This is a genomic window from Paraprevotella sp. (genome assembly GCF_986071375.1).
The window spans coordinates 115,344-291,166 of sequence record NZ_CFQRNQ010000002.1 but is presented as its reverse complement, the minus strand read 5'-3'; the positions used below and the strand labels follow the sequence as shown (position 1 = coordinate 291,166).

The 175,823-nt window shown below is 47.3% G+C and carries 137 protein-coding genes, 1 tRNA gene, 1 pseudogene and 1 riboswitch; of the genes and pseudogenes, 58 read left to right on the top strand and 81 right to left on the bottom strand.

Annotation, left to right across the window (positions count from 1 at the left end; all coding sequences use genetic code 11):
* The 6 genes and pseudogenes from AC5RDV_RS02340 to AC5RDV_RS02315 form a co-directional block, all read left to right on the top strand.
* Positions 1-371: pseudogene (locus tag AC5RDV_RS02340) on the top strand (hypothetical protein); the annotation flags it as partial.
* Between the two features lie 240 nt (positions 372-611).
* A riboswitch (TPP riboswitch) is annotated at positions 612-710 on the top strand.
* Between the two features lie 65 nt (positions 711-775).
* The gene (locus tag AC5RDV_RS02335; protein WP_282747701.1) at positions 776-1,408 is read left to right on the top strand and encodes a thiamine phosphate synthase; all 633 of its coding nucleotides are present in this window, start codon (positions 776-778) and stop codon (positions 1,406-1,408) included.
* Positions 1,409-1,420: 12 nt separating this feature from the next.
* Positions 1,421-3,148 carry a phosphomethylpyrimidine synthase ThiC gene (gene thiC, locus AC5RDV_RS02330; protein ID WP_282747700.1) on the top strand — a complete coding sequence of 576 codons (1,728 nt, stop codon included), beginning with the start codon at positions 1,421-1,423 and terminating at the stop codon, positions 3,146-3,148.
* A gap of 199 nt (positions 3,149-3,347) precedes the next feature.
* Positions 3,348-3,956, top strand: coding sequence for a thiamine phosphate synthase (locus tag AC5RDV_RS02325; protein WP_008623916.1), 609 nt, complete (start codon positions 3,348-3,350; stop codon positions 3,954-3,956).
* 39 nt (positions 3,957-3,995) lie between these two features.
* Positions 3,996-4,934: a ribose-phosphate pyrophosphokinase gene (locus AC5RDV_RS02320; protein WP_009390657.1), complete on the top strand. Its 939-nt coding sequence runs from the start codon at positions 3,996-3,998 to the stop codon at positions 4,932-4,934.
* A gap of 97 nt (positions 4,935-5,031) precedes the next feature.
* Positions 5,032-6,129, top strand: a complete 1,098-nt coding sequence (locus AC5RDV_RS02315) for a TlpA disulfide reductase family protein (RefSeq protein WP_130892815.1) — start codon at positions 5,032-5,034, stop codon at positions 6,127-6,129.
* Positions 6,130-6,225: 96 nt separating this feature from the next.
* On the opposite strand, the gene glgP is transcribed toward AC5RDV_RS02315, so the two are convergent.
* Positions 6,226-8,790 carry an alpha-glucan family phosphorylase gene (glgP, locus tag AC5RDV_RS02310; RefSeq protein ID WP_130892814.1) on the bottom strand — a complete coding sequence of 855 codons (2,565 nt, stop codon included), beginning with the start codon at positions 8,788-8,790 and terminating at the stop codon, positions 6,226-6,228.
* A 39-nt stretch (positions 8,791-8,829) separates the two neighbouring features.
* The gene (locus AC5RDV_RS02305) at positions 8,830-10,494 is read right to left on the bottom strand and encodes a glycogen/starch synthase (protein WP_282747699.1); all 1,665 of its coding nucleotides are present in this window, start codon (positions 10,492-10,494) and stop codon (positions 8,830-8,832) included.
* Between the two features lie 213 nt (positions 10,495-10,707).
* On the opposite strand from AC5RDV_RS02305, the gene AC5RDV_RS02300 reads away from it, so the two are divergent.
* The gene (locus AC5RDV_RS02300) at positions 10,708-11,121 is read left to right on the top strand and encodes a hypothetical protein (RefSeq protein ID WP_276787273.1); all 414 of its coding nucleotides are present in this window, start codon (positions 10,708-10,710) and stop codon (positions 11,119-11,121) included.
* 65 nt (positions 11,122-11,186) lie between these two features.
* On the opposite strand, the gene AC5RDV_RS02295 is transcribed toward AC5RDV_RS02300, so the two are convergent.
* The 5 genes from AC5RDV_RS02295 to AC5RDV_RS02275 all read right to left on the bottom strand — a co-directional run bounded on the left by AC5RDV_RS02295 (position 11,187) and on the right by AC5RDV_RS02275 (position 19,373).
* The gene (locus AC5RDV_RS02295; RefSeq protein ID WP_282747698.1) at positions 11,187-11,849 is read right to left on the bottom strand and encodes a DUF4923 family protein; all 663 of its coding nucleotides are present in this window, start codon (positions 11,847-11,849) and stop codon (positions 11,187-11,189) included.
* A 21-nt stretch (positions 11,850-11,870) separates the two neighbouring features.
* Positions 11,871-13,826, bottom strand: coding sequence for a M6 family metalloprotease domain-containing protein (locus AC5RDV_RS02290; RefSeq protein WP_282747697.1), 1,956 nt, complete (start codon positions 13,824-13,826; stop codon positions 11,871-11,873).
* A gap of 102 nt (positions 13,827-13,928) precedes the next feature.
* Positions 13,929-14,924 carry a Ppx/GppA phosphatase family protein gene (locus tag AC5RDV_RS02285; protein WP_130892809.1) on the bottom strand — a complete coding sequence of 332 codons (996 nt, stop codon included), beginning with the start codon at positions 14,922-14,924 and terminating at the stop codon, positions 13,929-13,931.
* Positions 14,921-17,014, bottom strand: coding sequence for an RNA degradosome polyphosphate kinase (locus AC5RDV_RS02280; protein WP_282747696.1), 2,094 nt, complete (start codon positions 17,012-17,014; stop codon positions 14,921-14,923). Before AC5RDV_RS02280 ends, AC5RDV_RS02285 begins: the two co-directional genes overlap by 4 nt.
* 115 nt (positions 17,015-17,129) lie before the next feature.
* Positions 17,130-19,373: an inorganic phosphate transporter gene (locus AC5RDV_RS02275; protein WP_008623926.1), complete on the bottom strand. Its 2,244-nt coding sequence runs from the start codon at positions 19,371-19,373 to the stop codon at positions 17,130-17,132.
* 334 nt (positions 19,374-19,707) lie between these two features.
* Between AC5RDV_RS02275 and AC5RDV_RS02270 the strand changes: the two genes are divergently transcribed.
* The 3 genes from AC5RDV_RS02270 to AC5RDV_RS02260 all read left to right on the top strand — a co-directional run bounded on the left by AC5RDV_RS02270 (position 19,708) and on the right by AC5RDV_RS02260 (position 23,023).
* Positions 19,708-20,811 carry a porin gene (locus AC5RDV_RS02270; RefSeq protein ID WP_282747695.1) on the top strand — a complete coding sequence of 368 codons (1,104 nt, stop codon included), beginning with the start codon at positions 19,708-19,710 and terminating at the stop codon, positions 20,809-20,811.
* 94 nt (positions 20,812-20,905) lie between these two features.
* Entirely contained in the window at positions 20,906-22,327 is a 1,422-nt protein-coding gene (locus AC5RDV_RS02265) for a S41 family peptidase (protein WP_282747694.1), read from the top strand.
* Between the two features lie 27 nt (positions 22,328-22,354).
* Entirely contained in the window at positions 22,355-23,023 is a 669-nt protein-coding gene (locus AC5RDV_RS02260) for a B3/B4 domain-containing protein (RefSeq protein ID WP_130892805.1), read from the top strand.
* Positions 23,024-23,101: 78 nt separating this feature from the next.
* Here the strand turns inward: AC5RDV_RS02260 and AC5RDV_RS02255 are convergent, their stop codons facing one another.
* Positions 23,102-24,388, bottom strand: coding sequence for an SH3 domain-containing protein (locus tag AC5RDV_RS02255; RefSeq protein WP_282747693.1), 1,287 nt, complete (start codon positions 24,386-24,388; stop codon positions 23,102-23,104).
* Between the two features lie 628 nt (positions 24,389-25,016).
* Here AC5RDV_RS02255 and AC5RDV_RS02250 point away from each other — a divergent pair.
* The 11 genes from AC5RDV_RS02250 (at position 25,017) to AC5RDV_RS02200 (ending at position 36,005) form a co-directional block, all read left to right on the top strand.
* Positions 25,017-25,544 (top strand): hypothetical protein, encoded by a 528-nt coding sequence (locus AC5RDV_RS02250; protein ID WP_040602394.1) that lies wholly within the window; start codon positions 25,017-25,019, stop codon positions 25,542-25,544.
* Between the two features lie 284 nt (positions 25,545-25,828).
* Positions 25,829-27,025 carry a tryptophan synthase subunit beta gene (gene trpB / locus AC5RDV_RS02245; RefSeq protein WP_282747692.1) on the top strand — a complete coding sequence of 399 codons (1,197 nt, stop codon included), beginning with the start codon at positions 25,829-25,831 and terminating at the stop codon, positions 27,023-27,025.
* 33 nt (positions 27,026-27,058) lie between these two features.
* A complete protein-coding gene (locus AC5RDV_RS02240; RefSeq protein ID WP_282747691.1) occupies positions 27,059-28,459 on the top strand; it encodes an anthranilate synthase component I family protein in 1,401 nt (466 codons plus the stop codon).
* A 24-nt stretch (positions 28,460-28,483) separates the two neighbouring features.
* Positions 28,484-29,059, top strand: a complete 576-nt coding sequence (locus tag AC5RDV_RS02235) for an anthranilate synthase component II (protein ID WP_282747690.1) — start codon at positions 28,484-28,486, stop codon at positions 29,057-29,059.
* Positions 29,060-29,154: 95 nt separating this feature from the next.
* A complete protein-coding gene (locus AC5RDV_RS02230) occupies positions 29,155-30,207 on the top strand; it encodes a DUF4934 domain-containing protein (RefSeq protein ID WP_282747689.1) in 1,053 nt (350 codons plus the stop codon).
* Positions 30,208-30,277: 70 nt separating this feature from the next.
* A complete protein-coding gene (locus tag AC5RDV_RS02225; RefSeq protein WP_282747688.1) occupies positions 30,278-30,475 on the top strand; it encodes a hypothetical protein in 198 nt (65 codons plus the stop codon).
* Between the two features lie 314 nt (positions 30,476-30,789).
* Positions 30,790-31,794: an anthranilate phosphoribosyltransferase gene (trpD, locus tag AC5RDV_RS02220; RefSeq protein WP_282747687.1), complete on the top strand. Its 1,005-nt coding sequence runs from the start codon at positions 30,790-30,792 to the stop codon at positions 31,792-31,794.
* Complete coding sequence (trpC, locus tag AC5RDV_RS02215; RefSeq protein ID WP_282747686.1) at positions 31,791-32,639, top strand: indole-3-glycerol phosphate synthase TrpC; 849 nt, start codon at positions 31,791-31,793, stop codon at positions 32,637-32,639. Before trpD ends, trpC begins: the two co-directional genes overlap by 4 nt.
* Positions 32,636-33,289 (top strand): phosphoribosylanthranilate isomerase, encoded by a 654-nt coding sequence (locus AC5RDV_RS02210; protein WP_130892797.1) that lies wholly within the window; start codon positions 32,636-32,638, stop codon positions 33,287-33,289. The genes trpC and AC5RDV_RS02210 overlap by 4 nt, the downstream gene beginning before the upstream one ends.
* 13 nt (positions 33,290-33,302) lie before the next feature.
* Positions 33,303-34,076 (top strand): tryptophan synthase subunit alpha, encoded by a 774-nt coding sequence (gene trpA / locus AC5RDV_RS02205; RefSeq protein ID WP_282747685.1) that lies wholly within the window; start codon positions 33,303-33,305, stop codon positions 34,074-34,076.
* Positions 34,077-34,343: 267 nt separating this feature from the next.
* On the top strand, positions 34,344-36,005 hold the full coding sequence (locus AC5RDV_RS02200) for a putative transporter (protein ID WP_008623960.1): 1,662 nt from the start codon (positions 34,344-34,346) through the stop codon (positions 36,003-36,005).
* Between the two features lie 9 nt (positions 36,006-36,014).
* Here the strand turns inward: AC5RDV_RS02200 and AC5RDV_RS02195 are convergent, their stop codons facing one another.
* From AC5RDV_RS02195 to AC5RDV_RS02145, 11 genes are all read right to left on the bottom strand, one after another.
* Positions 36,015-36,353, bottom strand: a complete 339-nt coding sequence (locus AC5RDV_RS02195) for a type II toxin-antitoxin system RelE/ParE family toxin (RefSeq protein ID WP_282747684.1) — start codon at positions 36,351-36,353, stop codon at positions 36,015-36,017.
* On the bottom strand, positions 36,343-36,591 hold the full coding sequence (locus AC5RDV_RS02190; RefSeq protein ID WP_008623962.1) for a hypothetical protein: 249 nt from the start codon (positions 36,589-36,591) through the stop codon (positions 36,343-36,345). The genes AC5RDV_RS02195 and AC5RDV_RS02190 overlap by 11 nt, the downstream gene beginning before the upstream one ends.
* 173 nt (positions 36,592-36,764) lie before the next feature.
* Positions 36,765-38,228 carry an ATP-binding protein gene (locus AC5RDV_RS02185; RefSeq protein WP_172604747.1) on the bottom strand — a complete coding sequence of 488 codons (1,464 nt, stop codon included), beginning with the start codon at positions 38,226-38,228 and terminating at the stop codon, positions 36,765-36,767.
* Between the two features lie 30 nt (positions 38,229-38,258).
* A complete protein-coding gene (locus AC5RDV_RS02180) occupies positions 38,259-39,392 on the bottom strand; it encodes a sensor protein KdpD (protein ID WP_008623963.1) in 1,134 nt (377 codons plus the stop codon).
* 9 nt (positions 39,393-39,401) lie between these two features.
* Complete coding sequence (locus AC5RDV_RS02175) at positions 39,402-41,186, bottom strand: glycoside hydrolase family 15 protein (protein ID WP_282747683.1); 1,785 nt, start codon at positions 41,184-41,186, stop codon at positions 39,402-39,404.
* Between the two features lie 7 nt (positions 41,187-41,193).
* Entirely contained in the window at positions 41,194-43,452 is a 2,259-nt protein-coding gene (locus AC5RDV_RS02170) for a bifunctional alpha,alpha-trehalose-phosphate synthase (UDP-forming)/trehalose-phosphatase (RefSeq protein ID WP_282747682.1), read from the bottom strand.
* A 162-nt stretch (positions 43,453-43,614) separates the two neighbouring features.
* Positions 43,615-44,364 (bottom strand): TorF family putative porin, encoded by a 750-nt coding sequence (locus tag AC5RDV_RS02165; RefSeq protein WP_282747681.1) that lies wholly within the window; start codon positions 44,362-44,364, stop codon positions 43,615-43,617.
* Between the two features lie 224 nt (positions 44,365-44,588).
* On the bottom strand, positions 44,589-45,164 hold the full coding sequence (locus tag AC5RDV_RS02160) for a K(+)-transporting ATPase subunit C (RefSeq protein ID WP_130892791.1): 576 nt from the start codon (positions 45,162-45,164) through the stop codon (positions 44,589-44,591).
* A 19-nt stretch (positions 45,165-45,183) separates the two neighbouring features.
* The gene (kdpB, locus tag AC5RDV_RS02155; RefSeq protein ID WP_008623973.1) at positions 45,184-47,217 is read right to left on the bottom strand and encodes a potassium-transporting ATPase subunit KdpB; all 2,034 of its coding nucleotides are present in this window, start codon (positions 47,215-47,217) and stop codon (positions 45,184-45,186) included.
* A gap of 26 nt (positions 47,218-47,243) precedes the next feature.
* Positions 47,244-48,950, bottom strand: coding sequence for a potassium-transporting ATPase subunit KdpA (gene kdpA / locus AC5RDV_RS02150; RefSeq protein WP_008623975.1), 1,707 nt, complete (start codon positions 48,948-48,950; stop codon positions 47,244-47,246).
* 27 nt (positions 48,951-48,977) lie between these two features.
* Positions 48,978-49,058, bottom strand: coding sequence for a potassium-transporting ATPase subunit F (locus tag AC5RDV_RS02145; RefSeq protein WP_040602402.1), 81 nt, complete (start codon positions 49,056-49,058; stop codon positions 48,978-48,980).
* A gap of 630 nt (positions 49,059-49,688) precedes the next feature.
* Between AC5RDV_RS02145 and AC5RDV_RS02140 the strand changes: the two genes are divergently transcribed.
* Positions 49,689-51,059, top strand: a complete 1,371-nt coding sequence (locus AC5RDV_RS02140; protein ID WP_276787233.1) for an ACT domain-containing protein — start codon at positions 49,689-49,691, stop codon at positions 51,057-51,059.
* A 358-nt stretch (positions 51,060-51,417) separates the two neighbouring features.
* Here AC5RDV_RS02140 and AC5RDV_RS02135 read toward each other — a convergent pair whose 3' ends face one another.
* Positions 51,418-52,764 (bottom strand): sigma-54-dependent transcriptional regulator, encoded by a 1,347-nt coding sequence (locus AC5RDV_RS02135; protein ID WP_276787284.1) that lies wholly within the window; start codon positions 52,762-52,764, stop codon positions 51,418-51,420.
* Between the two features lie 218 nt (positions 52,765-52,982).
* Between AC5RDV_RS02135 and AC5RDV_RS02130 the strand changes: the two genes are divergently transcribed.
* The 5 genes from AC5RDV_RS02130 to AC5RDV_RS02110 all read left to right on the top strand — a co-directional run bounded on the left by AC5RDV_RS02130 (position 52,983) and on the right by AC5RDV_RS02110 (position 58,695).
* The gene (locus AC5RDV_RS02130; RefSeq protein WP_276787231.1) at positions 52,983-53,600 is read left to right on the top strand and encodes a TetR/AcrR family transcriptional regulator; all 618 of its coding nucleotides are present in this window, start codon (positions 52,983-52,985) and stop codon (positions 53,598-53,600) included.
* 86 nt (positions 53,601-53,686) lie between these two features.
* Complete coding sequence (locus tag AC5RDV_RS02125) at positions 53,687-54,505, top strand: class I SAM-dependent methyltransferase (RefSeq protein ID WP_276787230.1); 819 nt, start codon at positions 53,687-53,689, stop codon at positions 54,503-54,505.
* A 47-nt stretch (positions 54,506-54,552) separates the two neighbouring features.
* A complete protein-coding gene (locus tag AC5RDV_RS02120; RefSeq protein WP_276787228.1) occupies positions 54,553-55,200 on the top strand; it encodes a class I SAM-dependent methyltransferase in 648 nt (215 codons plus the stop codon).
* On the top strand, positions 55,197-56,969 hold the full coding sequence (locus tag AC5RDV_RS02115; protein ID WP_276787226.1) for an ABC transporter ATP-binding protein: 1,773 nt from the start codon (positions 55,197-55,199) through the stop codon (positions 56,967-56,969). Before AC5RDV_RS02120 ends, AC5RDV_RS02115 begins: the two co-directional genes overlap by 4 nt.
* Entirely contained in the window at positions 56,962-58,695 is a 1,734-nt protein-coding gene (locus tag AC5RDV_RS02110) for an ABC transporter ATP-binding protein (protein WP_276787224.1), read from the top strand. The genes AC5RDV_RS02115 and AC5RDV_RS02110 overlap by 8 nt, the downstream gene beginning before the upstream one ends.
* A gap of 88 nt (positions 58,696-58,783) precedes the next feature.
* Here AC5RDV_RS02110 and AC5RDV_RS02105 read toward each other — a convergent pair whose 3' ends face one another.
* The 4 genes from AC5RDV_RS02105 to mutY all read right to left on the bottom strand — a co-directional run bounded on the left by AC5RDV_RS02105 (position 58,784) and on the right by mutY (position 62,390).
* Positions 58,784-59,428 (bottom strand): 4'-phosphopantetheinyl transferase family protein, encoded by a 645-nt coding sequence (locus AC5RDV_RS02105; RefSeq protein WP_282747680.1) that lies wholly within the window; start codon positions 59,426-59,428, stop codon positions 58,784-58,786.
* Positions 59,429-59,445: 17 nt separating this feature from the next.
* Entirely contained in the window at positions 59,446-60,792 is a 1,347-nt protein-coding gene (gene gldE, locus AC5RDV_RS02100; protein WP_282747679.1) for a gliding motility-associated protein GldE, read from the bottom strand.
* A gap of 22 nt (positions 60,793-60,814) precedes the next feature.
* Positions 60,815-61,240 (bottom strand): single-stranded DNA-binding protein, encoded by a 426-nt coding sequence (locus tag AC5RDV_RS02095; RefSeq protein ID WP_276787219.1) that lies wholly within the window; start codon positions 61,238-61,240, stop codon positions 60,815-60,817.
* Between the two features lie 91 nt (positions 61,241-61,331).
* Entirely contained in the window at positions 61,332-62,390 is a 1,059-nt protein-coding gene (mutY, locus tag AC5RDV_RS02090; protein ID WP_008623987.1) for an A/G-specific adenine glycosylase, read from the bottom strand.
* A 169-nt stretch (positions 62,391-62,559) separates the two neighbouring features.
* Between mutY and AC5RDV_RS02085 the strand changes: the two genes are divergently transcribed.
* Both AC5RDV_RS02085 and AC5RDV_RS02080 read left to right on the top strand, forming a co-directional pair.
* Complete coding sequence (locus AC5RDV_RS02085) at positions 62,560-62,838, top strand: HU family DNA-binding protein (protein ID WP_008621614.1); 279 nt, start codon at positions 62,560-62,562, stop codon at positions 62,836-62,838.
* Between the two features lie 270 nt (positions 62,839-63,108).
* Complete coding sequence (locus AC5RDV_RS02080; RefSeq protein WP_008623989.1) at positions 63,109-64,686, top strand: Rne/Rng family ribonuclease; 1,578 nt, start codon at positions 63,109-63,111, stop codon at positions 64,684-64,686.
* A gap of 57 nt (positions 64,687-64,743) precedes the next feature.
* Here the strand turns inward: AC5RDV_RS02080 and AC5RDV_RS02075 are convergent, their stop codons facing one another.
* The gene (locus tag AC5RDV_RS02075) at positions 64,744-66,219 is read right to left on the bottom strand and encodes a GDSL-type esterase/lipase family protein (protein WP_282747678.1); all 1,476 of its coding nucleotides are present in this window, start codon (positions 66,217-66,219) and stop codon (positions 64,744-64,746) included.
* A 123-nt stretch (positions 66,220-66,342) separates the two neighbouring features.
* On the opposite strand from AC5RDV_RS02075, the gene AC5RDV_RS02070 reads away from it, so the two are divergent.
* On the top strand, positions 66,343-67,149 hold the full coding sequence (locus AC5RDV_RS02070) for a glycoside hydrolase family 25 protein (protein WP_232038307.1): 807 nt from the start codon (positions 66,343-66,345) through the stop codon (positions 67,147-67,149).
* 168 nt (positions 67,150-67,317) lie between these two features.
* On the opposite strand, the gene AC5RDV_RS02065 is transcribed toward AC5RDV_RS02070, so the two are convergent.
* The 26 genes from AC5RDV_RS02065 to AC5RDV_RS01940 form a co-directional block, all read right to left on the bottom strand.
* Positions 67,318-69,552 (bottom strand): TonB-dependent receptor plug domain-containing protein, encoded by a 2,235-nt coding sequence (locus AC5RDV_RS02065; protein WP_282747677.1) that lies wholly within the window; start codon positions 69,550-69,552, stop codon positions 67,318-67,320.
* An 85-nt stretch (positions 69,553-69,637) separates the two neighbouring features.
* Positions 69,638-72,532, bottom strand: a complete 2,895-nt coding sequence (locus AC5RDV_RS02060; RefSeq protein ID WP_282747676.1) for an NPCBM/NEW2 domain-containing protein — start codon at positions 72,530-72,532, stop codon at positions 69,638-69,640.
* Positions 72,529-79,299: a LamG-like jellyroll fold domain-containing protein gene (locus AC5RDV_RS02055; RefSeq protein ID WP_282747675.1), complete on the bottom strand. Its 6,771-nt coding sequence runs from the start codon at positions 79,297-79,299 to the stop codon at positions 72,529-72,531. The genes AC5RDV_RS02060 and AC5RDV_RS02055 overlap by 4 nt, the downstream gene beginning before the upstream one ends.
* A 227-nt stretch (positions 79,300-79,526) precedes the next feature.
* The gene (locus AC5RDV_RS02050) at positions 79,527-79,697 is read right to left on the bottom strand and encodes a hypothetical protein (protein WP_232038305.1); all 171 of its coding nucleotides are present in this window, start codon (positions 79,695-79,697) and stop codon (positions 79,527-79,529) included.
* Positions 79,698-80,082: 385 nt separating this feature from the next.
* Complete coding sequence (locus tag AC5RDV_RS02045; protein WP_008624004.1) at positions 80,083-80,772, bottom strand: phosphatase PAP2 family protein; 690 nt, start codon at positions 80,770-80,772, stop codon at positions 80,083-80,085.
* Position 80,773: 1 nt separating this feature from the next.
* Positions 80,774-81,526 (bottom strand): tetratricopeptide repeat protein, encoded by a 753-nt coding sequence (locus AC5RDV_RS02040; RefSeq protein ID WP_008624005.1) that lies wholly within the window; start codon positions 81,524-81,526, stop codon positions 80,774-80,776.
* A gap of 3 nt (positions 81,527-81,529) precedes the next feature.
* Positions 81,530-83,356, bottom strand: a complete 1,827-nt coding sequence (locus AC5RDV_RS02035) for a BatD family protein (protein WP_130892782.1) — start codon at positions 83,354-83,356, stop codon at positions 81,530-81,532.
* Positions 83,357-83,381: 25 nt separating this feature from the next.
* Positions 83,382-84,116 carry a tetratricopeptide repeat protein gene (locus tag AC5RDV_RS02030; protein WP_008624007.1) on the bottom strand — a complete coding sequence of 245 codons (735 nt, stop codon included), beginning with the start codon at positions 84,114-84,116 and terminating at the stop codon, positions 83,382-83,384.
* A gap of 11 nt (positions 84,117-84,127) precedes the next feature.
* Complete coding sequence (locus AC5RDV_RS02025) at positions 84,128-85,150, bottom strand: VWA domain-containing protein (RefSeq protein ID WP_282747674.1); 1,023 nt, start codon at positions 85,148-85,150, stop codon at positions 84,128-84,130.
* A 12-nt stretch (positions 85,151-85,162) separates the two neighbouring features.
* Entirely contained in the window at positions 85,163-86,161 is a 999-nt protein-coding gene (locus tag AC5RDV_RS02020) for a vWA domain-containing protein (protein WP_008624009.1), read from the bottom strand.
* Between the two features lie 15 nt (positions 86,162-86,176).
* Complete coding sequence (locus AC5RDV_RS02015; protein ID WP_282747673.1) at positions 86,177-87,280, bottom strand: BatD family protein; 1,104 nt, start codon at positions 87,278-87,280, stop codon at positions 86,177-86,179.
* 2 nt (positions 87,281-87,282) lie between these two features.
* Positions 87,283-88,152 carry a DUF58 domain-containing protein gene (locus tag AC5RDV_RS02010; RefSeq protein ID WP_008621651.1) on the bottom strand — a complete coding sequence of 290 codons (870 nt, stop codon included), beginning with the start codon at positions 88,150-88,152 and terminating at the stop codon, positions 87,283-87,285.
* Between the two features lie 12 nt (positions 88,153-88,164).
* On the bottom strand, positions 88,165-89,160 hold the full coding sequence (locus AC5RDV_RS02005) for an AAA family ATPase (protein WP_008624013.1): 996 nt from the start codon (positions 89,158-89,160) through the stop codon (positions 88,165-88,167).
* 132 nt (positions 89,161-89,292) lie between these two features.
* A complete protein-coding gene (locus AC5RDV_RS02000) occupies positions 89,293-90,780 on the bottom strand; it encodes an HU family DNA-binding protein (RefSeq protein ID WP_008624015.1) in 1,488 nt (495 codons plus the stop codon).
* Positions 90,781-90,792: 12 nt separating this feature from the next.
* Positions 90,793-91,065 (bottom strand): HU family DNA-binding protein, encoded by a 273-nt coding sequence (locus AC5RDV_RS01995; protein WP_008624018.1) that lies wholly within the window; start codon positions 91,063-91,065, stop codon positions 90,793-90,795.
* A 14-nt stretch (positions 91,066-91,079) separates the two neighbouring features.
* Positions 91,080-92,381 carry a 30S ribosomal protein S12 methylthiotransferase RimO gene (rimO, locus tag AC5RDV_RS01990; protein WP_050795476.1) on the bottom strand — a complete coding sequence of 434 codons (1,302 nt, stop codon included), beginning with the start codon at positions 92,379-92,381 and terminating at the stop codon, positions 91,080-91,082.
* 39 nt (positions 92,382-92,420) lie between these two features.
* Entirely contained in the window at positions 92,421-93,377 is a 957-nt protein-coding gene (ftsY, locus tag AC5RDV_RS01985) for a signal recognition particle-docking protein FtsY (RefSeq protein ID WP_008624022.1), read from the bottom strand.
* 219 nt (positions 93,378-93,596) lie between these two features.
* On the bottom strand, positions 93,597-93,755 hold the full coding sequence (locus AC5RDV_RS01980) for a DUF4295 domain-containing protein (RefSeq protein ID WP_008624026.1): 159 nt from the start codon (positions 93,753-93,755) through the stop codon (positions 93,597-93,599).
* Between the two features lie 13 nt (positions 93,756-93,768).
* Positions 93,769-93,957, bottom strand: a complete 189-nt coding sequence (rpmG, locus tag AC5RDV_RS01975; RefSeq protein WP_008621659.1) for a 50S ribosomal protein L33 — start codon at positions 93,955-93,957, stop codon at positions 93,769-93,771.
* Between the two features lie 19 nt (positions 93,958-93,976).
* Positions 93,977-94,237 (bottom strand): 50S ribosomal protein L28, encoded by a 261-nt coding sequence (gene rpmB / locus AC5RDV_RS01970; protein ID WP_008624028.1) that lies wholly within the window; start codon positions 94,235-94,237, stop codon positions 93,977-93,979.
* Between the two features lie 97 nt (positions 94,238-94,334).
* Positions 94,335-94,841 (bottom strand): CinA family protein, encoded by a 507-nt coding sequence (locus AC5RDV_RS01965; RefSeq protein ID WP_008624029.1) that lies wholly within the window; start codon positions 94,839-94,841, stop codon positions 94,335-94,337.
* Between the two features lie 9 nt (positions 94,842-94,850).
* The gene (gene tsaD, locus AC5RDV_RS01960; RefSeq protein ID WP_008624030.1) at positions 94,851-95,882 is read right to left on the bottom strand and encodes a tRNA (adenosine(37)-N6)-threonylcarbamoyltransferase complex transferase subunit TsaD; all 1,032 of its coding nucleotides are present in this window, start codon (positions 95,880-95,882) and stop codon (positions 94,851-94,853) included.
* Between the two features lie 29 nt (positions 95,883-95,911).
* Complete coding sequence (map, locus tag AC5RDV_RS01955) at positions 95,912-96,769, bottom strand: type I methionyl aminopeptidase (RefSeq protein ID WP_282747672.1); 858 nt, start codon at positions 96,767-96,769, stop codon at positions 95,912-95,914.
* 116 nt (positions 96,770-96,885) lie between these two features.
* A complete protein-coding gene (locus tag AC5RDV_RS01950; RefSeq protein WP_282747671.1) occupies positions 96,886-97,251 on the bottom strand; it encodes a hypothetical protein in 366 nt (121 codons plus the stop codon).
* 366 nt (positions 97,252-97,617) lie between these two features.
* Positions 97,618-98,343, bottom strand: coding sequence for a hypothetical protein (locus AC5RDV_RS01945; protein ID WP_282747670.1), 726 nt, complete (start codon positions 98,341-98,343; stop codon positions 97,618-97,620).
* A gap of 15 nt (positions 98,344-98,358) precedes the next feature.
* Positions 98,359-99,279 carry a glucosaminidase domain-containing protein gene (locus AC5RDV_RS01940; protein WP_008624035.1) on the bottom strand — a complete coding sequence of 307 codons (921 nt, stop codon included), beginning with the start codon at positions 99,277-99,279 and terminating at the stop codon, positions 98,359-98,361.
* A 251-nt stretch (positions 99,280-99,530) separates the two neighbouring features.
* Here AC5RDV_RS01940 and AC5RDV_RS01935 point away from each other — a divergent pair, with 251 nt between their 5' ends.
* The 19 genes from AC5RDV_RS01935 (at position 99,531) to AC5RDV_RS01845 (ending at position 128,605) form a co-directional block, all read left to right on the top strand.
* Positions 99,531-105,377, top strand: a complete 5,847-nt coding sequence (locus AC5RDV_RS01935; protein WP_494222135.1) for a glycoside hydrolase family 88 protein — start codon at positions 99,531-99,533, stop codon at positions 105,375-105,377.
* Between the two features lie 111 nt (positions 105,378-105,488).
* On the top strand, positions 105,489-105,971 hold the full coding sequence (locus AC5RDV_RS01930; RefSeq protein WP_008624036.1) for a cytidine deaminase: 483 nt from the start codon (positions 105,489-105,491) through the stop codon (positions 105,969-105,971).
* A gap of 63 nt (positions 105,972-106,034) precedes the next feature.
* Entirely contained in the window at positions 106,035-107,651 is a 1,617-nt protein-coding gene (locus tag AC5RDV_RS01925) for an ABC-F family ATP-binding cassette domain-containing protein (protein ID WP_008624038.1), read from the top strand.
* Between the two features lie 83 nt (positions 107,652-107,734).
* Positions 107,735-108,319 carry a nucleotide exchange factor GrpE gene (locus tag AC5RDV_RS01920; RefSeq protein WP_008624041.1) on the top strand — a complete coding sequence of 195 codons (585 nt, stop codon included), beginning with the start codon at positions 107,735-107,737 and terminating at the stop codon, positions 108,317-108,319.
* A gap of 13 nt (positions 108,320-108,332) precedes the next feature.
* Complete coding sequence (gene dnaJ / locus AC5RDV_RS01915) at positions 108,333-109,478, top strand: molecular chaperone DnaJ (RefSeq protein ID WP_130892773.1); 1,146 nt, start codon at positions 108,333-108,335, stop codon at positions 109,476-109,478.
* Between the two features lie 17 nt (positions 109,479-109,495).
* On the top strand, positions 109,496-110,791 hold the full coding sequence (locus AC5RDV_RS01910; protein ID WP_282747668.1) for a bifunctional folylpolyglutamate synthase/dihydrofolate synthase: 1,296 nt from the start codon (positions 109,496-109,498) through the stop codon (positions 110,789-110,791).
* A 110-nt stretch (positions 110,792-110,901) separates the two neighbouring features.
* The gene (locus tag AC5RDV_RS01905) at positions 110,902-111,981 is read left to right on the top strand and encodes an aldose epimerase family protein (RefSeq protein WP_282747667.1); all 1,080 of its coding nucleotides are present in this window, start codon (positions 110,902-110,904) and stop codon (positions 111,979-111,981) included.
* Between the two features lie 46 nt (positions 111,982-112,027).
* On the top strand, positions 112,028-113,257 hold the full coding sequence (gene gluP / locus AC5RDV_RS01900; protein WP_282747666.1) for a glucose/galactose MFS transporter: 1,230 nt from the start codon (positions 112,028-112,030) through the stop codon (positions 113,255-113,257).
* Between the two features lie 46 nt (positions 113,258-113,303).
* Positions 113,304-114,458: a galactokinase gene (gene galK / locus AC5RDV_RS01895; protein WP_172604745.1), complete on the top strand. Its 1,155-nt coding sequence runs from the start codon at positions 113,304-113,306 to the stop codon at positions 114,456-114,458.
* Positions 114,459-114,734: 276 nt separating this feature from the next.
* Complete coding sequence (locus tag AC5RDV_RS01890; RefSeq protein WP_282747665.1) at positions 114,735-115,883, top strand: aldose epimerase family protein; 1,149 nt, start codon at positions 114,735-114,737, stop codon at positions 115,881-115,883.
* A 36-nt stretch (positions 115,884-115,919) separates the two neighbouring features.
* Complete coding sequence (locus AC5RDV_RS01885) at positions 115,920-117,665, top strand: sodium:solute symporter (protein ID WP_276787174.1); 1,746 nt, start codon at positions 115,920-115,922, stop codon at positions 117,663-117,665.
* Between the two features lie 14 nt (positions 117,666-117,679).
* Complete coding sequence (locus tag AC5RDV_RS01880; protein ID WP_008624061.1) at positions 117,680-118,357, top strand: NUDIX hydrolase; 678 nt, start codon at positions 117,680-117,682, stop codon at positions 118,355-118,357.
* Positions 118,358-118,360: 3 nt separating this feature from the next.
* Positions 118,361-119,056: an L-ribulose-5-phosphate 4-epimerase gene (locus AC5RDV_RS01875; RefSeq protein WP_008624062.1), complete on the top strand. Its 696-nt coding sequence runs from the start codon at positions 118,361-118,363 to the stop codon at positions 119,054-119,056.
* Positions 119,057-119,103: 47 nt separating this feature from the next.
* Complete coding sequence (gene araA / locus AC5RDV_RS01870; RefSeq protein WP_008624063.1) at positions 119,104-120,630, top strand: L-arabinose isomerase; 1,527 nt, start codon at positions 119,104-119,106, stop codon at positions 120,628-120,630.
* A gap of 109 nt (positions 120,631-120,739) precedes the next feature.
* Positions 120,740-122,338, top strand: a complete 1,599-nt coding sequence (locus tag AC5RDV_RS01865) for a xylulokinase (RefSeq protein WP_008624064.1) — start codon at positions 120,740-120,742, stop codon at positions 122,336-122,338.
* A gap of 96 nt (positions 122,339-122,434) precedes the next feature.
* The gene (locus AC5RDV_RS01860; protein WP_008624065.1) at positions 122,435-124,450 is read left to right on the top strand and encodes a transketolase family protein; all 2,016 of its coding nucleotides are present in this window, start codon (positions 122,435-122,437) and stop codon (positions 124,448-124,450) included.
* An 8-nt stretch (positions 124,451-124,458) separates the two neighbouring features.
* On the top strand, positions 124,459-124,893 hold the full coding sequence (gene rpiB / locus AC5RDV_RS01855; RefSeq protein WP_172604744.1) for a ribose 5-phosphate isomerase B: 435 nt from the start codon (positions 124,459-124,461) through the stop codon (positions 124,891-124,893).
* A 189-nt stretch (positions 124,894-125,082) separates the two neighbouring features.
* Positions 125,083-127,815, top strand: coding sequence for a hypothetical protein (locus AC5RDV_RS01850; RefSeq protein ID WP_276787166.1), 2,733 nt, complete (start codon positions 125,083-125,085; stop codon positions 127,813-127,815).
* Positions 127,816-127,909: 94 nt separating this feature from the next.
* On the top strand, positions 127,910-128,605 hold the full coding sequence (locus AC5RDV_RS01845) for a CDP-alcohol phosphatidyltransferase family protein (RefSeq protein ID WP_278456326.1): 696 nt from the start codon (positions 127,910-127,912) through the stop codon (positions 128,603-128,605).
* A gap of 94 nt (positions 128,606-128,699) precedes the next feature.
* Here the strand turns inward: AC5RDV_RS01845 and AC5RDV_RS01840 are convergent, their stop codons facing one another.
* The 10 genes from AC5RDV_RS01840 to AC5RDV_RS01795 are packed head-to-tail and all read right to left on the bottom strand — an operon-like array spanning position 128,700 to position 138,493.
* Positions 128,700-131,258 carry a DUF5686 family protein gene (locus AC5RDV_RS01840; RefSeq protein ID WP_282747664.1) on the bottom strand — a complete coding sequence of 853 codons (2,559 nt, stop codon included), beginning with the start codon at positions 131,256-131,258 and terminating at the stop codon, positions 128,700-128,702.
* A gap of 55 nt (positions 131,259-131,313) precedes the next feature.
* A complete protein-coding gene (locus tag AC5RDV_RS01835; RefSeq protein ID WP_276787159.1) occupies positions 131,314-132,375 on the bottom strand; it encodes a lysylphosphatidylglycerol synthase transmembrane domain-containing protein in 1,062 nt (353 codons plus the stop codon).
* 18 nt (positions 132,376-132,393) lie between these two features.
* Positions 132,394-132,837 carry an acyl-CoA thioesterase gene (locus AC5RDV_RS01830; RefSeq protein ID WP_130892761.1) on the bottom strand — a complete coding sequence of 148 codons (444 nt, stop codon included), beginning with the start codon at positions 132,835-132,837 and terminating at the stop codon, positions 132,394-132,396.
* Between the two features lie 18 nt (positions 132,838-132,855).
* On the bottom strand, positions 132,856-133,584 hold the full coding sequence (gene flxB, locus AC5RDV_RS01825) for a flexirubin biosynthesis SDR family reductase FlxB (RefSeq protein ID WP_282747663.1): 729 nt from the start codon (positions 133,582-133,584) through the stop codon (positions 132,856-132,858).
* The gene (locus AC5RDV_RS01820; protein ID WP_130892760.1) at positions 133,581-135,074 is read right to left on the bottom strand and encodes a phytoene desaturase family protein; all 1,494 of its coding nucleotides are present in this window, start codon (positions 135,072-135,074) and stop codon (positions 133,581-133,583) included. The genes flxB and AC5RDV_RS01820 overlap by 4 nt, the downstream gene beginning before the upstream one ends.
* 7 nt (positions 135,075-135,081) lie before the next feature.
* Positions 135,082-135,450: an ApeI family dehydratase gene (locus AC5RDV_RS01815; protein ID WP_276787145.1), complete on the bottom strand. Its 369-nt coding sequence runs from the start codon at positions 135,448-135,450 to the stop codon at positions 135,082-135,084.
* Positions 135,434-135,856 (bottom strand): hotdog family protein, encoded by a 423-nt coding sequence (locus AC5RDV_RS01810; RefSeq protein ID WP_282747662.1) that lies wholly within the window; start codon positions 135,854-135,856, stop codon positions 135,434-135,436. The genes AC5RDV_RS01815 and AC5RDV_RS01810 overlap by 17 nt, the downstream gene beginning before the upstream one ends.
* Complete coding sequence (locus AC5RDV_RS01805) at positions 135,853-136,101, bottom strand: acyl carrier protein (protein WP_008624090.1); 249 nt, start codon at positions 136,099-136,101, stop codon at positions 135,853-135,855. The genes AC5RDV_RS01810 and AC5RDV_RS01805 overlap by 4 nt, the downstream gene beginning before the upstream one ends.
* Positions 136,102-136,125: 24 nt before the next feature.
* Positions 136,126-137,346: a beta-ketoacyl-[acyl-carrier-protein] synthase family protein gene (locus AC5RDV_RS01800; RefSeq protein WP_282747661.1), complete on the bottom strand. Its 1,221-nt coding sequence runs from the start codon at positions 137,344-137,346 to the stop codon at positions 136,126-136,128.
* 10 nt (positions 137,347-137,356) lie between these two features.
* The gene (locus AC5RDV_RS01795; RefSeq protein WP_282747660.1) at positions 137,357-138,493 is read right to left on the bottom strand and encodes a GNAT family N-acetyltransferase; all 1,137 of its coding nucleotides are present in this window, start codon (positions 138,491-138,493) and stop codon (positions 137,357-137,359) included.
* Positions 138,494-139,273: 780 nt separating this feature from the next.
* On the opposite strand from AC5RDV_RS01795, the gene AC5RDV_RS01790 reads away from it, so the two are divergent.
* A complete protein-coding gene (locus AC5RDV_RS01790; RefSeq protein ID WP_008624103.1) occupies positions 139,274-139,540 on the top strand; it encodes a hypothetical protein in 267 nt (88 codons plus the stop codon).
* Between the two features lie 44 nt (positions 139,541-139,584).
* Here AC5RDV_RS01790 and AC5RDV_RS01785 read toward each other — a convergent pair whose 3' ends face one another.
* Genes AC5RDV_RS01785 through AC5RDV_RS01775 form a run of 3 tightly spaced genes read right to left on the bottom strand, consistent with a single transcriptional unit; the run spans position 139,585 to position 142,036 of the window.
* The gene (locus AC5RDV_RS01785) at positions 139,585-140,283 is read right to left on the bottom strand and encodes a BT1926 family outer membrane beta-barrel protein (RefSeq protein WP_282747659.1); all 699 of its coding nucleotides are present in this window, start codon (positions 140,281-140,283) and stop codon (positions 139,585-139,587) included.
* Between the two features lie 14 nt (positions 140,284-140,297).
* Positions 140,298-140,726, bottom strand: a complete 429-nt coding sequence (locus AC5RDV_RS01780; RefSeq protein WP_172604634.1) for an amino acid-binding protein — start codon at positions 140,724-140,726, stop codon at positions 140,298-140,300.
* Between the two features lie 11 nt (positions 140,727-140,737).
* Positions 140,738-142,036: a phenylacetate--CoA ligase family protein gene (locus AC5RDV_RS01775; protein WP_282747702.1), complete on the bottom strand. Its 1,299-nt coding sequence runs from the start codon at positions 142,034-142,036 to the stop codon at positions 140,738-140,740.
* A gap of 344 nt (positions 142,037-142,380) precedes the next feature.
* On the opposite strand from AC5RDV_RS01775, the gene AC5RDV_RS01770 reads away from it, so the two are divergent.
* Positions 142,381-144,396 carry a DUF2264 domain-containing protein gene (locus AC5RDV_RS01770; RefSeq protein ID WP_282747658.1) on the top strand — a complete coding sequence of 672 codons (2,016 nt, stop codon included), beginning with the start codon at positions 142,381-142,383 and terminating at the stop codon, positions 144,394-144,396.
* Between the two features lie 81 nt (positions 144,397-144,477).
* On the opposite strand, the gene AC5RDV_RS01765 is transcribed toward AC5RDV_RS01770, so the two are convergent.
* Positions 144,478-145,215: an SDR family NAD(P)-dependent oxidoreductase gene (locus tag AC5RDV_RS01765; RefSeq protein WP_008624108.1), complete on the bottom strand. Its 738-nt coding sequence runs from the start codon at positions 145,213-145,215 to the stop codon at positions 144,478-144,480.
* 177 nt (positions 145,216-145,392) lie between these two features.
* On the opposite strand from AC5RDV_RS01765, the gene AC5RDV_RS01760 reads away from it, so the two are divergent.
* Positions 145,393-146,262, top strand: a complete 870-nt coding sequence (locus AC5RDV_RS01760) for a DUF3298 and DUF4163 domain-containing protein (protein ID WP_008624109.1) — start codon at positions 145,393-145,395, stop codon at positions 146,260-146,262.
* Positions 146,263-146,340: 78 nt separating this feature from the next.
* On the opposite strand, the gene AC5RDV_RS01755 is transcribed toward AC5RDV_RS01760, so the two are convergent.
* The 13 genes from AC5RDV_RS01755 to AC5RDV_RS01695 form a co-directional block, all read right to left on the bottom strand.
* On the bottom strand, positions 146,341-147,921 hold the full coding sequence (locus AC5RDV_RS01755) for a glycoside hydrolase family 43 protein (protein WP_040602407.1): 1,581 nt from the start codon (positions 147,919-147,921) through the stop codon (positions 146,341-146,343).
* Positions 147,922-147,932: 11 nt separating this feature from the next.
* Positions 147,933-149,312: a family 43 glycosylhydrolase gene (locus tag AC5RDV_RS01750; protein ID WP_282747657.1), complete on the bottom strand. Its 1,380-nt coding sequence runs from the start codon at positions 149,310-149,312 to the stop codon at positions 147,933-147,935.
* 242 nt (positions 149,313-149,554) lie between these two features.
* The gene (locus AC5RDV_RS01745) at positions 149,555-150,919 is read right to left on the bottom strand and encodes a PFL family protein (RefSeq protein WP_008624114.1); all 1,365 of its coding nucleotides are present in this window, start codon (positions 150,917-150,919) and stop codon (positions 149,555-149,557) included.
* 15 nt (positions 150,920-150,934) lie between these two features.
* Positions 150,935-151,207, bottom strand: coding sequence for an ACT domain-containing protein (locus AC5RDV_RS01740; RefSeq protein ID WP_008621773.1), 273 nt, complete (start codon positions 151,205-151,207; stop codon positions 150,935-150,937).
* 119 nt (positions 151,208-151,326) lie between these two features.
* Entirely contained in the window at positions 151,327-152,187 is an 861-nt protein-coding gene (locus AC5RDV_RS01735) for an enoyl-ACP reductase FabI (protein WP_008624116.1), read from the bottom strand.
* A gap of 125 nt (positions 152,188-152,312) precedes the next feature.
* A complete protein-coding gene (locus AC5RDV_RS01730) occupies positions 152,313-153,548 on the bottom strand; it encodes a clostripain-related cysteine peptidase (protein WP_282747656.1) in 1,236 nt (411 codons plus the stop codon).
* Positions 153,549-153,719: 171 nt separating this feature from the next.
* On the bottom strand, positions 153,720-154,727 hold the full coding sequence (locus tag AC5RDV_RS01725) for a family 43 glycosylhydrolase (RefSeq protein WP_282747655.1): 1,008 nt from the start codon (positions 154,725-154,727) through the stop codon (positions 153,720-153,722).
* A gap of 30 nt (positions 154,728-154,757) precedes the next feature.
* The gene (locus AC5RDV_RS01720) at positions 154,758-155,699 is read right to left on the bottom strand and encodes a tRNA-dihydrouridine synthase family protein (RefSeq protein ID WP_282747654.1); all 942 of its coding nucleotides are present in this window, start codon (positions 155,697-155,699) and stop codon (positions 154,758-154,760) included.
* 1 nt (position 155,700) lies between these two features.
* Complete coding sequence (locus AC5RDV_RS01715) at positions 155,701-156,978, bottom strand: tetratricopeptide repeat protein (RefSeq protein ID WP_232038301.1); 1,278 nt, start codon at positions 156,976-156,978, stop codon at positions 155,701-155,703.
* An 84-nt stretch (positions 156,979-157,062) separates the two neighbouring features.
* A complete protein-coding gene (locus tag AC5RDV_RS01710; protein ID WP_282747653.1) occupies positions 157,063-158,253 on the bottom strand; it encodes a tetratricopeptide repeat protein in 1,191 nt (396 codons plus the stop codon).
* 26 nt (positions 158,254-158,279) lie between these two features.
* Positions 158,280-160,847: a DNA gyrase subunit A gene (gene gyrA / locus AC5RDV_RS01705; RefSeq protein ID WP_008625036.1), complete on the bottom strand. Its 2,568-nt coding sequence runs from the start codon at positions 160,845-160,847 to the stop codon at positions 158,280-158,282.
* A gap of 196 nt (positions 160,848-161,043) precedes the next feature.
* Positions 161,044-162,003: a hypothetical protein gene (locus AC5RDV_RS01700; protein WP_282747652.1), complete on the bottom strand. Its 960-nt coding sequence runs from the start codon at positions 162,001-162,003 to the stop codon at positions 161,044-161,046.
* A 22-nt stretch (positions 162,004-162,025) separates the two neighbouring features.
* A complete protein-coding gene (locus AC5RDV_RS01695; protein ID WP_282747651.1) occupies positions 162,026-162,502 on the bottom strand; it encodes a hypothetical protein in 477 nt (158 codons plus the stop codon).
* A 970-nt stretch (positions 162,503-163,472) separates the two neighbouring features.
* On the opposite strand from AC5RDV_RS01695, the gene AC5RDV_RS01690 reads away from it, so the two are divergent.
* The 6 genes from AC5RDV_RS01690 to AC5RDV_RS01665 all read left to right on the top strand — a co-directional run bounded on the left by AC5RDV_RS01690 (position 163,473) and on the right by AC5RDV_RS01665 (position 170,863).
* On the top strand, positions 163,473-164,693 hold the full coding sequence (locus AC5RDV_RS01690; protein ID WP_282747650.1) for an MFS transporter: 1,221 nt from the start codon (positions 163,473-163,475) through the stop codon (positions 164,691-164,693).
* 7 nt (positions 164,694-164,700) lie between these two features.
* A complete protein-coding gene (locus AC5RDV_RS01685) occupies positions 164,701-165,246 on the top strand; it encodes a methylated-DNA--[protein]-cysteine S-methyltransferase (RefSeq protein WP_282747649.1) in 546 nt (181 codons plus the stop codon).
* 141 nt (positions 165,247-165,387) lie between these two features.
* The gene (locus tag AC5RDV_RS01680) at positions 165,388-167,940 is read left to right on the top strand and encodes an ATP-dependent Clp protease ATP-binding subunit (protein ID WP_130892747.1); all 2,553 of its coding nucleotides are present in this window, start codon (positions 165,388-165,390) and stop codon (positions 167,938-167,940) included.
* A 121-nt stretch (positions 167,941-168,061) separates the two neighbouring features.
* A complete protein-coding gene (gene htpG / locus AC5RDV_RS01675) occupies positions 168,062-170,116 on the top strand; it encodes a molecular chaperone HtpG (RefSeq protein ID WP_282747648.1) in 2,055 nt (684 codons plus the stop codon).
* Positions 170,117-170,260: 144 nt separating this feature from the next.
* Positions 170,261-170,334: transfer RNA gene (locus tag AC5RDV_RS01670), tRNA-Arg, on the top strand.
* 73 nt (positions 170,335-170,407) lie between these two features.
* Positions 170,408-170,863 carry an energy transducer TonB gene (locus tag AC5RDV_RS01665; RefSeq protein ID WP_282747647.1) on the top strand — a complete coding sequence of 152 codons (456 nt, stop codon included), beginning with the start codon at positions 170,408-170,410 and terminating at the stop codon, positions 170,861-170,863.
* 80 nt (positions 170,864-170,943) lie between these two features.
* Here the strand turns inward: AC5RDV_RS01665 and phoR are convergent, their stop codons facing one another.
* From phoR to AC5RDV_RS01650, 3 genes are all read right to left on the bottom strand, one after another.
* Positions 170,944-172,722, bottom strand: coding sequence for a two-component system sensor histidine kinase PhoR (gene phoR / locus AC5RDV_RS01660; protein WP_282747646.1), 1,779 nt, complete (start codon positions 172,720-172,722; stop codon positions 170,944-170,946).
* Between the two features lies 1 nt (position 172,723).
* Positions 172,724-173,422, bottom strand: coding sequence for a two-component system response regulator PhoB (gene phoB, locus AC5RDV_RS01655; RefSeq protein ID WP_276787672.1), 699 nt, complete (start codon positions 173,420-173,422; stop codon positions 172,724-172,726).
* 76 nt (positions 173,423-173,498) lie between these two features.
* A complete protein-coding gene (locus AC5RDV_RS01650) occupies positions 173,499-175,760 on the bottom strand; it encodes an inorganic phosphate transporter (RefSeq protein WP_282747645.1) in 2,262 nt (753 codons plus the stop codon).
* Between the last annotated feature and the right edge of the window lie 63 nt (positions 175,761-175,823).

Below are 175,823 nucleotides of genomic sequence, written 5' to 3'. Positions count from 1 at the left end.
CGGATACGAAAACTCCGGGGTTGAGCGAAGCACGGGAGAAACTGAAGTACTACAGCATGACGCCCGGTGAACGGTACGCCTATGACGAACATCTCAATGCCATTATGATACAGAATGACGTGTTGAGCACAGCCAAACTGGAAGGACTGACCGAAGGAAGAGCCGAAGGTAGAGCTGAAGGTAGAGCTGAAGGAAGAGCTGAAGGAAGAGCTGAAGGGATAGCAGAAGGACGTGCCAAAGGATTGGCCGAAGGTAGAGCCGAAGCTATTCTGGCAACTGCACGTAATCTAAAATCCATGGGCTTCCCAACAGAAGACATCTCACGAGCCACCGGACTTACAATAGAGGATATACTGAATATTTTGCGCTAAACTTTTTGTTCGACTGCAAACGTTTGTCAACCTCAAGCGGTTGTCCTATGATTGTGAGGACAACCGCTTTTTCGTCTGCACCCTACTTTATTCAATGAAAACAGGAAAATAGTTCGCATGGGACATTTCAGTCAACCAACTTGTGCTGAAAAATGCCAGACACGGAAAATCTCGATTTATCTCATATTCCCAATAAAAATCTTTTTTCATCTTCTCATATTAATTATTATGCGTATCTTTGCTATTACAAAGGGGTGCTTGCCTGGTTGGGCGGCTGAGATTATACCCTGTGAACCTGATGCAGGTAATGCTGCCGAAGGGATTGTGCCTGACAAGAGACATATATCACAGCATATTCTTCTCTCCCTTTTTGTCGTAACCTTTATTTAAGAGAAAGGGTATATATGCAGAACTTACAATTTATCACACATTACACGGAACAGTACGGTTACGCCGATGCCGCACGCCTGGCACTGGAAGGCGGTTGCCGTTGGATTCAACTCCGGATGAAGGACGCATCGCCCGAGGAATGGATGCGGACGGGCGCGAAAGTGGAAGCTCTGTGCCGCCGGTATGGTGCCATCTTCATCTTAGACGACCATGTGGAATGGGTGGACGTCTTACATGCCGACGGTGTCCATCTCGGGAAAAGCGACATGCCCATCGACGAAGCCCGCAGGCTTCTGGGACAAGGCCGCATCATCGGCGGAACGGCCAACACATTGGAAGACGTGATGTTGCATGCCGCGCGGGGAGCGGATTACATCGGTTGCGGCCCGTTCCGTTTTACCACAACGAAAGAAAAGCTCGCCCCGACCCTCGGCTTGGAAGGGTATCGCCGGATCTTGGACGGCATGAAAAAGAAAGGCATTTCGCTGCCACTGATTGCCATCGGCGGAATTACAAAAGAAGACATCCCGGCGTTGATGGAAACGGGAGTGGACGGCATCGCCCTGAGCGGCACGATCCTGAGAGCCGGAAGTCCCACAGAAGAAACCCGGAATATCCTGAGAATATTGAACGTACAACAATCATAAAACAACAAATATATGGACGATAAAATCAAAATCACTTATCCGAGTTCGGAGAAAGTTTATATGACGGGCAAACTGCATCCGGAAATCAAGGTAGGGATGCGCAAGGTATTGCTGACCCCGACCGTCACCGTGGAAGACGGGAAACGGACAGTCAAGGAAAACGCTCCGATATATGTATATGATACCAGTGGCCCATATAGCGACCCGAACGTGAAGATAGACCTCAAACAAGGGTTGCCCCGTATGCGGGAATCATGGATTTTACAACGGGGCGATGTGGAACAGCTTGACGGACTGACATCCGAATACGGACGGATGCGCCAGGAGGACAAAAGTTTGGACCACTTGCGTTTCTCGCACATCCAACGGCCTTATCGTGCCAAGGCCGGACGGCAGGTGTCCCAGATGTATTATGCCAAACAGGGCATCATCACACCGGAAATGGAATATGTAGCCATCCGGGAAAACATGAACTGCGTGGAACTGGGGATAGACACTTACATCACGCCCGAATTCGTACGCGACGAAATTGCAGCCGGACGCGCCGTATTGCCGGCCAATATCAACCATCCGGAAGCGGAACCGATGATTATCGGACGTAACTTCTTGGTGAAAATCAATACGAATATCGGCAATTCGGCCACGACTTCCGGCATTGAAGAGGAAGTGGACAAATGCCTATGGAGCTGCAAATGGGGAGGCGACACGTTGATGGACCTCTCTACGGGCGATAATATCCATGAGACGCGCGAATGGATCGTACGCAACTGTCCTGTACCGGTCGGCACCGTACCGATGTATCAGGCGATGGAAAAAGTGAAGGGAAAGGCCGAGAACCTGACCTGGGAACTGTTCCGCGACACACTTATCGAACAATGCGAACAAGGCGTGGACTACTTCACCATACATTGCGGCATCCGGCTGAAAAACGTGCACTATGCCCATGAACGGCTATGCGGCATGGTGAGCCGGGGCGGAAGCATCATTTCGCAATGGTGCTCTTATCACCAGAAAGAGAGTTTCCTTTATGAACACTTCGACGACATCTGCGACATCCTGGCGCAATACGATGTGGCCGTATCGTTAGGTGACGGATTGCGTCCCGGAGCGATATTCGATGCCAACGACCGGGCACAGTTTGCCGAACTGGATACCATGGGCGAACTGGTACAACGGGCATGGGCGAAAAACGTACAGGCGTTTATCGAAGGACCGGGACACGTGCCGATGCATAAAATCCGTGAAAACATGGACCGGCAAATCGAAAAATGCCACGGAGCACCGTTCTATACGCTCGGCCCGTTGGTGACCGACGTGGCTCCGGGCTACGACCATATCACCAGTGCCATCGGGGCGGCACAAATCGGATGGTACGGTACGGCCATGTTGTGCTACGTCACTCCGAAAGAACATCTCGGCCTTCCTAATAAAGAAGACGTGCGTACGGGCGTGGTCACCTATAAGATTGCCGCACACGCCGCCGATATCGCCAAAGGCCATCCGGGTGCCACGGTTCGGGACAATGCCTTGAGCAAAGCCCGTTACGAATTCCGTTGGAAAGACCAGTTCAACTTGGGACTCGACCCCGACCGGGCTTTGGAATACTACAAGGCCGGAAACCATTTCAACGGGAAATACTGCACGATGTGCGGTCCCAACTTCTGCGCCATGCGTATCAGCCAAAACCTGAAGAACTGCGAGTTCGACCCGGAAGAGGAAGCACGTTTGCATGAAGAATAACAAAACCTGAAAGGAGAAGAATAAAAGACGGACCGTTTGTCAAGTGAAAACACTGGCAAACGGCCTTTTTTCGGACTTATGGATTCGCTTTTGTAAAACGAATGGTTTTTGAATGAAAAATAAAAGAAATAAAGGCCAGGCATACGTATGGCTATTGTTTTTTTGTTAACTTTGCAATACAAATAGCGACATTGTACCAATGAAATTGATATTATTGACGCCTCCGGACTTTTTTGTGGAGGAAGATAAAATACTCACAGCCCTGTTTGAAGAAGGTTTGGACCTCCTTCATTTACGGAAACCGGACACGGAGCCGGTTTATTCGGAACGCCTGCTCACATTATTGCCGGAAAGTCATCATAATCAAATTGTCGTACACGACCATTTTTATCTGAAAGAAGAATTCAACTTACGAGGCATACACCTGAACGGAAGGAATCCGGAGCCTCCGGTAGGCTACAAAGGACATATCAGCAAATCTTTCCATCATATAGACGAGTTGAAAGCGGAAAAGAAAAACTTCAATTATGTGTTTCTCAGCCCCATTTTCGACAGTATATCCAAATCCAATTACACATCGGCTTTTGACATGGAAGTGCTGAAACAGGCTTCTGCCCACGGTATCATAGACAAGAGAGTAATGGCATTAGGAGGAATCACGACGGAAAACATGGCAGTGGCAAAGGATTTCGGATTCGGGGGAGTTGTAGTATTAGGCGATTTGTGGAATCGTTTCAATATCCATTCTACACTGGATTACAAAGAATTAATCAACCATTTCCGTAAGCTGCGCAAAGCAGCCGACTGACAAGACAAGCTACTTCTAAAATTAATACGTTATAGAGAGATGAGTGCAAATAATTCATTTATGGTTTTTTCGGGAACCAAATCCAAGTATCTGGCAGAAAAGATCTGTTCCAGTTTAGGATGCCCGCTCGGCAAATTGGTGATTACCCACTTTGCCGACGGAGAGTTTTCCGTGTCATACGAAGAGTCTATCCGTGGACGCGACGTATTCCTGGTACAGTCTACGTTTCCGAACTCAGACAATTTAATGGAACTCCTGCTGATGATCGATGCGGCCAAACGTGCTTCGGCTAAAAGCATCATTGCCGTCATCCCCTACTTCGGTTGGGCACGGCAGGACCGTAAGGACAAACCCCGTGTGTCCATCGGTGCGAAGCTCGTGGCGGACATGCTGAGTGTGGCCGGAATAAACCGGCTGATTACGATGGACTTGCATGCCGATCAGGAACAGGGATTCTTCGATGTGCCTGTAGACCATCTGTATGCTTCGAGTGTATTGTTGCCTTACATCAAATCCTTAAACCTCAAGAACATCGTCATTGCGGCTCCTGATGTAGGCGGTTCGAAACGTGCGAGCACCTATTCCAAATACCTTGAATGCCCGTTGGTGCTGTGCAACAAAACAAGAAGCAAACCCAATGAAGTGGCCGACATTCAAATCATCGGCGAAATAAAGGGTGCTGACGTTATTTTGGTGGACGACATGGTAGACACAGCCGGAACCATTACCAAAGCTGCTAATCTGATGAAAGAAAAGGGAGCTGCCTCCGTGCGTGCCGTAGCCACCCACTGTATCATGTCGGGACCGGCTTCGGAACGTGTACAAGACTCTGCCCTTGAGGAACTGGTCTTCACCGACAGTATCCCTTATTCTAGCCGATGTGCCAAAGTCAAGCAAATCAGCATTGCTGACATTCTGGCTGAAACCATCAGACGGGTGGAGAATAACGAATCCATCAGTTCGCAATATCTGATTTAACTCGTATTTATTAATAAATACAATATTTCACAAGAAGGCCGTCACAAATTTCAAAACCAGGAATTCCGTGCGGCCTTTTTCTAACACTCCCAAACTTATGAAAACAAAAAATCTGTTCATATCAGGCCTCATAGGTCTTTTCGCCTCTTGCTCGTCGCAGAACTGTAAAATAGAGGGAACAGTGGAAAACGCCAAGGACGGCGATACGCTGTATCTGGCACGAATGTCCGACGGCAACTTCGCCCCGACCGATACGATTATATTGCATCAGGGGAAATTCACCCTCCAGGAAAAATGCGATTCCACTATCATTGCCAGTTTCTTCTTTTATGACCAAGAAAGCAATGAAGTATACAGCAATATTTTCTTTATGGAAAAGGGAAACATTCAGTTGAATATCGGTCCGGAAGGCAGAGTATCGGGAACAGAAAACAACGACATCTACCAAGAAATTACAGATTCCATTTATGCCCTTCACGAGCGGATGAGCAATATTTATGCACGACAGGCTCCGTCGGATACGGCAGAATACAGTCCGGATGAGAAAACGGAACAGGAACTCGTGGCTTTGGAGCAGCAATCCAACCGGTTCGTGACTGAAAGCGTGAAGAAATACATAGATAAACCGGTCGGATATTTCCTCTTCCTTTCCTGTTATAATATGTTCACCCCTCAAGAGGTGCTTGAACTTTCGCAGAAAGTGTCACCACACTATAAAAACAGTAATGCACTGAAATATATTGAAGAAGATGCTGAAAGAAATAATATGACGTCAAACGGACAATCCTTTATAGACATCACCATACCGTCCATGGACGGAGGCAAGCTCAAACTCTCAGACATCATCCGGAACAACAAACTGACCTTGGTAGATTGTTGGGCCAGTTGGTGCGGCCCCTGTCGTGCAGAAATGCCGAACGTAGTGTCGCTGTATGAGAAATACCACAAGAAGGGACTCGAAATCGTAGGTATCTCATTCGATGAGGATGAAACCGCATGGAAAAATGCTGTAAAGACAATGCACATGACTTGGCCCCAAGCTTCGGAACTCCGTTCCTGGGACAATATCATGACACAAAAGTATGGCGTAACGTCTATCCCCTACACGATTCTGATAGATAGCAACGGTACTATCATAGGCCAACAACTCAGAGGTGAAGAACTTGAAAACACAGTCAAACAGTATTTGGAGTAATTAAATTCACATACATCTTTATAAAGAAGAACTCCGAATGCGATGTTGCATTCGGAGTTCTTCTTTATAAAGATTCTCAATTCTTACAAATACCTATCAATTAAACCATTTCACATAGCAGAAGTCCTGACGGTGAGGCAGGTCCTTATTTTTCGGGAACATACGATAAGCCACCTTAAAGCTTCCGGCATTGTTAATGGAATGAACAACTTCAAAGGTATATAAGTCTCCTTCTCTTTTCACCACTTCCAATGGTTCTACCGAATAGATATGATCTTTACCTTCTGCATCCGTATGCAAAGTAACCAGTTCAACTCCAATAGCATCATCCAGTCCTTTTTCGTCTATCACGATACGAATCGTATAATCCTTCCCGCTTTCAATCGTTCCGTTTATCAATTCGTCACACTTGTCTGCCGATACGACTTCTATCTGATCCCACTTAGAGGCCACGGTTTCTTTCCATGCAGCAATTTCCTTTGCCTTGGCATAGTTGTCGGCAGCCAAAGCCTTAAAGCGGGCAGCTTCTTTATTGTAGAACTTCGAATAATAATCGTCCAACTGCCGTTTCATCGTATAATGGGGAGCAATATGGGCTATCGAGTTCTTGATGGTCTTAACCCATCCTGCAGAATATCCCTTGCTGTTGCGTGCATAGTACAATGGCAGAATCTCGTTTTCCAACAAGCTATAGATAGTTGCCGCATCCAACTGGTCCTGATAGGCTTGATTGTCATACGTACGTTTCTCTGTCAAAGCCCATCCGGCACCCTCACGATAGCCTTCGAGCCACCATCCGTCGAGCACAGACAAATTCAGCACACCGTTCATCAAAGCTTTTTCGCCCGATGTTCCACTGGCCTCCAACGGACGCGTCGGAGTGTTCATCCAGATATCGACACCACTTACCAAACGACGCGCCAACTGCATGTCATAGTTCTCCAAGAATATGATTTTACCCAAGAATTCAGGCCGCTGCGAGATTTCATAAATCTTTTTAATCAATCCCTGTCCCGCCCCATCGGCAGGATGAGCCTTACCGGTATAGAGGAATTGAACAGGATAGTGCGGATTATTCACAATCTTAGCCAGACGATCGAGGTCAGTGAAAAGTAAATGCGCTCTCTTGTAAGTGGCAAAACGACGTCCGAAACCTATAAGCAATGCATTCGGATTGATTTTGTCCATCAAAGAAATCACACGTGAGGGATCTCCCTGATTCTTCAACCAACTGTCACGGAACTTTTCACGGATATAGTGGATAAGTTTCGTCTTCAGTTCCATACGGGTTTTCCAAATCTCCTCATCCGAGACATCAAAAATAGCTTCCCAAATGCTTTCGTTACTTTGGTCCTTCATGAAGTCTTTGTCGAAATGCTTCCGGTAAAGTCTTTGCCACGATGTCGAAGCCCACGTGGGGAAGTGCACACCGTTAGTTACGTAACCTACATGGCTTTCTTCCGGGAAATAGCCTTTCCATATATTAGCAAACATCTGTTGAGACACTTTTCCATGGAGCCAACTTACGCCGTTCACTTCCTGACAAGTGTTGCATGCAAAAGTAGACATGCAGAAACGTTCCGAATGGTCATCGGGATTCTGGCGTCCCATTCCAATCAGTTCATCCCACGAAATGCCCAAAACCGGTGCATAACCGCTCATGTACTTGCTGAACAATCCCTCGTCGAAATAGTCATGACCGGCCGGAACCGGAGTGTGCACCGTATAAAGAGAAGAGGCCCGAACCAATTCCAGTGCCTGATTGAAAGAAAGTCCTTCCTGTACATAATCCAATAAACGTTGGATGTTACACAAAGCAGCATGGCCTTCGTTACAATGGTATATATCCTTATGAATACCCAACTTCTTCAACGTAAGCACGCCACCAATACCCAACAGTATCTCCTGTTTCAGACGATTCTCCCAATCACCACCGTAAAGAGCGTGGGTTATAGGACGGTCAAACTCGGAATTCATGTTGTTGTCGGTATCCAAAAGATACAATTTGATACGTCCCACATTGACTCTCCATACGGAAGCATATACCTTATAATTCAAATAAGGTACTTCAACAATCATTGGATTGCCATCGGCATCCAGTTGACGCTCAATCGGCAGGCTGCCGAAATTCTGTGCCTCGTAATTTGCAATCTGCTGCCCATCCATGGACAAAGTCTGCGTAAAATAGCCATAACGATAAAGGAAACCGACCGCACACATGTCTACGTTGCTATCGGAAGCCTCTTTCAGATAGTCGCCGGCCAATACCCCCAAGCCACCGGAATATATCTTCAACACGTGGTTCAGACCGTACTCCATACAGAAATAGGCTACAGACGGACGTGTCTTGTCCGGCTCCACGTCCATGTATTCACGGAAAGCGGCATATACGTCGTTCATTTTACGTACCACAGAACTGTCTTTCGACAATTCTTCCATCTTCTCATAACTGAGACGTTCCAGTAGCAATACCGGGTTTTGTCCTACTTCGTCAAACAAGTCTTCATCCAAACTGCGGAACAGCACACGGGCGTCATGATTCCACGCCCACCACATATTACGAGCCAGTTCTTCCAGTTTATCCAACTCTTTTGGAATCCTCGACTTGACATCTACTTGTTTCCAATTTGCTCCATTAGAACAACTTGCTTTAATTTTCATAGACTCTCAAATTTAAATTATATATTACAACGTTCATGTTTATCTTCCCCTACGCTGCTTCGCCTTATGCAAGGCTAAATCATAAGCTTGATAATAATATTGGATAAAATGCTTCCACAAAGCATGTTCCGATATGTCGGCAGCTTTATGGCGTATATTTTCCACTTCATGAGGCGTAAAAGCGGAGTAAGCTGTTATGGCATCCTTAATGGCATCCGCCACTTCCGACGAATTGTAGTCCGTCCGTCGAACCACTTGTACCCCATCAGCCAACTCCCCTTCTTTTCCCAACAACTGGTTCACCCACAAGCCGAAACCGGACAAGTTCGTCGTGACACAAGGGACATGGAAAGCCACGCTTTCCAACGGAGTATATCCCCATGGTTCATAATAAGAGGCATAGACTGTAAGATCCATTCCAATCAACAGGTCATAATAATGCATATTGAAGATGCCATCGGCCCCATCCAAATAACAAGGAACGAATATCACCTTCACCTTGTCCTCCGGCTGATTCCACATGTTGTATCGTTTCATATAATCAATGACCTGATCATGAGACATCTCATGTAGCCAATGAGTCAGTAAAGGCCATTGCAACGGCGTGTCACAGGCTTTTCTGGAATCAAGCCTTTCCTTCAAATCCTCACGAGGGCAACACACCCACCCGGGAACCTGTACAAAAGCCAGTATTTTACGGGTTAAATCCTTATTCCGCAAAGAACGATTCATGGCCTCCATATACAGGTCTATGCCTTTATTACGGAACTCATACCGACCGCTGGTAGAAATAATCATCACATCATCGTCAAATTCCGTACCTAACAGTGCGCCTGCCACTTCACGTAACTTGCGACGAGCCTCCCTGCGCTTACGGGCAAACAGAGCTTTCGACGGGACAAAATCCTTTTCAAAACCATTCATCAAGACCACATCGGCCGGTTTGTCCAATAATTCCGCACACTCCCGATTCGTCACCTCGCTCACAGTGGTAAAACAGTCCACATGGTGAGCTGTTTCACGCTCAATGGAATGTTTAGACTGCACATTCAGTTCCTGTGCCATCTGATTTCCATTGTACGCGAACAAATATTCATAAAGCGGTTTATGGTTTCCTGCTATGGAACGTCCGATAGTCGTAGCGTGCGTCGTAAATATCGTAGCAACCTCTGGAACATGCTTCTGAATATACAAAGCACCCAAGCCTGTCATCCACTCGTGAGCCTGATAAACGACATGTTCGCATTGTCCCTTTAAAACATGGTTATAATAGCTTTCGACCACCAGTCCGGCTGCATAGGAAAACATCGAAGCTTCATCATAATCACCATAAGCATGAAGCGAATCTACTCCGTAGTCTTCCCATAAGCGGGTATATATATCGTTTTTCATAGCAAAATAAGGTTGGAAATCCACCAAAACCGCAACAGGGCGCCCCGGAACATTCCATCTTCCAATACGTACATGCAAATTTTCACTTGCAGCCGTATCTTTCCAAGATTTCAACAAACTTGCATCTTCTTCGAAAAGCGGATTTTCCTTTCCTCTCCACACATCCGGACCGATAAACATGATGTGATCCCTTAATTTATCTTGTAATGTCTTTGCCCGAGTGGATAATACCGTATAAATACCGCCTACCTTATTACAAACCTCCCAACTCGACTCAAAAATAAAATTAGGAACATACACTTCTCTACTCATTTCTAACCTTTTATAAAACAAAGGCAAAGGTACGAAATTTACAGTAATCCCAAAAGGAAATGACCTGTTATTAAACACATTTCATTAAAAATATTTTATAATCATAGAAAGTTGTTTGCAAACACAAGGGAAAGAAAGAGTATATTCAAAAAAAACATTAAACCGTTTGGTATACTGACGAACATGGCTTACCTTTAAATAAAAGTTACACGTATGATGAAGAAATATATCGTTACTTGTCTCGTTGGTTTGTGTGTGGGTCACACTACAGCCCGTTCACCATTTAAATGCACGCTTTACGACCGTGAAAACAAAATTTATCTTCATTTAGACTTGTATGAAGAAAGTGTCAATGTACCTGGAATGGAAATGTTCGGTCCCATGAACGGATATATGAACGGAAACGTGTACGGTATATGGATGATTACTTCTTCCAAGATTGAAAATGAGAAAACCGCCACATTCAGACTGTCCAATGATTTGGGTTCGGAAACCCAAGAAGTCAAACTGACGGTAGAAAATGATTCCACATACTCGTTGGAACAACAAGGAGGAACGGTTATCAAAAAAGTCGTAAACAAAAAACTGGTCAAAATACCACGTAACTTGACATTCAAGCTCCAATAATGTACTTACAAAAAACAGGAAGAGTTTTATTTAATTTCTCTTCCTGTTTTGGTTGGCAAACCAGATTACTTCTTTTTAAACTGGAATCCCAATTGCATGCCATCGTATCCACTGGCAATATTACCTATCATGTTCAATGTACTATTACCTGTCATTGTCGTTATATTCTTCAAGAATTCAAGTAATTTATCCGCTTTGAAAGTGATTTGCATCTCATTGCCCTTCAAGGCAAGGTTTGCAGTGGCCGGACGGCTCAGCACTCCTTTGCGCTTCAATGTAATTTCATTTTCCTGCACGGTGTAAGTTCCTGTCGAATTTCGTGAACCAATCATCATGGTGTATGTACTATCCCCGTCAAATGAAATATCAACCTTGCCTTCCTCAAACCCTATTTTCGCGAGATACTTTTGCAAAGTTTTCTCCGCAGTATTTGCCATCAGGCTTCCACCGGCCTTATTTAAGAAATTCTGAGACTCGAAAACTACCGCCGGACTTTCATACGTCCAGTCTCCTTTCAAACTCGAATTTTCCACTTTGGCTGTCCCAATCAGATTCTGGAATATAGATCCCAAGACATTACCCTTCTCTTCTGTTTCGGTTTGTTGGGTTTCCGTCCCCTTATTACCCCCCAACACATTCTTCAACAAGTTACCCAACTGCGCAGATGCAGTCGTAGTAAACAACAGACCGCAACAAACTACAATCCATTTCAAACTCAATTTTTTCATTTTGCTTTATTTTATCGGTTTTCATTTAACAACAATCTTGACGGCCTTACCCTCCGTACGCAGGATGTATATGCCCGGATTAAGGTTAAGCATTTCCTCCCGTGAACGGGCAAGCAGCACGCCGTGCAGAGAATAGACCTCTACACTGGCTCCATCTTCCGCATTCACCTGCCGTACGGCATCCGCAGGCAACTGGACGTACCCGTAACCGGAAAACTCCGAATCTTCGTATTCATCGTCCAATGCCGAAACGCCATAGGCATACGACTGATAGCCGGTATCGTCCAACCGGACTGTGCAACAGGTTTCACTAAGAGAATCGGCAATGAATACCGGATGCTCGGTCCACTGCTCATCACCGGAAATTCCGTACACTTTCACCGTATAAGACGTAGCGTTCTCCGAAGGACTCCAACTGAATTTAAAGCTATTTGAAGCCACCTCCACAGCCGTTTCCACGACCGGAGCCTCCAACCGCCCCTTAGGCATGTATTTCAATACGATATCCCCGTTCTCCAACTCCCGGATTTGGGTAATAGGTTTGTTCATCCGAGTTCCTGTGAAAACAAGCGATGCCGGCGTAGTCTCATTTGTCAGGGCTGTATTTTCCTCCGTTCCGGGATAAGGTTGTCCTCCCAATGCGTTCAGCAAATCAGCCGAACTTTCTGCATTGTACGGACCTACATAGCGGTTATTGGCCGGAATGAAACTCATACGTTGGTGTGTGGCATTCGTATTCAGCATATTGTTCTTCCATGCCGTCTCATCATAGTCGACATGCACCACCAACATTCCATGTCCCAACTTCATCAATCCATTGTCCCAACCCACGTGCTGACGGTTCTCCAAGACGTAATACTCATCCGGATTTGCCTCATTGACGACTTTATAGCCTGCCCCACCCGCTTCCAACGGACGTAATCTGACCGTAGTACTACGTTCCAATACCGTCAGCGGACGCCAACCCAACAAGTCGCGTTCGTACGCAGTCAACCCACAAGGTGTCTTACCATTGTCGCAATAATTGCCAGAATCCATCAACGACCAATATGACATGCCCAATGCGGTATAGTTCGTATCATATTCGTCCGGCAAGCCTAAAGCATGAGACACTTCATGGCACATCGTACCGATACCCGAAGGCTGATTGCCCGAACTACCTTTTGAAAGTTCACTGCAACACGCTGTCACGGACACCGTAACCCCATTAATCGTCATCGGGCGGATCATTTCTTTCGGCCAAATGGCGTCTTCCGTCACTCCGGGATCCGATTCCGGTAAACCGGCATATATGAAAAAGGCTAAATCCACAGTGCCGTTTCCATCATTATCGAATCGCGTTTTAAAATCAGAAACCAAAGTCGTGGCCTGTTCCAAAGCCTCGCTGCAAAATTCTGAAAAACGGATATCTTTGGCACCCGATGGCGAATTTTCTCCATAATAAGCCATCGGCTTGTCCAATGTCACCGGGCCGATCACTTCAAACTCCGGAAGAAACAGACTGTCGCTTTGTTGGGCAAAGTAATCACGTACAGCCCCTCTGCTGCCCGCCCCCGTGTACAAGATGCCGTCTCTCGTCCCGTTGCAATACTTATCATAATAATCGGCTATTCTCTTTGCCGTTTCCGCCACCGTGAGCTTTTCATCGCTGAAGTTTACCAGTATAACCGGTATCCGAGGACTTCCCGATGGCTTTATCGCCACCCTATCCTGGGAGCTTGCCCTCATAGCACGTACGATCGCTGTTTTCTCTTTATCCCGTAGCCGCAATGAAGTTACACGAAAACGCCCGGTTTCCTCCTTTTCTACCAAAAACCCCTCCTCATTCACATAATAACTTCGATATTCGTCACCGCAAAAACGGATATTCTGAAACGTACCGTCACTCATTTGAGCACGGAATACATGAAAACGGGCGGGGACAGCATAAATCTGTGCAGACAGCGTCAAAAGCCCCAAAATATGCAGTAATCTCATAAAATCTTCATTTGTAGGGCAAAAGTACAAAACTTTTTTATGATTCTTTCATCATAGACTTTTTTTTCTTTCACAGAAATTCACAAGCCCCACAAGAAAACTTCATTCATCGGACTCCACCGTTTCTGCATTGAGGAGTCCCTGTGCCTCGGCATCCAGATAAAGACGATTCCGACTCAAACGCTCTTTCTCGTCCTGCGTGGCCTTAGCATAAAGTTCTCCGATGATACCGTCTGCCAAACCTATGGTAGGTACATACACGTAGTCCGAATGAATGCAATCGGCAATAATCAGGAATATTTCTGCCGCCGGGACAATCACGTCCGCCCGGTCCGCTTTCAGCCCGAAACGATCCATACGCTCTTCTACCGACAGCGGTTGCAGGTCGTTATGCAAACTACGTAAGGACGTAATCGGCAATTTAAGTTCTTTCTTGCTCTTTTCATCCGCCAGACGGAACAATTTATTGATGTTGCCCCCGCTACCTATAATATTAATAGGTCCGTAATTGGCATACATACCCGCCATATCCGCTTTAAGCCCGTCTACAATCCCATCTTTTACCGCACGGTTCAACAACCTGATCGTACCGATGTTATAGCTCATGGAACCCACCAACCGGCCTTGGTGTATCAAAGTGATTTCCGTACTTCCTCCCCCCACATCTACGTACATGAAGGTTCCTTCCTTATTGGGAAGTTTCTCTATATGGTTTCCATACAGGATGCCGGCTTCTTCTTTTCCTTCTATTAAATCAATGCGTATCCCCGTCTTCTTTTCTATCTTCTTGATCAAGGCCTTGCCGTTCTTAGCGTCGCGCATGGCGCTCGTAGCACACGCCCGATAATCCACCACATCGTACATACGCATCATCTGCTTGAACCCCTTGATCATGCGCATCATCATTTCGGCACGCTCTTTCCCGATCTTACCCTTCGAGAACACATCCATTCCCAGACGCAAGGGATAACGGATGAACAACACTTTCCTGAACTTTGTTTCTCCCAAAGGATTATGATCGATGTTCTTAATCAATAACCGGGCGGCATTCGTACCGATGTCGATAGCCGCAAAATTCATTCCTTCCATCATAGTCATTCGTTACTTTTATCGTTTTGCTTTTCCGCCACTTGCTTGGCGTAATAATCATATAACCGTTCCTGTGAGCGGAATGCTTCCGCACCCTCTGTTCCCTCGTAAAACATATTATGCCCCGTCCCGTCTACGATACGCCCTTTCCGGTTGTCCATCATGCCCCATTCCACAATCCGTTTCAATTCGGCACGAACGACCGGATTGTAAACCGGAGCCATCACTTCTATCCGATGGTCCAGATTACGGGGCATCCAGTCGGCACTCCCTATAAAATACCGTTCGTCCCCTCCGTTGCAGAAAATGAGAATCCGGCTATGTTCCAGATAACGGTCTATGATTCCGTGAATACGGATATGATCGCTTTTCCCTTGTATTCCTGTCACTAACGCACAATTCCCTCTCACGAGCAAATCGACCTCCACTCCGGCTGTAGACGCATCATACAGTTTCCTCACGACATCTTCATCCGTGATATGGTTGATTTTAACCTTTATATAAGCTTCCTTTCCTTGCTTTTTATTTTTGATTTCCGTCTGTATCATAGCCAGAATATTCTTTTTCATGGTATTCGGCGAAACCAACAGTTCTTTGAACTTCACAGGAAGGAAAGGCTTTTCTATGAAACGGAACACATTTGCCACATCCTTTACAATGGCAGGAGCGGCCGTCATCAACATGCAATCCGTATAAATCCGGGCGTTTCCTTCGTGAAAGTTCCCGGTCCCTACACAAGCTATGTCGCGGCCACCGCTCATCTCCACCCATAACAGTTTAGAATGTACCTTCAGCCCCTCTACACCAAAAACGACGTTGATGCCCGCATCTTTCATACGTTTGCTCCACTTTATATTGCTGGATTCGTCGAAACGCGCCAACAACTCAATTACCACCGTCACTTTTTTCCCGTTCTTGGCCGCAGCAATCAGGGCTTCCACCACCTTGCTGTCTTTAGCCAAACGGTAAAGAGTGGTTTTGATAGACTTGACACGTGGGGAAATTGCGGCCTCGCACAGCAACTGGATATAATGGTCGAAAGAATGATAAGGCACGTGCAGGAAACGGTCTTCTTCACGAATCAAGTCCAACATGCTTCGTGCACCGGCAAACTCCGGCAGAAGCAACGGTTTCCATGCCGGATATTTCAAATCGCCACGGCCGCAATCCGGAAACTTCATCAGGTCTTTATGGTTCTGGTAACGTCCGCCGGACAAGGTCGTATCGAATTTGTCGAGCGACAAGTTCAGCATGATTCTGCGGTATAAATCCTTCGGCATGGAAGCATCGAAAACAATCCTCAGGGGCTGTCCGTTCTTACGGCTTTTCACCGCACGTTGCACCCGTTGCAGCGTCCCGGCATCCGACTCATTGTCCAACTCCATTTCCGCATCCTTCGTGAACTTGAAAGAATAAGCCTCGAAATGTTCATAATCTACGCTGACAAATATCATGGGCAGGCAATACCGTATCACATCGTCAATATACATGATGTAATGCGTATCGTCTTCCACCGGAAGCTCAAGGAAACGGCCGAACTTTTCCACCGGAACCCTGATAAGCGCATATTCTTTCTTAGGCTTTTTAGCTTCGTCATACCAACGGGTCAGTTTCACGGCCAAATAAATAGTATCGTCGGATTCATTGGCCAACCGCTCCGCCTGCGACAGCCATATCGGATTGGTAAACCCGGCCAGACTGTTCCGGAAATACTGCCGGATAAAAGACTGCTGCGCTTCGTTCAACTGTTTTTCATTGACAAGACGAATCTTCTTCTTTTCCAGTTCCTTTGTCAACTGCCCGACAACGTATTCAAACTCTTTGTTATACCGGTTATTCAACTTATTGATGACCTTGATAGTACGACGGGCGTCTTCAATCTGGGCTTTCATTTGTTTCATGTCACTTTCGGCTATGCGCCTCAGCGTAGCCATACGGACACGGAAAAACTCATCCAGATTGTTGCTATATATCCCCATAAACCCCAAGCGTTCCAATAAGGGAACCGATGTGTTCCGGGCTTCTTGAAGGATTCTGTAGTTAAAATACATCCAACTCACGTCACGCGGAATGACGTCTATTGACTTTTTGGGTTCCATACGCGATTCATTAAAAATGCGATACGACAAATATAGAATAAATATGATAAATAAGAAAAGCTTCTGACCGGAATTTTATAAATAAAAATCCGGTCAGGAAACTTGTAAGAACAGGTTATTGTTGGAAACGTTTGAATGCGCGCAAATAATGCCTCAAGTCACTGAGCAATTCCTGCGTCTCCTGCAACAGGTTCAGGTAAACCAAAGACACTTTCAGGCCTTGCGACAAATCCATCTGTATGCGGTCTTCCTGTGCCCGGCGCATCTCGGAAAGCTTTTGCTTGTAAGCTTCTTCCTCGGCCAACAATGCGTCGATATGCTCATAGTCCTGGTCTTCCACGATACGTTCGCTCCGCATCAGGTAATCCACTATCTTTTTCTTGACTGGCAGAATCTCCTCTACACACTCTCTCGAAAGCGGATTGAAATTATTGTCCACATGCTCCTTGCAAGGCTCGGACATACGTTTCAGGCAATAAAGCATTTGCTCTCCGCTGTTGGAAGCCAGGTGGAACCATGTGTTCTTTTCCAAAGAAATCCGCTTGTCTATACGGCGCATGCCTACCAATTCCCTTTGGCGCAGTTTTTTACGACGTGATTTCTCCGCGTCTATTCGTTTCACGGCACGGCGCAACGTCTTCAGGTCCTCGTCCACGAACCCGTTGACCACATCTTCATATGTCTTCCAAACGAAATCCAACATTTCCTGTTGGGTGGCACAAACGTGCTTTTTCAACAAGCCCCAACACTCCGCCTTATCTTTTGCATTCATGATGCCCTTAAAGAGCTGCTCCTCGTAATCGGCCTCTTCCTTCCGCTTGGTTGAGAAGTTGCTTTTAATCAGGATAAATACGGCAACGAAGACAAACAGGGCCATCACCACTGCACCTCCATAATACATGGCAATCGTGACCAATGCACAGGCTGAGAAAGCGATACCGGCCGTGAGGAACCATCCTCCGATGACGTTCAGCACTCCCGTGATGCGGAACACCGCGCTTTCGCGCGACCATGCGCGGTCCGCCAAAGAGGACCCCATGGCCACGATGAAAGTCACGTAGGTGGTAGAAAGAGGAAGTTTCAACGATGTTCCCAACGCTATCAGCAGGCCGGAAAGCACGAGGTTGATAGAAGCACGTACCAAGTCGAATGCCGCCCCCTGGGCCAAAATCGCCTCGTCTTTGTTGAAGCGGGCATCAATCCACCGCACCAAAGGCTTTGGGGTATATTTGGAAAAGAAGTCGTTCACATTATTCGCCCCTCTCACGATGCTGCGTGCCACGCGTGAAGAACCGAACATCTCTTCACCTTCGTCCTGACGCGACAAATCCACGGAGGTCTTCACCACATTATGTGCCTTCTTCGACGTGGCCAAAGCATAGACCATCACCACACCGGAAAGGAACAGGAAAATAAACGGTGTTTTGGCACTTTCGTTCAGTGAACCCATCATAAAGGTATCGGCCTGCCCGGCACCGTTTGCGGCAAAATCCTGGTAAGCCGAATAAGCAGCCAACGGCACACCGACGAAATTCACCAAGTCGTTTCCGGCAAAAGCCAAAGCCAAGGCAAAAGTACCCATGAAAATAACAATCTTGAACACATTGATTTTGCACCAGTGGAACACCTGCATCAAGATGGTGCTTACCACGAAACACCCGCCCACCAGATACATTGTGTTTTCTTTTATCCATGCGTTATATTCCGGAGTCATGAACGAACTGTCCTTCAATCCTTTCAGCAACGCAAAATAAAGGATACACGTGGTGGCAATCCCCCCGAAAATCCCTATTTTCCATTTCAACTTGGAAGTATAGTTAAACGTAAATATCAGACGGGACAACCATTGCACCAACGTTCCGAAGATAAAAGCTACAGCCACGGAAAGGAATATGCCCAAAATGACAGAAAGCGCCTTGTCCGTATTCAACAAATCGTCAAAGCCCAAAAGCCCGGTCTCGTCCGTGGCGATTTTCAACAACGAAAGGATGAACGTACCGCCCAACAACTCAAAGACCATAGAGACGGTAGTAGACGTAGGCATGCCCAACGTGTTGAAAACATCCAACAATACCACATCCGTCACCATGACCGCCAAGAAAATACAAAGCAAGTCGTTGAAACTGAACATCTGCGGTTGGAAAATCCCATGCCGCGCAATGTCCATCATGCCGTTACTCAACGTGGCACCCACAAACACACCGATCGACGCGATAATCAAGATGGTGCGAAAGCGTGCGACCTTCGCCCCGATGGCCGAGTTCAGGAAGTTCACGGCATCATTACTCACACCGACCACCAAGTCGAAAATGGCCAACATGAACAGAAACAGGATAAAACTGAAATAAACAATTTCCATAAGTTAAAAATATGTGTTGATAATTCTTTGGGTGCAAAATTACGGACGTGAAATGTAAGGAGTGTGTCATTCATGTTAAGATTGTGTTACAATCCGGCAGGAATCACTTTGCATTTATTTATAGTATTGAAAAAGAGATATTTGAATCTCATAAAAAAATCTCAGCACAAACGAAAATCAATCTCAGCCAAACGATTTTTCATTCGGCTGAGATTGATTTTCGTTTGGCGCACAAAATCCGGCACGTTTCAGGAGGGAGACGAAAAAAGCTGTTGTCCCGGAATATTATAAGTATTTTTGAGTTAACTTTGTAGCCGGAAAATAAAAACGCAAGATGAAAAAGGCATTTCTCTTTATGGCCGGTGCCTGGATGGCATGGGCATGCCATGCCGAAGGGAACAAAGGCAAATGGTGGCAGGAAATCAAACAAAACACGACATTCGGCGGTTACGTCATCGGAAAGGCCGCATTCAACGACCAGGAATTGGACAATAAGAACGAATCGCACTCCACGTTCGACATCCGCCTCATCCGGGCATACGTCAACGGCAAAGTCTGGGACTTCAAATACGGGCTTCAGATGGAAATGAACGGCGTATCCGGAAGCAGTGCGGAAAAAGGCCCCCGCGTGGTGGATGCCTGGGCGGAATGGGAAAAATATTCTTTCATCAAAGTAAAGTTCGGACAGTTCAAGCGTGGCTTCACTTTCGAGAATCCCATGAACCCTTGGGATATAGGTTTCGGGGCATATTCACAAGCAACCGACAAGTTGGCCGGGATGAACGACCGTGTAGGGGAACATTCCAGTAACGGACGCGACTTGGGGCTTCAAGTGCAAGGCGATTTGTTCAAATCACAAAAAGACGGACATGCTTGGTTGCACTACCAGATAGGCGCATACAACGGCCAAGGCATCAACCACGCCGACCGCAATGACAACAAGGACCTCATCGGCGGGCTTTGGCTCTCACCCGTAAAAGACTTGTGCATCGGCGCTTTCGGATGGACTGGGGAATACAGCAAAGACACCAACGGCAAGAAAATCACCGTGGACCGCAACCGTATGGCTTTCGGCGTGAAATACGAATCGCGCTGGACCGTTCGCGGAGAATACGTAACCAGCCAAGGACACAAGATTTCGGATTACCACGTGGCTGACGAAGGGACGACGGGCATCAGCGGAAAGGACAAGGCGGACGGTTGGTATGCCACAGTGGGCGCCCCCGTCACCTCAAGGTGCAAAATATACGGCAAATGGGATGTCTATCGTGACCAGAAGGACAATGCAAGCCGGAAAAGCATCTACAACGTGGCCGTGAACTACTATTTCTATAAAAACCTGAAGATACAGGCTCTGTACGGTTTCGTAGAAGACAAGGCATACGCCGGAGACCGACATTACAACACCGGAGAAATCCAGTTGTACTGGCGTTTCTAACCGCCACGAACGGAAGCAAAACAGAAATAAAACGGTTTTCCTGATGGTTATATGCCGGGAATCTCCTATTTTTGCAACCAAATCGACCCATAATATGAAAAGGAGTTTTTATTTTATCCCCGTATGGGCTGTCATGGCTTTCGCATTCCTTTCGTGTGGCGAAGACCGTACGTATGAATTTTTGGCCAAGACGGAAGTGGACAACTGGATTGAAGCGCAAATGCGGGAGATATACCTTTATTATCAGGAAATCCCCCAACTGGAAATGGAAGATTACTTCTCTCCCCCTGAAGAGTTCTTCCCGAAGCTTTTAGCTTCGCAGGACAAATATTCCTATATCGAAGTGCCTGCGGAGACGGATGCAGCCACGGAGGTAAAACTCCGTAACGCCATTCAAACCGTAACTTACGGTTTCGATTTCGTATTGACCGACGACCCGACGGGAACTTCCAGGCAAGTGGCACGTGTGTTGCAAGTGCTGCCCCAATCCCCGGCTGCCGTAATCGGACTGCAACGGGGCGACTTCATCACAGAAGTCAACGGAAACAATGTCAGCAGTAAAAATACCGGCCTTCTGGAAAATGGAAATGGAACGGTACTCACGGTTTCCACCCTTTCGGCCGACGAGGAGACCGGTGAATTGGTTTGGGACGAAGAGGCGACAGAACTTACACTCCCGGCTGCCGTCCCCATGGAGAACAATCCCCTCTTCCTTTACAAGGTCATCGAACGGGACGGAAGGAAAACCGGTTATCTGGTATATAATGAATTCAAGGCAGGCATAAACGACAGCGATGCGTCCTATCTGGAACAAATGCTGCAAATATTCCAATGGTTCAAAGAACAAGGAGTGACTGATTTTATCCTGGACTTGCGGTACAACCAAGGCGGACAGGTGACTTGTGCACAGCTTTTGGCCTCTTTGTTGGCTCCGGCCGGCTGTTTGGGACAGGAGTTCGCCCGTTTTGAATTCAACGACAAACGGCAAGACTCGAACTACAGCCTGAACTTTCTCACAGAATATGCAAGCTGTAATCTGAATCTGGACCGGCTTTTCATCATTTCGGGATTGTACACCGCTTCGGCATCGGAAATGATGGTGAACTGCCTGCGCCCTTACATGACAGTCAACCTTTTAGGAACAAAAACCTTGGGTAAAAATGTGGCGATGACGCGTATCGACAGTCCATACGGTTTCGTCATGTATCCGGTAACGTCCACCGTACTCAACAAAGAAGGCCAGTCGGACTACGCAAGCGGCTTCACTCCTGAGTATATCATATCCGAACTCAATTATTACCCATGGTATGAACTGGGTGACCCGAATGAGCTTCTCCTGAAAAATGCACTGCAATGGATGGCAGGCGGCGTACCGCCGGATGCGGAAAACGTCGACCAGCCCGAAGAACCGGAAACTCCGGAGAGTCCGGCTTCCCTCCGCCTACCCCGCAAACCGGCATCCGGTTATTCTTCCATCCTCAGCAAAAGAAGCCCGGCAGCCATCTTGCCCGAATAAAATCCTGTATATCAAAAAGACAGAAAGATGATGAATATTTTAGTTTCGGAAGACATCCGGACGGTATGTCCGAAGTTTGTAGGTGTTGCCTTGGAAGCACACATCATCAATACGCCCTACTCCGCTCCGCTATGGGAGGAAATCAAGGCGTTCCAAACCGATTATTGCAGGAAACACACCACGGAATCCATCAAGGAAATGCCTCCCATACAAGCCACCCGCTCCGTGTATAAACGCTGTGGAAAAGACCCGAGCCGTTACCGCCCTTCGTCGGAAGCTTTGGTGCGCCGCATGCTGCGGGGATTGGACTTATACCAAATAGACACGGCTGTGGATTTAATCAATCTGGCTTCCATTGCATACGGTTACTCCATCGGCGGATTCGATGCCGGAAAAATAGTCGGCGACACGCTCGTTTTGGGCATCGGGCGCGAAGGGGAAGCTTACGAAGGCATCGGGAAAGGCCCGTTGAACATCGCCGGACTGCCGGTTTACCGCGACAGCCAAGGCGGAATCGGTACCCCCACAAGCGACCATGAACGCACCAAACTCACCTTGTCCACCACCCATCTATTGGCATTGGTCAACGGATACGACGGCAACCGCGAACAAGTGCTAGCCTGTGCGGAGTACATGCAGGGGTTGTTAAAGAAATATGCCGGTTCGGACGGGGGAAAAATACGACTTTTCGAGTGACCAAAACTCCAATGGGGCAAACCGGAAACACAAAAGTATCGCGGTTTGCCCCATTGAAGTTACCGGCACCAAAAGGACTTAGTAATAAACTATCGTCTGTACCTCCTTAAATATAGGTTGGCCGTCCACATACACCATACGTTCGGTCCAGTTTCCATGCTCATCTGTCTTCACCGCACGGATTTCACAACCGTCGTAGTTCCAACTGTCACCCCCATAATCAAACGAGAAATCCATGGATTCCGGCAACGTGGAATTTTCCCCGTAACGGAAAGTCGCCTCGTAGCCCTCTCCATTCCCGTATGCTACAAACGGCGGCATCGTGCTGCCATACATGACATGGAACGGCACACCATCCATATTTACTGCGTATTGGCAGTCTATAAGTCCAGCAGATAATTCTCCGGCCCTGAAATTCCCCTCGTAACGGATACCGAATTCGCCTGCCTCACGAGTGTAAGCGGCTTGAAAGGGTTGGCCGTAACGTTTTCCGTCCACAGATACCTTTTTGCCATTATAAGTATAAGTGAACGAATCCACCTGTTCCAATTTTCCCACAGTGGATTTCTTCCCCTCGTAGTAGGTTATCCTCCCGTCCGGCGAAAAGCGCATGACGTTGCTGAAATTGCAAAGCGGATGGTTGCCATTCTCCTCTTCCTGCAGCGACTTCATCATATTCTCGGGATAGACCCGGATCAGCCTTGCCTGCTTGACATTCCCTTTCAACATGTAGATGTCGCGTTCCGTCATTTTAGCCCCTTGGCTTCCCGCGCTCTTTTGCAACTCCAACACCCGGTCGCAAGCACGCAACTTGCCTTCTTCCGTCACCACAAAGTCATAAGGTTGTTCCAAAGCCCCGGCTTCGGCCATTTGTTCCGTCAGGGATTTATCCTCGGAATAAGGATAGAGATAATGCGTAAAGCTGATACCATCCTTATTGGGTATGCCTGCATAAACATGGCTCATGTGTCCCCTCTGACCGTTCCCTCCATCGGGTTCGGTGTAATCGGTAACCTGCAACACCACATACCCTTCCCGTGCGGAAAGCGTACCCATGCTATATGATACAGGCGATGGCGCTTTCCCCATATATTCCCCCAACATCGAACGGGAAAAATCACGAAGCGCCACTTTGCGGACAAACTTGTCAGATATGGCACCCGACACGGACGTGATACGGAAATTCACCCAACCGTTGCCCGCATCCCACCCCGTAAAGCTGTTTACAGAACTTACCTTGCCCACAACCTTTCCTGTGACCGGTTGGCTGCGTACATTGACATTATCACCGGTCACTACATAGTAATCTTGCGCCTGAAGCGCGGCGGCAGAACACAAAGCCGCCATCAAAAACATCTTTTTCATTAGATATAAGTATTAAAGTCTTTACTCATGAATCTACCATGCCAAAAGTTCGTTCGTACCACGACTGCCCTGCCTCCCCTATAAAAACGTATCCGCACGCTGCACAGAGTAGCACAACCATACAGGCAGTTAAGTACGTCCCAAGCCCAATTCTTTGTCTTTTTGTTTTCATACCACTTAGATTTCCGTCCTCCCCAAATGGATATACTCTTTCTCTTTTAAAAGGTTGAACATGAAAAAGGCGTAGGGAGGTACTTTCGCCTATCCCATGGTCTCAGGCTCTCGCATTGCCTCCATCCCTCAGGATAGGCAACGCAGCCAGCCCACGCCATAATATATCATATAGACTCGGAGCAATATCCTCCAAGTAAATACAATACATCCAACGTGGACGTTTCCCGTTGCCTAATCTTTCAGGATGGATTCAAATTTGCGAGATTTGAGACCTAAAGATTACGTCCGTAAACGCCCTTTTCCCATAAAACGCCCGCCAGTCCCTCATGAACCGGCTGAGTCAAAAACAAAATTAATACTTTTTCAAACACATTCAAAGAAAATAAGCGACTTTCTTATATTTTCTTTTATTATATCCCTACCTTTGCACATTCAAACTAATAAGGACATAAAAATGAAGAAGAAAGTAATAACCCTTTTCCTGTTATTCGGATTACTCGTACAAGTACAGGCACAAATGAAACAACCCGACCCTACGGTATTCATTTTCGTAGGAGACTCTATCTTCCCTATGAACGTCATAACCAGCCAAACTGAACTTAAGAAAGGTTGGGACATACAAGGCATTAATGTAGGGCGAAAAATAAAAAGATACTTCTCTGGTGCACAAGCTCGCCAAACCACCGGTCGACAACCCAAATTCGCCATATATCCAAAGACACAAGACCTGAACGATTATGCCTTAATCCGCCTGAAAGAAAGACGAGGATTCCGCTATTTGCCTGCATCCGAATTCAAGGATTGCGATTATACCCGTGTGGAATTAGGACTTTTCAACATTGAGAACCTTCCGGGATTAGGCTTTGCCGTTACACCGCTCACCCCGCTCTTCCCTGGGGAATATATTTTGGTAGACCTGTCACAGAAGCCAGTCAACCAATACGGGGATGTCAAGGCGTACGATTTCACGGTAGAAGAATAACAATTATTTTAAAAAAGCGAGATTTTATTTGCAGTTTCAGGAATTCTATATATATTTGCAAACGAAAACGAAGAAATAAAAGAAGTAAAAACAATGTTCTCAAATAAAAATACATATTGGTGGTGGCGCAACTCAAGACCGGAAAAGTCGTGAGGAACAAGCCTTATATGTATTACCCACATTTACCCTAAAAGAAACATGGAGGCCTGTCGTACTTACGGCAGGTCTCTTTTTTTATACCCTTTTTCCCAAGAACAAACAAACGGACCAAAATACAAATGAAAATGAAAACTTATCATGTAAATGAAGAAGGTTATTACGGTAATTTCGGCGGCGCATACGTCCCCGAGATTCTGCATAAAACCGTAGAAGATTTGCGTAAGGCATATCTTCCCATCCTTGAGAGCGAAGCATTCCGCAAAGAATACCATGCGCTGCTGAAAGACTATGTTGGTCGTCCCTCACCTCTCTACCATGCACGGAGACTGAGCGAAAAATACGGTTGCAGACTCTACTTGAAACGGGAAGACCTCAACCACACCGGCGCTCACAAAATCAATAATGCCATCGGACAAATCCTTTTGGCACGGAAAATGGGCAAAACGCGTATCATTGCCGAGACCGGTGCCGGCCAACACGGCGTGGCCACCGCTACGGTTTGTGCCCTGATGAACATGCCTTGCCGCGTTTACATGGGAGCGACGGACGTGGCAAGGCAACACGTCAACGTAGAACGTATGAAGATGTTGGGCGCCGAGGTTTATCCGGTAGAAAGTGGTAACAAGACATTGAAAGATGCCACGAACGAGGCCATCCGCGACTGGTGCTGCCATCCGCAAGACACCTTCTACATCATCGGTTCCACCGTAGGACCACATCCCTATCCCGACATGGTGGCCCGCTTGCAAAGCGTCATCAGCCGTGAAATCAAGGAACAGCTCTTGGAAAAAGAAGGACGCGATTATCCGGATTACCTGATGGCTTGCGTCGGTGGGGGGTCGAACGCCGCCGGTACCATCTACCACTACATCGACGACGAACGGGTTAAAATATACCTCGGCGAGGCCGGAGGCCACGGTATCGACAGCGGAGAGACCGCAGCCACGATACATTGCGGTTCATTAGGCATCATCCATGGAAGCCGCACGTTGGTCATGCAGGATGAAGACGGGCAAATCATCGAGCCCTATTCCATCTCTGCCGGTTTGGATTATCCGGGTATCGGCCCGTTACATGCCAACTTGGCACAAGAACACCGGGCCACAGTCATGGCTGTCAACGACGACGAAGCCTTACGAGCCGCATACGAACTCACCCGCCTGGAGGGTATCATTCCGGCCTTGGAATCAGCACACGCACTCGGCATGCTCCCACGAATGAAATTCAGGAAAGAGGATGTGGTCGTGCTGACGGTCAGCGGACGGGGCGACAAAGACTTAGACACCTATCTGGCCCACCGCTACGACGAGAATTTAGAATAATAAGGCATCTCATACAAATCCATAAGAAACTCTATGAATACATTCCATTACAGCACGGCTTGCCGACAAATCCTCGGCGACCTCCATACACCGGTCAGCACCTATCTGAAAGTGCGCGACCTTTATCCACAAAGCGCCCTGATGGAGAGTTCCGATTACCATAGCCATGACAACAGCCGTTCGTTCATCGCCCTGAACCCGATAGCCAGCATCGACATCAGCCATGGCACCGTGACCGCCCAATATCCGGACGGCACGCAGGAATCCCGCGAAATCAACGAAAACTATCCTGCCGAACAAGCTTTCAACTACTTTTTATCGCACTTCACCGTGACAGGCGAAAATAAAGAGTTTTGTGGCCTCTATGGTTACACGTCCTTCAATGCGGTCCGGTATTTCGAACACATAGAAATAAAAGATTGCATGCAGGAAAAGAACGACGCGCCGGACATCCTTTACATCTTATATAAGTATGTCATTGCTTTCGACCACTTCAACAACACCATGACGTTAATCGAACTGGTGGAAAACCATGAACCGGATACTCTCGACGAACTGGAACGCGTCATCCGAAACCACAACTTCGCCACCTACGATTTCCGTCCTGTTGGTGAAACCTTCAGTACGCTCACGGACGATGAACATAAAGCCAACATCCGCCAAGGCATTGCCCACTGCTTACGAGGCGACGTGTTCCAAATCGTATTGAGCCGCCGTTTCGTACAACGGTATGAAGGCGACGACTTCAAGCTCTACCGCGCCCTGCGCAGCATCAACCCTAGCCCCTACCTGTTTTATTTCGACTTCGGGGGATTCCGCATTTTTGGTTCCTCACCCGAAACACATTGCCGCATAGAGGGCCGCCGCGCTTATATCGACCCGATTGCAGGCACGACAAAACGCACCGGCAACGCCGATACGGATGCACAAAATGCAAACTACCTGAAAAACGACCTGAAAGAAAACGCCGAACACGTCATGTTGGTAGACTTGGCACGGAATGACCTGAGCCGGAACTGCCACGATGTGAAAGTGGATTTCTACAAAGACATGCAATATTACAGCCATGTCATCCATCTAGTGAGCCGTGTAAGCGGTACGCTGGATGACGAAGCCGATCCTGTCAAGACGTTCATCGACACTTTCCCGGCCGGCACGCTCTCCGGCGCACCCAAGGTCCGCGCCATGCAACTTATCAGTGAACTGGAGCCGCACAACCGAGGGGCATACGGCGGTTGCATAGGGTTCATCGGATTGGACGGTTCCCTGAACCAGGCCATCACCATCCGTACGTTTGTAAGCCGTAACAACGAATTATGGTTCCAGGCCGGAGGCGGCATTGTGGCCAAGAGCGACGAAGATTACGAGTTACAGGAAGTCAATAACAAACTGGGAGCTTTGCGCCATGCCATCCAAATGGCTGAACGCTTGTAACCCCCTCCTCATACATTCAAAATCATGAAAACAGTCATCATTGATAATTACGATTCTTTTACCTACAATTTATATCATCTGATACGTGAAACCGGCACAGAAACCACGGTATTGCGCAACGACGCATTCGACTTGAAAGATATTGAGGCATACGACAAGATTGTTTTAAGTCCGGGCCCCGGCATACCGGAAGAAGCCGGACAGTTATTGGATGTTATCCGTACTTATGCCGGACGAAAGCCGATACTTGGCGTATGCCTCGGCCATCAAGCCATCGGCCAGGCTTTTGGCGCACGGCTCGTCAACCTGTCCGATGTCTTCCACGGCGTACAGACTCCTTGTTTCCGGACGGAAGAAGACTATATTTTCCAAGGCATCCCCGGGCAATTCCCGGTAGGACGATACCACTCGTGGGTGGTGTCGGGCGACAATCTGCCTTCCTGCCTCGAAGTGACGGCGGTCAGCCCAGAAGGACAAATCATGGCACTGCGCCACCGCGAGCATGACATCCACGGCATACAATTCCATCCGGAATCGGTACTCACACCGGATGGGCAAGCCATTGTGGAAAATTTCCTCAATCACACCTTGTGTCCATAAATGATGTTTTACAACATGTTTCCATTCATATCATGTGCCAAATATTTGTAGTTTAGTTATTACTACATATATTTGGCACAAAGATACAAAGCACCATGAACTTAAAGCATTATCTCATAGCAATAACACTTTGCGCCCCATACCTGTCAAGCTTATTGGGATGCAAGAACCACCAAGACGCGAATGAAAGGGACTTGCTTACCATCCACATCAAGGATTACGAGGATAAAACCATTCCGCGTCCTGCCGTCATATCAAGCGTCGACACCATTGAGTTGGACACCCACGGTTATTTCATGAGCGACATCAAAACCGTATGTTTTTCGGACACCATGGCTTATGTGGCAGACAGAGCCAACACCGTATGGGCCTTCAAATACCCGTCAGGCGACTTCGTCAGACGCATCCGCAACGTGGGGCATGGAAACGGGGAATATGCCTCGGCTTGGACCTTGGCTTTGGGCGACAGCCTCCTGTACGTAATGGACTTTGAATCGAGAAGCATATTGGCCTATGATGCCACACTCAACTACAAGTCGTCATTCCGCTATGGATTCCCGGCCCTGGACTTCATAAAAGTCAAAGACGGCTTCCTCTTCCTGAACCTGTTAGCCACCGACAACTTGCACCGCGTCGTGCATACCAACGACCGGGGCGAAGTACAGCAAAGCTATCTGCCGTCCGAAATGAGTTTGGACATGATTTATAATGAAACCTCCTTCGTCCGAGATAAAAACGGGGAGGCCTACATCTTTCCACCGTTCTCCAACGCAATCTACCGTTGGACTTCCGAAGGGCCGAAACCGGTGTTCCGGACAGATTTCGGCAAGAATGCAGCCGAAGAAGACGTAAAGTCAAGTTATGACATCACGGAATCAGGCAAAGCGTTCAACACCGGCTTCTTCATCGTGGACAACCACCTCGTCAACAGGTTCTTCCATTCGGAAAAAAACTACTTCTCAATCTACGACATGGAGAAGGGGATACAGCATATAGTCACCACTGACACCACGGAGGTCATCCCTTTCGCCCCTCAATGGCAATCTGCCAACGGGCTGATTGGCTACATACTCACTACCGACTATGACAAGTGGAAGCCACAAAAGGACTCGTGCGATGCCGCATTGTTCGTTTTCCATTTGAAATAACACGTACAGGAAAAAGCCGGCTTGTACGGCTTCTCCCTCATTTTGAACATCTCGAACATCTGAATTGCACATGGACACCACAGGCGTTTTCCACCGGACCACCCCCCAACTGCCCTCCAACCCCATGCTGCACACTTTCCTTTTGGACGAAAACAACGAGGTGTTGGTAGTAGGAAACCCTTTGGAAAATGAGAAAATAGACCGGATGTTCTGGAGAACCGTGAAGGAAAAGTTAGGAACTGGACAAAAAGAAAAAGCCAATGACTAATGCTCCACACGCATAAAATTCAGCTTTTCATCCGAAAAAACTGTGATTTTGTTTGCATACAAAGAAATTCTCTTTATATTTGCAACCATAAAACAAAACAAGAAACCAAACAGACAATGTTCTTAAACAAAAATACATATTGGTGGTGGCGCAACTCAAGACCCGAAAAGTCGTGAGGAGATAGCCTTATATGTATCAGCAACCACATACCAATGTGAAAACATGGAGGCCTGTCGTACTTACGGCAGGCCTCCATGTTTATACCCATCCCCCTGCAAACTACATAACCAATAAAACTTAAATACATCACAAACATGAAACAAATACTCACAAAAATTACAAACGGCGAGGTTCTAACCCGGGAACAGACCTGCCAGATTGTCCGTCATATTGCAGACGGAGAATACAACAACGTGCAAATCAGCGCCTTGCTCACCGGGCTGATTATGCGGGGCATCAAGGTGGACGAAGTGCTCGGCCTGCGCGACGGACTTATAGAAACCGGCCAACCTGTGGATTTCTCCCCTTACCGGGTCATTGACATCGTGGGGACGGGCGGTGACAACAAAAACACGTTCAACATTTCCACCTGCGCCTGTTTCGTAGTGGCAGGAGCCGGTTACAAAGTAGCCAAACACGGCAACTACGCCGCCACCTCGACTTCGGGAGCGAGCAATGTCATGGAGCATCATGGCGTGCAGTTCACAGCCGACAGCAACCGACTACGTCGCAGCATGGAGGCTTGCAACTTTGCCTACCTGCATGCCCCGCTGTTCGCCCACGGGATGAAAGCCGTGGCCCCCGTACGCAAAATGCTTCAGATACCGACCTGTTTCAACCTTCTCGGTCCGTTGGTCAATCCTTGCCGCCCGGCCTATCAATTATTAGGTGTGGCCAACCTGAACCAAATGCGGCTGTACAGCAGCGTGTATGAGAAGTTGGGTATCGGTTACGGTATCGTGAACAGCATAGACGGATATGACGAAATCTCGCTGACGGGTAATTTCAAAGTCAAAACCAACACCATGGAGAAAATCTTCCGGCCTGCCGACCTCGGCCTGCCGACCGTCCGCCCGGAAGAACTCTACGGTGGTGCAACCCCGGACGAGGCTGCGGAAATTTTCGACAGCGTACTCGAAAACCGCTGCACGGAAAACCGGAAAAACGTGGTATTGGCCAATGCGGCCTTTGCCATCAAAGTCATCGAACGGGACAAGGACATCAACGAATGCCTCGCCATAGCCCGCGAATCATTGGAAAGCGGGCGCGCCCTGACTTGCCTGAAAACATACGTGGAACTTAACAGTAAAAACTTATGAAAGACATATTAGAAGAAATATTGGCATACAAACGCAAGGAAGTGGAACGGGAGAAAGCAGAGTTGCCTCCCGAACAGCTCTTCGCCCTCGTAGAAGACAGATTGGGAAACGCCCGCAACGGAACGGCCTGCCACGGCCAAGCACCGGCCTGCATGACCAACGCACGGAAGCACCGCTCCATGCGCGAAAGCCTGGCAGCCTCGCGTTCTGGCATCATCGCGGAATTCAAACGGAAATCCCCTTCCAAAGGGTGGATTAAAGAAGAAGGACGGGCGGATGTCATTCCGGCCGCATATACCGCAGCCGGAGCCGCAGCCCTCTCCATACTGACCGACGGGAAGTATTTCGGCGGCTGTCTGGACTACATACGGCAAGCACGTCCGATGACGGACACCCCCATCCTGCGCAAAGAGTTCATCATTGATGAATACCAACTCTACCAGGCCTGCCAAGCCGGAGCGGATGCCGTGCTGCTGATTGCCGCAGCCCTAACGCGCCCCGATTATGAACGCTTGGCCCGGAAAGCCCATGACTTAGGACTGGAAGTGCTGTTGGAGATACACACGGAAAAGGAATTGGACTACCTTGCCGAACGTCCGGACATGTTGGGCGTGAACAACCGCCATCTCGGGACGTTCCACACAGACGTGGAAAATTCCTTCCGTATCGCCTCTCTCTTGCCGGACGACCTCCTTTGGGTGTCGGAAAGCGGAATTTCAGAACCGGACACAGTCCGCCGGTTGCGGGATGCCGGTTTTCGCGGTTTCCTGGTGGGCGAAACCTTCATGCGGCAACCTGTCCCCGGGGCGGCCTTGAAAACATTCATTCAAAGCGTAGAACGATGAAACCATTCCTAATTAAAGTATGCGGCATGCGCGACGCGGACAACATCCGCCAAGTGGAAGCCCTCACGCCGGACATGATGGGGTTCATCTGCTGGGAGGGCTCCCGCCGCCACGTAAGCCGCCTCCCCGATTATCTGCCGGAGACTTGCCGTCGCGTAGGCGTTTTCGTCAACCCGGAAATCGGGTATATACAGGAACGGATAAAAACCTTCCGCCTCGACCTCGTGCAACTGCACGGGCATGAGACACCGGAGTTCTGCCGAAGCATAAAAGAAGAGGGGCTGAAATCCGGCCATTCCCCGCAAATCATCAAAGCCTTCGGCGTGGCTCCCGACGAACCGTTCCCGCGTACCGAAGATTACGAAGCGGATTGCGACTTTTTCCTTTTCGACACGCGTTGCCCCACGGCTGGCGGCAGCGGCCGGACGTTCGACTGGAATGTCCTGCAAAACTACCACGGACATACGCCCTTCTTCCTGAGCGGGGGCATCGGCCCGGACAGTACGGACCGTCTTCGCAGCTTTTCACACCCCGCATGGGCGGGCGTGGACTTAAACTCACGTTTTGAAACGGCCACGGCCCAGAAAGACGTAGGCCGCCTTTCCGATTTCATCAAAGATTTACGTGGACAAAATATATCAGAGAACTAAAATACAATATATCATGAACAGAATCAACAAACTATTCAACGAGAAGAAACAGAACATCCTTTCCCTGTATTTCTGTGCCGGACACCCGACGGCCGGAAGTACGGCAGACATCATCCGCACATTGGCCGCACGGGGCATAGACATGTTGGAAATCGGCATCCCCTTCAGCGACCCGATGGCCGACGGCCCCGTCATCCAAGACGCTGCCACGAAAGCCCTGCGAAACGGCATGAACCTTCACCGCCTCTTCGAGGAGCTGAAAGACATCCGGCAAGACGTGGAAATCCCCCTGATACTGATGGGATACCTCAACCCCATCTTCCATTATGGTTTCGAAGCCTTCTGCCAAAGCTGTGCAGACTGCGGGATAGACGGGGTCATCATCCCCGACCTCCCCTTCCGGGACTATATGGAAACATTCAAACCCATAGCCGACCGCCACGGGCTGAAAATCATCATGCTCATCACGCCGGAAACCAGCGAAGAGCGTATCCGCCTCATCGACCGGCACACGGACGGTTTTATCTACATGGTATCGTCGGCTGCCACTACCGGTGCACAAAAAGAGTTCGACCGCACCAAACAGGCCTACTTCGACCGTGTAAACCAAATGGGACTGACCCATCCGCGCATGATCGGCTTCGGCATCAGCAACCGGCAAACTTTGGAATCTGCCCAAAAGCATGCCGCCGGTGCCATCATCGGTAGCCGGTTCGTCACCCTACTCGACCAATACGGCTCGGCCACGGAAGCCCTGGATCGCCTACGTGAAGAACTGAAAAAATAAAGACAATATGGCTTGGTCTCCATTTTGTCGGCTGTATTTTCATAACTTACTGTTAGACAACCTTATACAGCATTCAGCAATGTAGCCAATCAATCTGCGCCAAACGAAAAATCAGTTGCCTGAGATTGATTTTTCATTCTCCTGAGATTGATTTTCCGTTTGGCGCAGATTGATTTTTCCGGTTCCTCCGGCACTTTTTCATGGTAAATAATCCTGATTTTCCATCTACTTACACTTTATATGGCCAAAAAGTGATACCTTTGCAGCATGGAATGGATTGACAGTTTGTTTTTCGAGCATAGCGCCATACAGGCCATTGTGGTGTTGTCATTGGTTACGGCCGCCGGGTTGTGGTTGGGCAAGATGCACGTGTGGGGAATATCCTTGGGAGTCACTTTTGTATTCTTCGTTGGCATTCTGGCCGGGCACCTCGGCATTTCACTGGATGCCGACATGCTCAACTATGCCGAAAGTTTCGGGCTCGTGCTTTTCGTCTATGCCTTAGGATTGCAGGTAGGTCCCGGTTTCTTCAGTTCCTTGTTGCACGGAGGAATCAAACTGAACCTGTTGAGCCTCGGTGTAATCTTCATCGGAACGGCCATGACCGTACTCCTAAGCTATGGCCTGTCTATTCCCTTGCCGGACATGGTGGGCGTCCTGTGCGGAGCCACCACCAACACACCGGCACTCGGGGCGGCCCAACAGACCTTGAAGCAGATGGGAGAGCCATCCAGCAGCGCAGCCTTAGGGGCGGCCGTGGCTTATCCGCTCGGTGTCGTGGGAGTCATCCTTGCCATTCTGGTCATCCGGAAAATACTTGCCCGCCCGGCGGACATGGAAGAAAAAGAGACGGAAGACCACAACCATCCGTACATTGCCGCATTCCAACTGCATAACCCGGGCATTTACCATAAGACCATCAAGGATTTGGCCCTACACAGCCATACGAAATTCGTCATCTCCCGCCTGTGGAGGGACGGGAAGGTGACCATCCCGACCGGCAGCACGGAACTGTTGGAAAACGACCGGATTCTGGTCGTAACTACGGAAAAAGACATGCCGACCCTGACCCTGCTCTTCGGTGAACAGGAAAACCGGGATTGGAATCAGGAAGATATAGACTGGAACAGCATAGACCGTAACTTAGTGTCGGAACACATCGTAGTGACCCAAGCTGAAATCAACGGCAAGCGTTTGGGTTCATTGCACCTGCGCAACACTTACGACATCAACATCAGCCGCGTGTTGCGTAGCGGCGTACAAATTCTGGCCACTCCCGACCTCATCCTGCAATTAGGCGACCGGCTGACGGTGGTGGGCGAAAAAACGGCCATCAAGCGCGTGGCCGGCATATTGGGCAACTCCGTCACCACACTGCGCGAACCCAATCTGGCCGCCATTTTCATCGGCATCGTGCTGGGATTGATGTTGGGTTCCGTGCCGCTCAGCATGCCGGGTATCAGCAGTCCGGTAAAGATGGGGTTGGCAGGCGGCCCTATTATCGTGGGAATATTGGTAGGCTGTTTCGGCCCGCGCCTGCACATGCGCATTTATACGACCCGCAGTGCCAACCTGATGTTGCGCGGCATAGGGCTGTCCCTCTATCTGGCCGGTATTGGCATTGATGCGGGTGCCCATTTCTTCGAGACCGTCGTCCGTCCGGAAGGAGCGATATGGATTGGTTCCGGATTTCTTATCACCGTGGTACCGGTGCTGCTGATGGCAGTGGTAGCCATGCGGATGTGCGGGATGAATTTCGGTTCCACTTGCGGCATGTTGTGCGGCAGCATGGCCAACCCCATGGCTTTGAATTACGTGAACGACAGTTTTCCCGGCAACGACGCTTCCGTCAGTTACGCCACGGTTTATCCGTTGGGTATGTTCATGCGTGTGGTAATCAGTCAGGTGGTACTGATGTTGTTCTTATAAAAAAACGGCTTACAAGCCGTTTTTGCGAAGCAGTGCCTCGATTTCACGAGCCGACACAGATTCGCGTTCCGCCTTGTCGTAAATATAAAGCAAGTTGATTTCCGTTTCTTCGACGGCCACTACCACCGTGAAAGTGATGACCCTTGCCCCGCCGCTCTTTCCCTTACCTTTAGAAGCGATACGCATACGGATTTTGCGCAAACCTCCTCCCAAGTCGGTACCGGCGGTAGGATTTCGTTCCAACTCATCAAGCAAAGCAGCATAATCTTTCTTAAACGAAGCATAATGCTTCGCCAACCATTTGGCTTCCCACTCAAATGATGGCTTTACTATAATCTTATAATTCATTGAGAAAATCTCTTGCCAATTTCGGAGCCAACTTACCTTCTCGAGTCAATTTCACTTCTTTCAGCCCCGCATCAATCCCTTTCAGGATTTCCTCTTTGCCGATATACTCTGTTTCTTCCGTCTCTTTCTGTTTGGCGAGGCGCGTAACGGCTTTCACGGCCTTCCGCATCAATGATTCGTCCTCTGCAATAATACTGAGCTGGCGGAAAAGTTCCGCATTCAATTCCATTGTAGTCATAAACTGTCCCTCCTTGTTTTGTATATTGCAAACTTACAAAAAAAGCCTGATTCTTATGTCTTTCGGACAAAAAAAATCATTTTGTCTTTATAAATAAAAAACATCCTTCCTTCAAAAAGCTGCAAAATCATACGGCTTTTTGAAAGAAGGATGCGACTCCTATTATTCTTTCCTCAGCAAGGCAAAACCATAGTAAAGACACTGCCCTTTCCCAATTCGCTGTCTACCGTAAGTGTTCCTCCGTGGGCTTCCACAAAGTCCCGGGAAATGGACAAACCCAATCCGGTTCCCTGCACTTTCGTTCCCGGCACACGGAAATAATGCTCGAAAATACTTTCGTGGTAACGCGGGTCTATGCCCTTTCCGAAATCTTGTACAAACATGGCAATATGGTTGTCATCCTGTTGGCGTGCCCCGATGACCACACGACCAGCCTCGGACGAATAACGGACGGCATTGCTCAACAGGTTGGTCAACACCCAGGCTATTTTCTCACTGTCGACAAAGAGCTTCCCGATTTTCTCCGGATAGTCCACTTCCACTTGTATTCCGAATTTCTCAGCCTGTACGCGATTGGCCTTGATGGCATAGTCAATCAATTCGATAGGCTTGGTAATCTTCGGTTTCAGTTGCAGTTTTCCACTCTCCACCTGCGTCATGTTGAGCAACTCGCCCGTGATGCTGAGCAGCCGTTCACTATTCTCTTTAATGCTTCTCGAAAGTTCCTCCTGTTCGGGGTTCAGTCCTCCCACACGCTTGTCTTCCAGAAGTTGCAGGCTCATCATAATGGCTGAAATCGGGGTTTTCAGCTCATGCGATACGGTGGATATGAAAGTCGTTTTGGCCGTGTCCAGCTCTTGAAATTCCGTCACGTTCTTCAACATGATTACATCTCCCCTCTTCTCCATCGTCACTCCGTCGTTGCCGCGCATCGTAATCTCCATATATTTCACCTGGAAATAGCTCTCCTTGTTGTCGGCGTAAATCTTCAACGACTCGCGTTTGGACTTCGGTGCCTCCTGTTCCTTCTTCTTATCTTCCCACATTCCGCAAATCAGACGACGCAACAGGTCGTTGCGCATGGCTATTTCCTGAGCCGACTTCCGGATGACGTCCTCACGTTTCAAATTCAGTATGTTCAACGCTTCATTGTTGATAAAGAGTATAATTTGCTCATTGTCCAGACCGACGATAGGTTCATTGATGGAATTGATGATGGTTTCCAGATAACGTTTGGAAGCCATGAGGTCCGAAATCGTGCTGTTGTGGTAATCTTTCAACCGTTTGGCCATCCTATTGAAATTCTTCGACACCTCTTCCAATTCCTTGTCTCCTCTCAGGTCCAACTTGGCATCATAATTATGGTTGGCTATCTCAAGGATACCTTTCACTAAACTTTTAAAGGGAGAATTGATGGAGTTGGGAATTTTAAACAGAATCCACAAACCGATGCAAATGCAAATGCCACCGATAATCATAATCCATGTCAATGCACGGTTCATTCCCGGCTCGGCTGCCGGGCTGTCCGGTTCGGTTGCTGTCAGTATTTGCAAATTCGTCACCGACAAAGACACCAACAAAACAATCATGGCCACCAAGACACCGATCGACACGGTGAGTTTGGTCTTAATGTTCATATCGAATTTCATATCTTTAAATGAGATTTATTATGCTACAATAATTAAGTCAATCCGCATCTCGGACAACTGTTGCAAGAAACGCTTGTACCGTCCGATTTTAAAAAACATTTCCGGCATCTCAAACGCAGGACGCCCCATACATACGGTCGTCACCTGATTCTCTTTGCAAAACTGCACGATAGCGTCGGTCACATTCGGTGAGGACATCTGTTCCACCTTTCCACCCAACTCGGTCACCAACTGGAAATAATTCAGCAAATAACGTTGGGAAGAAAGCTTGATGCGGTCCGGACTTTCCTTGGGAGTCTGCACGTGCAAGGCGATAAAGGAAGTGCTGTAACGCGTGGACAGCCGGTATGCCTTCCGTATGATATGCCTCGGCGTATGCTCATTGCTGCTCACGCAAGCTAAGATTTTCTCACGCCTCGTCTGGGCCGGTGCCAAAGGCGTCACCTCGCTTTCCACCTTGCGTTCCACCCTGAAAGCCACTTCTTTCAAAGCCAACTCACGCAACTGAAGGATATTCTCTGTCTTAAAGAAATTATTGAGGGCGGTCTGTATTTTCTCCTTTTTATAAATATTCCCGGCTTTCAGGCGCGTTATCAAGTCTTCGGCCGTCAGGTCGATGTTCACCACCTCATCGGCCTCCTGCAATACTTTGTCGGGCACCCTCTCCGCCACATTGATTCCCGTAATGCTCTTCACGTCCTCGCTCAAACTTTCGATATGTTGGATGTTCAGAGCCGAAACCACATTGATGCCGGCATCCAACAGTTCCATCACGTCTTCCCAACGCTTCGTGTTACGGGAACCCTCCACATTCGTATGCGCCAACTCATCAACGATGACCAATTCGGGATGGGCTTGCAGGATGGTCTCCAAATCCATCTCCTCGATTTCCTTTCCTTTATAAAAGACTTTCTTGCGGGGAATCACGGGCAAACCTTCGAGCATGGCCACCGTTCCGGGACGACCATGGGTCTCCACGTAACCGATTTGCACATCTATTCCGTTCTTCAACAAGTCATGCGCCTCCGACAACATCCTGTAAGTCTTGCCCACACCGGCTATCATTCCGATGTAAATCTTGAACTTACCCCGCCGGGAACGACGAATCAATTCCAGAAAGCGCTGTGCGTTACCGTTTTCGTTTTCTTCCATATACTTTTATTATTTAAGCTTCAACTGTTTACTCTCTCGTGAAAGTAAAATGGCCGTATTCACCAAAGCCAAATGGGAATATGCCTGCGGGAAGTTTCCTAACAGTTCTTTCGTGTCAAAGTTAATATCTTCACTGAACAATCCCAAATGATTACCATAGGTTAACACTTCTTCGAACAAACACCGGGCTTCCTCACGCTGCCCGATGACATACAAAGCCCGAATCAACCAGAAAGTGCAAATCGTAAAGGCAGAAGACGGCAAACCGAAATCGTCTTTACTGTTATAACGATACATTAATCCCTTGTGCATCAATGCTTCTTTCACGGCCCGTACCGTCTTATGGTAACGTACATCGTCCGCACTGATGAAACCGTATGGTTCCATCAACAACAAGGAAGAATCCAATGCCTGGTTTTCATAACATTGGGAGAAGCTTTGCAGTTCCTCTTTCCACCCGTATGTGAAGACTTCCTCCTTGACCAACGCAGCTTCGGCATCCCACTGCTCTCCATAACCATGTTTGTTCAGCAACACGGCAATCTTGGCTGCACGGTCCAATGCCACCCAACACATGACTTTGGAAGACACGAACTGCTGCGCTTCGCCCCGGATTTCCCAAATACCTTTATCCGGCTTGCGCCAATTCTCACAAACCGTCAAGGCGATACACTTCACCATCTCCCACATGTCTTCCACTTCATCCAAGGTCCCGGGCATCAGACAATAGTACTGGTAAATCAAGTCCATCAGATAACCGAAAGAGTCATTCTGCCGCTGATGATAAGCATCGTTGCCTATGCGCACTGGTTTCGAATCTTTGTAACCGGCCAAATGGTCGAGTGTCAGTTCCGTCAGTTCCCTTTCGCCACGAATGCCATACATGATTTGGTAGTTATGCGTCGTGATAAAAGTAGACTGGATGAACTTCATGAAACGACGGGCTGAATTGACATGGCCGATATTGAACAAGGTCTCGATGGCCATGGAAGCATCACGCAGCCAACAGAAACGGTAATCCCAATTTCTCACCTCCCCTACAGTCTCCGGCAGGCTGGTGGTCACGGCAGCCATCACCGCCCCATTGCGGTAGGTCATGAGCTTCAATACAAGCATGCTTCGTTCGATTACCTCGTTATACCTTGTGTAACGTTTGGCATGGTCTGTCCAATTCAGCCAATACACCAAAGTGCGGCAATATTCCAGTTTCTCCCGTTCTATATCCACCGGAATGACCTTCTCATTGAAAGAAAACAGAAAAAACTCATCCTTTTCCAAGGTGATTTCATCATGGTTCACGACTTTCTTCAAGTCCAACGACGAATATAAATATTGCCGATCCTTATTCTCCAACGACGAATAAGTTTCGACGTATTGAGAGGTCACGTTATAAATGGTCTTTCCCCTCGCACAGTTGGGAGCCGGACGATAATCCACCTTCATACAGGGACGGCCTTTCGCCCAACGGATGTACCTGTAAATCTCTGCCGGACGGTAGAAATCCTTTCCATCGGAGGTAGGATAGCAAGGCATGAAATCCACCACGTCGAAGGCTCCTTCTTCCGACTCAAAATGTGTAGACAGGATGTTGGTATGAGGCACGTACGATTGTGTAACCTTATAATCCGAAGTCACCTTAAAACCAAAATGCCCCCCTTTTTGCCTGTCCAATATGGCCGCAAATACGGAAGGAGAATCAAATTCCGGAAAACACAGCCATTCAATAGCCCCTTTTTCCGATATGAGGGCGGCGGTCGAGCAATTCCCGATTACGCCGTAGTTCAAATTTTGCATGATATGTCTATTTTCGTTTAATCAGTTTTTTCATCCAATGTAAAACCACACCTAAATCCCGACGGCCTTGTTTCCCATTCGAGGAGATACGAAGAGGTGCCCCCGTGGCCAAAGCCTGCAACATCGGCAAAGCATCCGTTTGGGATTTCAGGTTATAACGGGCATCTTCCGACACCGTTCCGATTTTCACCGTAACGGCACTATCCGGCAAGGCACGAAACATGTCATTGTCCGTCGTGTCATCTCCCATAGCCAATATGAAATCATAATGCGCCTTACGCAACAATCGTTTTACTTCGGAACCCTTCGTACAGTTAGACTGCTTGATTTCTACCACCTTGTTCCCCTGCAAGATTTGCAGGCGATGTTGCAAACAAATGGATACCAATGCCCGAACCAACTGGCGTGCCCTCAGTTCACCCAACCAGGAATCTACCGCCCGGTAATGCCAAGCCAAAGCCGTCTCCTTTATTTCCAAACGCGATTTCGGGGTCTTATGCACAAACATGTTCAGAATAGACAGGATACTTTGGCTCCATTCCGGTTTGTAACTGGTCTGATGCCATTCTCCGTTCTCTTTATAATAGGCCCCGTGTTCCGCAGCAAAAGAAACCGGCAGAACGCCTAACCACTTCTCTAATGTCTGGTGGTCGCGACCGCTGTTGATAACCACATGATTGGCCGGATCGGAGGTCAAGTCCTTAAGTACTCGTATTACCTCAGGGGTCGGTACGGCATCTTCCGGACGCTTTTGGAACCCCACCAACGTCCCGTCATAATCCAACAAAATGAGACGGCTCCGAGCCTGAGTATACAAAGCCTTTATCTGTTTCAACAAATTCGTGGAAAGTAACTTCCCCGACAGGTATTGGTTTTTGTCTACCACGTTTTTCCATTCTTCCATGAAGTCGGCCGCCCATTTGTTGACGGTCTGGACGGAAAGTATGGCCTGCATCTTGCTGATACGTCTTGCTTGCTCCTCGTATGGCATTTGCAACGCCGTAAAAATGGCATCCGCAATCTGGTCCGTATCATTGGGATTTATCTGAATGGCATCGGCCAATTCCACGGCAGCACCCGCCATCTCACTCAATACCAGCACCCCCGGATTGTTGACTTTCGTGGCGACATATTCTTTAGCCACAAGGTTCATTCCGTCCCGCAACGGGGTTACCAAGGCCACGTCTGCCACGAAATACATGGCCGTAAGTTCTTCAAAAGAAAAACCATGATAGAAATAACAAACCGGCGTCCAGTTGATGTCTGAATAACGCCCGTTAATCCGCCCTATGGTCTCGTCTATCTTTGTTTTCAGCCCAGCATAGCTTTCCACATGGTCACGCGAAGGCACAATGACCATGGCCAACGTCACCTTTCCTTGGTACTCCGGATGACGTTCAAGAAAAGCCTCAAACCCTTGCAAACGATGCAGGATGCCTTTGCTATAATCCAAACGGTCTACGGACAGCAACAACTTGTGGTTGCGGAAAAGAATACGTTTTTTCTCTATCTCGCTCCACACTTTCGGCGTGGCAGACGAATGATTGTACAATTCATAGTTTATGCCCATCGGTAGTGCGTTTACACGCACGATGCGGCTGTCCGTCTGGGCTTCGTCCAAATCGAACTTAATATGTAATACACGCTCTACAGCATTGATGAAATAGCGCATATAGTCGTGTGTATGAAAACCTATAAAATCCGCTCCCATCAGACCGTTCAACAATTCCGCCCGTTCGGGCAATATACGGAATAATTCGTATGAGGGAAACGGAATGTGATGGAAATATCCGATGTGAAGATTGGGCATCCGCTTCCGTAACATGCCTGGAAGAAGCATAAGCTGATAATCCTGTATCCAAACCCAATCGCCGGAACCCACTTGCTTGCAAATCTCTTCGCAAAACAGAGCATTCACTTTCTGGTAAGACTCCCAATACTCTTTCCGTACCGTAGTATGGGAAAAGAAATAATGGCACAAAGGCCAAATGGTACTATTGCTGTATCCTTCGTAGTAATCATGATACTGTTCTTCCGACAAAAATATCGGATGAAAATCCATCGTCTCCAGATGCTGCCGGATTTCCATCTGCTGACGGACATTATCGACACAAACTCCCGGCCAACCGATCCAATGTTTCTCCATGGAAATCTGCAAGGAGTCGAGTCCCGTTGCCAAACCTCCTTCACTACGTACGAAAGTATAGCTGTCTTGCCGAGGCACAGCCTTTACGGGCAATCTGTTTGCAACGATATATAATTTCATCTTCAAATAAATTCCTAAATACGACTATTCACCATAAAACCTGGCAATAACGCGTCAGGTAATATCCAAACAAAAAAAAAGGTCAATGTCCATACTTGCCTTTATATATAAGAGAGAAAACTCAGGGCTCCGTGAGGAACCCTGAGAAAACTACGAATAGAATCAGAAGCCCAAGCTAAAACCAGCCAAAAGGTAGGTTCTGTCATGGACCGGGGCAACAAGAGCCTGTACGAAGACAGGTATTGCAAATTTATCCGTTACTTGGATATCTTTACTTGCTTTGATGGAAACATCCGTCACACCGGCTTTGTCGTTGTACATACCCTTCCAAGGAGTGAATCCTAAGGCCGGGGTTAATGTTATGTCGGCCGGTAATGAAACTGGATAAGAAAGGTTGACATAAGTAGAGAACTTGTTGTTGTCCGTAGGATCTTCACCCAACACGAACTTATCTCCACCGGCAAACATCGTACTCCATGAAATGTTCAATGCAAATTTATCGAAAGCCTCACCGAAGTTATAAGCCAAGGTTCCTTCAAAATAATGGGCATCCTCATAGTAACCATAAGGCATGTCGGTTCCGCTCCACCAGTAATCCGATACGGTTACGGAAAAACCTTTGATGGCGTATGACAAGTTGATATCAAATTCTTTTACACCGCCACCATTGTCATTCACGCCCCATTTAGAAAGCGTCTGGCTTCCCCATGCGTTAAGGCTCAAGCCTTTGTAGCTTAACGTCAAAGAGGGTTGGATAGAGAATCCTGAGTTTTGATCCAAACCGCGCCAGATATAATCGCTTACGAAATCAGCCTTTCCGCTGACAACAAAATCACCTGCGTTTGCCATGCCGGGTACTAACAGTGCTGCACCTAAAACCAATCCTACTTTTTTAAAACTTTTCATATTCATAAATTAATTAAAGTGTTGTGTTGTGTCGTTTTACTTTTCACTTGTTTTTTTAAAGAATGCCATCATCCATGAAGCACGGGAATATCTCCAAAACCTCCAGACTCTGTCGCCATGGCAAAGGTAGTACGAGAGAAGCAGTTTATTCCTTCCGCCGACAAAGCTAACCGAATGTGTTTTTTCCATATCCAGACTTCATCAACGACGGCACTCCTTGTCTACTGTTATTATTTATTTGCTTCGTCTAAAGCCACATTCAATTTCAGTACATTTACCTTCGCCGTTCCGAACATACCTAACAGAGGCTTTTCCACAGCTTGGTCTACTATGGCTTTCACTTCGTCTTCACTCATGCCACGAGCTTCGGCTACACGTTTTACCTGTACGTATGCACAAGCCGGAGTGATATTGGGATCCAAACCGGAACCGCTGGCCGTTACCATTTCAGCTGGAACGTCTTCACGGCTCAAATAAGGATGGTGTACAAGGAAGGAATCCACACGGGCCTCCACCTCTGCCAAATATTCCTCGTTGGTAGGACCTTTGTTGGAACCGGCAGAACTTGTAGCATCGTAACCGTCACCAGCACTTGAAGGACGTCCCCAGAAGTAAACGTCTGATGTAAACATCTGTCCTACATTCGCAGCACCTACGACCTTACCGTTCAAGGTCACAGTCTCTGCATTGCCATTCTCGCCGCGGCCTGCAAACTGTGCGAATATCCACAATACCAGTATGTAAAATACCGAAAAGAAGATGCAGAACGCTATCGTTATACGAAATGATTTTATAAAGTTCTTCATTGTTTTGTCTGTTTATTGATTAAAAGAATAATCCTACGAATAAATCTATCAACTTAATGCCGACAAACGGAGCGATAAGACCGCCTACACCGTAAATCAACAAGTTGCGACGCAACAGCGCACTGGCACCTATAGGTTTGTAAGCCACACCACGCAAAGCCAACGGAATCAGGATAGGAATGATGATGGCGTTGAAGATGATAGCCGAAAGGATTGCACTTTCAGGACTGTGCAAGCCCATGATGTTCAACGGAGCCAATTGAGGAATCGTCAACATGAACAATGCCGGGATGATGGCAAAGTACTTGGCCACGTCGTTGGCAATAGAGAATGTCGTCAACGTACCACGAGTCATCAACAGCTGCTTACCGATTTCCACGATTTCAATCAATTTGGTCGGATCGTTGTCCAAGTCGACCATGTTACCGGCTTCCTTGGCAGCCTGAGTACCGCTGTTCATGGCCACACCCACGTTGGCTTGTGCCAATGCCGGAGCATCGTTCGTACCGTCACCCATCATAGCCACCAACTTACCGGCTGCCTGTTCTTTCTTGATGTAATTCATCTTGTCTTCCGGTTTGGCTTCAGCAATGAAGTCGTCCACACCGGCTTTCTCAGCTATATATTTAGCGGTCAACGGGTTGTCACCGGTTACCATTACCGTCTTCACACCCATCTTGCGCAAACGCTCGAAACGTTCTTCGATACCCGGTTTGATGACGTCTTGCAATTCGATGACACCGGCAACCTTCTTGTCGATGCAAACCACCAAGGGAGTACCACCGTTTGCAGAAATTGCCTGGATAACATCTTCCGTATCCTTCGGGAACTTGTTACCGGCTTCCATGGCGATACGACGGATAGCGTCGAAAGCACCCTTGCGGATTTCTGTACCGTCTTTCAAGTTGATACCGGAGCACTTCGTCTCGGCCGTAAACTTAATCATGTGTGCGCCTTCGGTGTTCAGGGTACGCATACGTACGCCCATTTCACGTCCCAATTCAATGATTGACTTACCTTCCGGCGTATCATCCGATACGGAAGACATCAAACAAGCTTCGATAAACGCATGCTTATCCATGCCGGCAACCGGATAGAATTCCGTAGCCTTACGGTTACCGATTGTAATCGTACCGGTCTTGTCCAACAGCAAAGTGTCAATGTCACCGGCCGTCTCCACAGCCTTACCGGATTTGGTAATCACGTTGGCACGCAAAGCACGGTCCATTCCGGCAATACCGATGGCAGAAAGCAAACCGCCGATGGTCGTAGGAATCAGGCAAACGAACAAAGAACAGAAAGCTGCAATGGTAATCACCGTATTGGAATAGTCGGCAAAGGGTTTCAAGGTAATGCAGACAATCAAGAATACCAGAGTGAACACGGCCAACAATATCGTCAGGGCGATTTCATTCGGAGTCTTCTGACGGCTTGCACCTTCCACCAAAGCAATCATCTTGTCCAAGAAACTCTCGCCCGGCTGACTGGTCACAACGACTTTGATATGGTCGGAAAGTACTTTCGTACCACCGGTAACGGAACTCTTATCACCGCCTGCCTCACGGATTACCGGAGCAGATTCACCGGTGATGGCACTCTCGTCGATAGAAGCCAAACCTTCGATGATTTCACCGTCGGCCGGAATCACGTCGCCTGCCTCGCATTCAAACACGTCGCCTTTCTTCAACTGTGAACTGCTCACGGTCTTGATTTGGCCGTTCACGTTCAACTTGGCCGGAGTCTCTTCGCGGGTCTTGCGCAAGCTGTCGGCCTGAGCCTTACCGCGGGCTTCGGCAATTGCCTCTGCGAAATTGGCGAACAGCAAAGTCACCAACAGGATGATGAAGACCAAAAGGTTGTATGCAAAGGAGCCCTGAGAATCGTTCGTAGCCGAGAAGATGGTCACGATGAACATGATCAGAGTAGAAATCTCTACGGTGAACATGACCGGGTTCTTCACCATTATCTTGGGATTCAGCTTGACAAAAGACTGTTTCAAGCTTTCCATTACCTGATCCCTTTGGAAGAGGGAAGTATTATTGTTAGTTTTCATACTTTATCTTATCCTTAAATAATCTTTTATAAACTGAAATGTTCTGCAATCGTACTCAATGCGTGAACCGGGAAGAATGACAAGGCTGCCACGATGAAGATTACAGCGAAAGTCATCACGCTGAATGTAACGGTATCAGTCTTCAACGTACCTGCGCTTTCAGGGATATATTTCTTGCTTGCCAACAGACCGGCAATGGCCACCTGTCCTACAATAGGAATGAAACGGCTCAGAATCAAAACGATACCGCAAGAATAGTTCCAAAACCAAGTGTTATCACCCAATCCTTCAAAACCGGAACCGTTGTTTGCAGCCACTGAGGTGAACTCATACAACATCTCACTCAAGCCGTGGAAGCCCGGGTTGTTCAACCATCCTCCTTCATTCTCCACGAAAGCCGGAGCATGTACATACAAGTAAGCTGCTAACGCCGTACCCACAAGGATAACGAAAGGATGAAGCAATGCCACGATGGAAGCCACCTTCATTTCACGTGCCTCGACCTTGTGGCAAAGGAATTCCGGCGTACGGCCGACCATCAGACCACTGATGAACACTGCGATGATAATAAAGGTGAAGTAGTTCATCCATCCTACACCGACACCACCGAACCATGTATTGATCTGCATGTTCAGCATCTCCATCAAACCGGAAATAGGCATGGTTGAGTCATGCATACCGTTTACAGACCCGTTAGAAGTTACCGTGGTAACGATGCTCCACAAAGCCGTGGCACCTGCACCCAGACGCACTTCCTTACCTTCCATGGCACCATTGTCCTGAGCGATACCCATGGCATCGATACGCGGGTTACCGTTCATCTCCTGATATACGTTGATACATACGCCTACCAAGAAAGCGAACAACATTACGCCATAAATGGAATAACCCAGTTTTTTACGCTTGATATAGAAACCGAACGCAAAAGCCATAGCCATCGGAAGAATCAGGATGGACCAACATTCCGTCATGTTGGACAAATAAGTCGGGTTTTCCAATGGATGAGAAGAGTTACAACCGAAGTAACCACCACCGTTCGTACCCAATTGTTTGATAGGCACGATAGCTGCCGTAGGACCTTGTGAAACATTCTGTGTATTACCTTCCATTGTGGTAATTTCCATCTTTCCGTCAAAGCCCATCGGGGTTCCCTGAGTAATCAAAATAAAACCTACGATCAAGGAAAGAGGGAACAAGATACGTGTACAACTCAATACCAAATATTTCCAGAAGTTACCGATAGTCTTCGTGGTCTTTTCTCCCAATGCCTTCATGATACCCGCCATGGCAGCCATACCCGTACCTGCGGTCACGAACTGGAACAACATGATGACGAACAACTGAGTCAAATAAGTCAAACCTGTTTCACCGCTATAGTGCTGCTCGTTACAGTTCACCATGAACGAAATACAAGTATTGAATGCCTGATGGGCTGTCTGCCCGGCATTTCCATCCGGGTTTAACGGGAGATACCCCTGAAGTACCAATAAAAGCATACCCCAAATAAACCAGAACAGGTTCACGATTAACAATGCACGCAAGAATTGTTTCCAATTCATTTCCTCTTCGGGATTGATACCGGAGAAACGATAAATAGCCGTTTCAATCGGCTTCATGAAATCCAAGCACGTCTTTTTACCTTTATATACGTTAGCGATATACTTTCCGAGCGGATAGCTCAATACCACCAACAATACAATCTGTGCAACTACACCTAAAATTTCTGTATTCATAATACTGCTAAATCAAAAAAATGTTTTTTAGAACTTTTCCGGCTTGACGAGCACATACATCAAATAGCCGAACATCACTACACTGACAATAAATAACGCTGTGTACATAATACCTACTTTTTAAAAATTAAATCTTCTCAAACCAATCCACACATTTCCAGAACAACCAGAAACAGAGGAAGCCGCTTACCAAGCAGGCCAGAAACCCAAATGAAAATAATTCCATAATCCTTTTGTTTTTTAATTAATACTTTAACTTATCGCATTCCTATTAGACCAAAACCATGCCAAAAAACATGTTTTATGCTTTACCCTACTGTTTTACAACCATATAGCATCCCGCCAAGGCTTTCCGCAAGAGGTAAAACGACTTCCATTTTGAAAAAGAGCACCCCCGATTTGAAAAAAACACGTGAAAGCCTTATTTTCCTATACCTTATTATATATATGGAGTTGCCCCCAAACAGCATGCTTTCCCCTCCCCTACCGCTCCCCCCCCGATACCATCGTCCGCCCCCACTTGCCACCTCACTCCGTTCCGGCACGGTGGTATCATATATGTATATGAAATAAAGGTTATCAAACGAAAGAGCATGAAAAAATAAAAAAGAACTGATTTACAAAAGGTTGAATACATTCCGCGAATGCGCCCACCCTTTCATTTTGGAAAAACCACTTCCAATTTGAGAAAGAAAAAGAAGAATAAAGACTAAAGAGGAATTTAATAAACAGAAAAATATGAAAATTTATAGTTTTGAAACTATCACATCCATTGAAGATGTCCGGCAAATACCGTCGTACGTCCCTTTAGGGGAGCAAGTGGTTCTCATCCCTCCGTCTTTCCCATGGATTAAAGACCAGATGCAAGACATCGCCATTTCCCTGTATAATTTCGACTTGGGAAAAATCCCGTCCCTGATTGACGGGCTGAAAACAAAAACAGCCGAGTTTATTTCGCGGCTTGCAGATGCCCCCGAAAGCTGCCCTGCCACAAGCTCAGTCATAGAAAACCTTTTCCAAACCCTCCATTCGTTCGTCAACCGTCCGTTAAACCAAATTAAGGACAAAGAGCTTCTCTCTTTCACCGAACGTCTTTCAGGTCTCATCATCTATTCTTACTTTAAACACCTGAAAGTGAATGTGTCCCTCTTAGACCCTTCACTTTTCGTTTGTATCGGTAGCAATTCAAAGATAGATACCGAAAAAAGTGCCGAATGCCTCCGGACACTCATACAGGACCAAGACGCAACCGTCAGCATTCTCCCGGCTCGTATCTGCAAGAACGGCCTCGAAGAGACGATATTGATGCCCGCAAAGCTCCGTACGCTTTATGCGACCCACATCGCGACCTTGTTCCATGCCGAGGAACTTACATTTTATACCACGAAACAAATGTCTTCGGCTTCACCCGACGAAGACGTATGCAGTCAGTTCAAAGACTATACCATCACATATAACGAAGCCAAAAGCATCATCAATGCCGGTTTCAACCTCGTTCCGAAAGCTTGTCTGGATTTAGCCGGACAACACGGAATCAACCTACGTATATCCAATTATTATAATCCCAATAAACAAACAATCACTATTACAAAAACATCAACCATGAACCAGATTAAAGCAGTTGTTACACGGAAAAATGCAGATTATTTACAGATCCATTCATCAGGAAACCTCATGCCGTTCCAATTCCTGACCAAAGTGATGGCCGTCTGTGGGGACTTCAAGACTCCTATACACCTCATTTCCTCTTCCAGTGTCAATATCTCCATGGCCGTGGAACTGAGTTCCGAGACTTTCCACCAAATGGAAAACCAACTGTCCCAATTCGCTTCCGTCAGTGTGGAAAAAGACATTTCCGTCATCCATATCATCGGCCAGTTCGACCAGGAAAAGGAAAACGTGGAAGTCAAAGTCATCGACCTGCTTAAAGACATCCCCATCCTGATGATTTCATACGGAAGCGACAACAACAGCGTGTCTGTTGTCGTGAGCAAAGACATGGGCGAAAAAGCACAGGCCATCTTGATGGACAATTTCGCCGGACAAGATTTCATGAAAAGAAACGTCGCTCCGCGCTTCCGCGAAGCTTATAGTGCCATGAGCATCTGACCCATCTCAATATAATCTGTAGAACTAAGCCCAAAGACGGCTGCCAGACCCAAGGAATGATAAAAAGTTCTTATAGTTTGGCACCGTCTTTTGATTCGTAAATCACCTTGCGCAGAACTGAAAATCATTCTCAGGAGAACGAAAAATCAATCTCTTGAGAATGATTTTCAGTTCTGCGGTGATTGATTTTACAAGATTTCCATCCTAAATCTTACATTTGCAGAGAAGTCTTTAATTCGCTGATATAAAACATTTTAAACTCTATATCGCATGACATGAAAACGAATATTCCGACAGGTACGAAGTGCCGTCACATCAACAATAAAGAAATAAGACAAAAAAAGAGGCGTGAAGCCTCTTAGATATTAATACCGTACTCTTCTATCTTCCGATAGAGAGTGGTCAATCCTATTTTCAGGAGACGGGCCGCCTCAGCCTTATTTCCTTTCGTGTACTGCAATACACGTTGGATATGGCGATGCTCCGCCTCTGCCAGTTCAAAATCGTCACCGTCGGCAGCCGATCCGGATAAAGTGGACGACCGGAAATCAAGAGGCATGTCATCCAACGTGATATAGTCGTCGCAGATAATCAACGCACGCTCTATCACGTTACGCAACTCACGCACGTTTCCCGGCCAGGCATACGACTGCATCCAATCCTGACAGGCTGCATCAAAGCCCTTGACTTGTTTCCCCATCTTGGCAGAAAATAGTTTTAGGAAAGCTGTGGCCAACTCCGGTATATCCTCCCTACGCTCGCGCAAGGGCGGCAAATGGAGATGGAAAACGGACAAACGGAAATACAAATCTTCCCGGAAATTGCTATTTGCTATTTCTTCTTTCAGGTTGCGGTTGGTGGCCGACACGATACGCACGTCTATTTTCGTGGGTTTCGTATCCCCCACCTTTATATATTCCCCTGTTTCGAGCACACGCAAGAGTTTGGCTTGCAAACCGTACGCCATCTCCCCAACCTCGTCCAGAAATATCGTGCCGTGGTTGGCCTCTTCAAACAGTCCTTTCTTGTCCTTCAAAGCCCCGGTGAAAGCCCCGGCCTTGTGACCGAATATCTCGCTTTCCAACAATTCTTTGCTGAAAGCGGAACAGTTGATGGCCACGAACGGCTGCTTGGCACGCACGCTCCCGTGATGAATGGCCTGCGCGAACACCTCTTTACCCGTCCCCGTTTCGCCCGTAAGCAACACCGGCACATCCGTCACGGCCACTTTACGAGCCAACCGTATCACTTGCTGTAAACCTCGCGAATGTCCCAAGACGGTATCGAAGGCCGATTCACGGACCGGCACGACAGCACTTCCCGAAGGCTGCACCGGCCGTCTGTTGATTTTCTCCATGGCACGGCTGATTATCGGTATGATCTTATTGTTGTCATCCCCCTTGGTAATGTAATCGAATGCGCCGTTTTTGATAGCCTGTACCCCGTCCGGGATATTCCCGTGAGCCGTCAGGAGGATGACCTCTGTTTCGGGTTGCAGTTCTTTTATCTCCTTTACCATCTCCACCCCGTTGCCATCGGGCAGAAACACATCGCACAATACCAGTTGCGGCGTTTTGGCCGTGAGCAGCTTCATGCCCGACATGCGGTCGGCAGCCTGGTACACCTCATAGCCTTCCAACTCCATCATGCGCGCCAACAGTTTGCGTATAATCGGCTCATCATCTATAATCAGTATCGTATTCATCATTTTACAAGGACATAAATAAAATCAAACAGGGACATTCAACTCCGCTTTGCGGAAACAAAAGTACAAAAAAATATCGGTTAAATCACCATTCGACAGGAAATTAGCTCCTTTCACGGCCAGTACGGCATCCCCCGGGGGGAGACCGATGTCAAAATCGTCTTTTTTAGGTATTGCACCGGCTGACAATCCATCCTAATTTTGTACGACAAACAGACATGCCTATGCAAACGGTAAAAGACCATATCAAAAGCGACATCCTGCAATCGGCGGCCACCTTGTTTCTGGAAAAAGGCTACCTGAAAGTGCCGATGCGGGAAATCGCGCACAAATCGGGGGTAGGATTGAGCAATATATACAATTACTTTTCTTGCAAGGACGACATCTTTGTCCAAATCGTGGCTCCGGCCGTGCGCACTTTCGAGAATATGCTGGACGAGCATCACGGGCGGCGCGGAACCGACATCATGTCCATGTGCGACAGGGATTACTTCAAACACATGGTGGACGAATACACCTCGTTCATCCATCGGCATCGCGACTTGCTGCTGCTGTTGCTTTTCCGCTCGCAGGGCTCTTCCTTGGAAAACTACAAAGAAGAGTTTGCACGGAAGTCGACGGTGCTGGTCAAAGAATATTTCACACTCATGAAACATAAGCATCCGCAACTGGAGACCGACATTTCGGACTTTTCCATACGTATGCATACGGTGTGGATGTTTGCCTTGTTTGAAGAACTTCTCATGCGGCGGGTCAAGCCGGACGAGATAGAAAAGGTCGTCACCGAATATATGACCATCGAGGTGGCCGGATGGAGGGAACTTATGAAAATATAAGTTCCCTCTTTTTTTGAACAAATCGGAATAGCGTTCGTTTTTGAACTGCTTCCCACGAAAGTCTGACCGTTAATAAAAATAAGATTATGAAACAAAAGTATGAATTTAAAAATGTAGTGGCCGAAACGCTGCTGATTCCGCTCTACATGCGGGCCAAGGAAAGCCGGAGAAAAGGAGATGCCATATTGAAAGACACGATGGCAGAACAGCTGGTGGACAGCATCGAATATGACTATTCCCAATTCGACGGAGCCAAAATGAGTGAAGTAGGATGTGTCGTACGCGGCAAGTACTTCGACGATGCCATCCGGCGTTTCATCCCAAACCACCCCCACCCTGTCGTGGTCAATGTCGGGTGTGGTCTGGATACACGCTACCAACGTATCGGCAACGACCAAGCAGCCGTCTTCTACGAACTGGACTTGCCGGAAGTCATCGACTTACGCCGAAAACTGATTCCGGAAACCGGCGAAGACCGTTACATCGCGGCATCGCTCCTTGAAACCGGATGGATGGACGCACTGAAGATACAACACCCCGAGGGGCAATTCATCTTCGTGGTGGAAGGCGTGCTGATGTATTTCTACGAGGAACAGGTAAAAACGGTTTTGAAGCATATCGCCGAACGCTTCAGCGGCGGCGAATTATGGTTTGACGTTTGTGGTAAGATGATGGTAAAATCCGGAGCAAAACCGGACTCCTTGCGGAAATCGGCAGCCGAAATCCGTTCCGGCATCAGCGACGGGCACGAAGTAGAGGGCTGGGTGCCCGCACTGGAACTGATAGAACAAGCCTGCTACCAGAAATTTTTCACCGAACGCTGGGGAACCGTCATGCGTCTTTTCGCCCGTTTTCCGCGTTTCAGTTGCAAGTTCAGTTCCTTATTGGGATACAGAATCAAGTAAGCTTTTACACGTCAACGTATTACGTATTATAATCAATCCATCATACAATGAAAAAGAATTTCATCAACCGCATCCTGCAAAACACCCGTAAGCCTCAAGGCTTCTGGGGACGGATGATTCTAAGGAGCATGAACACAGGCCATGCTCCGTTGGCGGCATGGGCGTTTACACATTTGGACTGGCACCCCGATTGGAAAGTGCTCGACATCGGCTGCGGAGGAGGAGCCAACATCGCCCACATGCTGAAAAGATGCCCGCAAGGACAAGTTTACGGCGTGGACATTTCTCCGGAAAGCGTGGCTTTCGCCCGGCAAAAAAACAAGGCTTTTCTGGATGAACGTTGTTTCATCCTCCAAGGTACGGCCTCGGACCTGCCTTTTAAGGGAGACACATTCGATGTCGCCACGGCCTTTGAAACCTTATATTTTTGGGAAGATCCGGACAAGGCTTTCCGCGAAATACTTCGCATTCTGAAACCGGGAGGCATTTTCCTGATTGCCTGCGAAGCCAGCGACCCCCACAACACGACTTGGACCGACCGCATCGAAGGGATGTCCGTATATACCGCCGAAGAGATTAAACACAAGCTCGAAAATTGCGGGTTTGTCCACGTCCGCACAGACAAGATGAAAAAAGAAAGTATCTGTGTCACGGCACAAAAAACAAAAGAACCGACTCAATACCCAAATCTATGAATACATTACGGAAACTCCAACATTATATGGGAAAACGGAAAGCTTTGCTGCCGCTTTCCATGTGTATCTCGGCAGTAAGCGAAGTGACGGGTATGCTCACTTATGTTTTCATCTGGCTGATTGTGAAAGGATTTTTTGATACACACGGCAACGGGATTCCCGCCGAGACCATACCATACGCCGGGTGGGCGGCAGGTCTGGCTGTCGGAAGTGTCGTCTTATACTACCTGGCATTGATGTGCTCCCATCTGGCAGCGTTCCGGGTGGAATCCAACTTGCGGAAAGAAGCCATGAGGCAAATCGTCCGCATGCCCCTCGGATTCTTCGACCTCAATACTAGCGGCAAGATTCGTAAGGTCATCGACGATAATGCCGGTATCACCCACTCGTTTCTGGCCCACCAGATGCCCGACCTGACCGGTTCCGTCCTGGTACCGCTGACGGCCGTCATCCTGATTTTCACGTTCGATTGGAAACTGGGGCTCGTCTGTATCATTCCGGTAGCCGTAGCCATGTTCCTGATGGGACACCTCATGAACACGCAAGGACAGGCCTTCATGCGTGCCTACATGACTTCACTGGAAGAAATGAATACGGAAGCCGTAGAATATGTCAGGGGCATACCGGTCATCAAGGTATTCCAACAGACCATCTACTCTTTCAAGAACTTCCATAAAAGCATCATGGCCTACAATCAAATGGCTTCTTCCTATACCGGACTGTGGGAAAAACCGATGTCGTGCTATACGACAGTCATCAACAGTTTCGTCTTTTTCCTCGCTCCCACCGTCATTCTCATCGTAAGCCGTGATGGCGACTATGCTTCCACCCTGCTCAACTTCTTCCTGTTCGTACTCATTACCCCGCTTTTCTCGCAAAGCATCATGAAAAGCATGCATCTCAGCGAAGCTTTAGGACAGGCCGGAGAAGCAATCGGACGTTTGGAACGGCTGCTCGAATACAAGCCGTTGTCCCGGCCGGAAAAACCGGAGAAGCCGACGGCTTTTGATGTTTGCTACGACCACGTGAGTTTCAGTTATCCCGGTGCTACGCAGAAAGCCGTAGACGGAATAAGCTTTTCCATCCCCCAAGGAAAGAAAGTGGCCCTTGTCGGCACTTCGGGAGGCGGTAAAACAACGATTGCCAGACTGCTCCCCCGTTTTTGGGATGCCGACGAAGGAGAAATCCGGATTGGCCACGTCAATATCAAGCATATCGCACCGGAGGACCTCATGCAGCACGTGTCATTCGTCTTTCAGAACCCTCATCTTCTGAAAACGACGCTGCGCAAGAATCTGAAATACGGAAACCCGGAAGCCGGAGAGGAGGAAATCAACCGGGCACTCGACCTTGTGCAATGCAGGGAAATCATAGACCGTCTGCCGGAGGGACTGGATACGAAAATCGGGACGGAAGGAACGTATCTGTCCGGAGGAGAACGGCAAAGAATCGCCCTGGCACGGGCCATCCTGAAAAATGCCCCTATCATCGTACTTGATGAAGCCACGGCATACGCCGATCCGGAAAACGAGCATCTCATCCAACAAGCACTGAGGGAGCTGACTGCCGGGAAAACCGTGCTGACCATCGCCCACAGGCTATCGAGCATTACCGATGCCGACCGTATTCTGGTAATCGACAAAGGACGAATCGTCGAGCAAGGTACACACGAGGAACTATTAAAACAAAACGGCATATACAAAACCATGTGGAATGAATATCAGCAATCTGTCAGTTGGACCATCGGAAGGGAGGTTCACCATGCTTAGTCAAATAAGAAACCGTTTCGCCCTTTCGGAAAAAGGTGCCAAGGATTTTTGTCAGGGAGTGTTCTGGACCGTATGGCTGGATGTCGCGCTGATGTTGCCCGCCGTATATGTGTTCCTATACCTGCAAGACTGGATTCGTCCTGTCTTCAACCCCGAGGCCACAATAGCACATGGGACATGTTACTACGGACTACTCGGAATCGCATTCATGGCTGTCATGTATGTGATTGCCGTCTTCCAGTACCGAAGCACCTACACTTGCGTTTACGACGAAAGTGCCAACCGGCGTATCTCGCTGGCCGAAAAGCTGCGGAAACTTCCGCTCGCGTTCTTCGGAGAAAAGAACCTGTCCGACTTGACTGCCACCATCATGGACGATTGTACGGAACTGGAACACACTTTTTCGCATGCCGTACCGCAACTCATTGCGTCTCTGCTCAGCATCCTGTTGATTACGATAGGCATGGCATTCTACGACTGGGCACTTACACTCGCTTTGTTTTGGGTGGTTCCCATATCCTTGGCCGTCATCGTCCTCTCCAAAAGGAAACTGCACAAGCAGAACCGAACGAACTACCTGAACAAAAGGGAAGTGACCGAACAAATACAGGAAGGACTGGACACGATTCAGGAAATCAAGTCCTATCACCAAGAAGCGGCTTACTTGAACGGATTGGACGAGAAAATCAATAAATACGAGCACCAACTGACACGAAGCGAATTACTGATGGGTATTGCCGTCAACGGCTCTCAAAGCATCTTGAAGCTCGGATTGGCAAGTGTCATCATTGTCGGAGCCTCTTTGGTAGCCTCCGGTCAAACGGAGCTTTTCACGTATTTGATATTCATGGTTATCGGCTCACGTATTTACATCCCCATCAATGAAGTGCTGAACAATCTGGCGGCGTTATTCTACCTTGACATCCGCATAGACAGGATGAAAGAAATGGAAGCCATGCCGGTCCAACACGGAGAGAAATCGTTCAATCCCAACGGATATGACATCCGGTTCGACCACGTAAGTTTCTCTTATGAAAAGGGAAAGCAAGTCTTGGACAACGTATCTTTTACTGCCCGGCAAGGAGAAATCACAGCCTTAGTCGGTCCCTCGGGAAGCGGAAAGAGCACGGCAGCCAAATTAGCGGCTCGTTTTTGGGATGCCACGGCCGGACATATCACGCTCGGCGGGACTGACATCAGCAGGATTGAACCGGAAAGTCTGCTAAAATGCTTCTCCATCGTTTTTCAAGACGTAATCCTGTTTAATACATCCGTCATGGAGAATATCAGAATCGGAAAACGGGAAGCGACTGACGAAGAAGTGATACGCGTGGCACGGTTGGCCCGATGTGACGAGTTTGTCCTTAAAATGCCTCAAGGATACCAAACCGTTATCGGGGAAAACGGAGAAACCTTATCGGGCGGAGAACGTCAGCGCATATCCATCGCACGGGCGTTATTGAAAGACGCTCCCATCGTGTTGCTAGACGAAGCCACAGCCTCGCTCGACGTAGAGAACGAAACAAAAATCCAGGCAGGTATCTCGGAACTAATCAAACATAAAACGGTACTGATTATCGCACACCGCATGCGTACTATCGCACACGCAGATAAAATAGTAGTGCTGAAAGACGGGCATGTCGCAGAAACCGGAAATCCGGAGGAACTGAAAAAACAAAACGGACTGTTCTGTCAAATGATGAAAAGACAAGTGGTACGTGCCTAAAAACAAGTGAAGATACGTCTCCCTTTCCATACGGGGGATGTATCTTCACTTTTATTTCAAACCGGGTAACAGCTATTGCATCCTCACTTTACAGTTTCCGAAACGCATAAGTCAGGACGAAATCGGCCGTAGTTTCATAATGCACCGGAAAGGTTCCCGTCTTCCCGTCCGACAAATGATAATATAAAGAAAAATCTCCTTCCGCTTCCGTATGGTCGGGCATCGCGGGACAACTTAAATTTTGTACCGTCAGATTCTCCCTGAAGTCAATACCCTCTTCATCCAATATCTTAAAAACAGCCTCTTTGGCAGACCAATGCAAAAGAATCTCGTATGTTGTTTCTGCAGCTTCTTCCGGACCGATCAAACGTTCTTTCAACTTTACAATTCTTTCAGAAAATACTTCTATGTCAAGTCCGGCTTCATATTCTTCCGAAAACAACACGGCTGCATATCCGAATGTATGGGAAATGGAAAGCTGAAGCTTTCTGCCACGGAAAAAAGGACGGCCGGACGGCAAATATTCCACCTGTAGCTCTTCTCCTGTCAGAGTGAAAATAAGCAAACGCACTGCCACATATTCCAAGCGCCTCCGCTCAGCCACAAAACGGAAAGCATGCTCCCGATAATACGCGCTGTGAGGCAACATGTCACACAACTCGTCGAAGGTCTCGGTAATTTTCCATATACCTCCCCAACCTTGCCCACAATTTATTTCCCGAAACAGCGGCATTCGTTCCTCTATATGATTTACACCCCATCGGATGTTTCCGGATTTTCCACCGTCACTTTTATCTTCAAAATCCTCCGGTCATCCATTTCCAACACTTCAAAACAATAGTTTTTATATTTGATTATCTCATGAAGTTCCGGAAACTCACCTTTAATTTCCAACAGAAGCCCGGCCAAAGTATCGGCCTCTCCTTCTACCTCCTCGAAAAAATCATCGTCCAGTTTCATGATTCTAAAGAAATCCGTAAGCAGGACTTTTGCCTCGAAAACATACGTATTCGCGTTCAACCGCACGTACTGGCGTTCATCTTCATCGTATTCATCGTTTATTTCACCTACAATTTCTTCGATAATATCCTCCATCGTCACGATACCCGACGTACCTCCGAACTCATCCACCACAATGGCGATATGCACTTTGTTCTTCTGAAAATCTCCCAACAAATCATCAATCATCTTTGTTTCCGGAACGAAATAAGGCGGCCTGATTAAAGACTGCCAACGGAAATTTGCAGGTTTGTTCAGATGGGGCAACAAGTCCTTAATGTAAAGCACACCTTTTATGTTGTCACGCGAATCCGCATATACCGGAATACGGGAATAGTTACTCTCTACGATACATCGAAGCACATCCGGATAAGGAGCTTTCATGTCCAAGTCCACAATATCCATACGAGGAGTCATTATTTCTTTGGCCATCTCTCCTCCAAAACGGATAATCCCCTCCAACATATTCTGCTCTTCTGCAATATACTTTTTATCCGTCAGTTCCAAGGCTTGTTCCAACTCGTCGACCGATATGGTCCGTTTTTCCTTATGCACTACTTTCGTAGCCAATTTCCTCGACCGCACGAGCAATGACGAAAGGGGCCAAAACAACTTTTCCATCCAAACAAAAGAAGGAGCCACCATGCGGCAAAAGCTCAACGTATGTTGGGACGAGTAAATTTTCGGCATAATCTCACCAAACAACAAAAGCAAGAAGGTGAGCAAGACGGTCATAAAAAGGAATTCCAACAAACGGCTATCTCCGAAAATCAAAGTTTTACTGAAAAAGAAATTCAGCAACATGATGATAGCCACATTCACGAAATTGTTGGATATCAAAATCGTAGCAAGCAAACGCTCCGAATCTTCCTTTAACTCGAGAATCTTACTGTCTGCCGCGTGCCTATTCTCTTCTATCTTACCCACATCCGTAGGGGACAAGGAAAAAAAAGCAATCTCTGAAGCTGAAACAAAACCAGAACAACCTAACAACAACACAGACAAGACAAGAGCAATCGTAGCTCCCAAATCCGGAGGATAAACCTCTATATGGTCAAATAACGCTATAAACTGGGATAAATATGTATCAGGGTCCAAAATTCACAAATTTAGTTACACATCAAAAGGGTAAGTCTTCTTTTCCGCCCTGTACCTGTGCGGAAGCAGAAGGAGAAGAAGAAGCAGAAGGAGAAGAAGCTTGGTTAGCCTGACTCCGGGGAGACAGCATCTCCATATTGTCTGCAAATATTTCCGTAATGTATCGTTTCACTCCATTCTGGTCATCATACGAGCGAGAACGAATTTTTCCTTCGACAAACAGCTTGTCACCTTTGTGAACGTATTTCTCTACTGTCTCAGCCAGGCCTCTCCACAATACTATATTATGCCATTCCGTACGTTCCGGCACGTCCGTACCATTCTGCAGACGATACCCCCTTTCCGTTGTGGCTAAAGTCAACGAAGCCACAGCCACTCCGTTATCCAAATAACGAACATCGGGTTCTTTCCCGACATTTCCAATCAACATCACTTTATTTAAAGACATACGCCTTTCATTTTAAAATTTCTCCAAAATTAATAAATAAACCATATCCCACCAACTATAACGTCACTTTTTCTGCAACTCTTTCATTTTCTTACCACAAACCAAACTTCTCAAACAGCATTACAACTAAGCGGGGAAACGCATAGTTTGGCAGTTCCCCCTTTTTTACCCAACAAGCACTACGTCCGAAATCATCGGGTTTATCTTCCAGTTCCACCTTATAAAAATCACAAATCAACGTACGGTGGGTCAGCTGATGGCGAACACCCCCGCACAAATAAGTCTTCACGGCCTTATCAGACCGGATGAACGATGGAACTTTTTTATCCACAAGCAAGTCTTCCGGAGCACATACCGTAGGGGTTTCTACCAAAAAAGGTTCATACAAACCCTTCCAAATATCATTAGCCTCTCGCCGAAACACTGCAATTTCTTCCCCCACCTCTATGTACATATAATGCAAATAGCGTTCCGTCACGGTCAAAGCCCGTGACTTCACCGGAAAGCCCTGCACCCTCTTGTCCCGAAAAGCAATGCAACCGCCAACCAAAGGGCACTCTCCACATTTAGGATTCTTAGGCACACATTGCAGGGCACCGAAATCCATCACGGCCTGGTTGTAATCAGCCGCCTTGCCCTCGGGCAACAACTCCTGCGCCAAAGCTGCAAAACACTTTTTCCCATGCCCCGTATCTATCGGTTCTTCAATCCCATAATAACGGGAAAGCACACGATATACATTCCCATCCACCACAGCATGGGGCAACCCGAATGCAAAAGAAGCTATGGCAGCTGCCGTATAATCTCCCACCCCCTTTAATTGACGGATATTTTCATAACGTTCAGGGAATCCTCCCCACTCCACAATCTGGCGAGCCGCCGCATGCAAATTCCTCGCACGAGAATAGTATCCCAGCCCCTGCCAACATTTCAACACCTCATCTTCTGAAGCTGCCGCCAAAGCATCCACATCAGGAAAGCGAGCCATGAAACGCAGGAAATAATCATATCCTTGAACGACCCGCGTCTGCTGAAGGATAATCTCCGAAATCCAAATCATATATGGATCATGAGTGTCCCTCCACGGTAAAACCCTTCTGTTTTCCTGATACCATGCCAACAACTTATAAGCAAAATTATAATCTTTCATTCTTGCAAAAACAGATAAACGGTACAAAATTAGCTCTTTCAGAGTACCCAAAAGCAAAAAAACGAGTTTTTTTTCAATGATATTCTTTCTTTCCTTGCTAAAAAGCTATATATTTGCATTCCAAAAAATTAGGAATTAGGCATTTACAAACAATTATTTTTACAGAAAGATGACAAAAGCAGAAATTGTAAACGAGATTTCCAAAAAAACGGGTATCGACAAGGCAACCGTGCTGACAGCCGTAGAGGCATTTATGGAATCAGTAAAGGAATCTTTGATTCAAAAAGAGGATAACGTATATCTTCGTGGCTTCGGTAGTTTCATTCTTAAAAAAAGAGCTAAAAAAACAGCTCGTAATATATCCAAGAATACGACTATAATCATAGACGAACACAACATTCCAGCCTTTAAACCGGCTAAGGTTTTTGTTGATGCAATCAAGAAGTAAGAATCATTTGAACAGAAAAAGATAGTAAACAGATTTATTAACTTATAAAACATTAGAGCTATGCCAAGCGGAAAAAAGAAAAAAAGACACAAGATGGCTACACACAAACGTAAAAAAAGATTGAGAAAGAACAGACATAAGAGCAAGTAGCCAACGCTTGTCTGTAAGTAAAGAATAGAGAACAAACTTGGACGGGCTCTTTACAGATTCCGACAAGTTTGTTCTTTATGTAAACAAGGCTGTATAGAATCAAATAGTAAAATTAAAAGAATGACAAGCGAAGTTATAGTAGATGTTCAGCCCAAGGAGATTTCCATTGCATTGTTAGAGGACAAAAGGTTGGTGGAATTTCAGAAAGAGGGCCGGTCGGCCTCTTTTGTGGTGGGCAACATATATCTGGCAAAAGTGAGGAAACTTATGCCGGGGTTGAACGCATGCTTTGTGAACGTAGGCTATGAACGCGATGCCTTCTTACATTACCTTGATCTTGGCCCTAAATTCAATTCTTACACCAAATACCTCAAACAAGTAACCAGCGACAAAAAAAAATTGTATCCATTCTCGAAGGCTTCGATTCTGCCCGACCTTGAAAAAGACGGAAGTGTACAAACCACGCTCCAGCAAGGACAAGAGATTCTGGTACAAATTGTAAAAGAACCCATTTCGACCAAAGGACCGCGCCTGACTTGTGAACTATCGTTCCCCGGACGTTTTCTGGTATTGATGCCTTTCCAAGACAAGGTATCCGTATCTTCCAAAATAAAATCAGCCGAGGAGCGTGCACGTTTAAAACAGCTCATCCAAAGCATCAAGCCCAAAAACTTCGGCGTTATCGTCAGGACGGTAGCCGAAGGGAAACGTGTGGCCGAACTCGACTCGGAACTCAAGGTATTAGTCAAAAGATGTGAGGATGCCTTCATTAAAGCGCAAAAAGCAAGCAAGCTTCCAGAACTGGTCTTTGAAGAAACTAGCCGCACGGTAGCCATGCTGCGGGATTTGTTCAATCCTTCGTATGAAAACATCTATATCAACGATACGGATATTTTCAATGAAGTAAAAGACTATGTGACGCTGATAGCTCCGGAAAGTGCGGGTATCGTGAAACAATACACAGGCAAGCTGCCCATCTTCGACAACTTTGACGTAACCAAGCAAATCAAATCGTCGTTTGGAAAAACCGTATCCTATAAGCATGGAGCTTATCTGATTATCGAACATACGGAAGCATTGCATGTCGTGGACGTGAACAGCGGCAACCGCTCCAAATCAAAAGACGGGCAGGAAGCCAATGCGTTGGATGTCAATTTAGGGGCGGCAGACGAACTGGCACGCCAATTAAGATTACGCGACATGGGAGGTATTATCGTGGTGGACTTCATCGATATGAATCTGGCGGAAGACCGGCAAAAATTATACGAACGCATGTGCGAAAATATGAAAAAAGACCGTGCCCGCCATAATATCCTGCCATTAAGCAAATTCGGCTTGATGCAGATTACGCGCCAACGTGTGCGTCCGGTCATGGATGTAAATGTGGATGAAGTCTGTCCTACTTGTTTCGGTAAGGGTACCGTGAAATCAAGCTTTCTGTTCACAGATGTTTTGGAAAGCAAAATCAGTACGATGGCCAATAAATTAGGGATTAAGAATTTCACGCTTCATGTCCACCCGTATGTGGCAGCCTACATCAACCAGGGCATCGTTTCCCTGAAACGTAAGTGGCAAGTCAAATACGGATTCGGACTCAAAGTAATCCCCAGTCAGAAACTGGGTTTCCTGCAATACGAGTTCCACGACAAGAACGGGCAGGAAATAGATATGAAAGAAGAAATCGAAATCAAACATTAACGAGAAAAGGTTGCCTGCACGGAATATCCAGAGGCAACCTTTTCTGTTTTTATTTACTTATTTCTTCCCATTTCCCGTATCTTCCCCAATAGCTTTCTTTACTTCTTCAGCTATCACGGCGGCACCTTTGTCATTGGGGTGGATGCCGTCCGAAATCAGCCATTCGGGATGGCCGTCAAACAAAGAGTGGAGGTCGATGACCTTCAGCTTGTTCTTCTTAGCCAACTTCCGGAACATCGGGATGACCCCATTGACAATCACACTGTCCGAAATGCCAAAAGCCGAAGTCATCGCCTTTACCGGATAAGCCAGATAAATATCCGGACGGGCAGGCAAAGCCTTTAATTCGTCTATCATCTGCTGCGCATCCGTCATAAACTCATCTTTGTATTTCCAGTTTTGCGGCTTGCTGTCGTTCGTACCCAATTTAATGACCACGACATCCGGATTGAACTCCTTGCACCTCCGATACACGTCATTCTTCATATAAGGGCAATCGCCTTTCTGCAACATCGTATGACCGCTTACACCGAAATTCTTGACCAAGTACTTCTTGCCCAATTTCTTGCCCAACATCGCAGGATAACCGTATTCCTCGCTCAGGGGCACGCCATAGCCATCGGTAATGCTGTTACCCACGCAAGCCACACGGACGGCGTCCTTGTCCGGCGCATCCAAACCGTCCAACCATGCTTTCAGGTCGGCCAACATCTGTTCGTGGCATGCAAAAGAAGAGTTACAGCCCCAACCATGTCCACCCGTGGGATAAATATGCATCGAAGCGGGCACTTCTGCCTGCAACAAAGCCGTATAATACTTAATAGAATTGGAGACAGGCACCACCGTATCGTCCCCACTCAGCAACAGCAATGCCGGAGGTACCATGTGGCGGCGGATATGCCGTTCATTGGAATATCGCAACTGCTCGCCGTGCGAAGGTTCTTTCCCGATAAAAGAATAAACAGAACCATTATGGGTCTGGTTCAGCTCCATCGAAATAACAGGGTAAAACAATATCTGGAAATCGGGACGGCAATCGAAAGGCGCATTAACCGCTACCGTGGAAGCCAGATGCCCGCCTGCCGAAGACCCCATGATACCCACATCATAAGGATTAACCCGCCATGCCGCCGCATTCTGCCGTATCACGCGTATGGCCTCTTGCGCGTCGCTGACCGGTACTTCCGGATGGCCGAAAGGCAAACGATACTTCAACACGGCGTATGCGATACCCATCCCATTGAAATAAGGCGCCCAATCGTAACCTTCATGCCCAAGGGCTATGAACGAATACCCTCCTCCGGGACAAGCCAGAATGATACGCCCCGTAGCCTTCGCCGAATCCGGAAGGAAAACACGAATCTCTGGCGTATAAATGCCATCCTCTTGCTGTTCCGGCCCGCCATCCTTACCGTTCGTGTTCGGCAAGCCCCGCTCCCAAAGCTTCACGTCAAACCAGGACTGTGCATGCAAAACCGTCCGGCCGCAAGCCACAATCCCCAAGAAACAAAAAATTCCAAACCACTTTTTCATGTCTACATTCTATAATAAGGAATAAAAATCAGGGCAAAAATAATAATAATATTCATACGAAGCGGAAAACGCTTGCATTTCCTCCGCAAAATATGTAATTTTGCGAAATAACATCCATGCTCCATGAGAAATTTCATTTCATTTCTTACTATCATATTATGTTGCCTGACAGTAACCCCCATGCACGGTCGTAAAAAGGATAAGCAAACGGACAAGGAGGAAGTGGTCTTGGCCATGGTGGAACCAGACATGATGGCCACTCCAAGCCATTCGCATCCCATCGTTGCTCCGGTAGAAGAAGCTTACCGCCACCGCATCAATAAGAACGAACATCGTTACGGCATAGACGTATCACGCTATCAGGGAGATATAGACTGGCAAACGGTGAAAACTGACAAAAACGTAAGTTACGTATACCTGAAAGCCACAGAAGGTGCCTCTTTGGTCGACGTAACCTATCGTTACAACCTGACCGAAGCACGCAAGGCCGGCCTGAAAGTCGGCTGCTACCATTTCTTTAGTCCCACAGTAGATCCGGAAACCCAGTTCAAGAACTTCACAAGCACGGTGAACCTGGACGAACAAGATTTGATTCCTATCATCGACGTTGAAATCATAGGGAAAGGTAGCGCGCAACGCTTTTGCGAAAGGCTTACCCGTTTTCTCCACATGGTAGAAGAACATTATGGCATCCGTCCCATCATCTACACGTCGAGTAATTTCTACAACAAATATTTGGCCGGAAAATACACGGACTACAAATACATGATAGCCCGGTACGCAGAAGATATTCCGGAACTGACGGACGACATCCGGTTCGTCATGTGGCAGTTCACCGCCAACGGACGCATCGAGGGCATCAACGGTCCCGTAGACCGCAGCCGTTTTATGGACGAATACCATTTGGGGGACATCTTGATTCATAAGTAAATTATCATCCCAAAAAACACAACCTTACGAAACATTATGCCATAAGACAATGATTCAACGGCAGATATGGAGTTTCACAACCAAGAATTGTGCACACTTCAATAAAAAACGGAGCTGCAAAAAAAACAGTTCCGTTTTCAATTGGAATAAAAACAGGTATTTCGTCTGTCAGAATGTCGTGCGTAAAGTAACATTGATATTACGTCCCATGGCATTGATTCCCGAACCGAAAGTGCGATACTTCGTATCCAACAGGTTTTCGATACCAACCTGTACCGTCAGGTTCGGGTTGAACACATAAGAAGCTTTGAGATTCAGGGTGAACCATGCCGGAAGCCCTCTGCCCTCTTCTCCCTTCACTGTGGCGTAACCGATATTGTCTTCCCCGTTCAAGTTATAACGATCTAGTTTCTTTCGTCCGTTAAACAAGGAATAAAACTCTACAATGGCCTTGTCGTCTTTGCTCTGAAAAGTCATGCCCACCCTTCCGAAAAGCGGAGATATATGGTCGAGGGGCATACGTTCATCCTCCCCGTCGATAATATCACCGTAAGTATAGGTAAGCGAAGCGTCTGCCATAAATATATCGAGGAAACGGGCTTTCAGGCGTGTGGTGGAACCTACAACATAAGCCCTTCTGCTGTTATGGTTGGCATATATCTCGCTGAGTTCGCCATCATATTCTATTTCGGTATTTCCGTTCAGCGTATGCGGCTTTAGCGTAATGGCATCGAAAAGATAGGTTCCGAACACGGAAGTTTCCCAAAGGAAACGGTCGTTTTTGAACCGAGTCACATTGAAGTCGGCGTTGATAGTCTTTTCGGGGCGCACATCCGGGTTGGGCACAACCACCATACCCGGCTGCGAGTCGAATACCTTTCCCACATCGTCTATATTGGGCACACGATAACCGGTGGAAAGTGCCAAAGCTATTTTCCAGTCCTTGGTCGGATTGTAGTTCAGTCCCAAACTGAAACTGTAAGTCATATTGTTCTGTTTCACTTCTTTCACGTTCTGACTCAGGAATGGGAAAAATTCGGCGGTCTCAAACGAGGAATACAACATGGAGAATCCCAAGCGGATACCGTCGCTCAGGATCAGACGCGGAGTGATTTCCCATTGGTGGGACGCGTAGGCCTCTATATTGTGCATATAGTTTTGTCCGTCGGGGTAACGCGTATCCAATGCAGCACGCTCACCGGTGTCTACGTCCGTTTTGTGAGCCGTAGAGGAAAGGAAGTTCAATGCACCGTCTATTCCGGCATGGATACGATGATTGTCCACCTGTTTCATCCAATCGGAAGACAATGACACCACATCCACATTCTCGTTGCGGCTACCCAACCAAACCTCACCGAACTTACGGTTATGACGGCTTTCCTTGATTTTCTGGTAGGCCACCGTAAAATCGACTTTGTCTGCCGACAACCAGTCCGCTATCTCCATCGTATAGGCTGTCATCAAACGGAACTGAGGGCCATAATACCATTCGGCAAATTTAGGTTTGTCTTTTTTCATATCCGTCAACCGATCGTAACGGGGAATGTCCGTCGTATTCGAGAATTGGAAGTTCAACAAATGGCGGAATCTATCGTCCGGTTTGAACAGGAACTTCTGCATCAAGTCGTACTGCATATATCCGGAACCGGGTTGATGCCAGTCTTTGAAATTACCGATTAACAGGTCTTCACCATTTTCACGTACCACTTCATAAGGACGGCTGATGTATTCATCATCCTTTAGAAAGGGGTTCTTGCGTCGTCCGCTCCGTAAATCACCGAAGTTGCTATAGGATAAAGAAGTCAATGAAGCAAAACGTTCGCCACCGATATTGAAATCCACATGACCGGTGGTTTCTTGATTCGCACTACCGTAACGCATAAAGGCATTACCGGAAAACAAAGTTTTCCCCCCATCGCCCAAAACCGGATTTTTAGAACGGAAAACCACAACTCCCCCCAAAGCATCCGAACCGTAGCTGACCGAAGAAGGACCGTAAAGCACTTCCACACGTTCCAGTATAGAAGGGTCCACGGTTATGATGTTCTGTAAATGTCCGGCACGATAAATGAGATTGTTCATCTTCACGTTGTCCATGACAAGCAACACCCGCGAACTTTCAAAACCGCGTATCATCGGGCTTCCACCCCCCTGCTGACTGTTCTGCACTGTCAGTAAACCGTCTGTGGTCAACAAATCGGCGGCCGTCTGTGCATTGGCCCGTTCTATCAGGTTACGGGATAATACGTAAACCTGTTGCGGCACATTCATTTTCACATCCTGTTGGCGGTTGGCCGCCACTGTAATCTCTTCCATCAACCGGAAAGTTGAATCAGCGGGTTCCGCAGCGTGTAAATAAATGGTTGGGCATAAAAGCAATCCTGTAAAAATCTTGTTCATCATATCGTTATTCTGTTATGTAAATTGTCGTTACGTCTTGAATAGAAAGACGTAACGACAAACCCTGCTTACTTTATTATATCCATCCTTAAAAATCCAACGTCCTTACTGCCGTGGCATCTCCGTAGTTGATTACCATTTGGTAGGTGCCTGGCTTCAAACCGCTCAAATCCAATACCATTGGCGATACGTAACGAACGGCTTTCATCAATTTGGTTCCTTTTTTATTATAGATGGCAATCTTGGCCGGTGTCTGGTCGGGAAGTGTCAGCCGTATGCCACGTTTGTCCGGAGTAAAGGTGAAACGCATTCCCTCCAATGCTTTGGCATGATTGATAGGCAATGCCGAAAGATCCTCCGGTTGGAAGTCTACACTGACCTTCAAAGTGTTTCCTTTCACGTTAACAGGCCTTATATATACATCCTGACAAGTGCCCGGCTCTACCTTGGAAAGGTCCAACGTAAGATTCAACGGACGAATCGAAGATTCGAAATCGAGCGAAACGTTGTCCATCGTAAAGGTTACCTCTACCGGATCCATGCCCAGGGCATTGTTGATACCCATGATGTAACCTTTCAGCCCTTTCACTTCCGGAGTCTCCAAATTGTTCCATACCGAACCGGACGGATTTTCCGCACGCACCTGAGTGTCGTAACTGCGGATGTAGTAAGCTCCTCTGCCAGACATTTTGTTATTCAAATAATACCCCCTGGCATTCAAGTCGCTGATTTTGTCTATATCCAAATCGGAAGGGAAAGTGATGAAGTTCCAAGCCTTGGGTATGAAAGTATATTTCAATACGAACTTTTTTACCTGGACAATACCGTTTTTCACTACCACCTGCCCCATCTGTCTAGCATCACCGTAGACAATCAGTTCTTCCAATACCTGACCGCCCTCCAACTCTACCCGAGCATCCTTCTGCACCACAAAGCCTTTGGAAAAGCGGAATGTACAAGTAGTAGTTGTTGTAGGTTGCCATTCCCTGTCGCCGGGTTGAAACGCCTCGACTACAATCTCGGCATGTTCGGGAATCGTATGCAGGTTCAAAATGTTTCCGCTTTCTATCGTAGCAAACTCCTGTCCCTTCAAAATGCGGTACACCGGTGCCAATCCCGAAGAGGCCGTAGCCTTCATCGGCAACTTGAACGGCTTGTTGTGGGTCAACGGAAATTCTTTTTGCCAGTTCAGTGTCTGTTCCCTTCGTTGTACAACTGTGCGGTATAGCCTCGGCGCCCCTATTGAGCCATGGTCGTTTCCGGCCCCATCTCCACCGTATAATACATCAATATGTAAAACGGAAACGTCATCCAAGGGATAATCCCAAGTCGTCTTCTTGCTGTTATTGACAGGACCTGTTGTCGTAAGCTGCCGGTTATCCATGTTCAAGGCAAACTCCATGACATAAGGCTGCCCCGACTGTTTACCAACATCTGTGATAAAACGATTGTATATTCCCACGGGCAAGGTCATCTGCACCGAACCTACCGCATGAATACCAAACCCTTTCTTATATTTTTGCGTGGTGATTTGGAGCATAGAACCATTGACAGCCTTGTCTATTTGTGCTGTTCCCTGCGTACTATAAGACAAATCCGAAAGATAATCAAACATATTCAATCCTTCGTAATAAGAACTATGTATCGTCTCACTCCCTTCGTAACCGTAGGTAATGCGGAACACACGATTCATCTCTAAGTCAGGAACGGCAACAGCCAGAACCTTACCGGTTGTTCCGGATACAAACGGTGTGTCATTCCATATCGCCAACAAATCAAGTTGCTGCAATTCATTTAATAAATATACATCATCATATATGTTCAGAGTCAACTGCGAAAGCTTGTTCGCCTGAGGATTAACATATAAATATACCGTACCCGAATTATTTTCCAATGCCGGTAACATAGAAGAGATAAAGATATTCTCCCTCGTGCGTACTGCATAAGACAGCAAGCTTGTAGCACAAGCATATTGCTCATTACCGTATTGTGTAGCTTCAACAACCACATCAGTAGATTGTCCGTCCTTAAAGGTCAATACGTTACCTTTCAGTTCGGCAGCCTCACGGCCTTTGATAATACGGTAATATATCTTGCCTCCCGACGTGGCTGTGGCTTTTAGTTCCACTTGCATGGGATACGTGACAGTTCCTCCTGTATTTGTAAACGCCACCTGTTGCTCCAACTTGTCCGACGGGCGGCGTTCCATATACAGCCTGGCCAAATTGTAGTTGCCGATAGCATTTGAATTATTTGTAAAGTCTAACCTGATTTTTGTCAATGGCAAACGTGGAATAAAAGCGGGATAGTCAGCCGTAGAAATAGACTTTATTGCATTTGAATTAACAGTGAAGTCCAACTTTTTTCCGTCATTACAATAGAACATGAATTTAAGATTCCCGCTGCCATTCTGTGTCCCCAATACCATATCAAACTTACGGAAGTTCATCTCTTCCGGGAGGTCATAGATGATTTGACCACCCTTACTGGAAACTCCTTTATAGTAAGTCTTATCGCTTGTCTGCAAATTCAGGTCCGTACCGAAGCAACGGTCCACACCAGGCAATGTTCCGGCTACGGCTGTGGTAGCCTCCGTCCATTGATAGTCTCCCAACCACATGAAGGCTTCCGTATTGCCCTGGTTCACGCACTCGGTAAGCAACCGGGTGTCGTCGTCCAACACCACTTCCATGCGATAGGCATAGTCTCCAGTTTGCATCTCCACATCCACCGTCAGGAAAGAACCTTCTATCAATTCATAATCCGAAGCTACCGTAGCAAAACCGTCGGACATCCGATAAGTATAAGAAGTGACCGATTTGATTTGCTTACCGGCCAAATCCACCTTAGCTTTTAACTGACCGGCAGCATTTCCGTTGGAATATACCCCCAAGAGCTTTATGGATTGAGCATGGAGGCTTACCGATGCCCATACGAACACCAGTAAACATCCTATTTTGCCTATTAATTCATTCTTTATCATTTCAATATAATTTTAGTCACATAATCTTTTCCGTTCTCACTGATTTTTACAACATGTACTCCCGGTTTCAAAGATACCGAAAAGCTGTGCTGAGTCGTTTTTTCGCGTGCCACAAGTTGGCCTTGCACATTGAAGATTTGAATGTCGGCATTGCCACGCAGATTTTCTATCATGCAGGTGTTTCCTGAAACGTACACTTTATAACCAGTAGATTCCACCCTGTCTTCAATGCCAACCGAAGTGCCGTGACGTTTCACCTTCAATACGAAGCGGTCTTTCACATCTCCGGTTTGCGCGATGTCAAACTCATAGGAGTTATCCTCATCCAACTTCCATTCTGCCCCCGTATGTTTATCCCTAAGGACAACTTCATCATCTTCTGTAAAACCGGTTATCCGGCTCAAACGAAGAGACAACTTGCCGGATGTACCGATTCTCAAGCCCAGTTTGATTTCTTCTGTGTCCATCGGCAACGTATTTACAGAAGCCGCCGATTTACCGGCTACAGAGAACAACTGATTGGCTGTGGCTGACAAACTCCAGAATTTCGGAGCATCTTCATTCACCACAAAGTCTGCCGAAGCACTTTCTTCCCAAATAATGTCCGTACGATCCTGCTCTTTATCTCCTGAGTAAAGTTTCAAACGTACTGAAGTATATTCGTTTGCGGTATAGTAATCGAATGTACGACGATTAAGCGTTACCTCTTTGGCCACAGGAGTCACGGTAAGCTCAGCCTCAGGTGCCAATGTCTGGACAAAATAAGACTGGAACGGAATGATTTTCTGTTCTTCATCATAGTTCGTCATATCGAATGTGATATAGTTGTCCAACTCCTTATTATACTGATAAACGAATTTAGTCACCTTGTGTTCGTCAAAGATTACATTCTGGTGTTTCGTGATGTTGATATCTGCCAAATAGGGATTACCGATCAGATTCCATCCTTCCTGGGCCTTACCGTAAGGAGATTCATAATGCTCCAAGTGGCCGATAGTTACCGAACTGTTCGACAACAAGGTTCCGTTTCCGATATTCATCGCATTGTCTACGTCAGCAATCGTTGCCAACTGAACTTCTTCTTCCAAGTAGCCTTGAAGCAGTTCGGCTTCCACTTCTAAGTCCGCCGTAGATGCAGTAGCTACAAAAGTATGTTCGTCCTTACCGTTTTTTAGTTTCAGCTCAACTTTAGGCTCAAGATAAACCTTGAACTCCAATGGAGCAGATTCCGCACCGACTGCCTGAACAGTTATCGGATTCAAAGCCATTTTATCCAACTTCGATTGGTCTATCATAATCGTAAAGCGATTATCAGCATTACGCATGTCTACGCTGTCTTTGTCCAAAGAGGCATAAGCCGTTTCTTTTACTTCCAACATCACCACATCATCAGCATTTCCACTTAGTACCTTCACTTGCAAAGGTACCCCCTGGGCGGTTTCCTCCAACATGATGTTTCTGTGCCCGGACATCCCATTGGCCAAAGCCAGTTCCACTTTTACCGGACGTTTACCGGATTCGGGAGATACAAAGAACATCACTTCAGAAGCACGGTTCAGCAACGTTCCCTCGACAACGAACTCTGCTTTGCCGTTTTCTACAGCCTGTGCTTCCACAAAATGTTCAAACGGACTTTCCGAACCCAAAGCGCGAATGGCCATCACCAAATGATCCTGTTCCATAATGCCAACATGACGGTAGCGCAAAGTAATCCGATCGGTTGCTGTCAACTGTGGATCGTTTGCATAAACCAACGTGTAGTGTGTTTTGCTCAGAGGCAAATCATATTGTCTTCTTCCGGCTGCCACATAGTTGTAAGAGGTTCCGTCGAATGTACTCCATTCTCCCTGTACGTTCTTTCCTTCCGGATAAATCAACTGTACGGCCGAAGTTTCGGACATTTGGTTCAGATGCAGGCGGCTTTCCGGATTAAATGGCACAGTAGAACGATAGTTTTGTGTCAAAGTACCGTAGTGCTTCAGCGACATGTTCTGTACGCTTTCACACAAATCTCCGTTTTCATCTCTTACATCCATCGTCAAATAAGCCACCAATGCCGAATCATTCAGCAACACCCTTTCCTGCATATATCTTAAGACTTCTTCCTGGGTCAGTGAACGGTTCCATACAGCAACCTGATCGAATGCTCCTGTAAACCAAGTATTCCCCATTTGGTTCTGTCCTAACATTAACATGGAATGTACGCGTCCTTTATTTATATTACGTTTTATAGAATATTTCATTCCGTTCAAATAATAGTCCATACCATCGGGACGGGCTACCAATGCCAAATGAATCCATTGCCCTACCTGTTCTTTCGTCACGTTGAGGGAAGTAGATTGGTTCCAACTCCAGGATTCTTCATTCCAATGACAGCGTACATTGCCGTTTTGCAAGTGTAGTCCTGTTGCTACAGAGGGATTTGAAGAGCGAAAAAACAAGAGTGGTTTGGTTCCGGACAATATGTCTACGTCACCAAGATATACCCACCCCATTATGGTCACGGTATTGGATTCATGCAAAGCAACATAGTTATCTGCCGAACCCACCAAAATTCCACCTTTCTCTACCCACATCGAGTTACCCAAATCTTTCGAGGTAATCCGGTTGACAAGCTCAATCGGCATTGGAATCATCTTTTCATCGTTCTTGCCTTTTAAGGTCACCAGATTTCGATCATTGAAGGCCCCCAAATTCTGTCTTATTTTAAGCTCGGAGGAAGCTTCACCCTTCGTAAAATAGAATCCAGTTTGAGGTTGCAACACGTCATTATCCGATACGATTTCATACTCACCATTCGGTTCTGCCAGGCCTTCCACAATAGAAGCATGAGCTTTGACTGTGTGTTGATCTTCGGAATATACGATAAGCTCTCCTCTGTTTGAAATTCCCTCAACGGTCATTTCGATAGCCGGCTTCAAAGACACGACCAACATTTTTTTGCCTTGTAGTTCCTGCATCGATAAATTCGTTGCCTGCAAAGTCTGTGTAGCTGCATTATAGGTCAAATCTCCCACCTGATTCCAATAATTCTTACGGCCGTCCTCCGAATAATACAGACGATAACGCTTGTTCGGATTAAACGGTTTACCTTCGACTGCATAGAAATCCAACGCCAAAGTATCTGCTTCGGCAACAGTAAAGTTTCGGAAAATATATCCAGTCGGTTCTACCTCGTAATACCGGGCATCCAAATTGGATTTATCTTCTAACCAATGTTCCGCTTTATAAGCATATACACCGATCTGATAATCCGATGTCGTATTTTTAACGGCTATCTTCAACAGATTGACTCCACGGTCTTCAAAGAGTTTCTCTCCATTGGTCAATACACCGTAAACAGCTCGTTGAGCACTAATGGGAAGCGACATTTTTTCGTGAGTAACCTCCGCACGCGTCATCACGCGTGGCTGATATCCAACAAATGTTTCCAAGTCTCCGGACAGATTATCCCCATTGAAAGCATAGTAAGCTACCAACCCGTCACGATTGTCAGTGTTTACGGAATACATTTCACGACGGATTTCCTCTTCATTCAATTCGTAGTTCCATATCTTCAATTCATCTACGGCAGCCTCAATAGGCGCATACTCAAAAGCATCTGCAAACAGCGACAGGTAAGTGGAATTGTTCAGCGTATGCTCTCTACGGTATCGCTCTCCCTCACCGGTCAAAATACCATTTACATACAGACGTATCGAACCGTCACGTTTCTCGGTTACCGCCACATGAGCCCACTCACCCATATTCAAATTACCCCCTTCGATAGTTTTCTGCTCGTCAGAAGCCGGTTCATAGGTCGGCTTGTTAAACTGGTTGCTTGGAGAATATCTGAATTTCAAAGTACCGTTTTCTACAAAAAGCAACCAACCTTTTGCACCTTTATCATATTCCTTCTGACGGTTGGCCAACAAGACTCCGTTGCCCATCGGTTTTACCCAAAGGTCTACAGTAAAGTCATTGAAGAAATAATCTACATATCCTAAATCTATTCTACCCTTTCCATTTGAATACAACGCATTTCCGGCTTTCTTTTCCAGTTTTACATCCGATGTTTCCTTCACAATGTATTCAGCCGAGAAGGTAGACACATCGGGAGATTCTCTAAGCGTGAGTTTCAACCGTACTTTATCTCCAGGACGTAAGGCCCGAGTAAGATACTGATAGGGATTATCTACCTTCACTCCATTTACCGTCCATTCATAATAGTAATACAACGGAATGGTCCATTTCGTATCAATACCGATAGTACGGCGGCCGTCCACATGGGTGATTTCTTTTAAGGCAAATCCGTTTTTAAAGAAACGGTCGGAAGGATGCTCCAAATCGGCTACCCATACGCCACGACCATAATCAGCCAGTACCATCTCCTGTGTGGTATAATTCATGACTATATCACTGAATTTTCCACTATTATATCCCTTGGTCCAAAAACGCCAGGTATCTGAACCGTTTTCCAGAATATAGATTCCGGCACTAGCACGATTCACAAAATATAGATCGCCACTACCTTCGTGGAAAAATAAGTGATCGCAAGTTATATTGGGAAGCCCTTCTCCTACTTTTTCCCAACGACTTTCGTTGACATACAATCGCATAACCTGTCCTGTCTGTCCCAAATACAAGATGTCGCTGTTATCGGGATCTGCCGCTAATCTGGTATTGCTAAACTTTGCCGGCTCACCGTTATACAATATGTACTGAAAAGAGTTTCCGCTGTCTATGGATTTCTTTAAGATATTGTCAGTCGTACGTACAAAAATAGTAGTGTATCCTTTATCGCGTGCAAATGTTACATCCGCAACATCAGCCCCGACATTATCGAAAAGATTGGTCAGGCTTCGGCCGATATCATCAATACGGTAAAATGTGTTTCCGGCTCCCGTCCCCGTACGCCTCATATACCAAGAACCGGTATGTACATCAGCGTAATTAGTGGTTGTACTCCATGAACTCAAAGGCATGTTTTCAATACCTCCACCACCACCTCCAGAAAAATAGCATGTGCTAGTATAAGGATTGGCACTGGATTCGGAACCTTCATAACCACGCCAGTTTCCCCATCGACCGTAGCGGTATGTCTGCACGTCGATATCCTGTGTATTACCCACCATCAACTGGTCACCGAATTCATTGACACGTATATTGTAATACAACATCTGTCCCATATTTCCTCCTATATTAGTCCATTGGTTATTGTTCACATCCAAATCTTTCATCAACATACCACCATCCGAGCCTCTGAATACCCGGCCACTCTTATGAGAAAGAATGAAATGATTGTCCGCATTGTGACGCGAATTAGTTACCGCATAATATTTGCCGTCATCTTGTAATGACGTCAAACGGATTGACCATGCAAACTGATTGAAATTTTTTCCTCCATCAGAACTAATAGCAGAACTCATCGTACATCCGTATACCCAATTCGGTTCACGAAGGTTTACACCGAAACCTCCCAACCAGTTCCAAGGAGCCTCATTACCAAAAACAGTACCCCCACCGATACCAACACTGGGTTCCTGAAGCGTTATCCAAGTTTTTCCCTTGTCTTCGGTATAATAGAGTGCCGTAGCATTTCCGTTACGGATTGCTGCTGCAAACCACATCTGATTCGGATTTATGGTACTGATTACCATGTTGCCCGGCGAAGTGGCTCTTAAAGGAAATATGGTCTTGTTGTCTGGGTCGGAAGGGTCATTACGCAGTTCCGTCCGGTTTTCATTATACACATCAAAACTCATCTTCTTGATGTTATATTTTCTCTTTCCATTTTCCATTGTACTTTTCGCCCCATCGTCAAAATAGAAAATAGACCGAGACCCCGGAATGTAAATCATATCCCGATTGGAGGGATCAAACTCCACAGATTGAAACCATACACCCTTTCCTACCCCATTGGGATGAACATCCTTTAATTCATCCGGAACAATTACTTCTGTCCAAGTTTTACAAGTATCTTCACTGATCCACAATTTGCTAGCCCAATGCTCAACACCACCTTGCTGCTGTGCGCCAATGAATTTCAGGTTTCCGCCCTTGTCACGGAATGCATAGCCACGTTTATACCCTTTATGGGTAGCACCTTCTATGCGATGCCAAGTCTCTCCTCCGTCCGTTGTTTCATACACCGTACTGTTATCGGAAAAAGCAAACAAGTGATTCCAATCATCAGGATCGACAGGAATAGCAGAGTGACGGACCGTACTGCGATGAGCCCTTACTGGAATATTATCTGTGATACACGACCAACTAAGTCCACCGTCATCGGTCTTAAATATACCGGCTCCGTCTGGGATGACATATAGTTTGTCATGGTCTTCGGGATGTACCACACCCCAATGCATACGTCCGGATGACGGTTTATGCTCCACTGTACGGAAATAAGCCGCATTACGAATGCCCTTTTTCCGGTCTTCCGGTGTATACACGATTTTGGGCCAAGTATGATTCAGTACATCAGTTGGAACAGTACGGGCTATACTGGCCTGCATCGCCTCGTTATAGGTTGTATCCACGAATTGGTAGAGCGTATCTCCTCCTGGCATGATACCGTAAGTAGGTAGCCATTGCTTGGCATACCATCCGTAACCGAATTTGCTTTTGGCAGCCTTACGGTCCTTTAAGGCCGTCTTCATGATAGTTACGATCTCTTGAGGACTCCATCCATCATGTGCCAACTTTATATACACCTCATCATCCAACAAGTCTTCCATCTTCACATACTCAAACACAGAATCCGGAAGCATAGCAGCCTCTTTTACCATTTTATTGCGTCGTTTCAGGTCCCTATCGGAATCCGAAACATACACACTTTTTGCATAGCTATGCAAAACAAAACAGCAAAATAAAAGTTGAGTGGTTAAAAAAAGTTTCTTTATCATCTAACTTCTGTTTTAAATTTAATACTGTATCCCAAAAACAACCTAATCTTAAAAAGTATATTGGAATTTATTTGTGCTTTTCCGCTATCCTTTCTAATCAACTGAAAACATCATCGCCACGCGTCCCAAAAATCATCCGGATTATGTCCCGAGTTATATCCCGGATTTGGAGGTTCCGGATTCATATCACTTCCGGCAATCATCATCTCTGTTTCGAATGACATGACCCGGACTTCAGGACTCACATAATTTTTACGCCCATAGTTAAGTGTTGTTCTCATCTCGGTTTCCGCTAATAGCATCATTTGATTCATTTTCGTTTAATTTTTAATTGATAGAATTAGTGCAAGCCAAGTCTATTCGGACTCTTCCGATAAATTGGGACACAAAGGTAATGGCAGTTCTGTGGTTTTACAAGAGGAATTTAGTTAAAGAAAAAAGATAAACAATAAAAATAGAGGCTTATATAAACGGAGTATTTACGGTCAAAAAGCCCTCTAAAACCAAACAGTCATAACCAAGAATAAATACAAAGGCTCCGATATTCACACTTTGCAATATAAAAGTCATCCAAAAAACAATATTGTAACTACTACAAATCAGCCTATATTGTTAAAAATCATCTATTCCATGAAAATGAGAAAAGGACATCAGACCATTCTAGCATCACAAAACCACCGCCCGTATGGCCAATACCAGATAAGTGAGGTAAAGCACACTTTGGAAAATATCCAAATCTTCCACGGCATAACCCGTGGAAGTATATTGAGTAGAAATGAAATTCCTATCCGGTGACATCTTACGTAAAATATAAGCACATACCGTATAAGTAGAAAAACCTACCAATACCCCCCAAAGCATTCCAAACAGAATATCTCCCGGATAATGTACCCCCAGATAAATACGGGAATAAGAACAGAGCGCAGCCCATAAAACCAAAGAAAAGGTCATCCAAACATTACGAACCAACAAAGCCAAAAAGATACATACGGCAAAAGTATTGGCGGCATGACTGGATATAAAGCCGTAGCGTCCACCCCGGTAGCCATCCACCACATCAACTAGATACATTAGCATGGGATCCTGAGCGGGGCGGAAACGGGCAAAGTAGGGCTTACAGAAAGAAGAAGAAAACTGATCGGCCAACAAGATGGACAAGGCTAGAAACAACACAATAAGCCCTACCTCACGCATGGAATTGTTCTTGACCAACACATAAAACAGTATGACAGCCACTGGTATCCAAGCTACTGTACTGGTAATTCCGCCCATCAGATGGTCGAAGAACAATGAATCACTCCCGTTCAGCAACAACAGCAACCGTTGGTCCAAGCCAAGCCAATCTTCCAACGCCATATCAAATCACCTCCATTGCTTCTGCCGGCATCCAACCTACCTTACCGTCTGCCAACCGTATTTCTTTCCATTCTTTCATTGAATCGTCTATGATTTCCACACGCGTACCTTCATGCAGTACAAAGAGATCTGTACCCGATTCGTTCGGGGTACTCTTCACGACTACCGAACTACTCATCACCACGGCCCCGCTACGAACATTCAGTTCCTGATGTTGCGTCCAGGCAAACACATTGGCCATCACGACGACCGCCAACATGACCAAAGCACCAAAGAAACCCAATTTCTTCCACACGACCTTATTGCCTAAGAAAAACACCAGAATCAGCACGCAGGCTAGCACAAAAGCCACAATCCCCGTACGCGCCCATCCGTCCATACTCATCATGTCAATGACGTTCTTATACCATGTCACAAAGAACATCTCGCTTTCGGGCGTGATTTTATCTATCGTTTTTGAACGGGCCAACTCCAGATTGAAACGGACATCCGAATTTCCGGGATCCAACAAAGCAGCACGCTCATAATTCAAAATGGCAAGGGCCAGACGGTCTGTCTTATAATAGCAGTTTCCTAAATTATAATATATGTCCGCATGCTCCCCTTTCTTCAGCAAAGCTGTGTATATAGGTATGGCTTCTTTGTACTTTTCCGCAGCGTACGCACTGTCAGCCTGCACCTTGTCTTGGGCGTGAAGCGAAAACATGCACATCACACCTACGCATATCAAAATCAACTTTCTCATCAGCTTCATCCTTTACTTACGTTTAATAGAACTTTCCATCTTGTTAATGGCCTCCGTAGCCGCTGCATATATCTTATCCATCGTTTGCGACGGGTCACCCGGTGCATAACGGGCAAATTCACAGTCGTTCATCGTCTCAACCAATTGCTGCACGATGGAGGTGTCCGCTCCCTTGGCCTGCAACTTTTCGCTGACATTCTCTTTGTTCAGCTCCGCAGCCGGAAGGTTCAGTTTGTCTCCCACATAACCCCACAATGCCTTTAAGACTTCATCATAAAACTCGGCCGGCTTGTTGGCTTTCAGCAATGCCGCCGCCTGTTTCAGACGCTTGGCTGCCGCCTTGTTCGCTTTCTTGTTGCGCATTTTGGCCACATTGGCATTCTCCATGGCTTGTTTGCGGAAGACCACCACAAGAACAATGAATGCCAACAAAGGAATGGCATAACTCCACCAATAGGCTGCCGTCGCAAAATAAGACTCGCCCTTTTGTTGCAAACGCACCTCCCCCCGATGGATGTACCGGATATCTGAAGCCAACAACTCCACATCCTCCTTGTTCGTATAGTTCCCTCCGCTGCTTCCACCTTTGCCTTTCGCCACGCTTAGGTCAAAACTTTCCGTTTTCACGGTCTTGTAAGCCTTCGCGTCCGTATCAAAATAACAGAATTCCACAGGTGGGACCGTATACTTCCCCGGATGGCGGGGCACAGCCAAATAATCAAATATTTTATTACCGGAAACCCCTCCACGACCTACTTTGGTCTGGTCTGTAATCTTGGCATCATACGTCTCGAAATCTTTCGGGAATTTCACCACAGGAGTTTTCATCAGCTTCATGTTGCCACTCCCGGAAACCGTGACCCTTAACGTCAAAGCATCATTCGTCTTCAATTCACTTGGAGTAAGGGAGGCACTGATATTGAATTTTCCCACCGCACCGGAGAAATTAGCAGGCCGTGGTGAAGGCAAAGGATCTACCTGTAAGGTCAAAGAAGGAGCCACAATGGTTTTCTTCACCTCGACCATGGTACTTCCCCCATTGAAAAACGCATCAATCGGGTCAATATTACGGTTTTGCTGCACCACTATCCCCTCAAACTTGATGGAAGGAATCGTCATTTTTCCGCTACGTTGGGGAAAAAGCACATATTGCCGCCACACCACCGTACCGTACCTTCGCCCGTTGTGCTCTTCCATTTTCAGGCTCTTCTGTTGAGGTAACTCTATTTCTTGTGTATGAAAGCCCTCCAAATCCGGCATACCACCAGCCAACTGCGACAAGTTGACCAAGGAGTAGACTTTATAAGTCAACACTACCGCCTCTTGTTCATACAAGCGCTGCTTATCGGCTGTAACCGTAATGAAGAGGTCTTTTCCGGTAATCTTAGCCCCGGCATCTTGCATCTGCATCCTTCCATGCTGTCCACTCCCTTGTTGGCGAGACTGTGCTCCCCCGCCACTGCCGGGAACAACCTCTATGCTCACGGTATTAGAACGGTATTGCTTTCCGTTTACAGTGGCCGTAGCGGCCGGGATAGTATAAGTACCGGCCTTCAATGCACTTAATATATAAGTATAAGTCACCGAACTGCTTTGCGAAGTCTTTCCATTAATCATTTGGAAACTGGACTGTGAGGAACGGCTCGGTCCCATGTCCACACTAAACCCTTTCAGAGTAGGCAAATGGAAATTGCTGACATCCTGTGTGTTCACGGTGAAACTCAACCTAAACTGCTCACCTTCCTCCACCACATCTGGTGCTGCGGCCTTTATCTGTACGGCCGCCCGTATCCCAACCGTCAGACAACATAACCAAAGTAATGCGATATATTTCTTCATTCCTATTTCTTTTATTGTTTAGTCATTACCATTGTTTTTCCAATTTTCTCTGTCGCGGTTTGGCCATTGCCTTCCTGATGCGCTCCTGTGTATCTTTCTCATCTTGCATGGCTGCATTCAACAGTTGCTCGGCATTCTCCTTCGACATGTTCTCTTCATTCTGCTGTGCCTGCTTTTGCTGCTGCTTCTGTTGGTCTTCTTTTTTGTCTTTATTCTCCTGTTTGTCCTTTTTACTACTATTTTTGTCTTCTTCTTTGTTCTTGTCCTTTCCGTTCTTATTCTCTTTATTGTCGTTTTGCTGGTCCTGCTGCGGATTGTTTTTCAACTGATGTTGGCATAACACCAAATTGTAACGGCTTTCGTTGTCCGCAGGATTCCGTCGCAAGGCGTTCTTATAGCACTCGATGGCAGGTCCGAACTGCTTCTGGCTTTGCAGAATCACTCCCATGTTATGATATATGGAAGCCAACCGTCCCTTGTTCGTCTCTACTTTCACGGCCTGTTCGTATGCCTGCATGGCTTCCTTAGGCTTTTGCTGTCTCAACAGCGCATTTCCCAAATTGAAATATGCCTGAGGGAAACGACTGTTGGCTTCAATGGCTTTACGGTAGTCCACCTCGGCTTTTGTGTACATACTGTCGCGATACAACCGGTTTCCGCTCCTCAAATAGTCGCGGTCCGTTTTCTTCTGCGCCCATAAAAGAGACACCGTCAGACACAAGCACAAAGCCAATCCATATTTATATATCCCACGTAACATGTCTTTCTTCCTTATTTACGAAACAATTTTATATTCTTAAACAACGGATTCTTGCGTTCCACAATCAACACATCCAGAACGAGTACAAGCAAAACCAACAAAGCTACGGCTTGGAACTGCTCATCGTATTCCGAATAGACCGCACTTTCCATCTCCTTCTTAGCCAACTTATCCACATAGCCCGATAATTGTTCCTGCGCGGATGAACTGTTATCCACATAAATATAGGCTCCTTGGCCGGCAGCCGCAATTTCCCGGCACATCGCCTCGTTCAACTTGGAAACCACCACATTCCCCGTATTGTCCGTGATGTACTGCGAACTTCCGGGCATGGGTATGGGTGCGCCTTGCGGAGAACCTACCCCCAAAACATAGACTTTTATACCCTTCTCTGCCGCAGCCTTGGCCATCTCCACAACCCCTCCTTCATTGTCCTCTCCATCGGTAATCACAAAAATAGCCTTGCTCACGTCCTGATTGGGCGTGAAACTTTTCATGGCCAAATCAATAGCCTGCTTGATATCCGTTCCTTGCGTGGTAATCATGGATGGATTTATCGTTTCCAGAAACATCTTGGCCGACACGTAATCACTTGTTATAGGCAACTGGGTATAGGCCTCTCCGGCATACACGATCAATCCAATCTTATCATCCGTCATTTTATCCACAATATTGCTTACCAACATTTTGGATTTTTCCAAACGGCTCGGCGTCACGTCTTCGGCCATCATCGAATTGGATATGTCCATGGCTATAATGGCCTCTATTCCCTGACGCTTACGGGTATCCATTTTCGTCCCGAACTGCGGACGGGCCAAAGTGAAAATCAACAACGCCAAAGCCGCAAGCATCAGCCACGTCTTTACCTCACGCCGGACTGCCGAAACATCCGGCATCAAGCCATTCAGGAGTTCGATATCGCCATAACGAAGCAGACGCTTCTTGCGGTAATAGTTTGTGGCATAATGCAGACCTGCCAATAAGGGTATCAGCAGAAGCAAGTACAAATATAATGGTTCTTCAAAACGAAACATAATCAGAATGAATTAAGGTATTTTCTTCAATATGGTCATACGTAACAGGATTTCAAGTAAAAGCGCAGCAGCTGCCAACCAGGCAAATAAGGCGTATGCTTCATAACGCTTGCTGTATTGTTTGACATTCAGCTTCGTTTTCTCTAACTTATCAATATCCTTATACACGTCCTCCAACTTCTTATTATCCGTAGCCCGATAAAACTCACCATCTGTCTTCCCGGCTATGGCTGCCAAAGTCTTGGTATCGATTTCTACCGGCACATTCAGATATTGTACACCGCCTGCTACCGGCATGGGATAAGGTGCTAAACCATTGGTACCCACACCAATCGTGTACACCCGTATTCCGAAACTCTTGGCAATCTCAGCCGCAGTCAACGGCGAAATATCTCCGGCATTATTCGTTCCGTCCGTCAACAAGATAATCACCTTGCTTTTGGCCTTACTGTCTTTCAAGCGGGAAACGGCATTGGCGATTCCCATTCCTACGGCTGTTCCGTCTTGAATCATGCCTCGCTGAGCCATATCAGTCTTGATGCCATGAAAGAGGTTCAGCAATACGGCGTGATCCGTGGTCATCGGACATTGGGTAAACGCCTCGGCCGCAAAAATAGTCAGACCGATATTGTCATTCGGCCTGCCCGCTATAAATTCGGAAGCCACCTGTTTGGCTGCCTCCAAACGGTTCGGCTTCAGGTCTTCGGCCAACATACTGGTCGAAACGTCGACTGCCAACATGATGTCTATACCCTCAACCTGAGTGTTTTTCCAACTGTTACTAGTCTGGGGACGAGCCAGTATGATAACAACCATCACAAACGTAAACAAACGCAGTATGAAAGGCGCATGAATCAGATGGTTCTTATAACTCTTAGGCGCATAACGGTATGCCGTCGTATCCGACACCAACAACGTAGGTTCTTTCTTCTTGTTCTTCAGCACATACCATAATATATAAGGAATTAGCAGAAGCAAGAGAAAAAAATATTCAATATTCGCAAACGTCATAATCACTTATAATTTTTAAACGACCAAGTCATACACCATCCAAAGAATCCAAGCCAACAAAGCTAATACGGCCACCGTAAGCAATATCAATGCCAAACGCATACTTACCAATGTCCGGCGGGTACGTTTCTGTTCAATCGTTACTTTATCCGTCTCCGCTACGTCATTTTCATCTGCTTCTACCTTTGTCTGGTTGATAAATTCAATGGCATTCACCAGATTTGCATCGTTCTCATTAATCAATGTATTATATTTGGCAAATTTGACCAAATCGGCAGTCTGGAACAGCATGCGCAATTCGTCCAAACTTTCAGAAGTTTGCTCTTTCAGCAATCGGTCGATAATCTCGGTCGAGGTCATCTCCATGGCATTGAAACCATAACGCTTCTCAATATAAGTACGCAGAATAGCGGTCAGCCGGGTATAATATTCCTTAGAATCTTCTTTCGCCCAAACTTTCTCTGCCTTGATTTGGTCAATTTCCTCCATGGCCTTCGTATGCGGCAAAACCTTGGGAGCCAATTTGATTATCTTGATGATAGGCTTATTATCTCGATAACGTATATAAAAATAAGCCAAGCCGAGAACCCATACAAGCAAAAGTACGGACAAAGCGAATATCAAAGACCAATCCGTCCATGAAAAAGGTACGGCCATAATTTCTTTAGGGCCATAAAACCGGTCGACATGAACCGTATCGACAGGTATAGACAACACTCTCAATGCCAAGCTCTTCGATTGGTATTTTTTTCCATCTACTTTCACCACGAAGGGGGGCAAATAATACAAAGCCGAATCAAAAGAAGTCACGATATAGCTTTGGGAAACCAAACGACGGGCTCCTTCGTTTAATTGCTGTGTGTCTGCCTTGGCAACTTCTACCACCTCCACTCCTGGAGTCAGCATATCTCCGGCTTTCAACTGGGGCATTATCAGCTTGGACTTAGTATCCGTACTGACATCCAAAGTTATACGAGTCTGCTCCCCCACCCAAAGCTCCAATGAATCAATCCTGACATCCACCGTCACCTGGGCCTCTACAAGGCTTGACATCAGGAAAAACGGCAAAAGCAACCACTGCCGAAGGGGTATTCTCTTTTTATTATGGTAACTTTTCATCTTTAATTTCGTTTGGCAAATAAAGTCATCAACGAAGACACATAATCTTGATCCGTACGAATAGAAACCGAATCCACATTGCTCTTCGTAAACGTATCCTGCAACAAATTCTGCCTGTTCTTCCACCAGTCATGATGGGCTTTCCGCACCTTGCGACTAGACGTATCGATATATTGTTCATGTCCGGTTTCCGCATCGCAAACCTTCATCAATCCGACATCCGGTAAGTCTGCCATCCGGCGGTCGAAAACCTGAATGGCCACCACATCATGCTTCCGGTTAGCAACGGTTAAAGCCGTACGATAGTCTTTTCTATCTATGAAATCGCTCAACAAGAATGCCGTACAACGCCGCTTAATGGCCTGAGTAAGATACTCTATCGCCTGACCGATATCCGTAGACTTGCTTTGAGGAGTAAAATCCAACAGTTCTCGTATGATGCGCAAAATGTGCTTGCGTCCCTTCTTTGGAGGAATGAACTTTTCTATCCTGTCCGAAAAAAAAATCACTCCGATTTTATCGTTGTTTTGTATGGCGGAAAAAGCCAACGTCGCAGCTATCTCCGCCACCATCTCTCGCTTGGTCTGAGAAACAGTTCCGAAACTCAAACTGCCCGAAACATCAATCACAAGCATGACCGTCAGCTCACGTTCCTCCTCGAACACTTTGACGAAAGGCCGGTTAAAACGTGCTGTCACATTCCAATCTATGTCGCGAATATCGTCTCCGTACTGGTATTCTCTCACTTCAGAGAAAGCCATACCACGCCCTTTGAAGGCCGAATGATATTCACCGGCAAAAATATTGTTGGACAGTCCTCTCGTTTTAATTTCGATTTGACGGACTCGCTTTAAAATCTCACTTGTATCCATTCACAACGATGATTAGGGTACTTCTACCTTATTCAATATCTGACTGATGATTTCTTCGCTGCTGACATTATTGGCTTCCGCCTCGTATGAAAGCCCGATACGGTGACGCAAAACATCATGGGCAATAGCGCGTACATCTTCTGGTATCACATATCCCCGACGTTTAATAAAAGCATAGGCACGGGCAGCCAAAGCCAAATTAATAGAAGCACGCGGGGAACCGCCGAATTCCATATAATTTTTCAAGTCTTTCAAACCATATTGCTCAGGATAACGCGTAGCAAAAACAATGTCGGCAATATATTGCTCTATCTTCTCGTCCAAATACACTTCCCTGACTACATTACGTGCTTCGATGATTTCATCAGTGGACAAAATAGGACGCACGACGGCCCTTTCCCCTTTGATTTGCTGACGGATAATTTTCTTTTCCTCTTCCAATTTTGGATAATCAATTATCACCTTCAACATAAAACGGTCCACTTGGGCTTCCGGTAAAGGATAAGTTCCTTCCTGCTCTATCGGATTCTGCGTGGCCAATACCAAAAAAGGCTCCGGTAATTTATATGTTTCTTTACTGATGGTAACCTGACGCTCCTGCATCGCTTCCAACAGAGCACTCTGCACCTTGGCCGGAGCACGGTTAATTTCATCTGCCAACACGAAATTGGCAAAAATAGGACCACGTTGGGCAATGAACGTCTCGTCTTTTTGGCTATACATCATCGTGCCTATTACATCGGCAGGAAGCAAGTCCGGAGTAAACTGGACTCGACTGAATTTTCCATCTATCAACGATGCCAATGTCTTTATGGCCAACGTCTTCGCTAAACCGGGCACACCTTCCAACAATACATGCCCGTCACTCAACAATCCTATTAAAAGTGATTCCACCAAATGCTTCTGCCCTACAATCACCTGATCCATACCGGTTATTAAATTCGTTACAAAAGCACTTTGTTTCTCTATTCGCTCATTCAACTCGCGAATATCTATCGCTTCAGCCATATCTGTTTTATTTGTTTTAAATTATACTCTCGTTTTTCGTGACCCAAAATTAAGCTTTTTAGTACGCACTGACAATATTATATTATTAAAAAAAGTTTCCCAAATATCTATTTAAGAAACTTTTCATGGCAGTTAACGGCGTTTTAATCTTAACTTAGGTATTTTCAGCAACATGCCCTCAGGCACGAGGTCTGGATTAGCGATTTTATTATATGCCACCAGATAAACTGTAAAATCTTTCGAGCCGTAATACCTCAATGCCAAACCTCGCAAAGTCTCTCCGCCCCTCATACGGTGTTCTTCTTGTGTACCTATAATTTCATACGCCCCGTTTTTCACCTGAGGGTACTCTACGGATATTTTTCGCGTATCTTTCGGTTGTACTTCCACCTTATTTGTTTTTTCCGGCATACCTTCCGGCACTTGTACTTGCCGTATAGAATCGGTATCCCCCCCCAAAGAATCTTGCTCTTTCGAAATCTGAACCGTATCTTGTTTAAAAGGAACAGGATGCACTACAACCGGCTGCTTCACGACTTTTGTTTGATTTCCAGAAAAAAGATGATGATAACCGATATAATAACTGATAGCCATCAATAATAATACCAGTAGGACTACAAAAAACATCATCCAAGGCGTCAAATAGACTCGTCTACGACCATGATGTTCGGGTGCCATTTGAACAATATGCTGATTCTCCACAGTTTGATGTTCGACTTTCTGCACCTCTATTTGTTGAGTTGCCACATGCACCTTTTCCACATGGTGAACATCAGCATTGGTATTATTCTTATTGTGCGCCCCTTCTTCCTTTCCTTCCGGTAACACTCCCTCCTGAACGGCTGAAATCGATTCTGCCTTTATTTCGTCCTCCGTGTTTTGCCGCAGCAAAGAAGAAACTCTTTCATCCTCCGTCTCATCATCAACCGACGTATCTGATTTCTCATCTACATTTTCGGAGACAATCTCAGTCTTATTCCCAACCTCTTCCACTACATCGGAATATTCCTCTATAGAATTCACGGTAGTTTCAGTATCAGTATTTTCATTTTCACCATCTTGAATCTCTACCGCTCCGGTTTCGTCTATAGCCGCTGTTTCTATTGAGACTTCATCTATACCATGACGCCCTTTCGCCTGCATATCCTTCTCTCCAACCGAAAGGACATCTTCTGATTCGGACAACGCCACTTCATCTGCTTCATCCGGCCCTCCATTCGCATCATATACATTTTCCGCTTCATTATCTTCAGATAAGTCCGGAATATCCATCCGCTCCATATCGGCAATATCCGTACCTTCATACAAAACCACAGTTTCAAACTGTGCAAAAGGCTTATTGACAGCGTCTCGCAGAACGGGATCCGGTGTAAAATTAACCTTCGTATATTCTTTGATTACGATTCTCTCGCCGGTGTTCACATCCACACTCTCCCGGCTATCCACTGTCACTAATTTAAAGGTTCCAAGCCCCTTTACTTTAACAATCTTATCCGTTTGCAGATATTCTCCTATAATTTCAAAAACCGAACGCACAAAAACATCGGCATCCTTTTTAGGCAGCCCTCTCCGCAACACTAACCCGTCAGCTAAATCTTGTATCAAAACCTTTTTATCCATTACGACCGACGTTTATTGCATCCTCTCTTTAAAAGAAGTGCTAGGTTTGAAATTAATGACTAATTTGGGGGGCACCAACATGCGTTGCTGGGTAGCGGGATTCACGACCACCCGTTCTTGTTTTTTCCTCACCTCAAACGAGCCTATATTCTGAATGGCTATGACGTTTTCATCCTCCAATTCTTCCGTCATTTCAGCAACCAAGGCAACCATCAATGAAGACGTGTCCTTCACCGTATAACCTAAACGACGGGATAATTCCGCTATAAACTCCTTATTATTCATACATATACAGCTCCTTAAAACATTCGAGTACCATACAAATCAAAGTCATCAGCGTCTGTAATCTTCACCTCATAAAACGCTCCGAAAGACAAAGTCCCTTCGCATGCAGGAATCAGGACTTCCGGATCCACCTCAGGCGAATCAAACTCCGTACGTCCTATATAATATTCTCCTTCGCTACGGTCTATAATCACCTTGAAAACCTTTCCTATTTTCCGAGTTGCCAAATCCGCCGAAACCTCCTGCTGCAAAGCCATCAATTTATCCAACCGGGCCTGCTTGACCTCAAAAGGAATCTCATCTTCATAATGCTCTGCCGAATAAGTCCCTTCTTCCTCCGAATAAGAAAAAGCTCCCATACGGTCGAATTTAACCTTGCGGACGAAATCCAACAACTCATTGAAATCTTCTTCCGTTTCCCCAGGATGCCCTACCATCAAGGTCGTACGCAAATGAATCCCCGGTACTTCCTCCCTGAAACGTTCTATCAAATCATAGGTTTCCTTACGGGTCACATGTCGATGCATCCTCTGTAACATATTGTCACTAATATGCTGTAAAGCGATGTCCATGTATTTGCAAACATTCTTTTTCTCACGCATCACCCGGAATAAATCTACTGGAAAATTCGCGGGATAAGCATAATGGAGCCTAATCCACTCCACACCTGGAATATCAGCCATCCGTTCTATAAGTTCCGGCAACACCTGACGATGATAAAGGTCCAAACCATAGTAGGTCAACTCCTGGGCAATGACCTGAAATTCCTTCACGCCACGTGACACCAACATCCGTACTTCCTCCAAAATATCCTCTATCGGACGCGACACGTGCTTCCCCGTGATAATAGGTATGGCACAATAGGAGCACCTACGGTCGCATCCTTCTGAAATTTTCAGATAAGCATAATGGGAAGGGGTAGTCAACTCACGTTCCAAACTCAACTCCTGATGATATGCCTTTCCCAAATCGGCCAACAATTCATTCCAATCGAACTTACCATAAAACTTATCGACCTGTGGAATTTCTTCACCTAATTCTTTCAGATACCGCTCCGAGAGGCACCCCATGACAAATAGTTTCTTCAAACGCCCCTCTTCCTTAGCCTGGCAAAATTCCAATATCATATTGATGCTTTCCTCCTTGGCATCTCCGATAAATCCACAAGTATTAATCACAGCGATTTCCCCCTGGGGACGGTCTGCATCATGCGTTACTTTATACCCGTTGGCTTCCAACTGACGCATCAATTTTTCCGAATCGACCAGATTCTTTGAACACCCCAACGTTATGACATCAATCGTATTCTTTCGCAAAACAATATTCTTTTTTAATGAACCAATCAAAATCCTTCCTTACTCATTCCCAAAAAGAGACTTTACAAACTCTTTCCGGTTAAAAGGCTGTAAATCCTCGACACCTTCTCCCAAACCGATATAACGTACCGGAATCTTAAACTGGTCGGAAATACCGATAACGACTCCACCCTTTGCTGTTCCGTCGAGCTTTGTGATAGCCATGCTGGTCACTTCCGTAGCTAACGTGAATTGCTTGGCTTGTTCAAAGGCGTTCTGCCCCGTACTCCCGTCAAGCACCAACATGACATCGTGAGGGGCATCCGGCACCACTTTCTGCATGACACGTTTTATTTTGGATAATTCGTCCATCAACCCCTTTTTGTTATGCAAACGTCCGGCCGTATCAATCAAGACGACATCCGCACCATTCGCCGTCGCAGAACTCAACGTATCGAAGGCCACAGATGCCGGGTCACTTCCCATTTGCTGTTTCACAATAGGAACACCGACTCGCTCAGACCATATTTCTAGCTGCTCCACTGCAGCCGCACGGAATGTATCCGACGCTCCGAGATACACTTTTTTTCCGGCTTTCTTAAACTGGTAGGCCAACTTGCCTATGGTAGTGGTCTTACCGACCCCGTTCACACCCACAACCATAATCACATACGGTTTTTTCCCTTCGGGTAAAACGAAACCCTCGGTATCTGCCGTATTGTTTTCAGTGAGCAGAGACGCTATCTCATCCCTTAATATATCATTCAGCTCATTTACCGTTACATATTTATCCCGGGCCACACGTTTTTCAATCCGGTCGATAATGTTTAACGTTGTATCTACTCCTACATCCGACGTTACCAAAACCTCCTCCAGACGATCCAGTACATCATCGTCCACTTTCGACTTTCCGGCTACCGCCCGGGTCAGTTTCCCGAAAAAACTCTCTTTCGTCTTTTCCAGTCCTTTATCAAGTGTCTCTTTTTTTTCTTTTGAAAAAAAGCTGAAAATTCCCATACGCCTTTTATTTAATGTACATTACAAGCACAAAGATAGTGAAAGGTGAGCGCAGAAACAAACGAAAAACAAAGTTTTTCAAACTTGGCTATGCCGAACCGCGCCCTATATTTCATAAAGACAAAGACGGCACAAGTTTTCTAACGCCTGCCATGCCTACAAAAAATCCCCTCCACGATTTGTGGAAGGGACTATATTGAATCGTATTAAAATACGAGGTTAGTTCTTGAAGAAATCCTTCACGGCTTCATTCAGAACCATTTGCTCGTCAAAAACATAAGCACCGGTCTTAGGGCTCTTCACCATTTTGATTACCTTCGTATAAGAACGGCCATCTGTCTTTCCAGTACGGAGGGTGGCCACTACTTTTTTTGCCATAGTATCCTAAATATTATTTTATTTCTTTATGAACTGTCATTCTCCGCAAAATGGGATTGTATTTTTTCAATTCCAATCTTTCGGGAGTATTCTTACGATTCTTCGTCGTCACATAACGGGATGTTCCGGGAAGACCACTCTCTTTCATCTCAGTGCATTCCAAAATGACCTGCACTCTGTTACCTTTAGCCTTCTTTGCCATAAGTCCTACTCTCCTTTAATTAAGCAATTACTTTAATGGTTTTCCAATCACAATAGCCTTTCTCAACCGCATTGGCCAACGCTGCGTCGAGTCCAACTTTATTAATATATCGCAGACCAGCAGCACTAATTTTCAGGCTAATCCAACAATCCTGTTCTACATAGTAGAATTTCTTCGTAAACAAGTTCACATCAAACCGTCTCTTTGTACGACGCTTAGAATGAGAAACATTGTTGCCAACCATGGCTTTCTTCCCGGTAATTTGACAAATCTTAGACATTTCTATCTTCCTTTTTGTTTATTTCTATTAGCTTCTTTCAAACAGAGTGCAAAATTAGTGCTTAAAAACCGAATATACAAGTATTTTCGCAAAAAAATCACTCTTCTTCCTGCGGATGACGCTTTTTAAGCAAGTCGAGCAGAAGTTGGAGGGCCACCAGTGTCGCTTTGGCCAAATTCATGTCCCGGCCGTCATCACCTTCAAGTTTTTCCACCGCCACTTCGTTTTTATCGCCTACGGCAATCCAAATCGTACCGACCGGAGCTTCTTCACCTCCACCGGGACCGGCATAACCAGTAATGGCTATTGCGTACGTGGTTTCCATAGCTTTCAATGCCCCCTCGAACATGGCACGCACCACTTCCTCGCTTACAGCTCCTTTTTCTTCCAACAACTCTTGCGGAACACCAAGGAAACGAGTTTTTATCTCATTGGTGTAACAAACGATGCCTCCTTTGAAATAAGTAGAACTTCCCGGCACGCTGGTTATGGCTGCCGAGATCTGCCCCGAAGTACAACTTTCTGCCGTGCACACCGTCTCCCCTGCTTTCCATAACAGCGGGCTGATTTCACGACTTATGATTTTAGATTCTACATTCATCATATATCTTGATTATTTTAATGTTACTCTTGAATAAGCAGGCATATCTATCGTACAAAAATCCTTATCCTGGTACTTGAAATGCCCGGTAATGGCTATCATGGCTGCATTGTCGGTCGTATAACTGAATTTCGGAATAAAGATTCTCCAACCGTACCTGTCCGCATGTTCCCGGAACGCATTACGCAACCCATTATTGGCCGAAACCCCGCCTGCCACGGCTACCTGCCTGATTCCTGTGTCTTTTGCCGCCTGGCGTAGCTTCTTCATCAGGATATCCACTATCGTATGTTCTAAGGAGGCGGCCAAATCTTCTTTGTGATGCTCGACAAAATCCGGATCTTCCTTCATCCAATCCCGTAAAGAATAAAGAAATGAGGTCTTCAAGCCGCTAAAACTATAATCATATCCTCCGATGTGAGGTTTGGCAAAAGAATACGCCTGCGGATTCCCCTGGCGCGCCAACCTGTCTATTATCGGTCCTCCGGGATAGCCCAACCCCATCACTTTGGAACACTTGTCAATGGCTTCGCCTGCCGCGTCATCTATCGTCTGCCCCAACACTTCCATGTCATTATAGGCTTTCACCAGAATGATTTGGGAATTGCCGCCGCTTACCAGCAAGCACAAGAACGGAAATTCCGGTTGGTCCCGGTCGCCCTCATCTTCTTTAATAAAATGCGCCAATACATGTCCTTGCAAATGATTGACCTCTATCATGGGAATATCGAGCGCACGTGCAAACCCTTTGGCAAAAGACACCCCCACCAACAAAGAACCCATCAGCCCGGGACCTCGTGTGAAAGCCACAGCCGATAGTTCCTCCTTGGCCACCCCGGCACGTTTCAACGCTTGGTCCACTACCGGGACCACATTTTGCTGATGGGCACGGGAAGCCAGTTCCGGCACAACTCCACCATACGCCTCGTGCACAGCCTGGCTTGCCGTCACGTTACTTAACAACACCCCATTGCGAACCACCGCAGCCGAAGTATCATCGCAACTCGACTCTATACCTAATATAATGATATCTTTCTTTTCCATTTCCTTACGTCCTAATAAATTATGGCGTCTCAATAAGTAAGAATCTCCAAACCGTTTTCTGTCATCAGGAACGTGTGTTCCCATTGCGCACTGGGCAGTTCATCCTCCGTCACGACAGTCCATCCGTCTTCTTCATCCACAAACACCCTCCAATCGCCCATGTTCACCATAGGTTCTATCGTAAACACCATGCCGGGCACCAAGAGCATCCCTGTTCCCTTCCGGCCGAAATGCTCCACATCCGGCTCTTCATGAAACTCCAGTCCCACCCCATGTCCGCACAAATCGCGCACGATGCTGAAACCGCTCTTCCTGGCATGCTTTTCGATGGCATTTCCTATATCCCCCACAAAGCCGAACGGACGGGCAGCTTTCATGCCAATCTCCAGGCACTCTCGCGCGACGTCTACCAATTTCTGCTTCTCGGGTGTGGTCTGCCCGATGACAAACATACGTGAAGCATCGCTGTAATACCCGTCCAATATGGTGGAAACGTCTACATTGACAATATCTCCTTCCTCCAATACATCGAATTCATTAGGTATGCCGTGACAGACCACCTCGTTGATAGAAGTACACACACTCTTAGGAAATCCTTCATAGTTCAACGGAGCGGGAATGGCCCCATGGCTTACCGTATAATCATATACCATCTCGTCAATCTCAAGCGTAGTCATTCCGGCATGTATCTCTTGGGCCACGAGATCCAACACCCCGGTATTTACCACACCGCTCCTGCGAATCCCCTCTATTTGTTCAGGCTTCTTAATCAATTTACGCGAAGGCACCAAACAGCCTTCTTCCTGAAAAGCCAAAACCTTACGGTCCAAATCCGTCAGTTCGGCTCCTTCTGGGACAATCCAATTCCGTCTTATCTTTCTTCGCATTCTTTCTTTCACAGATTTATCATACAAAAGTACGATAAAAAAATCACTTTTCGACTGTAAAACCTTATAAATATCCCTATACCTTTATATTATTTAGACCAATCCTACGAAAGCCGTCAACACTCCCGCGCTTGACATGCCAAGTCCCGAATGGCACCTGTCGATATTCCAAGTGTCAATATGACAATCCCACCCCCTCGCGGTTCGCTCATTTGCGCCCTTTCCCCGCTGCCGCCGCAAATACGCGATTCTCGCGCATCGGGGAAAGTACAGAATGCCAACCTGTCCCGCATTCCCGCTTCCATAATGCCGTATGAAAGTCCACGCCCGGCGCAAGGCGATACGGAACCCGTAAGCATCCGGGGCGTTCCGCCTCGCAAGAAGGCATTCCGGATGTGCGTCCCTTTCCGCCCCAAATAGCTTAAAAATGGGGCATTCGCCGACCGCCGTGCCACCGTCTGCGTAGAATTTTCCAACAACATGCAGACACCTCTCCCACGACATGCGGAGAAAAAAAATGTTTTTTCAGCCGAACGGTTTCTCATTCGGCTGAAAGTGTTTCCTAATTTTGCTTTAGATACGTGAAAAACAAGCCCCGAAACATAAAAAATGTATCCAAAAACACCGTCAAGCCCCCTTAACAAAGCCTTTTCGTGAAAGGCAGGCGTAACAGGAACATCCTTTTTGCTTTCATTTTAATACTCCAAAACGGGATTCAAACAACATTTTGTACAAACAAAACATCCGGACGCTCTCCTTAGCGGAAACCGCACGGATGTGTATGTTTTTCAGAAACCGGCAACACGTCCGACCGCCAAGCCCCATGGCTTCCTATCGACTTTTGCCCATCAACGTTTCCAACTGGTCTCTTCCACACTGAGCGAAACAGACACAGCATCGGAGACCTTGAAATGCACCATTCCTCCAAACCTACTGCTGAAATTGTTCATCCACGGCATCGGAGGAATCCATGGCTGACGACCTTGCATCGGGAAAAAAGCTTTGCTGCCGTATGCGTACAAACTCACCCTGTCGGTCAACTGGTAACCGGCCAACAAATTGATTCCGAAACGGTTCTCATTCAAGCCGTTCCAAGACAAGCGGTCGTAAAAGCCTCCCACAGACAGCACCAACCGGTCGGTAAGGCTACGCACATACATGGCAGAGATTCCGGTCCCGAATCCCACCCCGGGAAAACGGTTCTTGCCGAACGAGGCCGACACGCTCATGTCCAGGCAGGCATTGAAACCTTCATGCAGTTCCCATAAGCCCCAATATCCGCCATAATAACTTGTCGGGAAATATGCCACGGTACCGTCCCGGTACAATGGAGGCAGAGAAGGGCGAAAAGTCAATCGCGCCGTATCAGCCACCAACGTGTCCGGCAAGGCCAACCGCGCACCGACTTTCTTCGGTGTCACATCCGATGCCGACGGCTGTACCTTCAGGCTCACCTTTCCGGCATCCATACCCGTCAGCGAATCCGAACGCAAGACCTCCTGCGCCTGCCCTGCAACCGTACAGGTTACAAACAAAATGAGCAATAAAGCCCGATAAAGACCTTTCTGTTTCATTCTGACCTCCTTATTTTAACGTACACGCAAACGGTCATTTACTTGAATGGCATAATCTGCCGGCAAATTATTCATGTCATACAGGCTCTCCAAACGTATCCCGTAGCGTTGCGCAATATCATACATCGACTCACCGGCCTTCACCACGTGAGGCACGTCCTTGTATTTTTTAGCCGCCTTTTTCCGCTTCCGTTCCAAATACAACACATCACCGGCTTGGATTCGATATCCCTTCGGCAATTCATTGAACTTCCGGATGTCGCGCGCCGACACACCGGTTTCTTCCGCCAACAAATCAAACGTATCCCCAGCACGCGCAATAATATAATAATTCTCATTATTGCGATAAACCAGATGGGACGGCAGCGACTCGCTGTTCAGCTGACGGTCTATGCTGCTGTAATCAAAATGAAGACGAGACGACTTATACTTATCATACTGGTCGAGGTCATACCGTTCTATCAAATCTATCAGCAAGGAAGCGTAACGGGGGTTCGTGGCATAACCACAGCGTTTCAAACCACGCGCCCAACCTTTATAATCTTTCGGGGAAAGTTCAAACAACGAAGAATAACGCGCTTGTTGCAGAAAACGCGAATGGTCTTCGTACGACTCTTCCACGCTGCGGTATTTACGGAACTTCTCATTCCGCGCATCATCGTCCTGCAAGATGTAGGGTCCCTTCCATGCACGCCCGCATTTAATGCCGAAATGATTGTTGGCCTTCCGGGCCAATGTGCTTGTCCCGGCTCCACTTTCCAATAATCCTTGTGCCAACGTGATGCTAGCCGGAATTTTATAACGCAGCATCTGGTCCACGGCCATCCCCTTGTAACGTTCTATATAATTAAGGTATTGCTGGCTGACACCTTGTGCCTGTAGCAAAAAGCTCGTCACGCCGAACAATACGGATAAGAAAACGGTTTTCAATCGCATATCTCAAATATCATGAAGGATTTCTCACACACAAAGTTACCTCTTTTTTCTTCGTTAGTTTTCCCTTTACAAACAAAAAATGTATATTTGTGCATTATTAACCTATTTATTTTTATCACATGAAAAAAACAATTCTTCATTTTGCTGAAAGAATCCTGCCATTCATTTTCGCTTGGGTCACACTCCCGGCAAGTGCAGACAGTTACTCTTTCCGGTTAAAAAACCCTTCCGGATTCAAAAGGCATGAACTTGTGGAAATCCAGATGCCTCAAAGCTTTGAGCTAAACCGCAGTTCCTTAAAAGACGAAAAGGGCACCCCTGTCCCTTACGAGTCCTGTGGTAACAACCATATCCGTTTCTTGGCAGAAATAGACGTATGTTCCACCTTAGGCTACACCCTTTCCGAAGGCAACCCCACACAACCCCAGAAGTTGGCTTTTGTAGCCCAAATGCTCCCCGAAAGCCGGAATGACATCGCTTGGGAAAACAATTACAGTGCATACCGGATGTACAGCCATAAACTGCAGTCTTCGGAACCCGAGACGGCCAATGGCGTGGACTTATGGGGGAAAAAGACGGACGCGCCCATCATTGAGTCCATGTATTCACTTTCCAACTACCACAGCGAAAGCCAATTCGGGGTGGACGCTTATTCCGTGAACGGCAAGACATTGGGCGCAGGAGGGGTCGCAGCCTATGCAGATGGGAAACTTTGGCTCCACGATGCTTATGACGAATGTGAAATCATAGAAGACGGGCGACTTAAGTCTGAGTTCTTGCTCACATACAACCATGTGGAAGTCAACGGGAGGAGTTATAAAAAGACCCTGCGAATTACGACCTCGGCCAACGGTTTGCTCAACAAAGCCGTTGTCAAGTATGAAGGTGCCCCACAGGTTATGAAGTTGGCCGTAGGGATATTCACCCACCAAAACATGACGGGAGTAACCTCTGAAGGAAAGCGATTCACATCAATCCCCGGTGTAATCGGTTATGCTGAAAACCCGTCGGAAGGCACCGTGACATCTCCCAACGCACGCTTTTATGAAGGTGCCTATATACCCGGCACAACAGACCCGGCCTTCGAAACGGACGGCCACTTGGTGCAAACCATAGACTATACACCCGGTGATGAAGTCACCTTCTATTTCGGCGGAGGATGGAACATCTTCCCTGAAAACCTTTGGCCTACGGACGAAGATTGGTTCGAAGCCCTTGAGGAATTCAAGCAAAGCATCGAAAACCCGATAGTGGAAACCAGTATCACGCAACTACCCCGCAAGGACGACGTGGCCGACATCATACACAAAGTGAACCAATACTGGATGACCACCAATCCCACACACGGCAATTATTTTTGGAACCGTGCCGTCTACCATATCGGCAACATGGAGGCCTACCGTACCACAGGAGAGCCGACCTATCTGGATTTCTCCACGGCATGGGCCGAACACAACAATTGGAGCGGGCCGACGGGGGATGACCCAAGCAAATGGACCTACACGTACGGTGAAAACAATGTGCTTTTCGGCGACTGCCAAGCATGCTTCCAAGTGTATTCCGAACTATACGGTCTCACTCCGGATGAAAAGCGCATCGCACGGGCCAAACAAGTATTCGAATACCAAATGGGCACTGCTGCCAACGACTACCTATACTGGGTAGATGGCCTGTTCATGGTCATGCCGGCCATGAGCCACCTCTACCGCATCACCCAAGACGGGAAATACCTGGAAAAGATGCACGACTATTGGAGCTATGCCAACAGCATCATGTATGACGAAGAAACCGGTTTGTATTACCGGGATGCCAAATACGTCTATCCCGCGCATCAAACAAACTCCGGGAAAAAAGACTTCTGGGCACGGGGAGACGGATGGATATTCGCGGCCTTCGCCCGCGTTTTGGCCGACCTCCCCGAAAACCACCCGCATAGGAACGAATACCTGTCTTATTATCAAAAGATGGCACGCACCTTGGCCCTATGCCAAGAAAAAGAAGGCTATTGGACCCGCAGCCTGCTCGACCCTGCTTTTGCGCCCGGATATGAAACAAGCGGCACATCGCTCATCCTATATGGATTTCTGTGGGGCATAAATAGCGGCAACCTGAACGAAAAGGAATATGGATTGACCATTGAAAAAGCCTGGAATTATCTGAGCAAGACCGCGCTACAAGCAAACGGGAGGGTTGGTTATGTCCAACCCATCGGTGAAAAGGCCGACCCCGACCAAACCGTAAGCGAAAACTCCACCGGAGATTTCGGTGTAGGTGCCTACCTGATGGCCGCCTGCGAAATGTACCGTTATGCAACGGACAACCCAAGCCCGCGACCTTTACGTCTGGCCAACGCCCACATCACATCACCCATACAGATAATCCTCACATTCAACGAAGAAGTAGATGTGCAAACGGGAGCTTCCACCCAACATTACACCATCAACGGGAAACCGGCAGAAGCCTCTGTCAAAGTCAAAGGCAAAGAAGTCATCCTTTCGTTCACTACCCCCATACCATACGGACATCCGGAATTGAAAGTTTCCGGGCTTCGCGGAACAAACGGAGGAGTAATGGAAGAAGATGCCACACGCATATTGGTTCTCCCCGTCCCCCTCTACCCCAACCAATACATCGTATCGGTATCGGCTAGCGGAAGCCAAACCGGCAACCCCCATACGCAAGCCGTGGATAACGACCTCTCCACCCGGTGGAGCCAGGACGGCATCGGGGAATGGATTTGTTTCGACTTGGGAAGCCAGATTAACGTTTCGGGTATAGACCTGGCTTATTACCAAGGAAATACCAGATACAACTTTTTCGACATACAAGCCTCTACGGACGGCATTACATTCCAAAATGTAATGGAGGACGTGCAAACAAGCGGACAAACCAACGAATTGGAACGCTATACGTTTACTCCCGTCAAAGCCCGGTACATACGCATTTGGTGCAAAGGGAACTCTGCCGGAGGAGACCAATGGAACAGTATCACGGAAGCCCGCGTCATATCGGAAGAGGCACCGACGCAAACATTCTACGAAGGAGATGAGATTACACCGGAAGGGGCATGGTGTTGGTTTGCCGACCCACGGGCTTTGCACTATGAAAACGCTGACGGCAGCATCAACGCCACTTACGTAGGATACATCGACGTACATGGAAACATCAAAGCCATGCAATACGACTTCATCCGGAATGAACGCAAAGAAATACTCATCCGTTCCTGCTTCCAACCGGACGACCATGACAACCCCACATTCCTTGTCCTTCCGGACGAAAGAATCATGGTGTTCTACTCGCGGCATACGGACGAACCGTGCTTCTATTACCGCGTGTCACAAAAGAAAGGCGACCTGGCTACGTTGGGAGAGGAAAAAACCATAGCGACAGAAGCCAACACGACTTACCCCTCCCCGTTCTTCCTCAGCGAAGACCCGGAGCATTTCTATTTGTGCTGGCGAGGCATTAACTGGCATCCCACTATAGCACGCCTGTCACTTCCGGACAAGAATGACAATGTAAAGACAGACTGGGGACCCTACCAGATTGTCCAGTCCACGGGAGCACGCCCCTATGCCAAATACCATTCAAATGGCAAGGATAGAATCATGTTGGCTTACACCACAGGACATCCGGATAACGAGTATCCAAACTTTGTCTATTTCAACACCATCAACATCCACACGCTGCAACTCGAAGACGCGGCAGGCAACGTACTATCGACCATCCAAGACGGCCCTTTCCATGTGGACAAGACAAAGCAATACATAGAAAAATACTCGTCCACACTTGTAGATTACCCTACTGACAAACGAGATTGGCTGTGGCAAATTTCAGAAACGGAGAATGGAATGCCCGCCATCCTCCTGACACAAATCAGTAACGACAAATCCTCACACGATTATTATCATGCCGAATGGAACGGAACGAAGTGGGCCAAGACATTACTCGCCAATGGCGGCGGAAAATTCCACCAGACCCCCAATCTGGAATTGTGCTACAGCGCGGGAATGACCATGAATCCCGAAAATCCGCATGAAATTTATGCCTCCCTACCCATCGATGGCATGAACGGACGTAAATATGAAATAGTCAAAATGGAAATCAGCAAGGACGGAAGCATATCCAAAGAACAGGTAACATCCAACTCGGGCTATAACAACGTTCGCCCCTACTTCATACCGGGTTCGGAGAAATCACCTTTGCAACTGGCTTGGATGCACGGCAACTACTACGACTGGATTGTCAGTGCCTCCCAACCAGAAGGATATGCCACGGCCATCCACTGCGACTTCAAATGGGAATATGCCCAAACGGATTTGTCAGATGGTCTTGTCACCTATGAGACATTCGATGAGGTGGCAGACGGGAATACCTATAACGGGCAAAGCACGGCAATCGTAAAGTCCGGTGTCTTGCTTACCCATAAAGGAGAATACGCCAACATCCCCATGCCTACTCGGGATTTCACCCTGTCGCTCTCCCTCCAAATCTCACAATACCAGTATTACGGAGACATCGTGGCTTTTGGAAACCTGAGATACGGATTAGACAGCCTTACCATGAAACCTTACTTACGCATAGGGGCAGAAAGGTTCGACAGCCCAAACAAGTTAGCCACATCGGACGTATGGAGGGAACAAGGCAGAAGCACAAACGGAGTTTGGTATACCCCGTCAAAATTAGGTTTCTTCAATCTGACGCTCACTTATTCCGACGGTATCATCACCTCGTTCATCAACGGCCTGTTAGACCAACAGGTAGAAACTAACATCATTCCCGCAGAGGAAATGCTCATTGGAGGATTTGAAGGTTGGGTGGAAGACTACCATTATTACTCCCGTGCCCTCAACTCGGACGAAATAAAATTACTGTCCGCCAACAGTCGCCAGTATACCCTTTCGGATGAAGCACAAGCCGAGGAAGCACTAAACCAACTTATAGTCTCCCAAAAAGTCCACAGCGATATACCACTGGCCACCCAAACATTGGAGGGACAAAGCATCCAATGGACTTCGAGTAACGAGGAGATATTGTCGTCCACCGGAATCGTGACACTACCGTCCGAACCCACAGAAGTGACCCTGACAGCCAGAATCGGAAACTTAAACAAGAAATTCATCCTCACGGTTTATCCGCGCGACATCCTTGAAAACCTCATCCTGCATTACACATTTGCCCCACAGGACGTATACGAGGAAGACGGCACGAAGTTCCTAAAAGACCAAAGCGGACGTTTACACGACGCAGAAATAAAAGGATCCGCTGTCATCAACGGAACGTTGGACTTGACCCGCAACACTCCAAAGGGATTCTCTTCCAACGGTTACCTGATAGTACCGTCAAACATATTAGGAAATATGCGTAGCTACACATTCTTCTTGCGTGCCATTCCGAAGAACCTGAGTAGCCAACCACGTTTCTACGATTTTGGTTCGGATTCAGGTAACAGTATATTCGGACGCGCCAACAAACTTTCTGCCGGAGTCAAATACAATAACGGAACCACTGCAATGGTTAACGCAAACAAGCAATTACAAACGGAAACAGAAGCATGCGTAGCCTTTACTTACGATGCAGGAACACGAACGACCCGGATTTATTGGAACGGTGAAATTGTCGGTAACGGGACCAACATCATCCGTGAACCCTATGAAGTGGCCACCGTCGCATCCGATTTACGCAATTACATAGGACGTACGCAATGGTGGGATTCTTCTGTCGCAGCCGACAACGCTGACTTTTGCGGCCAAATAGACGATTTTTATATCTTTGACATCGCTCTGAATCCTGATGAGATTACAAAATTATACGAAAAAGTTACTTCTGTAGAAAGCATTTCCACAGAAGGACAGGACGTAAAGGCATGGAGACTATCCCAAAACGTATGCGAACCAGGGGCGGCCTTGAATATTTATTCCACGAATACCTCTAAAATCCATCTGGAAATATTCAACAGTAACGGGCAACTCATCCGACATATCCCGAACCTGACATCCGGCTCTTATTTCAATGCCCCTATGGAAAAAGGTATGTATTTCGTCCATATTACTCCAAGTCCAGACAAGAAACAGACAGAAAAACTCATTATCAAATAACGTTATCTAAGAGGATGTGTAAAAGGCACATCCTCTTTTTTTCGCTTTAACCACCCCTTTACATATAAAAAGCTTATATTTGTATGTTACTAACCAAAAGAGGAAAGTCCCATGAAAGAAAAAGAAATCATCAGCAAAGTCCGAATATACGACTACGAGGAACTAACGGATGCGGACCGAGAGTTAATAGACAAAGCCAAAGATGCCACACAAACCAGCTATGCACCTTTTTCAAAATTCTGTGTAGGAGCTGCGGCCCGGTTGTCCGATGGCACCATAGTCACAGGAAGCAACCAAGAAAACGCCGCCTTCCCGTCAAGCCTGTGCGCGGAACGTACCGCACTATTCTACGCCAACGCACGCTACCCGGAGAAAAGCGTGGAAGAACTGGCCATTGCGGCATACGCCCACGGGACTTTCCTGAAATCCCCCATCCCTCCTTGCGGAGCTTGCCGGCAAGTCATCCTTGGAGTGGAAGAACGGTACGGTCGCCCCATACGCATCCTGCTGTTCGGAGAAGAGGGCACTTACGTGGTCGACTCCATCAAAGCCCTGCTCCCGTTGCAGTTTACGGGAGAAACCATGAACGAATAAAATATTTTTCGTACCTTTGCGCCGTATTACAAACCAAGACATATATAATAAGGTATATAGAGTATGATTAGCGTATCGAATCTTGCCATCCAGTTCGGGAAAAGAGTCCTGTACAAGGATGTAAACATGAAGTTCACCAATGGAAACATTTACGGGGTCATCGGGGCTAACGGAGCCGGAAAGTCCACGTTGCTGAAAGCCATCTCCGGAGAATTGGAACCGACAAAAGGCAGCGTGGAACTAGGACCGGGCGAAAGGCTCTCCGTACTTAGCCAGGACCACTTCCAATATGACGAATGTACCGTACTGAACACCGTGCTGATGGGACACACCATATTGTGGGACATCATGCAACAACGCGATGCGCTTTATTCCAAAGCTGATTTTTCGGACGAAGACGGCATCAAAGTGGCCGAACTGGAAGAAAAGTTCGCGGAAATGGGCGGATACAATGCCGAAAGCGATGCTGCGGCCTTGTTGAGCGGACTGGGTATCAAAGAAGACAAGCATTACGCACTGATGGGCGAACTGAGCGGTAAGGAAAAGGTACGTGTCATGTTGGCAAAAGCCCTCTTCGGCGAACCGGACAACCTGCTGTTGGACGAGCCGACCAACGACCTCGACCTCGACACGGTGCAATGGCTTGAATCCTATCTTTCCGATTTCGAACATACGGTATTGGTTGTAAGCCACGACCGCCATTTTCTGGATGCAGTTTGTACACATACAGTGGATATTGATTTCGGCAAAGTAACGATGTTTGCAGGCAATTATAGTTTCTGGTACGAATCCAGTCAGTTAGCTCTGCGGCAAGCTCAAAACCAAAAAGCCAAGGCCGAAGAAAAGAAACGGGAATTGGAAGAATTCATCCGGCGTTTTTCAGCCAACGTAGCTAAAAGCAAGCAGACCACCAGTCGGAAAAAGATGTTGGAAAAACTAAATGTAGAGGAAATCCGCCCCTCTACCCGCAAATACCCGGGCATCATTTTCCAGATGGAACGCGAGCCAGGCAACCAAATCCTTGAGGTGAAAGGGTTACGCGCCACGACGGATGACGGAACCGTGCTTTTCAACGACGTGAACTTTACCGTAGAGAAAGGAGATAAAATTGTCTTTCTGAGCCGTGACCCTCGTGCCATGACAGCTTTTTTTGAAATCATCAACGGTAACCGTAAAGCACAAGGAGGCGACTACAAGTGGGGAGTAACCATCACTACGGCATATTTGCCTCTCGACAACACCCGCTTCTTCGAAAGCGACTTGAACCTTGTGGATTGGCTGAGCCAGTTCGGTGAAGGCAACGAAGTTTATTTCAAGAGCTTCCTCGGAAGAATGCTGTTCTCGGGAGAGGAGGTCCTGAAGAAAGTCAACGTGCTTTCAGGAGGAGAGAAGATGCGCTGCATGATAGCCCGCATGCAGCTGAAAAACGCCAACTGCCTCGTTTTGGACACTCCGACAAACCATCTGGATTTGGAGAGCATCCAGGCTTTCAACAACAACCTGAAACTGTTCAAAGGCAACATCTTGTTCTCCAGCCATGACCACGAGTTCATCGAAACCGTAGCCAACCGCATCATCGAGCTCACCCCCAACGGCATTATCGACAAGATGATGGAATACGACGAGTACATTGCCAGCGACCACATCAAGGAGCTTAAAACAAGAATGTACGGGGATTAAAAATATTTTTGAGAAACAAAAGCCGAATGGCAAACTATTTGTAGGGTATTTAGCGACTAAATACCCTTTTAAAATATTGCATCATGGAAAAAAATAAAGATATGAACGAAGAAGAGCTGAAAGCCCAACAAGAGGAAACTTTGGATAATGTAGCAACCACACAACAAGACGAAGGCGACAAAACTGAAGAACAACCTGCAAAGGAAATGTCTGTGGAAGATAAATTGGCTGCTGCAGAAACCAAAGTGGCAGAACTGCAAGACAAATACCTGCGTCAGGTTGCCGAATTTGACAATTACCGCAAACGTACCATCAAAGAAAAAGCTGAATTGATTTTAAACGGGGCGGAAAAAACAATTACGGCCATACTGCCTGTATTGGACGACATGGAACGTGCATTGAAGAATATGGACAAGATGGAAGACGTGGCTGCCGTAAAAGAAGGGGTTGACCTGATATTCCAAAAATTCGTAAAAGTCTTAGGCGAACAAGGGGTCAAGAAAATAGAGACCGAAAATGCCGATTTCAACACGGATTTGCATGAGGCTATCGCCCAAGTACCGGCTCCTTCGGATGAAATGAAAGGTAAAATCATCGACTGTGTCAAAACAGGCTATACTTTAAATGAAAAGGTGATTCGCCACTCTCAAGTGGCCGTAGGACTTTAAACCTCAATAAAATATGGCGAAACGTGACTATTATGAAGTGCTAGGCGTTTCAAAAAACGCCTCGGACGACGAGATAAAAAGGGCTTATAAGAAAATGGCTATCAAATATCATCCCGATCGTAATCCGGATGATAAGGAAGCCGAAGCTAAATTTAAAGAAGCTGCAGAAGCATACGACGTGCTCCGCGACCCGCAAAAACGTGCCCGTTACGACCAGTTCGGGCCAGAAGGCGTAAATGGTGCCGGCGGATTTGGCGGTGGTGGTATGAACATGGATGATATCTTCTCTATGTTTGGTGACATATTCGGAGGCCATGGCGGATTTGGTGGCTTCGGTGGAGGCGGCAGAACCCGGAAACCCCAATACAGAGGAGGGGATCTTCGCCTCAAAGTAAGAATGACGCTCCAGGAAATATCCACAGGAGTAACCAAAAAATTCAAGGTCAAAAAGAAAGTGGCCTGCCCTCATTGCCACGGAAGCGGAGCCGAGGGTAGCGGCGCGACCGAGACATGCCCGACATGCCATGGTAACGGCTTTGTCGTGAAAACCCAACAAAGCATTTTCGGCATGATGCAAACACAAGCTGTTTGCCCTACATGTGGAGGAGAAGGAACTATTATAAAGAATAAATGCAAAGAATGTGGAGGGGAAGGCATCGTCAACGGCGAAGAAGTCATTGAAGTGAAAATTCCCGCAGGCGTAGGAGACGGCATGGTCGTCACCGTCACGGGAAAAGGCCATGCAGCCCGACGTAACGGAGTCCCGGGAGACATTCAGGTCTATATCGAAGAAGAGCCGCACAAGGAACTCTTACGGGAAGACAATAATCTGATATACAATTTGCTCTTGGATGTCCCCACTGCAGCATTGGGCGGCGATGCGGAAATCCCTACCATCGACGGAAAGGTAAAAATCAAAATAGAACCGGGCACACAACCGGGCAAGGTGGTACGCTTGAGAGGCAAGGGGTTGCCTGCCGTACAAGGTTACGGATACGGCACAGGAGACCTTATCGTAAATATCAGTGTGTATATTCCGGAAGCTTTGAGCAAAGACGAAAAGAAGACGTTGGAAGAGATGAAGAAGAGTGATAACTTCGCTCCGAATCCATCCATTAAAGAAAAGATATTCAGAAAGTTCAAAAGCTATTTTGAATAAAAGCTATAAATAAGGAGATGACGTATAAAGAAGCCACGACATATTTGTTTAACAGTGTACCCATGTTCCAAAATGTAGGAGGAACTGCTTACAAAGAAGGTCTAAGCAACACCTTGTTGCTAGATGAGCATTTTGGTCACCCCCACCGTAAATTCAAAACCATCCACGTGGGGGGCACTAACGGCAAGGGGTCGTGCAGCCATACATTGGCAGCCATACTCCAAACCGCAGGTTACAAAGTGGGGCTTTATACGTCACCTCACCTGACCGATTTCAGAGAGCGCATACGGGTAAACGGACAAATGATACCGGAATGCGAAGTGGTTTCTTTTGTCGAAGACGAACGCTCTTTCTTCGAACCTCTGCACCCTTCTTTCTTTGAATTGACAACGGCTTTGGCTTTTAAATATTTTGCAAAAGCCGAAGTGGATGTCGCCGTTATCGAAGTGGGCATGGGAGGACGCTTGGATTGTACCAACATCATAACTCCGGATTTGTCCGTCATTACCAATATCAGCTTTGACCATGTACAATTTTTGGGAAACACCCTTGCGAAAATTGCCGGGGAGAAAGCAGGAATCATCAAGCCCGGAGTTCCAGTGGTCATCGGAGAGACTACCGAGGAAACGAAAAAGGTTTTCAAGGATAAATCATTGGAGATGAATGCACCAATAAGATTTGCAGAAGAAGAGCATGAAATCATCTCCTCCCGTCCGGAAGGCAATACACGTGTTTACGAGACTCTTCATTACGGAAGTTTTATAGGCGAACTGGGAGGACTCTGCCAAGAAAAGAACACGGCAACCATACTTGCAGCTATTGACGAACTACGAAAAGCCGGTTATATTATCGCGCAAGAACACATTGAACTCGGCTTCGGACACGTCTGCAAACTTACCGGTTTACGAGGTCGTTGGCAGCAACTCGGAACGCGCCCCACTGTAATCTGTGACACTGGACATAATACAGGGGGGATAAGTTATATCGCCGAACAACTGGAATGCGTCCAAGCCGATAAACTCCACATTATAATAGGTATGGTGAATGACAAAGATATTCATTCCGTCCTACAACAACTTCCCAAATGTGCCATCTATTATTTCACAAAAGCAAGCGTCAAACGGGCACTTAACGAACACACACTCCAAACACTCGCCCAAGAAGCCGGATTAAGGGGAACTTCCTGGCCCGACGTACGGTCTGCCTTTCAGGCGGCACGGCAATCTTCTACGGAAAAGGATTTGATTTTCGTAGGAGGCAGCACGTTCGTTGTTGCCGACTTTTTAGCCTTTTATCACCCCGAACAAGCATAATCTGCAAATCTTCTCATTTCTGCATCATCTTTTTCCCCGAAATCTTTTGCAATAAGAAAGTTTTTTTCTTATTTTGCATAACGATAATTTAACTTTAAATCATTAGTCTGATGAGTTTAAAAAATATTAGTGGTCTTAAAAGAGAAGATTTTCAAGCAGAAGTTCAGGGCAAACAAACAGATTTGTTTATCCTGAGAAACAATAAGGGTTGTGAAGTAGCCATTACAAACTACGGAGGAGCATTGGTTGCCATCATGGTTCCTGACCGCGACGGAAAAATGGCAAATGTCATTCAAGGGCATGACAACATCCAGGAGGTTATCAGTAGCCCGGAGCCATTCCTCAGTACGCTGATAGGCCGTTATGGTAATCGTATCTGTAAGGGTAAATTCACGTTAGAAGGGAAAGAGTATTCATTGACGGTTAATAACGGGCCGAATAGCCTTCACGGCGGTCCGACCGGATGCCATGCCCGGGTTTGGGATGCCCGACAGACGGACGAGCGTACCTTACTTTTACATTATACATTCGCAGATAATGAAGAAGGTTTTCCTGGAAAATTAGACATGGATGTCACTTATTCGTTCACCAACGACAATGAATTGATCATCGAATACAAAGGGACAACCGACAAAACAACCATCGTCAATATGACTAATCACGGGTTCTTCAGTTTGGCCGGTATTGCCAACCCCACTCCAACTATTGAAAAACTGCAATGTCAGATTAATGCTGATTATTTCATTCCTATTGACAACACCTCTATTCCTACGGGAGAAATCAAACCTGTAAAAGGCACTCCTTTTGATTTTACGACCTCGCGTGAAATCGGCGAACGCATAGATGCCGATGACGAACAGACGCAGAATGGCGCCGGTTACGACCATTGCTTCGTCCTCAACAAGAGAGAAGTAGGCGAACTGAGTTTTGCAGCTAAAATATACGAGCCTGTTTCCGGCCGTACAATGGAAGTTTATACCACCGAACCTGGAGTTCAAGTATACACGGATAATTGGGCTGACGGATACAAGGGACAATTGGGAGCAACATTCCCGCGTCGAAGCGCAATTTGCTTTGAAGCCCAACATTTCCCCGATTCTCCCAATCGCCCCTACTTTCCGTCTGTAGTTCTAAAACAGGGAGAAACTTATACCCAAACCACAATCTATAAATTCGGTACTGAAAAATAAGTGAAACTATAATAGAAAAACAAATCTTAAAAAAACAAATTATCAAATGACTCAAAAAACGCAACCGAACTACACGTTCGCCCTCACGGTGGTCATTATCGTTTGCTTCCTTATCGGTTTCGTAACGACAATGAACAATTCTATGATTGGATTCTGCAAGACCGTATTCAACCTGACAGAAGCACAGGGACAACTCGTTAATTCCGCATTTTATGGAGCTTATGCCTTGTCAATTCCCTTTGCTCTTATGATGAACAAGATTGGTTATAAGATGACATTGGTTCTTGGTTTGGCCGTTGTCGGATTGGGATTCGTAATCAATTACTTTGGTATCTCAACGAATTTGGATGCCACCCAGACGACCATCTATAATATTTTCTTGGCTAGCATGTGTTGTGTGGCATTGGGTATCGTCATGTTGCAACTCGTTGCGAATCCGTACGTCATGGTGTTAGGCGCACCCGAGAAAGGGGCATTCCGTATGACGTTAAGCCAGGCCCTAAATTCTGTAGCCACGACATTGGCTCCGATGTTTATTACCTACTTTATTATTGCAGGCAAATCGGAAGATCAATTAAGCGGAAACGATGTGACCGTTCCTTTCTTGGGATTGGGTATCTTTACTTTCCTGCTTTGCATCATTCTTTACTTCTTGAAACTTCCGGAAATCAAAGAAGAAGAGCAAGCTGCCGACAATGGTGACACACGAGAATACAAATCGAGCGTGTTCAAGTACCCCCACGTATGGTTTGGTGCTTTTGCCATCTTTATGTATATGGGATTGGAAATCGGTATTCCCTCCATGTTGTCTGCTTATTTCGACAGCAAGCCTGATTTGGGCGGCAAAGCCGAAGATTTCCTGCCCTTGTACTGGGGTGGTATGATGGTTGGACGTTTCATCGGTGCCGGTGTGTTAAGCAAATACCAACCACGCCATTTGTTGACGGTTTGCCTTCTCGGAGGTGCGGCATGCGTCGGCATTTCATTCGTTCTTCCGGGGATGGCGGCCGTATACGCCATGTTGGCAGCCGGCTTGTTCCACTCTGTAATGTGGCCGCTCATCTTCAACCTCGGTTTGCAGGAATTGGGACCACATACAAAAGCAGCTAGCGGTATCATTAACATGGGTGTAATAGGTGCGGCCACACTGCCGTTGTTGATGGGTGTCGTAGTGGACCATACAGGTGTAGGAATGGCAATCTGCATGATGTTTATCTACTACCTCTATGTTATTTGGTTCTGTTGGAAAGGTTCTAAGGTAGGACTTAAAGGATAAGAAAAATCTCTTTTTATTAACCTCATAAAATAAATGGATTATGAAATTGACAATAGATGATGTAAGAAGCCGTTTCATTGAACATTTTGATGGAACAACCGGTTCTGTATATGCTTCTCCGGGTCGTATCAACCTCATCGGTGAACACACTGATTATAATGACGGATTTGTATTCCCCGGTGCTGTTCAACAAGGTATGATAGCTGAAATAAAAGTAAACGGGACAAGAAATGTACGTGCCTACTCTATCGACTTGAAAGATTACGTGGAGTTTTCTTTAGACGATGAAAAGGGACCAAAAGCAAGTTGGGCTCGCTACATTTTCGGCGTGTGCCGGGAAATGATGGCATTGGGTGTTCCTGTGGAAGGTTTTAACACAGCATTCGCTGGCGATGTTCCTCTCGGCGCAGGAATGTCTTCTTCTGCTGCATTGGAAAGCGTATATGCTTTTGCACTCAACGATATGTTCGGCGAAAACAAAATAGACAAAATGACATTGGCTAAAGTAGGACAGGCTACAGAACATAAATATTTGGGATGCAATTGCGGTATCATGGACCAATTCGCTTCTGTTCACGGTAAAGCAGGTAGTTTGATGCGTTTGGATTGCCGTAGCGGTGAGTTTGAATACTTCCCGTTCGACCCGAAAGGCTATAAATTGGTATTGGTAAACTCTTGCGTAAAGCACGAACTTGTAGGTTCCCCCTATAATGACCGCCGCAGAAGTTGCGAAAACGTAGCTGCCACCATCAACAAGCATCACCCAGAGGTAAAAAGTTTACGCGATGCAGACTATGCCATGTTGGACGAAGTGAAGAACGAAGTATCAGCTGAAGATTTCATGCGAGCTAAATATGTCATTGGCGAGAAAGAACGTGTCTTGGCTGTTTGTGACGCTTTGGAGAAAGGCGACTACGAAACCGTAGGACAGAAAATGTACGAAACCCATTACGGCCTGAGCAAAGAATACGAAGTTTCCTGCCCGGAATTGGACTTTCTGAATGATATAGCAAAAGAAGAAGGGGTAACTGGTTCTCGTATTATGGGAGGAGGGTTCGGAGGTTGTACTATCAACCTTGTAAGTGATGAACTTTATGACAACTTCGTAAAAGTAGCCAAATCGAAATTCAAAGAAAAATTCGGCAAAGAACCGGTCATTATTGATGTAGTCATCGGAGACGGATCCAGAAAACTCTGCTAAAAACAAAATCTTAGCATCTTATTTATGTAGAAAAAGGGAATCATTATAATGTAGTGGTTCCCTTTTTATTAACGCAACCCACAACTGAATAAAATGGTGTCTTATCTATCTTATTTTTCTACAGTTGTACGGTTTTTAATAAACTATAACATAGAAAAAAGAATAAAAAGAAGTGTAAGGCATACACCTTATGCCCAAAAACATCTATATTTGCAATAGAAATACGAGATAAAGTCGTAACTTTACATTCAATTTAAATCTTTTAATTCATTCACCATGAAAAAAGAAAGAAATGCAATCTTAGGTGTAGGACTTATCACAGTTCTTTTGGCTTCATGTAGCCAACAACCTCAAAGTAATTTAACCGTTTCAGGACTTGATCCGCAGAATTTCGTAGCCGACGTAAAAGGCAAACCGACAAGTTTGTACACTCTTAAAAATTCCAATGGAATGGAAGTTTGTATCACAAACTTTGGCGGGCGGATTGTATCTATTATGGTACCAGACAAAAATGATTCTTTACGCGATGTCGTGTTAGGTTTCGACAGTATAGCCGATTACATTAACAAGCCCAGTGATTTCGGGGCCGCAATAGGTCGCTATGCCAATCGAATAAACAAAGGCAGAATCGTTATTGATGGGGATTCTATTCAATTGCCCACCAATAATTTTGGCCATTGTCTGCATGGAGGGCCTCAAGGATGGCAATATCAAGTGTATGAGGGAAAGCAATTGAACGATACGACACTGGCTATGACGATGTATTCTCCTGACGGGGACCAAAACTTCCCAGGAGCTGTAACTGCAACGGTGACCTATACCCTAAGCGGTGATAATGCCTTGGACATTAAATACGATGCAACCACAGATAAGAAGACCGTCATCAATATGACCAACCATTCTTATTTCAACTTATCAGGCAATCCGTCTCAACCAGCTACCGATCATATTTTATATATCAATGCGGACAACTATACTCCTGTAGACAGTACATATATGACTACGGGCGAAATCGTTACAGTAAAAGAAACTCCAATGGATTTTACTACTCCGAAAGCCGTAGGACAGGATATAGACAAATTTGATTTTATCCAACTGAAAAACGGCAACGGTTATGACCATAATTGGGTATTGAACACCCAAGGAGATATCAACCAATTAGCAGCAAAACTAACTTCGCCGACAAGCGGCATCTCATTAGAAGTTTATACGAATGAACCCGGCATTCAAGTCTACAGCGGAAACTTCTTGGATGGTACATTAAGCGGAAAGAAAGGAATCGTATACAACCAGCGTGCTTCCGTTTGCCTCGAAACCCAGCACTACCCCGATAGCCCGAATAAACCGGAATGGCCTTCGGTAATATTGGAGCCGGGACAGGCTTATCACAGCGAATGTATTTTCAAATTCACCGTGGAGAAATAATCATCATTAACTATATCATCAAACAAAAACAAAAACATGAATTGGAATTCAAGTGAATTTATATGGCTTGACTGGTTGGTTCTCGCCATCGGAGTCATAGCGATTGTATGGGCTGTCTACCGTTCCATCAAAAAAGACAAAGAGAAAATGCAAGGGGCCGACAGCCAAGATTACCTTTTCGGAAAGGGCGAACCTTGGTACATCATCGGTGCGGCTATTTTTGCAGCCAATATAGGTTCCGAACACCTTGTCGGTCTGGCCGGCACAGGAGCCAAAGACGGTGTAGGCATGGCCCATTGGGAAATGCAAGGATGGATGATTCTGATATTAGGTTGGTTGTTCGTTCCATTCTATCAATTGTTGAATAACAAAATGGGAAAGATTATCACGATGCCGGACTTCCTGAAATTCCGCTATACCCAACGTACAGGTTCGTGGCTGTCCATCATCACACTGATTGCCTACGTGTTGACCAAAGTCTCCGTCACTGCGTTTACCGGTGGTATCTTCTTTGAGTATCTCCTCGGCCTTCCGTTCTGGTACGGTGCGATTGGCCTTATCGCAATCACTGCCGTATTCACGGTATTTGGCGGAATGAAAGGAGTAATGACTTTATCCGCCATCCAGACCCCGATTCTCATTATCGGTTCTTTCTTGGTTCTGTTCCTCGGTTTGAACATGTTGGGTGACGGTAGCATCACTGAAGGATGGTCTCAAATGATGGCCGTATGCAATGCAGCCCATGACGGGTTCGGAACAACCCACATGTTCCACACCGATCCCGCTGACCCCATGTATCCGCAATTCCCCGGTTATGTGGTCTTCCTCGGTGCGTCAATCATCGGTTTTTGGTATTGGTGTACAGACCAGCATATTGTACAACGTGTACTCGGACAAACCAAAGGTGAAGATAACGGCAAAGTCATGGCACGTGCGCGCCGTGGTACAATTGCGGCCGGTTATTTCAAACTCCTTCCGGTTTTCATGTTCCTCATTCCCGGCATGGTGGCTTTTGCACTTTCCCAAAAAGCCGGCAGTGGTATTGTCATGGATATCACTAACACCCATGACACCGATGGTGCTTTTGCCATGATGGTAAAAAACATTCTCCCGGCTGGAATTAAAGGTATTGTGACTATCGGTTTTATCTGTGCACTCGTAGCTTCCTTGGCCGCATTCTTCAATAGCTGTGCCACTTTGTTTACAGAGGATTTCTACAAGCCTATGAAAAAAGGAAAGAGTGAAAGTCATTATGTATTGGTAGGACGTGTGGCTACAGTTGTGGTCGTATTGCTCGGATTGGCATGGATGCCCATCATGATGAACATGGGTAACTTATACTCATACCTTCAAGATATCCAATCCTTGATTGCCCCAGCCATGGTTGCCGTATTCACCCTTGGTATATTCTCCAAGAGAATCACTCCGAAAGCGGGTGAATGGGGTCTGATTGGCGGTTTCCTGATTGGTATGGTACGTTTGCTCACCAACGTCATTACCGACTCTGGAAAAGCTGTCATGGACGGCGCATTTTGGGAATATACCAGTTGGTTCTGGCAGACCAATTGGCTCATCTTCGAGGTCTGGCTGCTCGTATTCATCATCATTCTGATGTACATTGTATCAATGTTCACAGCGAAACCATCTGCCGAGCAGATTGCTGCAATCACCTTTACAGGCAATTATAAGAAGACCATCCGTGAAAGTTGGAACGTTTGGGATGTCATAGCCTCTTTAGGTGTCATCATACTCTGTGCCTTATTCTATGCATATTTCTGGTAACACAAATATAGATAATGACCACCTATTATAATATAAACCCTCGATTCTACGTTTCCGTAGATTGCATCATATTCGGCTTTGACAAGGGCAGTTTAAAACTGCTCTTGCTCAAGCGGAATTTCGAACCGGCAAAGGGTAGTTGGTCCTTAATGGGTGGATTCGTGCAAGACGGAGAAAGCGTAGACGATGCAGCCAAAAGAGTCTTGGCAGAACTGACAGGACTTGAAAACGTATATATGGAACAGGTCGGAACTTTTGGAGAAGTAGACCGTGACCCGGGAGAAAGAGTAATATCCGTGGCATATTATGCATTAATCAACATCAATGAATATGACCGGAATCTGGTACAGCAGCATAATGCGCATTGGGCGGAAATCAACGAAATTCCACCACTTGTTTTCGACCATTCCCAAATGGTAAATCAAGCCAGAATCATGTTGCAAAAGAAAGCCTCTTCCGAACCTATCGGTTTCAACCTTTTGCCAAGTATGTTCACTCTGTTCCAATTGCAAAGTTTGTACGAAGCTATCTATGGGGAGCCTTTTGATAAACGGAATTTCCGCAAACGGGTTGCAGACTTGAACTATATCGAAAAAACAGATAAAATTGATAAAACAGGGTCGAAACGGGGAGCTGCTTTATATAAGTTCAACGAAAACGCTTACCGTAAAGCCCCTAAATTTAAATTATGAACTATGTTAGAAGAACTCAAAGAAAAGGTATATCAAGCCAATCTTGATTTAGTAAAACAAGGTTTGGTTATCTTCACATGGGGGAATGTATCAGGCATCGACCGTGAAAAGGGACTCGTAGTCATCAAACCGAGCGGCGTGGACTACGATACAATGAAGGCCTCGGACATGGTTGTGGTAGATTTGGAAAGCGGCAAGGTGGTAGAAGGAGAATTGAATCCTTCATCCGACACACCGACACATCTTGTCCTCTACAAAGCTTTCCCGAACATTCAAGGAGTAGTCCACACCCACTCCACTTATGCTACCGCATGGGCTCAGGCCGGCAAAGACATTCCTAATATCGGGACGACACATGCCGACTATTTCCACGAAGCTATCCCCTGCACCTCCGACATGACAAAGGCAGAAGTAGAAGGACAATACGAATTGGAAACCGGCAATGTTATCGTTAAACGGTTTGAAGGAATCAACCCCGACCACACACCAGGTGTATTGGTAAAGAATCACGGTCCGTTCAGTTGGGGTACGAGTCCGGCCAATGCCGTTTACAATGCCAAGGTGATGGAGCAGTGTGCCAAAATGGCTTTCGTATCCTTTATGGTAAACCCTGAAACCACAATGAATCCACTGCTCATCGAGAAGCATTATAACCGTAAACACGGACCGAACGCCTACTACGGACAGAAAAAGAAATAAACAAAGTATATTAACTAACAAATCTCTAACAATTTAAAATTTTTATCATGAACGCATTTGATCAATATGAAGTATGGTTTGTTACGGGAGCACAGCTTCTGTACGGTGGTGACGCAGTAGTGGCAGTCGACGGTCACTCCACTCAAATGGTTAACGGTTTGAATGCCTCCGGCAAACTTCCCGTTAAAGTAGTCTATAAAGGAACGGCCAATTCTTCCAAAGAAGTGGAAGCCGTATTCAAAGCAGCCAACAATGACGAGAAGTGCATTGGCGTAATCACCTGGATGCACACATTCTCACCGGCTAAGATGTGGATACACGGTTTGCAGCAGTTAAAGAAACCGTTGCTCCATCTCCACACGCAGTTCAACAAAGAGATACCTTGGGATACCATGGATATGGACTTTATGAACCTGAACCAATCTGCCCACGGTGACCGCGAATTCGGGCATATCTGTACCCGTATGCGTATCCGCCGTAAAGTAGTCGTAGGTTATTGGCAAGACGAGGATACCCAACACAAGATTGCCGTATGGATGCGTGTTTGTGCCGCATGGGCTGATGCACAAGACATGTTGATTATCCGTTTCGGCGACCAGATGAACAATGTAGCCGTAACAGACGGGGATAAAGTCGAGGCCGAACAACGCATGGGCTATCATGTAGACTACTGTCCGGTTAGCGAACTGATGCAATACCATGCAGAAGTAAAAGATGCCGATGTGGAAGCTTTAGTGAAAACCTATTTTAATGAATACGATCACGATGCCACATTGGAAGACAAGACCACTGAAGCTTATCAAAAGGTGTGGAACTCAGCTAAGGCTGAACTCGCCCTGCGAGCCATCTTGAAAGCCAAAGGAGCCAAAGGTTTCACAACCAACTTCGATGACTTGGGACAAACAGACGGCAGCCATTTCGACCAAATCCCCGGCTTAGCTTCACAACGTTTGATGGCCGATGGTTATGGTTTCGGTGCCGAAGGCGACTGGAAGTCTGCCGCTCTCTACCGTACAGTATGGGTAATGAACCAAGGTCTGCCTACAGGTTGTTCATTCTTGGAGGATTACACGTTGAATTTCAATGGAGAGAACAGTTCTATCCTGCAAGCTCACATGTTGGAAGTTTGCCCGCTCATCGCAGCAAAGAAACCGCGTCTGGAAGTACATTTCCTTGGTATCGGTATCCGCAAGAGCCAGACAGCCCGTTTGGTCTTCACTTCAAAAGTAGGCAAAGGCTGCACTGCCACGGTCGTTGATTTGGGCAACCGTTTCCGCCTCATTGTAAACGATGTGGAATGTATCGAACCGAAACCTCTGCCTAAGCTCCCTGTGGCTTCCGCATTATGGAAACCCATGCCGAACTTCGAAATCGGTGCAGGTGCCTGGATTTTGGCCGGTGGAACACACCATTCTTGCTTCTCATACGACTTGACAGCCGAATATTGGGAAGACTATGCCGAAATTTCCGGTATCGAAATGGTACACATCAACAAAGACACGACTATCAGCGAGTTCAAGAAGGAACTCCGCATGAACGAAGTGTATTATATGCTGAACAAAGCACTTTGCTAATAGCATACCGGCAAAGGATTTAAAATTAAAAGTGCTCGGCGAGCTATCGTTTGCAGCACTTTTAATTTATTCATTTATTATTGTTATACTTTAATTTATAGGGTTAAATATGAAAACAGATGCTAAGTCAACCATCGAAACCGGAAAAGCTATCCTGGGTATAGAATTCGGTTCTACACGAATCAAGGCGGTCCTGATTGATCCTGAGAACCACCCCATCGCCCAAGGAAGTCATACTTGGGAAAACCAGTTGGTAGATGGCCTTTGGACATACAGTATAGAAGAAATATGGTATGGACTGCAAGATTGCTATGCCGATCTCCGTGCCAATGTAAAAAAGCAATATGACACAGAAATAGAGACCTTGGCAGCCATTGGCGTCAGCGCTATGATGCACGGCTACATGGCATTCGACAAGAATGAAGAGATTCTGGTCCCTTTCCGTACATGGAGAAACACGAACACCGGGCAAGCCGCTGCAGCTCTATCCGAGCTTTTTGTCTACAACATCCCTCTCAGATGGAGCATCTCTCATTTATATCAAGCCATACTGAACAACGAAAAGCATGTCAACGAAATAGATTTCCTGACTACGCTTGCGGGTTACGTACATTGGCAACTTACGGGTGAAAAGGTATTGGGCATTGGCGATGCATCCGGCATGCTTCCCATCGACCCGGCCACCAAGAACTATTCGGCTGAAATGGTGGCCAAGTTTGACAAACTGGTTGCCCCCAAAGGATATGGTTGGAAACTGGAAAATATTCTCCCCAAGGTATTGAATGCCGGCGAAAATGCCGGCCTGCTCACTCCTGAAGGAGTCAAGAGGCTGGACGTATCCGGCAATTTGAAAGCAGGCATACCGCTTTGTCCCCCGGAAGGTGACGCCGGAACCGGTATGGTGGCCACGAATGCAGTCAAACAACGTACCGGAAATGTTTCGGCCGGAACTTCTTCGTTCTCCATGATCGTACTGGAAAAGGAATTGTCCAAACCTTACGAGATGATAGACATGGTAACCACGCCGGACGGAAGCCTCGTCGCCATGGTACACTGCAACAACTGTACTTCCGACCTCAACGCATGGGTCAACCTTTTCAAGGAGTTCCAAGAACTTCAGGGCCAGCCCGTCGATATGGACGACATATACGGCAAGCTTTACAACCACGCACTCACAGGCCATCCGGATTGCGGTGGACTCGTATCCTACAATTATTTCTCTGGCGAACCTGTTACCGGACTTGCCGAAGGCAGACCTTTATTTGTCCGCTCCGCCAATGACAAATTCAACTTGGCCAACTTTATGAGGGCACACTTATATGCTTCTGTCGGTGTTCTTAAGATTGGTAACGACATCCTTTTCAACGAAGAAAAAATCAGAGTGGACCGGATTACCGGCCACGGGGGCTTGTTCCGTACCAAGGGAGTAGGCCAACGGGTTTTGGCAGCAGCCATCAACTCTCCGATATCTGTCATGGAAACAGCCGGAGAAGGCGGTGCATGGGGAATCGCCCTGTTGGGTTCCTACCTTGTAAACAACGAAAAGAAACAATCACTGGCTGACTTCTTGGACGAACATGTCTTTGCCGGTGATGCAGGCATAGAGGTTTCACCCACAGCAGAGGACGTGGAAGGCTTCAACAAATATATTGAAAACTATAAGGCCGGACTGCCCATTGAAGAAGCAGCCGTCCGGTTCAAAAGATAAATATTCGGAAGAAAACCATTATCTTTGTCCTTATAAAATACAAAAGACAGGCTTTAAGACTGTTTAAGTATGGATTCAATTTAAAATTTAGTGAATATGAATAGCAAACAAGTAATGAACCACGCAGCCGACAACATCCGTATCCTGGCTGCTTCCATGGTTGAAAAGGCCAAATCCGGCCACCCGGGCGGTGCAATGGGTGGTGCTGACTTCATCAACGTATTGTACTCCGAATTTTTGCAATATGATCCGGCTAATCCTAAATGGGAAGGACGCGACCGTTTCTTTCTCGACCCCGGACACATGGCTCCCATGCTCTATTCGCAATTGGCCCTCATCGGCAAGTTCACGCTTGACGAACTGAAACAGTTGCGCCAATGGGGTTCTCCCACCCCGGGCCATCCCGAAGTAGACGTAATGCGCGGCATCGAAAACACTTCAGGTCCGTTGGGACAGGGACACGTGTTCGCCGTTGGTGCAGCCATCGCTGCCAAGTTCTTGGCAGCACGTACCGGCAATCCGACTTTTGCCAAAGAGACCATCTACGCATATATTTCCGACGGGGGCATCCAGGAAGAAATCTCCCAAGGTGCCGGACGTATTGCAGGCTGCCTCGGCCTGGACAACCTGATCATGTTCTACGACTCCAACGACATCCAACTTTCTACCGAGACCAAGGATGTAACAACCGAGGACACAGCCATGAAATACCGTGCATGGAACTGGAACGTCATTGAAATCAACGGTAACGACTGCGAACAGATTCGCGAGGCGTTAAACGCTGCAAAAGCAGAAAACCAACGTCCTACATTGATTATCGGTAAGTGTATCATGGGCAAGGGTGCCCGTAAGGACGACAACTCTTCCTACGAACATAACTGTAAGACACACGGTGCTCCTCTCGGTGGAGACGCTTATAAGAACACCATGGTGAACCTCGGTGCAGACCCGGAAAATCCGTTCGTGATTTTCGACGACGTGAAGGAACTTTATGCCAAACGTGCCGAAGAACTGAAAGGTATCGTAGCCGCCCGCGTGGAAGAAGAAAAAGCATGGGCTTCTGCCAATCCCGAAAAAGCAGCACAACAGGCCGAATGGTTCAGCGGAGCAGCGCCCAAGGTGGACTGGACTGCCATCAAACAGAAAGCAGGTGATGCCACCCGTAACGCCTCTGCTGCCGTACTGGGCGCATTGGCAGAACAAGTGCCCAACATGATTTGCGCTTCGGCCGACCTTTCCAATTCTGATAAGACCGACGGCTTCCTGAAGAAGACACACGCCTTTACTTCCGGTGATTTCAGCGGTGCGTTCTTCCAAGCTGGCGTAGCCGAGCTGACCATGGCCTGCTGCTGCATCGGTATGATGCTCCACGGCGGTGTCATTGCTGCTTGCGGTACATTCTTCGTATTCTCGGACTATATGAAACCGGCCGTACGTATGGCAGCTTTGATGCAAGTTCCTGTGAAATTCATTTGGACACACGACGCATTCCGTGTAGGCGAAGACGGCCCGACCCATGAACCGGTTGAACAAGAGGCACAAATCCGCCTGATGGAAAAGCTGAAGAACCATCATGGCCAGAATTCCTTGCTCGTGCTCCGTCCTGCTGACGCAGAAGAGACTACAGCATGTTGGAAACTCGCCATGGAGAACACCGACACTCCGTCCGCCCTCATCCTTTCCCGCCAAAACATTGAGATGTTGCCGGAAGGAAATGATTATAGCCAGGCAGCCAAAGGTGCTTATATCGTTGCCGGTTCCGATGAGAATCCTGACGTTATCCTCGTGGCTTCCGGTTCCGAAGTATCTACGCTCGTGGCGGGTGCAGCCTTGTTACGGGCAGACGGTGTGAAAGTACGCATCGTAAGCTGCCCGTCAGAAGGTTTGTTCCGTAGCCAATGTCCGTGTTATCAGGAAGAGATTCTGCCCGCCGGTGCCAAGATATTCGGCCTCACCGCCGGTCTGCCCGTCAACCTCCAAGGTCTGGTAGGTGCCAACGGCAAAGTGTTCGGCCTGGAAAGCTTCGGTTTCTCGGCTCCCTACAAGGTGCTCGATGAGAAACTTGGCTTCACGGCACTGAACGTGTACAACCAAGTCAAAGAAATGCTCTGATGATGGAAGTGAAGACTGTCGGTCTGGCCTCAGACCACGCAGGGTATGCACTCAAGCAATTCGTGAAGGAATACCTGGCCGAAAAAGGCTATGCCTACAAGGACTTTGGTACGGATTCCGAAGCCAGTTGCGACTACGCCGATTATGCCCATCCTTTGGCACGAGCCGTAGAAGACGGCGAATGCTATCCGGGCATAGCTATATGCGGCAGTGGCGAAGGTATCAGCATGACGCTGAACAAGCACCAAGGCATACGCGCAGGCTTGAGTTGGATTCCGGAAATCGCCCATTTGTGCCGTCAGCACAACGATGCCAATGTGTTGGTCATGCCGGGACGTTTCATCGATACGGAAATGGCACGCAAAATCATGGACGAATTCTTCGCCACGGATTTCGAGGGCGGTCGTCATCAAAAACGGATAGACAAAATGCCGGTAAAATAATCCGCGTCTTTCCTTTTTTCATATCATACAGCCGCAATCCTTCATAAAGGATTGCGGCTGTATTTCTAATATGGGGGATTTACTCGGGAAAATCCCTGTTCTATCTTTCTTAATCACCGGAAAATCATTACATTTGCACATAAGCTTGAACCAAGGGGTTTGCAAGATAAAATCCAAAAAGAATACATCATGAAAAAAATTCTACTTTGGCTGAATGCCATCTTCGTTCTGTGCTCATCCACCTCGGCACAAAACCCAACTGATGTACCGGGCATAGACACCCTAGCCTCCCATGTAAAACTTTTCGGAGAAACCCTGCCACAAGAGAAAGTGTACCTGCACATAGACAATACTTGCTATTTCGTGGGCGACACCATTTGGTACAAAGGTTACGTAACCCGCAGCGACAAAGGAACCCTCACGGATTTGAGCCGTATCCTATACGTGGAGTTACTCACGCCGGACGGTTATCTGGTGGAACGCCAGCAACTGGAAATGCCGGACGGCACGGCACACGGTGCTTTCCTGCTCACCGATTCCCTGTACGCCGGGTATTACGAACTACGCGCCTATACACGTTGGATGCTGAACTTCGGCCGTTATGAACATCCTCACTCCCCCTACACAGAAGAGATGTTTTATAACAAACAGATGGCAAAAGACTACTTTCGCGACTACGACAAGCTCTACTCACGTGTGTTTCCCGTATTCGATCGTCCGTCCTCTCCCGGCACTTACCCAAAAGACATGACGCTTCGCCCTCTGCGACGATACTTCCGCACACGGAAAGGGAAACCGGACATGGACTTGAAATTCTATCCGGAAGGGGGCACACTCGTGGCCGGACTACCCGGACACGTGGCCTTCGAACTGAACGATGAGAACGGACAGCATGTCGATGCAGAACTCACAATATACGATTGTCATGAGCAGATTGTTGCACGTACGCATACCGTCCATCGCGGACGCGGCACGTTCTACATCCCCCAAGTCTCAGCCGAAGAAAGATACAAAGCCGTATTCCGATACGGGAAATATGAATATGAAGTGGAATTACCAGAAGTTGAGGATACAGGATGCACGTTGCGCATCACACAAAATGACAGCCTGGTCCATACCCGGATAGAAAGTCATGGACTGTCCGACGAGAAAATCGGCTTACAAATCCTACACGGTGGAGCCACACAGGCTTTCTTGGCCTTAGAACTGGACAGTCAAGGAAAAGCCTCAGCAGATGTTCCGGCCGACAGCTTAGCTGAAGGAGTGAACCAAATGACCCTCTTCGACGGACGTGGACACATCTTGGCCGAACGCCTTTTCTTCGTCAACCACCATAACCATTCACGTACATTACTGACCGTAAACGGAGTAAAAAGAGAATATGCACCGTTCGAGCCTATAGAAATACGGCTGAAACTCCATGCCTCCCTACCTGACTCTGCCCGGTTGTCCATTTCCGTACGTGACCACAGTACGGATGAATCAACCTATGACAACGGCACAATACTTACCGAAATGCTGCTTTGCAGTGACCTGAAAGGCTTCGTGGAGGACCCGGGATATTATTTCGAAGCAGACGACAGTATACACCGCCGCAATCTCGACCTGCTCATGCTCGTACAGGGATGGCGGCGCTACGAATGGCACGAGATGGCAGGCGTGGAACCGTTCCGCCTGTCTTTCTATCCCGAACGGATGCAAACCCTGACAGGCAGCGTGCATCCCACCTACTCACTCTTGCCAGAAGCCGACTATGGCGATACTATCTACATCCCGGGGATGGGAAAAGAGCTTCCCCTCTACACTACGGCCGGCACGCCGTTTTCGTTGGACGACCTTTACGGCACGACTTACAACGGCAAGATGAAAAAGGAAGTGACCGTGACAGCTACTTTCGCCCAAGGCACTGACATCGTGGAAGCCTCACAGGACACCAAAGGAGGGCGTTTCACCATGCTCTCCCCCATCCTGCACGGTGATTGCAGCCTCTTCCTGACGGCTACGGACTCCACCAAATTCAGCAAGCGGAAGGAGAAACGGAATTACAAGGAGTTCCACGACGAAGAAGCCTACCCGGACTATTACGTGAAGCAAGACCGCTTCTATCCCGTCTTCCCCAAGCCATACAGCTATTATCATGATGCCGTATTCGAAAACATGGAAAACACGTCACTTCTGCCGGACAGTCTGGTTTCGGGCACGCACCTTATGTCTGCCGTGACCGTACGCAACAAGCGCGGCGGTTTGCGCAAACTCAACCTGAAGAAACCCACGCTCGTGGTGGATGCCTACGAGGCGTTCAACCTGGCAGCAGATTACGGACTGAACTCTGGCATGTATGACTGGCGCACTTTTACCAAACAAGTCTGCACAGCCTACATCGGCGACATGAACCAGTCCCGCCATTACTTCATACAGGAACGTTACGACAGCCTGCCGCTCAACCACAAGGACAAGACATTACCTGTGGGAGTGGCCATCACCAACCAAACGGAAGCCGTACGCCGCAAATACCACAAGCTCTACAATCTGGACAAACTTTACATCTACACCGACTATTCCCCCCGCGAGGAAAACAGTTGGAAGTACAGCGGTACAGACCAACCCGACGTGGTGGTAGACTACCGCCTTTTCCCGGGTGAAGCACGACAATACACCTTCCGTGACCGCCGTTACCTCGTGAGAGGCTACTCCGTGTGCAAGGACTTCTATCACCCGGACTATAGCCGGCGTCCCCTGCCTGGCACTGCAGACTATCGCCGCACGCTGTATTGGAATCCCGAAGTGAAGTTCAATGCACAAGGAGAGGCACAGCTACGTTTTTACAATAACAACAAAAGAACCACCTTATCCATAGAGGCGGAAGGAATAACCCGAACAGGACTTCCTGTAACCACAACTCTTTCCCTTTCATCCAAATAGACCATTTCTGTCTCATATAAGAACACTTCCGCCCTAAAATTAAGTCCTACCTTTGTAGGACATTCATATTTTTTACACAGATAAAAATACAACAATGGGAAAAGAATCAGCAGAAAGAATTCAAACTTCCCTTCTCAGCAAAGCCGAGAAGAAAGCACTGGTATGGTTAGCCCAAAGACAACCCGGATGGATGACTTCGGACACATTGACTTATATCGGCGTATTGGGTACAGTAATTTATGCCATAGGGGGATGGCTGTCGAATACAGACATCAAATATTTGTGGCTTTCATCGTTCGGGTTGGTACTTCATTGGTACGGCGACAGCCTGGACGGCACACTGGCACGTTTCCGTAATACCCAACGGCCGGTATACGGTTTCTTCATCGACCATACATTGGATGCCGTCACCACCTGCCTCATCTTTCTTGGTGCCGGACTTTCTCCAATGTTCCGCATGGATGTGGCATTGGCTGCCTTGGCAGGCTATTTGAGCCTTTCCATTTACACTTACGTATGTACTATCGTCAAGGAAGAATTCTGCCTGACGTACGGCAAACTCGGTCCTACAGAATTCCGTTTGCTGCTTATCCTTTTAAACATACTCTACATGTACACGTCATGGTCCGAATGGCATGTCGACTGGCGGGGCATCGAATGGGGAATATTCGACATCTTGGGCATCCTCATTACTATTATCCTTTTCTGTATCTTCTTGGTACAGTTCATGAAAGACCGTGCCGCATTTGCCAAACAAGACCCACTCAAGCCCTACAGCAAACAAAAATAAGAAGGACTACTAAAAATAACATACACACATTTCTTAAATGGCAAGTTTCTGCACATGCAAAAACTTGCCATTCCCCATCCTTGATGCCTGATGTCTAAAACGACACGCTCATCGTACAGCGCACGCCTCGCTTTTGTATCCCTGGATTATCGCGATAGTTCAAACGCCAGACATAATCAAGGCGCATGAACTTGAATATATTTTCGATGCCTACACTGGCTTCCATATAAGGCGCACGGCCCATCACGCCCGATCCGGCAGGAAAAACATACAACCCATTGCCCTCTTTCATGGGATTGTTCTTATTTGTCAAATGCCCCCACAGCCCCCTGAAGCAAAGCACTTCCCTCCATTTTAATTTTTTGATGAGAGGAAGGCGGTTCAATATCAACCCATTCATATAATACGTCACATCCCACGATATGTATTCATCATTAATGAACTCTATGGCATTCATATTCGTATAAGCTTCCGGCTGAATCGTATAAGTCAGGTTGGCATTAGGCAAAATCAACAAGGGATAAGGCACTTTGTTCCACACCTTCCCGGCTTTGCCTATCACATCCACAAAACCGAAAGCCGAAAACCACAAACGTTTCTGCACGCCCAATTCCGTACGTTGGTAATCATACGAAGAACCTAAGAAACCTTGTTTCGACATGGTATGTTCCAAATTAAAAACCAACGCATCATACGTAATCGGTATTCGTTCATCATGGGTTTGATAAAACTTCTCATTCTTACCATAACGGAATTTCAGTTCCAATTCCGTCATGTCATACTTTCTCACAGGCGTCACGGCTCCATCGGCACCTATACGGTCGAACCGGGCATAATCCGTGGCATACTCACGGAAGTTACGAATGACGGCGTTGTACGATATACCGTTATAATGCTCGCGGCTGTACGTCAATTCGGCATTACGCAAATACGTTGCCCGCGTGTCTTTCTTCCGCTTGATGGCCAAGAGCACATTATCTTTACTGGTGTACATGTACTGCTGCCCCAACTTGTTGATGTCATACATGTATTCAAAACGGAGCGAGTGCATAGGAAATTCCTTACGGTACGTCTTTCGGTCGTTGAACGAATATTCCACCAAGGCATCATACTTCATCTTGTTGTCCTTCGTTCCGTATGCCGCATATCCCTCTACGAACCAATTCTTACTCAACTGAGGGGTCGTAGCCCCTCCCACGCGGAAACGGGCACCTTCGATGGCATTACCATTGATAGTGGAATTCATCGGACCAAACTCAAACTTGTTCTTATCCGGCACCTTACTCGTAGGAACATAGCCCGACACCAAGACAGAAACCACTTTCTCCGTCACGGCAAAGAGCGGGACAGAACGAAATTTCGCCATCAGCTTCTCCATAGAGTTCGGATTTCTCTTGACTGCTTCTTGCGGACGAACTTCTTCCCAAAAATCCTCCGTACGGCTATAAGCCTCTTTTTGTGTAATAACCGGTGCGCTTTCCTTGAATATTTGTTCTTGCCCGCCTTCCGGTGCCTCAAACGACTGATGGGTATATACATTCAAACGTCTCGCATAAAAGCCTTTCGACTTCTCACTCAGCTTAAAATCCACACTGATGTCATCTTTCGTAATGACACGGGTACCATCCGGCTCGCGTTCGAAGTTTTGCGCGATAGTCATTCTGGAAATGAAATTCAGATTGATATCCTGTGCCACATTGAGTATCGCTTTACGGACAAAATAAGTGGAGTCCAACGTCACATATAAGTGCCCTGTAAACCCAAACGACTCGGACGCAAAAGGAACGAAAGCCAAGTCCGCACACCTGTCACCCTCCACATCCAACGTGTCAAGCAGGTAATATTTATAAAAAGTCGGCCCGATGGAAGAAAGCGGACTCACGAAACGTTGCAAGAACAAAGGCACGTTATTCTGGTAAATGTCAACCTCACGAAAGACTTCATCCAGAAACTGCTGTATCCCGTCACGCGAAAAGACCTCGTCTACTCCGGACGACTTGTCGCCCTTCACCACCGTCTTCTCAGCCCTCGGGTCGCGACGGTAATACACCGTCTGTACTTTTTCTTTCTCCGAAATCGGAAGGATTGTCGTACCGACCTCCAACGTATCTACAAAATCCGACAGGAAATCGAATTTCCCTGTTTTTCCATCCTTCTTAGGTTTCGGTTTATAATCGTTTTTCGCTATCACAATCTTTTCATACTGATCGTAACAGAAGTAATCGTGGTTGCGTGGGTCGTTGCTGTCCCTCCGTGCAATAACCTGCTTTACGAAAGCCACAGCCGGGTTTTCTTTCCTCCTATACTTCTCCCTTTTCGGCTTTACCGTTACTTCGTGTAAAGCAATCTCGCTTTCCCGCATTCGGATCTTAAAATGATTGGTTCGTCCCGGTACCACTTTCAGATGTTGGGTGTCATACCCCATATAAACTACTTCCAACACTTTTCCCGGCGTACGGGTAGAAAGAGAAAAGTGCCCGTCGATATCGGTCGTAGTACCGATATTCGTCCCTTTAAACACAATCGTGACAGAAGGCAGGGCTTCTCCCGTAACCGAATCGGTAACAATGCCTTTTACTATCGTATGCTGGCCGAATGCCATGCCGACTCCTACCGTCAGGCACAGCCACATGAAAATAATTCTTTTTCCCATAAACCTAATACCTTATCTTAAACCTTATCTCTTTGCCCGACTATACCTATCCTGGTCATCCGGTATGCTCCTCACTCCCGTCCGGCACAGACACTCCGGTACCCACCTTCATCAGCAACAGCCCGACAGAAGCCCAGAACAATTCCCGCACCCGGCTGATAATACTTACAAACATACCGATGCCTCCCCCCATTCCCATTTGGGCCACGGACAGGGCAAAGCCCCCCTCGCGCCCTCCCAACTGCAACGGGAGGAATCCTAATACATTGGCAAAGAGCGAAGTAAAAGCCAAAATCAGAAAGGAATGGAAAAACGTCAACGTATATCCGTTCACTCCACCTCCACCGTCGATGCCAAACAAGACCAACATGAAAAAAATCTCAAAGCTCTGGCAAAAGCGCCCGACATATTCCAAAGCGAAACTTCCGAAGAAAGAACGTTTGTTCTGATTCTGTAATTCAGCGATTTGCCGGTCTATCTTTTGCAAGTCCTCCAAATGGTGCTCCATAAAACGTCCTCCCCAACTCCGTAAACCGGGCACTTTACTCAGCAAGCGAACCAATTTGACCGTCATCCCATTCTTGTATCCTTTGATGAAAAGATAGATACCGCACCAACAGAAGGCTGTAATGAGCCCCAATACAATCCCCATTACGCTATTCATCGGCACATCCCCTGTCAAAGCCAAGACCCAATAGGCCACGACCCCCGTCACCCAAAACCAGAAATGGGCAAAAATGTGCATCATGGCAAAAAGTATCACAGAGGAAGTAGCCCGTTGCACACCGATGTATTTTGAAAGTTCCATAATACGGTAAGCCTCCCCGCCCAACAGCCCTACCGGAGTGGCATAGTTCAATGCAAAACCGGAAACAGTCAATTTCAACAACTGCATGAAGCCCACCGTGCAAGGCCCTCCTCCCTGGATAATGACCCTCCACGCCCATGCGTTCATGAGATAAAGCACACACCACAGCCCCAATATGGCCGCCAACCAGTAACCGGCCTTTGTAATGTATTCCCACAATTCGGTAAGGCTTACGTCGAAAGAGAAAAACATTACGATGACGGCTATCATGCCCACTCCGAAAAACAAGTTATTCAATCGTTTTCTCATACCTGCCAGTTTTTCGTTTTAGGGATGGTTATCACCCCGTTCCACATAGCGTTCCTGCCATTCCTTATAATAATCGGGCAGGTCTACCATAAGCATACCTTCCACATCAATGAACAACTGCACCGTACTTCCTTCCGCACACAAGACCCCGTCCGCCTCACGGTAAACTTTATACTCGAAATCCAACCGTGCACCGGGATGGTACACATAACGTGTATGCACCACCGCCACATCGTCCAGTGCCAACGGAGCATAGAACCTCTGGTGCAGGTCGTAAATCGGAGCGTAGATACCGGACCGCTGCATGTCTGCATATCCTATGCCCGGATAATGCCGGCCGAAAGACTCCCGTCCATCCTCAAAATAAGCAACGTAAGCCCCATGCCAGACCCTTCGCATCGAATCAATTTCACTGAACTTCACCCTTACGCGGCAAACATCCTCAAGCCCGTCCATCAGCATAAGAAACCCATCAATCCGTTACGTATAAAGACCTCCGTTAACGGCTATCACTTCACCGGTAATATAACCGGCATCCGGAGAAACGAGAAATCCCACGGCACCCGCCACCTCTTCCGGTGTCCCGAAACGGCCCGCCGGAATGGTTTTCTTCAGGGCAGCCTCGTCCAACCCTTCCACCATGTCAGTCCGGATGAAACCTGGTGCCACGGCATTCACCGTCACATTCTTCCGTGCCACTTCCTGTGCCAAAGCCTTTGTAGCCGCAATGATTCCTCCCTTTGCAGCAGAATAATTCGCCTGCCCCGGCATGCCTTTCAATCCGCTTACGCTCGCCATGTTTACGATACGCCCGAACTTATGTACTAACATCGGTTGCAGCAAAGGTTGCGTCACGTTGTAGAATCCACCCAAACCGGTACCCAACACACAGTCCCAATCTTCTCCGGGCATGAACACCATCAGATTGTCACGGCGCACCCCCGCATTGTTCACCAACACTTCTATGTATTCTTCCGGATGCTTCTCCATCCAAGCCTCAAGCACGGCAGATACCTGCACACGGTTTCCCACGTCAAATTTCAGAACTTCACCATCCTGCCCCTCTTGACGTACCAACTCCAACGTGTGCTCCGCCTCGTCAGTCCGGCTCATGCAGTTGACCAACACGTGGTAGCCCATGTGGGCCAGTCTCACACAGACAGCCCGCCCTATTCCCCGGCTGCCCCCTGTCACTAAAGCATATTTCATATTTCCACTCCTTTCTTATTTGTTACAATATTCCATATCCGCTCACGTCCCAACACTTCCGCACACGTGAACAGAGCGGTCATCGTCACGCCGTGCACCCCGTGCAACATCAGGTTCTGTCCGGTTAGGAACAGGTTCGGCACTGGTGTACGGACGGACAGCAAGGCAGCCAACGGATTCCTATAATCCTTGCGCAAACCGTAGGCCGTCCCCTCCGGAGCACCGGTATAATCGCGATAAGTTAGCGGGGTACTGGTATAGCATTCAGACACCCAACCACGCAGCCCGGGCATCACCCGTTCCGCCAACCGGATACACTCATCAGCCACACGCCCTTTCATGGCCTCATAATCCCCGCCACGCCTTCCTACTTCTGTTCCGCTCCAGACCGCACATTTCTCCCACGTCATAGGAGTCAGCAAGTCCACTTGTGAGGCAAACCGGTTCCCGTCTTCGGGCACACGGCAAGAAGCCATCAGTCCGGATACAGGCCCGCCGTCTTCATAAAACGTCCAAACACCGGAATGTCCGTAAATGTACCGGTTATAATTAAAATACTCCAATGACTGAGGTTTCATCCGGAGCGACACGGTGAACATGCCGAACGTGTTCGGCAACGCGGCCATACGATGACGGTAAGCATTCTTCATCCTTTCGCTCCTCTTCACCAACTTGCAGGTCTGCTCCGGATGTATGTCGCTGATAAAAACCGCTCCTTCATACACTTCACCGTCCCGGCAGACCGCCGCAGACAACCTTCCGCACTTTTCTACCAGTTCGACCACCTCAGCTCCACACACTACCCGGCCACCTTGCTGCCCGACTCCCCTCACCAACCGGTCCGTTATCAAAGCCCCGTCACCCTTCAACCTCCAACTGCTTTCAATGAAACTGCTTTGGCCATGCAGGAAAGTGAAAAGCGGAAGCGAATCGCGCCGAAGCTCCATCTTCAAGGAAGTCCCACTAAGCACGTCCACCAACAACGGATTGCGGAAAGTTTCATTCAAATATTGCCAAGCACCCGTTTCAACGAGACGTGAAGGCCATACGGTCTCCCCGGCACGTGGGTTCAGCAAATCCAATTCCTGTTCCGACGTACGCCTCAATAAGGCGGCATACCGTTCCAAAGCCTGGCGTTCGGCAGGAAATTCAGCAGCCAACGTAGCGGCAAAATCTCCATACCCTTGCGCAAAAGCAAAGGTACGCTGTCCTATCGTCACCTTGTCGAACTCATGGTCAAGGCGTTGCCAAGGAAGTCCCGTCAAACCCAAATAAGTGAAAACGGAATGCAGAGGTTGTCCTTCGTCCAGTCCCCCCACATAATGGAAACCGGTATCGTAAGCCAGTCCCCGCCTCCGGTAAGACTGGAGGCATCCACCGGGCTGCCGGCCTTGTTCGAGGACGAGCACCCTCAAACCGGCACGCGAAAGGATATAGGCGCACTCCAATCCTCCCAATCCACTACCTATGACCACTACATCGTACTTCATTGCCCATTCAAACGACCGTCATCAATCCCTTATATTCCATATACACCCGTTCCCCTCCGGATATCCGTGCCGTGACTTCCAAACCGTCTTCCACGGGAGAGAGGCTCACCGCCACGTCCAACTCCGTGCAGGTGACGGGTGAAACTACAGCTGTCAGACGGCATTGCTTGATTGTACGGATACACAAAGCCTTGCCGGACACTTCCATGGCACACTCCTTCACCACTTGGATGTTGAACGCCCCGGGGCATACCGGTTCCTCCGGAAAATGTCCGCGATAGACCTCGCAATCCGGCAGGAGCGCGATGCGGAACACCGTACAGCCTTCCGAAACATGCCGTGCCAACACCTTATAATACTTATCCTTCAGCCACATAAATCTTCATTTGCGTACAAGCCACCGTTTCTTCCCCTACGCAGGTCTCGCCCGTCAGTACGGACACACCGCCCACTTCCGGGCCGAAAGTCACCGTGGTCTGTAGTTCCTCTCCCACCCGGGGGCAACGATAACACCGAAACTTCCTCACTTCGCCGATATAGCCTACCGGCGGTTCCGAAGCCCCAGCCTCCATGGCCTTGTAACCGGCAAAGGCAGAAGCCGACTGGGCGATATGCTCGACAAGCCCCGGTTCGGCCAACAGCCCGTCGTCGCCCACAAAGCTGTTGTCGCGGCGCACCGTGAGCCGAGTCCGGGCAGTATCGCCCTCCACGCCGACCAATGCGTCTACGAGCAAAATCGGCTCACGTTGGGGTATCAGGCTTTTAATGTCGTAACTTGTCATTCCTGCCCGGCGTGCGATTCGATGTAATCGTAAAGGTTGTCAAACGTCTTGATTTCCCGCAAGTCCGCCACGGGAATTTTTACCTTGTAGGTCTGTTGGATAATGGCGACAAGGTCCACCAGGCTGAGGCTGTCCAAGGAAAGCGTGTCCCTTACGTTCGCATCGGGGGCAAACTCCTCTGCGTCTACTTCAAACTCTTCTGCCAATAAGGCATTTACTTTCTCTACGATGTCTTCACGTGTCATAACTGTCTGTTTTTATCGTGTTTATTATATGTTTCTTACAATAAGGGTGGAGTTCGTACCTCCGAAACCGAAAGAATTGGAAAGGAACATGTCGAAATGCGCTTCCCGTGTCTGCGGTATGATGTTAAGGCAAGCCGTATCTTCGTCGGGATGCTCGAAGTTGATGTTGCCGGCAATGAAGCCGTTCTTCATCATCAGCATCGAATAAATCAACTCGCTCGCTCCAGCCATCCACATTTCGTGTCCGGTCTGGCTCTTGGTGGAAGTGACTGGCACCTTGTAGTCCCCGAACACCTGTACTATAGCCTGTGCCTCACGGCTGTCGCCAATGCGGGTTGACGTGGCGTGCGCGTTGATGTAACCGATTTGCGACGGTGTCACACCGGCATGTCGCAGACATAGCTCCAACGACCTCGCCGGCCCTGTCACATTGGGTGTGGAAATATGGTCCCCGTTTCCGGAAAATCCCCATCCCACAATCTCAGCCAAGATAGGCGCGCCGCGCTTTACGGCATGTTCGTAGCTCTCGACCACCACCGTAGCCGCACCTCCCCCCGGCACCAGCCCGTCGCGGTCGCGGTCGAACGGACGACTGGCTTTTTCCGGCTCTTCCTCACGCACGGAGAAAGACTGGATACCGTCGAAAGACGCCACACCATAGAGGTTTGCTTCTTGCGCACCGCCACACACGACACAATCCTGCATCCCGTTGCGGATCAAAAGGTAGGCCAACCCCACGGCATGTGAACTTGAAGCACACGCAGCCGAAGCCGTCAGGTTGATGCCGCGCAAATGGAACAGGCAAGCCAGATTCATCGTCACGGTGGAATTCATCGACTGGAAAATGGCCCCGCTACCGCAAGCCGACGTATCCTTGAACTCACGGAACTTGTCGAGCGCACGCATGGTGGCTTCGGCCACGGAGTCGTTTCCATAAATAATCCCGACTTCGTGCCGGTAGATATAATCTTGATCCAAACGGGCATGCTCAAGGGCTGCACGCGTAGCCATATAAGCATACTGGGCTTCCTCCGGCATGAACTGGCGCAAGTTCCGAGACACAAAGGGTTTCAGGTCAGGCCGTTCCACAGAAGCACACAAAGCGGAACGGAAACCCGCATCCTTGCGCTCCCGGCTGAATACGATGCCGCTTTTTCCGGCATGGAGCGCATCACGCACCTCATCCAATGTCTTTCCGAGGCACGACCATATTCCCATACCTGTTATTACAACTCTATTTTCCATAATCCTGTTTCTATAATTTCTTCTTGTAACATCTCCTACGTTTGGTAAAGGTGGGATGCAAAGGCTTCCATTGGTTCAGTTCCTTCATGTTGTCTTCCAACTGCGGGCCGGTCTCGGCATACCGGAACCCCAACCGGTTATACACTGGAATCAAGTCGTTGAAAAATAATGCATTGACTCCCAAACCTTGGTAATCCGGACGCACGGCCACCAAAAACATCTCGGCTTTCTCTTCCCTCCTCCATTTCAACGCACGGAGCAGGTAAAACCACCCCAACGGCCACAAACGACCTTTCGACTTACGCAAGGCATGCGACAGGCTAGGCATCGTTATGGCCACTCCCACCAATTCTCCTTTTTCATCCTCTACGACCGACAGCATCCGTAAATCCAACAAAGGCAGATAACGTTTCAGATAGGTTTCTATCTGCCTGTCAGACATTTCCGTGTAACCAAACAATGGGGAATAAGCCTCGTTCAGCAAACCAAATACCTTTTTGCCATAGCCACAGCGGGAAATATCAAACTTAGTCAGTTTCCGGGTATGCAGGCCGAACATTTCCTTGGAAAGTGCCGCCACCCTGGCATATTTGGCTGGCACATCCTTTGGCACCTCAATGTTCACCTGCAGCCAATCCACCTCTTTCTCATACCCCAATGCCTCCAAATGTTCCGGATAGTAAGGGGGATTGTATATCGTCACCATCGAGCCCATACGGTCAAAGTCCTCCACGAGCATCCCTTCCTTGTCGAAATCGAATATCCCCATAGGCCCTTGGATACAATCCATCCCCCGTTCGCGGCCCCAATGTTCCACAGCCTCCAACAAAGCCGCAGACACGTCCTTGTCGTCAATGAACTCGATAAAACCGAATCGGACATTCTTCGTGTGCCATTTTTCATTGGCACGGTGGTTGACAATGCCGGCTATGCGCCCCACCACATTCCCGTTTTCATCGTATGCAATGAAAGGCTGGATTTCCGAAAAGTCCAACCCTGCATTTTTACGGGGGTCGAATGTATCACGGATATCCGTATCCATATCGGGGACATAATAAGGGCAGCCGGCATATAGCCTTTCCGTCAGCCTCACGAAATCATCCATTTCACGCTTCGTTTTTACTTCCTTTACATTTACTTTCCTCATGACAGGGCACAAATTTATGAATATTTTTCCCTTTCAACAAGGTCGGAAAAATTCAAAACCACCATATAGAACAAAAGTAGGGATTTTAAGAACACTGTTACGACAAAAGACATCCGATAAGCCCAAGTTACGACAAAACGGCCTTTGGCCTGAAAAGAAATAAAAGTATGCCAAAATGGCAGTCTGCAACCTCCGAGAATCGCTCATTTCGAGCTGCTTCCGGCAAGGATGCAAAATAATCCACCCACAGAAAACGACCCAAAAACAAAGTGCAAGGTGTTCCCGTCTTTTTGCTAGCACGGTGAAAGCCTGTCGTGTCCTACCTGCTGATGGAAAAGCTTTTTTCGTTATCTTTTCAGACTTTATCCTATCGTTGCGTTCGTCAAATCTTGTACACGAAAACAGCTCTAAAAAATGAAAAAACGGTCTCTAACTATACGTATTTTTCTCCGAAAAGCCGATTTTAAGGGTAACATGAGGAACATTTCGTTTTTTTATGCGGAGAATAAAAAATCATTTGGCTGCAAAACATTTTTCGTTCGGCTGAGATTAAACCTTCATTTTACCCTATTTTCCCTTCTTTATTCATATAAATATACATTTATTTGCATTTACACACTCTTTTCTGCTTCTTTCATTCGCTTGAATACTTCAAGGAAAAACTCTTTTTCTGCCATTTTGGCAGTCTTTCCACGGCATTAATTCCACAGAAAACACTACTTTTGTATTGTGAAAGAAAACATCCTAAAAAAACACATACACACATTATCCCATACGACTATGCAAGAAGAAATCAACGAATTCGTAGAGGCACTTTACCGTTTCGTAGCCGACGAAATCAAACGGGTGGCTGACCCTATATACAGCCAAGAGGGCATCAAAATCGTGGATGCACGAAACCACATCTTCCGCCTCACCGATGCGGTACGCACTGATGAGGCGGAAGACACATACGCCCTATCCGACCTTTGCATGGTAGACGAAAGCATGCAAACCGTCCCTAACCGGCAACGCATGTACCGCATTGCGCGGAACCACTGGTTATAAGTCCCTTATCGAAAAGACCTACCGAAACGGAGATAATAAGCCCCTCAGAAAGTCCACCCCAACCGTACCTTTGGCTTAATTGCATTACAGATGACAGCACGGTAAGTATCAGTGCCTTTTATCACCTTGTCTGAATATTTAAGTTCAGTTTGGTTTGTTTTGGTCGACATGACATAGATGCCTACCTCCGTACCAAGATACAACCCCTTATATACGTAAAAGTCCAAACCTGTAAATACGCTTGCAGCCACACCTACATGAGCTCGTTCTCCCACGTTTCCTTCAGATGTTGGCACACAATTCTTGTAAACAACCTGATAGGTATGGCTTCCATTTCCCAAATCTTCTGTATACTCCACCTTGGCTGAAGCAAAATGTTTATATACCCCGACCTGTACACCTGCATACAGAGACAACCGCTTAGCTACCTTAAAATGACGTTCATATCCTAAATCCACGCTTAGGTCTCCTAACCGGCCTTTCTCAAGATTGCCACCAAATTCATCATCCTCGTATTTTAAAGACTCAACACCAAAACCTATTTTCAAACGTAAAGCATCCTTGTCTGTCATAAAATAACGGAACTTCAAGCTATTAAGACTGTAATCATCATCATCGTGCCCGAAAGGGGTGAATTGTACCTCCGTACCGAATATACCGACCTTTTGCCTTCTTGATTCAGCTGAAGTATTGCCCACAAACAGAATCAATCCGGCAACCAACAGACATTTCACATTTTTCATATTGCCTCTACTTATCAAACCAACGCCACCAAAGCCTCATCATCAAGCACTCCCAACTGGTACTTCTGGATGATTTCTTCCGTCCGCGCGGCATCATCCGTGCGGAAAACCAAAATACCCTTTCCGCTCAAAAGGAAAGAATAAAGATAGGATATACCTATCCCCTCATCCGTAATCACGCGTACGGCATCGGCCGCACGCCCTGGACAGTTGTCCAACGTAATGGCAAATACTTCCGACATACTGGCCGAAATGCCTGCTGCCCGCAACACTTCGCACGCCCTCGCAGGTTCAGAACAAATAATACGGTAGATACCGTATTCCACGGTGTCGGATATGGTAGAAGCAATCAACTGGACACCGGCTTCTTTGAACAAGTCCAACACGCGCAACAATGTACCCGACTTGTTTTCTACAAAAATAGATATTTGATGTACTGTCATATTTTTTATTTTTAAATCAACGTCCTTCGTAAATCCCTTACCCTTACGGCCTTTCCTTCCTGTTGGGGCAAACTCCCCTTAGGCACCAATCTCACCATAGGGGTCAAAAGGATCTCATCCTTCAGTTGCCGCGTGATTTCACGGGTCAACGCCTGCAGGCGCGGATAGTCGTCACTGAAATCCTTCAGCTCCACTTCCACCGTCATCAAGTCGTTGGCCTCCTCGTTGGTCAGGGTTATCAAATAGTCCGTCCCAAGTTCTTCAAACTGCATCAATACCGTTTCAATCTGGATGGGGAAGATGTTGACTCCTTTCAGAATCATCATGTCGTCGCTCCGCCCCTTCATGCGGTCGAGCCGCTTGTGGTGGCGTCCGCACGGGCAGTCGTCCGGCAAAATACGGGTCAAATCGCGAGTGCGGTAGCGTAACAACGGCATGGCCTCACGGTTGATAGTCGTCAGTACCAACTCACCCACCTCGCCGTCGGGCACGGGTTCCAACGTCTGCGGATCTACGATCTCCACGATATAATAATCTTCCCAAATATGCATCCCGTTCTGCTCCGTACACTCGAAGGCCACACCTGGCCCGCACATCTCAGACATACCGAATGAGTTGTAAGCCTTCACGCCCAACATCTTCTCAATTTTACGTCTCTGTTCCTCCGAATGCGGCTCAGCCCCGATGACCAAAGTACGGAGCTTCGTGTCGCGCACAGGGTCTATCCCCATTTCCTCCATCACCTCATGGATACGGCTAGCGTAACTGGGAATGGCATGCAAGGCCGTCGTACCGAAATCCGTAATGAACTTAATCTGCCGCTTGGTATTGCCCGCAGCCGCCGGCACCGTCAGCATGCCGAGACGTTCGGCACCGTATTGGAAGCCCAATCCGCCCGTAAACATGCCGTACCCCGACGAGTTCTGAAAGACATCGCCCCGCCTCAGGCCGACCATATACAAGCAACGCGCCACGGCATTGGCCCACTCGTCCAAATCCTTCTGCGTGTGCAGGATGACCGTAGGGGTGCCCGTCGTGCCACTGGAAGAATGCAGGCGCACCACTTCGCTCATTGGAACAGCGGCAAACCCGAACGGGTAATTATCGCGCAAATCCTGTTTCGTAGTAAAAGGAATCTTACGCAAGTCATCCAACGAACGTATGTCTTCAGGAGACAGATGAGCCTCGGCAAACCGTTTCTGGTAAAAAGGAGATTTCATACAACGACGGACCGTACGGAGCAAACGTTCGAATTGCAACGCCTCAATTTCTGTCCGCGTCAAAGTTTCTAATTCTTCATGCAAATACATTTTCATTTGTGTTTTAATCATGACGGGGACAAAGTTATAAAAAACTATCGCAAAACGAGGGCATTTCCTTATGTTTTTTCACTGCTGTATATACGTCTTCCTCCCGACAGGACATAAAAAAAGGGCTCCGCTGAGCCCAACCTTTGTTAACCTTAAATCTAATACTATGAAAAACACAGTACAAAGTTACAACCTTTTGGCGGTTCTGCAAATTTCCTGTTCCAAAAAACATGTTATATAACATATTTTATCTTTTCAAGAAACATTTTCAATCTTCATGGGAATCAAAAGCAAAGTTTTTTGTACCTTTGGCCGGACAGAAAAACCAATCAAACAAAACCTGAATGAAAAAGCAGTATTTAAAAACCGTGATTCTGGCTGCTGCATTGGCAGGGCCGTTCAACACCATGGGGCAGGTCGCTACTCCGACACATGCCATTGAGCAAACGTTTACCATTCCCAACCCCGATTACAAACTTAGCCCTTACACCGGCATGACCCGCCAAAGCTGGTTGGATGCCGCTGAATACTTGCTAAGCGGGGCTTTCACTTACATCCGCACATTGGACGACCCGATGTATTTCCCCAAACAGCTCGACAAGGCTTATCCTAATAATGAAGGACAAGTGCCAACGGCCAAACTGGAAGGATTCTGCCGCACGCTGTTTGTAGCCGCTCCCTTGCTCCGGGAAAAACCGGAACTTACCTTGAACGGGATAAAAGTGGCTGACTACTACCGCCACCAACTCCTGAACCTCATCAATCCGGACAGTCCGAGCTTCATTCCCCACCGTAAAGGAGGGCCGAGCCAGATACTGGTGGAATTCGGAGCCTTAGCCATTTCATTATCTGTGGCCAAGGACATACTGTGGGAACCTCTCACACAAGAACAGAAAGACCAACTGGCCGCCACGATGCTTAGTTACGGCAACGGCCCGACCATAGGGTCGAACTGGATGTTCTTCAACGTTTTCGTCATCAGCTTCTTCAAGGAACAAGGTTATGCCGTCAACGACCAACGCATGAAAGAAAACTTGGAAAAGATCCTCAAGCTCTATCGTGGGGAAGGTTGGTATAACGATGCGCCGGCATACGACTATTACAGCATGTGGGCATTCCAGATGTACGGCCCCATTTGGGCACAAATGTACGGGAACTTCTATCCGGAATATGCCGCGCAGTTCATGAAAAACCAACATGACTTGGTGGACAATTATCCTTATATGTTCAGTGCCGATGGCAAGATGAACATGTGGGGACGGAGCATCCCTTACCGCTTCGGTGCCGTCGTACCGCTCGCGTTATTAGGATATGAAAAAGACCCGGCCATCAATTACGGATGGATGCGCCGCATCGCGTCCTCCACCCTGCTGCAATTTTTGCAAAACCCCGATTTCTTAGAAGACAACGTGCCGACGTTGGGATTCTACGGCGCCTTCGCACCGGCCGTACAGATTTACAGTTGCCGAGGCAGCGTATATTGGTGCGGAAAGGCGTTCCTGAGCCTGCTCCTCCCTGCCGACAATCCGTTCTGGACCGCCGTAGAGAACAACGGACCATGGGAAAAGGAATTCAAAAAAGACCATGTGTACAACAAATTCCAACCCGCCACGAACCTGCTCATCACCGACTACCCGAATTGCGGAGGGGCGGAAATGCGTTCATGGTGCCATGAAACGGTAGCCAACGACTGGCAAAAGTTCCGCAGTTCAGAAAACTACAACAAGTTGGCTTACCACACGGAATTCCCTTGGATGGCCGACGGGACGAACGGAGAGGTTTCCATGAACTACGCCACCCTGAACGGCAAGAACCAATGGGAGGTACTCCGTCTCTACACGTTCCAAAGTTTTGACGACGGCATCTACCGACGCGATGCCGAATTGGAAACCAACCATGACATCCGGTACAAACTGGCGGATATCCCCCTGCCTAACGGTGTCTTGCGGGTAGACAAGGTCGTCACTCCGGCAGCCACAAAAGTCCGTTTGGGACATTACACCTTGCCGGAAATCAACGGCAGTCCCGTCAAGGAAGAGAAGTCTTCCAAAGTAAAAGATGCCGTAATACTGCACAACGGGGCTTACCATCTGGCTTTGGTTCCGCTCCAAGGATGGGAAACAGTTACAGCCAGCTATCCGGAAGGCCTACATCCGGTGAGCCACAAATGCGGACTCATCATGGCTGAAAGCAACGTGGAAAAAGAAAAGATATTCGTCACCTTGATGCTTTGGAAGAAAGGCAAAAAAGGATTCACGAAGAAAGAACTGTCCCCCGTAAAGGACATAAAGGTATCTGAAGACCTGAATGCCGTAGACATCACGTTTGCGGACAAAAACGTAAAAAGGGTCTCTTTCTAAGACACTTTAAAGACAAGGGCAAAAGCATTTCCCGGTCGGCTCCAAACCAGTTTCGACCGGGATTTTTTTTATCCGGAAGACTCAGGCTTTTCCTAATATCTTCGCCACCAACCACTCCGGTGCAATCCGCATCCAAGGGACAAGAAATGCCCAACGTCGGGTAATCACGGCTTTCTTTTTCCGTGCGCTTATGGCCCTGTAGATAGCCTTCACAGCCTTTTCCGGTTCATCCACCCAAAACAACATTTCGGGATGAGAAAGCAAAGGAGTACGGACAAACCCTGGACGAACATCCGTCACGCAAACCTTCTTGCGGAAAATACGTGCACGTTGCCGTAACGCTTCCAAATAGTGAATCTGATATGCCTTGGAAGCGGAATAAGCAGGAGCCGGAGCCAAACCACGGATGCCGGCTACCGACGAAATGGCGGCCAAGTGCCCATATCCCTGTCGCATAAAAAACGAAAAAGCCCAGTCTGCCACTGCCGTCCAACCACGCACGTTGGTATCGACTGTGGGTAACTCCAGTCCGTAATCCAAATCCGGATTCATCCGTCCCACTCCGGAACATAAGACCAGTAAATCCAAACCTCCCATCTCACTGGCCAAAGCGGCCAAAAGCATGGCTATCTGGCCGACATCCGTCACATCCGCCTTTAAACAATACACTTCAGGATGACCTTCGGCCACTTCGGCCAACTTATCTCCACGACGGCCGACAATACCTACCACATGTCCGTCACGAATATAACATTCAGCCAACATACGTCCCAAACCGGAAGTTGCCCCTACCACTATAATCTTATGTTGTTGATTCATACGCCTCCCATTTTGATTCTTATACAAAGGTAAAGGAAAAACAGGCAGGAACCACCCGGCTGTTTGTATGGAAACAGGGGAAAGGCAACAGATTAACAGTTTTTATTAGGAAAAACTGCTTAGGTCTGAAATAAAGGCGTAACTTTGATACATAATCATTGATAAAATAGGAACAATATGAAAAAGCGTAGTTTATGTTTTAAATACGGCAACTTTAGTGCCGTTCTCTTTGCTCTTGCCTTAGGATTGGCCTCCTGCCATCTGGAGAAGAAAACGGGAACCGCCCCAAACAGCGCAATAAAAACGGAAGATATATCATGGGAAGAAAAGTCTTCGGCTGAAGGATGCAAGGTTGCAGCCGCTTATCCGACGGACAACTCCAGTGCCGTGACACAGAACATACGGGAATGGATGAATGAACAGCTTGGCGGAACCTACGCCGGAAGCTTGGATGACGGTAAGAAATTACTGGAATACTACGGCACGGAACGTGCGGAAAAGATAAAAAAGGCCATTGCCGAAATTGGGGAAAACACGTCGATGGATGCATCCGCCTATTACGTACAATTCAAAAAGGCTTTTGAAACAGAGAAGTTCATCACATATACTGCTGAGATATATGAATATTCGGGTGGAGCACACGGTGGAGAAAGCCTGAGTGGCGGCGTATTCCGCAAATCGGACGGTCGTAAATTCGGTTGGGACATGTTTACGGCAAGCGGAAAAGAAAAGTTGCGCGGCATGATAAAGAATGGATTGAAAAATAAATTCTTCAAAGTAAACAGCGATGAAGAACTTTACGAAATGCTATTGGACGAGAATGCACGTTATACTTTCCCCCTTCCGGAGACTGCCCCGGTATGCAGGCCCAACGGTGTAGAATTCATCTACCAACAGTACGAGATCGCTCCATACGCAGCCGGCATCCCTACATGCACTCTCCCTTATGACGCTTTGGAGAACCTGTTCACGGTCACGATGAAGCCTCTGATAGAAAGCACTACGGACTCTTTAGCCCTCACCTACAACCCGATAGTCAAACGATAACATTACACGCTCAATGCAAGCCATAACGAAAAAGCCCTGCGTCCTCATTGGATGCAGGGCCTTTTCGCTCTATCCATTCTATCGGTAATGGAAATAATCCACATCTACAAAACCGTTCTCGCCATTATCGTTAAAACAATAAATACCGATACGGTCACCCCGGTAGTTCCCCCACACCATTTGATAGGGCGTACCAAAAGACGTGAAATTATCCCCGTCTATACTATAAGCATAATAGGATTTCCCGTCTAACCCCCATTGGCTTCGGAACCAAATGTATCGCGAATGGATTTGCGCCCCCTTTGTCATTTTACCGTTCTCCCTATATTCCAAATAACGATTTCCTCCTTCTTTCACCACCCCGATAGCTGAATGTTGGGATGAAAAATGACAAAGTCCTGCTTTCTGTCCGTTTTCCATGTGAGAAATATCCATCCGAATTACCACATCGTTTTCCGACTTCCTGAACGTCCTTTGCGTAAGCGTATTACCGGCTTTCAACAAGTCGTTGGGTTTCAAAGGACGATATGCCTTCAGGCGTAACCATCCCGGACGCTCAGACAAGGAAAAAAACTCTTTTCGCGGTTGGTAGTTCCACTGCCACTGAGATGCCAAGCTGCTGCCATCAAAATCATCACTACGCCGGATGCTTAACTTCTCATCGGCATTAAAGGGCATATCCGAGCTCCATTTCATCGTACCGATTTTGGAATCCAACACTTTACCCAATAAAGGCCAACCGTCTACCCATGTCACAGGCAAAAGGCTGACGATACGCCCGCTCCAATCGCCGGTGCCATGATGAGTCAGAAAGTACCAGTTATTATCCCGCCCCAGGACTATGCCTCCTTGGTTAGGTTCCATCGCCTCCACGGAAGGCAAGGCCAGTTGCTTTTCCTCTTTATATGGTCCCGTCACTTTCCGTGAACGTTTCGCCAGGACGTAACGGCCTATGCCCGGCTTATGTTCACTGAAAACCAAATAGTACCATCCATCCACTTTTATCAACTTACTGGCCTCACGCCCACTTCCTTCATTAATAAGGACAGCCGATTTACGGTCTATGCTTTTCCCGTCTTCTGCCATCTTGAAAAGATAAGTCTTGTACCCGTCCGCGAAATGGGTCCCCACAAAATACCCATTCCCCTTCTCGTCCCAAATCGCAGTACAATCGTCCCAACCGGCTTCGGAAAGAAGCGGAGTCAGTGGCTCCCACGGTCCTTCGGGACGTACAGCCGTAGTCATGAAATACCCTTCGTCCGGAGTCCCGAAAAAAAGGTAAAACCGTCCGTTGTGATAACGCAATGTACCGGCCCAAATCCCACGGGCATAACGGTCCATAACGTTCCAGTTCAATGCGTTTCCGATTTGTGTCAGGTCTTCAACAGCATTCCCACAGATTTCCCAGTTCACCAGGTCCTTGGAATGCAAGACCGTCATTCCCGGAGAGAACTGGAAAGTAGAAGATATGGCATAATAATCGTCCCCCACCCTGATACAGTCTATATCGCTGTAATCAGACGGGATAACCGGATTCATGTACATTCCTCCGGCCTGTTCTCCCCAAACAGTCCAATCCCCCCAAACTTTTTGCTGCTGCGCTTTCAGCCCTGCAGACAAGCAAAAACTAAAAATCATCGGATACAAATATCTTTTCATAATTTTCATTTTTAATAAATATTCCATTCCCAAATCCCTGCAATGCCTTCTTTGATTCTGACTCTCAGGAAACGATATTTCCCCTTCGGTTCATCGACATGCGGAGATTTCACCCGCAAGTCATCATGTCCTCCGCACTTCCTCCATGTAGTCCCGTCCACCGAACCTTCAAGTTGGTAAGCATGTCCGGCCGTAGGACGCACAAAATAAATTTCACTGCACCGTATTTTCCGGATTCTTCCCAAATCTGCGACAAGCCATTTGTCCTTATCCCCTTCCGCAGCCATCCATCGGGAACCGTTCGCCCCATCTGCGGCAAAGGCCGGAACAAAATACTCCGTACGACGACATGCCTCATCTTTCATTGGCTTGATAAACATAGGAGCCGCAGTACTGGACGCATAAACCGTATCCGCCTTAATTTCTTTCCTTCCCTTCACCTTACGCAAAGCCCCAACTCCATCCAGGCTCAATTTCACCGGACGAATCGTACCGTCTTCATTGAACTCCAAGCGATTTACATAGGTTTGCCGGTTGGTACTGCGGCGGCCGAACTCCAAGTATGCAAAATAATAATGGTCTTCGTCCGTATTGAAAACACAACCATGTCCCGGCCCGAAGACACCTTGTTCGTAATCTGTAGTCGACACAATGTCCTGCTCCGGGTATTCGTAAGGCCCGAGAGGAGAAACCTTGCTCATCACATAAGCATACTGGTATTTCTCATCCCCTCCGATAGTATACAAATAATAATAGATGCCTTTCCGTTTGAAGAATATAGGGCCTTCCGAATATTCTTTACGAGGAGTAGAAATCACATGGACAACGGAATCCACCGTAATCATATCTTTTGCCAGTTTAGCCACATGCCGACGTCCCCAAAACACATAGGCTTGCCCGTCGTCATCTATAAACACTTCCGCGTCGATACCGCCCGGATCTTTTGTCTGCAACAAGGTAGAAGCCGTGTAAGGTTTGTAAAACCGGTCTTCCCCGCGAGCCAACTTAAACGGACCCTCCGGATGGTCGGCAACTGCCGGATACATATAACCGTTCACCGTAGGGTAAATGTAATACTTTCCATTAGCTTGGACAACTTTACTGGGAGCCCAGTACTTCTCAGTTGCAGCCGACGGGAAATATGTCCCGTCGAAACTCCAATGCACGAAATCCCTGGACTTCCATACCACCGGAGGCCCGGATGTTTCCAACCCCCTTCCATATCCGTCTGTTGTGGCATAACAATAAAACATACCATCGATTTCCTGTATGCTGGCGTCTGCAATCATATCCGGAACCAAAGCATTTCCGAACGGATTCACAACCTGGGCGTCCATAATGGCAACTACAGAAAAGGCTTGTCCTAAAGCCATTATTCTTTTCCACTTCATTTTCATGATACTATCATAATATATAATGTGCAAAGATATGAAACAGTGTTTATTTTCTTATTGGACTTTATAGCCTTTGACAAGAACAATATCTACCAATTCACATGAAGCGCATGTTCCATAAAGCACAACCATCCTTTGTTTCCCTTCGCACCATAAACAACCGTTATGGCAAGCCGACTGCAAAAATCACAGTCACGGAAACAAAGGATGGATTCAATCCGTCAAAGTACGAAAACCTGTTAATTCTTGAAACTGTGTATCGGAGCCGGAATACGACCTATCCGGTTCACGAAATCACCGCAACCGAAAGAGTTGACTGGCATCACGGGAGCATAGCCCAAAAGTCCTCCGAACTCCACCGTATCCCCTACCGTTTTCCCCACTACGGGAATGATGCGCACGGCCGTCGTTTTCTGGTTCACCATGCCTATTGCGGCTTCGTCTGCAATGATGCCCGAAATCGTCGTGGCGGGCGTATCGCCCGGAATGGCAATCATGTCCAACCCGACCGAGCAAACGCAAGTCATGGCCTCCAACTTTTCCAAAGTCAACGCGCCACACTCCACGGCATCAATCATGCCTTGGTCTTCACTCACCGGAATAAAGGCTCCGCTCAGCCCTCCCACGTATGATGAAGCCATCACGCCTCCCTTCTTCACCTGGTCGTTCAGCAAAGCCAATGCTGCCGTGGTTCCCGGAGCACCGGCGCGTTCCAAGCCGATTTCTTCCAATATTTCGGCCACACTGTCCCCCACGGCCGGAGTCGGGGCCAACGACAAGTCGATGATGCCGAAGGGCACTCCCAAACGCCGCGAAGCTTCTTGCGCCACTAATTGCCCCACACGGGTGATTTTAAAAGCCGTACGTTTGATTGTCTCACAGAGCACCTCGAAACTGGCTCCCCTGATTTGGCTCAACGCATGTTTCACCACGCCCGGACCGCTCACCCCCACATTGATGATGGCATCCGCCTCGGACACGCCGTGGAAAGCACCGGCCATGAACGGATTATCATCCGGAGCATTGCACAAGACCACCAGTTTAGCACATCCCAAAGAATCCTTATCTTTCGTCCGCTCGGCCGTCTGCAAGATAATCTCGCCCATCAACCTTACGGCATCCATATTGATACCGGTCTTCGTTGATCCCACATTCACCGAACTGCAAATGCGTTCCGTTTCTGCCAAAGCCTGAGGTATGGAACGGATAAGCAGTTCGTCGCTATGGGTCATCCCCTTGGACACGACAGCCGAATAGCCGCCCAAGAAATTAATACCGACATCTTTCGCTGCCCGGTCTAAGGCATGAGCCACCTTTACATAATCTTCCGGCATGCGACAAGCTGCTCCTCCCACCAACGAAACAGGCGTAATGGAAACGCGTTTGTTCACTATGGGAATTCCATACTCCTTAGAAATATCCTCACCGGTTTTCACCAAGTCTTTCGCCAAACATGTGATTTTATCATAAATCTTCCGGCAAAGCGCGTCCACATCCGAATCCACGCAATCCAACAAGTTGATACCCATCGTAATGGTACGCACATCAAGATTCTCCTGCTCGATCATCTTGTTGGTTTCCAATACCTCATATATATTAATCATATCTTAGCCACAGGATTAAATACGATGCATCTTATCAAAAATCTCTTCGCGTTGGCATTTCACCTGAACCCCCATCGACAAGCCTATCTCGGCCAACTCGTTCGCCAACACTTCAAAAGGCTTTTCCACCTTAGACAAGTCTGCTATCATCATCATATTAAAATACTCTTGTACAATGGTTTGGGATATATCCAAAATGTTTGCCTTGTTCTCTGCCAAGTACGTGCAAACCTTTGCAATGATGCCTACCGCATCTTTTCCTACTACTGTAATAATCGTTTTACTCATAATCTTTAATTCGGGATAATTGCTCCGTAAAAGAAACAGTCTGTTATTCAAAGGCGCAAATATAAGAAAATTTGCTGAATAACAGACTGTATTTCTATCAATAATATATGCTATACCACTTATCCGTAGATAATCTTGCCGTTTTCGTCACGGTTTTCATCAATAAACGATTTCTCGTATTGCGTCATACCTCGCAGAGACATACCCATACTGGAGAAGCCTCCGTCGTGATAAAGATTCTGCATCGTAACCTTTTTCGTCAAATCGGAGAACATCACCACGCAATAATCCGCACATTCGTCCGCACTGGCATTGCCCAAAGGAGACATGCGGTCGCTGAAATCATACAAACCGTCGAAACCCTTGATGCCGCCGCCAGCGGTCGTAAAGGTCGGAGACTGGGAAATCGTATTGACACGGACTCCTTTCTCGCGCCCATAAATGTAACCGAAGCTGCGGGCGATGGATTCCAACAACGACTTTGCATCTGCCATATCGTTATAGCCGAAGAAAGTACGTTGTGCCGCCACATAACTCAACGCCAAAATAGAACCGTTTTCATTGATGGCATCCAATTTTTTGGCCGTCTGAATCATTTTATGGAACGAAATGGCGGAAATATCCAACGTCTTGTTCAGGAAGCCGTAATCCAAATCGTCATACGTACGCTTCTTGCGCATGTTCACGCTCATAGCCACGGAATGAAGCACGAAGTCGATTTTGCCTCCCATCACCTCTTGTGCCTGCGCAAAGAGCTTCTCCAAATCGTCCACTGAAGTTGCATCGGCAGGAATTATCGTTGCATTGGTCTTTTTCGCCAATTCGTCAATCGTACCCATACGGCAGGCCACCGGGGTATTGGTCAACACAATCTGCGCCCCTTCTTCCGAAGCACGCTCTGCCACTTTCCAAGCAATAGAAGCGTCATTCAACGCACCGAAAATAATACCACGCTTGCCTTTTAACAAGTTATAAGCCATAATAGTAATCTAATAAAAATTATATTCTTCGTTATCGGGAGCAAAGATACAACTAATTTTGCACTTAAACCGCATATTTGTGCAAAACATTGAAAAATCCCATCGGACATCTGACGGGGATTGGCTTATTCTTCAGCCTCCGGTTCAAATATATTGTAAAGCGGCACGCGCCAGAAACCTGCATCGCGGTACCATTTCAAAGAAGTGAAAAACCGCATCATCAACATATCATAACCCGGTTGCAAAAGCTGAGATACCTTCGGGGGCACATAGGTACTCAAACCGCTAAACGCGCCATCCTTTATCGGGATTTCCGGCATCGCGGTATAATCGTTTACCGTACTGTAATCACCATGATCTTTATAAACCACCGCCTCGTCCAAAATATTCCTGATTTTCGGGACGTAAGGACTCGAAAGCCCTACACTGTCCACCCATTCTCCATAATCATATAATGGAAAGCCCGTCTCGAACATCTGTAAACCGTCACGGTCCACCTTCATCAAATGATACTGCACTGCCTCATCCTGAAACAAAGAATCCATATACAAGGCCAAGGCATCCATCTGCGAAAGATCTGAAACACTGATGGATACGAAATCATCCCACTCCACATCGTTATTCTGGAAATGTTTCATATAAGTCTGGGCAGCACGTGCCAACCCGGCCGCATCCATCTTCAGCAGATAGGGTAAAGCCTTGTCATAAGGGAATCCCTCTGCCGGAATGGAGTTGGGAGCCGCAAGGAAATAATGCGCCCGGTCTTTCAGCTCATACGCCGTCTCCATATTGGCCATCAAACAAGCGTCGAACATGACCATATCCATATACGGACACCCCTCAAGAGCCTCACGTATATCCGTAATATTCATGCTGTAGCCATTTTCTTCATCTCCGAAAGCACGCTTTCTTACCGTATCCGGCGTATAAAGGCTGCCGTTGGCATGAGAAGAGAACGCAACGCCTTTTCGTTGGGCCGGATACAACGTAAAGACATCATTGATGACTTCCTTCATCACTTCCGGGTCCACCGAATACTGGTTGGGATAAGTCTTCACAGTCGTCTGCTGCACTTTTCCGCTATTGTCTTTCCCTATCAGGTATAATGTCGGCACCGAACTGATGTCGGCATACACCAACACATTGGCATTGATGTCGGATTTACCGTATCCGATTTTCATATCACTGATGTTGGCATTCAAATACTGTTTCAAATCGTTCTGCCCTACCATATATAAAAGGTATGTGGCTTCTTTGGGTTGGTCCGCGTCAGGACCTCCCTTGTCCGTATCGTCCTCGCAGGCTGCGCACACACACACCATCATTAACGCTCCAATATACCCTTTTATCCTAAGCTTCATAGCTATACGTTTTTTTCATCTATTTCGCAAAGGTACTAAAAATGGAATACAATCCAAATCTTTTAAGCAAAAAAAGTGACACGGCAAACTGACGAAAAAACAAGAGGAAGACGGAAAATCAATCTCAGCCGAACGATTTCTCATTCTCCTGAGATTGACCCAAGGCTTTTTTCACTCTGCAGAAACAAGCGGCCAGTCCTCTTCATCCCATGTCATTTCCCGAAAAAATAATTTACTGGCTCCATCATCCGAACGGCTGTAACCATGGGCCATGAAATAATCTTTTCCATCGAAATGATAAGCCGCACTATGCCCGATGGCCACAAATTCATCACTATAGTCTACGACCAGGCTTCCTCCGCCTCGCGTCAGTTCCCTTCCGTCTTTATCCACATAAGGGCCGGTCACCCGGGCGGAACGGCCCACCACAACCTTATAATCGCTCTTCAGCCCCCGGCAACAGAAATCATAGGACACAAACAAATAATAATAACCGCCATGCTTAAAGATGAACGGGGCCTCGACGGAATTTACGGGACACGAAGGTATGTCGGAAGCCCCCTCGAACTGGCGTGTGCATATTGTGTACAATTTTTCCGGTTTCAAAGTAGAAGTCAAATCCTCGGTCAACCGTACCAATTGGATACCTCCCCAAAAGGATCCGAATGCCATCCAAGGGTCTCCCTTTTCGTCTACGACGATGTTCGGGTCGATGGCATTAAAGTTGTCATGGGAATGCGACACGATAACCGCGCCGGTATCCGTCCACGGTTCGTCAGATGCCGGACTCAAAGTACTGCGATAGGCATGGCCAATGGCAGAAGTGTTCTTTCCGAAAGCGGAACAAGAATAAAAGAGATGATAATTCCCCTTATAATAAATGATATCCGGTGCCCACGTATGCCCTTTATACTCTGGGATACTGTCCATTGCCCACTGCGGGGGAGCCGGAAAAACACCGTGCCGGATTGTCCATTCGGATAAGTCTTTCGACGAGAAAGACGAAACGTTATGTCCAGTGGAATAAAGATAATATGTATCCCCTTCTTTCGCCATGACAGGGTCATGTACCAACGGTTCGCGCACTACGCGCCCTTTACGGGCACCCTCGCCTTGTTGGGCATAACCACTCATCAGCGCAAAAAAACCCAACATGCCTATAAACAAAGTTCTTTTCATGAAATAAGATTAATGATTTCGATAACAATTTTAATATCCGCTCAAAAGTTGGAAAACGGCTTGTGTATAATCCGCCACTTTCTGTGCCTTATGAATCTTCTTGCGGCATTTACGGTCGCCTCCGGGATACATATATTCCCAAAAGGATTTCATCTTCGTCAGCAGTTGCTTCTCGCCTCCTTCGAGCGTGCGGGCATAATGGTCCAACAAATCCGCATGCAATGCCCTCAAAGAGGACATCCTTCGCTCCATGCTCCATGCCGCGCCCTCACGGTATTCGATAGCTACCCAAGGAGCTGCCAACAACCCGCGTCCCATCATGACGCCTTCCAAAAAGGGCATTCCCCGCTGTAATTCACTAAGAAACTCTACCGTCGTGACATCGCCGTTATAAACTACCGGATGACGGCATTCACGGGCAAAACGAAGAAAAGCCTCACGGTCGCATACCCCCTTATATTGCTGCCGCCCTGTTCTTGCATGCACCACCACCCGGGACAAATGAGTCTCATTCAACACAGGAAGAAGCTCCATGCACTCTGCCGCATTCTCATATCCCAAACGCATTTTTACGGAAAAAGAGATGTCCGGATAGCGTTCCACGACCTGTAACAATCCTCTCACCCGTTCAGGTTCAGGCAGGAGACCGCACCCCTTTCCCTTTTTCACCAACATGGGAAAAGCGCACCCCATATTTAAATCCACCTCCTGATATCCATAGGAGACTACCTGATCCAGAATCAGCTCTGCCTCTTCGGCCGAAGCCGCTATGATTTGAGGAACAAGATGCCCCACTTTGTTTGCATCCGGATGCAAATCACGTACATCCTTTCTTCTCAGGCCACCGTGCTCCCAACGGATGAAAGGTGTGTAATACACATCCACTCCACCGAAGTGTTTCTCAAAAGCATTGCGGTAAGGAGCCTCCGTAAGCCCCTGCAAAGGAGCCATATATATCTTTAATCTTTCCATATTATTTTTCCGGTTTCTTTATATCCCGTATAATACGTTCCATTTCATCGAATTCCGCTCCCTTGTTCTGATTCAGGTAAACTTGATACAACAAAGGCGCCCAACGGGAAGCCTTGTCCGGAGACAACCGACGCACCTGTTCCAAAGGCTCCTCTGCCAATGCGTAATACGTCATCATTTCCTTTCTGTATTTCCGATATGCAACACTTTTCAACTCTGATTTTTTCATCGCATCGGAAGAAGCCTTGGCCATATTGCAATAAGCCAGCCCCTTAAAATAATTGGCCTCAATATTCATGCTGTCCAAAGTCAGAACCACATCACAATTAGCTATACAATTCTTATAGTCATCTTTACGCATGTACACCAATGCCTTTGCATACCAGAACAAAGCATTCTTCGGGTCGTATTGTATCATCCGGTCTGCAAACAACAACGCTTCGTCGTATTTCCCCTTACGGTTCAGAAACTCCTGCAAACTGGTGAAAAAATATGTATGGTCAGGGAAGTTCACAATCCCCCTTTTCAATTCCTTCACCCAAGCTGCAGTATCATTCAAAGCCAAGTGCGACCTACAAAGATACTCCTGCACATACTGTTGGTTCTTGGAGTAACGCAAAGCCGTCGGAGCATAACGTATCACGCCGTCGTAGGCCCCGATATGGTATCCCGTGGCTATAATCCAATAGGCCACACGGGAATACATCGTATCCGTCTGATTCAAGAAGTCACTCTTCAATGCCGGATATTCGGCCGAAGACAAATATAAATCCAAGAACCGGAATGCTTCCGTATAATTCTTCTTTCTCAAATAGAAGCGTCCGCCATTCAATAAATTGGCACGATGTTCCAACAGCCTCTTACGAACAGACGAACGGAACTTGAAACGCCCTTTGTACTCTGAAGACAACTCTACGGAATCACATTTCTCGAAATATTTATAGGCATTGTAGATACTATTATAATAAAGCACCGTATCGTACGCACGTTTCAAATAGATTTTTTCATTTTCAATGTCATTCAACCTGCACTGCACCAATGCCGCCGTATAATAAAGTTCTGCACGCTTCACCACTTTTTTCTCGCCGGACAGCGCATCCATCAGGCTCTTCTCTGCGGCATCCAACCGCTCCCTTACCTTCTTGGCCTCATCTCCGTTCTCCTCGTATCTGGCGTTCTTAATGGTTTTACGCGCTTCACGAACCACATTGGCACCGTCCGACGTCTGACAACAAACCCCGAACATACAAACCGTTGCCCAAAAACTCAATCTACTCATCCTATATAAAACAAAAGGGTGATGCCCACACTTTCATTGAACACCACCCCAATTCTTTCTTACTTTGTCATTATCTCCTACCGATTACTTGAGATAAGTATCCATCTCTGCTTCTTTAGCCTTCTCCCCGGTAATGTAATACACCGTCTTCAGACGCGAAGCCCACCTTTGCGGATTGTCAGGCTCAAGTTCCTTGACTTTCAGGAAGAACGGTTCTGCTTTCTTATACCAATCTTTCACTTGCGCGATTTTAGCATCGTATTCATCTTTCTTCAGATTTTTAGTTTTACCGATTGCTTCATTGATGCCATATCCTGTATTACAGCAACATACACCGGCATTGTAATAAGCATCCGTAAAAGTAGGATCTATCTCCGTACTCTTCTCAAAGAACGGAAGGGCTTCCTCGAATTTCTCCTGACCAAACAATACTACACCTTTTGAATAATTGGCAATCTTGTTGTTAGGGTCGGCAGCCAAAAGACTGTTGGCAAACTCCAACGAAGCCGCATCATTCTTCTTTTCGGTGTAATAAGCCAACAAATTCTGGGCTATCACTTCATCTGCTGCTGCATACTTCTTCGAAGCGTCAATCCATTGGGCCGTATCACCCTTTTCCAGAAGTGTCATCAAATGTAACTGCTTTACCGTCTTGGCTTCCTTGTCATACTTCAATGCCTCTTCCAAATGAGTAGCGACCTTATCGAAATCCTTACCCTGGTAAGCTGCCAGACAGGCATAATAAGCTACCTGATTTTTGTCAAACACACTATCGTTCAACACCTTCGGTTCATCAGCCACCAGTTTATGATTCTGCGGATAAGTCAACCATGCATCGTATGCTTTATAAGCTCCCGCAAAATTCTGATTTTGGAAGTCAAACTGACCGACGTACATCAAGAAAGTACGGAACTTCATCAAGTTGCCTTTGTTCTTTTCCGCATATTCCTTTTTCTCGTCATACTCGTTGCATTTTTCGTATGCGTCCAGACAAGCATACAGGTTTTTAGCAAACTTTGCCGTATCCAAAGGCTGGTGAGCAGCCGCTTTGTTCAGTTCATCTGCAAAAAGCCTTTGGTACAAATCTCCCTGAACATCCCAAGCCAAAGCCATGTCTTTGGTTTCTCCGCTGTTCAAAGCTTCGGTCAACAACGTCTGGGCTTCCTCTATTTGATTGTTGTTAATCAATCCCTGAGCTTTTTTCACCAGTCTGTTCTGCGCGAAAGCACCGGTTGAAGCAACCAGCAATGCAATTGATAATACGTATTTATTCATAACTTTATAAATTAAAAGTTTTAAACTCATTCATTCGTTTCAGTCTCTTCGTCACGGGACTCTGAAACCGATGCATCAGAACTGCCTTCCAACTCATCCATTACCGGAGCCACACCGTCACTCAACATTTCCGTCTCTTCTTCTTCGTCCTCCGTCTGTACCTTGCATACGCTACTGATTTGGTCATTGCGCTTCTCAAGATTAATCAAACGGACACCTTGCGTGGCACGTCCCATAATACGGACATCAGCCACTTTCAAACGTATCGTTATACCGCTCTTGTTAATAATCATCAGGTCGTTCTCGTCCGTCACGACTTTGATAGCCACCAACTTACCGGTTTTCTCCGTGATGTTCAGTGTCTTCACACCCTTCGCCCCCCGGTTCGTCACACGATAATCCTCTATGTCCGAACGTTTGCCATAGCCTTGCTCGCTGACCACCATAATGGTTTCCGTCTGCGGGTCGTTCACACATACCATGCCTACCACTTCGTCGCTACCGTCCTCGTCGATAGTCATACCTCTCACACCAGTAGCCGTACGTCCCATGGCACGCACTTTGCTTTCGTGGAAACGAATGGCACGACCGTTCCGGTTGGCGATGATGATTTCATTCTCGCCATTGGTCAGGCGCACACCGATGACACGGTCGTCTTCACGAATCGTAATGGCATTGACACCATTCGCACGCGGACGGGAATACTCCTGCAAACAGGTTTTCTTGATGATACCGTTCTTCGTGCAGAACACCACATAATGCGAACGGCAAAATTCCGCATCGTTCAGGTTCTTGATACGCAAACAAACATTGATAGCGTCATCCGGGTCTATATTCAACATATTTTGGATGGCACGTCCCTTAGAGTTCTTGGCACCTTCCGGTATTTCATATACTTTCATCCAGAAACAGCGCCCTTTCTGCGTGAAGAAGAGCATCGTGTTGTGCATCGTGGCAGGATAGATGTATTCCACGAAGTCCGTATCACGCGTGCTCGTTCCCTTGCTGCCCACGCCGCCACGGGCCTGCGCCCGGAACTCAGCCAAAGGCGTACGCTTGATGTATCCCATGTGGCTGATGGTAATGACCATCTCGTCGTCAGCATAAAAATCTTCAGGATTGAATTCTTCGCTCGAATATACGATTTCCGAACGCCGCTCGTCACCGAACTGTTCTTTGACCTCAATCAATTCATCCTTGATTACTTTCATGCAAAGGTCTTCATCACTCAGTATCTGTTTGAAATATTCGATTTGTTTCAACAGTTCATCGTATTCGTTGCGCAACTGTTCCTGCATCAAGTTGGTCAACTGACGCAGACGCATCTCCACGATGGCCTTGGCCTGCACCTCGTCCAACTCGAAACGGCTCATCAAACCTTCGATGGCGGCCTGCGGATTCTGGGCGCTGCGGATAATATGCACGACCTCGTCGATGTTGTCACTCGCAATAATCAAACCTTGCAAAATATGGGCACGTTCTTCCGCCTTGCGCAAATCATACTGCGTCCGACGGATGACCACATCATGACGATGGTTCACAAAGTTAGAGATACAATCCTTCAGGGACAACAAACGCGGACGCCCTTTCACCAAAGCGATGCAATTCACGCTGAAGCTCGTCTGCAACGGGGTCATCTTGAACAATTTGTTCAACACGACATTTGCGTTGGCGTCGCGTTTCACGTCCACCACGATACGCATGCCTTCACGGTCGGATTCGTCATTGGCATTGCTGATGCCTTCAATCTTCTTTTCGTTTACCAAATCGGCAATCTGTTTGATCAGCTCCGCTTTGTTTACCCCGTAAGGAATCTCCGTAATGACAATCTTGTCATGATTCTCTCCCGGCTCTATCTCAGCCCGTGCGCGCATGACCACACGTCCGCGTCCCGTCTCGTAGGCTTCGCGCACGCCCTGCATGCCGTAAATAAAGCCCCCGGTAGGGAAATCAGGAGCCTTGACATGCTCCATCAGCCCGTCGATGTCGATGTCGCGGTTGTCTATATAAGCCACACAGGCATCAATGACTTCTCCTAAATTATGCGTGGGGATGTTAGTGGCCATTCCCACTGCGATACCACTGGCACCGTTTACCAACAAGTTCGGTATTTTTGTCGGCATAACCGTGGGTTCCCTCAACGTGTCGTCGAAGTTGTTCATCATGTCCACGGTTTCCTTTTCCAAGTCATCCATCATCGCTTCGCCCATCAACTGCAGGCGAGCCTCTGTATAACGCATGGCAGCAGCACTATCCCCATCGACGGAACCGAAGTTTCCCTGACCGTCCACCAACGTATAACGCATGCTCCATTCTTGTGCCATACGCACTAATGCGCCATAAACGGAAGAATCTCCATGCGGATGATACTTACCCAACACTTCTCCTACAATACGGGCGCATTTCTTATATGGTTTGTCGTGCGTGTTACCCAATTCCCTCATTCCATAGAGAATGCGGCGATGCACAGGTTTAAATCCGTCGCGCACATCAGGCAAAGCACGGGATACGATTACGGACATTGAATAGTCGATATACGATTTACGCATCTCGGTTTCAATGTTCACCTTTATTATTCTGTCTTGGTCTAACATTATTTATATCTGTTACTATTATAAATACCACTTGCCAAAAAGCATGTAAAATTACTACTTTTTGAGAGAATACGAAAGAAAACGGCCAAAAATTAATGGTTTACCCAGAAAAGACAAAGCCAGAAAAAGCAAAGAAAAAGTAAAAAGGCCGCAGGCATACTGAACACCCACGGCCTCTCATCCTAGCCACGCCGGCCTATTTCTCAAACACCAAATCTTCAGAAACGAAGCATTCTGCCATGCCTTCTTCCCGAACTATCCGTATTTCGCTGAAACTGATTGTCCCGTCCGACGGAGCATAAGTCATCACAGCCTGATAGGTATTGCCGTCACGACCGCCGACAAACTCCACCGTAGCCTTGTTTCCTTCTCCCTTCCACGAGATGATGGAACATTCGTCGACTTGCAGCGACGCACCGCTACCGTAGCCCACATACACCGTGCCGTAGCATTTGATGCCGTTGCTCAAGGCATCCATCCCGTCTACCGACTTGCCGGGGAAGTCCAAGATAAGCTTGCCCTCCAGGTTCGTGCCACCCAATGTCCAGACACCTTTAAAAGGCGTAGATACCGTCGCGAGCTTGGGCGGAAGAGGCACGTTGCGGAACTCCACGAAGCTGTCGTGGTAACCGTTGTCGAACGTGGTGAGCCTCAACTGGCACAGGCTCATCTTCGTGCCTTGTCCCGGCACGTCGAAAAGTGCGTAGACGCACTTCACCGGCACGCCGGGTTCGAAATCGAAATCCCCGTTGCCCAACGAGGTCACGGCATTGCCCACGATGCTACGGCCGGCATATTCCGCCCCGTCCGCACCGAACGCCTTCATCTTGTCGAACGAATAGACGCGCACGGTCTTATCACCTTTGTTCGTAATGACAAAATCCAACCCGCAGAAATCTTCCTGCCACGTCACGCCCTTGTAGTCTACTGCAAAACCTTTCAGGTTGTTGGACACGGTCGTCCCGTCGGGAGCCACCGTCCCCGCCGCGTCTCCTTCCGCCGTGCCTGCCTCTGCGCCTGTGCCCAAAACCTTGTCCACTTTCTTTTCTACCTGTTCCAAGGCCTTCCCCAACTTCTTAAAGAATTGCGCCTCGGCAGGCTCCGGAAAGCATGCGATCACCACGGCCAAAGCCGATATGAAAACCTTACTTTTCATCGCTGTCCGATTCTGATTTTGATTACCTGTCCGGCCCCACATGATCCACCAACCATCTGCCGTCCTGTTGTTCGAGCAATACTTTCATGTCATACTTCGAAGGATTGCTGGAATACTTCATAAGCTTGCCCGTGCTACCCATGTCGCTCACTTGGGAACAAGTGTAACTTGTAGACAGCAACCGTTCACGCATCTCCCTGATGCCCCTGTCGTCCTTCATTTGTGCCTCGATTGCCATGTCTTCATTCAGACGGCCTTTGCATCTTTCCGTCGCGTATGGCAGCAATTTCTCACGCTCGTTGGTCCTGAAACATTCCACGGCAAAGTCCGCCAATTTCTGCGGGTCGTCCGTCAAGTCCGTTTCTTGCTTTTCCACTACGTTTTCCACCAGCACGGAATCCTTCGCCCCAGCATCATTTCCGGGGTTGTTTTTTGATGGCCCACAAGCCAACACGGGCAGTCCCAAAAGGCAATACGCCCACATTCTTAAATCTCTCATGTTTTTTTATTTTCAACGCCTATAAGCTTCCGAATTCAGCTTGTTTTTATCAAATTTCCTTATTTATATGGGAAAGGCTTGAAGCTTGTTGCCATGCGCCCTGCCGGTCAGGACGCTGCAAAAGCCTTCCCTATGTCCGGCGTTTTCCCAGTTCTGCCGGACTTTGCAAATATAGCTTTTTTCACTATCTATAACCTTTTGAAGCATTGTAATTTAGGTAAAAAAGTATTATCTTCATTTCTTTTAAACGCAAACCGGATTTCACCCGAAACGTAACATGAAGACGGGAACTGCCATTTTGCAATTTGTCAATCCACCCCTTGCAGGATGGCCGAATTTGGACGTACGGACAGGCGTGGACCGGAAAAAACGATTCTCGCGCATTCCACAGAAACTTTTTTGTCAGCCACAAAGCCTCTTCCGGTTACTTTTTGCACGACAAAAAAGCAGACCTTGCGCACAGGCACACCACGCACGTAAGCCGCAAACAGCACTTTCCACACGCCGTGTCATCCGGATTTTGACCACACACGATTACCAAAGAGAAGAAAAAAAGACGTTTTTCCCTCTTCCGCACACCGCTTGCAGCCCGATTCCGCACCGCCTTGCGGACATTTACGAAAAGCTTTGCGGAGAAAAAAAATGTTTCTTGCAGAGAACGGAAAAAAGTTTGGCTTAGAGTGATTCTTAATTTTGCTTCAAAAAGGCAAAAAGCAAGGCCGTATTGCTAATAAAATTAAAAAAGCCAAAGAAAAAAATGGCTGCAACGGACTTTTCCGTTTCTCATTCGCATCCCCATACGGGCCGGAATGCTTACTTTTTGCCACATCAATCCCCATTTCACCTTTCAAACTTCCAAAACCGGAAAAAGCCACGGACAGGAAAACGGAAAAGCCCCGGTCAAAAACATCCTCCCGTTGGCCGTTTGAAAAGAAAAGCATAACTTTGCGGCATTCAAACCGTCATATCAATGAAACAAATTCTGGACAAAGTAAAAGGCCACCCCGACATCAAAGAAGGTACGGCCTACATGATACTGTTCTCCATCGGTTTCTGCCATTTGCTGAACGACATGATACAGTCGGTCATCCCGGCCATGTATCCGCTGCTGAAGGACAACTTCGGCTTCACGTTCGCCCAAATCGGGCTTATCACGCTCGTCTTCCAACTGACCTCCTCCGTGCTGCAACCCTTTGTGGGACGTTATGCCGACAGCCACCCACAACCCTACTCCTTATCCACCGGAATGTGCTTCACGCTAGCAGGATTGCTCTTGTTGGCCGTGGCTTCCGGTTTCGCGGCCATCCTGTTGGCCGTGGCCGTCATCGGCTGCGGCTCCTCGGTGTTCCACCCCGAAGCCTCGCGTGTGGCGCAGACGGCTTCTGGAGGCAGGAAAAGCCTGGCGCAATCCATATTCCAAGTGGGCGGGAACGGCGGAAGTGCCATCGGGCCGCTGCTTGCCGCACTCATCCTCATCCCCTACGGCCAGCACGCCGTGGGATGGTTCGCCGCAGCCGCACTGCTCGCCGCCACGCTGCTCGTAAGGATAGGATACTGGTACAGCCTGAAGCTAAGCCGGATGCGGTCGTCCGCCCGCACAAGCCGTACCACATCCTGCAACTTGCCGGAAACCACCGTGCGCAAGGCATTGGCCATCCTGGTCGTCATGATTTTCTCGAAATACTTCTTCATTTCGTGCATGACCAGTTACTTCACGTTCTTCCTCATCGAGAAATTCGGCATCACGGTACAGGAATCGCAGTTCAGCCTGTTCGCCTTCCTTGCCGCATTGGCCGTCGGCACGTTGTTGGGCGGCTTCCTCGGCGACCGCTACGGGCGGAAACATGTCATACTTTTCTCCATCCTCGGCGCGGCTCCTTTCACGCTCGCACTGCCATACCTCAACCTGTACTGGACCATCGCCATGGCCATCATCGTAGGTCTGGTCATCGCTTCGGCCTTCTCTGCCATATTGGTGTACGCCACCGACCTGAAACCGGACAAAGTCGGCATGATTTCAGGCCTCTTCTTCGGGCTGATGTTCGGTCTGGGCGGCATCGGTTCCGCATTCTTCGGTTGGCTAGCCGACCGTACGAGCATCGAATTCATCTTCAGGACCAGTACGCTCCTGCCCCTATTGGGCATCATCGCCACGTTCCTGCCCAACATACGACCCGCAAACCACAAATAAAAAATACATGAATACAAGCCATTCGATTCTGATACAACGCTATCACTCCCCGTGTGGAGAGCTGATGCTCGGCTCATGGAGAAACCACCTGTGCCTCTGCAACTGGGTGGAAGAGAAACATCCGGGACGGGTAGACCGGAGACTGCAAACATTACTGGAAGCCCGATATGAAGAACGGACATCCGACATCATCCAGGAAGCCTCCCGGCAGTTGGATGAATATTTCGGACGGAAACGCACGGCGTTCGACCTTCCGCTGTTATTCACAGGCACGGACTTTCAAAAAAAAGTGTGGCAGAAGTTATTGGAAATCCCCTACGGGGAAATCCTGTCTTACGGCGACATGGCAACGCAGCTCGGAATGCCCAAGTCCGTACGCGCCGTAGCCAACGCCAACGGGGCGAACGCCATCTCCATCATCGTCCCTTGCCATCGGGTGGTCGGCAGAGGCCACACGCTTACAGGATATGGCGGCGGGCTCGCAGCCAAAAGTTTCCTGTTAGAGCTTGAAAAATCATCCCTGTCCACCTCTTTCCTTTCACTCGCACAATAAATACTAAAGCCACTCCCCCTCTCCGCTTTTTAGAAAAACTTAATGTGTTCTGAGCATTTTTGGCATGCGTTTTGTATTGTAGTTCCAATAATATAGTTAATTTTGCCATCAGAGTCATTAATCAGAAGGAATTTGCATAGCATGAACAATCAATTTTCACCCAAGATTTCAGAAGTACTCATCTACAGCAAGGAGGAGGCGCAGCGGCTGCACAATGAATGTGTGGCTCCGGAACACCTTTTACTCGGGCTGATCAGGGACGGGGAAGGCAAGGCCATCCAAATTCTCCGCTTGCTCAATCTGGACTTCCGTTCGGTGAAACTGCGCGCAGAGCAATCCATACAAGGTTCCGCCATGCAGGAAATGCCGGACGAGGACCATGAAATCATTTTGAACGAAAAGGCTTCCAAAATCATGCGCCTTTGCCTGCTCGAAGCACGCATGCTGAAAGCCCAGGTGGCCGACACCGAACACATACTTTTAGCCATTATGAAAGAAAAAGACAACAATGCATGCCGTATCTTAGAGGAAAACAGCATCCATTATACAGACATCCTGAACCTGCTCACACAGAAAACGGAAAAATCGGACATCCAGTCCGGTTTCGGTTTTCCGGACGAGGAAGAGGAAGACGAATATGAAAACAAATCCTCAACGGGAAACCCGATGAACGAACAGGGCAGCACGGCCACGCAGACGGCGCAACCGCAGAGGAAATCGGCCAACAACACGCCGGTTTTGGACAATTTCGGTACCGACCTGACACGCGCCGCCCAAGACGGTATCCTGGACCCGGTGGTGGGCCGTGAAAAAGAAATAGAACGCGTGTCGCAAATCCTGAGCCGGCGGAAAAAGAACAACCCTATATTAATAGGTGAACCGGGCGTGGGCAAATCGGCCATCGTGGAAGGACTGGCCTTGCGCATCGTACAGAAAAAGGTATCGCGCATCCTGTTCGACAAACGCGTGATAGCCTTGGACATGGCGGCCGTAGTGGCCGGCACGAAGTATCGCGGGCAATTTGAAGAACGCATCCGCAGCATCCTCACCGAACTGCAAAAGAATCCGGACGTGATTCTTTTCATCGACGAGATTCACACGATTATCGGTGCCGGTTCGGCACCGGGCAGCATGGACGCGGCCAATATGCTGAAACCCGCACTGGCACGGGGAGAGATACAGTGCATCGGGGCTACGACCACGGACGAATTCCGGAAAAGCATCGAAAAAGACGGTGCTTTGGAACGCCGTTTCCAGAAAGTCATGGTGGAACCGACCACTCCGGAGGAAACTGTACAGATACTGGATAATATCAAGGAACGTTACGAAGACCACCACAATGTGCGCTATACGCCCGAGGCTATCCGTGCCTGCGTGCGGCTCACGGAGCGTTACGTTTCCGACCGTTGCTTCCCGGACAAAGCCATCGACGCGTTGGACGAAGCCGGGTCGCGCATACACATCACCCACTCTCCCGTATCGAAAGAGATGGAGGAACAGGAAAAGCGCATCGATGCCGTACATGCCTTGAAGAACGAGGCGGTAAAGAACCAAAATTTTGAACTGGCTGCCGACTACCGTGACCAGGAAGCCAACTTGCAGGAGGAACTGAACCGCATGAAAGCGGCATGGGAGGAGAAACTCAGCCGCGAACGGGTCATTGTGGATGAAGACCAGATAGCCGAAGTGGTATCCATGATGACAGGCATCCCTGTACAGCGCATGGGTGAGGCCGAAGGGCACAAGCTGAAGGACATGGCCATCAACCTGAAACGGGAAGTCATCGGACAGGACGAGGCCATCGACAAGTTGGTGCGCTCCATCCAACGCGGCCGCGTGGGACTGAAAGACCCGAACAAACCCATCGGGGCGTTCATGTTCCTCGGGCCTACGGGAGTAGGCAAGACGTACTTGGCCAAAAAGTTGGCCGAATACATGTTCGGCAGTGCCGACGCCCTGATACGCATCGACATGAGCGAATACATGGAGAAGCACACCGTGAGCCGTATGGTGGGGGCTCCTCCGGGATATGTGGGACATGAAGAAGGTGGACAGTTGACGGAAAAAGTGCGCCGCAAGCCCTACTCCATCCTACTCCTCGACGAGTTGGAAAAAGCACATAGCGACGTGTTCAACATCTTGTTGCAGGTGATGGACGAAGGACGACTGACGGACAGCAACGGCACGACGGTGGATTTCAGGAACACGGTCATCATCATGACATCGAACTGCGGGACACGCCAGTTGAAGGATTTCGGCAAGGGCATCGGGTTCAGCCGTCCGGACACATCGGTTGCCGACAAGAAATATGGCCGCGAGGTCATCCAGAAGGCGTTGCACAAACAGTTTGCACCGGAGTTCCTGAACCGCCTGGACGACATTATCAATTTCGACCAACTGGACTTGGAGGCCATCAAACGTATCGTAGACATCGAGCTTAAACCCATCGTAAAGCGCGTGAAGGAAATGGGCTATACGTTGGAAACGGCAGAGGATGCCAAGGAGTTCCTTGCCCGCAAAGGATACGACGTACAATATGGGGCGCGTCCGTTGAAACGCGCCTTGCAGACTTATCTGGAGGATGCCATCTGCGAACTGGTCATCAACGACGAACTACGGGATGGCGAAATCCTGACCGTACGTGCCGCCGAGGGAGACAAACTCCAGATCACGCATGGCCTTGCCCAAGAATAACAATAAATATATGTTAAAGTGCCGGACGATGTTTTCGTCTGGCACTTTTTTTGTTTCTTCATCAGTGGCTTTCAAAAAGCCGAACAGAAGATAATTTCATACAATAAAAGCAATAAATATCATGCAAAAAGGAAACATTGGGGTAACGACCGAGAACATATTCCCCGTCATCAAAAAGTTCTTGTACAGCGATCATGAAATCTTTATCCGTGAAATCGTGTCGAACGCCGTAGACGCCACGCAGAAGTTGAAAACATTGGCCAACAAAGGAGACTTCAAGGGCGAAACGGGCGAACTGAAAGTCAGTGTCAAAGTGGACAAGGACAATGGCACCATCACGGTGAGCGACAGGGGGTTGGGTATGACAGAAGAAGAAATAGACAAATACATCAACCAAATCGCGTTTTCCGGTGCCAACGACTTCTTGGATAAATACAAAGAGGATGCCAACGCCATCATCGGCCACTTCGGTCTGGGCTTCTACTCTTCTTTCATGGTGAGCAAGAAAGTGGAAATCGTGACCAAGAGTTATCAAGAAGGGGCAAAGGCCGTGAAATGGAGCTGTGACGGAAGCCCTTCCTATGAAATAGAAGAAACAGAAAAAGCCGACCGCGGAACGGACATCATCATGTACATCGACGACGACTGCAAAGAGTTCTTGGAAAAGAACAAGATTGAGGAGTTGCTTCGCAAGTACTGCCGTTTCTTGCCCGTACCTGTAGCCTTCGGCAAAAAAACGGAATGGAAAGACGGCAAACAGGTGGACACGGAAGAAGACAACGTCATCAACAACACTACCCCGATATGGACCAAGAAACCGTCGGATTTGAAAGACGAGGACTACAAGGAGTTCTATCGCGAATTGTACCCGATGAGCGACGAGCCTCTGTTCTGGATTCATCTGAACGTGGACTATCCGTTCAACCTGACGGGCGTGCTCTATTTCCCCAAAATCAAGAACAACATCGAACTGCAACGTAACAAGATCCAGTTGTACTGCAACCAGGTGTACGTAACTGATAGCGTGGAAGGCATCGTGCCTGACTTCCTCACTTTGCTCCACGGAGTCATCGACTCACCGGACATCCCGTTGAACGTCAGCCGCAGCTACCTGCAAAGCGACAGCAACGTGAAGAAGATTTCCAGCTACATCACAAAGAAAGTGAGCGACCGCCTGCAAAGCCTCTTCAAGAACGACCGCAAGGAATTCGAGCAGAAATGGGATGACATCAAGATTTTCATCAACTACGGTATGCTGACGCAGGACGATTTCTATGACAAGGCCAAGAACTTCGCCCTCTTTAAGGATTGTGACGGCAAATACTTCACGTTCGAAGAATACCAGCAACTGATTAAAGACAACCAGACGGACAAGGAAGGTAACCTGATTTACCTGTATGCCCAAAACAAGGAAGCACAGTACAGCTACATCGAAGCAGCCAAGAACAAAGGCTACAGCGTATTGCTGCTCGATGGACAACTGGACACTCCCATCGTCTCCATGTTGGAACGCAAGTTTGAAAAGAGCCGTTTCACCCGCGTGGATGCCGACATCATCGACCGCCTTATCGTGAAAGAGGATGCCAACAAGACAGAACTGGACTCCGAAAAGGGTGCCAACCTTTCGGCCATCTTCAATTTCCAGATGCCGAAGTTGGACAAAACGGAATTCCACGTAGAGGCACAAGGCATGGGAGAAAACGGTATGCCTGTCATGATTACGCAAAGTGAATACATGCGTCGTATGAAAGACATGGCGCATATCCAGCCGGGCATGTCGTTCTATGGTGAAATGCCAGATATGTACACACTGGTACTGAATATGGACCACCGCCTGATTAAGGAAGTATTGGCCGACAGCGAAACCTCTACAGCTGAGCAACTAAAGCCGATTGAAGCAGAACTGAAAGGGCTGCATGCCCGCGAGGCCGTACTCCATCAGCAGCAGGAAGGCAAAAAGCCCGAAGAGATCGACCAGGCACAAAAGGATGAATTGGACAAATGCCATCAGGACATCAGTGCGGAAGAACAAAAGAAAAACGACGTACTGGCCGGTTATGGCAAGAACAACAAGAAGGTACATCAGCTTATCGACTTGGCATTGCTGCAAAACGGTATGCTGACAGGCGAAGCCTTAAGCAACTTCGTAAAACGCAGCATCGACTTGATTCAATAACTAACATGCTTGCCACTGCAAGAATAAGCAAGATAAAATCGCTATCCCCGAAAAGGATAGCGATTTTCATATAAAAAATATCCTTCAACATTTGGACATTTAAATAAAAAGCCATACCTTTGCACACGAAATCAAAACAAGAACGGCTCCGTAGCTCAACTGAATAGAGCATCTGACTACGGATCAGAAGGTTACAGGTTTGAATCCTGTCGGAGTCACAAAAAGTCTTTAAATCCAATGGATTTTGAAGACTTTTTTCGTATCTTTAGGCGTTAAAAATAATCACCGAATATGAAGTTCTCCTATCCGGCAATTTTCATCGCCACTATTTGCCTTATGTGGGGCATTCCGTCATCTGCACGGACCACTTCCTACACAGCCAACGCCACGAACAGCTTCCCACCGGTTCGGGACAATTACGTAGAAAATCCAAGATTCTCTGGGGGCGAAGAAGCCTGCATGAAGTTCATTGCCGACAACCTGCGCTACCCGACAGAAGCCGAAGGGAAAGGCATCGAGGGGCGGGTGTACGTGCAGTTCATCATTGATTCGCTCGGACATGTTGTAGAACCGCGCATCCTCAAGAGTCCGTCTCCCCTACTCGACGAGGAAGCCCTGCGCATTGTCCGCGCCATGCCGGTATGGTCTCCAAGGAAAATACGCGGAAAGGCCGTGCACACCAAAATGAGCCTTCCCATCATGTTCCGCAAACAGTATTTCAAAACCGAAAGACAAACCAAGCCTTAGCACATCGGCGTGACAAGCCCCATGTGAAACGGTATACGGAAAAGTACAGCCCAAACGATACGGTCTTAAATATGGAAGACCTACGACTTTCTTTTCTTCAATGTGAAAAGAAACTCCAAACCATGCCCGCCGCCCGAAGGCTTTGCATTGATATTCCCCCCATGGAAAAGCACGGCATTCTTTACGATGGCCAAGCCAAGGCCCGTACCTCCTAATTTCCGGCTACGCCCCTTGTCTACACGGTAGAAACGTTCAAAGATGCGTCCCAAATGCTCGGGAGCCACTCCTACTCCATTGTCGCTCACACTGAAATAATAACCGTCTTCGTCTTCCGAATAACACACGATATTCACATGCGTACCGTTTCCGGCGTATGCAATGGCATTATCCATCAAATTACGGAAAATGGAGTACAACAAAGAAGAATTCCCTTGAAGCACCAACTTGTCCGGTACATTTACCCCCACAGTCATTTGCCTCTCTTCCAATTTCAAAGCCAGTTCTGCCACGATATTATGAATCATGGAGGCCAAATCGACATCCGTCACCTCTATCATCTGGCCGGCCTCTGTCATACGGGTCAGAGTGGATATGTCCTGCAACAGGTTCGTCAGCCGGTTGCTTTGCGCAAAGCTACGCTCCAAAAACTTCTTAAGCATATCCGGCGAAAGCCCCGGATTATGCAGAATCGTTTCCAAATAACCTTGAATACTGCTCACGGGAGTCTTCAACTCGTGGGCAATATTTTGTGTAATCTGCTGCTTCATGCGGGCTTGTTCCTCCTGTTTCGTAATGTCAGAAATGGAAATCTCAAAGCTGTTATCCACAAAAAGAGCCACAGACAAGTTGAACACATAACCGTTTTTGTCCACGACCAACAACTTCTGCCTAAGGTCTCCCTGCGTAAAACTCTTGCGAGACATCGCTATAAAATCAAATAGTGGCTGCAATTCTTTCACTTGGAAGACTTCTTCTATGCCTCCGATATTCTTGTCGGATATCAAATTCACATATTGCATGAAAAGCCCGTTGGCCAAAACCACATCCTTGCCCGGATTGAAAATGGCCAACCCTTCATTGGAAATCTGCAAATGCGTGATAAGCTTCTCTCGTTCGCGGAAAAGATCGTCTTTCGCCTTGCGTAACCGTGTATAGATATCGACGATATGCCGTGAAATCTGCCCCAAATCGGTATTTCCCAATCCCTTCAAGTCATTCGTATCCACATCCTCGTCCTGATCGGCCCGACGTGCAAAAAGACGAAGCTGAGTAATCATGGCCCCTAAACGGGCTGTCAAGTTATAAAAGACGAGAAACAAAATGGCAGATAACAAAAATGAAAACCATAAATAACCCTTGTCGGCATTCAACATGGCAATCAAATCCGTATCGTAAGGCAATGAGCTACGTACGAACAACTCTTTCTCCGGAAAATAATTCGCCGAATAAAAGAATTCCTCTCCAAGAGTCTCTGAAGTTCTTTTGATGGAATATCCGCTCCCTACGGCCAAAGCCTCACGTATTTCCTCACGATCCAAGTGATTATCCTTCACATGCTCGGAGGAAATATCATTATCGAAAATCACTTTTCCGTGACGGTCCACAAGCGTGACACGCAGTTTCTGAAGATGGTGCCGTATACGATAGCGCGCCACATAATCTTTCACTGAAAAGGCCGTATCAGCCATGTGATCATACAAATCCACGTTGAACATGGTCAGCGTAGAATTCAACAACTCCACCTTATGAGTCTTCTCACGGTGATACTGATAATATAAGAAACTTGCTACGAAAACACAATAAATAGCGATAACGGAAAAAAAAAGATATTGGCTGAATGACAATGACTTCCTTTTCATCTCAATCTTTCACAGAGGTATCGAAACAATATCCGTAACCCAAACGGGTGACGACAAACCTTCCGTATCCGTCGAGTTTTTTACGCAAACGGGTTATGTTCACATCTACCGTCCGGTCCAACACCTCGGCATCGTTGTTCCATATCCTACGCAATATCTCAGCCCGTGAAAACACACGTCCTTCATTTTCCAACAACAAGCGCAAAATCTCAAATTCGGTCTTCGTCAACTGCAACGCCTCACCACACAGAACGGCCTCTTTTTTGTTCAAATCCAATTTCAACTCCTTAAAACCGATATAAGCAGCCGGCACCGCTTGTTGTGGTGCCGTACGACGAAGCACAGCCTTGATTCTCATCTGCACTTCACGCAAGGAAAAGGGTTTGGAAATATAGTCGTCCGCGCCCAAAGTGAATCCGGTGACAGCGTCGTTCTCCGTATCACGTGCCGTAAGAAAGATAATAGGTATATCACGAGTCTCACGCACTTGCTTGAGCATCTTGGCCATCTTAAAACCAGAGATTTCTCCCATCATGACGTCCAACAGCAAAAGGTGGAACTTGGCCAAATCCATCTTTAGTGCTTCTTCGGCCGAATTGGCCGTTTCTACTTCGTACCCCTCATTCTCCAGATTGAACTTTAGGATGTCGCACAAATCTTCTTCATCGTCCACCACGAGAATCCTGTAATTTGTATTCATCAGACTTACCGCTTTAGATTATTATTTTCCGATTGCAAAATTACAAGTTAGTTGTTGCACGAATATGAAACCCGTGTTACAATACCGTTACAACACCTTTTTCTTGTTGGAACCTGCGGCATGCACGAACCCAATGACGCATGTGGCCGATTATTTCCTGTGTTTCTTGCAAAGTACTCATATAAAGATATTCAATCTTCAGATTGTCCATATCTCCCTTGCGTATACGGTCTTGCTGAATCTTGCGGAGTTGGGACAACTGGGCTTTCATCTCATCTCCAAACTGCCGAACCTGCAACGCATTATCATAATTATTCGTCTCTATCATGCCGGCAATGACATTCATCAATTTTTCCACCCCTTCCCGAATCGGCATGAATTCTTTCACGTATTCCTCAGGCATGGGATTGAAATTGTTGTCCACGTGTTCTAATGAAGGTTCACACATACGCTTCAGGCAGTATAAACTCTGTTCGCAACTGTTACATGCCAAATGGAACCATGTATCTTTCTCCACAGCCTGCAACTGATCTATCTTGCGTAATCCAACTAATTCTTTCCGACGGATTACCTTCCAATTCTTCCGTTCATCTTCCAAATGGTTCAAAGTCCGCCGCAACACTTTCACATCTTCGGCAATCAAACCGGAAGTCGTCTGCATGTAAGCTCCCGATATATATTTTACCATCTTCGATTGATAAGCACTGATATGCCGGTTCAACAGCACCCAAGCCTCATCCTTATCATTGGTTTGCGCCAACTCCGTGAAAATCTCATCCCGCTGTACTGCCGCCATTTTCTTCTTATAGCTGCGGTTATTCTGAACAAGCATGAACACGACCACGACAATGAGCAATACCATGGCCACCACTCCACCGAAATGCACAAACAACGTCACGATGAAGCACAGGAAGAACGCCGCACCGGCCGTCATGAACCATCCGCCAATCACAGAAATCACACCGGTCACACGGAACACGGCACTCTCGCGTCCCCATGCACGGTCGGCCAACGACGAACCCATGCCCACCATAAACGCCACGTATGTGGTAGACAACGGAAGTTTCAGAGACGTACCCACTACGATCAACAAGCCGGCCAACACCAAGTTCACGGAAGCGCGTACCAAATCAAACGCCGCACCATTCGGAATAATAGCCTCATCCTGATTGAAACGTGAATTGATCCATTTCCTCATCCATGCAGGAATATGGTCCACTACATACTCGTTGCTGTTAATCACGCTCCTCACCAACCGACGGGCAAAACGGGAAGAGCCGAACATTTCGTCGCCTGCTGTCTGACGGGACAAGTCGACGGAAGTCTTTACGACATTCTGTGCTTTCTTCGACGTCATCAAAGCTATCGTCATAATAACTCCTGCCCCGATAAGGAAAAAGACAGACGTACCGGCCGGTTCGTTCAGCACGCCCATCATATGGGTGGCAGGATTTGCCCCTGGAGTTGCCAAGAAATCCTGATAAGAAGAAAAACCGGCTAAAGTCACACCGATGAAATTCACCAAATCGTTCCCGGCAAAAGCCATAGCCAAAGAGAACGTACCAAAGAGCACTATAATCTTGAAAACATTGACCTTACACCAATGCAGGACTTGCATCAGCACCGTAAATCCGATAATGAAAGAAATCAATATCGTATGTGTGTTCTCAGCAATCCAAACTTTAATATCGGAAGTCATGAACGAAGCACTGCCGAAACCTTTTACCAACAAGAAATAAGCAATGGAAGTAATAGAAAGTCCTCCAAACAAACCTATGGTATACTTAAGATGCTTGGTATAGTGAAAAGTAAAAATGAGACGGGAAATCCATTGCACCAACATTCCGAAAACAAAAGCAATGGCGACAGAAAGAAAAATAGCTAAAATAACCGTAAAAGCTTTTTCTGTATTTATCAAACTGGCGTAGGTAAGCGAAGAATCATGGAGCATCTTGACTAACGCCAATGCCGTACTGCCTCCTAATAACTCGAAAACCATCGACACCGTGGTGGAAGTGGGCATTCCCAATGTATTGAATATGTCGAGCAAAATCACATCTGAAGCAACCACTGCCAAAAAGACGCACATCAACTCTTCGAAAGTGAAGAACTCTGGATGAAAAATGCCGTGCCTTGCAATGTCCATCATACCGTCGCTCGTCGTGGCTCCCACAAAAATACCTACTGCGGCAATTATCAATATGGTCTTGAAACGCGCTACTTTTGAACCGATGGCCGAACCCAAGAAATTCACGGCATCATTACTGACCCCCACGAACAAATCAAAAGTGGAAAGGGCAAACAGGAATATGACTATCCCCAAATAAACAAATTCCATACGATTACTTCATATTTGATTTTGGGACAAAGATAAGCATTTTCCCCTTTGCGACCATTATAT

Bases quoted from the DNA above. Each gene is read 5' to 3' on its own strand.
- AC5RDV_RS02335 (WP_282747701.1), top strand. From the start codon at position 776: ATGCAGAACTTACAATTTATCACACATTACACGGAACAGTACGGTTAC.
- thiC (WP_282747700.1), top strand. From the start codon at position 1,421: ATGGACGATAAAATCAAAATCACTTATCCGAGTTCGGAGAAAGTTTAT.
- AC5RDV_RS02325 (WP_008623916.1), top strand. From the start codon at position 3,348: ATGAAATTGATATTATTGACGCCTCCGGACTTTTTTGTGGAGGAAGAT.
- AC5RDV_RS02320 (WP_009390657.1), top strand. From the start codon at position 3,996: ATGAGTGCAAATAATTCATTTATGGTTTTTTCGGGAACCAAATCCAAG.
- AC5RDV_RS02315 (WP_130892815.1), top strand. From the start codon at position 5,032: ATGAAAACAAAAAATCTGTTCATATCAGGCCTCATAGGTCTTTTCGCC.
- glgP (WP_130892814.1), bottom strand. From the start codon at position 8,790: ATGAAAATTAAAGCAAGTTGTTCTAATGGAGCAAATTGGAAACAAGTA.
- AC5RDV_RS02305 (WP_282747699.1), bottom strand. From the start codon at position 10,494: ATGAGTAGAGAAGTGTATGTTCCTAATTTTATTTTTGAGTCGAGTTGG.
- AC5RDV_RS02300 (WP_276787273.1), top strand. From the start codon at position 10,708: ATGATGAAGAAATATATCGTTACTTGTCTCGTTGGTTTGTGTGTGGGT.
- AC5RDV_RS02295 (WP_282747698.1), bottom strand. From the start codon at position 11,849: ATGAAAAAATTGAGTTTGAAATGGATTGTAGTTTGTTGCGGTCTGTTG.
- AC5RDV_RS02290 (WP_282747697.1), bottom strand. From the start codon at position 13,826: ATGAGATTACTGCATATTTTGGGGCTTTTGACGCTGTCTGCACAGATT.
- AC5RDV_RS02285 (WP_130892809.1), bottom strand. From the start codon at position 14,924: ATGACTATGATGGAAGGAATGAATTTTGCGGCTATCGACATCGGTACG.
- AC5RDV_RS02280 (WP_282747696.1), bottom strand. From the start codon at position 17,014: ATGGAACCCAAAAAGTCAATAGACGTCATTCCGCGTGACGTGAGTTGG.
- AC5RDV_RS02275 (WP_008623926.1), bottom strand. From the start codon at position 19,373: ATGGAAATTGTTTATTTCAGTTTTATCCTGTTTCTGTTCATGTTGGCC.
- AC5RDV_RS02270 (WP_282747695.1), top strand. From the start codon at position 19,708: ATGAAAAAGGCATTTCTCTTTATGGCCGGTGCCTGGATGGCATGGGCA.
- AC5RDV_RS02265 (WP_282747694.1), top strand. From the start codon at position 20,906: ATGAAAAGGAGTTTTTATTTTATCCCCGTATGGGCTGTCATGGCTTTC.
- AC5RDV_RS02260 (WP_130892805.1), top strand. From the start codon at position 22,355: ATGATGAATATTTTAGTTTCGGAAGACATCCGGACGGTATGTCCGAAG.
- AC5RDV_RS02255 (WP_282747693.1), bottom strand. From the start codon at position 24,388: ATGAAAAAGATGTTTTTGATGGCGGCTTTGTGTTCTGCCGCCGCGCTT.
- AC5RDV_RS02250 (WP_040602394.1), top strand. From the start codon at position 25,017: ATGAAGAAGAAAGTAATAACCCTTTTCCTGTTATTCGGATTACTCGTA.
- trpB (WP_282747692.1), top strand. From the start codon at position 25,829: ATGAAAACTTATCATGTAAATGAAGAAGGTTATTACGGTAATTTCGGC.
- AC5RDV_RS02240 (WP_282747691.1), top strand. From the start codon at position 27,059: ATGAATACATTCCATTACAGCACGGCTTGCCGACAAATCCTCGGCGAC.
- AC5RDV_RS02235 (WP_282747690.1), top strand. From the start codon at position 28,484: ATGAAAACAGTCATCATTGATAATTACGATTCTTTTACCTACAATTTA.
- AC5RDV_RS02230 (WP_282747689.1), top strand. From the start codon at position 29,155: ATGAACTTAAAGCATTATCTCATAGCAATAACACTTTGCGCCCCATAC.
- AC5RDV_RS02225 (WP_282747688.1), top strand. From the start codon at position 30,278: ATGGACACCACAGGCGTTTTCCACCGGACCACCCCCCAACTGCCCTCC.
- trpD (WP_282747687.1), top strand. From the start codon at position 30,790: ATGAAACAAATACTCACAAAAATTACAAACGGCGAGGTTCTAACCCGG.
- trpC (WP_282747686.1), top strand. From the start codon at position 31,791: ATGAAAGACATATTAGAAGAAATATTGGCATACAAACGCAAGGAAGTG.
- AC5RDV_RS02210 (WP_130892797.1), top strand. From the start codon at position 32,636: ATGAAACCATTCCTAATTAAAGTATGCGGCATGCGCGACGCGGACAAC.
- trpA (WP_282747685.1), top strand. From the start codon at position 33,303: ATGAACAGAATCAACAAACTATTCAACGAGAAGAAACAGAACATCCTT.
- AC5RDV_RS02200 (WP_008623960.1), top strand. From the start codon at position 34,344: ATGGAATGGATTGACAGTTTGTTTTTCGAGCATAGCGCCATACAGGCC.
- AC5RDV_RS02195 (WP_282747684.1), bottom strand. From the start codon at position 36,353: ATGAATTATAAGATTATAGTAAAGCCATCATTTGAGTGGGAAGCCAAA.
- AC5RDV_RS02190 (WP_008623962.1), bottom strand. From the start codon at position 36,591: ATGACTACAATGGAATTGAATGCGGAACTTTTCCGCCAGCTCAGTATT.
- AC5RDV_RS02185 (WP_172604747.1), bottom strand. From the start codon at position 38,228: ATGAACATTAAGACCAAACTCACCGTGTCGATCGGTGTCTTGGTGGCC.
- AC5RDV_RS02180 (WP_008623963.1), bottom strand. From the start codon at position 39,392: ATGGAAGAAAACGAAAACGGTAACGCACAGCGCTTTCTGGAATTGATT.
- AC5RDV_RS02175 (WP_282747683.1), bottom strand. From the start codon at position 41,186: ATGCAAAATTTGAACTACGGCGTAATCGGGAATTGCTCGACCGCCGCC.
- AC5RDV_RS02170 (WP_282747682.1), bottom strand. From the start codon at position 43,452: ATGAAATTATATATCGTTGCAAACAGATTGCCCGTAAAGGCTGTGCCT.
- AC5RDV_RS02165 (WP_282747681.1), bottom strand. From the start codon at position 44,364: ATGAATATGAAAAGTTTTAAAAAAGTAGGATTGGTTTTAGGTGCAGCA.
- AC5RDV_RS02160 (WP_130892791.1), bottom strand. From the start codon at position 45,164: ATGAAGAACTTTATAAAATCATTTCGTATAACGATAGCGTTCTGCATC.
- kdpB (WP_008623973.1), bottom strand. From the start codon at position 47,217: ATGAAAACTAACAATAATACTTCCCTCTTCCAAAGGGATCAGGTAATG.
- kdpA (WP_008623975.1), bottom strand. From the start codon at position 48,950: ATGAATACAGAAATTTTAGGTGTAGTTGCACAGATTGTATTGTTGGTG.
- AC5RDV_RS02145 (WP_040602402.1), bottom strand. From the start codon at position 49,058: ATGTACACAGCGTTATTTATTGTCAGTGTAGTGATGTTCGGCTATTTG.
- AC5RDV_RS02140 (WP_276787233.1), top strand. From the start codon at position 49,689: ATGAAAATTTATAGTTTTGAAACTATCACATCCATTGAAGATGTCCGG.
- AC5RDV_RS02135 (WP_276787284.1), bottom strand. From the start codon at position 52,764: ATGAATACGATACTGATTATAGATGATGAGCCGATTATACGCAAACTG.
- AC5RDV_RS02130 (WP_276787231.1), top strand. From the start codon at position 52,983: ATGCCTATGCAAACGGTAAAAGACCATATCAAAAGCGACATCCTGCAA.
- AC5RDV_RS02125 (WP_276787230.1), top strand. From the start codon at position 53,687: ATGAAACAAAAGTATGAATTTAAAAATGTAGTGGCCGAAACGCTGCTG.
- AC5RDV_RS02120 (WP_276787228.1), top strand. From the start codon at position 54,553: ATGAAAAAGAATTTCATCAACCGCATCCTGCAAAACACCCGTAAGCCT.
- AC5RDV_RS02115 (WP_276787226.1), top strand. From the start codon at position 55,197: ATGAATACATTACGGAAACTCCAACATTATATGGGAAAACGGAAAGCT.
- AC5RDV_RS02110 (WP_276787224.1), top strand. From the start codon at position 56,962: ATGCTTAGTCAAATAAGAAACCGTTTCGCCCTTTCGGAAAAAGGTGCC.
- AC5RDV_RS02105 (WP_282747680.1), bottom strand. From the start codon at position 59,428: ATGCCGCTGTTTCGGGAAATAAATTGTGGGCAAGGTTGGGGAGGTATA.
- AC5RDV_RS02095 (WP_276787219.1), bottom strand. From the start codon at position 61,240: ATGTCTTTAAATAAAGTGATGTTGATTGGAAATGTCGGGAAAGAACCC.
- mutY (WP_008623987.1), bottom strand. From the start codon at position 62,390: ATGAAAGATTATAATTTTGCTTATAAGTTGTTGGCATGGTATCAGGAA.
- AC5RDV_RS02085 (WP_008621614.1), top strand. From the start codon at position 62,560: ATGACAAAAGCAGAAATTGTAAACGAGATTTCCAAAAAAACGGGTATC.
- AC5RDV_RS02080 (WP_008623989.1), top strand. From the start codon at position 63,109: ATGACAAGCGAAGTTATAGTAGATGTTCAGCCCAAGGAGATTTCCATT.
- AC5RDV_RS02075 (WP_282747678.1), bottom strand. From the start codon at position 66,219: ATGAAAAAGTGGTTTGGAATTTTTTGTTTCTTGGGGATTGTGGCTTGC.
- AC5RDV_RS02070 (WP_232038307.1), top strand. From the start codon at position 66,343: ATGAGAAATTTCATTTCATTTCTTACTATCATATTATGTTGCCTGACA.
- AC5RDV_RS02065 (WP_282747677.1), bottom strand. From the start codon at position 69,552: ATGATGAACAAGATTTTTACAGGATTGCTTTTATGCCCAACCATTTAT.
- AC5RDV_RS02060 (WP_282747676.1), bottom strand. From the start codon at position 72,532: ATGATAAAGAATGAATTAATAGGCAAAATAGGATGTTTACTGGTGTTC.
- AC5RDV_RS02055 (WP_282747675.1), bottom strand. From the start codon at position 79,299: ATGGTAAAAGAGGCTGCTATGCTTCCGGATTCTGTGTTTGAGTATGTG.
- AC5RDV_RS02050 (WP_232038305.1), bottom strand. From the start codon at position 79,697: ATGAGAACAACACTTAACTATGGGCGTAAAAATTATGTGAGTCCTGAA.
- AC5RDV_RS02045 (WP_008624004.1), bottom strand. From the start codon at position 80,772: ATGGCGTTGGAAGATTGGCTTGGCTTGGACCAACGGTTGCTGTTGTTG.
- AC5RDV_RS02040 (WP_008624005.1), bottom strand. From the start codon at position 81,526: ATGAAGCTGATGAGAAAGTTGATTTTGATATGCGTAGGTGTGATGTGC.
- AC5RDV_RS02035 (WP_130892782.1), bottom strand. From the start codon at position 83,356: ATGAAGAAATATATCGCATTACTTTGGTTATGTTGTCTGACGGTTGGG.
- AC5RDV_RS02030 (WP_008624007.1), bottom strand. From the start codon at position 84,116: ATGTTACGTGGGATATATAAATATGGATTGGCTTTGTGCTTGTGTCTG.
- AC5RDV_RS02025 (WP_282747674.1), bottom strand. From the start codon at position 85,150: ATGTTTCGTTTTGAAGAACCATTATATTTGTACTTGCTTCTGCTGATA.
- AC5RDV_RS02020 (WP_008624009.1), bottom strand. From the start codon at position 86,161: ATGACGTTTGCGAATATTGAATATTTTTTTCTCTTGCTTCTGCTAATT.
- AC5RDV_RS02015 (WP_282747673.1), bottom strand. From the start codon at position 87,280: ATGAAAAGTTACCATAATAAAAAGAGAATACCCCTTCGGCAGTGGTTG.
- AC5RDV_RS02010 (WP_008621651.1), bottom strand. From the start codon at position 88,152: ATGGATACAAGTGAGATTTTAAAGCGAGTCCGTCAAATCGAAATTAAA.
- AC5RDV_RS02005 (WP_008624013.1), bottom strand. From the start codon at position 89,160: ATGGCTGAAGCGATAGATATTCGCGAGTTGAATGAGCGAATAGAGAAA.
- AC5RDV_RS02000 (WP_008624015.1), bottom strand. From the start codon at position 90,780: ATGGATAAAAAGGTTTTGATACAAGATTTAGCTGACGGGTTAGTGTTG.
- AC5RDV_RS01995 (WP_008624018.1), bottom strand. From the start codon at position 91,065: ATGAATAATAAGGAGTTTATAGCGGAATTATCCCGTCGTTTAGGTTAT.
- ftsY (WP_008624022.1), bottom strand. From the start codon at position 93,377: ATGGGAATTTTCAGCTTTTTTTCAAAAGAAAAAAAAGAGACACTTGAT.
- AC5RDV_RS01980 (WP_008624026.1), bottom strand. From the start codon at position 93,755: ATGGCAAAAAAAGTAGTGGCCACCCTCCGTACTGGAAAGACAGATGGC.
- rpmG (WP_008621659.1), bottom strand. From the start codon at position 93,957: ATGGCAAAGAAGGCTAAAGGTAACAGAGTGCAGGTCATTTTGGAATGC.
- rpmB (WP_008624028.1), bottom strand. From the start codon at position 94,237: ATGTCTAAGATTTGTCAAATTACCGGGAAGAAAGCCATGGTTGGCAAC.
- AC5RDV_RS01965 (WP_008624029.1), bottom strand. From the start codon at position 94,841: ATGATGAATGTAGAATCTAAAATCATAAGTCGTGAAATCAGCCCGCTG.
- tsaD (WP_008624030.1), bottom strand. From the start codon at position 95,882: ATGGAAAAGAAAGATATCATTATATTAGGTATAGAGTCGAGTTGCGAT.
- map (WP_282747672.1), bottom strand. From the start codon at position 96,769: ATGCGAAGAAAGATAAGACGGAATTGGATTGTCCCAGAAGGAGCCGAA.
- AC5RDV_RS01950 (WP_282747671.1), bottom strand. From the start codon at position 97,251: ATGTTGTTGGAAAATTCTACGCAGACGGTGGCACGGCGGTCGGCGAAT.
- AC5RDV_RS01945 (WP_282747670.1), bottom strand. From the start codon at position 98,343: ATGAAACAGAAAGGTCTTTATCGGGCTTTATTGCTCATTTTGTTTGTA.
- AC5RDV_RS01940 (WP_008624035.1), bottom strand. From the start codon at position 99,279: ATGCGATTGAAAACCGTTTTCTTATCCGTATTGTTCGGCGTGACGAGC.
- AC5RDV_RS01930 (WP_008624036.1), top strand. From the start codon at position 105,489: ATGAAAGAAAAAGAAATCATCAGCAAAGTCCGAATATACGACTACGAG.
- AC5RDV_RS01925 (WP_008624038.1), top strand. From the start codon at position 106,035: ATGATTAGCGTATCGAATCTTGCCATCCAGTTCGGGAAAAGAGTCCTG.
- AC5RDV_RS01920 (WP_008624041.1), top strand. From the start codon at position 107,735: ATGGAAAAAAATAAAGATATGAACGAAGAAGAGCTGAAAGCCCAACAA.
- dnaJ (WP_130892773.1), top strand. From the start codon at position 108,333: ATGGCGAAACGTGACTATTATGAAGTGCTAGGCGTTTCAAAAAACGCC.
- AC5RDV_RS01910 (WP_282747668.1), top strand. From the start codon at position 109,496: ATGACGTATAAAGAAGCCACGACATATTTGTTTAACAGTGTACCCATG.
- AC5RDV_RS01905 (WP_282747667.1), top strand. From the start codon at position 110,902: ATGAGTTTAAAAAATATTAGTGGTCTTAAAAGAGAAGATTTTCAAGCA.
- gluP (WP_282747666.1), top strand. From the start codon at position 112,028: ATGACTCAAAAAACGCAACCGAACTACACGTTCGCCCTCACGGTGGTC.
- AC5RDV_RS01890 (WP_282747665.1), top strand. From the start codon at position 114,735: ATGAAAAAAGAAAGAAATGCAATCTTAGGTGTAGGACTTATCACAGTT.
- AC5RDV_RS01885 (WP_276787174.1), top strand. From the start codon at position 115,920: ATGAATTGGAATTCAAGTGAATTTATATGGCTTGACTGGTTGGTTCTC.
- AC5RDV_RS01880 (WP_008624061.1), top strand. From the start codon at position 117,680: ATGACCACCTATTATAATATAAACCCTCGATTCTACGTTTCCGTAGAT.
- AC5RDV_RS01875 (WP_008624062.1), top strand. From the start codon at position 118,361: ATGTTAGAAGAACTCAAAGAAAAGGTATATCAAGCCAATCTTGATTTA.
- araA (WP_008624063.1), top strand. From the start codon at position 119,104: ATGAACGCATTTGATCAATATGAAGTATGGTTTGTTACGGGAGCACAG.
- AC5RDV_RS01865 (WP_008624064.1), top strand. From the start codon at position 120,740: ATGAAAACAGATGCTAAGTCAACCATCGAAACCGGAAAAGCTATCCTG.
- AC5RDV_RS01860 (WP_008624065.1), top strand. From the start codon at position 122,435: ATGAATAGCAAACAAGTAATGAACCACGCAGCCGACAACATCCGTATC.
- AC5RDV_RS01850 (WP_276787166.1), top strand. From the start codon at position 125,083: ATGAAAAAAATTCTACTTTGGCTGAATGCCATCTTCGTTCTGTGCTCA.
- AC5RDV_RS01845 (WP_278456326.1), top strand. From the start codon at position 127,910: ATGGGAAAAGAATCAGCAGAAAGAATTCAAACTTCCCTTCTCAGCAAA.
- AC5RDV_RS01840 (WP_282747664.1), bottom strand. From the start codon at position 131,258: ATGGGAAAAAGAATTATTTTCATGTGGCTGTGCCTGACGGTAGGAGTC.
- AC5RDV_RS01835 (WP_276787159.1), bottom strand. From the start codon at position 132,375: ATGAGAAAACGATTGAATAACTTGTTTTTCGGAGTGGGCATGATAGCC.
- AC5RDV_RS01830 (WP_130892761.1), bottom strand. From the start codon at position 132,837: ATGCTGATGGACGGGCTTGAGGATGTTTGCCGCGTAAGGGTGAAGTTC.
- flxB (WP_282747663.1), bottom strand. From the start codon at position 133,584: ATGAAATATGCTTTAGTGACAGGGGGCAGCCGGGGAATAGGGCGGGCT.
- AC5RDV_RS01820 (WP_130892760.1), bottom strand. From the start codon at position 135,074: ATGAAGTACGATGTAGTGGTCATAGGTAGTGGATTGGGAGGATTGGAG.
- AC5RDV_RS01815 (WP_276787145.1), bottom strand. From the start codon at position 135,450: ATGTGGCTGAAGGATAAGTATTATAAGGTGTTGGCACGGCATGTTTCG.
- AC5RDV_RS01810 (WP_282747662.1), bottom strand. From the start codon at position 135,856: ATGACAAGTTACGACATTAAAAGCCTGATACCCCAACGTGAGCCGATT.
- AC5RDV_RS01805 (WP_008624090.1), bottom strand. From the start codon at position 136,101: ATGACACGTGAAGACATCGTAGAGAAAGTAAATGCCTTATTGGCAGAA.
- AC5RDV_RS01800 (WP_282747661.1), bottom strand. From the start codon at position 137,346: ATGGAAAATAGAGTTGTAATAACAGGTATGGGAATATGGTCGTGCCTC.
- AC5RDV_RS01795 (WP_282747660.1), bottom strand. From the start codon at position 138,493: ATGAGGAAAGTAAATGTAAAGGAAGTAAAAACGAAGCGTGAAATGGAT.
- AC5RDV_RS01790 (WP_008624103.1), top strand. From the start codon at position 139,274: ATGCAAGAAGAAATCAACGAATTCGTAGAGGCACTTTACCGTTTCGTA.
- AC5RDV_RS01785 (WP_282747659.1), bottom strand. From the start codon at position 140,283: ATGAAAAATGTGAAATGTCTGTTGGTTGCCGGATTGATTCTGTTTGTG.
- AC5RDV_RS01780 (WP_172604634.1), bottom strand. From the start codon at position 140,726: ATGACAGTACATCAAATATCTATTTTTGTAGAAAACAAGTCGGGTACA.
- AC5RDV_RS01775 (WP_282747702.1), bottom strand. From the start codon at position 142,036: ATGTATTTGCATGAAGAATTAGAAACTTTGACGCGGACAGAAATTGAG.
- AC5RDV_RS01770 (WP_282747658.1), top strand. From the start codon at position 142,381: ATGAAAAAGCAGTATTTAAAAACCGTGATTCTGGCTGCTGCATTGGCA.
- AC5RDV_RS01765 (WP_008624108.1), bottom strand. From the start codon at position 145,215: ATGAATCAACAACATAAGATTATAGTGGTAGGGGCAACTTCCGGTTTG.
- AC5RDV_RS01760 (WP_008624109.1), top strand. From the start codon at position 145,393: ATGAAAAAGCGTAGTTTATGTTTTAAATACGGCAACTTTAGTGCCGTT.
- AC5RDV_RS01755 (WP_040602407.1), bottom strand. From the start codon at position 147,921: ATGAAAAGATATTTGTATCCGATGATTTTTAGTTTTTGCTTGTCTGCA.
- AC5RDV_RS01750 (WP_282747657.1), bottom strand. From the start codon at position 149,312: ATGAAGTGGAAAAGAATAATGGCTTTAGGACAAGCCTTTTCTGTAGTT.
- AC5RDV_RS01745 (WP_008624114.1), bottom strand. From the start codon at position 150,919: ATGATTAATATATATGAGGTATTGGAAACCAACAAGATGATCGAGCAG.
- AC5RDV_RS01740 (WP_008621773.1), bottom strand. From the start codon at position 151,207: ATGAGTAAAACGATTATTACAGTAGTAGGAAAAGATGCGGTAGGCATC.
- AC5RDV_RS01735 (WP_008624116.1), bottom strand. From the start codon at position 152,187: ATGGCTTATAACTTGTTAAAAGGCAAGCGTGGTATTATTTTCGGTGCG.
- AC5RDV_RS01730 (WP_282747656.1), bottom strand. From the start codon at position 153,548: ATGAAGCTTAGGATAAAAGGGTATATTGGAGCGTTAATGATGGTGTGT.
- AC5RDV_RS01725 (WP_282747655.1), bottom strand. From the start codon at position 154,727: ATGAAAAGAACTTTGTTTATAGGCATGTTGGGTTTTTTTGCGCTGATG.
- AC5RDV_RS01720 (WP_282747654.1), bottom strand. From the start codon at position 155,699: ATGGAAAGATTAAAGATATATATGGCTCCTTTGCAGGGGCTTACGGAG.
- AC5RDV_RS01715 (WP_232038301.1), bottom strand. From the start codon at position 156,978: ATGAGTAGATTGAGTTTTTGGGCAACGGTTTGTATGTTCGGGGTTTGT.
- AC5RDV_RS01710 (WP_282747653.1), bottom strand. From the start codon at position 158,253: ATGAATAAATACGTATTATCAATTGCATTGCTGGTTGCTTCAACCGGT.
- gyrA (WP_008625036.1), bottom strand. From the start codon at position 160,847: ATGTTAGACCAAGACAGAATAATAAAGGTGAACATTGAAACCGAGATG.
- AC5RDV_RS01700 (WP_282747652.1), bottom strand. From the start codon at position 162,003: ATGAAAAGTAAGGTTTTCATATCGGCTTTGGCCGTGGTGATCGCATGC.
- AC5RDV_RS01695 (WP_282747651.1), bottom strand. From the start codon at position 162,502: ATGAGAGATTTAAGAATGTGGGCGTATTGCCTTTTGGGACTGCCCGTG.
- AC5RDV_RS01690 (WP_282747650.1), top strand. From the start codon at position 163,473: ATGAAACAAATTCTGGACAAAGTAAAAGGCCACCCCGACATCAAAGAA.
- AC5RDV_RS01685 (WP_282747649.1), top strand. From the start codon at position 164,701: ATGAATACAAGCCATTCGATTCTGATACAACGCTATCACTCCCCGTGT.
- AC5RDV_RS01680 (WP_130892747.1), top strand. From the start codon at position 165,388: ATGAACAATCAATTTTCACCCAAGATTTCAGAAGTACTCATCTACAGC.
- htpG (WP_282747648.1), top strand. From the start codon at position 168,062: ATGCAAAAAGGAAACATTGGGGTAACGACCGAGAACATATTCCCCGTC.
- AC5RDV_RS01665 (WP_282747647.1), top strand. From the start codon at position 170,408: ATGAAGTTCTCCTATCCGGCAATTTTCATCGCCACTATTTGCCTTATG.
- phoR (WP_282747646.1), bottom strand. From the start codon at position 172,722: ATGAAAAGGAAGTCATTGTCATTCAGCCAATATCTTTTTTTTTCCGTT.
- phoB (WP_276787672.1), bottom strand. From the start codon at position 173,422: ATGAATACAAATTACAGGATTCTCGTGGTGGACGATGAAGAAGATTTG.
- AC5RDV_RS01650 (WP_282747645.1), bottom strand. From the start codon at position 175,760: ATGGAATTTGTTTATTTGGGGATAGTCATATTCCTGTTTGCCCTTTCC.